This window comes from Quadrisphaera sp. KR29 (assembly GCF_052644995.1).
This window is the reverse complement of the sequence record NZ_JBQXXG010000007.1, coordinates 1-203,522: the sequence shown is the minus strand read 5'-3', so window position 1 is coordinate 203,522 and position 203,522 is coordinate 1. Positions and strand designations below refer to the sequence as shown.

At 75.9% G+C, this 203,522-nt stretch carries 188 protein-coding genes, 6 pseudogenes and 2 riboswitches; of the genes and pseudogenes, 105 read left to right on the top strand and 89 right to left on the bottom strand.

All coding sequences use genetic code 11. The features are described from left to right. The first annotated feature begins 103 nt into the window (after nt 1–103). The 16 genes from ACUN9U_RS08945 to ACUN9U_RS08870 all read left to right on the top strand — a co-directional run bounded on the left by ACUN9U_RS08945 (nt 104) and on the right by ACUN9U_RS08870 (nt 16,465). The gene (locus ACUN9U_RS08945; RefSeq protein ID WP_445484588.1) at nt 104–514 is read left to right on the top strand and encodes a tetratricopeptide repeat protein; all 411 of its coding nucleotides are present in this window, start codon (nt 104–106) and stop codon (nt 512–514) included. Continuing rightward, on the top strand, nt 507–1,574 hold the full coding sequence (locus ACUN9U_RS08940) for an HAD-IIA family hydrolase (RefSeq protein WP_445484587.1): 1,068 nt from the start codon (nt 507–509) through the stop codon (nt 1,572–1,574). Before ACUN9U_RS08945 ends, ACUN9U_RS08940 begins: the two co-directional genes overlap by 8 nt. A gap of 71 nt (nt 1,575–1,645) precedes the next feature. Beyond that, a complete protein-coding gene (locus ACUN9U_RS08935) occupies nt 1,646–2,404 on the top strand; it encodes a hypothetical protein (protein WP_445484586.1) in 759 nt (252 codons plus the stop codon). Next, nucleotides 2,401–2,571 carry a hypothetical protein gene (locus ACUN9U_RS08930; protein WP_445484585.1) on the top strand — a complete coding sequence of 57 codons (171 nt, stop codon included), beginning with the start codon at nt 2,401–2,403 and terminating at the stop codon, nt 2,569–2,571. Before ACUN9U_RS08935 ends, ACUN9U_RS08930 begins: the two co-directional genes overlap by 4 nt. A 16-nt stretch (nt 2,572–2,587) precedes the next feature. Continuing rightward, on the top strand, nt 2,588–3,403 hold the full coding sequence (locus ACUN9U_RS08925) for a TlyA family RNA methyltransferase (protein WP_445484584.1): 816 nt from the start codon (nt 2,588–2,590) through the stop codon (nt 3,401–3,403). Further along, entirely contained in the window at nt 3,400–4,356 is a 957-nt protein-coding gene (locus ACUN9U_RS08920) for an NAD kinase (RefSeq protein WP_445484583.1), read from the top strand. The genes ACUN9U_RS08925 and ACUN9U_RS08920 overlap by 4 nt, the downstream gene beginning before the upstream one ends. Before the next feature lie 5 nt (nt 4,357–4,361). Continuing rightward, entirely contained in the window at nt 4,362–6,122 is a 1,761-nt protein-coding gene (gene recN, locus ACUN9U_RS08915) for a DNA repair protein RecN (protein ID WP_445484599.1), read from the top strand. An 85-nt stretch (nt 6,123–6,207) separates the two neighbouring features. Then, entirely contained in the window at nt 6,208–7,908 is a 1,701-nt protein-coding gene (locus ACUN9U_RS08910) for a CTP synthase (RefSeq protein ID WP_445484582.1), read from the top strand. A gap of 125 nt (nt 7,909–8,033) precedes the next feature. Continuing rightward, on the top strand, nt 8,034–8,663 hold the full coding sequence (locus ACUN9U_RS08905) for an NUDIX domain-containing protein (protein ID WP_445484598.1): 630 nt from the start codon (nt 8,034–8,036) through the stop codon (nt 8,661–8,663). 4 nt (nt 8,664–8,667) lie between these two features. Beyond that, nucleotides 8,668–9,405, top strand: a complete 738-nt coding sequence (locus tag ACUN9U_RS08900) for an EcsC family protein (protein ID WP_445484581.1) — start codon at nt 8,668–8,670, stop codon at nt 9,403–9,405. Beyond that, entirely contained in the window at nt 9,402–9,842 is a 441-nt protein-coding gene (locus ACUN9U_RS08895; RefSeq protein WP_445484580.1) for a DUF1232 domain-containing protein, read from the top strand. The genes ACUN9U_RS08900 and ACUN9U_RS08895 overlap by 4 nt, the downstream gene beginning before the upstream one ends. A 167-nt stretch (nt 9,843–10,009) precedes the next feature. Beyond that, on the top strand, nt 10,010–11,284 hold the full coding sequence (locus ACUN9U_RS08890; RefSeq protein ID WP_445484578.1) for a DUF4192 family protein: 1,275 nt from the start codon (nt 10,010–10,012) through the stop codon (nt 11,282–11,284). Between the two features lie 77 nt (nt 11,285–11,361). Beyond that, a riboswitch (SAM riboswitch) is annotated at nt 11,362–11,477 on the top strand. A gap of 57 nt (nt 11,478–11,534) precedes the next feature. Beyond that, nucleotides 11,535–12,848, top strand: a complete 1,314-nt coding sequence (locus ACUN9U_RS08885) for a bifunctional o-acetylhomoserine/o-acetylserine sulfhydrylase (RefSeq protein ID WP_445484577.1) — start codon at nt 11,535–11,537, stop codon at nt 12,846–12,848. After that, the gene (metX, locus tag ACUN9U_RS08880; RefSeq protein WP_445484576.1) at nt 12,845–14,011 is read left to right on the top strand and encodes a homoserine O-acetyltransferase MetX; all 1,167 of its coding nucleotides are present in this window, start codon (nt 12,845–12,847) and stop codon (nt 14,009–14,011) included. The genes ACUN9U_RS08885 and metX overlap by 4 nt, the downstream gene beginning before the upstream one ends. Before the next feature lie 123 nt (nt 14,012–14,134). After that, nucleotides 14,135–14,497 (top strand): universal stress protein, encoded by a 363-nt coding sequence (locus ACUN9U_RS08875; protein WP_445484575.1) that lies wholly within the window; start codon nt 14,135–14,137, stop codon nt 14,495–14,497. 285 nt (nt 14,498–14,782) lie between these two features. Beyond that, entirely contained in the window at nt 14,783–16,465 is a 1,683-nt protein-coding gene (locus tag ACUN9U_RS08870) for an RNA polymerase sigma factor (RefSeq protein ID WP_445484574.1), read from the top strand. A gap of 97 nt (nt 16,466–16,562) precedes the next feature. On the opposite strand, the gene ACUN9U_RS08865 is transcribed toward ACUN9U_RS08870, so the two are convergent. Together ACUN9U_RS08865 and ACUN9U_RS08860 are read right to left on the bottom strand one after the other, a co-directional pair. Then, nucleotides 16,563–17,048, bottom strand: a complete 486-nt coding sequence (locus tag ACUN9U_RS08865; RefSeq protein ID WP_445484573.1) for a DUF456 domain-containing protein — start codon at nt 17,046–17,048, stop codon at nt 16,563–16,565. A gap of 28 nt (nt 17,049–17,076) precedes the next feature. Continuing rightward, nucleotides 17,077–17,307, bottom strand: coding sequence for a DUF7455 domain-containing protein (locus ACUN9U_RS08860; protein ID WP_445484572.1), 231 nt, complete (start codon nt 17,305–17,307; stop codon nt 17,077–17,079). Between the two features lie 254 nt (nt 17,308–17,561). On the opposite strand from ACUN9U_RS08860, the gene ACUN9U_RS08855 reads away from it, so the two are divergent. From ACUN9U_RS08855 to ACUN9U_RS08845, 3 genes are all read left to right on the top strand, one after another. Continuing rightward, entirely contained in the window at nt 17,562–19,718 is a 2,157-nt protein-coding gene (locus ACUN9U_RS08855; protein ID WP_445484571.1) for a DNA gyrase/topoisomerase IV subunit B, read from the top strand. Nucleotides 19,719–19,840: 122 nt separating this feature from the next. Then, nucleotides 19,841–21,271 (top strand): APC family permease, encoded by a 1,431-nt coding sequence (locus ACUN9U_RS08850; protein WP_445484570.1) that lies wholly within the window; start codon nt 19,841–19,843, stop codon nt 21,269–21,271. 73 nt (nt 21,272–21,344) lie between these two features. Next, on the top strand, nt 21,345–22,370 hold the full coding sequence (locus ACUN9U_RS08845) for a GNAT family N-acetyltransferase (protein WP_445484569.1): 1,026 nt from the start codon (nt 21,345–21,347) through the stop codon (nt 22,368–22,370). Nucleotides 22,371–22,403: 33 nt separating this feature from the next. On the opposite strand, the gene ACUN9U_RS08840 is transcribed toward ACUN9U_RS08845, so the two are convergent. Beyond that, the gene (locus ACUN9U_RS08840; protein WP_445484568.1) at nt 22,404–26,192 is read right to left on the bottom strand and encodes a DNA gyrase subunit A; all 3,789 of its coding nucleotides are present in this window, start codon (nt 26,190–26,192) and stop codon (nt 22,404–22,406) included. 202 nt (nt 26,193–26,394) lie between these two features. On the opposite strand from ACUN9U_RS08840, the gene ACUN9U_RS08835 reads away from it, so the two are divergent. Then, entirely contained in the window at nt 26,395–28,743 is a 2,349-nt protein-coding gene (locus tag ACUN9U_RS08835; RefSeq protein WP_445484567.1) for an SCO7613 C-terminal domain-containing membrane protein, read from the top strand. Nucleotides 28,744–28,799: 56 nt separating this feature from the next. Here the strand turns inward: ACUN9U_RS08835 and ACUN9U_RS08830 are convergent, their stop codons facing one another. After that, the gene (locus ACUN9U_RS08830; RefSeq protein ID WP_445484566.1) at nt 28,800–29,432 is read right to left on the bottom strand and encodes a nitroreductase family protein; all 633 of its coding nucleotides are present in this window, start codon (nt 29,430–29,432) and stop codon (nt 28,800–28,802) included. A gap of 159 nt (nt 29,433–29,591) precedes the next feature. Here ACUN9U_RS08830 and ACUN9U_RS08825 point away from each other — a divergent pair, with 159 nt between their 5' ends. Genes ACUN9U_RS08825 through ACUN9U_RS08810 form a run of 4 tightly spaced genes read left to right on the top strand, consistent with a single transcriptional unit; the run spans nt 29,592 to nt 35,021 of the window. Then, nucleotides 29,592–32,303, top strand: a complete 2,712-nt coding sequence (locus ACUN9U_RS08825; protein WP_445484565.1) for a bifunctional acetate--CoA ligase family protein/GNAT family N-acetyltransferase — start codon at nt 29,592–29,594, stop codon at nt 32,301–32,303. 29 nt (nt 32,304–32,332) lie between these two features. Then, a complete protein-coding gene (locus ACUN9U_RS08820; RefSeq protein WP_445484564.1) occupies nt 32,333–33,052 on the top strand; it encodes a DUF5998 family protein in 720 nt (239 codons plus the stop codon). Nucleotides 33,053–33,062: 10 nt separating this feature from the next. Continuing rightward, complete coding sequence (locus ACUN9U_RS08815) at nt 33,063–34,298, top strand: alkaline phosphatase family protein (protein ID WP_445484563.1); 1,236 nt, start codon at nt 33,063–33,065, stop codon at nt 34,296–34,298. Between the two features lie 24 nt (nt 34,299–34,322). Then, nucleotides 34,323–35,021, top strand: coding sequence for a thymidine kinase (locus tag ACUN9U_RS08810; RefSeq protein ID WP_445484562.1), 699 nt, complete (start codon nt 34,323–34,325; stop codon nt 35,019–35,021). Between the two features lie 9 nt (nt 35,022–35,030). Here the strand turns inward: ACUN9U_RS08810 and sepH are convergent, their stop codons facing one another. Then, the gene (gene sepH, locus ACUN9U_RS08805) at nt 35,031–36,827 is read right to left on the bottom strand and encodes a septation protein SepH (protein ID WP_445484561.1); all 1,797 of its coding nucleotides are present in this window, start codon (nt 36,825–36,827) and stop codon (nt 35,031–35,033) included. Between the two features lie 145 nt (nt 36,828–36,972). Here sepH and ACUN9U_RS08800 point away from each other — a divergent pair, with 145 nt between their 5' ends. The 3 genes from ACUN9U_RS08800 to ACUN9U_RS08790 all read left to right on the top strand — a co-directional run bounded on the left by ACUN9U_RS08800 (nt 36,973) and on the right by ACUN9U_RS08790 (nt 39,568). Then, a complete protein-coding gene (locus ACUN9U_RS08800) occupies nt 36,973–38,118 on the top strand; it encodes a ferrochelatase (RefSeq protein ID WP_445484560.1) in 1,146 nt (381 codons plus the stop codon). Beyond that, nucleotides 38,115–38,969, top strand: coding sequence for an inositol monophosphatase family protein (locus ACUN9U_RS08795; protein WP_445484559.1), 855 nt, complete (start codon nt 38,115–38,117; stop codon nt 38,967–38,969). Before ACUN9U_RS08800 ends, ACUN9U_RS08795 begins: the two co-directional genes overlap by 4 nt. A gap of 299 nt (nt 38,970–39,268) precedes the next feature. Continuing rightward, nucleotides 39,269–39,568, top strand: coding sequence for a DUF4193 domain-containing protein (locus ACUN9U_RS08790; RefSeq protein ID WP_139711256.1), 300 nt, complete (start codon nt 39,269–39,271; stop codon nt 39,566–39,568). A gap of 25 nt (nt 39,569–39,593) precedes the next feature. Here ACUN9U_RS08790 and ACUN9U_RS08785 read toward each other — a convergent pair whose 3' ends face one another. Next, nucleotides 39,594–40,229 carry a DUF3093 domain-containing protein gene (locus ACUN9U_RS08785; protein WP_445484558.1) on the bottom strand — a complete coding sequence of 212 codons (636 nt, stop codon included), beginning with the start codon at nt 40,227–40,229 and terminating at the stop codon, nt 39,594–39,596. Between the two features lie 162 nt (nt 40,230–40,391). On the opposite strand from ACUN9U_RS08785, the gene dut reads away from it, so the two are divergent. From dut to ACUN9U_RS08765, 4 genes are all read left to right on the top strand, one after another. After that, nucleotides 40,392–40,922, top strand: coding sequence for a dUTP diphosphatase (gene dut / locus ACUN9U_RS08780; RefSeq protein WP_445484597.1), 531 nt, complete (start codon nt 40,392–40,394; stop codon nt 40,920–40,922). Then, a complete protein-coding gene (locus ACUN9U_RS08775) occupies nt 40,919–41,680 on the top strand; it encodes a DUF3710 domain-containing protein (RefSeq protein WP_445484557.1) in 762 nt (253 codons plus the stop codon). Before dut ends, ACUN9U_RS08775 begins: the two co-directional genes overlap by 4 nt. Before the next feature lie 71 nt (nt 41,681–41,751). Beyond that, nucleotides 41,752–42,144: an OB-fold nucleic acid binding domain-containing protein gene (locus ACUN9U_RS08770; RefSeq protein ID WP_445484556.1), complete on the top strand. Its 393-nt coding sequence runs from the start codon at nt 41,752–41,754 to the stop codon at nt 42,142–42,144. Between the two features lie 13 nt (nt 42,145–42,157). Next, a complete protein-coding gene (locus ACUN9U_RS08765; RefSeq protein ID WP_445484555.1) occupies nt 42,158–42,934 on the top strand; it encodes a DUF3159 domain-containing protein in 777 nt (258 codons plus the stop codon). On the opposite strand, the gene ACUN9U_RS08760 is transcribed toward ACUN9U_RS08765, so the two are convergent. Further along, entirely contained in the window at nt 42,879–43,568 is a 690-nt protein-coding gene (locus ACUN9U_RS08760; RefSeq protein ID WP_445484554.1) for a potassium channel family protein, read from the bottom strand. The two genes, ACUN9U_RS08765 and ACUN9U_RS08760, sit on opposite strands and share 56 nt — an antisense overlap. Nucleotides 43,569–43,615: 47 nt before the next feature. After that, nucleotides 43,616–44,278 carry a potassium channel family protein gene (locus ACUN9U_RS08755; RefSeq protein ID WP_445484553.1) on the bottom strand — a complete coding sequence of 221 codons (663 nt, stop codon included), beginning with the start codon at nt 44,276–44,278 and terminating at the stop codon, nt 43,616–43,618. A 58-nt stretch (nt 44,279–44,336) separates the two neighbouring features. On the opposite strand from ACUN9U_RS08755, the gene ACUN9U_RS08750 reads away from it, so the two are divergent. Then, complete coding sequence (locus ACUN9U_RS08750) at nt 44,337–46,403, top strand: APC family permease (RefSeq protein ID WP_445484552.1); 2,067 nt, start codon at nt 44,337–44,339, stop codon at nt 46,401–46,403. Then, nucleotides 46,400–47,761 (top strand): class I SAM-dependent RNA methyltransferase, encoded by a 1,362-nt coding sequence (locus tag ACUN9U_RS08745; protein WP_445484551.1) that lies wholly within the window; start codon nt 46,400–46,402, stop codon nt 47,759–47,761. The genes ACUN9U_RS08750 and ACUN9U_RS08745 overlap by 4 nt, the downstream gene beginning before the upstream one ends. Nucleotides 47,762–47,884: 123 nt before the next feature. Here ACUN9U_RS08745 and ACUN9U_RS08740 read toward each other — a convergent pair whose 3' ends face one another. Next, nucleotides 47,885–48,925 carry an iron-siderophore ABC transporter substrate-binding protein gene (locus tag ACUN9U_RS08740; RefSeq protein ID WP_445484550.1) on the bottom strand — a complete coding sequence of 347 codons (1,041 nt, stop codon included), beginning with the start codon at nt 48,923–48,925 and terminating at the stop codon, nt 47,885–47,887. 142 nt (nt 48,926–49,067) lie between these two features. On the opposite strand from ACUN9U_RS08740, the gene ACUN9U_RS08735 reads away from it, so the two are divergent. The 4 genes and pseudogenes from ACUN9U_RS08735 to ACUN9U_RS08720 all read left to right on the top strand — a co-directional run. Further along, the gene (locus ACUN9U_RS08735) at nt 49,068–50,093 is read left to right on the top strand and encodes a FecCD family ABC transporter permease (RefSeq protein WP_445484549.1); all 1,026 of its coding nucleotides are present in this window, start codon (nt 49,068–49,070) and stop codon (nt 50,091–50,093) included. Then, nucleotides 50,090–51,229 carry a FecCD family ABC transporter permease gene (locus ACUN9U_RS08730; protein ID WP_445484548.1) on the top strand — a complete coding sequence of 380 codons (1,140 nt, stop codon included), beginning with the start codon at nt 50,090–50,092 and terminating at the stop codon, nt 51,227–51,229. Before ACUN9U_RS08735 ends, ACUN9U_RS08730 begins: the two co-directional genes overlap by 4 nt. Then, nucleotides 51,226–52,044, top strand: a complete 819-nt coding sequence (locus ACUN9U_RS08725) for an ABC transporter ATP-binding protein (protein ID WP_445484547.1) — start codon at nt 51,226–51,228, stop codon at nt 52,042–52,044. The genes ACUN9U_RS08730 and ACUN9U_RS08725 overlap by 4 nt, the downstream gene beginning before the upstream one ends. Before the next feature lie 150 nt (nt 52,045–52,194). Further along, nucleotides 52,195–54,975: pseudogene (locus ACUN9U_RS08720) on the top strand (aconitate hydratase); the annotation flags it as partial. Nucleotides 54,976–55,421: 446 nt separating this feature from the next. Here the strand turns inward: ACUN9U_RS08720 and ACUN9U_RS08715 are convergent. From ACUN9U_RS08715 to ACUN9U_RS08700, 4 genes are all read right to left on the bottom strand, one after another. After that, nucleotides 55,422–56,321: a carbohydrate ABC transporter permease gene (locus ACUN9U_RS08715; RefSeq protein WP_445484546.1), complete on the bottom strand. Its 900-nt coding sequence runs from the start codon at nt 56,319–56,321 to the stop codon at nt 55,422–55,424. Then, nucleotides 56,321–57,385 (bottom strand): carbohydrate ABC transporter permease, encoded by a 1,065-nt coding sequence (locus ACUN9U_RS08710; RefSeq protein ID WP_445484545.1) that lies wholly within the window; start codon nt 57,383–57,385, stop codon nt 56,321–56,323. The genes ACUN9U_RS08715 and ACUN9U_RS08710 overlap by 1 nt, the downstream gene beginning before the upstream one ends. A 3-nt stretch (nt 57,386–57,388) precedes the next feature. Next, entirely contained in the window at nt 57,389–58,687 is a 1,299-nt protein-coding gene (locus tag ACUN9U_RS08705) for a sugar ABC transporter substrate-binding protein (RefSeq protein ID WP_445484544.1), read from the bottom strand. A gap of 93 nt (nt 58,688–58,780) precedes the next feature. Continuing rightward, nucleotides 58,781–59,836 (bottom strand): LacI family DNA-binding transcriptional regulator, encoded by a 1,056-nt coding sequence (locus ACUN9U_RS08700; protein WP_445484543.1) that lies wholly within the window; start codon nt 59,834–59,836, stop codon nt 58,781–58,783. Nucleotides 59,837–59,993: 157 nt separating this feature from the next. Here ACUN9U_RS08700 and ACUN9U_RS08695 point away from each other — a divergent pair, with 157 nt between their 5' ends. The 4 genes from ACUN9U_RS08695 to ACUN9U_RS08680 all read left to right on the top strand — a co-directional run bounded on the left by ACUN9U_RS08695 (nt 59,994) and on the right by ACUN9U_RS08680 (nt 66,133). Then, nucleotides 59,994–62,231: an amylo-alpha-1,6-glucosidase gene (locus ACUN9U_RS08695; RefSeq protein WP_445484542.1), complete on the top strand. Its 2,238-nt coding sequence runs from the start codon at nt 59,994–59,996 to the stop codon at nt 62,229–62,231. 284 nt (nt 62,232–62,515) lie between these two features. Beyond that, nucleotides 62,516–62,884, top strand: coding sequence for a hypothetical protein (locus ACUN9U_RS08690; RefSeq protein WP_445484541.1), 369 nt, complete (start codon nt 62,516–62,518; stop codon nt 62,882–62,884). Between the two features lie 155 nt (nt 62,885–63,039). Then, nucleotides 63,040–65,004, top strand: a complete 1,965-nt coding sequence (gene dxs / locus ACUN9U_RS08685) for a 1-deoxy-D-xylulose-5-phosphate synthase (protein WP_445484540.1) — start codon at nt 63,040–63,042, stop codon at nt 65,002–65,004. 19 nt (nt 65,005–65,023) lie between these two features. Continuing rightward, the gene (locus ACUN9U_RS08680; protein ID WP_445484539.1) at nt 65,024–66,133 is read left to right on the top strand and encodes a hypothetical protein; all 1,110 of its coding nucleotides are present in this window, start codon (nt 65,024–65,026) and stop codon (nt 66,131–66,133) included. Nucleotides 66,134–66,136: 3 nt separating this feature from the next. Here the strand turns inward: ACUN9U_RS08680 and ACUN9U_RS08675 are convergent, their stop codons facing one another. After that, nucleotides 66,137–67,048 carry a hypothetical protein gene (locus ACUN9U_RS08675; RefSeq protein ID WP_445484538.1) on the bottom strand — a complete coding sequence of 304 codons (912 nt, stop codon included), beginning with the start codon at nt 67,046–67,048 and terminating at the stop codon, nt 66,137–66,139. A gap of 173 nt (nt 67,049–67,221) precedes the next feature. On the opposite strand from ACUN9U_RS08675, the gene ACUN9U_RS08670 reads away from it, so the two are divergent. Genes ACUN9U_RS08670 through ACUN9U_RS08655 form a run of 4 tightly spaced genes read left to right on the top strand, consistent with a single transcriptional unit; the run spans nt 67,222 to nt 73,240 of the window. Next, nucleotides 67,222–68,736, top strand: coding sequence for an amino acid permease (locus tag ACUN9U_RS08670; protein ID WP_445484537.1), 1,515 nt, complete (start codon nt 67,222–67,224; stop codon nt 68,734–68,736). Next, the gene (locus ACUN9U_RS08665; RefSeq protein WP_445484536.1) at nt 68,733–70,166 is read left to right on the top strand and encodes an amino acid permease; all 1,434 of its coding nucleotides are present in this window, start codon (nt 68,733–68,735) and stop codon (nt 70,164–70,166) included. The genes ACUN9U_RS08670 and ACUN9U_RS08665 overlap by 4 nt, the downstream gene beginning before the upstream one ends. A 4-nt stretch (nt 70,167–70,170) precedes the next feature. Next, complete coding sequence (locus ACUN9U_RS08660; protein ID WP_445484535.1) at nt 70,171–72,105, top strand: ABC transporter ATP-binding protein; 1,935 nt, start codon at nt 70,171–70,173, stop codon at nt 72,103–72,105. Continuing rightward, nucleotides 72,098–73,240, top strand: a complete 1,143-nt coding sequence (locus ACUN9U_RS08655) for a winged helix DNA-binding domain-containing protein (protein ID WP_445484534.1) — start codon at nt 72,098–72,100, stop codon at nt 73,238–73,240. The genes ACUN9U_RS08660 and ACUN9U_RS08655 overlap by 8 nt, the downstream gene beginning before the upstream one ends. A gap of 30 nt (nt 73,241–73,270) precedes the next feature. Here ACUN9U_RS08655 and ACUN9U_RS08650 read toward each other — a convergent pair whose 3' ends face one another. From ACUN9U_RS08650 to ACUN9U_RS08610, 9 genes are all read right to left on the bottom strand, one after another. Next, nucleotides 73,271–74,710, bottom strand: a complete 1,440-nt coding sequence (locus tag ACUN9U_RS08650; RefSeq protein ID WP_445484533.1) for a CoA transferase — start codon at nt 74,708–74,710, stop codon at nt 73,271–73,273. Nucleotides 74,711–74,756: 46 nt separating this feature from the next. Continuing rightward, a complete protein-coding gene (locus tag ACUN9U_RS08645) occupies nt 74,757–75,383 on the bottom strand; it encodes a TetR/AcrR family transcriptional regulator (RefSeq protein ID WP_445484532.1) in 627 nt (208 codons plus the stop codon). Nucleotides 75,384–75,522: 139 nt separating this feature from the next. Beyond that, nucleotides 75,523–76,494 (bottom strand): ATP-grasp domain-containing protein, encoded by a 972-nt coding sequence (locus ACUN9U_RS08640; protein ID WP_445484531.1) that lies wholly within the window; start codon nt 76,492–76,494, stop codon nt 75,523–75,525. A 29-nt stretch (nt 76,495–76,523) separates the two neighbouring features. After that, on the bottom strand, nt 76,524–77,405 hold the full coding sequence (locus ACUN9U_RS08635; RefSeq protein WP_445484530.1) for a PhzF family phenazine biosynthesis protein: 882 nt from the start codon (nt 77,403–77,405) through the stop codon (nt 76,524–76,526). Nucleotides 77,406–77,431: 26 nt separating this feature from the next. After that, nucleotides 77,432–77,854 carry a nitroreductase/quinone reductase family protein gene (locus tag ACUN9U_RS08630; RefSeq protein WP_445484529.1) on the bottom strand — a complete coding sequence of 141 codons (423 nt, stop codon included), beginning with the start codon at nt 77,852–77,854 and terminating at the stop codon, nt 77,432–77,434. Between the two features lie 249 nt (nt 77,855–78,103). Continuing rightward, complete coding sequence (locus tag ACUN9U_RS08625) at nt 78,104–80,137, bottom strand: 3-hydroxyacyl-CoA dehydrogenase NAD-binding domain-containing protein (RefSeq protein ID WP_445484596.1); 2,034 nt, start codon at nt 80,135–80,137, stop codon at nt 78,104–78,106. Between the two features lie 182 nt (nt 80,138–80,319). Continuing rightward, complete coding sequence (locus ACUN9U_RS08620; protein ID WP_445484528.1) at nt 80,320–81,540, bottom strand: thiolase family protein; 1,221 nt, start codon at nt 81,538–81,540, stop codon at nt 80,320–80,322. 96 nt (nt 81,541–81,636) lie between these two features. Beyond that, a complete protein-coding gene (locus ACUN9U_RS08615) occupies nt 81,637–82,299 on the bottom strand; it encodes a potassium channel family protein (RefSeq protein ID WP_445484527.1) in 663 nt (220 codons plus the stop codon). After that, nucleotides 82,292–83,680 (bottom strand): TrkH family potassium uptake protein, encoded by a 1,389-nt coding sequence (locus tag ACUN9U_RS08610; protein WP_445484526.1) that lies wholly within the window; start codon nt 83,678–83,680, stop codon nt 82,292–82,294. Before ACUN9U_RS08610 ends, ACUN9U_RS08615 begins: the two co-directional genes overlap by 8 nt. 182 nt (nt 83,681–83,862) lie before the next feature. On the opposite strand from ACUN9U_RS08610, the gene ACUN9U_RS08605 reads away from it, so the two are divergent. Next, complete coding sequence (locus ACUN9U_RS08605) at nt 83,863–84,666, top strand: hypothetical protein (RefSeq protein ID WP_445484525.1); 804 nt, start codon at nt 83,863–83,865, stop codon at nt 84,664–84,666. On the opposite strand, the gene ACUN9U_RS08600 is transcribed toward ACUN9U_RS08605, so the two are convergent. Continuing rightward, nucleotides 84,629–85,630 carry a DUF389 domain-containing protein gene (locus ACUN9U_RS08600; RefSeq protein ID WP_445484524.1) on the bottom strand — a complete coding sequence of 334 codons (1,002 nt, stop codon included), beginning with the start codon at nt 85,628–85,630 and terminating at the stop codon, nt 84,629–84,631. The genes ACUN9U_RS08605 and ACUN9U_RS08600 overlap by 38 nt on opposite strands. A 188-nt stretch (nt 85,631–85,818) precedes the next feature. Here ACUN9U_RS08600 and nhaA point away from each other — a divergent pair, with 188 nt between their 5' ends. Continuing rightward, entirely contained in the window at nt 85,819–87,183 is a 1,365-nt protein-coding gene (gene nhaA / locus ACUN9U_RS08595) for a Na+/H+ antiporter NhaA (protein ID WP_445484523.1), read from the top strand. A 281-nt stretch (nt 87,184–87,464) separates the two neighbouring features. On the opposite strand, the gene ACUN9U_RS08590 is transcribed toward nhaA, so the two are convergent. Then, entirely contained in the window at nt 87,465–88,346 is an 882-nt protein-coding gene (locus ACUN9U_RS08590; protein ID WP_445484522.1) for a YceI family protein, read from the bottom strand. A gap of 548 nt (nt 88,347–88,894) precedes the next feature. On the opposite strand from ACUN9U_RS08590, the gene ACUN9U_RS08585 reads away from it, so the two are divergent. From ACUN9U_RS08585 to ACUN9U_RS08575, 3 genes are all read left to right on the top strand, one after another. Then, nucleotides 88,895–89,281, top strand: coding sequence for an ArsR/SmtB family transcription factor (locus tag ACUN9U_RS08585; RefSeq protein ID WP_445484521.1), 387 nt, complete (start codon nt 88,895–88,897; stop codon nt 89,279–89,281). Next, entirely contained in the window at nt 89,281–90,357 is a 1,077-nt protein-coding gene (locus ACUN9U_RS08580) for a cation diffusion facilitator family transporter (protein WP_445484520.1), read from the top strand. Before ACUN9U_RS08585 ends, ACUN9U_RS08580 begins: the two co-directional genes overlap by 1 nt. A gap of 126 nt (nt 90,358–90,483) precedes the next feature. Continuing rightward, nucleotides 90,484–91,608, top strand: coding sequence for an NAD(P)-dependent alcohol dehydrogenase (locus ACUN9U_RS08575; RefSeq protein WP_445484519.1), 1,125 nt, complete (start codon nt 90,484–90,486; stop codon nt 91,606–91,608). A gap of 42 nt (nt 91,609–91,650) precedes the next feature. Here the strand turns inward: ACUN9U_RS08575 and ACUN9U_RS08570 are convergent, their stop codons facing one another. From ACUN9U_RS08570 to ACUN9U_RS08555, 4 genes are all read right to left on the bottom strand, one after another. Further along, nucleotides 91,651–92,613, bottom strand: coding sequence for a helix-turn-helix transcriptional regulator (locus ACUN9U_RS08570; RefSeq protein WP_445484518.1), 963 nt, complete (start codon nt 92,611–92,613; stop codon nt 91,651–91,653). 280 nt (nt 92,614–92,893) lie between these two features. Continuing rightward, the gene (locus ACUN9U_RS08565; protein WP_445484517.1) at nt 92,894–93,805 is read right to left on the bottom strand and encodes a GAF and ANTAR domain-containing protein; all 912 of its coding nucleotides are present in this window, start codon (nt 93,803–93,805) and stop codon (nt 92,894–92,896) included. Nucleotides 93,806–93,914: 109 nt separating this feature from the next. Then, nucleotides 93,915–94,313: a VOC family protein gene (locus ACUN9U_RS08560; RefSeq protein ID WP_445484516.1), complete on the bottom strand. Its 399-nt coding sequence runs from the start codon at nt 94,311–94,313 to the stop codon at nt 93,915–93,917. 171 nt (nt 94,314–94,484) lie between these two features. Further along, nucleotides 94,485–95,114: an STAS domain-containing protein gene (locus ACUN9U_RS08555; protein ID WP_445484515.1), complete on the bottom strand. Its 630-nt coding sequence runs from the start codon at nt 95,112–95,114 to the stop codon at nt 94,485–94,487. Nucleotides 95,115–95,379: 265 nt separating this feature from the next. Between ACUN9U_RS08555 and ACUN9U_RS08550 the strand changes: the two genes are divergently transcribed. Next, nucleotides 95,380–95,901 carry an STAS domain-containing protein gene (locus ACUN9U_RS08550; protein ID WP_445484514.1) on the top strand — a complete coding sequence of 174 codons (522 nt, stop codon included), beginning with the start codon at nt 95,380–95,382 and terminating at the stop codon, nt 95,899–95,901. Here ACUN9U_RS08550 and ACUN9U_RS08545 read toward each other — a convergent pair. The 3 genes and pseudogenes from ACUN9U_RS08545 to aceA (ACUN9U_RS08535) form a co-directional block, all read right to left on the bottom strand. After that, nucleotides 95,876–96,763, bottom strand: a complete 888-nt coding sequence (locus ACUN9U_RS08545; protein WP_445484513.1) for a hypothetical protein — start codon at nt 96,761–96,763, stop codon at nt 95,876–95,878. The two genes, ACUN9U_RS08550 and ACUN9U_RS08545, sit on opposite strands and share 26 nt — an antisense overlap. Before the next feature lie 165 nt (nt 96,764–96,928). Continuing rightward, on the bottom strand, nt 96,929–98,653 hold the full coding sequence (locus tag ACUN9U_RS08540) for an ATP-binding SpoIIE family protein phosphatase (protein WP_445484595.1): 1,725 nt from the start codon (nt 98,651–98,653) through the stop codon (nt 96,929–96,931). Between the two features lie 76 nt (nt 98,654–98,729). After that, a pseudogene (gene aceA / locus ACUN9U_RS08535) lies at nt 98,730–99,743 on the bottom strand (isocitrate lyase); the annotation flags it as partial. Between the two features lie 191 nt (nt 99,744–99,934). On the opposite strand from aceA (ACUN9U_RS08535), the gene ACUN9U_RS08530 reads away from it, so the two are divergent. Continuing rightward, the gene (locus tag ACUN9U_RS08530) at nt 99,935–101,452 is read left to right on the top strand and encodes a helix-turn-helix domain-containing protein (protein ID WP_445484512.1); all 1,518 of its coding nucleotides are present in this window, start codon (nt 99,935–99,937) and stop codon (nt 101,450–101,452) included. Nucleotides 101,453–101,528: 76 nt separating this feature from the next. On the opposite strand, the gene ACUN9U_RS08525 is transcribed toward ACUN9U_RS08530, so the two are convergent. Then, nucleotides 101,529–103,088 (bottom strand): methyl-accepting chemotaxis protein, encoded by a 1,560-nt coding sequence (locus ACUN9U_RS08525; RefSeq protein ID WP_445484511.1) that lies wholly within the window; start codon nt 103,086–103,088, stop codon nt 101,529–101,531. Nucleotides 103,089–103,488: 400 nt separating this feature from the next. Here ACUN9U_RS08525 and ACUN9U_RS08520 point away from each other — a divergent pair, with 400 nt between their 5' ends. From ACUN9U_RS08520 to ACUN9U_RS08510, 3 genes are all read left to right on the top strand, one after another. After that, nucleotides 103,489–103,845 (top strand): YciI family protein, encoded by a 357-nt coding sequence (locus ACUN9U_RS08520; RefSeq protein ID WP_445484510.1) that lies wholly within the window; start codon nt 103,489–103,491, stop codon nt 103,843–103,845. Nucleotides 103,846–103,919: 74 nt separating this feature from the next. Further along, nucleotides 103,920–105,158 (top strand): RNA polymerase sigma factor, encoded by a 1,239-nt coding sequence (locus ACUN9U_RS08515; protein WP_445484509.1) that lies wholly within the window; start codon nt 103,920–103,922, stop codon nt 105,156–105,158. Between the two features lie 81 nt (nt 105,159–105,239). Beyond that, entirely contained in the window at nt 105,240–105,536 is a 297-nt protein-coding gene (locus tag ACUN9U_RS08510; protein ID WP_445484508.1) for a hypothetical protein, read from the top strand. A 162-nt stretch (nt 105,537–105,698) separates the two neighbouring features. Here the strand turns inward: ACUN9U_RS08510 and ACUN9U_RS08505 are convergent, their stop codons facing one another. Both ACUN9U_RS08505 and ACUN9U_RS08500 read right to left on the bottom strand, forming a co-directional pair. Next, nucleotides 105,699–106,655, bottom strand: coding sequence for a helix-turn-helix transcriptional regulator (locus ACUN9U_RS08505; protein ID WP_445484507.1), 957 nt, complete (start codon nt 106,653–106,655; stop codon nt 105,699–105,701). An 84-nt stretch (nt 106,656–106,739) separates the two neighbouring features. Continuing rightward, nucleotides 106,740–107,633, bottom strand: coding sequence for a GAF and ANTAR domain-containing protein (locus ACUN9U_RS08500; protein WP_445484506.1), 894 nt, complete (start codon nt 107,631–107,633; stop codon nt 106,740–106,742). A gap of 317 nt (nt 107,634–107,950) precedes the next feature. On the opposite strand from ACUN9U_RS08500, the gene ACUN9U_RS08495 reads away from it, so the two are divergent. From ACUN9U_RS08495 to ACUN9U_RS08480, 4 genes are all read left to right on the top strand, one after another. Then, nucleotides 107,951–108,280 carry a helix-turn-helix transcriptional regulator gene (locus ACUN9U_RS08495; protein WP_445484505.1) on the top strand — a complete coding sequence of 110 codons (330 nt, stop codon included), beginning with the start codon at nt 107,951–107,953 and terminating at the stop codon, nt 108,278–108,280. A gap of 353 nt (nt 108,281–108,633) precedes the next feature. Next, a complete protein-coding gene (locus tag ACUN9U_RS08490) occupies nt 108,634–108,819 on the top strand; it encodes a hypothetical protein (RefSeq protein ID WP_445484504.1) in 186 nt (61 codons plus the stop codon). 91 nt (nt 108,820–108,910) lie between these two features. After that, entirely contained in the window at nt 108,911–109,084 is a 174-nt protein-coding gene (locus ACUN9U_RS08485) for a CsbD family protein (protein ID WP_445484503.1), read from the top strand. A 226-nt stretch (nt 109,085–109,310) separates the two neighbouring features. After that, the gene (locus tag ACUN9U_RS08480; RefSeq protein ID WP_445484502.1) at nt 109,311–111,254 is read left to right on the top strand and encodes a SpoIIE family protein phosphatase; all 1,944 of its coding nucleotides are present in this window, start codon (nt 109,311–109,313) and stop codon (nt 111,252–111,254) included. 112 nt (nt 111,255–111,366) lie between these two features. On the opposite strand, the gene ACUN9U_RS08475 is transcribed toward ACUN9U_RS08480, so the two are convergent. Next, entirely contained in the window at nt 111,367–111,795 is a 429-nt protein-coding gene (locus ACUN9U_RS08475) for a winged helix-turn-helix transcriptional regulator (RefSeq protein ID WP_445484501.1), read from the bottom strand. Nucleotides 111,796–111,868: 73 nt separating this feature from the next. Here ACUN9U_RS08475 and ACUN9U_RS08470 point away from each other — a divergent pair, with 73 nt between their 5' ends. Beyond that, nucleotides 111,869–112,285, top strand: a complete 417-nt coding sequence (locus ACUN9U_RS08470) for a Rid family hydrolase (protein WP_445484500.1) — start codon at nt 111,869–111,871, stop codon at nt 112,283–112,285. A gap of 98 nt (nt 112,286–112,383) precedes the next feature. On the opposite strand, the gene ACUN9U_RS08465 is transcribed toward ACUN9U_RS08470, so the two are convergent. From ACUN9U_RS08465 to ACUN9U_RS08405, 13 genes are all read right to left on the bottom strand, one after another. Next, a complete protein-coding gene (locus tag ACUN9U_RS08465; protein ID WP_445484499.1) occupies nt 112,384–113,160 on the bottom strand; it encodes an SDR family NAD(P)-dependent oxidoreductase in 777 nt (258 codons plus the stop codon). A 37-nt stretch (nt 113,161–113,197) separates the two neighbouring features. Beyond that, a complete protein-coding gene (locus tag ACUN9U_RS08460) occupies nt 113,198–114,487 on the bottom strand; it encodes a glycosyltransferase (protein ID WP_445484498.1) in 1,290 nt (429 codons plus the stop codon). After that, the gene (locus ACUN9U_RS08455; RefSeq protein ID WP_445484497.1) at nt 114,484–115,152 is read right to left on the bottom strand and encodes a TetR/AcrR family transcriptional regulator; all 669 of its coding nucleotides are present in this window, start codon (nt 115,150–115,152) and stop codon (nt 114,484–114,486) included. Before ACUN9U_RS08455 ends, ACUN9U_RS08460 begins: the two co-directional genes overlap by 4 nt. Nucleotides 115,153–115,246: 94 nt before the next feature. Further along, on the bottom strand, nt 115,247–116,128 hold the full coding sequence (locus tag ACUN9U_RS08450) for a hypothetical protein (RefSeq protein ID WP_445484496.1): 882 nt from the start codon (nt 116,126–116,128) through the stop codon (nt 115,247–115,249). Beyond that, nucleotides 116,125–117,129 (bottom strand): ATP-binding cassette domain-containing protein, encoded by a 1,005-nt coding sequence (locus ACUN9U_RS08445; protein WP_445484495.1) that lies wholly within the window; start codon nt 117,127–117,129, stop codon nt 116,125–116,127. Before ACUN9U_RS08445 ends, ACUN9U_RS08450 begins: the two co-directional genes overlap by 4 nt. 93 nt (nt 117,130–117,222) lie before the next feature. Continuing rightward, entirely contained in the window at nt 117,223–118,407 is a 1,185-nt protein-coding gene (locus tag ACUN9U_RS08440; RefSeq protein WP_445484494.1) for an NAD(P)/FAD-dependent oxidoreductase, read from the bottom strand. A gap of 19 nt (nt 118,408–118,426) precedes the next feature. Then, nucleotides 118,427–119,842, bottom strand: a complete 1,416-nt coding sequence (locus ACUN9U_RS08435; protein WP_445484493.1) for an LLM class flavin-dependent oxidoreductase — start codon at nt 119,840–119,842, stop codon at nt 118,427–118,429. A 12-nt stretch (nt 119,843–119,854) separates the two neighbouring features. Then, the gene (locus ACUN9U_RS08430) at nt 119,855–121,144 is read right to left on the bottom strand and encodes an acyl-CoA dehydrogenase family protein (protein WP_445484492.1); all 1,290 of its coding nucleotides are present in this window, start codon (nt 121,142–121,144) and stop codon (nt 119,855–119,857) included. After that, entirely contained in the window at nt 121,141–122,334 is a 1,194-nt protein-coding gene (locus tag ACUN9U_RS08425; protein ID WP_445484491.1) for a hypothetical protein, read from the bottom strand. The genes ACUN9U_RS08430 and ACUN9U_RS08425 overlap by 4 nt, the downstream gene beginning before the upstream one ends. Further along, nucleotides 122,331–122,993, bottom strand: a complete 663-nt coding sequence (locus ACUN9U_RS08420) for a methionine ABC transporter permease (protein WP_445484490.1) — start codon at nt 122,991–122,993, stop codon at nt 122,331–122,333. The genes ACUN9U_RS08425 and ACUN9U_RS08420 overlap by 4 nt, the downstream gene beginning before the upstream one ends. After that, nucleotides 122,986–124,068: a methionine ABC transporter ATP-binding protein gene (locus ACUN9U_RS08415; protein ID WP_445484489.1), complete on the bottom strand. Its 1,083-nt coding sequence runs from the start codon at nt 124,066–124,068 to the stop codon at nt 122,986–122,988. Before ACUN9U_RS08415 ends, ACUN9U_RS08420 begins: the two co-directional genes overlap by 8 nt. After that, on the bottom strand, nt 124,065–125,087 hold the full coding sequence (locus ACUN9U_RS08410) for a MetQ/NlpA family ABC transporter substrate-binding protein (protein ID WP_445484488.1): 1,023 nt from the start codon (nt 125,085–125,087) through the stop codon (nt 124,065–124,067). Before ACUN9U_RS08410 ends, ACUN9U_RS08415 begins: the two co-directional genes overlap by 4 nt. 425 nt (nt 125,088–125,512) lie before the next feature. Continuing rightward, the gene (locus ACUN9U_RS08405) at nt 125,513–125,617 is read right to left on the bottom strand and encodes a putative leader peptide (RefSeq protein ID WP_445484594.1); all 105 of its coding nucleotides are present in this window, start codon (nt 125,615–125,617) and stop codon (nt 125,513–125,515) included. 42 nt (nt 125,618–125,659) lie between these two features. After that, a riboswitch (SAM riboswitch) is annotated at nt 125,660–125,769 on the bottom strand. Between the two features lie 154 nt (nt 125,770–125,923). On the opposite strand from ACUN9U_RS08405, the gene ACUN9U_RS08400 reads away from it, so the two are divergent. Then, nucleotides 125,924–126,391, top strand: coding sequence for an OsmC family protein (locus ACUN9U_RS08400; RefSeq protein ID WP_445484487.1), 468 nt, complete (start codon nt 125,924–125,926; stop codon nt 126,389–126,391). A 158-nt stretch (nt 126,392–126,549) separates the two neighbouring features. Beyond that, nucleotides 126,550–127,047, top strand: coding sequence for a beta-class carbonic anhydrase (locus ACUN9U_RS08395; protein WP_445484486.1), 498 nt, complete (start codon nt 126,550–126,552; stop codon nt 127,045–127,047). A gap of 133 nt (nt 127,048–127,180) precedes the next feature. Here the strand turns inward: ACUN9U_RS08395 and ACUN9U_RS08390 are convergent, their stop codons facing one another. The 3 genes from ACUN9U_RS08390 to ACUN9U_RS08380 all read right to left on the bottom strand — a co-directional run bounded on the left by ACUN9U_RS08390 (nt 127,181) and on the right by ACUN9U_RS08380 (nt 129,255). Then, on the bottom strand, nt 127,181–127,429 hold the full coding sequence (locus ACUN9U_RS08390) for a hypothetical protein (protein ID WP_445484485.1): 249 nt from the start codon (nt 127,427–127,429) through the stop codon (nt 127,181–127,183). 192 nt (nt 127,430–127,621) lie between these two features. Further along, nucleotides 127,622–128,506, bottom strand: coding sequence for a hypothetical protein (locus ACUN9U_RS08385; RefSeq protein WP_445484484.1), 885 nt, complete (start codon nt 128,504–128,506; stop codon nt 127,622–127,624). Further along, complete coding sequence (locus tag ACUN9U_RS08380) at nt 128,491–129,255, bottom strand: RNA polymerase sigma factor (protein ID WP_445484483.1); 765 nt, start codon at nt 129,253–129,255, stop codon at nt 128,491–128,493. Before ACUN9U_RS08380 ends, ACUN9U_RS08385 begins: the two co-directional genes overlap by 16 nt. A gap of 185 nt (nt 129,256–129,440) precedes the next feature. Between ACUN9U_RS08380 and ACUN9U_RS08375 the strand changes: the two genes are divergently transcribed. Next, nucleotides 129,441–130,091, top strand: a complete 651-nt coding sequence (locus tag ACUN9U_RS08375; protein WP_445484482.1) for a LysE family translocator — start codon at nt 129,441–129,443, stop codon at nt 130,089–130,091. Between the two features lie 104 nt (nt 130,092–130,195). Here ACUN9U_RS08375 and ACUN9U_RS08370 read toward each other — a convergent pair whose 3' ends face one another. After that, entirely contained in the window at nt 130,196–130,711 is a 516-nt protein-coding gene (locus tag ACUN9U_RS08370) for a MarR family winged helix-turn-helix transcriptional regulator (protein WP_445484481.1), read from the bottom strand. Between the two features lie 83 nt (nt 130,712–130,794). Between ACUN9U_RS08370 and ACUN9U_RS08365 the strand changes: the two genes are divergently transcribed. Next, nucleotides 130,795–131,586 carry an SDR family NAD(P)-dependent oxidoreductase gene (locus ACUN9U_RS08365; protein ID WP_445484480.1) on the top strand — a complete coding sequence of 264 codons (792 nt, stop codon included), beginning with the start codon at nt 130,795–130,797 and terminating at the stop codon, nt 131,584–131,586. Nucleotides 131,587–131,732: 146 nt separating this feature from the next. Here ACUN9U_RS08365 and ACUN9U_RS08360 read toward each other — a convergent pair whose 3' ends face one another. Both ACUN9U_RS08360 and ACUN9U_RS08355 read right to left on the bottom strand, forming a co-directional pair. Further along, on the bottom strand, nt 131,733–131,948 hold the full coding sequence (locus ACUN9U_RS08360) for an alpha/beta fold hydrolase (RefSeq protein ID WP_445484602.1): 216 nt from the start codon (nt 131,946–131,948) through the stop codon (nt 131,733–131,735). 265 nt (nt 131,949–132,213) lie between these two features. Next, nucleotides 132,214–132,465, bottom strand: a pseudogene (locus ACUN9U_RS08355) (alpha/beta fold hydrolase); the annotation flags it as partial. Between ACUN9U_RS08355 and ACUN9U_RS08350 the strand changes: the two are divergent. Then, nucleotides 132,373–132,570 carry a hypothetical protein gene (locus ACUN9U_RS08350; RefSeq protein WP_445484601.1) on the top strand — a complete coding sequence of 66 codons (198 nt, stop codon included), beginning with the start codon at nt 132,373–132,375 and terminating at the stop codon, nt 132,568–132,570. The pseudogene ACUN9U_RS08355 and the gene ACUN9U_RS08350 overlap by 93 nt on opposite strands. Before the next feature lie 143 nt (nt 132,571–132,713). Then, entirely contained in the window at nt 132,714–133,469 is a 756-nt protein-coding gene (locus tag ACUN9U_RS08345; protein ID WP_445484479.1) for a class I SAM-dependent methyltransferase, read from the top strand. Between the two features lie 171 nt (nt 133,470–133,640). Here ACUN9U_RS08345 and ACUN9U_RS08340 read toward each other — a convergent pair whose 3' ends face one another. Together ACUN9U_RS08340 and ACUN9U_RS08335 are read right to left on the bottom strand one after the other, a co-directional pair. Beyond that, entirely contained in the window at nt 133,641–134,279 is a 639-nt protein-coding gene (locus tag ACUN9U_RS08340) for a fasciclin domain-containing protein (RefSeq protein ID WP_445484478.1), read from the bottom strand. Nucleotides 134,280–134,400: 121 nt separating this feature from the next. Further along, nucleotides 134,401–135,393 (bottom strand): helix-turn-helix transcriptional regulator, encoded by a 993-nt coding sequence (locus ACUN9U_RS08335; protein ID WP_445484477.1) that lies wholly within the window; start codon nt 135,391–135,393, stop codon nt 134,401–134,403. A 366-nt stretch (nt 135,394–135,759) separates the two neighbouring features. Between ACUN9U_RS08335 and ACUN9U_RS08330 the strand changes: the two genes are divergently transcribed. Then, nucleotides 135,760–136,122, top strand: coding sequence for a YciI family protein (locus tag ACUN9U_RS08330; protein ID WP_445484476.1), 363 nt, complete (start codon nt 135,760–135,762; stop codon nt 136,120–136,122). A 141-nt stretch (nt 136,123–136,263) separates the two neighbouring features. On the opposite strand, the gene ACUN9U_RS08325 is transcribed toward ACUN9U_RS08330, so the two are convergent. From ACUN9U_RS08325 to ACUN9U_RS08315, 3 genes are all read right to left on the bottom strand, one after another. Next, nucleotides 136,264–136,746, bottom strand: coding sequence for a VanZ family protein (locus ACUN9U_RS08325; RefSeq protein WP_445484475.1), 483 nt, complete (start codon nt 136,744–136,746; stop codon nt 136,264–136,266). Nucleotides 136,747–137,771: 1,025 nt separating this feature from the next. Further along, complete coding sequence (locus tag ACUN9U_RS08320) at nt 137,772–137,927, bottom strand: hypothetical protein (protein ID WP_445484474.1); 156 nt, start codon at nt 137,925–137,927, stop codon at nt 137,772–137,774. Nucleotides 137,928–137,933: 6 nt separating this feature from the next. Further along, complete coding sequence (locus ACUN9U_RS08315; RefSeq protein ID WP_445484473.1) at nt 137,934–138,074, bottom strand: hypothetical protein; 141 nt, start codon at nt 138,072–138,074, stop codon at nt 137,934–137,936. Nucleotides 138,075–138,221: 147 nt separating this feature from the next. On the opposite strand from ACUN9U_RS08315, the gene ACUN9U_RS08310 reads away from it, so the two are divergent. Then, on the top strand, nt 138,222–138,428 hold the full coding sequence (locus ACUN9U_RS08310) for a hypothetical protein (protein ID WP_445484472.1): 207 nt from the start codon (nt 138,222–138,224) through the stop codon (nt 138,426–138,428). After that, nucleotides 138,425–138,901, top strand: a complete 477-nt coding sequence (locus ACUN9U_RS08305; protein WP_445484471.1) for a class I SAM-dependent methyltransferase — start codon at nt 138,425–138,427, stop codon at nt 138,899–138,901. Before ACUN9U_RS08310 ends, ACUN9U_RS08305 begins: the two co-directional genes overlap by 4 nt. A gap of 74 nt (nt 138,902–138,975) precedes the next feature. Here the strand turns inward: ACUN9U_RS08305 and ACUN9U_RS08300 are convergent, their stop codons facing one another. Beyond that, complete coding sequence (locus ACUN9U_RS08300) at nt 138,976–140,223, bottom strand: glucose-1-phosphate adenylyltransferase family protein (RefSeq protein WP_445484470.1); 1,248 nt, start codon at nt 140,221–140,223, stop codon at nt 138,976–138,978. Nucleotides 140,224–140,550: 327 nt separating this feature from the next. Between ACUN9U_RS08300 and ACUN9U_RS08295 the strand changes: the two are divergent. Together ACUN9U_RS08295 and ACUN9U_RS08290 are read left to right on the top strand one after the other, a co-directional pair. Beyond that, nucleotides 140,551–141,386: pseudogene (locus ACUN9U_RS08295) on the top strand (IS3 family transposase); the annotation flags it as partial. Between the two features lie 582 nt (nt 141,387–141,968). Next, nucleotides 141,969–142,400 carry a hypothetical protein gene (locus ACUN9U_RS08290; RefSeq protein ID WP_445484469.1) on the top strand — a complete coding sequence of 144 codons (432 nt, stop codon included), beginning with the start codon at nt 141,969–141,971 and terminating at the stop codon, nt 142,398–142,400. Between the two features lie 294 nt (nt 142,401–142,694). Here ACUN9U_RS08290 and ACUN9U_RS08285 read toward each other — a convergent pair whose 3' ends face one another. Then, complete coding sequence (locus ACUN9U_RS08285; protein ID WP_445484468.1) at nt 142,695–143,522, bottom strand: helix-turn-helix domain-containing protein; 828 nt, start codon at nt 143,520–143,522, stop codon at nt 142,695–142,697. Nucleotides 143,523–143,576: 54 nt separating this feature from the next. On the opposite strand from ACUN9U_RS08285, the gene ACUN9U_RS08280 reads away from it, so the two are divergent. The 4 genes and pseudogenes from ACUN9U_RS08280 to ACUN9U_RS08265 all read left to right on the top strand — a co-directional run bounded on the left by ACUN9U_RS08280 (nt 143,577) and on the right by ACUN9U_RS08265 (nt 147,307). Further along, complete coding sequence (locus ACUN9U_RS08280; protein ID WP_445484467.1) at nt 143,577–144,005, top strand: DUF6157 family protein; 429 nt, start codon at nt 143,577–143,579, stop codon at nt 144,003–144,005. Between the two features lie 144 nt (nt 144,006–144,149). Beyond that, nucleotides 144,150–144,518: pseudogene (locus ACUN9U_RS08275) on the top strand (IS30 family transposase); the annotation flags it as partial. A 270-nt stretch (nt 144,519–144,788) separates the two neighbouring features. Then, nucleotides 144,789–145,094, top strand: coding sequence for a hypothetical protein (locus ACUN9U_RS08270; RefSeq protein WP_445484600.1), 306 nt, complete (start codon nt 144,789–144,791; stop codon nt 145,092–145,094). Continuing rightward, the gene (locus tag ACUN9U_RS08265) at nt 144,998–147,307 is read left to right on the top strand and encodes a CoA transferase (RefSeq protein WP_445484593.1); all 2,310 of its coding nucleotides are present in this window, start codon (nt 144,998–145,000) and stop codon (nt 147,305–147,307) included. The genes ACUN9U_RS08270 and ACUN9U_RS08265 overlap by 97 nt, the downstream gene beginning before the upstream one ends. Before the next feature lie 119 nt (nt 147,308–147,426). On the opposite strand, the gene ACUN9U_RS08260 is transcribed toward ACUN9U_RS08265, so the two are convergent. The 5 genes from ACUN9U_RS08260 to ACUN9U_RS08240 all read right to left on the bottom strand — a co-directional run bounded on the left by ACUN9U_RS08260 (nt 147,427) and on the right by ACUN9U_RS08240 (nt 154,232). After that, the gene (locus tag ACUN9U_RS08260; RefSeq protein WP_445484466.1) at nt 147,427–148,713 is read right to left on the bottom strand and encodes an ATP-binding protein; all 1,287 of its coding nucleotides are present in this window, start codon (nt 148,711–148,713) and stop codon (nt 147,427–147,429) included. Nucleotides 148,714–148,876: 163 nt separating this feature from the next. Further along, entirely contained in the window at nt 148,877–150,550 is a 1,674-nt protein-coding gene (locus ACUN9U_RS08255) for a long-chain-fatty-acid--CoA ligase (protein WP_445484465.1), read from the bottom strand. Nucleotides 150,551–150,695: 145 nt separating this feature from the next. Next, nucleotides 150,696–151,907 (bottom strand): acyl-CoA dehydrogenase family protein, encoded by a 1,212-nt coding sequence (locus tag ACUN9U_RS08250; protein ID WP_445484464.1) that lies wholly within the window; start codon nt 151,905–151,907, stop codon nt 150,696–150,698. Nucleotides 151,908–151,973: 66 nt separating this feature from the next. Continuing rightward, a complete protein-coding gene (locus ACUN9U_RS08245) occupies nt 151,974–152,630 on the bottom strand; it encodes a helix-turn-helix domain-containing protein (protein ID WP_445484463.1) in 657 nt (218 codons plus the stop codon). Nucleotides 152,631–152,732: 102 nt separating this feature from the next. Next, nucleotides 152,733–154,232, bottom strand: a complete 1,500-nt coding sequence (locus ACUN9U_RS08240; protein WP_445484462.1) for a helix-turn-helix domain-containing protein — start codon at nt 154,230–154,232, stop codon at nt 152,733–152,735. Between the two features lie 230 nt (nt 154,233–154,462). On the opposite strand from ACUN9U_RS08240, the gene aceA (ACUN9U_RS08235) reads away from it, so the two are divergent. Continuing rightward, entirely contained in the window at nt 154,463–155,845 is a 1,383-nt protein-coding gene (aceA, locus tag ACUN9U_RS08235) for an isocitrate lyase (RefSeq protein ID WP_445484461.1), read from the top strand. 65 nt (nt 155,846–155,910) lie between these two features. Continuing rightward, nucleotides 155,911–157,635, top strand: coding sequence for a malate synthase A (aceB, locus tag ACUN9U_RS08230; RefSeq protein ID WP_445484592.1), 1,725 nt, complete (start codon nt 155,911–155,913; stop codon nt 157,633–157,635). A gap of 276 nt (nt 157,636–157,911) precedes the next feature. Here aceB and ACUN9U_RS08225 read toward each other — a convergent pair whose 3' ends face one another. After that, nucleotides 157,912–158,532 (bottom strand): recombinase family protein, encoded by a 621-nt coding sequence (locus tag ACUN9U_RS08225; protein ID WP_445484460.1) that lies wholly within the window; start codon nt 158,530–158,532, stop codon nt 157,912–157,914. Between the two features lie 249 nt (nt 158,533–158,781). After that, nucleotides 158,782–159,150 carry a VOC family protein gene (locus tag ACUN9U_RS08220; protein ID WP_445484459.1) on the bottom strand — a complete coding sequence of 123 codons (369 nt, stop codon included), beginning with the start codon at nt 159,148–159,150 and terminating at the stop codon, nt 158,782–158,784. A gap of 50 nt (nt 159,151–159,200) precedes the next feature. Here ACUN9U_RS08220 and ACUN9U_RS08215 point away from each other — a divergent pair, with 50 nt between their 5' ends. Then, nucleotides 159,201–160,004, top strand: coding sequence for a MerR family transcriptional regulator (locus ACUN9U_RS08215; protein WP_445484458.1), 804 nt, complete (start codon nt 159,201–159,203; stop codon nt 160,002–160,004). 134 nt (nt 160,005–160,138) lie between these two features. Continuing rightward, complete coding sequence (locus ACUN9U_RS08210) at nt 160,139–161,056, top strand: DMT family transporter (RefSeq protein WP_445484457.1); 918 nt, start codon at nt 160,139–160,141, stop codon at nt 161,054–161,056. Nucleotides 161,057–161,086: 30 nt separating this feature from the next. Here ACUN9U_RS08210 and ACUN9U_RS08205 read toward each other — a convergent pair whose 3' ends face one another. Further along, nucleotides 161,087–161,968 carry an alpha/beta fold hydrolase gene (locus ACUN9U_RS08205; RefSeq protein WP_445484456.1) on the bottom strand — a complete coding sequence of 294 codons (882 nt, stop codon included), beginning with the start codon at nt 161,966–161,968 and terminating at the stop codon, nt 161,087–161,089. Nucleotides 161,969–161,997: 29 nt separating this feature from the next. Further along, on the bottom strand, nt 161,998–162,822 hold the full coding sequence (locus ACUN9U_RS08200) for an IclR family transcriptional regulator domain-containing protein (RefSeq protein ID WP_445484455.1): 825 nt from the start codon (nt 162,820–162,822) through the stop codon (nt 161,998–162,000). A 215-nt stretch (nt 162,823–163,037) separates the two neighbouring features. On the opposite strand from ACUN9U_RS08200, the gene ACUN9U_RS08195 reads away from it, so the two are divergent. From ACUN9U_RS08195 to ACUN9U_RS08175, 5 genes are all read left to right on the top strand, one after another. Further along, complete coding sequence (locus ACUN9U_RS08195; protein ID WP_445484454.1) at nt 163,038–164,285, top strand: CaiB/BaiF CoA transferase family protein; 1,248 nt, start codon at nt 163,038–163,040, stop codon at nt 164,283–164,285. Further along, entirely contained in the window at nt 164,282–165,115 is an 834-nt protein-coding gene (locus tag ACUN9U_RS08190) for a citryl-CoA lyase (protein ID WP_445484453.1), read from the top strand. Before ACUN9U_RS08195 ends, ACUN9U_RS08190 begins: the two co-directional genes overlap by 4 nt. 60 nt (nt 165,116–165,175) lie before the next feature. Then, a complete protein-coding gene (locus ACUN9U_RS08185) occupies nt 165,176–166,039 on the top strand; it encodes a DODA-type extradiol aromatic ring-opening family dioxygenase (protein ID WP_445484452.1) in 864 nt (287 codons plus the stop codon). Continuing rightward, nucleotides 166,036–166,413 carry a hypothetical protein gene (locus ACUN9U_RS08180; RefSeq protein ID WP_445484451.1) on the top strand — a complete coding sequence of 126 codons (378 nt, stop codon included), beginning with the start codon at nt 166,036–166,038 and terminating at the stop codon, nt 166,411–166,413. Before ACUN9U_RS08185 ends, ACUN9U_RS08180 begins: the two co-directional genes overlap by 4 nt. A gap of 94 nt (nt 166,414–166,507) precedes the next feature. Then, on the top strand, nt 166,508–167,968 hold the full coding sequence (locus tag ACUN9U_RS08175) for an amidohydrolase family protein (protein ID WP_445484450.1): 1,461 nt from the start codon (nt 166,508–166,510) through the stop codon (nt 167,966–167,968). A 127-nt stretch (nt 167,969–168,095) separates the two neighbouring features. On the opposite strand, the gene ACUN9U_RS08170 is transcribed toward ACUN9U_RS08175, so the two are convergent. Then, entirely contained in the window at nt 168,096–168,413 is a 318-nt protein-coding gene (locus tag ACUN9U_RS08170) for a helix-turn-helix domain-containing protein (RefSeq protein ID WP_445484449.1), read from the bottom strand. A gap of 231 nt (nt 168,414–168,644) precedes the next feature. Next, nucleotides 168,645–169,940 carry an acyltransferase family protein gene (locus ACUN9U_RS08165; RefSeq protein ID WP_445484448.1) on the bottom strand — a complete coding sequence of 432 codons (1,296 nt, stop codon included), beginning with the start codon at nt 169,938–169,940 and terminating at the stop codon, nt 168,645–168,647. A gap of 131 nt (nt 169,941–170,071) precedes the next feature. On the opposite strand from ACUN9U_RS08165, the gene ACUN9U_RS08160 reads away from it, so the two are divergent. Further along, nucleotides 170,072–170,965 (top strand): methylated-DNA--[protein]-cysteine S-methyltransferase, encoded by an 894-nt coding sequence (locus tag ACUN9U_RS08160; protein WP_445484447.1) that lies wholly within the window; start codon nt 170,072–170,074, stop codon nt 170,963–170,965. A gap of 37 nt (nt 170,966–171,002) precedes the next feature. Then, nucleotides 171,003–171,242 (top strand): toxin-antitoxin system YwqK family antitoxin, encoded by a 240-nt coding sequence (locus ACUN9U_RS08155; protein WP_445484446.1) that lies wholly within the window; start codon nt 171,003–171,005, stop codon nt 171,240–171,242. A 24-nt stretch (nt 171,243–171,266) separates the two neighbouring features. Here ACUN9U_RS08155 and ACUN9U_RS08150 read toward each other — a convergent pair. Beyond that, nucleotides 171,267–171,389, bottom strand: a pseudogene (locus tag ACUN9U_RS08150) (rhodanese-like domain-containing protein); the annotation flags it as partial. Nucleotides 171,390–171,408: 19 nt separating this feature from the next. Beyond that, complete coding sequence (locus tag ACUN9U_RS08145; RefSeq protein WP_445484445.1) at nt 171,409–172,389, bottom strand: aminoglycoside phosphotransferase family protein; 981 nt, start codon at nt 172,387–172,389, stop codon at nt 171,409–171,411. Nucleotides 172,390–172,482: 93 nt separating this feature from the next. Here ACUN9U_RS08145 and ACUN9U_RS08140 point away from each other — a divergent pair, with 93 nt between their 5' ends. After that, on the top strand, nt 172,483–173,073 hold the full coding sequence (locus ACUN9U_RS08140; RefSeq protein ID WP_445484444.1) for a GNAT family N-acetyltransferase: 591 nt from the start codon (nt 172,483–172,485) through the stop codon (nt 173,071–173,073). On the opposite strand, the gene ligD is transcribed toward ACUN9U_RS08140, so the two are convergent. The 3 genes from ligD to ACUN9U_RS08125 form a co-directional block, all read right to left on the bottom strand. Continuing rightward, nucleotides 173,064–174,068, bottom strand: coding sequence for a non-homologous end-joining DNA ligase LigD (gene ligD, locus ACUN9U_RS08135; protein ID WP_445484443.1), 1,005 nt, complete (start codon nt 174,066–174,068; stop codon nt 173,064–173,066). The genes ACUN9U_RS08140 and ligD overlap by 10 nt on opposite strands. Before the next feature lie 381 nt (nt 174,069–174,449). Continuing rightward, the gene (locus tag ACUN9U_RS08130; RefSeq protein ID WP_445484442.1) at nt 174,450–174,842 is read right to left on the bottom strand and encodes a VOC family protein; all 393 of its coding nucleotides are present in this window, start codon (nt 174,840–174,842) and stop codon (nt 174,450–174,452) included. Further along, nucleotides 174,842–175,213 (bottom strand): VOC family protein, encoded by a 372-nt coding sequence (locus tag ACUN9U_RS08125; protein WP_445484441.1) that lies wholly within the window; start codon nt 175,211–175,213, stop codon nt 174,842–174,844. Before ACUN9U_RS08125 ends, ACUN9U_RS08130 begins: the two co-directional genes overlap by 1 nt. 27 nt (nt 175,214–175,240) lie before the next feature. Here ACUN9U_RS08125 and ACUN9U_RS08120 point away from each other — a divergent pair, with 27 nt between their 5' ends. Next, nucleotides 175,241–175,639: a RidA family protein gene (locus ACUN9U_RS08120; RefSeq protein WP_445484440.1), complete on the top strand. Its 399-nt coding sequence runs from the start codon at nt 175,241–175,243 to the stop codon at nt 175,637–175,639. A gap of 22 nt (nt 175,640–175,661) precedes the next feature. Here the strand turns inward: ACUN9U_RS08120 and ACUN9U_RS08115 are convergent, their stop codons facing one another. Continuing rightward, nucleotides 175,662–176,225, bottom strand: a complete 564-nt coding sequence (locus ACUN9U_RS08115; RefSeq protein WP_445484439.1) for a GNAT family N-acetyltransferase — start codon at nt 176,223–176,225, stop codon at nt 175,662–175,664. A gap of 179 nt (nt 176,226–176,404) precedes the next feature. Between ACUN9U_RS08115 and ACUN9U_RS08110 the strand changes: the two genes are divergently transcribed. The 12 genes from ACUN9U_RS08110 (at nt 176,405) to ACUN9U_RS08055 (ending at nt 188,668) form a co-directional block, all read left to right on the top strand. Beyond that, nucleotides 176,405–178,042 (top strand): CYTH and CHAD domain-containing protein, encoded by a 1,638-nt coding sequence (locus tag ACUN9U_RS08110; RefSeq protein ID WP_445484438.1) that lies wholly within the window; start codon nt 176,405–176,407, stop codon nt 178,040–178,042. A 271-nt stretch (nt 178,043–178,313) separates the two neighbouring features. After that, entirely contained in the window at nt 178,314–179,171 is an 858-nt protein-coding gene (locus tag ACUN9U_RS08105; RefSeq protein ID WP_445484437.1) for an amidohydrolase family protein, read from the top strand. A gap of 54 nt (nt 179,172–179,225) precedes the next feature. Continuing rightward, nucleotides 179,226–179,774, top strand: a complete 549-nt coding sequence (locus tag ACUN9U_RS08100; protein WP_445484436.1) for an MSMEG_0572/Sll0783 family nitrogen starvation response protein — start codon at nt 179,226–179,228, stop codon at nt 179,772–179,774. A gap of 27 nt (nt 179,775–179,801) precedes the next feature. After that, on the top strand, nt 179,802–180,887 hold the full coding sequence (locus tag ACUN9U_RS08095) for an MSMEG_0568 family radical SAM protein (RefSeq protein ID WP_445484435.1): 1,086 nt from the start codon (nt 179,802–179,804) through the stop codon (nt 180,885–180,887). Next, nucleotides 180,884–182,413 carry an MSMEG_0567/sll0787 family protein gene (locus ACUN9U_RS08090; protein ID WP_445484434.1) on the top strand — a complete coding sequence of 510 codons (1,530 nt, stop codon included), beginning with the start codon at nt 180,884–180,886 and terminating at the stop codon, nt 182,411–182,413. Before ACUN9U_RS08095 ends, ACUN9U_RS08090 begins: the two co-directional genes overlap by 4 nt. Continuing rightward, on the top strand, nt 182,413–183,348 hold the full coding sequence (locus ACUN9U_RS08085; protein ID WP_445484433.1) for a carbon-nitrogen hydrolase family protein: 936 nt from the start codon (nt 182,413–182,415) through the stop codon (nt 183,346–183,348). The genes ACUN9U_RS08090 and ACUN9U_RS08085 overlap by 1 nt, the downstream gene beginning before the upstream one ends. Then, nucleotides 183,341–183,628, top strand: coding sequence for an MSMEG_0570 family nitrogen starvation response protein (locus ACUN9U_RS08080; protein WP_445484432.1), 288 nt, complete (start codon nt 183,341–183,343; stop codon nt 183,626–183,628). The genes ACUN9U_RS08085 and ACUN9U_RS08080 overlap by 8 nt, the downstream gene beginning before the upstream one ends. A gap of 110 nt (nt 183,629–183,738) precedes the next feature. Next, nucleotides 183,739–184,938, top strand: coding sequence for an MSMEG_0569 family flavin-dependent oxidoreductase (locus tag ACUN9U_RS08075; protein WP_445484591.1), 1,200 nt, complete (start codon nt 183,739–183,741; stop codon nt 184,936–184,938). Nucleotides 184,939–184,940: 2 nt separating this feature from the next. Next, on the top strand, nt 184,941–185,870 hold the full coding sequence (locus ACUN9U_RS08070) for a carbon-nitrogen hydrolase family protein (protein WP_445484431.1): 930 nt from the start codon (nt 184,941–184,943) through the stop codon (nt 185,868–185,870). Further along, nucleotides 185,867–187,048: an MSMEG_0565 family glycosyltransferase gene (locus ACUN9U_RS08065; protein ID WP_445484430.1), complete on the top strand. Its 1,182-nt coding sequence runs from the start codon at nt 185,867–185,869 to the stop codon at nt 187,046–187,048. The genes ACUN9U_RS08070 and ACUN9U_RS08065 overlap by 4 nt, the downstream gene beginning before the upstream one ends. After that, a complete protein-coding gene (locus tag ACUN9U_RS08060; protein WP_445484429.1) occupies nt 187,045–188,211 on the top strand; it encodes a hypothetical protein in 1,167 nt (388 codons plus the stop codon). The genes ACUN9U_RS08065 and ACUN9U_RS08060 overlap by 4 nt, the downstream gene beginning before the upstream one ends. A gap of 37 nt (nt 188,212–188,248) precedes the next feature. Continuing rightward, nucleotides 188,249–188,668 carry a TIGR03618 family F420-dependent PPOX class oxidoreductase gene (locus tag ACUN9U_RS08055; RefSeq protein WP_445484428.1) on the top strand — a complete coding sequence of 140 codons (420 nt, stop codon included), beginning with the start codon at nt 188,249–188,251 and terminating at the stop codon, nt 188,666–188,668. 83 nt (nt 188,669–188,751) lie between these two features. Here ACUN9U_RS08055 and efeB read toward each other — a convergent pair whose 3' ends face one another. The 6 genes from efeB to ACUN9U_RS08025 form a co-directional block, all read right to left on the bottom strand. Then, the gene (gene efeB, locus ACUN9U_RS08050; RefSeq protein WP_445484427.1) at nt 188,752–190,008 is read right to left on the bottom strand and encodes an iron uptake transporter deferrochelatase/peroxidase subunit; all 1,257 of its coding nucleotides are present in this window, start codon (nt 190,006–190,008) and stop codon (nt 188,752–188,754) included. Beyond that, nucleotides 190,008–191,141, bottom strand: coding sequence for an iron uptake system protein EfeO (gene efeO, locus ACUN9U_RS08045; RefSeq protein ID WP_445484590.1), 1,134 nt, complete (start codon nt 191,139–191,141; stop codon nt 190,008–190,010). Before efeO ends, efeB begins: the two co-directional genes overlap by 1 nt. A gap of 106 nt (nt 191,142–191,247) precedes the next feature. Then, entirely contained in the window at nt 191,248–192,117 is an 870-nt protein-coding gene (gene efeU / locus ACUN9U_RS08040) for an iron uptake transporter permease EfeU (protein ID WP_445484426.1), read from the bottom strand. Nucleotides 192,118–192,228: 111 nt separating this feature from the next. Further along, the gene (locus ACUN9U_RS08035; protein WP_445484425.1) at nt 192,229–193,551 is read right to left on the bottom strand and encodes an HRDC domain-containing protein; all 1,323 of its coding nucleotides are present in this window, start codon (nt 193,549–193,551) and stop codon (nt 192,229–192,231) included. A 33-nt stretch (nt 193,552–193,584) separates the two neighbouring features. Next, nucleotides 193,585–194,202, bottom strand: a complete 618-nt coding sequence (locus tag ACUN9U_RS08030; RefSeq protein WP_222710366.1) for a response regulator transcription factor — start codon at nt 194,200–194,202, stop codon at nt 193,585–193,587. A gap of 131 nt (nt 194,203–194,333) precedes the next feature. Further along, complete coding sequence (locus ACUN9U_RS08025) at nt 194,334–194,936, bottom strand: DUF3000 domain-containing protein (protein WP_445484424.1); 603 nt, start codon at nt 194,934–194,936, stop codon at nt 194,334–194,336. 114 nt (nt 194,937–195,050) lie between these two features. Between ACUN9U_RS08025 and hemE the strand changes: the two genes are divergently transcribed. Genes hemE through hemQ form a run of 3 tightly spaced genes read left to right on the top strand, consistent with a single transcriptional unit; the run spans nt 195,051 to nt 198,536 of the window. After that, nucleotides 195,051–196,118: a uroporphyrinogen decarboxylase gene (hemE, locus tag ACUN9U_RS08020; RefSeq protein ID WP_445484423.1), complete on the top strand. Its 1,068-nt coding sequence runs from the start codon at nt 195,051–195,053 to the stop codon at nt 196,116–196,118. Further along, nucleotides 196,115–197,689, top strand: a complete 1,575-nt coding sequence (gene hemG / locus ACUN9U_RS08015; RefSeq protein WP_445484422.1) for a protoporphyrinogen oxidase — start codon at nt 196,115–196,117, stop codon at nt 197,687–197,689. The genes hemE and hemG overlap by 4 nt, the downstream gene beginning before the upstream one ends. 46 nt (nt 197,690–197,735) lie before the next feature. Then, nucleotides 197,736–198,536, top strand: a complete 801-nt coding sequence (gene hemQ / locus ACUN9U_RS08010; protein WP_445484421.1) for a hydrogen peroxide-dependent heme synthase — start codon at nt 197,736–197,738, stop codon at nt 198,534–198,536. A gap of 21 nt (nt 198,537–198,557) precedes the next feature. On the opposite strand, the gene ACUN9U_RS08005 is transcribed toward hemQ, so the two are convergent. Beyond that, on the bottom strand, nt 198,558–199,031 hold the full coding sequence (locus ACUN9U_RS08005; protein WP_445484420.1) for a GNAT family N-acetyltransferase: 474 nt from the start codon (nt 199,029–199,031) through the stop codon (nt 198,558–198,560). 40 nt (nt 199,032–199,071) lie between these two features. Here ACUN9U_RS08005 and ACUN9U_RS08000 point away from each other — a divergent pair, with 40 nt between their 5' ends. Together ACUN9U_RS08000 and ACUN9U_RS07995 are read left to right on the top strand one after the other, a co-directional pair. Next, nucleotides 199,072–199,722: a LysE family translocator gene (locus ACUN9U_RS08000; protein WP_445484419.1), complete on the top strand. Its 651-nt coding sequence runs from the start codon at nt 199,072–199,074 to the stop codon at nt 199,720–199,722. Nucleotides 199,723–199,985: 263 nt separating this feature from the next. After that, nucleotides 199,986–201,314, top strand: a complete 1,329-nt coding sequence (locus tag ACUN9U_RS07995) for an APC family permease (protein ID WP_445484418.1) — start codon at nt 199,986–199,988, stop codon at nt 201,312–201,314. Here the strand turns inward: ACUN9U_RS07995 and msrB are convergent. The 3 genes from msrB to ACUN9U_RS07980 all read right to left on the bottom strand — a co-directional run bounded on the left by msrB (nt 201,280) and on the right by ACUN9U_RS07980 (nt 203,362). After that, nucleotides 201,280–201,708 (bottom strand): peptide-methionine (R)-S-oxide reductase MsrB, encoded by a 429-nt coding sequence (msrB, locus tag ACUN9U_RS07990; RefSeq protein WP_445484417.1) that lies wholly within the window; start codon nt 201,706–201,708, stop codon nt 201,280–201,282. The genes ACUN9U_RS07995 and msrB overlap by 35 nt on opposite strands. 63 nt (nt 201,709–201,771) lie before the next feature. Further along, on the bottom strand, nt 201,772–202,296 hold the full coding sequence (locus ACUN9U_RS07985) for a hypothetical protein (protein ID WP_445484416.1): 525 nt from the start codon (nt 202,294–202,296) through the stop codon (nt 201,772–201,774). A 10-nt stretch (nt 202,297–202,306) separates the two neighbouring features. Beyond that, nucleotides 202,307–203,362, bottom strand: a complete 1,056-nt coding sequence (locus ACUN9U_RS07980; RefSeq protein ID WP_445484589.1) for an ATP-dependent DNA ligase — start codon at nt 203,360–203,362, stop codon at nt 202,307–202,309. Between the last annotated feature and the right edge of the window lie 160 nt (nt 203,363–203,522).

Below are 203,522 nucleotides of genomic sequence, written 5' to 3'. Positions count from 1 at the left end.
CCGAGGACGCCGAGGACGCCGAGGACGCCGAGGACGCCCGTCCCTGAGCCCGATCGAGAGCCCCGCAGCGCTTGCTGCGGGGCTCTCGTCGTACCGTCGGCAGGTGTCCAGCGACCCCGGAGCACCCAGCGGCGGTGCCTACGAGTGGCTGCAGCGCGGACTGGCCCTCCTGGGCAGCGGTGACGCCGAAGCGGCCTCCGTGCTGCTGGAGCGCGCCAACCGCGACCAGCCCGGTTCCGCCAGCATCCTCGAGGCCCTCGCCCGCGCCCAGTTCGACGCCGGCCGCATCGGCCAGGCCGCCTCGACCTTCTCGGCGCTCGTCGACGTCGCACCCGACTCCGACTACGCGCGGTTCGGCCTCGGGCTGAGCCTGTCGCGCCTCGACAGGTTCCCCGAGGCCGCCGAGCAGCTGGCCCTGGCGGTGGCCATGCGGCCGGACCGGCCCGAGTACCGCGACAGCCTCACGCAGGTGCGCGCCACGCTGCGCGCCCGCAAGGAGGCCTCCGGTGGCTGACCCGCAGCCCACGCTCGCGCAGTCCCACGACCTCCTCCTGTTCGACCTCGACGGCGTCGTCTACGTCGGCGAGGACGCCGTGCCGGGGGCCGTGGACGCCATCTCCCGCGCCTACCGGGACGGGCGCGCGGTCGGCTACGCCACCAACAACGCCTCCCGGCCACCGCAGGAGGTGGCCGCCCACCTGCGCCGCCTGGGCGTCCCCGCCCGCGACGAGGAGGTCACCACCTCCTCGCAGGCAGCAGCGCAGCTCGTGGTCGAGCGGCTGGGCGCGGGTGCGCGGGTCCTGCCCGTGGGCGGACCCGGTGTGCGCGAGGCCCTGGTCGAAGCCGGGCTGCAGCCCGTCGGCCCCGCCGAGGGCCAGCCGGCCGCCGTCGTCCAGGGCTTCGGACGCCAGCTGGGGTGGACCGACCTCGCCGACGCTGCTGCGGCGATCCGCGGCGGGGCCCTGTGGGTGGCCACCAACACCGACCTCACGCTGCCCACCGAGCGCGGACCCGCGCCCGGCAACGGCTCCCTGGTCGGGGCCGTGCGCAACGCCGTCGACGTCGACCCGCTCGTGGCCGGCAAGCCTCAGCCGACGCTCTTCCACGCCGCCGCACGACGCGCCGGTGCGCAGCAGCCGCTGGTGGTGGGCGACCGCCTCGACACCGACGTGGCCGGGGCCGTGAACTCGGGCATGACGGGCGCCCTGGTGCTCACCGGCCTCACCAGCGCCGTCGCCCTGGTGACCGCGCCGGCCGGGCAGCGCCCCGACCTCGTGCTGCCCGACCTGGGAGCCCTGCACGCCCCCGCACCGCCCACCGCCCACCTGGTCGAGGGCGGTGCCGCCTGCCGTGAGGCGCGGGTGCGCCTCAGCGAGGGCCTCCTGCGGGGCGAGGCGGGCTGCCCCGGGCCGGGCGCGCCCCTGGAGGAACTGCTCGACCTGCTGCGCGCCGCCTGCGCCGCGGCCTGGGCCGGCGCCGGTGCCAGCGGCGTCCCGCCGCGGCTCGACCCGCAGCTGGTGGAGGCGCTCGGCGACCTCAGCGCCCGCTGCCGCGGCGAGCAGCCGTCAGGCTGACCACCCGCTGCGGCGGGTAGCGTGAGGACGGCGCACCGGCGCCGACCAGGGTGGTGCACGGGAGGGGAGCCATGACCTTCGAGGGACTGCGCGGCTACGCGCAGGCGGCGAACGACCTCTCCGCCATCGCCAGGGCGCGCCTGCTGGAGGCGGTGCGCGAGGCGGTGCGCAGCGAGGTCGAGCGCGCCGGCGCCGCCGTGGGCCTGGCCACCGCCGAGGAGGTCGCGGCGCTCAAGCGCTCCGTCGACAGGCTCCAGCGCCGGGTCGCCGTCCTGGAGGGCACCGCCCAGGCCGCTGGCCCCGCCTCCGGCGCGGCCAGCGGTGGCGCGGCGCGCCCCGCCCGTCGTCCCTCGGCCGCCCGGGCGCGCGCCGGGTCGCGTCCCCCGGTGGGTCCTCCCCGCTCCACGCGCCCCGCGGCCCCGGCCGGGCCACCGCCCGTGCCGGACGTCCCGGCCCCCTCCGCCGCCGCTGAGGACCCGGCCACCGGCGACGACTCCGGCACCGGCCGGGCCAGCTCGACGGCCAGCTCGACGGCCAGCACGACCGCGAGCGCGTCGACGAGCAGGACCGCGAGCACCGGCGCGGAGGCTCCCGCGCCGCCGCGGCGCCCCTCCGCCCGCAGCACCACCCGCCGTCCGCGCGCAGCGACGGGCGCCGCCCCGGTCGGCGAGGCCGACGCCGCCGCTCCCGCCGCCGGTCCGGCCAGGGTGACCCCGGTCCGCCGTCCTCGCAGGAGCTCTGCGGGCGCGAGGGACGCAGAGGCCTCCGGCAACGTCCCGGCCCAGTCCGGCCCCTCCGAGGGCGGGCAGGACGGCGGAGGGCGCCCGTGAGCCCGCAGCCGCTGGAGCTGCCCCGCACCGGTGACGCCGCCGTCGACCTCGCGCTGGCGGCGCTGCGCGCTGCCGCCGCCGACCCCGCCGCCGATCCCCTGGCCGCCTCCCGGGCCCTGGCCGGTGCCCACGAGGCGCTGCGGGCCCGCCTGGCCGACGCCGGGTGACCGCCCGGTGAGCCCGGTGGCGCGCCGGCTCCGCCTGGACGCCGAGCTGGTCCGCCGCGGCCTGGCGCGCTCCCGCGAGCACGCCGGGGAGCTCGTGGCCGCGGGTCGCGTCACCGTCGGCGGGTCCGTCGCCTCCAAGCCCGCCACCCAGGTCGAGGCCAGCGCCGCCGTCGTGGTGCGCGAGGACGCCGACGACGCCGGCTGGGCCAGCCGCGGCGCGCACAAGCTGCTCGGCGCCCTCGAGGCGACCGGCGTGCCCGTGCAGGGCCGGCGCTGCCTGGACGCCGGGGCGTCCACCGGCGGCTTCACCGACGTGCTCCTGCGGGCCGGCGCGGGCTCCGTCGTCGCCGTCGACGTCGGGTACGGCCAGCTGCTGTGGCGCCTGCGCAGCGACGAGCGCGTGGAGGTGCTCGACAGGACCAACGTGCGCGAGCTCACCCCCGAGCAGGTCGCCCCCGCACCGGAGCTCGTGGTGGCCGACCTGTCCTTCATCTCCCTGCGCCTCGTGCTGCCCGCGCTGGTGCGCTGCGCGGCCCCGGAGGCCGACCTGCTGCTCATGGTCAAGCCGCAGTTCGAGGTGGGCCGCGAGCGGCTCGGCTCCGGAGGGGTGGTCCGCGACCCCGCCCTGCGCGCCGAGGCCGTGCGCGAGGTGGTCGCCGCGGCCGCCGGGCTGGGGCTGCGGCTGCACGCCTGCGCGGCCAGCCCGCTGCCGGGACCGAGCGGCAACGTGGAGTACTTCGTGCACCTGCGCCGCGGGGAGCCGCTTCCGGCCGAGGAGTCCGGGCAGCTGGTGGCCACCGCCGTCGCCGAGGGACCTGGAGGGACGCCGTGAGGCGCGTGCTCGTGCTCACCCACACCGGGCGGCAGGACGCCGTCGACGCGGCGCGCCAGCTGGTCGCCCTGCTCGACGCCGCCGGGATCGAGCCGGTGCTGCTGGACGACGAGGCCGCGGACATCCCCGACTGCACCGGCGTGCGCCGCGTGAGGCCGGGGCAGCTGGACGGGCTCGAGCTCGTCGTCGTCGTCGGCGGTGACGGCACCGTGCTGCGCGGCGCCGAGCTGGTGCACGGCACCGGCGTCCCGCTGCTCGGCGTGAACCTGGGCCGGGTCGGCTTCCTGGCCGAGATCGAGCGCGACGCGCTGCAGAGCACCGTCGACCACGTCGCCGCCCGCGACTACGGCGTGGAGGAGCGGCTGACGCTCCAGGTCCACATCGTCGAGGGCGGTGTGGTGCGGGCGACCTCCTGGGCCCTCAACGACGTCAGCGTGGAGAAGGGCTCGCGCGAGCGCGTGCTCGAGCTGGTCACCGAGGTCGACGGGCGCCCGGTCTCCACCTACGGCTGCGACGGGGTGGTCATGGCCACGCCGACCGGGTCCACCGCCTACGCCTTCTCCGCCGGGGGGCCGGTCGTGTGGCCCGGCGTGCAGGCGCTGCTCATGGTGCCGATCTCCGCCCACGCGCTGTTCGCCAGGCCCCTGGTCGTCAGCCCCGACTCGGTGATGGCCGTGGAGGTGCTCGAGCGCAACCAGACCGACGGCGTGGTGTGGTGCGACGGGCGCCGCGCGGTGCAGGTGCGCCCCGGCGCGCGCATCGAGGTGCGCCGCGGCCCGGAGCCGGTCCGGCTGGCCCACATCAGCACCGGCCCCTTCACCGACCGCCTCGTGGCCAAGTTCGGCCTGGCCGTGGGCGGGTGGCGGGGTCCGGACGACACCGCCGAGCGCGGCGTCGGGGGAGCCGGGCACTCCTCCACCCGGCGACCGGCACCACCGCACGGGACGCGGTGAGCGGCGTGCTGGAGGAGGTGCGCATCCGCTCCCTGGGCGTCATCACCGACGCCACGCTGGAGCTGTCCGGCGGGTTCACCGTCATCACCGGGGAGACCGGCGCGGGCAAGACGATGCTCGTCACCGGGCTCGGGCTGCTGCTCGGCGCCCGCGCCGACGCCGGCGCCGTGCGCCGCGGCGCGGACTCGGCCGTGGTGGAGGGCCGCTTCGTGGTGGCGCCGGGCAGCCGCGCGGCGGAGCGGGCCGCGGAGGCCGGCGCCGAGCTGGACGACGACGTGCTCATCGTGGCCCGCAGCGTCTCGGCCACCGGGCGCGGTCGCGCCCACGCCGGGGGCCGCTCGGTGCCGGTGGCGGTGCTGTCCGAGCTGGCCGACGACCTCGTGGCCGTGCACGGCCAGTCCGAGCAGGTGCTGCTGCGCTCCCCGGCGCGGCAGCGCCAGGCCCTGGACCGGTTCGCCGGCGCCGCCGTCGCCGAGCCGCTGGAGCGCTACGCGGCCGCGTGGCGCCGCCTGGGCGCCCTGGACGCCGAGCTCGCCGCGATCACCGCGGCCGCGCGGGAGCGGGCCGCCGAGGCTGAGCTGCTGCGCGCCGGCCTGGAGCAGGTCGAGGCGGTGGCCCCCCAGCCGGGGGAGGACCGCGCGCTCGCGGCCGAGGCCGACAGGCTCGACCACGCCGAGGACCTGCGCGCCGCCGCGGCCCTCGCCCACGCCGCCCTCACCGGTGACCCCCTGGCCGAGGATGCACCCGACGCCGCCTCGCTCGTCGAGGCCGCGCGCCGCCCCCTGGAGGCGGTGCGCGAGCACGACCCCCACCTGGGCTCCCTGGCCGACCAGCTGCACGAGGTGGGCTACCTCATCGCCGACGCCGCGGCGGAGCTGGCCTCCGCCGCCGAGGCCGTCGACGTCGACCCGGTGCGCCTGGCGGCCGTGCAGGACCGGCGCGCCCAGCTGGCCTCCCTGGTGCGCGCGCTGCCAGCAGCGGCCCCGGCGCCCGGGGACGAGGGCGCGCCGAGCGGGGTGGACGCCGTGCTGGCCTGGGCCGCCGCCGCCTCCCCGCGCCTGCTGGAGCTGGACGGCGACGGCGACCGCACCGCGGACCTGCGTGCGGAGCGCGACGTGCTCGTGGCCGGGCTGCTGGAGGCGGCCGCCGAGGTGAGCGTCGCCCGCGGGCAGGCGGCCGAGCGCCTGGGGGAACTGGCCACCGCCGAGCTGCCCGAGCTGGCGATGCCGCACGCGCAACTGGTGGTGCAGGTCTCGCCCTCACCGGCCTCGGCGGGCGACCGCGAGGGGCTGCCGGGGCTGAGCGCCACCGGCGCCGACGACGTGGCGCTGCTGCTGCGGCCCTCACCGGGGCAGGCGGAGCGGCCGCTCGCCAAGGGCGCCTCCGGCGGTGAGCTGTCCCGGATCATGCTGGCGCTGGAGCTCGTGCTGGCCGCCAGCGACGTCGTCCCCACCTTCGTCTTCGACGAGGTCGACGCCGGGGTGGGCGGCAAGGCGGCGGTGGGCATCGGGCGCCGTCTGGCGCGGCTGGCGCGCGACCGCCAGGTCGTCGTCGTCACCCACCTGCCGCAGGTCGCGGCCTGGGCCGACCAGCACCTGCGGGTGGCCAAGGCCGTGGACGGGCAGGTCACCGTCAGCGGCGTCACCGCCCTGGACGGCGAGGAGCGCGTGGTGGAGCTGGCGCGCATGCTGGCGGGGCAGGAGGAGTCCGGCTCGGCCCGTGCCCACGCCGAGGAGCTGCTGGTAGCGGCCGCCAGGGAGCGCTGAGCGCCGCCCGGCGGGTGCGCCCGGGCGCGTGACGCGCGTCCAGCGGCCCCGGCGCCGTCCGGGCCCGCTGGTAGGCTGGCAGCCCGTGGCGAATCGCGGAACGCAGGGCCAGCGCGGGGGCACCACCCGGCACATCTTCGTGACCGGGGGCGTGGCCTCCTCCCTCGGGAAGGGCCTGACGGCCTCCAGCCTCGGCCACCTCCTCCGGGGGCGCGGGCTGCGGGTCTCGATGCAGAAGCTCGACCCGTACCTCAACGTCGACCCGGGCACCATGAACCCGTTCGAGCACGGCGAGGTCTTCGTCACCGACGACGGCGCCGAGACCGACCTCGACATCGGCCACTACGAGCGCTTCCTCGGGGTCGACCTCGACGCCGCGGCCAACGTCACCACCGGGCAGGTCTACTCCACCGTGATCGCCAAGGAGCGGCGCGGGGAGTTCCTCGGGCACACCGTCCAGGTGATCCCGCACATCACCGACGAGATCGTCGAGCGGATGCGCGCCCAGGCCGTGCCGGGCCCCGACGGGGAGCCGGCCCCGGACGTCATCATCACCGAGGTGGGCGGCACCGTCGGCGACATCGAGTCGCTGCCCTTCCTGGAGGCCGCGCGCCAGGTGCGCCAGCGCATCGGGCGCGACAACTGCTTCTTCGTGCACGTCTCCCTGGTGCCCTACCTCGGCCCGTCCGGGGAGCTGAAGACCAAGCCCACGCAGCACTCGGTGGCCTCCCTGCGCAGCATCGGCATCCAGCCCGACGCCATCGTGCTGCGCTCGGACCGCACCGTGCCGGAGTCGGTCAAGCGCAAGATCGCCGCGATGTGCGACGTCGACGAGGACGCCGTCGTCAACGCCGTCGACGCCGCCTCGATCTACGACATCCCCAAGGTGCTGCACTCCGAGGGCCTGGACGCCTACGCCGTGCGCCGCCTGGACCTGCCCTTCCGCGACGTCGACTGGACGGCGTGGGACGAGCTGCTGCGCCGCGTGCACCGCCCGGCGCACACGGTGGTGCTGGCCCTGGTGGGCAAGTACATCGACCTGCCCGACGCCTACCTGTCGGTGACCGAGGCCATCCGCGCGGGCGGCATCGCCTGCGACGCGCGGATCCAGCTGCGCTGGGTGGCCTCCGACACCTGCACCACGCCCGAGGGCGCCCGCCGCGAGCTGTCGGGGGTCGACGCGGTGTGCGTCCCGGGCGGCTTCGGGGTGCGCGGCATCGAGGGCAAGCTCGGGGCGCTGAGGTGGGCCCGGGAGAACCAGGTGCCGACCCTCGGCCTGTGCCTGGGCCTGCAGTGCATGGTCATCGAGCACGCCCGCCACGTGGCGGGCATCGAGGGCGCCAGCAGCACCGAGTTCGACCCGGGCACCCCCGACCCGGTCATCGCGACCATGGCCGAGCAGGAGCACATCGTCTCCGGCGACGGCGACCTGGGCGGCACGATGCGCCTGGGCCTGTACCCGGCGGTGCTCGCCGAGGGCTCCGTGGTGGCCGAGGCCTACGGCTCCACGCGCGTCTCCGAGCGCCACCGGCACCGCTACGAGGTCAACAACTCCTACCGCGGGCGCCTGGAGGAGCACGGGCTGGTCTTCTCGGGCACGTCACCCGACCGCGGGCTCGTGGAGTACGTCGAGCTGCCGCGCGAGGTGCACCCCTACTACGTCGGCACCCAGGCCCACCCGGAGTTCCGCTCCCGCCCGGACCGCGCCCACCCCCTCTTCCAGGGCCTGGTGGCTGCGGCGCTGGCGCGCCAGGCCTCCGAGCGCCTGCTCGAGGTCACCGCGTGAGCGCTGCCGCAGGCGGGGCAGCCGGCGGCGGCGCAGCGGGCGGCGGCGCAGCGGGCGGTGGCGCAGCGGGCGGCCACCTGCCGGCCAGCGCCACCGCCGGGGCCTCCGGCGCCCCGCGCGACGAGCTGGTGACCTCCGCGCCGCGCACCAGCGAGGTGCTCCACCGCGGGTACGTCTGGGACCTCGCCCGCGACGTCGTCACCCTCGACGGCGTCGAGGGCGGGGCGCTGGGCTCGGGCACCGTCACGCGGGAGCTGCTGCGCCACCCCGGTGCGGTCGGCGTGCTGGCCCTGGACGAGTCCGAGCGGATCCTCCTGGTGCGCCAGTACCGCCACCCCGTCGAGCACCTGCTGTGGGAGCTGCCCGCCGGCCTGCTCGACGTGGCCGGCGAGCCGCCGCACCTGGCCGCGGCCCGCGAGCTGGCCGAGGAGGCCGACCTGCGCGCCGCCAGCTACCACGTGCTGCTGGACTGGTTCCTGTCCCCGGGGGGCTCGGACGAGGCCTTCCGCCTGTTCCTGGCGCGCGACCTGTCCCCGGTCCCGCACGCCGAGCGGCACCGCCGCGAGGCGGAGGAGGCGGGCATGGTCTCCACCTGGGTGCCCCTGGAGGCCGCTCGCGACGCCGTGCTGGCCGGTGACCTCAACAGCCCCAGCCTGGTGGCCGGGGTGCTGGCCGCGTGGGCGGCGCGCGAGCGCGGCTGGTCCGAGCTGCGCCCGCTCGACGCGCCGTGGCCCCAGCACCGGGCCTACCGTTAGGCCCATGCCGCTGCTGCGCCGCTCCCGGGACGAGGGCTCCGCCGACGAGGCCGCCTCGCGCGCCTCCGACGACGCCGACAGGAGCCGCCTGTCGCAGGCGGCCACCCAGCTGGTGCGCCGCCTGGTCGACCTCGGCATCGACGGCGCCGGCCCGCTCGCGCCCGCCGCCGAGGCGGCCGAGGCCGCCCGGCGCAAGCACGCCGACGTCGACGACGCCATCGACGCCCTGGTCTCCTCCTCCACCCGCTCCGCGGCCGTCGGCGGCTTCGTCACGGGCCTGGGCGGCTTCGTCACCCTCCCGGTCGCGCTGCCGGCCAACCTGCTCGGCTACTACGTCATCGCCACCCGCACCGTGGCGGGCACGGCCGCGCTGCGCGGCTACGACCTGTCCTCCGAGCAGGTGCGCTCGGCGGTGCTGCTCGTCCTGGCCGACGAGGACGGCGGTGCGCTGCTGTCCAAGTTCGGGCTCGCCGGCCCCGGCGGCCTGGTCACCCGGCTCGCCCGCAAGCAGCTCAACGGACCGGGCCTGGCGGTGCTCAACAAGGCCATCGGCTTCCAGCTGCTGTCCCGGCTGGGCCGCTCGGGCCTGTCGCGCCTCGGGCGCGGCCTGCCGCTGGCCGGCGGGGTGCTGGGCGCCGGGCTGGACGCCTACGCGCTGCGCCGCACCGCCAAGGCCGCCCGCGCCGCCTTCCCGCTGCGCCGGGGCGTGGCCGGGGAGGTCGCGGGGGGAGCGGCGCGGTGAGCGGGCGCGGCCCGGCCGCCGGGCGCAGCACCCCCGGCGCCTTCCTGGCCCTGTGGCGGGCGCTGCGGCGCAGCCGCGCGCGCGGTGGCCCGAAGACCTCCCGCGTGGTCGCGAGCCTGCCCCGCCTGGTCCCGGCCGTGCTCTCGGGCCGCTACACCGGCTGCTCGCGCGGCCGCCTGCTCCTCATGGCCGCCGCGGCGGTGTACGTGGCCTCCCCGGCGGACCTGCTCCCCGAGGGCCTGCTGGGGCCCGTGGGGCTCGCCGACGACGCCGCCGTCCTGGCCTGGCTGGCCGGCGCGCTGCTGGCTGAGGGGGAGTCCTTCCTGGTGTGGGAGGCCTCCCAGGCCCGCCCAAGGGCCGCAGCCAGCGCGGGACGCGGGGGCCGTGGGGGCCGCCGGAGCCGGCCGGCCGTCGTCCCCGGCGACGTCATCGGCTGACACCGGGGCCGCCGCGACGACGGCGCAGCGCCGACCCGGCGGGGTGCCCCGTCGACAGGTCCGCGTCCTCCGCCCACAGGCAGGAGCACGGCCGGTCGGGGGTCGCGGTCGTCCACAGGAGCCGTCCGCGGCCGGGACCTGCGGCTCCCGCGGGCCAGCGTGTCCCCGTGGAGCAGGCAGGGACCAGCAGAGACCGGCACAGCGCAGGCGGCGACCGCACCAGCGCCAGCGGCGGAGGCGGCGAGACCGTCATCCGCAGCAGCAGCCCGCTGGAGGTGCTCGCCCTGGCCGAGCACACCCTGGGCTTCAGGCCCCGGGAGAGCCTCGTGGTCGTCTCGCTGCGGCCCCCGCGGTGGCGCACCGGGGTCGTCGGCCGGGTCGACGTCGAGGCCGCCGACGACCGCGAGCTGGTCGGCCAGCTGGTCCAGCACCTGGTCGCCGACGGCGCGGCGCGCTGCTTCCTGGCGCTGGTCACCGACGCCGGGGAGCCCCCTGCCGGGCGCCCGCCCCGCCGCGGCCGGGCGGTGGTGCCCGCCCCGCGCCGGGCCCGCGAGGACCGCGGCGCGCCCGCCCCGCTGGCCGGCCTGCTGCGGCTGCCGGGGTCCGCGCGCGCCGAGCTGGTGTGCGCCGCGCTGGCCGCCGCCGGCGTCGAGCCGGAGCCGTGGCTGGTGCACCGGGGACGGCTGTACTCCTACGCCTGCGACCGGTCCTGCTGCCCCGCCTCGGGACGGTCCCTGCAGGGCAGGGAGGCCACGCAGGTGGCGGCGGAGATGGTGCTGGCGGGCAGGGTCCTCCCCGCTGACCGCGAGAGCTGGGAGCTGGGGCTGCGCCGCTCGGTGGCCGCCGTCCCGCCCGCAGCCGGCGCAGGCGCCGGCGGCTCGGGCGGCTCGGGCGGTCAGGGCGGCCCGGGCAGCGCCGCGGACGTGGCCGCCGTCGGCGCCGCCCTGGCCTCCCGCGCCCGCCGCAGGCCACCTGCCGAGCGCGACGTGCTGCGCGACTGGCGCGACCTGCTCACCGCGCAGTCCCGCCGCGACGGCGCGGGCCTGCGGCTGGCCCCCGCGGAGGTCGCGGTGCTGCTGGCCGCGCTGCGCCGGCTGCCGCTGCGCGACCAGCTGCTCGCGGTGGCCGTCCCGCAGGCGCTGCCCGAGCTCGCCGGTGCGCTGGCGCCCGCGGCGGACCCCGGCGCCGCGCTCGCGGTGCTCCAGCAGCTGGCCCGCCGGGCTCCGGCGCGCTGGCGGGCCGCGGCGACCGGCTGCGCCGCCTACGTGGCCTGGTGCACCGGGGCGTCACCGGCGGCGGGCGTGTGGGCGCAGGCGGCGCTCGAGCTGGACCCCGCCCACTCCCTGTCCGCGCTGGTGCTGCAGGCGGTCAGCGTGGGCCTGCCCCCACCGGGCCGGGAGCCGGCGCTGGGGCCGGCAGGAGGGCCGGACGGGCGGTGGTGAGCTGCCGGGGCACCCAGAGGCGTCCACATGCTGAGACGAGGTGGAGGCCCGCTGCGGGCCTGCCTATCCTCCGAGCAGGTCATGAGCGCCAGCGCGAAGCCCCGGCTCGCTGGCCGGCAACCCCCGCCCGCGGTGGGGTGCCCCGGGTGATGACCCGGTCGCTCCCCGTCCGGGGCTGCGGCAAGCGCGGGCCACGGCCCGGCGGACCGCTGGGCCGCCGCGCCCTGGCCCTGAGGTCGGGGAGACTCCTGTGAACGACGGCTGGTCCTTCGAGACGAAGCAGATCCACGCCGGCCAGACGGCCGACAGCGCCACCGGCGCGCGGGCGCTGCCGATCTACTCCACCACGTCGTACGTCTTCGACGACGCCGCGGACGCCGCGGACCTGTTCGCCCTGAAGAAGTTCGGCAACATCTACACCCGGATCATGAACCCGACCACCGACGTGGTCGAGCAGCGCGTCAACGCCCTCGAGGGCGGCGTGGGCGCGCTGGCGGTCTCCTCGGGGCAGGCCGCCGAGACCCTCGCGCTGCTCAACGTCGCCGAGGCCGGCGACCACGTGGTGGCCAGCGCGGCCCTGTACGGCGGCACCTACAACCTCCTGAAGCGGAGCCTGCCCAAGCTGGGCGTCCAGGTGACCTTCGTGGAGGACCCCGACGACCTGGAGGCCTGGCGGGCCGCGGCCACGCCGCGGACGAAGGCGTTCTTCGCGGAGACGGTCTCCAACCCCCGCTCGCACGTGCTCGACATCGCGGGCGTCTCCGGCGTCGCGCACGAGGTGGGCGTGCCGCTCGTCGTCGACAACACCGTGGCCACCCCGTACCTGCTGCGCCCGCTCGAGCACGGCGCCGACGTCGTGGTGCACTCGGCGACGAAGTACCTCGGCGGCCACGGCACGGCCATCGCCGGCGTCATCGTCGACGGCGGGCGCTTCGACTACGGCCAGGGCGAGCGGTTCCCCGGCTTCACCACCCCCGACGACAGCTACAACGGCCTCGTCTACGCCCGCGACCTCGGGGTCGGCAGCCCCCTGGGGGCCAACCTGTCCTACGTCCTCAAGGCGCGTGTGCAGCTGCTGCGCGACCTCGGCGCGTCGCTGGCCCCCTTCAACAGCTTCCTCATCGCCCAGGGCCTGGAGACCCTCAGCCTGCGCATGGAGCGGCACGTGGCCAACGCCACCCGCGTGGCGCACTGGCTCGAGGAGCGCCCGGAGGTGCTCTCGGTCTCCTACGCCGGCCTGCCCTCCAGCCCCTGGTACGAGCGGGCCCAGCGGCTGCTGCCGCGCGGCGTCGGCGCGGTGGTCGCCTTCGAGATCGACGGCGGCGCCGAGGCCGGGCGCCGGTTCGTGGAGGGCCTGTCGCTGCACAGCCACGTCGCCAACATCGGCGACGTGCGCAGCCTGGTCATCCACCCCGCCTCGACCACGCACAGCCAGCTCGACGCCGAGCAGCAGCGCGCCGCCGGGGTGACCCCGGGCCTGGTGCGCCTCGCCGTCGGGCTGGAGGGCGTCGAGGACGTCCTGGCCGACCTCGAGGCCGGCTTCACCGCGGCCAAGGGCGCATGAGCGGCGCCGCCCGCGGGCAGGTCCCCGCCCCACCCGGCCCCGCGCTGCCCCCGGTCTCCGGCGGGTGGCGCGAGGGCGACCCCGTCGGCGACCGCCGGTTCGCCGACCTGGGGCCGCTCGCGCTGGAGGCCGGAGGCTCCCTGCCCGCGGTGCGGCTGGCCTACGAGACCTGGGGGCGCCTGAGCCCCGAGCGCGACAACGCCGTGCTGGTCTGCCACGCCCTGACCGCCGACAGCCACGTCGTGGGGCCGGCCGGTCCCGGCCACCCCACGCCCGGCTGGTGGTCGGAGCTGGTCGGGCCGGGCCTGGCGATCGACACCGACAGGTGGTTCGTGGTGGCCCCCAACGTGCTCGGCGGGTGCCAGGGCAGCACCGGCCCCTCCTCGGCGGCGCCCGACGGCCGCCCGTGGGGCAGCCGCTTCCCCTACCTCACCATCCGCGACCAGGTGGCCGCCGAGAGCGCCCTCGGCGAGGCGCTCGGGGTGCGGCGGTGGGCCGCCGTGGTCGGCGGGTCGATGGGCGGGATGCGCGCCGTGGAGCACGCCGCCTCCCACCCGGACCAGGTGGAGCGGCTGCTGGCGGTGGCCACGACGGCACGGGCGACCGCCGACCAGATCGCCTGGTGCGCCTCGCAGCTGGCGGCCGTGCGCGCCGACCCGGGCTGGGCCGGGGGGGACTACCACGGCGCCGACCCCGGCGAGGGCCCGCACCGGGGCCTGGGGCTGGCCCGCATGGTGGCCCACACCACCTACCGGTCCGCTGCGGAGCTGGACGCCCGCTTCGGGCGCTCGGCGCAGCCGGGGGAGCAGCCCCTGGGCGGCGGAGGCCGCTTCGCGGTGGAGTCCTACCTGCAGCACCACGCCGACAAGCTCGTCCGCCGCTTCGACGCCGGCTCCTACGTGGTGCTGACCGAGGCGATGAACAGCCACGACGTCGGGCGGGGCCGCGGTGGCACGGCGGCGGCGCTGGCCCGCGTCACCGCGCGCACGCGGGTGGTGGCCGTCGACACCGACCGCCTCTACCCGGTGGCGCTCTCGCAGGAGCTCGCCGAGGGCGTTCCCGGCGCCGAGCTGGACGTGGTGGCCTCCCCGTACGGGCACGACGGCTTCCTCATCGAGAGCGAGGCCATCGCCAAGGTCGCCGGGGAGCTGTTCGGCGGCTGAGCCCGCGGGCCGCCCGGCCCCCGCGCGGGGCGCGGCCGCCGCGGGAGTGGGTAGGTTCGCCCCACGGCGAAGCGCGCCGTGCCGCCGGCTGCCCGTCAGCAGCGGAGGAGCGATGGGGGTGCGATGACGGTCGTCGTGGGCTTCGCCGGGACCGACGAGGGGCGGGCCGCGCTGGCCCGGGCCGCGCAGGAGGCGGCGCTGAGGGGCACCTCGCTGCTCGTCGTCGACACCGCCCGGGAGCCCACCCCGGAGCCGGAGATGGCGGCGGCCCTGGAGGGTCTGGCCGTGGAGCACCGGGTGCTCCCGCCGGGGCCGGTGCGCGACGCCGCCGAGGAGGTCATCGCCGCCGCGGAGGGCGCTGACCTCGTGGTCATCGGCCTGCGCCGCCGCTCCAGCGTCGGCAAGCTCATCCTGGGCGCCAACGCCACCCGGATCCTGCTGGAGGCGCCCTGCCCGGTCATGACGGTGAAGCCGGCGGCCCCCTGAGGCGTCCCGGCCGCGGTCCCGGGCCGTGCGCCGCCCCACGAGGGGCCCTCGCAGCGCCGCTGCGGGGGCCCCTCGTGCGTGCGCCCACCGGGGTTGCGGCGAGCGGGGGGACCCGGTGCCCGCGACGGCCAGGACGTGGCACAATGGCTTGCCAAGGTCCTCGGCGACGCATGCCCTGTTCCGGGTCGGCCCGGGAAGCAGGTCGGCACTCCGGGTGTTGTGAACCCTGTCAGGGCGGTGCACCCGCCCCTCAGTCCGAGATCCGCAGTCGACGAAAGGCAGTCCGTGTCGTCGGTCTCCACGCCCACGCTCCCGCCGGAGTTCAGCCACCCCAGCCTGCAGGAGCTCCTGCGGGAGGGCACCACCAACGGCTCGGTCCAGGCCGCGTCGCTGCGCACCGCCTGCGAGGACGCGCAGGTGCCCATGAAGCGGATGAAGGCGGTGCTGCGCGCGCTGGAGGCGGCGGAGGTCACCGTCGTCGTCGAGCAGCCGGCCGCCGCGCCGGCCAAGCCGGCGCGCGCCAAGAGCACCCGCGCCGCCGCACCGGCCGCCCGCGCCGCCGCCGCCCCGGCCGCCCGTGCCGCGGGCGAGCCCGCCGGTGACGAGGCCGCTGCGCCCCGCCCGTCGCGCGCCGTCGCCGCCGCCGCCTCTCGCCGCGCCGCCTCGGCCACCGCGACCCTGGAGGCCGACGGGGAGGGCAGCGCCCCCGCGCCGCGCGCCGCCGCCAAGCCCAAGGCCGCCGCCAAGCCGGCCGCGGCCAAGGCCGCCGCGAAGCCGGCCGCCGCCAAGACGGCCAAGGACGCCGACGCCGACGCCGTCCCCGAGGACGAGAGCCCCGAGGACGTCGAGGCCCTGGTCGGCGAGGACGCCGAGGCCGACGCCGCGGTGGACGTCGCCGACGAAAGTCCCGAGGCCGCCGCCGACGCCGAGACCGACGCCGAGGAGGAGGCCGCCCCGGCCGCCGCCGCCAAGGGCGAGGCCACCGACGGCGACACCGGCTTCGTGGTCTCCGACGCCGACGACGACGACGCGCCCGCCCAGCAGGTCGTCTCCGCCGGCGCCACGGCCGACCCGGTCAAGGACTACCTCAAGCAGATCGGCAAGGTCGCCCTCCTCAACGCCGAGCAGGAGGTCGAGCTCGCCGAGCGCATCGAGGCCGGCCTGTTCGCCGAGGAGAAGCTCGCCTCCGACGAGACCCTCGACCCGGCGTACAAGCGCGAGCTGCAGTGGATCGCCCACGACGGGCGCCGCGCCAAGAACCACCTGCTCGAGGCGAACCTGCGCCTGGTGGTCTCCCTGGCCAAGCGCTACACCGGCCGCGGCATGCTCTTCCTGGACCTCATCCAGGAGGGCAACCTCGGCCTGATCCGCGCCGTGGAGAAGTTCGACTACACCAAGGGCTACAAGTTCTCCACGTACGCCACCTGGTGGATCCGCCAGGCGATCACCCGCGCCATGGCCGACCAGGCCCGCACCATCCGCATCCCGGTGCACATGGTCGAGGTCATCAACAAGCTTGCCCGCGTGCAGCGCCAGATGCTCCAGGACCTGGGCCGCGAGCCCACCCCGGAGGAGCTGGCCAAGGAGCTGGACATGACCCCCGAGAAGGTGGTCGAGGTCCAGAAGTACGGCCGTGAGCCGATCTCCCTGCACACCCCGCTCGGCGAGGACGGCGACAGCGAGTTCGGCGACCTCATCGAGGACTCCGAGGCCGTGGTGCCGGCCGACGCGGTGAGCTTCACGCTGCTGCAGGAGCAGCTGCACTCCGTCCTGGACACCCTCTCCGAGCGCGAGGCCGGCGTGGTCTCCATGCGCTTCGGCCTGACCGACGGGCAGCCCAAGACCCTGGACGAGATCGGCAAGGTCTACGGCGTCACGCGCGAGCGGATCCGCCAGATCGAGTCCAAGACGATGAGCAAGCTGCGCCACCCGTCGCGCTCGCAGGTGCTGCGCGACTACCTCGACTGAGGTCCCCGCTCGACGACGAAGGCCCCCTCCCGCAGCTGCGGGAGGGGGCCTTCGTCGTCGTGGTGGTGCCGGGCGGGCGCCGCGGGGGCTCGCGCCCTCAGGTGGCGGCGCGCCAGGCGGCGACCACCCACACGGCTGCCGCCGCCAGCGCCAGGGCCAGCTCGACGCCGATGGAGAGCAGGACGGTCTTCAGGGCGAGCCGGGTCGAGCGCCACGAGCGCTCGCCGAACCCCAGGCGCCCCGCCTCGGCCAGGTACAGGCCCACGCAGAAGCCGACCAGCAGGCCGACGACGGGGATGACGAAGAAGCCCACGACGCCGGCGAGCGCCCCCACGACCAGGGAGCGCGTGGGAACCCCCGCGGCGAGCAGCCGCCGCCCGGTCCACACGTAGGACGTGGCCCACCCGCAGGTGAGCAGGACCGCTGCGGCGGCGAAGACGAGCCAGCCGGCCGTGGTGCCCTGGGCGATCGCCCAGACCAGCACGCCCAGGCCCACGAGGAGGCTGCCCGGCAGCACCGGCAGCACGATGCCCGCCAGCCCCACGACGACGAGGGCGCCGGCGACGAGCGTGACCACGCTCACCGCCGGCGCCCCGGGGCGCGGGTGGGGCTCAGCGCTCCCCGTCCGGCGCGGAGGCCGGGGTGGAGGAGGTGAGCCGGTCGGACTGGTCGTGGATCTCGGCCGCGACCTCGCGCAGCCTCGCCGAGTGCTCCCGGCCGTGGTGGGCGCAGAAGAGCAGCTCGCCACCGGAGGCCAGGAGGACGCGCACGTAGGCCTGCGCCCCACAGCGGTCGCACCGCTCGGCGGCGGTGATGGGCGGAGTCGTCAGGACAGCGGTCACTGTGGCCCCTTCCGAGTGCCTCGTGGTCCGGGCAGGTGCTCGGACCGTTGCCGGACGCCGGCTGGCGTCCACCAGTCTCAGCATCGAACCACGCCCCGCTGCTTCCCGTCGGGTGGACGCAACCCTTTCGCCGACCGCGTAACACCCCCGGGGCGGCGCCGCGGCGGCGGGCGCAGCTGCCGGCGGCCGCGGGCCGCGCGGCAGACCGGGACGAACCGCGCCCCGCTGTCGGTGCTGCTCGTTAGGCTCCTCGGGTGACCTCGACCCCTCAGCGCCCCGCAGCGACGGCCGGCGGTGGCGACTACACCGCGCGCCACCTGTCGGTGCTGGAGGGCCTGGAGGCGGTCCGCAAGCGCCCGGGCATGTACATCGGCTCGACCGACTCCCGCGGCCTCATGCACTGCCTGTGGGAGGTCATCGACAACTCCGTCGACGAGGCGCTGGCCGGGCACTGCACCCACATCGACGTCGTGCTGCACGCCGACGGGTCGGTGGAGGTCCGCGACGACGGGCGCGGCATCCCGGTCGACGTCGAGCCGCGCACCGGCCTGACCGGCGTCGAGGTGGTCTTCACCAAGCTGCACGCCGGCGGCAAGTTCGGCGGCGGCTCCTACACCGCCTCCGGCGGCCTGCACGGCGTGGGCGCCAGCGTGGTCAACGCCCTGTCGGCGCGCCTGGACGTCGAGGTGGACAGGGGCGGGCGCACGCACGCCATGAGCTTCCGCCGCGGGGAGCCCGGAACCTTCGCCGACCCGGTGTCCGGGTCCGCGCCGGCGCCGTCGCCCACCAGCACGTTCACGCCCTTCACGGACGCCTCTGAGCTGCGGGTCACCGGGAAGGTGCGCCGGGGGAGGACCGGCACGCGGGTGCGCTACTGGTCCGACCCGACGATCTTCCTCAAGGAGGCGGCGTTCTCCTACGACGAGCTCGTCACCCGGGCCCGCCAGACCTCCTTCCTCGTGCCGGGCCTGGCCCTGCGGATCCGCGACGAGCGCGGCCTGGCCGGCACCCCGGGCGAGCACGGCCCGCACGAGGAGCTGTTCCGCCACGACGGCGGCATCACCGAGTTCGTCGACCACCTCGCCACAGACCCCCCGGTCACCGACACCTGGCGCCTGCAGGGCGAGGGCCGGTTCAAGGAGACCGTCCCCATGCTCGACGAGCGCGGGCACATGGTCAGCCAGGAGGTGGAGCGCGAGTGCGGCGTCGACGTCGCGCTGCGCTGGGGCACCGGCTACGACACCGAGCTGCGCAGCTTCGTCAACATCATCTCCACCCCCAAGGGCGGCACCCACGTCGCGGGGTTCGAGGCGGCGCTGCTCAAGGCGGTGCGCAAGGCCATCGCCGACAGCGCCCGCAGGCTCAAGGTCGGCGCCAAGGAGGAGCCGGTCACCAAGGAGGACGTCACCGCCGGCATGACGGCCGTCCTCACCGTGCGCCTGGCCGAGCCGCAGTTCGAGGGCCAGACCAAGGAGGTGCTGGGCACGTCGGCCGTGCGCGGCATCGTCACCCGGGTCGTGGAGAAGGAGGTCGCCGCCCTCTTCGCCAGCCCCGCCAAGGGCACCAAGCTGCAGACCGCCACCCTGCTGGAGAAGGTGGTCGCCGAATCGCGCGCCCGCGTCACCGCCCGCCAGCACAAGGAGACCCAGCGCCGCAAGACCGCGCTGGAGACGTCCACCCTGCCCGCCAAGCTGGCCGACTGCCGCAGCAACGACGTGGAGAAGTCCGAGCTGTTCATCGTCGAGGGCGACAGCGCCCTGGGCACGGCCAAGCTGGCGCGCTCCAGCGACTTCCAGGCCCTGCTGCCCATCCGCGGCAAGATCCTCAACGTCCAGAAGGCGTCCATCGCCGACATGCTGCGCAACGCCGAGTGCGCCGCGATCATCCAGGTGGTCGGGGCCGGGTCGGGGCGCAGCTTCGACCTGGAGGCCGCCCGCTACGGCAAGGTCATCTTCATGGCCGACGCCGACGTCGACGGCGCCCACATCCGCACGCTGCTGCTGACGCTCTTCTTCCGGTACATGCGCCCGATGGTCGAGGCCGGCCGTGTGTACTCCGCGGTGCCCCCGCTGCACCGCGTGGAGGTCATCGGCAGCGGGCGCGCCAAGAACGAGTACGTCTACACCTACTCCGAGGCCGAGCTGCAGGGCACGCTCGCCCGCCTGAAGCAGGCCGGCCGCCGCTGGAAGCCCGACATCCAGCGCTACAAGGGCCTGGGGGAGATGGACGCCGACCAGCTGGCCGGCACCACGATGGACCCGGCGCACCGCACCCTGCGGCGCGTCGGCATCGCCGACGCCGCCGCAGCCGAGCGCGTCTTCGAGCTGCTCATGGGCAACGACGTGGCGCCCCGCAAGGACTTCATCGTCGAGGGCGCCTCGGGCCTGGACGCCGACCGCATCGACGCCTGAGCCCCCACCGGCCTCCGCCACCCGAGGCGGCCGGTGGGCCCGCCCGTTACGTCTGGGTTGCGGGCTGCCGCGGGAGGTGTTTCCGCCTGGCGCGCCCGAGGCCGCAGGGCCACTCTGGCGCGATGGCGACGGCGACCACGCCCGTGCAGGGCGAGTCAGGCGAACCCGCGCTCAAGCGGGCCATCGGCACCAAGCTGCTGTTCCTCTTCATCATCGGTGACGTCCTCGGCACTGGCATCTACGCCCTGACGGGGCAGGTGGCCGACGAGGTCGGCGGAGCCGTGTGGATCCCGTTCCTGGTGGCGTTCGCGGTGGCGATGCTCACCGCGTGCAGCTACCTGGAGCTGGTCACCAAGTACCCGCGGTGCGCCGGAGCCGCGCTGTACACGCACAAGGCGTTCGGCGTGCACGTGCTGACGTTCATGGTCGCCTTCACGGTGATGTGCTCCGGCATCACCTCGGCCTCCACGGCCTCCCGGGCGTTCTCCTCCAACAGCCTGGAGCTCTTCGGGGTCGACGCCCCCGCGCCGCTCGTGGTCACGCTCGTGGCGCTGGCGTTCATGCTCCTCGTCGCCGCGATCAACCTGCGCGGGGTCGGCGAGAGCGTCAAGGCCAACATGGTGCTCACCCTCATCGAGCTCTCGGGCCTGCTCATCGTCATCGGCGTCGGCGCCTGGGCCCTCTTCGGCGGTCAGGGCGACCTGTCCCGCGCGGCCTCCTTCGACCTCAACCCCGACCAGGCCCCCTTCACCGCCATCACCGCCGCCACCGCGCTGGCCTTCTTCGCCCTGGTGGGCTTCGAGGACTCGGTCAACATGGCCGAGGAGACCCACGACCCGGTGCGCACCTTCCCCAAGGTGATGTTCCTGGCGCTGGGCACGGCGGGCGTGCTGTACCTGCTGGTCGGCGTCATCGCGGTGGCCGTGGTGCCCCTCGAGGAGCTGTCCGAGGGTGACACGCCCCTGCTGCAGGTGGTCTCCGCCGGCGCACCCGGCTTCCCGATCGGCGTCTTCGCGCTCGTGACGATGTTCGCGGTGGCCAACTCCGCCCTGCTCAACATGCTCATGGCCTCGCGGCTGCTGTACGGCATGGCGCAGGAGGGCGTGCTGCCGCGGTTCCTGGGGCGGGTCCTGCACGGGCGCCGCACCCCGTGGACGGCGGTCGTCTTCAGCACCTGCCTGTCGCTGATCCTCATCAGCGTGGTCTCCGCGATCGCCGCCGCCGACCCCGGCTCCTCGGTGGTGGCCAACCTGGGCGGCACCACCTCCCTGCTGCTGCTGGCGGTCTTCACCGTGGTGCACGTGGCGGTGCTCGTGCTGCGCAAGGACCGCGTGGAGCACCGGCACTTCACGGCTCCCCGCGGGCTGCCCTGGGTCGGTGCGGCCGTCTGCCTCTACCTCGTCACGCCGCTCACCCCGCGCGAGCCCATCCAGTACCAGATCGCCGGCGCCCTGCTCGTGCTCGGTCTGGTGCTGTGGTTCTTCACGTGGCTGCACCGCCGCCGCCAGGGCCTGGGCACGCAGGTGCACGACCCCTCGCGCCTGGGCGGCTGACCGGCCCGGGGCCGGGGCGCCGACAGCGCCGGCGGGGTGCGCCCAGGTCGCCGGCTGGATAGCGTGCGAGCGCGTGAGCACCACCGACGTCCCCGAGCCGGACTCGCCGGGCCTGGTCTGGCGGCCGCTGGGCGAGGCGGACCTGCCGCGATGGCACGCGCTGACGCAGGCCGTCGAGGCCGCCGACCGCCCCGCGGAGCGCTACACCGAGGACGACCTGCGCGACGAGCTGCTGGCGGGCTCCTGGAAGGACCCCGCGCACCGCTCCCTGGCCGCCGAGGACGAGGCCGGTCGCCTGGTCGCCTTCGGCCTGGTCGACGTGCGCCCCGGTGACGTCTCCACCGTGCGCGCCTTCCTGTGGGGAGGGGTGCACCCGGAGCACCGCGGTCGCGGCCTGGGACGCCAGCTGCTGGCCTGGCAGTGCGCCGTCGGCCGCCAGCTCATCGCCGCCGCACCGGGCAGCGCGCCCGGGGAGCTGGTCCTGCACAGCGACGAGAAGCTGGCCGACCGCACCGCCCTGGCCCGTGCCGCCGGCTTCGAGGTGCGCCGCTACCACCTGGTCATGCGCCGCCTGCTGACCGGTGAGGGCGCCACGCCGCTGCCGCAGGTGCCCGTGCCCGACGGGCTGCGCGTCCTGCCGTGGTCGGCCGAGCTGGACGAGCAGGTCAGGCTCGCCCACAACGAGGCCTTCGCCGACCACCGCGGCAGCGAGCCGCGCACCCGCGAGGACTGGCAGCGCTGGGTGAGCGGACACCGCGACGCGCGCACGGACTGGAGCTTCGTCGCGCTCGTCGACGACCCGTCCTCCCCGCCGCAGGTGGCCGGCTACACCATCGCCTTCGCCTTCGAGCAGGACTGGGTGGACGGGCTCAAGGAGGGGTGGACCGGGCTGCTGGGCACCCGCCGCGCCCACCGCCGCCGCGGCGTCGGCGCGGCGCTGCTCGCGGCCAGCCTGCAGGCGTTCGCCCGCGACGGCATGGACGCCGCCGGCCTCGACGTCGACAGGGAGAACCCCAGCGGGGCCCTGGGCCTCTACGAGCGGCTCGGCTACGCCCCCCACCAGGTCGAGGTGGTCTGGGGCAGCGCCGTCCCGCGCTGAGCGACCCGGCCCTCCCTGCGGCACCCCGCCGCGTCAGGCGCTCGTGGGCGCGGCCGGGGCTGCCTGCTCGCCCGCACCGAGCGGACCGGGCGTGCCGGCCACCGCGGTCAGCGCACCGGCCAGCGGCACCCCGGAGCCGTCACGCCGGCCCGTCGGCTCGGGCAGCTCCACGGGCGCCCCGGTGGCCGAGGCCCCGCGCGCCGGCCCCGGGCCGACCCAGGCCAGCGCCAGGGACCCCTCACCGCGCAGGAACCGGTGGCAGCGGACACCGCCGGTCGCCCGGCCCTTGGGCGGGTACTCCGCGAACGGGGCGACCTTCACGGTGACGCCCGGCGAGCCGGGCAGCGCGCCCTCGGCGGCGGCCACGGTCACCACCTCGGCGCGCGCGGCGTCGGCCGCGCTGACGGCGGAGAAGGCGACCACCCGCTCCCCGGCGGACACGCGCACCCCGGCCATGCCGCGCGCGGGGCGGCCCTGCGGGCGCACCAGCGAGGCGCTGAAGCGCAGCAGCTGCGCGTCGCTGGTGACGAAGACCAGCTCCTCCTCGCCGGTGGACAGCCACGCCGCCGCCACCACCGCATCGCTGGCGTCGAGCCCGATGACGTCCCAGGAGTCGCGGGCGCCCCACGGCTCGGGCGCGACGCGCTTCACCACGCCCTGGGCGGTGGCCAGCGCCAGGCCGGCGCCCTCCCCGTCACCGGGCTGCGGGGTCAGCGGCACCAGCGCCACCACCTCCTCGCCGGCCTCCACCGTCACGAACTCGCGCAGCGGCGCCCCGCCGGACAGGCTCGGCGCCCCCGCCGTCGGCGGCAGCACCGGGGTGTCGACCACCCCGACCCGCAGCACCCGGCCCCGGGAGGTCAGCGCCCCGACGTCACCGCGCGCCGTCGTCCGCACCGCACTGCGCAGCACGTCGTGGTTGGTGCGAGGACCGCCCGTGGCCAGCTCCGCCCCGCCCGTGCGCGCCAGCAGCCCGGTGGCCGACAGCAGCACCCAGCACGGGTCGTCGGCCACCTGCAGCGGCACCGCGGCGGTGGCCGGAGCGGCCCCGGCCTCCAGCAGCACCGTGCGGCGAGGGTCGCCGTGGTCCCGCGCGACCTGCGCCAGCTCGTCCGAGACCGCCTCGCGCTGCAGCTGCTCGTCGGCCAGCAGCGCCTCCAGCTCAGCGATCGCCGCCAGCAGCTCCTCGCGCTCGGTCTCCAGCTCGATGCGGGAGAACCGGGTCAGCCGGCGCAGCCGCAGCTCCAGGATGTGCTCCGCCTGCAGCTCGGACAGGTCGAAGACCTCCATGAGCCGGGCCCGCGCCGCCGCGCCGTCGTCGGAGGTCCGGATCACCTGGATCACCTCGTCGATGTCGACGACGGCGATGAGCAGGCCCTCCACCAGGTGCAGGCGCTCGCGGCGCCGCGCCAGGCGGTGGGTGCTGCGGCGGCGGACCACCTCGAGGCGGTGGTCGATGAAGACCTGCAGCAGCTCGCGCAGGCCGAGGGTGCGCGGCTGCCCGTCGACCAGGCAGACGTTGTTGATCCCGAAGGAGTCCTCCAGGGGCGTCAGCCGGTACAGCTGCTCCAGCACCGCCTCGGGCTGGAAGCCGGTCTTGACCTCCACCACCAGGCGGGTGCCGTGCTGGCGGTCGGTGAAGTCGTCGATGGCCGAGATGCCCAGCAGCTTCTTCGCCGAGACGGCGTCCTTGACCTTCTCGATCACCTTCTCCGGGCCCACGGTGTAGGGCAGCTCGGTGAAGACGATGCCCTTGCGCCGCGCCGTGATGTCCTCGATGCGCGCGGTGGCGCGGGTGCGGAACGTGCCGCGGCCGGTGGCGTAGGCGTCGCGGATGCCCTCCAGGCCCACGATCCGCCCGCCCGAGGGCAGGTCGGGACCGGGCACGAAGCGCATGAGGTCCTCCAGCGTCGCGTCCGGGCGCGCGATGAGGTGGCGCGCGGCGGCCACGACCTCCCCGAGGTTGTGCGGCGGCATGTTGGTGGCCATGCCCACCGCGATGCCCGAGGCGCCGTTGACCAGCAGGTTCGGGATGGCCGAGGGCAGCACCGACGGCTGCGTGGCGGAGTTGTCGTAGGTGGGGACGAAGTCGACGACGTCCTCGTCCAGACCGTCCACCATGGCCGTCGCCGAGACGGCCATCCGTGCCTCTGTGTTGTGGTTGACGAAGCCGCCCGCCAGGAACGAGTGGTCCTCGCTCCTCACGCGCAGGGAGTAGACGGCCTCCGTGCCGTCCGGGACCACCGAGTCGACGGTGACGTAGCGGTATCCGGGATCCATGACGGCGCTGATGACCGCGCGGACCTCGGGGTCCTTGAGCTTGTGCAGGAGCAGCGGGCGCTCCGCTTGCCAGCGCTCGTACCTGTCCAGGTTGTGGTTGAGCAGCCACGAGCGGCCGGTGCCGCGTCCCCGGCCCGCTGGGAGCACCTCCTCGAGGTACCGGCGCACGTACGGCGCGTGGTCGCGGGAGAGCCGGTGGGTGGTCCTGGTCAGTGACTCGATGCGCAGCGCGAGCCGCTGCTTCTTGGCGGTCAGAAAGCCGATCCGGTGGTGGAAGGCGAGCAGGTTGTGGCGTCCGGAGATGATCAGCCGGATCTCCCCGCGCTTCGTGTTGCGCCACAGGCGGGCGCTCACGCCGAACTCGAGGAGCATCTCGAGCATCTCCGCGGCGAGCTGCTCGCTGTAGGTCGTGTACTGGACCGACACCCCGTCGTTGGGGCCGTTGGCGATGCTGCCGTCACCCTCGAACGCCGCCATGAGGAAGGCGCGCTTGGTGCCGGGACCGTCCGTCCACACGAAGTCGGGGACGGACTTGGCGTTGGCCTTCGCCTCAATCATGGTCTTGAGCGGGCTGTCGGCGAAGGCGTCCGTGTTGTGGACGTCGATCTCCTGCAGCACCTTGCCCGAGGGCAGGGTGCGCGCGCTCGTGTAGCGGGGCCCGCCGACCACCTCGTCGTAAGCGCGCAGGACGTGGCGGAAGAACTCGGCGTCGGTGTTGTTGAAGCCAGCCCGCTTCGTGCTGGCCCAGCCTTCGCTGACCCACGCTCCGGCCAGGACGCCGCGGTTCCACTCGTCGGGCGTGGGGACAGCGGTCGTCCAGGCGTCTCTCGCCAACGCCACGACCGTTCCGGGCTGGAGCTCGTCCAAGCGCATCCACTGCAGCACGGGCACCCCGAGGACGGGCACCAGGCAGAGGACGGGGTGGTTGCCGGTGCCGCGCAGGACGTGGCCGCTGTCCGTGGTGAGCTTGAGCACGGGGTGGAACCCCGAGTGGAAGAGGCGGTCCGCGGTCACCCGCTTGCCGTCCTTGTCCAGCACCTCGAGGTCGACGTCCTGGTCGCTGTCGGGCCCGACCTGGCACAGGTCGCCGATGCGGGGACTGCTGCCGTCTGCCAGGCGGACCCGCGTGTCGGCGGTGATGCAGTAACGGCTCGCTGCCGGACCGTCATCAAGAGATCCGAAGTTTCCGTGGCCGTCGACCAGGGGCAGGCGCAGCGAGAAGTCCTGTGCCATGCGGACCAGGGCGTCGTAGATGGCGGTGTCGCCGTGGGGGTGCAGGCGGCCCATGACGTCACCGACCACGCGCGCGCTCTTGACGTGGGCGCGGTCGGGCCGCAGGCCCATCTCGCCCATCTGGAACAGGATGCGCCGCTGCACCGGCTTGAGGCCGTCCCGGGCGTCGGGCAGGGCGCGCGAGTAGATGACGGAGTAGGCGTACTCGAGGAAGGACGCCCGCATCTCCTCGTCGACGTCGACGTCGACGACCCTGCCGGTGGGCGGCGGGCTGCCGTCGGGGGTGGCCGGGGTGCTGCGTCGTGCCATGCCCCCATCCTCCCGCGAAGGGCCGACAGCCCGGGCGGAGTCGGGCACTCCGCCGCGCACCGGGTCGTGCGCCGCCCGGGCACCGCGCCGCGATCGGGCCCCTGACCTGCCCCGGGCCCTTCGAGCGCCACCTCCCGCGCCGCTGTCCACAACTCCCGCGCGGACGACGACGGCGAGGCCCCGGCGCTGCCACAGTGGCCCGGTGAGCGACGCCCAGCACGCACCGCCGCCCCAGCCCGGCTGCCCCCGCTGCGCCGCCCCGCTGGTGCCCGGCAGCCCGGCGTGCGCGGCGTGCGGGCTGCGGCTGGTGGGGGAGGACGCCGCCGAGCTGTGGGAGCTCGACCAGCAGCTGGCCCTGCTGGGCCAGCGCCGTGCCGCCCTGCTGGCGTCGCTGGCCGGCGAGGCGGACAGCTCCTCAGCGCAGGCTCCCGCCGCCGCCGCCACGGCGGTGGGCGCGGCGAGCTCCGCCTGGGCTCCGCCGACCGCCGCCACGGACCCGTACGCGACCGCCGCCGCCACGGACCCGTACGCGACCACCGCCGGCACCCGCGGCCGTCCTGGGCTCGCCGCGCCGGCCGGTCCCGCCCCGGTGCCCGTGCCGCGGCAGCGCCGCTTCGGCGCCCAGCAGCTGCTGCTCGTGACCGGCGTCGTGCTCGTCGCCGTCGCGGCCATCGCCTTCACCGCCTACGTGTGGGGCGCGATCGGCGCCCTCGGGCAGGCGCTCGTGCTGGTGGTCGTGTGCGCCGGGGCGGCCCTGGCCTCGCGGGCGACGGCCAGGCGGGAGCTGGGCGCCAGCGCGGAGGCGCTCGCGGTGCTGTCCGTGCTGGTCCTGCTGGTGCTCCTGGGCGCCGCCCGCGGCCTGGACGTGCTGGGCCTGGGCGCCACCGACGCCGACGCCTACCAGCTCGGGGCCCTGCTGGTGGCGGTGGGCGCCTGCGCCGCGGGGGACCGCTGGCTGCGCCCGGCCACCCGCCCCGCCCGGCCGGTGGCGCCGGCCTGGGCGGCGGTGCTGCTCACCGCCGCGGTGCCGACGTCCCTGGCACTCGCGGTCGGCGGTGAGCTGCTGACCTGGTCGGCTGCCGCCCTGGTGCTGGCGGTGCTCTCGGCGCCCGCGAGCCGCCTCCTGGGCGCGCGCGCCCCTGGTCTGGGCGCGGCCGGGCTGGTCGTCGGGGCCGCGCACCTGGTCGCCGGGGTCCTCGTGCTGCTGGCCGTCGACGTCGGAGCGGACGCCGTGGCCGGCTCGGGGCCGGACGCCTCCGCGCCGTACCTCGCGGCCCTCGAGCTCGCGCTGCTCGCCCTGGCCGCAGCGTGGACGGCCTCGCGCGCCGGGCGGCCGGCACCCGGGCAGTCGGCGGCCGGCCAGCCGGGTCCGGCCCGTGCCCTGCTGGCCGGACGCCCGCAGCTGCGGCGCACGGCCGTCGTCGTCGCCTACGGCGGCGTCATCGGCGCGCTGGTCTCCCTGGCCGCTGCCGGCGGGGCCTTCGCGCTGCTCTTGCTGGCCCTCGGCGTCTCCGCCACCACCGCCGTCCTGCTCGCGGTGCGGCCCCGGCTGCTGCCGTGGCCGGTGCTCGTCTCCGCCCTCGCCCTCGCCGGCGGCTCCCTGCTCAGCGAGCCGGTGGTGGGCAGCGCCCAGGACACGTGGTGGCGCCCGGCGGCCTGGTACGCCCTCGCCGGGGCGGCGCTGCTCGCGGGAGGCCGCCGGCCGGTGGCCTCCGCCCCCGGGCCCGTCCTGGCCGGGCGCCGGGCGCTGCCCCTGCCGCGCTCGCTGTGGGCGGCGGCGGGGTCCGTGGCGGCGCTCGGCGGCGCCCTGGCGGCTCCCTCGCCGGTGTCGGGCGTCCTGCCGGTGGTGCTGGCACTGGCCGCCGCGACCGTCCTCCTGGGGCTGTCCGCGCTGGTGCGCGGCGCTCCCGAGGCCGTGCTGTCGACCGGGTGGGCGCTGGTCTCCCTCGCGGCGCTCGTCATGGCCGACGGCGGCCCGGTGCTCGCCGCGGTGCCCCTCGGCGTGGCCGGGCTGGGGGCCCTGCTGCGCGCCGGGGACCCTCGCCGGACGGCGTGGACGGTGCCCGCAGCGGTGCTCCTGTCGGCGGCCTGGTGGGACGTGCTCGACCGCGTCGCCCCACCGGGCGCGGACGTCGAGTGGTGGTCGCTGCCACCGGCGGCCCTCGCGCTCGCCCTCGGCGCCCTGGTGTGGCAGCGGCACCCGCGGCTGGGCTCCTGGCTGGTCCTCGGCCCCGGGCTCGCCGCGGCGCTGCTGCCCTCGGCGCTGGAGGCCGCGGCCGGCGGGAGCCCGTGGCGCACCGGCCTGGTCGCCGTCGCCGGTGCCGTCGTCTGCGGCGCGGGCGTGCGCTGGGCCCTGCAGGCGCCCGTGGTGCTGGGCGCCGCTGCGGCGCTCGTCGTCGCCGTGGGCCAGCTCGGCCCCTACGCGCTGCAGGCGCCGGTCTGGGTGGGCCTGTTCCTGGCCGGGGCTGTGGTCCTCGTGCTGGCCGTCCGCATCGAGCAGGCCCGGCGCGACGCCGCTCGCGCGGTCGGCTGGGTGCGCGCCCTGCGCTGACGGAGCCGGCGCGCTGGGCAGCCGGCGGCCAGCGGGCGCCAGCGGGTGGGAGCGGCTCAGCCGCCCGTGCGCCAGGGCCGGCCGTGGGCGCCGTCGTGCACCACGGAGGCCACCGCCGGGCGCGGTCGCGAGCGCGGCAGCCCGGGTGCGGGGTGCCCCAGGACGACGGCGGCGGTGGCGCGGTGGTCCTCGGGGACCCCGAAGGCGGCGCGCACGCGCGGCCAGCGGCGGGGCGGCACGCCGATGAGGCACCCGCCCAGGCCCGCGTCCACGGCGGCCAGGAGCACCAGCAGCGCGGAGCCCCCGGCGTCGACGTCCCACCAGGGCACCGGCCACGCGCCGGGGTCGGTGGGGTCCGGGCCGAGGTCGGGGCGGGCGCGGGCCTTGTCGGGACGTGCGTACCGCTCGGCGTAGGCCCCCGGCTCGGACAGGCAGACCACCACGGCCGGGGCGGTCACCACCCCGGCCAGCCAGGGGTCGGGGGCGTCGACGTCGTCGCTGGTGGCGCGCCAGAAGCGGTCCCTGTCGGAGGGGTCGGTCAGCACGAGCAGGGACCTGCCCTGCGAGCCGCCGGCGGTCGGCCCGCTGACGCCGGCGGTGACGACGGCGTCGAGCACGTCGCGCCCCACGGGGGCACCGGTGAAGCGGCGCACGGCGCGCCGGCGGCGCAGCACCTCCTCCAGCTCCACGCCACGACCCTGCCACCCCGTCGCCCGCCCGCGCCGCGGGGCCCTGCTGCCCCGGTCCGGCCGCGCCGGCGCCCGGCCAGCGCCGCACCGCCGCTCGCAGCGCAGGTCGCGGCGCCGGTGGAGCGCCGCCGCGGGCGGTCGGCGACTACCCTTCCCAGCGTGTCACCCACCCACCCCGCGTGGACGCGCGCGTGGGAGGCGGACGTCGTCCTGAGGGACGGGGGAGCGGCGCACATCCGGCCCATCCGCCCCGCCGACGCCGACGCGCTGCAGGCCTTCCACGTGGCGCAGTCGCCGCGCTCGACCTACCTGCGCTTCTTCGCGCCGATGCCGCGGCTCTCGCCGCGCGACCTGGCCCGCTTCACCACCGTCGACCACCACGACCGGGTGGCGCTGGTGGTGCTGGTCGGGGAGGCCATCATCGGCGTCGGGCGCTACGACAGGGTCGAGGACGGCGCGGCCGAGGTGGCCTTCAACGTCTCCGACGCCCACCAGGGCCGCGGCGTGGGGTCGGTGCTGCTGGAGCACCTGGTGGTCGCGGCCCGCGAGCAGGGCGTCACGCGCTTCGTGGCCGAGGTGCTGCCCGAGAACCGCAAGATGCTCGACGTCTTCACCGAGGCCGGCTTCGCCACCACGCGCACCGTGGAGGACGGCGTGGTGATGCTGACGGTCGACATCGCCCCCACCGACAGGTCGCGGGAGGTCATGGAGGCCCGCGAGCACCGCGCGGAGGCCGAGAGCCTGCGCCGCCTGCTGCACCCGCGCTCGGTGGTGGTCGTCGGGGCCGGGCGGCGGCCCGGCTCGGTGGGCGGCCGCCTGCTGGCCGACCTGGTGGGCGGCGGCTTCACCGGGGCCGTGCACGTGGTGCACCCCGAGGCCGACGTCGTGCGCGGCGTGCCGGCGGTGAGGTCGCTGGACGACGTGCCCGGGCCGGTGGACCTGGCGCTGGTGGCCGTGCCCGCCGCCTCGGTCAACGGGGTGGTCGCCCAGCTGGCGCGCCTGCAGGTGCGGGGGCTGGTGGTGGTCTCCAGCGGCTTCGCCGAGGTGGACGCCGACGGCCTCGCCCGCCAGCGGGAGCTGCTGCGCCTGGCCCGCGTCCACGGGATGCGCCTGGTCGGCCCGACCTCCTTCGGCATCATCAACACCGACCCCGCCGTCCGGCTGAACGCCTCGCTGGCCCCCGTGGTGCCGCCGCCGGGCGGGCTGGGCCTGTTCAGCCAGTCCGGCGCGCTGGGCGTGGCGGTGCTGGACGCTGCGCACCGGCGGGGCCTGGGGGTCTCCACCTTCGTCTCGGCGGGCAACCGCGCCGACGTCTCCGGCAACGACTGCATGCAGTACTGGCAGGACGACCCGGCCACCTCGGTGGTCGGGCTGTACCTGGAGAGCGTGGGCAACCCGCGCAAGTTCTCCCGCGTCGCGCGGGGCCTGGCGCGCACCAAGCCCGTCGTCGTCGTGAAGTCCGGCGTCAGCTCCTTCACCGTGCCGCCCGGCCACGCCGTGCGGGAGACCCGCGCGCCGCGCGAGGCCCTGGACGCGATGCTGCGCCAGGCCGGCGTCATCCGGGTGGACAACGTCCACCAGCTCTTCGACGTCGCCCAGCTGCTGCAGACCCAGCCCCTGCCCGCGGGGGAGCGGGTGGGCGTGGTGGCCAACTCCGGGGCGCTGGCGGCGCTGGCGGCCGAGGCCGCCGTCTCCTGGGGCCTGGAGGTCGCCGACCCGGTCGTCACGGCTCCCGAGGCCGACGCCGCGCAGGTGCGCACCGCGCTGGAGCGGGTGTTCTCCGACCCGGAGGTCGACGTGGTGGTCGCCTGCCTCATCCCGCCGGTCGCGGAGGTCGACAGGGAGGTGGTGACGGCGCTGCAGGAGGTCGCCGCCGCCGCCGGCAAGCCCTGCGCGGCCTGCCTGGTGGCCCTGGTGGGCGGGGTCGAGCCCACCCGCACGCTGCCGCCCCCCGGCGCCGGCCACGACGCCGACGACGACGGCGCCTCCGGCCGGCCCGCGGCGGCGCTGCCCGTCTACACCACCCCCGAGGACGCGGTGCGGTCCCTGGCCTCGGTGGTGCGCTACGCCGCCTGGCGGCGCCGCGACCCCGGCACCCGCGTGGCCCCGGCCGGCACCGACGCCCGCGCGGCGCGCTCGCTGGTGGAGTCCCTGCTGACCGGCCGCACCCCCGACGACCCGCCGCTGCGCCTGGAGCAGGAGGAGGTCAGCGCCCTGCTGGCCTGCTACGGGGTGCAGCTGTGGCCGGTCATCACCGTCCGCTCCGCCGAGGAGGCGGTGCGCGCCGCGGACAGGGTGGGCTGGCCCGTGGTCGTCAAGGCGACCGAGCGCCGCCTGCGCCACCCGGGCCTGGGAGGGGTCCGCCTGGACGTGACCGACGCCCGCGAGCTGCGCGCGCACGTGGAGGCGATGCTCGCCGGACCGGCGGGCAGCGGCGGCGGCCCCGCGCCCGCCCTGCTCGTGCAGGCCATGGCCCCCTCGGGGATCTCCGTGCTCGTGCGCACCCTGGAGGACCCCCTGTTCGGGCCGCTGGTCTCCTTCGGGCTGGCCGGCGACACCACCGTGCTGCTCGGCGACGTCTCCCACCGCATCCCGCCGCTCACCGACGTCGACGTCGTCGACCTGGTCCGCACGCTGCGCGCCGCGCCGCGCCTGTTCGGCTACATGGGCACCCCCGCCGTCGACGTCGGTGCCCTGGAGGACCTGCTGGCCCGCATCTCGGTCATGGCCGACGACCTGCCCGAGGTGTTCTCCAGCGAGCTGTCCCCGGTGCAGGTCGCCGAGACGGGCCTGGCGGTGCTCGGGGCCCAGGTGGAGCTGGCCGTCCCCGTGGGCCGCTCCGACGCCGGCCGGCGGGTGCTGCCCGCCTGAGGTCGGACCCCGGTGGGAGGATGGCGCGCGTGTGGGGTGGTGAGGGTGCCGGCAGACGGCGCGGTGAGGCCTTCGGCGGCTCGGTCGGCGGACCGGTGGCGGGCCCGGGCGGCGCGCCGGGGTCCGGCGGGACGGGCCTGGCCGGCTGGCGCGCCGGGGACGACGGCGGCGCCGAGCAGCTGCCCGCCGAGCTGGTCGCCGAGCTCGAGCAGACCGGGTACTACCCCCAGCTGCTGGCCGACGTGGTGCTGCAGTCGCTGGCGGGCGAGCCCCTCCTGGACGCGCTGGTGCACCTGGAGACCACCTTCGACGCCGACGCGGTGCGCCGGCACGTCACCGTGCTCGCGCTGACCGCCACCCGGCTGGTCACCGCCCACGTCGACGACCACGACCCGCCCGAGGCCGGGGGCGCGCCCGTGGCCGTGGCCTCCTCGGAGTCGGTGCCCCTGCACGACGTGCGCTCGGTGGTGGTCGGCCACCGGGTCACCGCCCCCGAGCGGCACCGTCCGGGCGCCGCGCCCCAGGAGCTCACCCTCACCGTCGCGTGGGGCACCCTCACCCGCCTCGACCTGGAGCCGGCCACCTGCGGCGACCCCGAGTGCGAGGCGGACCACGGCTACACCGGCACGACCACCGCCGACGACGTCTCCCTGCGCATCAGCGCCGACGCCGAGGGCGAGGCGGCGGTGCTGGCGGCCCGGCGCTTCGCGCGCAGCCTCACCCGCGCGACGCGGGCTCCCCGCCCGTGACCGGCCGGGCGTGAGCGCGCCGCCCGCGCAGGGCGCCCTGGCCGACGTCCTGCCCGCCGTGGCGGACCTGCTGGGGGCCCCGGTGCGCGCGGAGGAGTCCCCGCTGACCGCGGCGCTGCGCGAGGCGCACGACGGCGTCGAGCAGGTGTGCGTCCTGCTCGTCGACGGGCTCGGGGAGCGGCTGCTGGCGGCCCGCAGCGGGCACGCCCCGCGGATGCGCTCGATGGCCGCCGCCGCCGGCGCCCCCGGCGCCGCGGTGCTGGCCGTCGGGTACCCGTCCACCACGGCGACGTCCACGGCCTCCCTCGGCACGGGCCTGCACCCGGGCCAGCACGGCCTGCTCGGCTACCAGGTGCGCGACCCCGCCACGGGAGTGCTGTTCAACGAGCTCTCCTGGGAGACCGCACCCGGTGCCGGCGCGCGGGGTGCCGGTGCGGCCGGGGCACCGCCGCCGGACCCGCGCCGCTGGCAGCCGCACCCCACCGCGTTCGAGCACCTGGCGTCGGCCGGGGTCGCGGTGACGCGCGTGGGCCCCGGCTTCTTCGACGGGTCGGGCCTGACCGAGGCCACCTCCCGCGGCGGGCGCTTCCGGGCGGCCAGCGCCCTGCCCGCGCGCGTGGAGGCCGGGCTGGGCGCCCTGCGCTCGGCGGCCCGCGAGCGCGCCGGTGACCGCCGGGCGCTGGTGCACGTGTACTGGGGCGACCTGGACAAGGCCGGCCACACCCACGGCTGGGCCTCCCCGCAGTGGTCCGACGAGCTGGAGCGCGTCGACGCCGCCGTCGCCGACCTGGTGGCGGGCCTGCCGCCGGGCGCGCTGCTGCTGGTCACCGGGGACCACGGCATGGTCGACGTGCCCGGGGACGCCCGCTGGGACGTCGCCGCCGACCCGGCGCTGGCGGCCGGGGTGGAGGTCGTCGCGGGCGAGCCGCGGGCTCCGCAGCTGCACTGCGCGCCCGGGGCGGCCGCCGACGTGCTGGCCACCTGGCGCGAGCGCCTGGGGCACGTGCTGGAGGTGGTCAGCCGCGAGGAGGCCGTCGACGCCGGGTGGTTCGGCCCCCACGGACTCGACGCCGGCGTGCTGGAGCGCGCCGGGGACGTGGTCGCCGCCGCCACCGCCGCCGCGTCGGTCCACGACAGCCGGGTGCAGCGGCCCGAGCTGGCGTCCCTGGTGGGCATGCACGGCGGGCGCACGCCCGAGGAGGTGCTGGTGCCGCTGCTGGTGGCGGGGAGCCCCCGCCGCCGCTGAGGGGGCGCCCGCCAAGATGGGGGCGTGGCCGAGCTCGTCTTCTTCTCCGGGACCATGGACAGCGGGAAGTCGACCCTCGCGCTCCAGGTCGACCACAACCACCGCGCCCGCGGGCGCCGGGGGCTGCTGTTCACGCGCGACGACCGCGCCGGCGCCGACACCATCTCCAGCCGCCTGGGGCTGCGGCGCCCCGCGCGCGAGGTGACCGAGCAGACCGACTTCGAGGCCGAGGTCGCCCGCGCCGCGGCGCAGGGCCCGCTGGACTACCTGGTGTGCGACGAGGCGCAGTTCTACCGGCCCGCGCAGGTCGAGCAGCTGGCGCGCGTGGTCGACGAGGCGGGTGTCGACGTGTACGCCTTCGGCATCACCAGCGACTTCCGCACCCGCCTGTTCCCCGGCTCCGCCCGCCTGGTGGAGCTGGCCGACCGGGTGCAGGTGCTGCAGGTGGAGGCGCTGTGCTGGTGCGGCGCGCGCGCCACCCACAACGCCCGCACGGTGGACGGCACGATGGTGGTCGAGGGCGAGCAGGTGGTCGTCGGTGACGTCGCCGCGCACGCCGGGGAGGTCGGCTACGAGGTGCTGTGCCGGCGCCACCACATGCGCCGGGAGACCGCCGCGGTCGCCGGGCGCGCCGCCGCAGCGGGCGGCGCCGGGGCCCGCCCGGCGGACGGCGCGGCGGCCGGTGTCGACCTGCGCGAGGGCGCGGCCCGCACCCCCGCCTGACGCCGCGGCTCAGTCGCGCCGCGGGGCCCCGAAGACGATCTCGTCCCAGCTCGGCACGCTGCGGCGCCGCCGCGCGGGCTGCTCGCCCGGGTCGTCGCCGTCGTGCTCGGGGTCCTGGACGCCCTCGGGGGCCGGCACCCCGCGCGAGAGCGGCAGCCGCTCGGCCGTCTCCTCGCCGTCGGCGTCGGCCTCACCGCCGCGCCAGCGCTCGCGGCGGCTGGTGGGCTGGCCGCGCAGCAGCTCCCCGTCCAGGTCGGCGCCGCGCGGGAGCTCCCGGGGCTGCCCGCCGTCCGGGCCGCGCCCGTCGCGCGCCCCGGGTGCCACGGGGGCCGGCGGCGCGGCGGCCGGTGGTGGGCCGGCCTGCGGTGCGGCGGCCGGCGTCGTGCGCAGGGGCTCGGTGGGCGGGGGCGCGGGCACCAGGCCGAGCGGAGCGCGCGGCGCGCTGGGCGCCTGCTCCTCGCCGTCGGCGGCGCCCTGCTCGTCAGCGCCGGTCGGCGGCAGCTGCAGCCCCCGCGGCGGGGTCACCATGCGCAGGCGGGCCCGGGCCCTGTCGACCTCCTCCTGCAGCTCCAGGGCGTCGGGGTCGGCGCCGGGCGGCAGGTCGAGCAGGGCGTTGAGGAGGTCGTCGTCCTCCTCGTCGTCCCACGGCTCGCCGTCGGGGCCGAGGTCCAGGGGCACCCGGCGGCCCCGGCGGTCGCGCAGGGCGTCGAGCAGGTCGAGGGTGCGCGAGGCGAGGTCGTCCGCGGTGGCCGGCTCGGGGGCGGCCGGCCCGGCCAGCGCGTCGTCGTCACCGTCGTCGTCGCTGGGGTCGACGCCGTGGCCGGCCGCCTCGACGCCTGCGGGCGCTCCGGCGCTGGGCGCGGCCGCGTCGGTGCGGGGGCCGCGCTGCTCCGGCGTCCGCGGCGGCTCGGGGGAGGGCACCGGCGCCGGGGACGGCTCGAAGGTGACCGCCGGTGAGGGCGCGGGGGGCGCCAGCGCCGCAGCGGGGCCGGTGCTGAGGACGCCCGGGGGCGGCTCGTGCTCGCCCGCGGAGCGGGCGTCCTCGGCCTCGACGTCGTAGACCCTCACGGCGGCCAGGCGGCGGCCCGTGGGGTCGTCCGAGGGCGCGGTCAGCCAGCGCGCCTCGTCGTCGAGGGGCTCCAGCACCCGGTTGGAGGGGGTGAAGGACCACTGGGCGGACCTGTCGCGCCCCGCCGCGCGGAAGGCCACCTGCACCGCCCAGCCGCCCTCGCGGCGCCAGGCGTCCCACGCCGCGGTGCCCGGGTCGGCCCCGCGGGCCAGCAGGCGGGTGCGCACCGCCTCCTCCAGCGTCAGGCGGCCCGGGCCGCCGCGCACCACCGCCAGGCGCGCCAGGGCCGCCACGTGGGCGCGCTCGGCGAGCACCGGGCCCTCGTAGCGGCGCACCTGGTCCAGCGGGACGCCGGCGTCAGCGGCGACGTCCGCGGCGGTCTCCCCGGCGCGGATGCGCGCCTGGATGTCGCGCGGGCGCAGCGGCGCGCTGACCGCGGGCACCGGCTGGGTGACCGGGCCGGCGCTGCGCACCGCGGCGCGCAGCCGGGAGCTCGCGGGCAGCCGGAAGCGGCGCCCGTCGGGCGCCTCCAGCAGCAGCACCGAGGGGTCGGCGGGGTCCGCGCCCACCACCGACAGCTCGACCGGGGCGTCCTGCCCGGCCGCCGCGGCGCTCGCGCCCCCCGTCGGCTCCTCCAGCCCGTCGCGCACGCGGCCTCCCCCGTCTGCTCGGCCGGCGCCGTCGGCGCGCGGCGCTGCCGCGGCACCCGCCGCGACCCCCGGCAGCCAGGGTGCCACCCGCGCTTCCCCCGCGTCGAGGCGCCGCGTCGTCCGCGCGCGCCGTCCCGCCGCGGCCGGGGCGGGAGCGGGTGGTGCTGCTGGTCACACCCCTGCCGGCCGATCTCCGTGGGCCGTCGCCGGTGGGCCGGGGCAGGATGTCCGGGTGAGTGCCGAGACGTCCCAGAGCGCCCCGTACGACGCGCTCGTGCTGCTGTCCTTCGGAGGCCCGGAGGGCCCTGACGACGTGGTGCCGTTCCTGGAGAACGTCACCCGCGGCCGGGGCATCCCCCGCGAGCGGCTCGTGGAGGTGGGGGAGCACTACTTCGCCTTCGGGGGCCGCAGCCCCATCAACGACCAGAACAAGGAGCTGCTGGCCGCCCTGCGCGCCGAGCTGGCCGCCCGCGGGCTGGGCGACCTGCCCGTGGTCTGGGGCAACCGCAACTGGGACCCCTACCTCACCGACGCCCTGCGCGAGGCCCACGAGGCGGGTGCCCGGCGGGTGCTGGTGCTCACCACCAGCGCCTACGCGTCCTACTCGGGCTGCCGGCAGTACCGCGAGGACGTCGCCGCCTCGCTCATCGCGCTGGCGGGCGAGGGACGCGCGCTGCGCGCCGACAAGGTCCGCCACTACTTCAACACCCCCGGCTTCCTGGACGCGAACACCGACGCGGTGCTCGCGGCGCTGGGCGAGCTCGACGACGCCGTCCGCGACGGCGCGCACCTGGTGTTCACCACGCACTCCATCCCCACCGCGATGGCCGAGGCCGCCGGCCCCCGGGGAGGCGCCTACGAGGCCCAGCACGAGGCCGTGCGCGCCGAGGTGGTCCGGCGGGTGGCCGAGCGCACCGGGGTGGAGCACCCCAGCGCCCTGGTCTACTGCTCCCGCTCCGGCCCGCCCACCCAGCCGTGGCTGGAGCCCGACGTCAACGACCACCTCGAGGCCATCAGCGCCGCGGGGGCCCCGGCCGCGGTCGTGGCCCCGGTCGGCTTCATCAGCGACCACATGGAGGTCAAGTACGACCTCGACACCGAGGCCGCCGAGACCGCCCAGGGCCTGGGGCTGCCGGTGGCGCGCGCGGCGACCGCCGGGGTGCACGCCGCCTTCGTCACCTCCCTGGTCGACCTCGTCCTCGAGCGCGCCGCCGCCGAGCGCGGCGAGGGCCCGCAGCGCGCCGCCGTCGGACCGCTGGGGCCCAGCCACGACGTGTGCCCGGTGGGCTGCTGCAAGAACCTGCGCGCGCCCGAGCGGCCTGCCGCCTGCGGTGCTGACTGGGTCGACCCCCCGGTGGCCGCCGGGGCCGGCGCGTGAGCGCAGCCGCGGGCCCACCGGCGGCGCCGCCGCCCGACCGGGAGGTCGCGGCCCTGGCCGACCTCGCCGAGCGCGCCGCCCGCGCGGCCGGCGACCTGGTCCGCGCCGGCCGGGCGGAGCACGCGGCGGTGACGGCCACCAAGTCCAGCCGCAGCGACGTCGTCACCGCCATGGACACCGCCGCCGAGCAGCTCGTGCGCCGGATGCTCGCCCAGGAGCGCCCCCAGGACGCGGTGCTGGGGGAGGAGGGCGGCTCCACCGGGGGCACCAGCGGCCTGACGTGGGTGCTCGACCCCATCGACGGCACGGTCAACTACGTCTACGGCATCCCCGCCTACGCCGTGAGCGTGGCCGTCGTGGCCGGCGAGCCCAGCCCGCCGCGGTGGCGGCCCGTGGCCGGCTGCGTGCACAACCCCGAGACGGGGGAGACCTGGACCGCGGGGGCCGGGGCAGGGGCCCGCCTGGACGGCCGCCCGCTCGCGCGCCCCGAGGGCCCGCCGCTGGCGGAGGCGCTGGTGGGCACCGGCTTCGGCTACACCGCCGAGCGGCGCGCGGAGCAGGCCGCCGTGGTCGCCCACCTGCTGCCCCGGGTGCGCGACGTGCGCCGGATCGGGTCGGCCGCCCTGGACCTGTGCTACGTGGCCAGCGCCCGCCTGGACGCCTTCTACGAGCGCGGTCTGAACCCGTGGGACGCCGCCGCCGGCTGGCTCGTGGCGGCGGAGGCCGGCGTGGCGCTGGTCGGCCTGGACGGGGCCGGGGCCAGCAGCGAGATGCTCGTGGCGGCGCCCCCCGCGCTGGCGGCCGAGCTGGCGGCCGAGCTGGTCCGCGCCGGCGCCGCGGCCGCCGCCTGAGGCGGCCGCGGGGGCCCCGGCGCGCGCCCGGCCGGCGGGTAGGGCATGATCCCGGCGCTACCGGGCATGCCAGCGGCACTCCCGGTGTTGCAGGGGTCCGTCCACCACGGGCGGCGACGACCACCAGACGATCCACAGCGATTCACCAGCCGCACCACAGCCGGCTCCGGAGCGACGTCCAGTACACCTGGCGGTCCGCCTCGGCACCGGCACGGGGCGGCCCACGGCCAGCCGGTCCCCACCGCGCCCTGGCCGGACCCCGACCAGCCCCACCACCAGCCAGATCCGGAGCAGCCACCATGGCGACCGACTACGACGCACCGCGCAAGACCGACGACGAGCTCTCCGAGGACTCGATCGAGGAGCTGAAGGCCCGCCGCAACGAGCCCGGGGCCGCCTCGGTCGACGAGGACGAGACGGAGGCCGCCGAGGGCTTCGAGCTCCCCGGCGCCGACCTGTCCGGCGAAGAGCTCTCGGTGCGCGTCCTGCCCCGCCAGGCCGACGAGTTCATGTGCTCGCAGTGCTTCCTCGTGCACCACCGCAGCCAGCTCGCCAGCGACGACGGCGGGCAGCTCGTCTGCACCGAGTGCGCGGCCTGAGCAGACCCCGCCCCGGGCGGGGCGGCTAGCCCGCCCGCCCGTCCTCGGCGCCCCGGTCGGAGCCCAGCTCCGGCCGGGGCGCCGCTGCGTCCAGCGACTCCCGGCTGCCGGGCCCCCACAGCGGCAGCCCGCCGGACAGCGGCACGTGCACCGGCACCGGCCCGCTCACCCCCTGGCGGGCCAGGGCCTCCAGCAGCGCCTCGGGCTCGCGGCAGGAGAACAGCCAGGCCGGGGTCGGGTCCTCGGGGTCACCCAGACCCACGAGCACCACCGGGTCGACCCAGCCCCGCAGGTGCAGGTGGGTGCGGGCGTCCAGCAGCGGCCCGCGCAGCGCCCGCGCGCGCTCGCCGCGGGCGGCCACCGCGCCGGTCAGGTGGTGCACCTCCACGTGCGCCTCCCCGACCCTCAGCACCCCTGCGGGGCTGAGGGAGACCACCGTGCTGGCGGAGACCAGCCACGCCACCAACACCAGGGCCAGCACCGCGCCGCCCACGACCACCCACACCGGCCCGCCGATGAAGCCGGTCGCGGCCCCGAAGGCCGCCCCCAGCGGCACCAGGAGCCAGGTGGCCGGGCGGGGCCACAGCCGCTCGCGGAAGCCCTCGTCCTGCTGCTGCCCGGGCTCGTCACCGGTCCGGTGCGGCTGCTGCGCATCGCCCACCCCGCCAGCCTCGCACGTCCCGCAGCCGCCTACGCTCGGCCCGTGACCGGCGTGCTCGCAGCAGGGGAGGGGCTCGACGGCGACCCCCGCGGCGGCTCGCGCTCCAGCTCCCCCGACGGCCCGCCCGGCGGCGCCGGTGGGCCCGAGGAGCTCGTGGTGCCGCTGCAGCGGCTCACCGAGGACCTGCCCGACCCCTCCTACGCCCACCCCGGCGACGCCGGCGCCGACCTGCGCTCCGCCGTGGACGCCGTCATCGCCCCCGGCGGGCGGGCGACGCTGCCCACGGGCGTGGCGGTGGCGGTGCCGGAGGGCTGGGCCGCCTTCGTGCACCCCCGCTCGGGCCTGGCGGCCCGCCACGGCGTGACCACGCTCAACGGCCCGGGCACCGTCGACGCCGGCTACCGCGGCGAGGTGCGCGTCACCCTCATCAACACCGACCCCGAGCAGGCCTTCCACGTGCGGCGCGGCGACCGGATCGCCCAGCTGGTGCTGCAGCGGGTGGCCCGGGCGCGCTTCCTGCCCGTGGCCTCCCTGGACCCCACCGCCCGGGGCGCCGCGGGCCACGGCTCGACCGGGGGCTGGGGCGCGACCACCGCTGCCCCCGCGACCGACGGACCGACCACGACCGGCGTGCCGACGGCGACCGACGTGCCGACCACGACCACCACCACGACGACGGGTGAGCCCCAGTGAGCATCTTCCGGCGCCGCTCCGCGCGCGACGACGAGGCCGCCGAGACCGGCGCGCAGACCGACGAGCCCGGCGGGGCGGCCGAGGGCGCCGAGCCCGCCGCCGGCGCCGCGGCGCCGGCGGCGGCGGGGCTCTCACCGCGCCCGCAGGGCCCCTTCGACGTGACGGAGGTCTCAGACTCCCTGCCCCGCGTCGACCTGGGCGCGCTGCGCCTGCCCGGCGTGCCCGGCATGGAGCTGCGCCTGGAGGTCGAGGACGGCACGCGCCGGGTCGTCGCCGCCACCGTCGCGCTGGGCGGCTCCACCGCCCAGCTGCAGGCCTTCGCCGCCCCCCGCACGCACGGCATCTGGGGGGAGGTCCGCGCCGAGATCGCCGCGTCGCTGGCCAGCTCCGGCGGCGCCTCCCAGGAGGTCCCCGGCCCGTACGGCACCGAGCTGGTCGCGCAGGTGCCCACCCGCCTGCCCGACGGCCGGGTGGCCGCCTCACCAGCGCGCTTCGTGGGCGTGGACGGGCCGCGCTGGTTCCTGCGGGCCGTGCTGTCCGGGCCCGCCGCCGTCGACCCGGAGGCCGCGGCCCCGCTGGAGGCGCTGCTGCGCGGCGCCGTGGTGGTGCGCGGCAGCGAGGCGATGGCCCCGCGCGACCTGCTGCCCCTGCGGCTGCCGCAGGCGCCTGCGGGCGCCGTCCCCGCGGGTGCCACGCCCGGCGCCCAGCCCGGTGCCCAGCCCGGTGCCCAGCCCGCGCAGGACCCGGCCCAGCAGTAGCGCCGCCGGGCGGGGGAACCGGTCCTGCCAGTCGCTCACGGCACTCCCGCGCAGCGCCTACCCTCGACGCCATGGGCACTCCGAAGTCCCCTCGCCACCCGCTGGTGCGCGCGCTGTCCCGCCTCGCGGCGGGCAACGAGCAGCTGATCGCCGAGGACGCCGCCAAGGCCTCCGCGGCCATGGGAGGCACCCCCTGCGCCTCGCTGTCCGGCCGCAGGCGCGCCAGCGTGTCCGGCACGCTGCGCACCGTCACGCTCCGTCCCCGCGCGGGCGTCCCCGCCCTGGTGGCCGAGCTGTTCGACGGCACGGGCACGCTCACCGTCATCTGGCTGGGCCGCCGGGAGATCCCCGGCATCGTGCCCGGCGCGGCGGTGCGGGTGGAGGGCTTCGTGGGGTGCGACGACGGCCGCAAGACCGTCTACAACCCCCGCTACGAGCTCGTGCCCGCCACCGCCGCCTCCTGAGCGCCGGGCAGGCATGAGCACGGGGTCCGGCGTCGGGCGCGCCGCCACCGCTGAGCGGTTCTCCCTGGCCGACGCCGTCGGCGGGCCCCGCGGGGCCGCCGAGGCGGTGCTGCCGGGCCTGGTCTTCGTGGTGGTGGTCACCGCCACCCGGTCGCTGGTCTGGGCCGGGGGACTGGCGCTCGGGGTGGCGGTGCTGGCGGCCGCGGCGCGGCTGGTGGCCCGCCAGCCGCTGCAGCAGGCGCTCGCCGGGGCCGTCGGCGTCGGCGTCTGCGCCCTGACCGCCTGGCGCACCGGGGACGCCGTCGACTTCTACTGGTGGGGCCTGCTGCTCAACGCCGTCTACGCGGTGGTCCTGGCCGTCTCCACCCTGCCCCTGCCCCAGGCCGGTCCGCTGCCCGGCGGTCCGCTGCCGGTCACCGGGCTCCTCGTGGCGGCCGCCCGCGGCGGTGGCCCGGGCAGCGGGGACTGGCGCGGCGACCCGGCGCAGCTGCGGCTGCACCGGCGCCTGACGTGGATGTGGGTGGGGCTGTTCGCGCTGCGCCTGGCGGTGCAGACCCCGCTGTACCTGGCCGGCGCGGTGACGGCGCTGGGCGTGGCCCGGCTGGCGATGGGCCTGCCGCTGTTCGCGGCCGCGGCCTGGGTCACCTGGCTGGCCCTGCGCCGTGCCGGCGCGGGGAGCAGCGCCGGGGACGGCCCGCCGGCGAGCTCCCCGGGTGGCTCCTCGGAGGGCCCGGTCAGCCCTGCTGGCGGGCAGCAGCGGCCGGCCCCGGGGGCGCCAGCAGCTCCTTGAGGGCCTCCTCGCTGTCCTGCACGGTGAGCAGGAGCAGCTGGTCGCGGCCCTCCAGGGCGTCGTCGGGGGAGGGGGCGATCGGGCGCCCCTCCCGGATGATCCCCACGAGCACGGTGTCAGCGGGCCAGGCGACGTCGCCCACCCGGGTCCCCGACAGCGGCGACGCCGCGGGCAGCGTCAGCTCCACCATGGCGGCACCGCCCTGCTGGAAGGTGAACATCCTCACGAGGTCGCCGATGGAGACGGCCTCCTCCACCAGCGCCGTCATCAGCCGCGGGGTGGAGACGGCCACGTCCACGCCCCACGCCTCGTCGAACATCCACTCGTTCTTGGGGTTGTTCACCCGCGCCACGGTGCGCGGCACGCCGTACTCGGTCTTGGCCAGCAGGCTGGTGACGAGGTTGGCCTTGTCGTCGGCGGTGGCCGCGACCACGACGTCGGCGGTGTCCAGGGCGGCCTCGGACAGGCTGGAGGTCTCGCAGGAGTCGGCCAGCAGCCAGTCCGCCTCGGGCACCGACTGCATCTTCATGGCCCGCGGGTCCCTGTCGATGAGCAGCACCTGGTGCCCGTTGCCCAGCAGCTCGCGGGCGATGGAGCGCCCCACGTTGCCCGCCCCGGCGATGACGACCCTCACGACGACCCCTCGCTCCCGTTCACGGTGCCCATCCCCGGCGCCCGCCCTCAGCCCTCGGCGGCCGGCGGCTGGGACAGCAGCCGCTCGACCTCGGCGAGGTCCTCGGTGCGGGCCAGCAGGTGCAGCTGGTCGCCGTCCTGGTGGACCGTGTCCGGAGCGGGCAGCAGCGCCCGGCCCAGGCGGACGACGTAGGCGGCGCGGGCCCCCACGCGCGCCTCCAGCGAGCTCAGCCGGGTGCCCACCCAGCCGGTGTGCACCTGGACCTGCGCCAGCGACAGGGCGCCGGTGGCGTCGGTGTGCTCGCTGGCCGCCCCCTGCGGCAGGATCCGGCGCAGCACCTGGTCGGCGGCCCAGGTCACGGTGGCGACCGTGGGGATGCCCAGGCGCTCGTAGACCTCCGCGCGGCCCGGGTCGTAGATGCGCGCCACGACGTTGGTGACCCCGAAGGTCTCACGGGCCACCCGCGCGGCCAGGATGTTGGAGTTGTCGCCGCTGCTGACGGCGGCGAAGGCGTCGGCGGTCTCGATGCCGGCCTCCACCAGCGTGTCGCGGTCGAAGCCGACCCCGGTCACGCGCTCGCCGTCGAAGGCGCCCAGGCGGCGGAAGGCGTCGGGGTTCTGGTCGACCACCGCGACCCGGTGGCCCAGGGCGCCCAGCCGCAGGGCCAGCGCCGAGCCGACCCGACCGCACCCCATGATGACCACGCGCACCCCTCGAACCTAGCGCGCTGGCACGGGACGGGCCGCTCGCGGCCTACCATCGACGCTCGTGCCCATCACGGACGCGGTGAAGCGGCTGCTCGTCGGCCGCCCGGTGCGCAGCGACAAGCTCAGCGAGACGCTGCTGCCCAAGCGCATCGCGCTGCCGGTGTTCGCCTCCGACGCGCTGAGCTCGGTGGCCTACGCCCCCGACGAGATCCTGCTGACCCTGGCCATCGCCGGCACGGGCGCCTACCTGCTGTCCCCGTGGGTGGCCCTCGCCGTCGTCCTCGTCCTGGTGGTCGTGGTCTCGTCCTACCGGCAGAACGTGCACGCCTACCCCTCCGGCGGCGGCGACTACGAGGTGGTCACCACCAACCTGGGCCGCACCGGCGGGGTCACCGTGGGCGCCGCCCTGCTGTGCGACTACACGCTGACGGTGGCCGTCTCGGTCTCCTCCGGCGCCCAGTACGCCGCGGCCGCGCTGCCGTTCCTCAACGGGCACGAGGTCCTGGTCGCCGTGGCCGTCGTCGTGGTGCTGACCACCCTGAACCTGCGGGGGGTGCGCGAGTCGGGCACCGCCTTCGCCGTGCCCACCTACGTCTTCATGGGCGCCATCGGCGCGATGGCCGTGGTCGGCTTCCTGCGCTACCTGCTCGGCGACCTGCCGCCCTCGGAGAGCGCGGGCTTCGACCTGGTCGCCGAGCCCGGCTACGAGGCCGGGCTGACCGGCCTGGGCGGGGCGCTGCTGCTGGCCCGCGCCTTCTCCTCCGGCTGCGCGGCGCTGACCGGCGTGGAGGCCATCAGCAACGGCGTGCCCGCCTTCCGCAAGCCCAAGAGCCGCAACGCCGCCACGACCCTGGCGCTGCTGGGCGGCATCAGCATCGCCATGCTCTTCAGCATCATCCTGCTGGCGCGCGCCACCGGCGTGCAGTTCGCCGAGGACCCGGCCATCCAGCTGGTCCGCGACGGCCAGCCGGTGGGGGAGTCCTACGTGCAGGACCCGGTGATCGGCCAGATCGCCCAGTCGGTGTTCTCCGGCTTCACCCCGGCGTTCTACCTGGTGACCATCGCCACCGGCGTCATCCTGGTGCTGGCCGCCAACACCGCCTTCAACGGCTTCCCGGTGCTGGCCTCGATCCTGGCCCGCGACGGCTTCCTGCCCCGCCAGCTGCACACCCGCGGTGACCGCCTGGCCTTCAGCAACGGCATCATCGCCCTCGCCGGGGTGGCGATCGTGCTCATCGTGGCCTTCGACGCCCAGGTCACCCGGCTCATCCAGCTCTACGTGGTGGGGGTGTTCATCTCCTTCACCATGAGCCAGACCGGCATGGTCAAGCACTGGACCCGCCTGCTGGCCGAAGAGGGCGACCCCCGCGAGCGCGCCCGCATGGTGCGCTCGCGCGTCATCAACACCATCGGCGTGGCGATGACCGGCTCGGTGCTGGTCATCGTGCTCGTCACCAAGTTCACCCGCGGCGCGTGGATCACGCTGCTGGGCATGGCCGTGCTGTTCGTCATCATGCGGGCCATCCGCAAGCACTACGACAGGGTGGCCGAGGAGCTGGCCGTGGAGGCCTCCCCGGCCGTCAAGGTGCTCCCCTCCAGGGTCCACGCGATCGTGCTGGTCTCCAAGGTGCACCGCCCCACGCTGCGGGCGCTGGCCTACGCCCGCGTCTCGCGCCCCTCGGTGCTGGAGGCGCTCACGGTGGACGTCGAGCCGGAGGAGACCGCCGCGCTGCAGCGGCGCTGGGACGAGCTGGACCTGCCGGTGCCGCTGAAGGCGCTGGCCTCCCCCTACCGGGAGATCACCCGCCCGATCGTGCAGTACGTGCGCGACCTGCGGCGCGAGTCCCCCCGCGACCTCGTGGTCGTCTACATCCCGGAGTACGTCGTGGGCCACTGGTGGGAGCAGGTGCTGCACAACCAGACCGCGCTGCGGCTCAAGGGGCGCCTGCTGTTCACCCCCGGCGTGGTGGTGGCCAGCGTGCCCTTCCAGCTCAGCTCCTCGGCCGGCGCCGAGGACCGCTGGGCCGGGCCCGCCGCCGGCTCGGTGCGCCAGGGCGCGCTGGCGGCCCCGCCGCCGACGTCCTCGCCGTCCACGCCCGCCCCCTCCCGGGACGGGGAGGGGCGGTGAGCGCCGAGCAGGCGGCCGCCGCCTCGCCGGTGGGGCTGGAGGTGGAGGTCGAGGTGGGCGCCGTCGCCCACGGCGGGCACTGCGTGGCCCGCCACGAGGGCCGGGTGCTCTTCGTGCGCCACGCGCTGCCCGGCGAGCGCGTGCTGGCGCGCGTCACCGAGGGCGCTCCCCGCGACAGCTACTGGCGCGCCGACGCGGTGGCCGTGCTGCGGCCCTCCCCGGACCGCGTCAGCCCGCCGTGCCCGTGGGCGGGCCCGGGCCTGTGCGGAGGCTGCGACTGGCAGCACGCCGCCGTGGGCGCCCAGCGAGCGCTCAAGGCGGCCGTGCTCGGCGAGCAGCTCGAGCGCCTCGCCGGCCTGGACGCTGCAGCCCTGGCCCCCGCGGTCGGCCCTGACGGGCTCGTGGTGGAGGCCGTGGACGGCGACGGCGTCGACGTGGCCGCGGGGCTGCGCTGGCGCACCCGCGTGCAGTACGCCGTGGGGCCCGGGGGGCGCCTGGGCCTGCGCGAGCACCGCTCCCACCGCGTCGTGGAGGTCGACGACTGCCGCATCGCGGCTCCCCGCGCCGCCGAGGTCGACCCCCGCGCGGTGGCCTGGCCGGGGGCGGAGGCCGTGGAGGTCGTCGCCCCCCAGACCGGGGACGACCGCCTGCTGGTGGTGACCCCGCGCCGCACCGGCGGCGGGCAGGGCCGGCGGCTGCGCCTGCCCGCGCACCCCGCGCCGTCGTCGCTGGCGGTGGTGGGCGACGAGGGCCTGACGCGGGTGCGCGGGCGCACCTGGGTGGCCCAGGAGGTCGCGCTGCCCCGCGGGCCGCGGACCTTCCGCGTCACCGGCTCGGGCTTCTGGCAGGTCCACCCCGGGGCGGCCGCGGCGCTCGCGGGCGCCGTGGTGGGCTTCGCCGGGCTGGCGCCGGGGGAGGCGGTGGCCGACCTGTACGCGGGCGCCGGCCTGCTGACCGCGGCGCTGGCCGAGGAGGTCGGCGAGGACGGCCGCGTGGTGAGCGTGGAGGGGGACGCGCGCGCCGTCGCCGACGCCCGCCGCAACCTGCGCGACCTGCCGCAGGTGCGGGTGCTGCCCGGCCGGGTGGACCGCGCGCTGGCCGCGATGGCCGCCGACGACGAGCGCGTCGACGTCGTGGTGCTCGACCCGCCGCGCGTCGGCGCCCGCCGCGGGGTGCTCGAGCGCGTGGCGGCGCTGGCGCCGCGCACGGTGGTGCACGTGGCCTGCGACCCCGCGGCGCTGGCCCGCGACGTGGCCGTCCTGGCCGAGCTCGGCTACCGCCTCGACGGGCTGCGCGCCTTCGACCTGTTCCCGCAGACCCACCACGTGGAGGCCGTAGCGCGCCTCGTGCGCGCCTGAGCCCGCTGGCCGGCGGGACCGCCGCGCTCCCGGTGGGGAGCCTGGCTCCCGCTCCGGCCCCCTGACCCGGGACTGAGCCTGCCCACCGGGACCGACCCTGCCCAGCGGACAGGTCGGGGCGGCTCAGGGGGAGACGGCCTCCAGCTGCGGCACCAGCTGCTCCAGCGCGTACTGGGTGGCCAGCGTGGTGCCCAGGGAGAAGGCGTTGGCGGTGTCCCCGTCGATGACCAGCGCGCGGCCCTGCGCCACGGCGGGCACGGCGCCCCACGCGGCGTCGGAGGTGATGTCGCTGGTGGGGATGAAGATCGGGAAGGCGACGACGACGTCGGCGTCGAGCAGGTCCAGCTGCTCGGTGGAGACGTCCACGCTGAAGCCGCCGCTGTTGGGGGGCAGCGCGGCGACCTGCGGGTTCTGCTGGAAGCCCAGGCCCTCCATGAACTCCACGCGGCCGCCGAGGGGGTCGGCGCCGTCACCGCCGGGGGCGGCGACGTAGGCGCCCCAGCCGTTGGAGGTCTTGGTGGCCACGGTGGCGGTGCGGCCCTGCCACTGCGGGTGGGCGGCCGCGGCCGCCTCGAAGGCCTGGCGCAGCTCCTCCAGCAGCTGCTGGCCCTCGGCCTGCTTGCCCAGCGCGGTGGAGACCAGCTCGACCTGCTGGCGGGTGGTGGTCAGGTAGCTGTCCCCGCCCTCGGGGACGCCGACGGTGGGGGCGATCTGGCGCAGCCGGTCGTAGCGGGCCTGGTCCCCGGAGCTCTTGGTGTCGAGGATGAGGTCGGGCCGCAGGGCGGCGATCGCCTCGTAGGAGGGCTCGAGGGTCTCGATGATCGTCGGAGCCGTCGTGTAGAGCCCTGCGGCCCACGGGCCGACGCCCTCGCCCCCGAAGGCCAGCCAGTCCGAGGCGCCCACGGGCTGCACGCCCAGCGCCAGCGCCGTCTCGGCGTCCCCCCAGCCGAGCGCGACCACGCGCTGCGGGGCGGCCTGGACGGTGACCTCCCCGAACTTGGTCTGCACCGTGGCGGGGAAGCCCTCCCCGCCGGCGGCGGCCGAGGAGCCCGACGGCGCGGCGCTGGAGGCGCCCTCGCCGGAGGTGCCGCCGGAGGAGCACGCGGCGAGCGCCGCGGCGATCGCGGTGGCGGGGACGAGGGTGAGCAGGTCGCGGCGGCGCACGGGGTCTCCTGGGGTCGGGCGGGAGCGGTGGTGGGAGCGGTGGCGGGTCGGGCGGGGGACGAGCAGGCTGGGACGGCGGCGCGCGGGCGCCGACGCGATCTTCGGAGTGAGGCCAGGCTAACCTCACGGCTGTGAGGGTGGCATGAGCAGGGCAGGCCGGCGCCGCGCGGCGCTGCTCGTCCTGGCCGCCGGCCTGCTCGTGGCGGTGTGGCTGAGCCTGGCCGTGGGCTCGCGCCAGGTGCCGCTGGCCACCGTGCTCGACGCGCTGTCAGGGGCGGTGCGCCACGCCGGGGGCCCGGCGGCGGGCACGGACGCCGGCGTCGTCGTCGACCAGCGGCTCCCGCGCACGGCGCTGGGCCTGGCGGCCGGGGCCGCTCTGGGGGTGGCCGGGGCGCTGGTGCAGGCCGTCACGCGCAACCCCCTGGCCGACCCGGGCATCCTCGGCGTCACCGCGGGCGCCTCCTTCGCCGCCGCGGTGGCGGTGGGGGTGCTGGGCGCCTCCGCCACCGGCGGCGGGGTGTGGGCCGCGCTGCTCGGCGCCCTGCTCGCCTCCGTGCTCGTGCAGGTCGTCGGCGGGTCCGGCAGCCGCGGCCGAGGCTCCCCGGTGCAGCTGCTGCTCGCCGGGCTGGCCCTGGGCGCCGTCCTGGCCGGCCTGACCTCGGCGCTGCGCCTGTCCGACCCGCAGACCTTCTCCGCGCTGGTGGTCTGGGAGAGCGGCGACCTCGCCGACCGCGGCTGGGCGGGGCTCGCCGCGGTCTGGCCGCTGCTGGCCGCCGGGCTGGTGGTGGCCCTGGCCCTCACGCCCGCCCTGAACGCCGTGGCCCTCGGCGACGACCTGGCGGCCGCCCTGGGCGCCCGGGTCTGGCTCGTGCGCGCCGCCGCCGTCGGCGCCGTCGCGATGCTCGCCGGCGGTGCGACCGCGGCGGCCGGGCCGATCGCCTTCGTCGGCCTCGTGGTCCCGCACCTGGTCCGCTGGGCCGTGGGCCCCGACCAGCGCTGGCTGGTGGCGTGCTGCGCCCTGGCCGCGCCCGTGCTGCTGCTGCTCGCCGACGTGGTCGGCAGGGTGGTGCTGCGCCCGGGGGAGCTGCCCGCCGGTGTGGTGACCGCCGCCCTGGGCGCGCCCGTGCTCGTCCTGCTCGTGCGGCGCCAGCGGGTGCCCGCCCCGTGAGCGCCACCAGCACCCCCTCGCGCGGCGCGCCCGGGCGGCCCGGGCGCGCGCGGCGCCCGGCGGGGCTGCGCAGCGGCCGCCTGCCGGTGGTGGGCACCCGGGTGCACCGCCGTCCGCTGCTGGTGGGCCTGGCGCTCGCCGCCGCCTGCGCTGCGCTGGCGCTGGTGGCCCTCGGCACCGGCGACTACCCGCTGTCCCCGCCGCAGGTGGTCACGGCGGCGCTGGACCCGGGCGCGGGCTTCGAGCGGACCATCGTCCTGGAGTGGCGCCTGCCGCGCGTGCTGGCCGCCGTGGCCTTCGGCGCCGCCCTGGGCGCCTCCGGCGCGGTGTTCCAGTCGCTGACGCGCAACCCGCTCGGCTCCCCGGACGTCATCGGCTTCTCCACCGGCGCCTACACCGGCGCCCTGGTGTCCCTGACCGTGCTCAGCGGCGGGGCGGGCGCGGCGTTCTCGGCCACCACGGGCTCGGCCACCGGGGCCACCGGCGGAGGGGTCTCCACCACCGCCGGGGCCCTGGTGGGCGGGATGCTCACGGCCGCCGCGGTCTACGCCCTGGCGCGGGTGCGCGGGACGGTGCAGGGGTACCGGCTCGTCGTCGTCGGCATCTCCGCCACCGCGGTGCTGCACGCGGCCAACACCTTCCTGCTGCTGCGCGCCCAGACCGAGGTGGCCATGGCGGGCGCCGTGTGGGGTGCCGGGTCGCTGTCGCTGGTGGGCTGGCCCGACCTGCGCTGGGCCCTGGTGGCCCTGGCCGTGCTCGTGCCTGCCCTGGCGCTGCTCGCCGCGCCGCTGCGCCAGCTGGAGCTGGGCGACGACTCCGCCAGCGCCCGCGGCGTGCCGGTGGAGCGGGCCCGGCTGGCCCTGGTCGTCGTCGGCGTCGCCCTCGTCTCGGTGGTCACCGCCAGCACCGGCCCCATCGCCTTCGTGGCGCTGGCGGCGCCGCAGGTGGCGCGCCTGGCGCTGCGCGGGGCGGGCCTGCCGCTGGTCGGGTCCGCGCTGGTGGGAGCGCTGCTGCTGCTGTCGGCCGACCAGGTGGCGCAGCGGCTCCTGTCCGGGGTGCCGGTGGGCGTGGTGACGGTGGTCGGCGGCGGGGTCTACCTGCTCGTGCTGCTGCTCGCCCGCGGCAGGTCCGCGTGAGCGGGCCGCAGGAGCCGGGCGCGCAGCGGCTGCGCGCGGAGCACCTGCGCCTGGGCTACGAGGGCCGCCTGGTGGCCTCCGACCTCTCCCTGGCGGTCCCGGACGGGTCGTTCACGGTGGTGGTCGGCCCCAACGCGTGCGGGAAGTCGACGCTGCTGCGCGCCTTCTCCCGGCTGCTGCGCCCCCAGGGCGGCACCGTGGTGCTGGACGGCCGGGCGCTGGCCTCCTACCGGCCCAAGGAGGCCGCTCGCCGGGTCGGGCTCCTGCCCCAGTCCGCCAGCGCGCCCGAGGGCATCACCGTGGGCGACCTCGTCGCGCGCGGGCGCTACCCGCACCAGGGGCTGGTGCGGCAGTGGACGGCGGCCGACGAGGTGGCCGTGGCCGAGGCGATGGTGGCCACGGGGGTCGAGGAGCTGCGCGACCGGCTGGTCGAGGAGCTCTCCGGAGGGCAGCGCCAGCGGGTGTGGGTCGCGGTGGCGCTGGCGCAGTCCACGCCGCTGCTGCTGCTCGACGAGCCGACCACCTTCCTGGACGTCGCCCACCAGGTGGAGCTGCTCGACCTCTTCGCCGACCTGCACGAGGCGGGCACCACCGTGGTCGCCGTCCTGCACGACCTCAACCACGCGGCGCGCTACGCCACCCACCTGGTGGTGATGGCCGCCGGCGCCGTGGTGGCCTCGGGCCCCCCGGCGCAGGTGCTCACCGCCGCGCTGGTGGAGCAGGTCTACGGGCTGGCGTGCGTCGTCGTCCCCGACCCGGTGACCGGGACGCCGATGGTCGTGCCGCGCGGGCGGGAGGCCCGCCGCCGGCGCTGACGCCCCCCCGCGAGCGGCCCGGGCCGTTGACCCGACGAGGTATCTTGAGCTCAAAGCAGTTCAGGGGCCGCTGCCCGATGACGACCGATCACCGGGCGTGGGCGAGGATGGTCTGCGGTCACCGGAGATCGGGTCGAGCGGGAGGACGGCATGGGCGCGTCAGCATCGAGCGTGGACAGCTTCGGGGCGAGGGGCGAGCTGCAGGTCGGCTCGAAGAGCTACGAGCTCTACCGCCTGTCCGCGGTGGAGGGCGCCTCCGACCTCCCCTTCAGCCTCAAGGTGCTGCTGGAGAACCTCCTGCGCACCGAGGACGGCGCCAACACCACCGCCGAGCACGTGCGCGCGCTCGCCGGGTGGGACCCCAGCGCCGAGCCGGACACGGAGATCCAGTTCACCCCGGCGCGCGTGGTGATGCAGGACTTCACCGGCGTGCCCTGCATCGTCGACCTCGCCACCATGCGCGAGGCCGTCGCCGAGCTCGGCGGGGACCCGGCCAAGGTCAACCCGCTGGCCCCGGCCGAGCTGGTCATCGACCACTCCGTCATCGTCGACGTCTTCGGCCGCCAGGACGCCTTCGAGCGCAACGTCGAGATCGAGTACGAGCGCAACGGCGAGCGCTACCAGTTCCTGCGCTGGGGCCAGGGCGCCTTCGACGACTTCAAGGTCGTCCCGCCGGGCACCGGCATCGTCCACCAGGTCAACATCGAGCACCTGGCGCGCGTGGTCTACGACCGCGGCGGGGTCGTGTACCCCGACACCTGCGTGGGCACCGACTCCCACACCACCATGGTCAACGGCCTGGGCGTGCTCGGCTGGGGCGTCGGCGGCATCGAGGCCGAGGCCGCGATGCTCGGCCAGCCGGTCTCGATGCTCATCCCGCGCGTGGTCGGCTTCAAGCTCACCGGCGAGATCCCCGCCGGCGCCACCGCCACCGACGTCGTCCTGACCATCACCGAGCAGCTGCGCAAGCACGGCGTGGTGGGCAAGTTCGTGGAGTTCTACGGCGAGGGCGTCGGCGCCGTGCCGCTGGCCAACCGCGCCACGATCGGCAACATGAGCCCGGAGTTCGGCTCCACCTGCGCGATCTTCCCCGTGGACGACACCACCCTCGACTACCTGCGCCTCACCGGCCGGTCGGAGGAGCAGGTCGCCCTCGTCGAGGCGTACTGCAAGGAGCAGGGCCTCTGGCACGACCCGGCCGCCGAGCCGCGCTTCTCCGAGAAGCTCGAGCTGGACCTGTCCACCGTGGTGCCCTCCATCGCCGGTCCCAAGCGCCCGCAGGACCGCATCGAGCTGTCCGCGTCCAAGGCGGCCTTCCGCAAGGTGCTGCCGACCTACGTCGGCGAGGCCACCGACCCCGACCCGGTCGACGCCACCGCCGGCAGCAGCCAGGACGAGGCGCTGCAGGAGACCTTCCCGGCCTCGGACGCCCCGACCGCGACGGCCACCGCCGACGGCCACGACGGCGACGACGCCCCGGTCTCGGTCGGCGACCTGCCCGCCGCGGACGGCCGCCCCTCCAAGAAGGTGCCCGTCAGCGTGGGCGGCGGCTCGAGCTTCGACCTCGACCACGGCCACGTGGTGATCGCCGCGATCACCTCGTGCACCAACACGTCCAACCCCTTCGTCATGGTCGGCGCGGGCCTGCTGGCCCGCAACGCCGTGGAGAAGGGCCTGTCGGTCCGCCCCTGGGTGAAGACCTCCATGGCGCCGGGCTCCAAGGTCGTCACCGACTACTACGAGCGCGCCGGCCTGGTGCCCTACCTCGAGAAGCTCGGCTACCACCTGGTGGGCTACGGCTGCACCACCTGCATCGGCAACTCCGGCCCGCTGCCGGAGGAGATCTCCGCCGGCGTGCAGGAGGGTGGCCTCGCCGTCGCCGCGGTGCTGTCCGGCAACCGCAACTTCGAGGGCCGCATCAACCCCGACGTCCAGCTGAACTACCTGGCGTCCCCGCCGCTGGTCATCGCCTACGCGCTGGCCGGCACCATGGACTGGGACCCCCAGACCGACCCGATCGGCACCGGGTCGGACGGCCAGCCGGTCTTCCTGGCGGACATCTGGCCGTCGGCGGCCGAGGTCGCCGAGGTGGTGGGCACCTCCATCACCCAGGAGATGTTCGCCAAGGACTACGCCGACGTCTTCGCCGGCGACGAGCGCTGGCAGTCGCTGCCCACGCCCGACGGCGACGTCTTCAGCTGGGACGCGGAGTCGACCTACGTGCGCAAGCCCCCGTACTTCGAGGGCATGCAGGCCCAGCCGTCGCCGGTCTCGGACATCTCCGGCGCGCGGGTGCTGGCCAAGCTGGGTGACTCGGTCACCACCGACCACATCAGCCCGGCCGGCTCCATCAAGGCCGACAGCCCCGCGGGCCGCTACCTCGCCGAGCACGGCGTGGAGCGCAAGGACTTCAACTCCTACGGCTCCCGCCGCGGCAACCACGAGGTGATGATCCGCGGCACGTTCGCGAACATCCGCCTGCGCAACCAGCTCCTCGACGACGTCGCCGGCGGCTTCACCCGCGACTTCACCGTCGAGGGCGGCCCGCAGGAGACCATCTACGACGCCGCGCAGCACTACGCCGCCGCCGGTACCCCGCTGGTCGTGCTCGGCGGCAAGGAGTACGGCTCGGGCTCCTCGCGCGACTGGGCCGCCAAGGGCACCACGCTGCTGGGCGTCAAGGCCGTCATCACCGAGAGCTTCGAGCGGATCCACCGCTCCAACCTCATCGGGATGGGCGTGCTGCCGCTGCAGTTCCCCGAGGGGGAGTCGGCCGACTCCCTGGGCCTGGACGGCACGGAGGTCTTCGACATCGCCGGCGTCACGGAGCTCAACTCCGGGACGACGCCGCGCACGCTGAAGGTCACGGCGACCAAGGAGGACGGCACGGTCACCGAGTTCGACGCGCGCCTGCGCATCGACACCCCCGGCGAGGCCGACTACTACCGCAACGGCGGCATCCTGCAGTACGTGCTGCGGAGCCTGCTGAGCGCCTGACCCGCGGGTCCGGCCCGACGACGAGGCCGGCGCGGCTCCCTCTCGGGGGAGCGGCGCCGGCCTCTCGGCGTCTGTCTCCGTCTGCCGCTGCCCCCGCGCCGTCGCCGGTGCTCTGCAGTGTCAGGACGAGGCGCAGTGTCAGGCCCCCGAGGCGGGATCCGGCCTCCTGGGCCTGACGTTGCGCGGGGACCTGGCACTGCGCCGGCGTCAGCCCGCTCTTCCTCGACGATCATGCGCCTGAGCGCCACAGCGACCGTCTGGCATCTGCGGTGCTGGCGCTCAGGCGCGTGATCGTGGCGGGAGTGGGGGAGGACGACGACGAGGGGTTCGTCCGGCGTGGTGCCGGGCGGGCCCCTCGCTGCCGTGGAGGAGCCGCAGGGCTACTCCTTCACGGCTCCCTCCGCGCTGGCCATGATCCGCTTCTGGAAGACGAAGAAGAGCACGGCCACCGGGATGGTCATGAGCAGCGCCGCCGCCAGCTTCAGCGGGTACTGGTTCGACTGCCCCTGACCGCCGGAGGCCAGCTGCGCCACCAGCTTGGTGAGCGTGATGAGGTCGGGGGAGTTGGTCGCCACGATGAAGTGGCTCAGCTCGTTCCAGGACGCCTGGAAGCTGAGGATGGTGATGGTGATGACCGCGGGGCGGGCCATCGGCAGCACCACCGACCAGAACGTGCGGAACGCGCCCGCGCCGTCCAGCTTGGCGGCCTCCTCCACGCTGGCCGGGATCGACGTGAAGAAGTTCCGCATGATGAAGACGCCGGCGGCGTCGGCCATGAGCGGGATGATGAGGCCGGCGTAGGAGTTGTAGATCCCCAGCTGGTTCAGCACGAGGAACTTGGGAATGAGCAGCACGACGCCGGGCACCGCGATCACGGCGATGAACAGCGCCATGACCACCGACGACCCGCGGAACCGCAGGCGGGCCAGCGCGTAGCCGGCCAGGGAGCTGAAGAAGACGCGCCCCGCCGTCACCGACAGCGCGACGATGACGCTGTTGGTGGCCGCCAGCCCGAACGGCAGCCCGGTGAACAGCTGGCCGTAGGCGCTGAACGTCGGCGGCACCGGCAGCAGGTCGAGCGGGGCGGCCGTCGCCTCAGCATCGGTCTTGAAGCTGTTGGCCAGCTGCACGAAGAACGGCAGCACGTACACCAGCGCGAGCACCGCCAGCACGGTGTACGACGTCGTCGCCGACCACCGGAACCGCCGCCCGGAGCGCCGTGCCGGCTGCGGGGCGGGCGCGGGCGCCGCCGGGCGCGCGGCCGTCGTCGTCGTCCCCATCACCGCTCCTTGAGCACGGCGCGCTGCACCAGCGACAGCGCGACGATGATCGCGAAGAGGATGAACGCGATGGCCGCGCCCTGCCCCCACTGCTGGTTGACGAACGACGACGTGTAGCTGAGGTAGGCCGGCGTGATGGTCGTCTTGGCCGGGCCGCCCTGCGTGCCGGTGTAGATCTGGTCGAACACCTGCCACGTGCCCACCAGGCCGAGCGTCAGCACGGTGAAGAGGGTCGGGCGCAGCATCGGGACGGTGACGTAGGCGAAGCGCTGCCAGGCGTTGGCGCCGTCCATGGTCGCCGCCTCGGAGACCTCGCCAGCGATGTTCTGCAGCGCCGCGAGGAACAGCAGCATGAACGTCCCGGACGTCGTGAAGATCGCCAGGATGATCAGCGCCGTCATCGCCACGCTCGGACCGGCGAGCCACTCCCACCACGAGACGCCGAGCAGGCCGTGGTCGGCCAGGACCCCCGGTGCGGCGTCGACGCCCACCGCGCCGAGCAGCAGGTGCAGCACGCCGGAGGGGTCGGCGAACCAGTTGGGCCCGTTGACCCCCAGCCAGGCGAGCACCTGGTTGACCGCGCCGGACGCCCCGAAGAGGAAGAGGAACACCACGGTGATGGCCACCGAGCTCGTCACCGACGGGAAGTAGAAGGCGGTGCGGAAGAACCCGCGGCCCCGCAGCAGCCTGTTGTTGACGGCCGTGGCCAGCAGGAGCGCCACCACGGTCTGCGTCGGGACGACGAGCAGCACGTACCAGAGGTTGTTGCGCAGCGCCGTGCCGAGGTCCTGCGTGGGCAGGCCGCCGCCGGCCAGCAGGTCGGTGTAGTTCTGCAGGCCGACGACGGGGACGCCGGCCGCGAAGGGGCTGCCGCGCCCGCGCCAGTCGGTGAGCGACACCCACAGCGCCATGAGCACGGGCAGGGCGATGAACAGGAGCACGAGCGCCAGCGCGGGGGCGGTGAACAGCCACCCGGCCCCGGCCTCGCGGCGGCGCGCCAGGCCGGAGCGCCGCCGCGGAGGGGTGGGGGTGGTGGCCGCGCTCTGAGCGGTGAGAGCGGCCACGGGTCAGCTCCCCGCGCTCTGCAGGGCGGCCTCGAGGTTGGCCTGCGTGCGCTGCAGGATGGCCTGCGGGTCCCCGCCGGCCAGGCCCTCGAGCTGGGAGTTCAGGTCGGTGATGACGTCGGAGACGCCCTCGGCGTTCGGCACCGCGGTGGCGTAGTCGGCGCCGGCGAGGAAGGCGGCCTGCGCCGGGAACTCCTCGGAGAACGGCTGCGCGGCGCTCTGCAGCGAGGGCATCACGCCGAACGCCTTGGCGAAGGCCAGCTGCTGGTCGGAGGACGTGAGGTCCTCGACGAGCTCCACCGCCGCCTCCTTGTTCTGGGAGTCGGCCGCGATGCCCCAGCAGTTGGTGAAGGTCAGCGTGCCCTTGCCGGCGGGGCCGGCGGGCAGCTCGACCACCTGGTACTGCACGTCCGGGTAGTCGCTCGCCATCGAGCCCACGAGCCAGTTGCCCTCGATGGTCATGGCGGCCTTGCCCGTGCCGAAGGCCTCGCCGCCCCAGCCCGCGCCGAGGTCGGCGGCGAACCTGTAGGACCCGTCGGCCATGAGCGACTGGACGTACTGCAGCGCCTCGACGTTCTGGGCGCTGTCTGCGGTGGCCTGGCCGTCGGTGACCAGGCCGCCGCCGGCCTCCGCCATGAAGGCGCCGAGCCGGGAGTACTCCGCCGAGGTGGACAGACCCACCACCCCGTTGGCGGTGAGCCGCTGCGCGACGGTCCTGAGCTGGTCCCACGTGGTGGGGACGTCAGCGTCCGTCAGGCCCGCCTGCTGCCACAGCTGGGTGTTGATGACCAGGGCCAGGGTGGAGAAGTCCTTCGGGGCGCAGTAGAGCTGCCCGTCGCGGGTGAAGGCCTCCGAGAGCACGGGGTAGAAGTCGTCGGCGCCGGAGAGCTGGTCGCCGTAGGGCTCCAGCGCGCCGCTGGCGGCGTAGGAGTTGAACAGGTCGGCGGAGACGTAGAAGACGTCCGGCGGGGTCTGCGCGGCGAAGCCCTGGCTGAGCTCCTGGGCGAGGTCGGAGGCGGCGCTGACCCGGGCCGGCGTGCCGGACTCCTCGCTCCAGGCGGCCACGGCGTCGGTGACGGCGGTGGTCTCCGCCTGGCCGGAGGAGCCGATGAGCACCTGCAGCTGGCCGCCGCTCTCGCCGCCGGAGGCGCCCTGCGAGCCGGTGTCGTCGAAGCCGCTGCCGCCGCAGGCGGACAGCACGAGGACGCCGGCGGCGAGCACCGCGGCGCCGGCCAGCGACCGCCTGCCGGTCCGACCCCCGCGCTGCGGGCGGGAGGGGCTGGTGGGCGTGGTGTCGGACATGGGTTCTCCTTCGTCGTCTTCTTCGGCGTCGGTCGGGGAGGTCGGTCGGGGCGGTCGGGGCTGTCAGGTGCGCCCGGTCGGGGACGGGGAGGGTCAGGGGGCGCCGCGCAGCACCAGACGCGGCGCCAGCAGGTGCTGGCGCGGGGGAGGCGGGCCGTCGGGTCCGGCCTCCACCTGGGCCAGGAGCAGGTCGACGGCGAGGGTGGCGGCCTCCCCGAGGGGCTGGGCCACGCTGGAGACGCCGATCGCGTCGGCGACGGGGGTGTCGTCGAAGCCGATGACCTCCAGGGGCCGCCCGAGCCGGGCGGCGGCGCCCCGGGCACCGAGGGCGAGGGAGTCGCTCGCGCACACCACCGCCGTGGGAGCGCCACCGGCGCCGACCGCACCGCCGTCACCGGAGAGCGCCGCGGTGACGGCCTCGACAGCGGCGGCGGTGGAGTCGGGCACCTTGAGCTCGACGGCGGCGGCGGGGTCGACGCCCGCGCGGGCGAGCGCCTGCGCCCACCCGAGGCGGCGGTCCTCGCCGGTGCCGGAGCCGTCGGGCCACCCGAGGTAGGCGGGGGCCTCGTGGCCGGCGGCGATGAGGTGCTCGGTGGCGGCCCGGGTGCCCGCGGCGCCGTCGACGTCCACCCAGCAGTGGTCGCGGGAGACCTCCTGCTCCGCGCCGGGCGAGGGCCACGGGCGGCCGAAGGTCGCGAAGGGCACGCTGCGCTCGAGCAGCCAGGCCGTGCGGGCGTCGCCGTGGTGGGTGCTCGTGAGCACGAAGCCGTCGACCTGGCCGCTGGAGAGCAGCTCGCCGTAGCGGGCCACCTCGCCGGAGTCGTCGTCGGCGGTGAACAGCACCACCCGGTAGCCGCGGCCCTGGGCCTCGTCGACCAGGGCGTGCAGGAACCTGTCGAGCACCGACCCGCTGATGCCGCCCCCCCAGTGCTCCAGGCGCAGCCCGAGCGTCCGGGAGCGGTTGGTGCGCAGCTGCCGGGCCGCCAGCGAGGGTCGGTAGCCCAGCTCGGCGACGGCGGCCAGGACGCGCTCCAGCGTCTCGGGCGCCACCTTCCCGGGGGCGTGCAGCGCGTTGCTCACCGTCTGCCGCGAGACGCCTGCGGCGCGCGCGACGCTGACCAGGGTCGCGCGGTCGTCTGCGCTGGTCACGGCCACCTCCTGGGTCGCTCGGGAGGCACCCGCACCGCTGCGGCGGCGCCGTCGCCGTCCCGTTTGATCGTTCAAACCGGTCGTGGGTACTGTCATGTCGACCCCCGGGGATGTCAACTCGAAGATCCCCCTCCCGCCGACGCGAAGGAGTCCGACGGTGAGCTCCGGCCACTCCCCCCTGCTCGAGGCGCAGCACGCGCCGGCCGCTCCCGAGGGCTCCTCCGACGCCGCCGCGGCTCCCGCGGCGGCCGGCGGCCGCCTGCTCCAGCCGTGGCTGCACGACCTCGTCGCCGCCCTGGCCCCGCCGGTGCAGCTGTGGTGCGGCCCCAGAGGCACCGCGGGCAGCACCGCGGACGGCGCCGCGGGCGCCGCCGCCCCTGCCGGCGCGGACCTGGACGCCCTCAGCGACGGCGCCCAGGGCCTGTGGTGCGGAGACGTCAGGGTGCTCTCCACCCTGGTGACCGCCGTGGGCGGAGCGGCGCCCGCGCCCGTGCTCACTGCGCCCGACGGCGCCGACGGGCAGCTGGTGGTCTCCGTCGCGCGCGGGCTCGGCGACGACGCCCCCGACCCCACCGTCCGCCTCGAGCAGCACCGGCGGGTCAGCCCCGGCGGCCTCGTGGAGGAGCTGGTCCTCGTCAGCTCCGCGCGCACCCCGGTGAGCACGGACATCACCGTCGACCTCGCCGCCGACCTCGTGGCCATGGACGTGGTCAAGGGCGGGCGCAGCGCGCCCGCTGTCGCTCCCGACCAGGACGTCGACGGCAGCGTGGTCTGGGAGCGCGACGCCGTGAGCGCGCGCGTGAGCGCCCCCGGCGCTCAGGTCGCCGTCCGCGGGGTGGTCGCCCGGCTGACCTGGCGCGTGGAGCTGCCGCCGGGTCAGCGGTGGTCCGCCTCGTGGCGGGTGGACGCCCGCGACGAGAGCGCCGTCGTCGGCGCGGCGCCCCGCGCCGGCTGGGCCGACCAGCTGGCCGTGACCAGCGGCGACCAGCGCCTCGCGCGCTGGGTGGCCCGCTCCCTGGACGACCTCGAGGCGCTGCGCATGCGCACCACGGGCGGCGCCGCGGGAGCCGCGGGCGACGACGTCTTCCTCGCCGCCGGCGCCCCCTGGTACTTCACGCTGTTCGGGCGCGACTCGCTGTGGGCGGCGCGGATGCTGCTGCCGCTGGGCACCGACCTGGCCGCCTCCACGCTGCGCGTGCTCGCTGCGCGCCAGGGCGTGCGGGACGACGCCGAGACCGGCGAGGAGCCCGGGAAGATCCTCCACGAGGTCCGGCGCGCCGCCAGCGAGGCCGAGCAGGCGGGGGGCACCGCCTTCCTGCCGCCGGTCTACTACGGCACCGTCGACGCCACCGCGCTGTGGGTGTGCCTGCTGCACGACGCGTGGCGCTGGGGCCTGCCCGCGGCCGACGTCGAGCCGGTGCTGCCGCACCTGGAGCGGGCGCTGGAGTGGATGGCGCGCGCGGCCGAGCACGGCGACGGCTTCCTGCGCTACGCCGGCGCGGGAGCCGGCGCGGGCCTGGCCAACCAGGGCTGGAAGGACTCCGGCGACGCCGTCCAGTGGGCCGACGGGCGCCTGGCCACCGGGCCGATCGCGCTGTGCGAGGTGCAGGGCTACGCCCACGAGGCGGCGATCGGCGCAGCCGACCTGCTGGACGCCTTCGGCCGCGACGGCGGCGAGCGGTGGCGGGCGTGGGCCGCTGACCTCGCGGTGCGCTTCCGCGAGCGCTTCTGGGTGGAGGGCGAGCTGGGGCGCCACGTGGCCATCGCCCTGGACGCCTCCGGGGCGCCGGTGGACTCGGTGACCTCCAACCCCGGCCACCTGCTGGGGACCGGGCTGCTGTCGCCGGCGGAGTCCGCGCTGGTGGCGCGCCGCCTCGTCATGCCGGACTTGGCCGAGGGCCGCGGTCTTCGGACGATGAGCTCGCTCATGGCCGGCTACTCCCCGCTGAGCTACCACGGCGGGTCGGTGTGGACCCACGACACCGCCATCGCGATCACCGGGGCAGCGCGCGACGGGCACGCCGAGGCCGTGGCGGTGCTCTCCGCCGGGCTGCTGGACGCCGCCGAGGCCTTCGGCTACCGGGTGCCCGAGTTGCACGGCGGTGAGGCGCGCACCGGTCCCGGCGGCGTCCCGGCCCCGGTGCCGTACCCGGCCTCGTGCCGTCCGCAGGCGTGGTCGGCGGCCTCGGCGGTGGCCGTCCTCGCGGCGCTGCTGGGCGTGCGGCCCGACGTGCCGGCCGGGCACCTGTCCGTGGCACCGGTGCCGGGGGCACCCTTCGGGCCGCTGGCGGCCAGCGGGCTGCGCGTGGCGGGCGCACCGCTCCGCGTGGCCGTGGACGGCGCCCAGGTCAGCGTGTCCGGCGAGGGGTCCGAGGGGCTGACCGTCACGGCGTGACCGCCCTGTGACGGTCACCGCGTGAGCGTCCTCCGCGGCGACGGCCATGGGCGTGAGCGTCACTCCCGGAGGCCGAGCCGCCAGGGTGGGCAGGCTGGCGTCCGGTGGGCGGGCTGGCGTCCGCTTCCAGGGCTGGATCTGGACGCCAGGCCGCCCAGCGGACGTCGCGCTCCCCACCCGGCGACCTCGCCCCCGAGGTGTGGTGGCGCGGAGGTCGTCGATCGTCGGGGGAGGCGGGGGCGGGTGTCAGCGGCGGGTGCTCCACTGGCGCCCGTGATGCACCCGTGAGCGCGCACGTGCCCCCCGGCTGGCCCCGCGAGGTCCACCCGCCCGACACCGAGGGCTTCACCCGCACCGCCAGCGCCTGGCTGCTCGACCTGTGCCCGCCCGACTACCGCGCCCACGACGTGCTGGTGCGCCACCCCCTCGTCCTGGCGGTGCTGGCGGGCCACCACGTCGCCGCCCAGGCGCAGGGGCAGCGCCGCGCCGTGGCCACCCTGCGCACCGACCTCGCGGGGGCGGTGGGGGTCGAGGTCGTCGAGCGGGCCCTGGACGCCCTCGACTCCGAGCAGGCCCGCCTCGCCGCGGCCTCGCGAGGCGTGGCGCTGGTGGCCGAGGCGCTGCGCGGGGTGCGCCGGCCGCCGCGGCTGTGAGGACGCGGTGACGTCGCCCACAGGGGTGCACCGGGTGCGCAGGTCGTGCCCGGGAGCCGTCGCGCCCGGCGGGTGCGATCAGGTCCGCTGCCTAGACTCGGCTCTCGCACCGCCCGCACCCCGCGCGGCGGAGCACCACGAGGGGAGGGCAGCCGGTGGGCCTGCTGCCGCAGATCACGAGTCCGCGCGACCTGCGCCGCCTGTCCGTCGGGCAGGTGCGCGAGCTCGCCGACGAGCTGCGCACCTTCCTCGTGCGCGAGGTCAGCCGCACGGGCGGCCACCTCGGCCCCAACCTCGGGGTGGTCGAGCTGACGCTCGCCGTCCACCGCACCTTCGAGTCCCCGCGCGACACCGTGGTCTTCGACACCGGGCACCAGGCCTACGTCCACAAGCTGCTCACCGGCCGGCAGGACTTCTCCGGCCTGCGCAAGCGCGGCGGGCTGGCGGGCTACCCGAGCCGCACCGAGTCCGTGCACGACGTCGTGGAGAACTCCCACGCCTCCACCTCGCTGAGCTGGGCGCACGGCATCGCGCAGGGCTACGCCCTGCAGGGCCAGGGCGACCGCCACGTCGTCGCCGTCATCGGCGACGGCGCGCTGACGGGCGGCATGGCGTGGGAGGCGCTGAACAACATCGCCGCCGACGTCGACAGGCGCCTCGTCGTCGTCGTCAACGACAACGGCCGCTCCTACGCGCCGACCATCGGCGGGATGGCCCACCACCTCGCCACGCTGCGCACCACCCGCGGCTACGAGCGCTTCCTGGAGTGGGGCAAGAACACCCTCGCCCGCGGCGGGGCCCCGGGCCGGATGGCCTACGACACCCTGCACGGCATGAAGAAGGGCCTCAAGGACTTCGTGGCCCCCCAGGGCCTGTTCGAGGACCTGGGCCTGAAGTACATCGGCCCCGTGGACGGGCACGACGTCGAGGCGCTCGAGCACGCCCTCGGGCGGGCCAAGGCCTTCGGCGGCCCGGTGATCGTCCACGCCATGACCCGCAAGGGCAACGGCTTCTCCGCCGCCGAGACCGACGAGGCCGACAGGTTCCACGCCGTCGGCGTCATCGACCCCGACACCGGGCAGTCCCTGGCGCCCACGGGGGCCGGCCCGACGTGGACCAAGGTCTTCGCCGAGGAGATGGTCGAGGTCGGGCGCCGGCGCCCCGACGTCGTCGGCCTCACCGCGGCCATGCTCATCCCCGTCGGCCTGCACCGCTTCGCCGCCGAGCACCCCGACCGCGTCATCGACGTCGGCATCGCCGAGCAGCACGCCACCACGGCCGCCGCGGGCCTGGCCTTCACCGGCCTGCACCCGGTGGTCGCCGTGTACTCCACGTTCCTCAACCGCGCCTTCGACCAGGTGCTCCTCGACGTCGCCCTGCACCGGGCGGGCGTGACCTTCGTGCTCGACAGGGCCGGCATCACCGGCGACGACGGTCCCAGCCACCACGGCGTGTGGGACATGAACCTGCTCGCGCCGGTGCCCGGGCTGCGCCTGGCCGCCCCGCGGGACGCCGGCACGCTGCGCGAGGAGCTGGCCGAGGCCCTCGACGTCGACGACGCCCCCACGGTGCTGCGCTTCTCCAAGGGCGCCGCGCCGGAGAGCGTGCCGGCCCTGGAGCGCCTGGGCGGGCCCCACGGGGTCGACGTGCTCGCCCGCACCGGCCCCACCGCCGAGCAGGGCCCCCGCGACGTGCTCGTCGTGGCCGTCGGCGCCTTCGCGCCGCTGGCGCTGGAGGTGGCCGAGCGCCTGGCCGCCCACGGCATCAGCGCCACCGTGGTCGACCCCCGCTGGGTGTTGCCCGTGCCCGAGCAGGTCGTCGACCTCGCCCGCAGCCACCGCCTGGTGCTGACCGTCGAGGACGGCGTGCGCACCGGCGGCGTCGGCTCGTGCACCGCCCTCGCCCTGGCCGACGCCGGCCTGGACGTCCCCACCAGCGTGGTGGGCGTTCCGGTGCGCTTCTGGGAGCACGGCAGCCGCGCCCAGGTGCTCGCGGCCGCCGGCCTGACCGCCCAGGACATCGCCCGCGGCGTGGCCGAGCGGGTGGCCGGGCTGCCCGAGGCCGCCGCCGGGAGCGCCGGTCCGGTCGGCCCCGGCGCGCCGGTGGCCGACCGCAGCTGAGCTGCGCCACCCTGCACGGGTGGACGAGCAGGACGGCGGTGCGGCCCCCGAGCGGCGCCTGGTGACGCGCGCCGACGTGCAGCGCGCCGCGGAGCGGGCCGGGGTGCCCGCCGCCGCGGCGGCGCTGTGGGAGGAGCTGGCGGCCTCACCGGCCCTGCCCGCGACCGCGGTGCGCGCCGACGCTGCCACCGGCGCCGGGGCGCCCGGGCGCCGCACGACCGCCGCGGAGGTCGCCGTCTACACCGGCGGCGTGATCGCCCTGCTGGCCATGTCGGTCTTCGCCGGCTCCGGCTGGGCGCAGTACGGCCCGGGCGCGGGCCTGGCCATCGTCAGCGGCTACTTCGTGGTCTTCGTGCTGCTGGCCGAGCTGCTGCGCCGTCGCGCCCGCGCCCGCGGGGACCGCGGCAGCGGTGGGACGACGGCCGCCGGGCTGGTGGCCGCGGTGGCCGTGTGCACCGTGCCGCTGGTCGTCTACGGCGCGCACGCGGCCACCGGCGCGCTGGGCCTGCCGCCCTACGCCGACTACGACGCCTTCGACGACTGGGGCGGCTCGGCGTGGATGCTCATGGAGGTCTCCGCCCTGGTGGCCGCCGCGGCCGCCTGGTGGCGCCACCGCACCAGCTTCCTGCTGGCGCCGCTGGTGGCGGCGCTGGGCTCCCTGGTGCTCGACCTCGGTGACGCGGTCTCCAGCAGCTCCGGCAGCGACCTCGGGCGGCAGGTGGCCGCCTGGCTGCTCGCCGCCGGCCTCACCGCCGCCGGCGTGGCCCTCGACCGGCGCCGGCGCCGGCGCGAGGCGTTCTGGCCCCACCTGGGCGCGCTGCTGGCCGCCGGCCTGGCCGTTCTCCTGCTCGAGGGCGGCGGGACGCCGACGGCGCTGGCCTACCTGGCGCTGGGAGCCCTGGCCATCGCTGCCGGCGTGGTGCTGGACCGCCGCGTGCACCTGGCCCTGGGCGGGCTGTACCTGGTGGGCGCGCTGTCCTACTTCGCCTTCGACGTCTTCGGCGACACGGTGCTCTTCGCCCCCGCGCTCGCGGCCATCGGCCTGCTCGTGCTGCTCGGCGGGGTCCTCCTGTCCCGGCGCCGCCGCCGTCCTGAGGCGGCCGGCGGGGCGCCCCCCGGCGGGCCGTGAGCCTCAGCGCACCCAGCGCGGCGCCAGCGCCACCTCGTCGCGGGTGACGAGCACCGGGCGGGGCAGTCCGCGGCGGTCGGGGTCGGTGGCGCCCCAGGCGGCGGCCACGAAGTCGGCGTCGATGCGCGCCAGGTCGGTCCAGCCGCGCATCCGCGAGGGCACCGCCACCACCCGCAGCCCGCTGCCGTCGGCCTCGGCCAGCCAGCGGCGCAGCGGGGCCGCCGCCAGCAGCGTCAGCGCGTCGCACCCGTCGGTGGGCTCCACCACCGTCACCGCGTGCGCCGGGCCGCGGTCGGGGTCCGTGCGCGCCTCGAGCTCGGCCACCCGGCTGCGCAGCTCGCGCTCGGCGCGGTGGGCCGCCGCGCGACCGGCCGCCTCCAGGTGGGCCGCGGCCCCCTCCCAGGCGGCGTCGAGGTCCAGCGCGGGCCGCCCGGCCGCCTCGGCCTCGGCGTCGAGGCGGTCCAGCAGGTCCGGCCACAGCGGCACGGGGTCCACCTCGCCGGGGACGGCGGAGACCAGGCCCAGCCCGACCTCGAGCGCGCCGCCGGGCACCTCGGCCCGCACCCAGGCCGGCCCGGGGTGCAGCGCCGACCCTCGCCCCAGCGCGAGCGGGCGCAGGCCGCCGGTCAGCGCCTCGGGCGAGACGGCGGCGTGCGCGCGCAGCCAGCTGCGCAGGCGGGGGCGGGTCTCGGGGTCGTCGGTGGCCCGGTCCCCGAGGACGGCGGCCGCCGCCCGCGCGGTGAGGCGGCGCGGCCCGCCCGGGCCGGGCACGGACAGCCCGTCGGGCGCCGGCACGAGGTCGACGTCGTCCAGGACGCACACCTCCAGCAGCGCCTGGCGCAACCGCAGCCCCACCTCGCCGGTGGCCGGTCCCGTCGCCGCTTCGGGGGAGGGGCGGGCGGGGTCGTGGTGCACCTGCCGACCGTAGCCACCGCCGGCGAGGCCGGCCTCGCCGAGGCGGCGGGGCGTCCTCCGCGCGGGCGAGGGCCCGCCGTCGTGGTCCGCGCCGCCGGGGGAGGGCCGTCACGCAGCGCGCCGAGCCGTGATCGGCTGGCAGGCCGCCCCGGAGGGGACGAGGATCGCGCGCCGTGAGTCTGTGGCGCACCAAGTCCGTCGAGGCGTCCATCGCCGACACCGAGGAGCCCGAGCACGCGCTCAAGAAGGGCCTGGGGGCCCTGGACCTCGTCGTGTTCGGCGTGGGCGTGAGCGTCGGGGCCGGCATCTTCGTGCTGACCGGCCAGGCCGCGGCCGCCAGCGCCGGCCCGGCGGTGGCGCTGTCGTTCGTCATCGCCGCCGTGGCCTGCGCCCTGGCCGCCGTCTGCTACGCGGAGTTCGCCAGCACCGTCCCGGTGGCGGGCAGCGCGTACACCTTCTCCTTCGCCACGCTGGGAGAGCTGGTGGCCTGGACCATCGGCTGGGACCTCGTGCTGGAGTTCGTGGTGGGCGCTGCCGCGGTCTCGACGTCCTTCTCGGCCTACCTGCAGGTGGTCCTCGGCCAGGTGGGCATCACGCTGCCCGCCGCGGTCAGCGGTGTGGAGGACGGCGTGGTCAACCTCCCCGCGGCGCTGCTGGTCGCGGCCCTGACCGCCGTCATCGCCACCGGCATCCGCCTGTCCAGCCGCCTCAACCAGGTGCTGACCGCCATCAAGGTGGCCGTGGTGCTGCTCGTCGTCGTGGTCGGCGCCTTCTACGTCTCCACCGCGAACTGGTCGCCGTTCGTGCCGCCCTCGCAGGGCTCGGCGGGTGGGGAGGACGGCGCGCTCACCGCTCCGCTCGTGCAGACGCTGTTCGGACTGGAGCCGTCGGTCTACGGGGCCGGCGGCGTCGTGGCCGCCGCGGCGCTGGTCTTCTTCGCGTTCATCGGCTTCGACGTGGTCGCCACCACCGCCGAGGAGGCGCGCCGCCCGCAGCGCGACGTGCCCGTGGGCATCCTGGGCTCCCTGGCGGTCGTCACCGTGCTCTACGTGGCGGTCTCGCTGGTCATCACCGGGGTGCGGCCCTACTCCGACATCGACCCCGAGGACGCCGCCCCGCTGGCCACCGCCTTCACCGCCATCGGCGTCGGCTGGATGGGCTCCGTGGTGGCCGTCGGCGCGTGCCTGGGCCTGGTCGCGGTGACGATGATCCTCTTCATCGGGCAGACCCGGGTGGCCTTCGCCATGGCGCGCGACGGCCTGCTGCCGCGCTCGCTGGCCCGCACCGACCCGCGCACCGGCACCCCGGTGCGCATCACGCTCATCACCGGCACGGTCATCGCCCTGCTGGCGGCGCTGGTGCCGCTGTCGGAGCTCAGCCTGCTGGTCAACATCGGCACCCTGTTCGCCTTCATCCTGGTCTCGGTGGGCGTGGTGGTGCTCCGGCGCACCCGTCCGGACCTGCAGCGCTCCTTCCGCGTGCCCGCGGTGGGCGTCGTCGCGACGCTGTCCGTGCTCGCCTGCCTCTACCTCATGCTCAACCTCACGCTGGAGACGTGGCTGCGCTTCGTCCTGTGGATGGTGCTCGGCTACGTCGTGTACTTCCTCTACGCGCGCCGCCACAGCGTCCTCGCGCTCCACCCCGAGCGGACAGGCACCAGCAGGAGCGACGAGGAGAGGCCGAGATGAGCACGCGCACCGACGACCACGCCGCAGGAGGACCGGGAGGACCGGGAGGCCCGGGCGCACCGGGTCTGCAGAAGGGGCTCAGCCAGCGCCACCTCACGATGATCGCCATCGGCGGCGTCATCGGTGCCGGGCTGTTCGTGGGGTCCGGGGAGGTCATCCGCACCACCGGTCCCGGTGCCTTCCTCACCTACGCCCTGACCGGCGTGCTGGTCATCCTCGTGATGCGGATGCTGGGGGAGATGGCCACGGCCAACCCCGGCACGGGCTCCTTCAGCGACTACGCCCGCTCCGCCCTGGGAGACTGGGCGGGCTTCTCCACGGCGTGGCTGTACTGGTACTTCTGGGTCATCGTGGTCGGCTTCGAGGCCGTCGCGGGGGCGCGCATCATCCAGGAGTACGTCGGCGTGCCGCTGTGGCTCGTCTCGCTCGTGCTCATGGTGCTCATGACCGTCACCAACCTCGTCTCGGTGAGGTCCTTCGGGGAGTTCGAGTACTGGTTCGCCGGTATCAAGGTGGCGGCGATCGTGCTGTTCCTCGTGCTCGGCGGGCTCTTCGTGCTGGGCGTCTGGCCCGGTGCCTCGATGGACCTCTCCGGCCTCACCACCGGGGCGCAGGGCAGCACCGGCTTCTTCCCCAACGGGGTCGGGGCGGTCTTCAGCTCCATCGTCGTCGTGGTCTTCTCCATGGTCGGCGCCGAGATCGCGACCATCGCCGCCGCGGAGTCGAAGGACCCGGTCAAGGCCGTGGCCCGGGCCACCCGCAGCGTGGTGGTCCGCGTGGCGATCTTCTTCGTCGGCTCGGTCTTCCTGCTGGTCTGCATCGTGCCGTGGGACTCCGAGGAGCTGCGCGTCTCGCCGTACGCGGCGGCCCTGGGCGAGATGGGCATCCCCTACGCCCCGCTGGTGATGAACCTCGTGGTGCTCACGGCTGTCCTGAGCTGCCTGAACTCCGGGCTGTACACGGCCTCCCGGATGCTGTTCGTGCTCGCCGACCGGCACGAGGCGCCGCAGGCCCTCGTCCGCCTCGGCCCCAGCGGGGTGCCGCGCGCGGCCATCCTCACCTCCACCGTGGTCGGCTTCCTGTGCGTCGTGGCCGCTGCCATCGATCCCGAGGGCGTCTTCCTGTTCCTGCTGAACTCCTCCGGCGCGGTGATCCTCTTCGTCTACCTGCTCATCGCCGTGAGCCAGCTGGTGCTGCGGCGCCGCACCGACCCCGAGCGGCTCGGCGTGAGGATGTGGCTGTACCCGGTGCTCACGATCGTCGCGATCGTCGCGATCCTGGCGATCCTGCTGGCGATGGCGTTCGACGCGGACACCCGCACGCAGCTGTTCCTCAGCCTCGGCAGCTGGGCGGTCTTCCTGCTGCTGTTCGCCGCGACGGCGGGCCGGCGCCGGGCGGCCAGGGAGCGTCAGAGGTCGGCGGCATCATGACGGCGTGAGCATCGAGGGGACCGCGTGGGGCGTCCTGTACAAGACGGCCTACGGCCAGCAGGACCAGCGGCCCTTCTCGCGCGCCACCCTGCGGCGGGTGCTGGCCTTCGCACGCCCGCACCGGGCCCGCATCGGCTGGTTCCTGCTGGTCGGCGTCGTCGAGGCGGTGCTGACGGTCGCCACGCCCCTGCTCGCCGGCCGGGTGGTCCAGGCCATCACCGAGCGCCAGGCGGCCTCGGTGGTGGTGGGCCTGGCCGTGCTCATCGCCGTCATCGCCCTGCTGGAGGCCGGTGCCAGCATGCTCAGCCGGTGGCTGAGCGCCACGCTGGGGGAGTCGGTCATCCTCGACCTGCGCACCACCGTCTACGACCACGTGCAGCGCATGCCGGTGGCCTTCTTCACCCGCACCCGCACCGGCGCGCTGGTCAGCCGGCTCAACTCCGACGTGCTGGGCGCCCAGCGCGCCTTCAGCGACACCCTGGTGGGCATCGTGTCCAACACGGTGACGCTGCTGCTCACCCTGGGGGTGATGCTCGCGCTGTCCTGGCCGATCACCGTGCTCGCCCTCGTGCTGCTGCCGCTGTTCTTGCTGCCCGCCCGCCGCGTCGGGCGGCGCCTGGCGGGCCTGCAGCGCGAGGCGGCCGGCCACAACGCCGCCATGACCGACCAGACCACCGAGCGCTTCTCCGCTCCCGGCGCGACGCTGGTGAAGCTCATGGGAGACCCGGCCCGGGAGTCCGCCGAGTACGCCGCCCGCGCCCGCCGCGTGCGCGACATCGGGGTCCGCACCGCGGTGGTGTCCTTCTCCTTCGTCACCACCCTCGTGCTCGTCTCCAGCCTCGCGCTGGCGCTGGTCTACGGCCTGGGAGGCGTCCTGGCGCTGCGGGGCGCGCTGGAGGCGGGCACCGTCGTCAGCCTGGCCCTGCTGCTCACGCGGCTCTACGCGCCGCTGACGGCGCTGGCCAGCGCCCGCCTGGACGTCATGCAGGCCTTGGTGAGCTTCGAGCGGGTCTTCGAGGTCCTCGACCTCGAGCCGCTGGTGCGCGAGCGCCCCGATCCGGCGCCGCTGCCGCAGGGGCCCCTCACCGTCGAGCTCGACCGGGTCAGCTTCTCCTACCCGTCCGCGGAGCAGGTCTCCCTGGCCTCCCTGGAGGACGTCGCCGTCCTCGACCCCAGGGGCGGCACGCGGGTGCTGCACGAGGTCTCGTTCCGCGCCGAGCCGGGCCAGGTGGTCGCCCTGGTCGGCTCCTCCGGGGCCGGCAAGTCGACCACCGCCTCGCTGCTGCCGCGCCTGTACGACGTCGACAGCGGCGCCGTCCGCCTGGGCGGCGTCGACGTGCGCGACCTGTCCTTCGCCGACCTGCGCGCCGCCGTCGGGGTGGTCACCCAGGACGGACACCTCTTCCACGAGTCCCTGCGCTCCAACCTGCAGCTGGCGGCCCCGGGCGCCACCGACGCCCAGCTGTGGCACGCCCTGGAGCGGGCGCGGCTGCGCGAGGTGGTGCAGGAGCTGCCCGACGGCCTGGACACCGTGGTCGGCGAGCGCGGCTACCGCCTCTCCGGCGGGGAGCGCCAGCGCCTCACCATCGCCAGGCTGCTGCTCGCCTCCCCGCGCGTGGTGGTCCTCGACGAGGCCACCGCCCACCTCGACTCCACCTCCGAGGCGGCCGTTCAGGCGGCGCTGTCCGAGGCGCTCGCGGGCCGCACCGCCGTCGTCATCGCCCACCGCCTGTCCACGGTGCGCTCGGCCGACCAGATCCTCGTGGTCGAGCACGGCCGCATCGTCGAGCGCGGCACGCACGCCCAGCTGCTCGCCGCGGGCGGCCGGTACGCCGAGCTGCACGCCACCCAGTTCGCCGACGGCGCCGACGGGCCGCGCCGGAGGGACCTGGACCAGGACGACGACGACCGCGCCACGAGCGGAGCGACCCGTGGCTGAGGCCCTGCCCACCGCCGTCGCCGACCTCGCGCCGGCAGAGGTCGCGCGGCTGCGCCTGGTGACCCAGCGCCTCGTGCCCCACCCCCACCTCGGCCTGCTACCGGACCCGGTGGCGGCCGTGGCCCACCTGCTCGCGGTGCAGGCGCAGGACCTGCCGGCCGCGCACGTGGCCGTCGCCAGCCGCACCCCGGCCCGGGACGCCGCCGCGGTGCGGGCCGCCCTCGACAGTGGGGCGCTGGTGCGGACCTGGCCCATGCGCGGCACGCTGCACCTGCTCACCGCCGGGGACGCCGGCTGGATGACCCGGCTGCTCGGGCCCAGGGCGCTGCGGGCGGCGGCCAGGCGGTGGCTCGACGTCGGCCTCGACGACGCCGCCTTCGAGCGGGCGCTGGCCGTGGCCCGCGAGCGGCTGGCCGACGGGCCGGCGAGCCGCGAGGAGCTGGGGGCGCTGTGGACGGGGGCGGGCTTCGAGCCCGGCACCTCCACCACCTACCGGCTGCTCAACGGCCTGGCCACCCGCGGAGAGCTGGTGCTGGGCCCGGTGCGCGGCGCCGAGCAGCTGGTGGTGCTGGCCGAGGGGTGGCTGCCGGAGGGCTCCCGACGCGAGGACGAGCCCGAGGAGGCGCTGCTCGCCGACCTCGCGGCCCGCTACGCCGCCGGGCACGGCCCGGTCTCGGTGCCCGACCTGGTCCGCTGGACCTCCTGCACCGTCAGCGCCGCCAGGGCGGCCCTGGCGGCGGCCCACGCCCAGGGCCGGCTGGTCGCGGTGACCTGCGAGGGCCGCACCCTGTACGCCGGTCCCGACCTGGCCGAGCTGGTCGGCGACCTGCAGGCCGTGCGCGGGGCGACCGCCGGGGTGCTGCTGACGGCCGCCTTCGACGAGCTGGTGCTCGGCTACGCCGACCGCACCGCCACGCTGTCGCCGCAGGAGGAGCTGCTCGTGGTGCCCGGGGGCAACGGGATGTTCAAGCCGGTGGTGGTGGCCGACGCGCGGGCCGTGGGCACCTGGGCGCGTGCGGGCACGAGGAAGGACCGGCTGGTCGTCACGCCCTTCGAGCAGCCGCTGCCGGACCGGCTCGAGTCCGCCTGCCAGGAGGCGTTCGCCGCGCTGCCGGCCGCGCTGCCCGGCCGCTGACTCCGGGCGACGGGTGCGCGGCGAGGGCTGTCAGGCCGTCGGGTCCCGCCACACCGGCTCCGCCGGGACCAGGCCCTCGGCCCAGGCCGGGGCGCCCAGCGGCCTGACCACCGTGACGGTCCCCGCCGGCGAGGGCAGGTCCACGAGGTAGCGCTCGAGGTCGGCGGGCCGCAGCCCCTCGGCGGCGGGCGCGCTCTCGGAGGAGACCTGCTGGCCCAGCAGCCAGCGCGCGAGGCCCGCCAGGGAGACGTGCGCGTGCCAGGAGCCGCCGGCGTCCGGGCCGGGGCGCCGCAGCACGAGCCCGCGCATCACCGCGGCGGCGAGCAGGTGGCCCGCGGCGTGGTCGAGGGCCTGCACGGGCAGGGCGCCGGGCGTCCCGTCAGCGGCCCCGGTCATCACGGCGACCCCGCTGGCGGCCTGGACGACGGAGTCGAAGCCCCGGCGCTGGGCCCATGGTCCCCGTAGGCCCCACGCGGACAGGGAGGCGACCACGAGGTGGGGGTGGCGCTGCGCCAGCTCCTCCTCCCCGAGCCCCAGGCGCGCCAGGGCGCCGGGGCGGTAGCCGTGCACGAGGGCGTCGGCGCTGGCCAGCAGCTCCTCCAGGCGCGCCCTGCCGGGGCCGGTGGAGGCGTCCAACTGGGCCCACCGCTTGCCCGAGCCCGTCTCCAGCAGCAACTCCCGCGCCTCGGGCAGGTGCGGTGGGTCGAGCCGGATCACGTCGGCGCCCCACGCCGCCAGCGCCCGCGTGCCCGTCGGCCCGGCGATGACCCTGGTCAGGTCGAGGACGCGGGCACCCCGCACGCCCCGGGCCGGCGCGCGCGACGCGCCCGCTCCCCGGCCACCGGCCCGGGCGCCGCCCCCGGCGGCGGCGCCGTCGCCCCCCACGCGGTGCAGGTCGACCAGCGGCACCCCCACCAGCGCCGCGCCCATCGGTGAGGAGGCCCACTCCTGCGGGCTGCGCACCGCGGCGGTCACGCCGCCTGCGGCGACCACCGCCTCCTCCACCTCCAGGGACAGCCGCTCCAGCAGCGCGGCGGGCACCGCGCGGGTGGCGCGCTCGCCGTCGTCGGGCACCCCGAGCGCCCGCAGCAGCGCGGCCCTGTGGTGGGGGTAGTTGGCGTGGACGCGCACCGACCCGTCCGCCGTGGGCCAGAAGCGCGACAGCGGCGCGAAGCCCCCGGCGGCCGGTCGCCCGTCCAGGCGGAGCAGCGCCTCGCTGCAGAAGTCGGCCGCCACGTGGCGGGCGTCCACCGCGAGCTGCCCGTCGGAGGGGGGCCTGTCGCCGTCCTCCAGGGCGGCGCCCGACGGCCCGACGGCCGCGAGCCGGTGCACGGAGGCCGACGCCACGGCGAGCGCCTCCACCGGGAGCCGGCTCGCCAGCCCCGTGGTGCCGGTCACGCGGACGGTGCGGAGGTCACCGGGGTCTCCCCGCAGCTCCCTCCACAGCTGGTGCAGCAGACCTCCGGCCACACGGCCATGGTGGACAGCGCGCACGGGAAGGGCCAGCCCGGGCCGCTCAGGCGCGCCCGAGCTGCTCCAGCCGCCCGCGCAGCAGCTCCTGCGCCGCGCTCGCCGACCTGCGGTGAGGCCAGGTGACCAGGCCCAGCGCCAGGCCCTCCACCAGGGCGTGCAGCTCGGCGGCGCGCCGGGTCCGCTCCTGCAGCGCCAGGCCGCCGGGGGACAGCGCCGCCACCAGCCGGTGGCACAGCGCGGCCAGCTCGGCGTCCAGCGCATCGGCGGCGCGCCGCAGGGCCGGGGCGGCGCCGGCGGTGGCGCTGCGCGCCAGGTAGGCGTGCACGACGGCCGCCTCCGGCCTGCTGGCAGCGCTCAGCGGCACCACCTGCGCGAGCTGGGCCAGGGCGTCGGCCGCGGCGTCGCCGGTGCGCTCCACCGAGGCCACGCGGGCCCTGACCGCGTCGACGGCGCGGCGCAGCGCCGCGGCGTGCAGCTCGTCCTGGGTGGCGAAGACGCGGGTCACGGTGCCCAGGGAGGCGCCGGCCTCCGCCGCGACGGTGCGGGCGCTGACGGCGTCGAGCCCGTGGCGGACCGCGACGCGCCACAGGGCCTCCACCAGCGCCGAGCGCCGGGCCTGGGGGTCCACCCGCCGCGCCGGTCGCCGTCCCGCCTCCGCTGCCTGGGTCACGACGACGACGCTAGCGGGGACGCCCGTCGTGGGACGGGCGTCCCGGGACGACCGTCCCGCTGCCGGGAGCGCGGGACACCCGTCCCAGGACGGGCGTTCCGCGCCGCCGCCGCCCGCCGTCGGGAGGCGTCCGCCGGCCTCACCGCCCGAGGCGGCCCACCACGGCGTCGGCGAGCCGGTCTACGGCTCCGGGCGCGTGGTCGAGGAAGAGGGAGGGCTCCACGAGCTCCAGCTCCAGCACGAGGGGCTCGCCGTGGTCACCGGGGAGGAGGTCGACGCGGGCGTACAGCGGCCTCGGGGCGCCGGCCTCCCGGGCGCGGACCACGGCCTGCTCGACCACCGCCCGCGCCAGCTCCACCTCCGCGGCGGAGGGCTCGCGCGGGGACATCTCCTCGGGGGCGAAGAGCCCCTCGACCAGACCGCCGGAGGGCGGCAGGAGCGCCGCCTTGCGCATGGCGTGGCTGAGCTGGCCGTCGAGGAAGACCAGCGCGGTCTCCCCGACCTCGTCCACGGCGCTGAGGTAGGGCTGGACGAGCGCGCAGCGCCCGCTGGCGTGCACGGCGCGCAGGTGGGCCCGGGAGCGGTCGGCCTCGTGGGCGCCCAGGCGCAGGGTGTCGCGCGAGCCGGCCGAGACGGCGGGCTTGACCACGTGCTCGACGCCGAGGTACGGGTGCTCCTCGCCGCCGCCGACCTCGACGAAGGCGCTGGGAACCACCGGCAGCCCGGCCGCCTGGAGGTCGGCGAGGTAGTGCTTGTCGGTGGACCAGTCCAGCAGGGGCAACGGGTTGAGCAGCTGCGTGGCCGCGGCGGCGCGGGCGGCCCACGCGAGGAACTCGGCGCGCCGCGTGGCGTAGTCCCACGTCGAGCGCACCACGGCGAGGTCGAGGGCGGCCCAGTCCGCGCCGTCGTCGTCCCAGGTCACCGGTCGCGCGTCCAGGCCCCGGTCGCGCAGCGCGCCGAGCAGCAGGCGGCCCTCCGGGTCGAGGTCGGGCACCTCCGCGCAGGTGACCAGGCCGACCCTGCCGGTGCCGGCGCCGGGGCCGCTGGCGGCGCGGGTGCCCGTGCCGGTGGCGGGCGGTGAGGGCGCGGTGACGGTGCTGGAGCTGTCCACGGCGCCGATCGTCACACCGCGTGCCGCCGTCACAGCGCCACGGTCCCGCTGACGCCCACCACCGTCTGGCCGCCCACCCAGACCCGCTCGCCCTCGCGGGCGACGTGCACCCGCCCGCTGCGCCCGAGCGCGGTGCCCTGCGAGGCGGTGTAGCGCTCCGGGAGGCGCACGGCGGCCTCCCCGGAGGTCAGCCACTGCCCGAGGCCGGCGTTGAGGCTGCCCGTGACCGGATCTTCCCACCACGCGCCGTCCTCGCGGACGAAGGCGCGCACCTCCACCGCCGCGCCGCCGGGGCCGCCGCCGGGGTGCAGCCCGACCAGTCCGACGTCCGAGGGGCCGTCGTCGCCGCCCGCGCCGGAGGTCCGCGCGGCCAGCACCGCGTCCGCGCCGTCGAGCAGCAGCGCCACCCAGCCCGGCCCGTTGTCCACCCAGGCGGCGTCGAGCACGTCCTCGGCGCGCACGCCCACCGCCGTGGCGGCGGCGAGCAGGTCCGCCGGGTCGAGGGGACCGCTGCGCACCAGCGGCGGGGCCTCGAAGGCGAGCAGCCCGTCGTCGTCGCCGTCGGTGGTCGTGCGGACGGTGACCAGCCCGGCACCGCACTCCTGGACCACCGCGCCCTCGCGCTGCGGGACGCCGCCGGCCTCCAGCCACGCCCGGGCCGAGCCGAGCGTGGGGTGCCCGGCGAAGGGCAGCTCGCGGCCGGGGGTGAGGATGCGCACCCGGTAGTCGGCCCCCGCCGCCGCACCGTCGGGGGTGGGGGCCAGCAGGAAGGTGGTCTCGGACAGCTGCGTCCAGCGGGCGAAGGCCCGCAGGGCGTCGTCGTCGAGCCCCTCGGCGTCGTGGACGACGGCGACGGCGTTGCCGCGGGTCAGCTCCCGCGTGAAGACGTCGACCTGGGTGAAGCGGCGCACCACGGCGGTCCTCCCGGCAGCCGCGCTCAGCGGGGCTCGAGCAGCACCACGGGGATGACCCGCGGGGCGGCGCTCTGCTCGTACTGCGCGAAGCCGGGGGAGCGGCGCTTCTGCTCCTGCCACACCCGGTCGCGCTCCTCGCCCTGCAGCTCGCGGGCGCGCACGGCGACCTCGCGGCCGCGGTGCTCGGCGCCGACCTCGGCGGTGGTCTCGGGGGAGGCGAGCAGGTTGAGGTACCACTCCGGGTGGGTGGGGGCGCCGGCCTTGGAGGCGAAGACCGCGAAGGCGTCGCCCACCTGCTGGAAGACCAGCGGGGCCACGTGCTCGGTGCCCGAGCGCCGGCCCCGGTGGTGCACGAGGACCATCGGCGCGCCCTCGAAGGGCGGGCCGACGCGGCCCTCGTTCTCGCGGAACTCCCGGATGACGCGCGTGTTGAAGTCCTCGGCCACGGCGCCAGCATGCCCTCCGGTGCTGACACCGCCGCTGGTACCCCGGTGTCGCCCCGGCCGCCCCGTCCCGCCAGTGACGATCACGGACGTCAGCGCCACATGGCCGTCACGATCACGGGAGTCCGCGCCACCTCGTGAGCGGCTGTGGGCGCGTTCTGGCGCGCAGCTCCTTGATCGTCCTGAGGATGCGTCGTGAGCGGCGGTGAGGAAGGGGCCGCCCGGGACGGGTGTCCCGGGCAGCCCCCAGCCTCAGGCGGGGACCGAGGCGACGCCCCGCGGCAGGAACCGCTGCCCGGTGACCCGCTCGGAGACCCCGCTGCGGTCCAGCAGCGGCAGGATCCCGCCCAGGTGCGCCGGCCAGCCCGCGCCCAGCTGCAGGCACAGGTCGATGTCGCGCGGGTCGGAGACCACGCCCTCGTCCAGCATGCGGCGCGCCTCGTCGGCCAGGGCCGCCAGCACGCGGTCGCGCACCTGCTCCTCGGTGGACGGGCTGTCGCCGAGCACCAGCACCCCGCGGGCGGCCTCGGTGAGGGTGCGCGAGCCCTTCTCGTACACGCCCGGCAGGCCGGCCTCGACGATCCGGCGCAGGTTGGCCGACACCGGGAAGCGCTCGGGGAACGCGGCGTGCAGCGACTCCGCGACGTGCAGCGCCACCGCCGGGCCGACCAGGCCGAGGAGCTCGAAGTTGCTCATCGGCAGGCCCAGGGAGTCCAGCGCCGCCTCGGCGACCTCCACCGGCGTGCCTTCGTCGACGACCACGCTGGCCTCGCTCATGAACCGCGTGAGCAGCCGGTTCACCACGAAGGCGGGGGCGTCCTGCACGAGCACGCACGACTTGCGCAGCCCCTTGCCCACCGCGAAGGCGGTGGCCAGGGTGACGTCGTCCGTGGGCGTCGGGCCCGTGGTCCTCACGACCTCCACCAGCGGCATCACGGCCACGGGGTTGAAGAAGTGGAACCCGACGAGGCGCTCGGGGTGCTCGAGCACCGACGCCATGGCCGTCACCGACAGCGAGGAGGTGTTGGTCATCAGCACGCAGTCCTCGCGGACCACCTCCTCCACCGCGCGGAACACATCCTGCTTGACGGACAGCTCCTCGAAGACCGCCTCGATGACGAGGTCGGCGTCGGCGAAGGCGTCAGCGGTGGAGGTGGTGCCGGTGACGTTCGCGGTCAGCCGCTGCGCGGCGCCGTCCGAGAGGCGCCCCTTCTCACGCAGCTTCGCGATCTCGCCGTGCACCCACGCCACGCCCCTGGCCACGCGGGCCTCGTCGAGGTCGGTGAGGACGACGGGCACCTTCAGCTGCCGGGCGAAGACCAGCGCCAGCTGGCTGGCCATGAGCCCGGCGCCCACCACGCCGACCTTCCCGACCGGCCGCGCCAGCTTCGCGTCGGGTGCACCGGCGGGCTTCTTGGCGCGCCGCTGCACGAGGTCGAAGGAGTAGACGCCGGAGCGGAACTCGTCGGTCATGATCAGCTCGGCGAGGGCGTCGTCCTCGGCGGCGAAGGCCGCGTCCCGCCCCTCGGGCCCGACATCCGTGCGGGCGCGTGCCAGCAGGTCCAGCGCCCGGTAGGGAGCGGGCGCCGCGCCGTGGAGCTTCGCGTCGACGGCGGCGCGGGTCGCGGCGAGCACGCCGTCCCACAGGCGCTGGTCGCGGCTGACCTCGGGCCGCTCGACGACGACGTCGCCGTCCACCACGCGCGCCGCCCACCGCAGCGACTCCTCCAGGAAGTCGGGGGAGTCCAGCACCGCGTCGACCACGCCGAGGTCGAGCGCCTGCTGCGCGGTGAGCGTCTTCTGCGACGCGGGGTTGGCGATGACCACCTGCACGGCCTTCTCGATGCCGATGAGCGCCGGCAGCAGGTGCGTGCCGCCCCAGCCGGGCAGCAGGCCGAGCGCGACCTCGGGCAGCGCCAGCCCGCGCGCCACGGACGAGGCGGTGCGGTAGGTGCAGTGCAGCGCCACCTCCAGGCCGCCGCCCATCGCGGGCCCGCCGATGAAGGCGAAGGAGGGCACGCCCAGCTCGCCCAGGCGCCGCAGCTGGTCGTGGCCGTGCTTGGCCACCGCGCGGGCCGCGGCCGGCGAGGAGATGCGGGCGACGTCCTTGAGGTCGGCGCCGACGGCGAAGACGAACGGCTTGCCCGTGATGGCCACGGCCGTGACGGCGCCCTCGCGCACCCGGGCCTCGACGGCGTCGAGGGTGTCGCGCAGCTGCAGCAGCCCGGCCGGCCCGAGCGTGGTCGGCTTCGTGTGGGCGTCCGGGTCGTCGGGGGAGTTGTCCATCGTGATGAGGGCGAGGGAGCCCCCCAGCCCCGGCCGCAGCGCTGCCAGCGGCACCTCCTGCCACGGGAAGGAGGTCACGCGCTCCGACCCCGAGGGGTCCACGAGGTCCTCAGGGCGCACCACGCCCTCGGCGTCGCTGTCGAGGCGGGCCCGCTGGGGCTGCGCCTGCACGGTCTGCTCGCTCACGCCGCGACCTCCTTGCGGTCGGTGGTTCCGTCGAAGCGGGGGTTCTCCCACAGCACCGCCCCGCCCTGCCCCAGCCCCACGCACATGGCGGTCAGGCCGTAGCGGACGTCGGGGCGCGCGGCGAACTGCCGCGCGAGCTGCGTCATGAGCCGCACCCCGGAGCTGGCCAGCGGGTGGCCGACGGCGATGGCGCCGCCCCACGGGTTGACCCGCGGGTCGTCGTCGGCGATCCCGAAGTGGTCGGTGAAGGCCAGCACCTGCACGGCGAAGGCCTCGTTGAGCTCGAACAGGCCGATGTCGTCGATGCTCAGGCCGGTCCGGGCCAGCAGCCGCTCGGTCGCGGGCACCGGGCCGATGCCCATGACCGCCGGGTCGACCCCGGCGAAGGCGAAGCCCGCCATGCGCATCGCCACCGGCAGGCCGAGCTCGGCCGCGGTGTCGCCGGAGGCGAGCAGGCACATCGTCGCGCCGTCGTTGAGGCCGGCGGCGTTGCCGGCGGTCACGCGGCCGTGGGGGCGGAACGGGGTCTTCAGCTCCGCCAGCTGCTCCACGGTGGTGCCCGGGCGCGGCGGCTCGTCGGCGGTGGCCAGGCCCCAGCCGCGCTGGGCGTGGCGGGTGGCCACCGGCACGAGGTCGGGCTGCACGTCGCCGCGCTCGTAGGCGGCGGCGAGCTTGGCCTGCGACGCCGCCGCGAAGGCGTCGGCGCGCTCGCGGGTCAGGTGCGGGTACCTGTCGTGGATGTTCTCCGCGGTCCGTCCCATCACCAGCGCGTCGCCGTCGACGATGCGGTCGGCCACGAAGCGGGGGTTGGGGGCGAAGCTCGCCCCCAGGGGGTGGCGGCCCATGTGCTCGACGCCGCCGGCCAGCACGACGTCGTAGGCGCCCGCCGCGATGCCCGACCCCGTCGTCGTCACCGCGGTCATGGCGCCGGCGCACATCCTGTCGATGGCGAAGCCGGGCACCGACTGCGGCAGGCCGGCGAGCATGCCGGCGCTGCGGCCCAGCGTCAGGCCCTGGTCGCCCTCCTGCGTGGTGGCGGCGACGGCCACCTCGTCGATGCGCTCGGGGGGCAGCGAGGGGTTGCGGCGCAGCAGCTCGCGCAGCAGCCGGACGACCATGTCGTCGGCGCGCGTCTGGGCGTACATCCCCTTCTCGCCGGCCCTGCCGAACGGCGTGCGCACGCCGTCCACGAACACCACGTCGCGCCCTGAGAGCACGCCGACCTCCTCGTCGATGGACCACCTGTGCGGTACGAGGAGTACACGGTACCCGCGGTACCGGGTTCTGGCGAACGGCTCCGCGGGTCCGCGCGGTCAGTCCAGCTCGACGAAGCGCTCCACGTCGGCCGGCCTGCCGGCGATGACGATGACCGAGCCGTAGCTGAGCACGGTGTCGTAGCCGGCGTGGGTGTACTGGTTCGAGCCCTCGGGCTTGACCGACACCACGGTCACGTGGTGGCGCGAGCGCAGCTTGGACTCGCCCAGCGGCACCCCCACCAGGTCGCGCGGCGGCTTGGTCTTGGCCAGCACCCACTGCGGCCCCAGCTCCACCCAGTCCTCCATGCGCCCGGCCACGAGGTGGGCCACGCGCTCGCCCATCTGCTGCTCGGGCAGCACCACGTGGTGGGCGCCCACCCGCCGCAGGATCGTGGCGTGCTGGTCCGAGAGCGCCTTGGCCCAGATGGTCGGCACGTCGAGGTCGACCAGCACCGCGGTGGTGATGATGCTGGCCTCCAGGTGGGTCCCGATGCCGACGACGGCGCGCGGGAAGTCCTGGATGCCGATCTCGCGCATCGCGTCGGCGCTGGTGGTGTCGGCGGTGACCACCTGCGGCAGCACGCCGGAGAGCTTCTGGACGACGTCGGCGCGGGCGTCCACGCCGATCACCTCGGTGCCGCCGCGCACCAGCTCCAGGGCCAGGGCGGAGCCGAACCGCCCCAGGCCGAGCACGGCGACGGGGTCCCTGCGACTAGCCAACGATCATCCGCTCCTCGGGCAGCTGGTGGAGCTTGGCGCGCTCGCGCAGCGCCAGAGCCGTGGCCAGCGTGACGGGTCCCACGCGGCCGATGAACATGAGCACGACCACCACCACCTGGGCGGCGGTGCCGAGCTGGGTGGTGGCGCCCGCGGACAGGCCCACCGTGGCGAAGCCGGAGATGGCCTCGAAGACGACGACGTCGGTCGGCTGGTCGGTGGCCAGGTGCAGCGCGAGCACGCCCAGGCAGGCCAGCCCCATGCTCAGCAGCGCCACCGCCACCGCCTGGCGCTGCGTGGCGGCGGGCACGCGGCGCCGGCCCACCTCCACGTCCGCGTCGCCGCGCAGCTCGGCCCACAGCACCAGCGCCAGCAGCCCGAAGGTCGTCACCTTGATGCCGCCGGCGGTGCTGGCGCTGCCGCCGCCGATGAACATCAGCGCGTCGGTGACGAGGAGCCCCTCGGGGGTCATCGCGGTGGTGTCGAAGGTGTTGAAGCCCGCGCTGCGGGCCATCACGCCGTGGAAGAAGGCGCCGATGAGGCTGTCGCGGGCGCTCAGCGGCCCCAGCGTGCCGGGGTTGGTCCACTCCGTCACCGCCAGCAGCACGGTGCCGACGCCGAGCAGCCACGCGGTCACCCACACCGTGACCAGCGTGAGCACCGACCACGTGCGGGGCCGGCGCCAGCTGCGCCACAGCTCGAAGACCACCGGGAAGCCCAGGCTGCCGATCATCACCGCGCCGGCCACGACGCCGAGGGTGAAGGGGTCCTCCGCGAAGCGGACCAGGCTGTCGCTGTACAGGGAGAAGCCCGCGTTGTTGACAGCCATGACGCCGTGGAAGCCCGCGCTGGCCAGCGTGGGCAGCACCGGCCCGCCGTCCACGACCACCCACTTCACCGCCAGCAGCGAGGCGACCACGGCCTCCAGGGCGAGGGTGAACACCGCGACGGTCCGGACGACCCCGCGCACGTCGCCGGCGCTGAGCGACTTCGTCTCCGCCTGCGCCAGCAGCCGGGCCCGCAGCCCCAGGCGCCGGGACAGCACCAGGGCCACCAGCGTGGCGGCCGTGGTGATGCCCAGGCCGCCCAGCTGCACCAGCACCACGATGGTCACCAACCCGAAGGGCGACCACGCCGAGCCGGTGTCGAGCACCACCAGGCCGGTGACGGAGATCGCCGAGGTCGCCGTGAACAGCGCCTCCACCGGGTGCACCCGGCCGTCGGCGCTCGCGACCGGCAGCGACAGCAGCAGCGTGCCCACCGCGATGGCCGCCGCGAAGCCGCCGGCGATCACGCGCCCGGGGTGCCGGGCGCGGCCGCGGGGCGCGCGCCGGGCGGGGCCGGCGGAGGGAGTCGCCGTGGGGACGGCCGTGCTGTCGGGCACGGGCGCCCACCCTGCCAGAGGCGCCTGCGTGCCGTCGCCGTCCGGCCGGGCGACCCGCCGCGCGCCTGCGGCGGGCAGCGGGCTGCAACGGACACGATGGCGACGGCGTCGTGCAGGTGGCGGCCTCGAGGACGAGGCCCGGCGGACGGGAGCTGGTCGTGGGGGCTGTCGTGGGGGCTGTCGTGGGGGCTGGCGCGGGGGCTGGCCGGCGGCGGACGGGCCGCGCGGCGGCGGGGGCGCTCCTGGCGGCCCTCGTCGTCGTCCTCGGCGGCGCGGGGGTGGTGCCGGCGCTCGCGGCGGGGCCCGCCGCCGGTGGACCGACCGCGGTGGGGGAGGTGCCGCCGCAGGTGCGGGCCGCCTACGACGGGGAGCTCCTGCGCGCGATGGTCACCTCCACGGAGGGTGGTGCTGGGCCGGTGCGCGCCGGCACGGTCCACCAGCTCTTCTCCTTCACCGAGGAGTTCACCGCGGGCGGCGCCTCCGCCGACCCGGTGCAGGCGCAGCAGGGGTGGATCGCCGGGGTGGAGGCCGGCGGCGTGCCCGTCGGGTGGCAGCGGACCCACCTCGACGACGCCGGGCAGGTGCGCTCCTCGGGGTGGAACCCCGACCCCGAGGGCGCTCGGGCGTTCCTGGGCACCACGGCGGGCGCCCTGGTCGAGGTGCCGTGGGACGGGGCCTTCTTCACCCTGGTCGACGGCGTCGTCACGCCCGTGCGGGTCTCGTCGTGGGACGCCGGGCTGGGACCGCGCAGCCTGGCGCAGGTGCAGGAGGACTTCGCCGCGGCCCGCGCCGAGACCGAGGCCGCCTACGCCGGCTGCCGGCCGGCGGACGGCTGCGCCGGCGGCGGGGGAGCGCCAGCGGGCGGCGGTGGGGCGCCGCTGGGCGCTCCCAGGGCGCAGGGGCTCGCGGTGGCGGGCCTCGCCGTCGTCGTCCTCGGCGCCGGCGGGCTCACCCTGGTCCACCGGCGCGTGCGCCAGCGCCCCTGACCCCTCCCAGGCGCCCGCGGACCCAGCGCCACGCGCGGTGCTGCACCCACAGCGTCAGCACGCCCGCCAGCAGGATGCCCAGCAGGTTCAGGAGCAGCTGCTCCACCGAGGTCCAGCTCTGGTCGAGCAGCGCGGTGCGCTCGGCCCCGCGGGCGGTGAGCGCGTACGAGGCGGCCACGGCGGCGTTGCCGGCGGCGGGGATGGTGGTGACCGAGACGAGCACCCCGACCACGGCCCCGGACTTGGCCGAGGTGAGCGCCAGCATGCCGGCGACGCCCGCCAGGAAGGCCACCACGAAGGACAGCGCGTCGGGGTTGTAGATGAACCCCGTCTGCGGCCGCTGGCGGGTGAGCATCTCCGCGTCGACCAGGCCCAGCGCCGTCAGCAGCGCCGTGGAGGCCGCGGCGGCCACGATGCCCACCGAGAAGCCGACCGCCAGCGCCAGCGCCGAGCGCCGCAGCTGGGCGGGCCGGCGCAGCACCAGCGCCGCGCACACGCCCGCCAGGGCCCCGTACTCGGGGCCGACGATCATGGCTCCGATGACGAGGACCGCGGAGTCGGTGAGCACGGCCAGGCCGGCCAGCGCGGTGGAGACGGCGAAGAAGACCAGGAAGCTCGCCGACAGGGTCGACTCCTCGCGGGTGCGCGCGGTGAGGTCCTCGCGGACCAGGGCGTCGCTGCCGTGGCCGGGTGCTGCTCGCTCAGCCTCGCGGGCCGCGCGGGACAGGGACAGGTCGACGTCCTCGACGGCGATCGACCCCTCCTCCTCCAGGCCGAGGGCGCGCAGGCGCTGCAGCACGTCGTCGGCGCCCTCGCGTGCGACGTCGAGGAGCACCAGGTCACCCGACGGGCTGCGGGCCGCTCCGGGCAGGACCACCAGGCCGCTGCAGCCGACGTCGGCCTCCACGGCCGCGACCACGGCGTCGCTGAGGTGCGGTGGCGAGATGATCCGCAGGTGCAGCACCGGCGCACGGTAGCGATCACCGGGCCGGGGCGGCGCGCACCCGGCGCCCGTCTGGGCCGCCCGTGTGCGCCGCGCGTCCGGCGGCTCCTCCCGTGCGCCGCTACCCTGGAAGGCGGTGCGCCGGGAAGTCTGGTCGGCAGCTGCACGGTCGACCCCGCGAAGCCCCGCCGAGCCCCCCAGGAGCCCGAGTGTCCACTCCTGCCCGCCTGTTCGCCCGCGGCACGTACGCCGAGGCGACCAGGATCGCCGCCCTCCTGCGCAAGGAGACCGTCGGGGGCGTCCTGCTCATCATCGGCGCCGCGATCGCCCTCGTGTGGGCCAACACCCCGTGGGCACCCGCCTACGAGGGGCTGCGCGACACCGTCGTGGGGCCCTCCGCGCTGCACCTGGACCTCAGCCTGGGCACGTGGGCGGCCGACGGCCTGCTGGCCATCTTCTTCTTCGTGGCCGGGCTCGAGCTCAAGCGCGAGTTCGTCGCCGGTGACCTGCGCGACCCGCGCAAGGCCGCGCTCCCGGTGGCCGCCGCGGTGGGCGGCATGGCGGTGCCCGCGGTCATCTACGCGCTCATCAACCTGCGCAGCCCCGACGCCCTGGTGGGGTGGGCCATCCCCACCGCCACCGACATCGCCTTCGCCCTCGCGGTGCTCGCCGTCATCAGCACCCACCTGCCGGCCGCGCTGCGCACCTTCCTGCTGACCCTGGCCATCGTCGACGACCTGCTCGCCATCACGATCATCGCGGTCTTCTACACCGCCTCGCTGTCCTTCGTCCCCCTGCTGCTGGCGCTGGTCCCGCTGGCCCTGTTCGGCTTCCTGGTGCAGAAGCGGGTCCGCCACTGGTGGCTGCTGCTGCCCCTGGCCGTGCTGACCTGGGTGCTGGTGCACGAGTCCGGGGTGCACGCGACGGTCGCCGCGGTGCTGCTCGCCTTCACCGTCCCGGTGCTGCGCAGCGAGGCCGCCGGCGGTCCCGAGGCCGGCCCCGGGCTCGCCGAGCACTTCGAGCACCGCTTCCGCCCGATCTCCGCCGGCGTCGCGGTGCCGGTGTTCGCGTTCTTCTCCGCCGGGGTGACCATCGGGGGCCTGTCAGGGCTGCGGGAGTCCCTCACCGACACCGTCGCCCTGGGCATCGTCGCCGGGCTCGTGCTCGGCAAGGCGGTCGGCATCTCGGGGGCCACCTGGCTGGTCAGCCGGTTCACCCGCGCCGAGCTCGACGAGGACCTGCGCTGGCCCGACGTCGTGGGCCTGTCGCTGCTGGCCGGCATCGGCTTCACCGTCTCCCTGCTCATCGGGGAGCTGGCCTTCGGGGCGGGCTCGGAGCGCGACGAGCACGTCAAGGTGGGGGTGCTGACCGGCACGCTGCTGGCGGCCGTGCTGGCCGCCGCGGTGCTCAAGCCGCGCGACCGCCACTACCGCCGGATCGCCGAGGCTGAGGCCCGCGACGACGACGGCGACGGCATCCCGGACGTCTACCAGGCCCACGGCCCCGACCTGCCCCACCCCGCGCCGCGCGAGACGGTCGACGAGCTGTCCGCCCGCCGCCGGCGGACCGAGTAGGGGCTCGCCGGTCGCTCCACGGCCGCGCAGGGGCGGCAGGTCCGGCGGCCCTGGAGGCACCCGGACGAAGGCGGTCCCCGCCGGGTGGAAGCCGACGGGGACCTGGTCCTGCGACCTGGCGAAGGGTGCAGGACGTGCCGCCATCGTGCCACGGGGCGGCGACCCGTCGGGTCGGCGGCCGGCGCGGGCGGGCTCAGCGAGGGAGGACCCGCGTCGGGGAGCCGACCCCCGGCGAGCCGTCACCGAGCGGCGCCGGATGCATCGAGCGCGTCGGCGCCGGCTCAGGTCTCGCGGACGGCCTCGAGGTCGATGGTGATGCGCAGCGTGGTCCCGAAGACCGCCACCCCCAGGCCGAAGGCCTGGTTCCACCGCATCGCGAAGTCGTCGCGGCTCAGCTGGGCGGTGGCCTGGAAGGCCACGCGGTGGCCGCCCCATGGGTCGGTGCCGGTGCCGGTGCACCTCAGCGCCAGGGGCACCGGGCGGGCGGTGCCGTTGAGCGTCAGCTGCCCGTCCAGCCGCCAGCCCCCGACGCCGTCGGGCAGGAGGCCCCGCCCCTCGTAGGTGATCCACCGGTGGTGCTCCGCGTCGAGGAAGTCGGCGCTGCGCAGGTGCTCGTCCCGGCGCGCCACGCCGGAGTCGACGCTGGCGGCGTCGATGCGCACGTGCACCGAGGACGCGGCGAAGACCTCCGCCACCTCGATGACGCCCTCCACCACCGACAGGCGGCCGGTGACCGCGGACAGGCCCAGGTGGTGGGCGGTGGCCACCAGCGAGGTGTGGTCGGGGTCGATCACCCAGCGTCCGGCGGCGGGCAGGTCGGCGGCACCCACCCTCGTCAGGCGCAGCTCTCCGACGTCGACGACCACGTCCTCGGGCCTGGTGGCGCCCGGGGCGTGCACCACCACGGAGCGGGCCTCCGGCTCGTGCCCGGCGCAGGCGACCAGCAGGGTCGCCGGGCCGGGCTCCAGGTGGGCGAGCACGAAGCGCCCGTCCGAGCCGCTCGTGGTCCGCGCACTGCCCGCGCCGTCGGTGGCCAGCAGCGTGACCGAGGCTCCGGGCAGCGGCCAGCCGTCGCGGGTCAGCACGACCCCGTGGGCCCGCGCGCCCCCGGGTCCGGCCTGCACGGCAGCAGGAGGGGTCCCGCCGTCCTCGGCGAGGCGCACCGGGACGTCGCCGTCCAGGGCGACCGCCCCGTGCGGACCCTCTGCCTCCTGAGCTGCGCGTGCTGCGCGCCGTGCGGAGTGGCGGCCGAACCTCACCGCGGGCCGTCCGGCCGCACCGGGAGGGAGGCGACCCGCTCGCCCCGGGCGCCGACCGGGGGCAGCGCGGGGGAGCACCCCGTGGCGGAGGGGGTGCGACCGCCCCAGACCGGGCGCCGGGGGACGCGGCTGCCGGTCCCCCTGGTCCCGGCGCCGGCCGCCACCCCGCCCTTCGTGCTCACCTGCTCCACGGTAACCGCCGCGGACCGGTGCCCGGCCACGCCAGGGGTCGGCACGCGGCGCGGGCCAGCGCCCGCACCGGGTGACCCGCGACGGTCGAGCCGGGACTGCCCGCCGCAGCGCAGCGGCCTCCCGGCGCTGCAGCGGCGCCCTGCCGCACCAGGCGGTGGCGGGACCACAGGCACCACGAGCACCACCGGGACGAGGCGTGCCTCGGCTCCGGCCGCGTCGCCTCGCGGCCGGTCCGCGCTCCTCTCATCTACTGTTTGCGCATGGATGCAAGCAACCCGTGCCGACGGCGGCTCCCTGCCGATCAGGTCGACCTCGCTGTCGAGGTCTTCCGGATGCTCGCCGATGCCACGCGCGTGCAGCTCCTGTGGGCGCTGATCGGCCGCGAGCTGCCCGTCGGCGAACTGGCCGCGCACGTCGGCAAGGCGACCCCGTCGGTCTCGCAGCACCTGGCCAAGCTGCGCATGGCGCGGCTGGTGGCGACCCGCCGAGAGGGCGTGCAGATCTTCTACCGCCTGGAGAACGACCACGTCGCCCAGCTGGTGACCGACGCCATCCACAACGCCGAGCACGCAGGACCGGGCATCCCGGGTCACCACCGCGACACCGCCGGGCTCACCGCTCTGCACGACGGCGTCCAGGCGGGCTGATGGGCACCCTCCGCGAGCACGGCCACGAGCACGGCCACGAGCACGGTCACGAGCACGGCCACGAGCACGGTCACGAGCACGCCGCCGGCATCAAGGGCCTCCTGCGGGGCGTCTTCGCCCCGCACAGCCACGACGCCGCCGACTCCATCGACGACGCCCTGGAAGCCAGCAGCGCCGGCATCCGCGCCGTCAGGACCTCCCTGGTCGTCCTCGGCCTGACCGCGCTGCTGCAGCTCGCCATCGTCGTGGTCTCCGGTTCGGTGGCCTTGCTGGCCGACACCGTCCACAACTTCTCCGACGCCCTGACCGCCGTCCCCCTGTGGGTCGCCTTCGCCCTGTCCCGGCGCGCGGCCACGAGGCGGTTCACCTACGGCTACGGCCGCGCCGAGGACCTCGCGGGCCTGTTCGTGCTGGGGATGATCGCCCTGTCGGCGGTCGTGGCCGGTTACGAGGCCGTCCGACGCCTGCTGGACCCCCAGCCCGTCGAGAACCTCGGCTGGGTCGCGGCCGCCGGTCTGGTCGGGTTCCTGGGCAACGAGGCCGTCGCGCTGTACCGCATCCGCGTCGGGCGCCGCATCGGCTCCGCCGCCCTGGTGGCCGACGGCCTGCACGCCCGCACCGACGGCTTCACCTCCCTGTCCGTGCTGGTCGGTGCCGGCGGAGTGGCCCTCGGCTTCCCCGTCGCCGACCCGGTCGTGGGGCTGCTCATCAACGTCGCGATCGTGGCGCTGCTGCGGGGCGCTGCCCGCGACGTGCTGGGGCGGTTGATGGACGGCGTGGACCCGGCGCTGGTCACCACCGCTGAGCGCGCGCTGACCGCCTGCCCGGGGGTCCGCGAGGTGCGTGCGGTGCGCATGCGCTGGGTCGGGCACGAGCTGGTCGCCGAGGCCGACCTCGACGTCGACCCGACGCTGAGCCTGACCCAGGCCCACCGGGTGGCCCACGACGCCGAACGGGACCTCACCCGAGCGGTGCGCAGGCTCACCAGGGCCACCGTGCACGCCTATCCCGCCCACGACGACGGTGAGCAGCTGGACCACGTCCACGACGAGCACCGCGTGCACTCCCACCCCTGAGCGCGCCGCGCAGTCGACCTCGCCCCCAGCGGAGCGGGCCACCAGCCCTGCCCGTCACCCCTGGCGCGGCGCCGGCAGGTGCGGTGGACTGCGCGGGCAGGCAGCACCGCAACGGAGCGAGGTCCCATGCGCATCACCGCCGCCGTCGTCGAGGCGCTCGACGCCGACTTCAGCGTCGAGCAGCTCGAGCTGGACGAGCCGGGCCCGGGGGAGGCACTGGTGCGCGTCGTCGCCACCGGCATGTGCCACACCGACGCCATCACGGTGCACGGCGACCTGCCGATGCCGTTCCCCTGCGTCCTCGGCCACGAGGGGGCCGGAGTCGTCGAGGCCGTCGGCGCGGGGGTCACCGGTGTCGCGGTCGGTGACCACGTCGTCATCGGCTGGCCGTCGTGCGGGACCTGCGCCCACTGCCGGGAGGGGGAGCCGCGCTACTGCGCCCGCCTGGGCGAGGCCGTGGCCTCCGGCCGGCGCCTGCTGGGACCCCGGGCGGGGCAGCCGGCCCTCCACCGCGGGCAGGAGGTGGTGCACTCCCACTTCTTCGGGCAGTCCTCCTTCGCCACCCACGCGCTGACGTGGGCGGACTCCCTCGTCGTCGTGCCGCGGGAGGCCCCCCTGGAGCTGCTGGGTCCGCTCGCGTGCGGCATCGCCACCGGCGCGGGAGCCGTCTTCAACACGGCGCGGCCGCGCCCGGGGGAGAGCGTGGTCGTCTACGGCGCCGGGGCCGTCGGCCTGTCCGCGGTGATGGCGGCGGCGCTCACCCCCGCCACCCGGGTCGTGGTGGTGGACCTGCACGAGAACCGCCTGGCCCTGGCCCGCGAGCTGGGCGCCACCCACACCGTCGACGCCGGTGCGGTGGACGCGGTCGCCGCCGTGCAGGAGGTCTGCGGAGGTCCGGCGGACTTCGCCCTGGAGTGCACCGGCGTCATCCCCGTGGTGCGCCAGGCCGTCGACAGCGTCGGGATGCTGGGCACGGCCATCCTCATCGGGGGGGCACCGGCCGGCGCCGAGTTCAGCGTCGACCACCTGACCACGCTGTGGGGCAAGCGGATCGTCGGCACCCTTGGGGGGTCCGGGCGCAGCGAGCGGCTCATCGGGGCGCTCGTCGCCCTGCACTCCCAGGGCCGCTTCCCCTTCGACCGCCTGGTGAAGTTCTTCGACCTCGCCGACATCGACGCCGCCCTGGCCGCCAGCCGCTCCGGAGCGACGATCAAGCCGGTGCTGCGGATGCCGTCGACGGCGCACGGCTGAGCCGCCGGCCCGCGGGGGCGTCACCGCGCCGCGCGGACCGCCTCACGTGCGCAGCGTGTGGCTGGGCGTGACGCCGTAGGCGGCGCGGTACACCGCGGCGAAGCGGTCCGGCCTGGCGAAGCCCCACCGGAGCGCGACCGCCGCCACGGTGTCCCCGGCGGTGGGGTCAGCGGCCTGCAGCTCGCGGTGAGCGGCCTGCAGGCGCACCCGGCGCAGGTGCGCCATCGGAGTCACCCCCACGTGGCGGGCGAAGGCCAGCTGCAGCGCCCGCGGCCCCACCCCGGCCGCGCGCGCGACGTCGCTGGTGCTGATCGGCAGGGAGGCGTTCGCCTCGATGAAGGCCACGGCCCGGCGCACCACCGCGGGAGCCACGTGCCCAGGTCCGGGCTGGTGGTGCTGCGACATCGTGGTGTTGGCGAAGGTCACCAGCGCCGTCGCGGCCACCAGCTCCGCCAGCGCGGCGGCCACCAGCGGGCTGGACACCGCCGAGGCGGCGCTGGTGAGCTGGGAGTCGACGTAGCGCCCCAGCTGCAGCCAGCTGCGCTGCGCCGCCTGCGAGACCGGCTCCACGCCGTCGAAGCGCAGGTCGGCGGCGGCGGTGCCGCAGCGCTCGGCGGCCACCCGCTCGACCACGGCCATCGGCAGGCTCAGCGCTGTGATGCCGATGCCGCTGTACCGGGCGCTCACCGCGGTCCCGTTCGGGTGGCGGAACACCCCTGCGGGCAGCAGGTGGTGCTCGTCGCGTCCCACCGCGTAGTGGCAGTCGCCGTGGACGCCGGTGCTGACCAGCAGGTGGTCCACCGGAGCCACCTCCCCGACCATGGACGCCGCCAGCCGCAGCCTGCTGGCCCCCAGCTGCTCGGCGCTCGCGGAGCGCAGGTCGCACCGGAAGCCGTCCTGGACACCGGTGAAGCGCAGCGGACCCTCGGTCGCGTACGCCTCGCTGAGGACCGACTGGGCGACCTCGGGTCGGCGGGTGGAGAACTCGAAGACCTCGACGGGCATCTGCGTGCCTCCCGCCAGCACCTCCCGAGGACGGACGGCCGTGGTTGGACCTGCTCCCCGGGAGGATGCCGACGCTAGACCCGCCGGACCGCTTCCCGCCAGGGTGCGAAGCGCCACCCCCGCGCAGCGAAGCTGTCGGCCCTGGCGACGTGACGCGGCGCTCCGCCGAGGCGTGCACTGGTCCCGGCGGGCGGCCCGAGCCGGACCGGGCTGGCCGTGAGGTCCAGGGACTCCAACAACCGGGTCCCTGGGCCGCGCCCGAGGCCCGCCGGGACCCCCGTCAGCGGCGCGGCAGCTCCCCGGTCGCCGCCAGGTCAGCGGCGATCTCGTACAGCTTGCGGTTCAGGTCCTGGCTGAGCTGGGCCAGGACCGCGAAGGCCTGGTCGGCGGTGATCCTGTGCTGGGCCATGAGGATGCCCTTGGCCTGGCCGATGACGTCGCGGTGGGCGAGGCCGCGCTGCAGGTTCTCCTGGGTGCGGGCAGCGGCCAGCGCGACGGCGGTGTGGGCGGCCAGCAGCCGCCCCACGCGCTCGGAGGCCTCGGAGAAGGCCGCCCGCCGGGTGCTGTGCAGGTTGAGCGCGCCGAGGGCCTCGCGCGGGACGAAGAGCCGCAGCGACAGCACGCTCGCCACGTCCACCTCACCGGCGCGCCGGGCCAGCGCGGGCCAGCGGTCGGCCTCCGCGGCGAGGTCGTCCACCCGGGTGCTGAGCTGGGTGAAGACCGCGTCCAGGCACGGTCCCTCCCCGACCTCGGTCTGCAGGTCGTCCAGGTGGCGGGCCACGGGGGCGGTCCAGGCCGCCGACGCCACGACGCGCCGGGCGCGGACCAGCGAGATCGATCCGGTGTCGGCGCCGGGCACCAGGGACACCGCCAGGGCCACGACCCGGTCCAGCACCGCCTGGCTGGAGCTCTCGCCCTGCAGGGAGCGGGCCGTGTCGGCCAGCTGCTCGGCGAGGTCGTCGCCACCTGTCCCGGTCGCGCTGCCGGCGGTGGAGAGCTGGTCGTGCTGGTGGGTCGGCGGGCGGGACGGGCAGTGGTCCTGGTGTGCGCTTCGGGGTGCATCGGGAGGTCCTGGCTCGTGCGGCCACCGCTGCTGGGCCGCCCTGGTCGCGTCGACGCGGGCACCGTCGCAGGAGCGGCGCGGAGCGGGGAGCGGAGTCGGAGGAGCGGTGACGGAGAGGGGCCGTGCCATCGACCGCTGCTGACGGTAGTGGCCACGACCCCCGGGTGCTAGCGCGCCCCAGCGCAGCGTGCCACCTCCCGCGGAGCCGGCCCCGCGGGCGCACCGACGGGTGCTGGGCCTAGGGGCCGGGCGGGCTGCTCACGGGTCCGGCCAGCCCCACGACGTTGCCCTCGGGGTCGCGGAACTGCGCCACCAGCAGGGTCCCGTCCGGACGCGGGACGGTGTCCAGCACCACCGCGCCCCCCAGGGCCACCGCCCGCGCCAGGCACGCGGGCACGTCGCTGACCCCCACGTAGAACAGCGCCTGCGCGCGGTGCCCCCGCCCCCCGCCGATGCCGACGGGCACGGCTGCCGCGGACGGGTCGGGCGGGTTGGACGCGTACTCCTGCGGGGCCGACACGGCCGGCGCCACCGGGTCCCCGGCCTCGGCGTCCCACCCGAAGAGGGCGCCGTAGAAGGCGCGCAGCCGCGCGGGGTCCTCCCCGATGATCTCGGCGTGGACGACGGGTCGTGCCATGGGCTCCTCCAGGTGGGACCAGGCCTCTCGCGGGCCTGCGTCCACCACGACCGGGACCGGCCGCAGGACTCATCGGCACGACCGCCGCGGGGGTGGCGCCTCGCGCTCAGGGAGGCCTGATGAGGTCCGCGGGCTCGTCCCCGCCGTCGGCCGCGCGGGCAGCGCCGCCGCTCACGGCCCGGCCCGGTCGACCTCCGGGGCGACGGGTCGGTCGCTGGAGCGGAAGGCCACCGGGCGGAGCCCCCCACCGCTGGGACGGCGGTCGGGGTCCTGCACCAGCACCGCGACCGGGTCGCCCTCGTCCGGCTGGAGGGCCCGGTCGCTGGCCTCGAGGCGGCCCACCCGCAGCGACGGGCCAGCCGGGGCCCGGAGGCGCGAGCGGCCGGGCCCGCCGGCCGGTCCGGCAGCAGGGGCAGTGACGACCAGGCCCGCCACCTCCAGCAGGTGCAGCAGGCGCACCACCGCGCTGCTGGGGGACAGCACCAGCACGGGGGCGTCGCCGGCCAGCGACAGCACGGCGCGCAGTCCCACCAGGTCGATGAAGGTGACCGAGGAGGCGTCCACGACGGCGGGCTCGCCCCAGTGGGCGAGCAGCTCGCGCACCGCGGACAGCTGCGGGCACGTCGCGCAGTCGACCTCCCCGTGGAGGGCGATGACGACGCCGTCGCTGGTCCACCTCAGCAGCGGGCCGTCACCCGGCGCACCGTGGTCGAGCACCTCAGCGGCAGCAGGGCCGGGACGACCGCGCGGACCGGAGAGGTCGGTGGGCGGTGCGGGGACGCGGTGGGGAAGATCGGACACAGGTGCCTCGCGAGGGTCAGCCTGGGGCCACGCCGTTGACCTGTCCCGACGGTAGAACGGGCGCCGACGGCCAGCAAGACCCCTGTGCAGACGCCGCCTGCGCGGGCTCGGCGGTGCGCGCGGGGAGCCAGGACGGGCGGGCCGCCGTCCGGTCCACGGCCCGCCCATCGGGGTCGGGAGCGGAGTGGTGCGCCGGCGCCGGCGGAGGGCTACTGTGCGTGGCAGGTCGAGGACTCGGCCTCCGGAGCCTGTCCGCGAGGTCGCCATGACACGCTCATCGCTCGTCAGAGTCCCCACCTCCCGCGCCCCCCGTGCCACTCCCGGCCCCAGCGCAGCCGCCGGCAGTGACGCCCCCAGTCCCCGGAGCTCCGAGGGCGCCCAGCCCGCGGCCCTCGCCGCGGGGGTCCACCTGCGGTGGACCGAGGGACGTCCCCTGGTCGTGCTCGCCGGGGACGTCGACCTGGTCTCGGCCCCCCACATCGCCTCAGCGGGGCTCCTCCTGCCCCGGTGGGCCCACCCCGTCAGCATCGACGCCGCTGCCGTGACCTTCATGGACGTCGCGGGCCTGCGGGCGGTGCTGGCGCTGGCGGGGACCTGCGGCGCGGTGGAGCTGCGCAGACCGAGCCGCCCGGTGCTGCACCTGCTGCAGGTCCTGCGGGGAGCGGGTGTGGGCGTGCCCACCAGCAGGGTGCCCGGCCCATCCCCAGCGGTGCTGCTGCACCAGCCACCCACCAACCGGCTGAGGCGGCGGAGGCCACGGCTCAGCCCCCGAGGCGCAGACCCCTGACGTCCTCCGCCTGCAGCCGGCCGGTGAGCAGCCCAGCGGCGACCCGCTCGACCGGCACGCCGTGCACGACGGCGAACATGCGCAGCGCCCCGAGCGCGCTCCCGCGCTCCAGCAGCGGGTCGGCCCGCACGAGGAGCTCCTGGGCGCGCCACACCTGCGCCCTCTGCCGGGCTCGCCGGGAGCTCAGCCACCCGGGCCGGCCCTCGTCACCCGTCAGGCCGCCGAGCACGGCGCCGAGGTCGGCGGCCAGCTCGTGCGCTGCCGCCAGCGCGGCGCCGCTGGCCGCCACCGCCTCGCCGATGGGGGTGCTCGACGAGGCCAGCGGTGCGCGGCGGTAGCAGCTGAGCACCAGCGGCTCGACCGGCAGCGAGCGCGCCGAGGACGGCGAGGACGGATCGGGGACGGGGACGGGGACGGCGACGACCGAGCGGTAGGGGGTGGAGCGGGCCACGAGGACCGCCGCCGCCGGCCACAGCCGACGTCCCCCGTCCTCCGGGTCGTGGAGGTCTGCGAAGAGGGCGTCGCGGTCGTCGAGGTGGGCGTCCAGCGCGGGGCCCTCGCCGGCGGTGGACTCGGCCTCCTCGGCGGCTGCGGCCAGGGGACCGCTCGCGCCGACGGGGACGAGCAGCGTCGGGCCGTGCAGGGCGGTGAGCACCGCGCCGTCGACGTCGGTGAGGGCGACGGCAGCACGGCACAGCCGGTCCGCGACGACCGCCGCGGGAGCGCGGAGCGTCGCGGCGCGCAGGGCCGGTCCGCTGCGGCGCGGGACCGGGTGGCGGTGGCCGACGTCCTCACCGCCCCCACCGCTGCCAGCGGCGGCGCCGTCGCCGTCTCTGCCGCCGTCGCCGCGGTGGTCGGTCATGTGTCTGCCAGGGGTGCTGGGCCCGGTCCGGGCGCGAGAGACGCCGAGGGGAGTGACGAGCGGAGCGGTCCGGGAACCCCGGTGGTAGGACTTCCCGGACCTCACGCCACCCGCGGCCCGGGCCGCCGGTGAGTCGTTGCCGAGGAGTCAACGCCCGCAGGGCCGTCAGGGGAAGGGCGGGCCCGGGTCTGCTTCGCGCAGCGGCCAGGTGCTTCGTCCAGCGGCCAGCGCCCGCCTGACCACCAGCCGCACGCGACCAGCCACCAGCGGTACCGGGTGCGCCACGCGGACCGGGTGCCCGCGGCGGGGAGGCGCCGCGGCGTCAGCGGGCCGGGCGCCGGGCTCGGGGACGGCCAGCTGGGACCACACCGTCTTGCCGGTCGGGCGCATCACCACGCCCCAGTCCTCGCTCATCGCCTCCACGATCGCCAGGCCCCGCCCGCCCAGGGCACCCTCCTCGGCCTGGCGCTGGCGCGGCAGTCCGGTGGAGGCGTCGGTGACGCTGATCCGCAGCCGCCCGTCCTCCAGCTCCAGCTTCAGGCGCACCCGCCCCTGGGCGTGGATGGCGGCGTTGGTCACCAGCTCCGAGAGCACCACCGCGGCGGAGTCCGCGGTGCTCTCGCCCACGCCCCACAGGTCCAGCTGGCGGTGCAGGAAGCGCCGGCACAGGCCCGGGGCGCCGGTGGAGCCCTCGACGTCCAGCTCGGCGGCCTGCCCGACCGGGCCGGCGTAGGACAGGCCCAGCAGCGCTGCGTCGTCGGTGAGGTCCGAGGCCACCCCGGACATCACCGCCTGCACCACCGCGTCGATGTCGCGGTGGGGCAGCCCAGCGATCGACACCACCCGCGGCAGGTCCGCGCTGACCCCGCCGGCGGCGGTCTCCACCAGCCCGTCGGTGTACAGCAGCACCTCGGCGCGCCCGGTCAGCTGGACCAGGGTCTCGGGGTAGGTCGAGCCGGGTGCGACCCCCAGCGGGACGCCCGGGTCGACCTCGACCTCGGTGACGGCGCCCCCGCGCACCACCAGCGGCGGGGGGTGCCCGGCGGAGGCCACCCGCATCGCGCCGGTGTGCTGGTCCAGCTGCACCAGCGCGCAGGTGGCGAACAGGTCCGACCCCAGGTCTCCCAGGAGGGTGTTGGTGCGCGCCAGCGCCGCCCCCGGTGCGTGGCCCTCGGACACGTACGCGCGCACGGCGGTGCGCAGCTGGCCCATCAGGGCCGCCGCGGTGGTGGAGTGCCCCTGCACGTCTCCGATGACGAAGGTGACCTGGTGGTCGGAGACCACCGCGTCGTACCAGTCCCCGCCGACCTCCTGACCGGCCTCCGCGGGCAGGTAGCGCACGGCCACCTCCACCCGGTCCAGCGCGGGCAGCGCCCGGGGCAGCAGGGAGCGCTGCAGCACCTGGGCCAGCTCGCCCAGGCGCGCCATCGCCAGCTGCTCGGCCTCGTAGGAGCGGGCGTTCTCGATCGCCACGGCGGCGTAGGTCGCCACCGCCTCCGCCTGGTAGCGGCTGGCCTCCCCGAAGCGCCCCGGCTGGACGTGGGCCAGCAGGATCGCCCCGAGCATGACGCCCTGGATGCTCTTGACCGGCACCGCCAGGTAGGAGCGCACCGGCGGGTGCCCGGGCGGCATCCCGCCCATCCGCCCGTAGCGGGCGTCGGTGAACAGGTCGTCGATGAGCACGGTGGTGCCCTCACCGGAGACGGTGGGGGCGAAGACGTCGGTGATGCGCACCGGCGGCAGGTCCGCCTCGGCCGGGCGGGGGAAGACGTCGCGGGGGATGCCGGACAGGGCGAAGGCGTCGAGGCGCTCGGTGCCGACGGTCTTGAAGTAGGCCCCGTAGGAGGCCCCCGTCATCCGCACGGCGAGGTCGACGGCCTCCTCGAGCAGGGGCTTGGAGCGCTCACCGCGGTAGGTCGCCAGGTGCGCCAGGTCCCAGTGGAACGGGCGCAGCCAGCCGGACTCAGCGCCTCCAGTTGAACGACGGCGAGCAGTTGTAGGCCAGCAGCTTGCCGGGGAAGCGCGCGTGGACGGCCTCGGCGAAGCGGCGGGCCTGCGCCAGGTCCGGCACGCCGGTCTCCACCCACAGCAGGTCGGCGACCTCGGCGTAGGCCAGCCCCCGCACGATGGTGGTCTCCTCGCCCGGGCGGGTGCGGAAGAAGCCCTCCGCGGTGCGCTCGCCGGTGAGGAAGGGCCTGTCGCGCTCGTCGACGTCGCTGGTGATGAGGTCGGCGGCCAGGGAGTCGGTGCGGGCGATGATGACCGTGTCGGTGCCGGCCACGTCGGCGGCCAGGCGCGCCGCGGCCAGGGTGCGCAGGTGCTGGGAGGTGGGGACGAGCACCTTGCCGCCCAGGTGGCCGCACTTCTTGGCGGAGGAGAGCTGGTCCTCCCAGTGCACCCCGGCGGCCCCTGCTTCGATCATCGCGGTCATGAGCTCGTAGGCGTTCAGCGGGCCGCCGAAGCCGGCCTCGGCGTCGGCGACGATGGGAGCCAGCCAGTCGCGGGTGGCCGTGCCGCCGTTCTCCAGCCTGTCGATCTGGTCGGCGCGCAGCAGGGCGTTGTTGATGCGGCGGACCACGGTGGGGACGGAGTCGACCGGGTACAGGGACTGGTCGGGGTAGGTGTGCCCGGAGGTGTTCGCGTCGGCGGCGACCTGCCAGCCGGACAGGTAGATGGCCTCCAGGCCGGCGCGGACCTGCTGGACGGCCTGGTTGCCGGTCAGCGCGCCCAGGGCGGGCACCCACTCGCGGGTGTGCAGCTGGTCCCACAGGCGCTGCGCGCCGCGGCGGGCCAGGGTGTGCTCCACGGCGACCGAGCTGCGCAGCGCGACGACGTCGGCGGGGGTGTGGGTGCGGGTGATCCCGGACCAGCGCGGGTCGCTCGCCCAGCGCGCGGCGATCTGCTCGGAGGTCTCGGTCTGGTCACCCGGCAGGGCGGTGCGCTCGGTCAGGTCGGTCGGTCGGTCGGCGATGGCGGTCATGGCTGCTCCTCGGCGGTGCGCTCGGCGCGCGGTGGGTGGGGGACCGGCCGGTGGGTGGAGGGAGTGGTTCACCCCGCCAGCAGGGCGACGGTTCGTCGTCGTGAGACGACTGTGGCCCGGCCCTTCTGCACCGCACCAGAGGTCTGTGAGCAGAAGTCCGGCGCTTCTTCTGCTTCCTGGAAGGGCTCCGGATGTGCCACGCTGCGCCGGTGAGCAGTGGTGCCGCGCCCCGCCCCGTCGCCCCTGCCGCCGGCGTGGACGCCCTGACCGTCGGCCGGCGGGTGCGCCACCTGCGCACCGCCCGCGGCATGACGCTGGAGGAGCTCGCCACCGCCGTGGGGCGCGCCCCCAGCCAGGTGTCGGTGCTGGAGAACGGCAAGCGCGAGCCCAAGCTGTCGGTCCTGCAGGCGGTGGCCGCCGCCCTGGGGTGCTCGCTGGCCGACCTGCTCGTCGAGGCGCCGCCCACCCGCCGCGACGCCCTGGAGATCACCCTGGAGCGCCACCAGCGCGGCGCGGTCTTCGCCGGGCTGGGGCTGCCCGAGGTGCGGGTGGGGCGGGGGCTGCCCACCGACGTCCTCGAGCTCGTGGTGGGGTTGCAGGAGGAGGTCCTGCGCCTGCACGCCGAGCGCTCGGCCACCCCGGAGGAGGCCCGGCGGGCCAACGCCGAGCTGCGCGCGCAGATGCGCGCGCGCGACAACCACGAGCCGGCGCTGGAGGAGCGCGCCGCCGAGCTGCTGCGCGCCGTCGGGCACAGCGGCGGCCCGCTCTCCCAGGGCCGCGCCGCGGCCCTGGCGGCCCACCTGGGCTTCTCCCTGCACTACGTCGGCGACCTGCCGCCCACCACGCGCAGCGTCACCGACCTCGAGCACGGCCGCATCTACCTGCCCTCGGCGCGCTCAGGGGCCGCCGGGGGGTCGGGGGACGCGCGCGCGGTGCTGCTGCAGGCCCTGGCCAGCATCGTGCTGGGCCACGCCGAGCCGACCTCCTACGCCCAGCTGCTGCGCCAGCGGGTGGAGTCGAACTACCTCTCGGCGGCGCTGCTCATGCCGCAGGCCTCGGCGGTGGCGTTCCTGCGCCGCGCCAAGACCGAGCGGGAGCTGTCGGTGGAGGACCTGCGCGACGCCTTCGCGGTGCCCTACGAGACGGCCGCGCACCGCTTCACCAACGTGGCCACGGTGCACCTGGACCTGCCGGTGCACTTCATGAAGGTCGACCGCGCCGGGCGGATCCTCAAGGCCTACGAGAACGACGGCGTGCGCTTCCCCACCGACGCCCTCGGCGCTGTCGAGGGCCAGCCGGTGTGCCGGCACTGGACGGTTCGCACCGTCTTCGACATCGCCGACCAGCTCAGCCCCTACCACCAGTACACCGACACCGCGGCGGGCACGTTCTGGTGCACCGCGCGCACCCAGCCCGGCACCGGGGCCGCGGGGGAGGGACTGGACCACTCCGTCGCCCTCGGGGTGCCGTACGCGCACGTGAAGTGGTTCCGCGGGCGGGCGACCACGGAGCGGGCGACGTCGAGCTGCCCCGACCCGGTGTGCTGCCGGCAGGCCGCGCCGGAGGTCGCCGCGCGCTGGCAGGGCAGGTCGTGGGCCAGCCCGCGCACCCCCAGCAGCCTGCTGGCCTCCACGCCGGTGGGCTCCTTCGGCGGGGTGGACACCCCCGCCGTCTACGGCTTCCTGCAGGCGCACGCCCCCGGCGCGTGAGCCGCTCGGCCCAGCCGGCCGCCGCCCGGCCGTCCCGCAGCGGTCACCAGCGCGCCGCTGGAACGGCGGGTCCCCCTCAGCAGGTGAAGCGGGAGGCCGTCGCGCGCAGGTCCGCGGCGAGGCGGGACAGCTCGTCGACCGCGAGGCGGCTCTGGCTGAGGGCCTGGGAGGTCAGCTCGGCGGCCTCCGCCACCCCTACGACGTTGCGGCTGATCTCCTGCACGCCCTGGGAGCCCTCCTGCACCGAGCGGGACATCTCCTGGGTGGTGGCGGTCTGCTCCTCCACCGCCGAGGCGATGGTGGCCTGGAAGTCGTGGATCTGGCCGATCACGCCCCCGATGCCGGAGATCGCGGCGACGGCCTGCTCGGTGTCGACCTGCATCGCCGCCACCCGCCGCGTGATGTCCTCGGTGGCCCGCGCGGTCTCCCGGGCCAGGTCCTTGACCTCGGTGGCCACCACGGCGAAGCCCTTGCCGGCCTCGCCGGCGCGCGCCGCCTCGATGGTCGCGTTCAGCGCCAGCAGGTTGGTCTGCTCGGCGATGGCCGTGATGACCTTGACGACCTCGCTGACCTCCTGGGAGGAGGCCCCCAGCGCGTGGACGGTGGCGGTGGCCGCCTGCCCGGCGCTGACCGCCTGGCTGGCCGCCTCGGCGGCGGCGGCGGCGGACAGGCTGATCTGCTCGATGGCCGCGCCCATCTCCTCGGCGGCCGCCGCCACCGTGGTGACGGACTGGGAGACCTCCTCGGCGCCGTGGGAGACCACCACCGCCTGGGTGCCGGTCTCCTCGGCGGAGGCGGCGATCTGGGCGGCGGAGACGCTGAGCTCCTCGGAGGAGGCCGCCACGGTCTGGCTGCTGGCGGCCACCGAGGCGATGACGCCCCGCAGCTCGGCGGTGGCGCGGTCCAGCGCGGCGCTCATGCGCCCCAGCTCGTCCCGGGATGTCAGGCCGGTGGAGCGCGTGAGGTCGCCCTCGGCCAGGCCCTGCGTGACCCAGGAGACGCGCTGGACGGTGCGGGCGACCCCGCGCGCCACGACCAGGCCGACGGCGGCCGCGGCGGCGAGCCCGGCCAGGAGGATGACCAGCTGCAGCCGCTCCTGCCGCTGCTGGTCGGCCTGCGCGGCAGCGGCCTGCCGGGCGGCCTCCTCGGACTCGTCCGCCACCAGCTGGGCGAGCTCTTCGCGCAGCGCCGTGTGCAGAGGTGCCACCTCCTCGGTGCGCGCCGCCTGCCAGCCGACGAGGTCGCCCGCCCGGGCGAGCGGGGCCAGGACGGCGTCCTCGACGGTGACCGCCTCGGCCCAGTGCTGCTCGACGGCGGTGAGGCCCGCCAGCTCGGCGTCCACGTGGGGCACGGCGCGGTAGGCGCTGGCGTGCTCGGCGAAGTCAGCGCGAGCGGCCTCGAGCTCCTCCTGGGCCGCCGCGCGCTGCTCGGGGGTGGCGGCGATCGCAGCGTCGGCCAGCGCGGTGGCGGACCTCTCGACGTCGGCCTCCATCGCCTGGGCGTTCTCCACGCTCAGCAGGTGGACGGCGTAGATGGCCTCGGCGTCGGCCGCCGCGGCGTCCAGCGCGCGCAGGCCCGTGACGCCGACGGCGGACGCGACCACCGCCGCCGCACCGACGGCGGCGGAGATCTTCACGGCGATGGGCAGGTCTACCCACCGCAGGCGCCCCCGGTGCACCGGCCCCTGGGGGGCGCCCCGCGCACCACTGCCACTCGTCGACGCCGTCATCTCGACCGTCCACCCGTCTCCAGCTCGAGCCGGCGGACGGGTCCGACCGCCGACGACTGGTGATCGCCGGAACAGCTCGGCGCCTTGAGCGACGTCTGAACCTTCAGGACGGAAGTCCTCATCCGTTCGGCTCACGAGGTCGCCCGTCCTGGTCAGCGGACAGCCGCGCACGGCGCACCGGGCCACCTGGTCGACCAGGGCCCGGTCCGAGGAGTGCTCGCGCCGGCTGTCGATCCGGGGCCAGGCTGTGCGACGTGAGGGTGCGGGGCCGGAGGGACCGGCCCGCGAGACCCGGCAGGAGCCTGACATGACCCAGTACATGATCTCCCTCTACGAGCGCGAGGCCGAGTACGCCACCATGACGCCCGAGGCCTGGGGCTCGGTGCTCGACGCCCACGGGGCGTTCGCCCGGGCCGTGGCCGACCTCGGCGGCACGATCACCGGCGGGGGCGTCCTGCAGCCCACGACCACGGCCACCTCGATCCGCGGTGGCGAGGTCACCGACGGCCCGTTCGTGGAGTCCAAGGAGGCCTTCGGCGGGTTCTACCTCGTCGAGGCCCGCGACCTCGACCACGCCCTCGAGATCGCCAAGCTCACGCCCACGCCGTTCGGCGGCGTCGAGGTCCGCCCGCTCATGGACGTCAGCGCCGGCCCGGCCCGGTGAGCCCTGCCGCGAGCCCTGCTGGGAGTGGGGTCGCGGACGCGCTGGCGGACGCGCACCGTCGTGAGTGGGCCTTCGTGCTCGCCGCGACGGTGCGCGTCGCCGGTGACCTCGACGTTGCCGAGGAGTGCGCCCAGGAGGCCTACGTCGACGCGATGACGGCGTGGGCGCGCTCGGGCGTGCCGGAGCGGCCCGGTGCCTGGCTGACGACGACGGCCCGCCGCCGCGCTGTCGACAGGCTGCGCCGCGAGGTCACCCTGCGCCGCAAGCTGCCCCTGCTCGTCGAGCCCGCCGAGGCCGACGCCTCGGGGTCGCCGTCCGGCAGCGGCGCGGACGGCTGCGCGGACGGCGAGGAGGCGGTGCCGGACGACCGGCTGCGGCTGCTGTTCACGTGCTGCCACCCGGCGCTGGACCCGGCTGCGCGGGTGGCCCTGACCCTGCGGCTGGTCTGCGGCGTGGCCACGCCCGACGTGGCCCGGGCGTTCCTCGTGCCGGAGGCGACGATGGCGGCGCGGATCACCCGGGCGAAGAAGAAGATCACCCAGGCGCGGATCCCCTACCGCACCCCGAGCGCCGCGGAGCTGCCCGAGCGCCTCGGCAGCGTGCTCGCCGCCGTCCACCTGCTCTTCAGCACCGGCCACACCGCGCCGACCGGGGAGCAGCTGGTGCGCGAGGACCTGTGCCGGCGCGCCCTGGACCTGGCCCGCACGCTGGTGCAGCTGCTGCCCGCCGAGCGCGAGACCCGCGGGCTGCTCGGGCTGCTGCTGCTCACCCACGCGCGCCGGGCGGCCAGGCTCGACGGGCAGGGCCGGCTCGTGCTGCTCGAGCACCAGGACCGGCAGCGGTGGGACCACGTCATGATCGTCGAGGGGCTGCGCTGGACGGTGGAAGCCCTGCAGGCGCCGCGACCCGGGCGCTTCGCCCTCCAGGCCGCGATCGCCGGGGCGCACGCCGTCGCGCCGACGTTCGCGGCCACCGACTGGGCCCGCGTGGTGCACCTGTACGACCTCCTCCTGGCGGTCGAGCCGTCACCGGTCGTCGAGCTCAACCGCGCCGCCGCACTGGCGTTCGCCGAGGGGCCGGCGCCGGCGCTGGAGGTCGTGGAGCGGCTCGCCGGCGACACCCGCCTGCGCGCCTACCCCTACGTGCACGCCGTCCGGGCGGACCTGCTGCGGCGCCTGGGCCGCGGCGTGGAGGCGTCCGCGGCCTACCGCGCCGCCCTCGACCTGACGGCCAACGGTGCCGAGCGCGACTTCCTCCAGCGCCGGATCGGCGACCTCGGGCTGGTCGCGACGGCCCCGTCCCCGGAGGGGTGACCGGCCAGCTCACGGCGCAGGGTCACCGGACACGCCGCGTCGTGCGCGTCGGGCGGGCAGGTGCACGGGGACGATGTCCGGGTGACCCCAGGCCGTGTGCGCCGCCGCCTGTCTGCGCTGTGGGCCCTGGCGGGGGTGCTCCTCCTCGTGGGCGCCGTCGTCTTCTCCCTCAGCCCGCCCGCCGGCTTCGGGTGGTTCGCCTACCAGCCGTGGTCCAGCGACGACGTCGCAGTCGTGGTCAGCGGCGCGGTGCTCATGAGCCCCCTGCAGGTCCTCGGGGTGGCGCTGGTGGCCCTGGCGCTGGCCCTGTGCGCGGGCGTCGGCGGGTACGCCGTGGGCGCCCGTGGGACCTCGAGGCGGTCCGCGCCTCCGCGGTGAGGCCCGTGGACGGTGTCGTGGACGGGGCGGGCCGGGCCGGGCTCGAGACGTGCTGCCGCCGCGCGCGCTCCCGACGCGCCCGTCCGACCGGTCGCGTCGAGGGCGACCACCTGGGCCGGTGGCGCGAGGTCGACCACCGCACCAGGGCGGCTCACAGGTGCGTCAGCGGTCCAGGACCCACTTGGGGTTGGTGCCGTAGGCGGCGCGGTAGTGCTTGGCGAAGGTGGAGGGGTCGGGGTAGCCCCAGCGGTGGGCGATGGCGCGCACGGTGTCACCCGCGGTCGGGTCGGCCTTGAGGAGGTCCTCGTGGGCGGCGGCCAGGCGGGTGCGGCGCAGGGTCGCGCTGACGGTGCGGCCCGAGGGGGAGTGGCCGCGGAAGACCTCCTCCAGCTCGACGGTGGAGGCGTCGACAGCGCGGGCGACGTCCTCGACGGTGATGGGCAGGGAGGCGTGGTCGTCGATGAACTGCCGCGCCAGGCGGTAGCGGCGAAGGCGGCCCTCGGCGGTCATCGTGCGGCCGCGCCGGTCACCGGTCAGCCGGAAGCTCTCCAGCAGGGTGACCGCCAGGGACCGGTACAGCGAGGCGCGCAGCACCGGCTCGGTGAACAGGTCCGTCTGCGCGGTCTGCTGGGCCATCACCAGCAGGTCGGCGAAGTAGCGTCCGTGCTGCTCATCGATAGGGAGTGGGCTGTCGACGTCGAGGCGGAAGCGGTTGTCGCCGTACAGGGTGCGTCCCAGTGCCGTGAGCGGCCCGCGCTTGAGGAACAGCGCGAACTCATCGGCGGTGTCCAGGCGACCGAGGGTGGGCGTCGTCAGGCCTTGCATCCAGGGCAGCGCCGAGGTGCCCCGCTGGCCTGCGGTCTCCCACTCCAGCGACCCGCTGCGGACGTAGACGACCGTGAGGGTGTCGTCGGGCTCGTTGGTGGCTTCGAAGGCGCCGGCGACCTGCAGGTGGAGCAGGGAGAACCGCTCATCACCGTCCAGGCGGACGCGGTGGCTCAGGTCCGCGCCGCTGCCCAGGCGGGCGTGGGGGGCGACCTGCAGGAGGCTGTCCACCGCGTCCGCCTTGCAGGCCTCGACCTGCCAGGAGAACGTCTGGCTCACGCGGTGCTCGCTCATCGGTGCTCGCTCATCGGTGCTCGCTCATCGGTGGCCCCTCATCGGTGGTCCTCGTCGGTGGCCCCCCATCGGTGGTGGTCCAGGTCAGTGGCGGGACGGGGAGGACGACGGTGGCCGCGGGGTGCGGCCACCGGCGGTGCTGCGCGGGCGGCCCGGCAGCTCACCGGTGGCGCTCAGGTCCGCGGCGATGTCGTACAGCTTGCGGTTGAGGTCCTGGCTGAGCTGGGACAGCACCGCGAAGGCCTGGTCAGGGCTGAGCTTGTGGCGTTCCATGAGGATGCCCTTGGCCTGCCCGATGACGTCGCGGTTGGCCAGCCCGCGGCCCAGGTTCTCCTGCTTCTGCGCATCAGCGACCGCGACCGCGGCGTGCGCGGCCAGCAGCAGTCCCACGTGCTCGGAGGCGTCGCTGAAGGCGCCCGCCTGCGCGCCGAGCAGGTTCAGCGCGCCGAGGTTGTCCCCGTCGACGTACAGCTGCAGGCACAGCACGCTCGGCATCCCCACCTCGGCGGCCCGCGCGGCCAGCGCCGGCCAGCGCTCGGTCTCAGCGGCCAGGTCGTCCACGCGGGTGCTGCGGTGGGCGAAGGCGGCGTCCAGGCAGGGCCCTTCGCCGACCTCGTTCTGCAGCTCGTCCAGGCGGCGCCCGGCGGGGTCGGTGACAGCGACGGAGGTCACCTGCCGCCGGGCCCGCACCAAGGAGATGCTGCCCGCGGCCGCCCCGGGGACCAGGTCGACCGCGGTGGCCACGGCCCGGTCCAGCACGTCTTGGGCCGTGGCAGCGCCCTGCAGGTCCCGGGCCAGGTCGGCGAGCTGGCGGGCCAGGACGTCCAGATCCGCCGCGGCGCCGGAGTCAGCGGTGGAGGGTTCGGCGCGGTGGCGGCCGGCGCGTGCGGACCGCCCGTCGGTGGAAGCACCGGCCCTCTGGTCGGGCTCGTGCGTCTGGCCGGGGTGGGGGGTGGTGCCGTGGTCTTCGACGTCCATCGCTGGGCCTTCGCTCAGCAGCCGCCTGCGCACCGCGCACCCGGGGGGCGCTGGTGGAGCCCCGGGGCTGCACGGAGCCGGTGGTGGCCGCACGGGGCCGGTTGTTCGACCGGCACCGACGCTAGCCCTCGCCTGCCTGCTGGTCCACAGGTGCCGCGTCGCTGCCAGGACTCCAGCCGTCAGGGGTCCTGCGACCTCGCGCCTCCGGGGGCCGGGGCCGCGGGTGGGTCGTCGCGCACCGCTGGCCGATCTGAGGCTGTCACCGCCCTGGCGACCTTCCCGAACACCACCACGAGCTCGCCGGCCGGCCGGGGTGGGTGGCGCCCGCAGTGGTGCGCCGCGCGGTGGCCCACATCGAGGCCCACGCCGATCAGCCGCTGACCCTCACCGACATCGCCCGAGCGTCCGGGGTGGGGCCGCGGGCGCTGCAGCTGGCCTTCGCCCGCCACCTCGGCACGTCCCCGATGGCGCACCTGCGGCGAGCGCGCCTGCAGCGCGCCCACGAGGAGCTGCAGTCCGCCGACGCCACCGCCGGCGACACCGTGGCGGCCGTGGCCCGTCGCTGGGGCTGGACCAGTCCCAGCCGCTTCAGCACGGCCTACCGGCGGGAGTTCGGCGTGCCGCCCAGCGGCACCCTGCGGACCTGAAGCGTGAGCTACCCGGCCGCGACCACCGTGCCCGTGGACGGCCAGGCGGCCTGTCGCACAGGTCGCGCCCCGGAGGCCTCATCGTCGCCGTGGCCGAGGTGCTGTCCCCGCACCGCGGCGGGACGGACGGAGCGACGAGGCAGCCGGCGGACCCGGACGGATGACGATCGTCGCGCCCGGAGCACCGCGGCTGCACCATGGTCGTGTGAGGGACCCCGTGAACGGCACGGCCGAGGCCGCCGCCGTGCCGGCAGTCCTCGCCAGCCCTGCTGGAGCCAGGGGCCTCTGGGCGGGGTGAGCTGGTCGAGGCGCTGACCCGTGTCATCGACTGCGACCTGCCCGCGCTCCTGGGGATGCACCCCGAGACCGCCGAGCACCTGGCTTGCGCCGCGCTGGGCGTCGTCGTGGACCACCTGCTGGCCGGGGCAGCTCCGGCGCAGCAGTCCGCAGGAGCGGCCGTGTCCTCGCCGGCCGTCGGCCGCACCCAGCCGCCGGTGCCCCGGGATGGTTCCGCGCCCCCCGGCCCGGGCCGCGGCTGAGGCTGCCGGCACCGCCTCGTCCCACGGGCGCTTGGGCGTGCGTACGCCGTAAGGACGTTGCATGATCGAGGTCCCCAACAGAGGAGGACTCATGTCTGCCGCCGACAAGATCAAGAACGCTGCCCAGGACGCCGCGGGCAAGGTCAAGGAGGCTGTCGGTGAGAAGACCGACAACCGCGACCTGCAGGCCCAGGGCCAGCGCGACCAGGTCGCTGCCGACGCCAAGCAGCGCGGCGAGCACGTGAAGGACGCCTTCAAGGCCTGACCTGCTCCTCTCCCAGGGGTGCCCTTCCGGAGAGCGGCTGGGCACCCCTGGGGCTCCTGCGGACGACCGCGGGGGGCGGTCCTCAGCCCACGACGGCGTGGAGGGTGACACCGGTCTCCACGGCAGGACCCACTGGTCCTCGGCCCCCGGGGAACTGGCTCCGAGGTCACTGCCGGCTGGCCTAGGCTCCCCGGGGCTCGGCACCACGACGGTGCCCTGCTGAGAGGTGGACCACGTGGCACCGGCGCTCGAACCCGACTTCCGGCGCATCTTCGACGAGACGCCCGCTCCGCTGCTGCTGCTGACGCCCGACTTCGTCATCGTGCACGCCAACAGGGCGCGCCTGGAGGCCACGGCGACGACGCTGGAGGGCACTGTCGGGCGCGGCCTGTTCGAGGTGTTCCCGATGAACCCCGACGACCCCGCCGCCGACGGCCTGGTCAACCTGCGGGACTCCCTGACCACCGCCCGAGACACCCGGCGGCCGGTGACGATGCCGATCCAGAAGTACGACATCCCCCTGCCGGACGGCACCTACGTCGAGCGCTTCTGGAGCCCCCGCAACGTGCCGGTCCTCGACGAGCGCGGCGAGGTGGTCTGGCTGCTGCACCGCTCGGACGACATCACCGAGTACGTCCACGCCCGGGAGAGGGCGCGCACGACGACCGAGCAGAACGAGCGCCTGCGCCAGCGCACCGCCCAGGTGGAGGCCGACCTGTTCGACCGCACCCGGGAGCTCGAGCGGCTCGTGGCCGACCTCGGCCGGGCCACCGCCCGCGCGGAGCTGCTGGCGCGTGCGACCGGTGAGCTGACCGCCTCCCTGGACGCCGAGCACGCCGTGGGACGCCTGGCCCAGCTGGTGGTGCCGCAGCTGGCGGACTGGTGCATCGTCAGCCTGCTGGACGACCCCGCGCGCGAGGGCGGGCCGCACAGCGGTGGGACCCGCGCGCTGCGCGACATCAGCAGCTGGCACGCCGACCCCGTGCAGCGGGCGCTCGTCGCCGAGTACGCCCAGACCCGGCTGGCGGCTCTGGCTCCGGGGTCGCTGCTCGCCCGTGCGCTCAGCGGCGGCGTCGTCCAGAGGGTCACCGTTGGCGCCACCGAGCACCTGACCTCCGTGCTGGGCCCGGGCCGGGTCCGGGAGCTGGCTGTGGAGCTGGCACCGGAGTCGCTGCTGGTGCTGCCGCTGCGCGCCCGCGGCCGCACGCTGGGGGTGCTGCTGCTGGCCAGCGGCGCGAGCCGGGCGCCGATGTCCGCCGACGAGGTCGCCACCGCCACCGACATGGCCGGCCGGGCCGGTCTGGCCCTGGACAACGCCCGCCTGTACCGCCAGCAGCGCGACCTGTCCGAGGCCCTGCAGCGGTCGATGCTGACAGCTCCGGTGCAGTCGGACCACCTCCAGGTGGTGGTGCGCTACACCCCGGCGGCGGAGTCCACGCAGGTCGGTGGTGACTGGTACGACGCCTTCCTCCAGCCGGACGGCGCGGTGGTCCTGACCATCGGTGACGTCCTGGGCCACGACGCCCGGGCCGCGGCCACGATGGGGCAGGTCCGCTCCCTGCTGCGCGGGATCGCCGTCGCCACGGGCGCCGGACCGGCGTCCGTCCTGGCCGGTGTGGACCGGGCCATGAGCACCCTGCAGGTCGCCACCACCGCCACTGCCGTGGTGGCCCGCTTCGAGCAGACCGACGAGGAGGGTGAGCGGCAGGGCCCCCGTACCGGCAGGACGCTGCGCTGGTCCAACGCCGGCCACCCACCCCCCGTGGTGCTCGATCCCTCAGGGGGTGTCACCCCGCTGGTCGCCGCTGAGTCCGAGCTGCTCCTGGGAGTCCTGCCCGAGACCGAGCGCTCCGAGGCCGAGGCGGTGGTCGTGGAGGGCTCCACGGTGCTGATGTTCACCGACGGCCTGGTCGAACGGCGCGACCAGTCCCTGGAGCTCGGCCTGGCCCGGCTGCAGCAGACCCTCGTGGCGCTCGCCGGGCGAGGGCTGGAGCTCGAGGCGCTGTGCGACGCGGTGCTGGAGCGGATGCTGTCCGAGCGCCCTGAGGACGACGTCGCGCTGGTGGCGGTGCGCCTGCACCCGCAGGACCGGCCCCGTCCACCCGAGGCTGGGCCGAGGCGGACGCGCGGCACCGTCGACGACGCACCGCGACCGGTGGAGCACCGCTGACCTGGTGTCGTGACGCCCGCCGCGCCCGCCGTCGGCCGGGCTCGGAGGTCGTCATGAGGAGGTCGCCGCCCGAACGGCTGCGACCGCCACCGTCGCTGGCACGCAGGGCCGGTCACCCGGCTGCGGGCCAGCCCGGAGGAGGTGCGACGGGAGGCGGCACGGTCTCCACCTGCTCGTCGAAGCGCTCGCGTGCGGCCTGGATCTCGTCCATGTGAGCGGCAGCCCACCCCAGCACCGCCTCCACCGGAGGGCGCAGCGTCTTCCCCAGCGCCGTGATGCGGTACTCCACCGCCACCGGACGGGTGCTCACCACCACCCGCTCGACCACGCCGTTGCGCTCCAGGCGGCGCAGCGTCGCGGTCAAGGACTTCTGGGTCACTGCCGGGATGGCCCTGCGCAGCTCGCTGAAGCGGGCTGGTCGTCGGCACAGCGCGTCCAGCACGTCCATGGACCACCGGTCCAGGACCTGGTCGAGCAGCTCGCGGTGCGGTGCACTGATCTGGAAGGCGTGGTGCGCCGAGCCGGGGTCGGTGTCCCTCACGCCACCTAGTCTCGTTGAAGTGACGGCAGGCGACCAGGTATCCAAGGGCTACTGACCTGTCGACCTCCGGGAGATGCTCGTGCCCGTCCTGCTGTCCTCCCCGCCCTCGCTGCTGCACCCCGCGCCCTACCACCACGTGGCCGTGGCCTCCGGGACCCGCCAGGTGCGCGTCGCCGGGCAGATCGCCGCGCACGGCGACGGCGCCCTCGTCGCGCCCGGCGACCTCGCCGGTCAGGTGGCCCAGGTCCTGCGCAACACCCGCACCGCACTGTCCAGCGTCGGAGCTGGCTTCGGTGACGTGGTGCGCATGACCTTCTACGTGGCGGGCTGGACGCCTGACCAGGTGGACGCCTTCATGAGCGGCGTCCACGCCGTCGCCGAGGAGGTCGGCCTGCCGCTGCCGATGCCGCCCGCGTCGCTGATCGGGGTGGAGGTGCTCTTCGAGCCGGGTGTCCTCGTGGAGCTGGAGGTCGACGCCGTCCTGCCCTGAGCAGCGCCTCGTGGGCGGGGAGCCCGCGGAGGAGCGGTCGTCTCCGTCGGGCGCGCCCAGGGAGGGGTGACCAGGCGCTCCGCCAGACCGCGAGCGACCTACCGGCGCTGGTTGACCAGGCGCAGCAGCAGCCCGGGGGCCACCCGTGCCCCGACCTGGGACAGGCGGCCCAACCCGACCGCCACCTCGGGGTGGCCGGCGTCGAGCCCGCGGAAGGTGCGGTCCAGGAAGGTCTCCAGCGGCATCGCCATCGGAGGCGGGGACGGCATGTGGCGGTGCAGCGAGGTCTGCACCACCGGGGGGACGACCTCCACGACCTGCACGCCGACGGGCGCGAGCTGCTGGCGCAGGCTGGTCGAGAAGGAGTGCACCGCCGCCTTGGTGGCCGAGTAGACCGGCGCCTGCACGAGCGGGACGAAGCCGAGACCTGACCCGACCATGACCACGCGCGCCCGGGGGGCGCGTCGCAGCAGCGGCAGGGCCGCTGCTGTCACGTGCACGAGGCCGGTGAGGTTCGTGGCGATCTCCGCGCCGAAGGCGCTGGGCTCGGGGGGCTCCGGGGCGGCGAAGTCCAGGCGGAGCTGGACGCCGGCGTTGTTGACCAGCGTCGTCAGGTGCGGGACGACGTCGGCGACCTCCTGCACCGCGGCACCGACCGAGGCGGGGTCGGCGACGTCCATGACCACACCCGTCGCCCCCGGGTGGCGCGCGACCACCGCCCGCAGGCGGTCGCTGTCGCGTCCGGTGAGGACCAGGCGGGCGCCGCGGGCGTGGAACTTCGCCGCCATGCCCGCGCCGATGCCGGAGGTCGCACCGGTGATGAGGACGACCTCACGCTCGTGGTCCCAGCGGCGCGAGGTGGCGCGGCGGCTCACCCGAGCCACCAGACGCCGGCGCGGGGCACCTCAGCGGTCATGAGGCCAGAGCATGGCGCTCGAGGTGGTCCACGGCGACCGCGACGCCCTCCTCGGCGCGGATCCGGGCTCCCAGGTCCGCCGCCCGCTGCCGCATCCCGGCGTCCGTGGTGAGCTGGACGAGAGCGGCCGACAGTCGAGCGGCGTCCAGCCTGCGGCGCGGCAGCGGCTGCGGGCCCGCCCCCAGGAAGGCCACGCGCGAGCCCCAGAACGGCTGGTCCACGCCGTGCGGCACCACCAGGGCCGGCACGCCCGCGCTCAGCGCAGCGCCGGTGGTGCCGGCCCCGCCGTGGTGCACCACCGCGGCGACGCGGGGGAAGAGCCAGTCGTGCGGGGCCGAGGCGAGGGCGAGCACCCCGTCGCCGCCGTCCAGCGCTGCGCCGCCCGGTCCGGCGCCGCTCAGGCCGCCCCACCCGGTGAGCAGCACGGCGCGCACCCCGGCCGAGCGCACCGCCGCGAGCACCACCGCGGTGGTCGCCTCGGCGTCGCGGCCGGGCATGCTGCCGAAGCCGATGCTGACCGGGACCGGTCCCGCGTCCAGGAACTCGACCAGCTCCGCCGGTGGGCTCCAGCTCTGCGCCGCGGGCAGGGACCAGTAGCCGCACACCCGGCGCCGCGGTCCCCACTCCGGGGGCTGCGGCACCACCTGCGGGCTGATGCCGTACACCGCGACGCCGCCCCCGCCCCGCCCGTCGCCCCGGGCGGCCGCGGCCGCCGGACGCGACGGCAGTCCCAGCTCGGCCCGGACCTGGCGGGCCGCGCCGGCGAACACCGCCCGCAGCGCCACGGCGGTGAGCCGGTGGCCGGCTCGCCGCCCGGGGCCGCCGGTCCAGGCGGGCAGCCCTGGCGCCAGGACGCCGGGGAAGGCGGCCGTCGGCGGGCCGAGGGGCTGCAGGTGCGCCTCGACGAAGGGGACGCCGAGGCGCTCGGCGACCGGGCGCCCGGTCAGCGCACCGCCGACGCCCGCCAGCACGACGTCGCAGCCCTCCGCAGCGCGCAGCACACCGGCCGCGACCTCCGCGGTGCTGCGCCGCATCCCCTCGCGCACCAGCCGGCGCCGCTCGGCGCTGCCGCGACGTCCGCCCCCCGCGGTCGCCATCTCGGCCACCACGGCCGCGGGGTCTCCGGGCACGGTGGCGACCGGGACGTCGTGGGCGGTGACCAGCTCGGCGAAGCCCTCGTGGGTGACGACCGTGGTGGGGTGCCCGGCCTCGACCAGCCCGCGGGCCAGGGCGACGTAGGGCTGCACCCCGCCGCGGGTGTCGAAGGCGACGACCGCCGTCCTCACGAGGTCCTCACCTGGCGACCGGCCGGGTGGGCCAGGCCGTGGAGCACGACGTCGACGAAGTCGCGCACCTGCGCAGCGCTCAGGCCTGCGCTGCCGGCCAGGGGACTGGTCTGCAGGCCGTAGAAGGCGGCGAGCAGCAGCACGGCGGTCTGAGCGGGGTCGACGTCGGCGCGCAGGGTGCCCAGCTCCTGCTCCGCGCGCAGGTACTCCGCCAGCGCCAGCGGCGGGCCACCGCGCTCGGCCAGGGCTTCGCCCAGCGACGCCGGGTCGAGGTCGGCTGCCGTCCTGTCCGGCTCCGGGAGGCCGCTCCCCGCCGGTTGCGCCAGCGCGGGGGTGGCGGCCATCGCGTTCTCCAGCGGGATGACCTGCTCGCGCAGCACCGACAGCTGCACGAAGACCTCCGCGAGGACGTCCGCCAGCGGTGCGCTGCCCGCCCGGGCGGGCAGCGCGTCCATCCACGCGGCGACCTCCCGCTGGCCCTCCATGACGGCGGCGGCGAACAGCGCCCTCTTGTCGGGGAAGTGGCGGTAGATGGTGCCCTCGGCCACCCCGGCCCGCTCGGCGATGGCCTTGGTGGTGGCGTGGTGGTAGCCGACCTCCCCGACGAGCTCGGTGGTGGCCCTGATGAGGGCGGCCCGGGTGGACCCGCCGCGGGAGGTGCTCACCGGAGCACCCTGGCGCACGTGGCTCGGATCCGCGTCGGGCAGGTGCCCGCGCGAGCGGTGGCTGCGCGGGTGGGCCGTGCCGGCGGGCACGCGGTCAGTCCGTGATGTCACGGCGGGTGAACACCAGCAGGCTCACGGCCACGGCTGCGGCGGTGTAGGCGGCCCCCAGCGCCAGGGCGCCGCTGGAGGACAGGACGTCGGTGCCCCCGGCGGCCAGCGACGACAGCGCCGTGCCGGGCAGCCACTCGGCCAGGTCGCTGACGGCGGCGGACAGCACGGCCTCCACCAGCAGGACCCAGCCGACGCCGATGCCGATGGCCACGCCCGCCGAGCGGGTCACCGTGGCCAGCGCCATGCCGAGCGAGCCCCACACCAGCAGGGCGCAGAACAGGTCCACCGCTGCCGAGGCGACCACCGCGCCGACGTCGGTCCCCCAGGCCTGGGGGTCCCATCCGCCGGCCTGGGCGGCCACCGGCGCGACGACGAGCGCCACGACGACGGCCAGGGCGGTGGTGGCGGCGGTGCACAGCGCCAGGGCCAGCCACTTGCCGGCCAGCAGGCGCCAGCGGCGCGGTTCGGCGGCCACCAGCAGGCGCACCAGGCCGGTGGAGTGGTCGCTGGCGGTGACCAGGGCCCAGAACGACAGGGTCACCACGCCCAGGAAGGAGGCCGCCGAGGTGGCGCCCGCGACGACGCCGCGCTCGCTGAGCAGCTCGGCGGCGCTGGGGAAGGCCACCCCGGGGGCGCTGCCCGGTGCAGCGCCGCTCGGGTCGACCACCTGGAAGGCCACGAAGGTGACCAGGGCGCTGAACAGCACGGTCAGGCCCACCCAGCCCAGGACGACGCTGCGGCGGCGGATCCTGACCAGCTCGCTGAGGACGACGCCGACCGCGCTGGGGCGGTGCCGTCCAGCACGGCCGCGTGGCGGGGTGCCCGTGGTGGCGGGGGTCTTCGTCGGAGTGGTCGGGGTGCTCACGGGCGTGCTCCTCGGGTGGCGGCGGGGGACTGCTGCGCGGCGGCGCGGGAGGCTGACAGCTCGGCGTCGTCGCCGGTCATCGCCAGGAAGACCGCCTCGAGGCTCTCGCGGCGCACGACCAGGGAGCGCAGCGTGATCCCGGCCTGCGCCGCGGCGCGGTTGAGGGCGGCGGCGGCGTCCGCCGGGGCGGTGACCTGCACCCCGCCGTCGTCGAGCCGGGTCGCGGGGAGCTGGAGGGTGCGCGCGACCTCGAGCAGCCGGTCACCGTCCGCGTCGTGCTCGGCCAGCAGGTCGATGCGGGTCACGGCCCTGGTCAGCAGGTCCCCGATGGGACCGGAGAACAGCAGGACGCCGAAGCGCACGACCACGAGGTGCGTGCAGACGGCCTCGATCTCGGTGAGCAGGTGGGAGGAGACCACCACGGTGCGGCCCTGGGACCCCAGGCGCTGCAGGAGGGCGCGGACCTCCACCACCCCGGCGGGGTCCAGGCCGTTGGTGGGCTCGTCCAGCAGCAGCAGGTCGGGGTCGGGCAGCAGCGCGGCGGCGATGCCGAGTCGCTGCTTCATGCCCAGCGAGTAGCGCTTGACGGGCTCGCTCTCGCGCCCGAGCAGGCCCACCTCGCCCAGCACCTGGGTGACCCGCTCCAGGGGCAGGCCGCGCAGCCGGGCGAGGGAGACGAGGTTGGCCCGCGCCGACAGGGCCGGGGAGAAGGCGGGGGCCTCGAGTAGGGCGCCGACGCGGCCGGCGTAGGCGGTGGGGTCGTCGATCGGGGCCCCGAGGACCTGCGCCTCACCGCTGCTGGGCCGGATCAGCCCGAGCAGCATGCGGATGAGCGTGGACTTGCCCGAGCCGTTCGGGCCGACCAGGCCGACGACGCCGCCGCGAGGCAGGGCGACGGTGAGGTCGTCGACGGCTCGCAGGTCGCCGAAGGTCCGGCCGAGCCCCGTGGTCCTGACCGAGGGCGACCCGGAGGTCGTCGGCGGTGGTGCGGTGGTCGTCATCACAGGCTCCAATGTGAGTGAGTGCTCACTCACATTGGAGCAGCAGCGGACACGATGGTCAAGCACCGGGGGAGGGTGTCTGGCTAGGTACAGCTAGGCGCTGTCGTTGGCGTAGATGTCCCGGTACAGCCTCAGCGCAGCGCGCCGCAGGTCCTCGTCCGACGCCGCACCGGTCGCGAAGCGGTCCACCGCCAGCTCGCGCGGCAGCGGTGCGCCGTCGAGGACGGCCGCGACCACGTGCCTCGCCGCGCCGGCGGCGTGCGTCACCCACAGCGCCTGCGCCACCCACACCCCCTCCAGCTGCGGGTGGGGTCCCACGAACGGCAGGTTGTCCGGAGTCATCGCGAAGACGCCGTTCACCCGGTGCGCCGGAGCAGACCGGGCCCGGGGGACCAGCAGTCGCTGGGCGGCGTCGACGACGCCGTCGAAGTCGTCGCGCCACGCCAGGCCGGCGCCCCCGACCAGGTCCGCCTGCTCCACGGACACCGGGGCGTGGTCGTAGGAGCCGGTGCCGAGGCGGTCGCCGTGGACGCGGGCGTAGACGTGGTGCTCCGGCCAGCGCACGAACGGGCCCGGCACCAGGTCCGCTCGGGGTGCGGAGCGGGTGTAGGGGTGGGCCACCGGGAAGAGCGGCAGGCCCAGCCCGGTCATCGCTGCCAGGTGCGGTCCCCACACCCCTGCCGCCAGCACGACGTCGGACGCCGTGAGGGTCAGGCCGGCACGCGTGCGCACCCGCACCCGGTCAGGAGCGCCCACCGCGCCGGCGACGTCGATGGCGGCGACCTCCCCGGCGGCGAAGCGTGCGCCGCACTCCCCGGCACGGGCGCGCAGCGCGGCGGTCAGCACCCTCGGCGAGGCCACACCGTCGTCGGGGAAGTGGCCGGCGGCGACCACGGTGGAGGTGTCGACGAAGCTCGTGACCTCGAGGGGGAGCGCGTCCGGTGAGAGCAGGTGGGCGGGCAGTCCTGCCTCCTGGGCGGCTCCCACCCGGCGCTGCACCTCGCGGGCCCCGGGGTCGCTGGTCGCCAGCTCCAGGCCCCCGCGGCGCTCGAACCCTGCTCCCGCGACGTCGTAGACCGCGGCTGAGGCGCGAGCGAGGTCGGTGAGCACAGGGGCGTCGTTGTAGAGCCCGACGAAGCCGGGGGCGAAGGCGGTGGAGCCGCGGGGGTGGTCGCCGTCGCGGTCCAGCACGGTGACCCGCACGCCGCGGGCAGCGAGCTCATCGGCCGTGGCGGTGCCGGTGATGCCGGCGCCGACCACGATGACGCTGCGAGCCACCGTCCGGACCTCCGGGGGCCTAGGTGAGGCGCAGGGGCGCGAGGGGAGCGTCGAGGCCAGCGCCACCGCGGTACCGGCTCGCGGGGTGGGTGGCGGGCAGTCGTGGGCCGCGCCCGAACAGGACCTCCCGCAGCGTCTGCGGCTGCTCGGGCCGCTCCGCCAGGCGTCCGCGGCGGCGCAGCTCGGGCACCACGAGCTCGGCGAAGCGCGTGAGGGTGTCGAAGGAGTGGTACTGGCGCAGGTTGATGCCGTCGACGCCGTCCTCGTCCAGCCATCGCTCGATCTCGTCGGCGACCACCGTCGGGGTGCCCACGACGAAGTAGCGGTCCTCCCGCTGCTCGGCGACCGCGCGCAGCGCCTCGCCCACGGTGGTCTCGGGGGAGACGCCGGGCAGCGCGCTGGCCGGCAGCCCCGCCTGGTCGAGCGCGTCGACCACGCGCAGCTGCGGCGGCAGGTTCGGCAGGTCGAGGGGGTAGCCGCGGTGGGCCAGGACCCCTTCCACGCTGGAGTGCCGGCGGTACTCCTCCCACGTGCGGGCGGCCTCCTCCTCGGTGCGGCCCACGACGACGCCCGCCTGCACGATGAACTTCACGTCGTCAGCGGTGCGCCCGTGCAGCGCAGCGGCGTCGCGCATCCGCTGGGCGTTGGCGCGGAAGTCGGCCGCGGTGCGCCCGCCCGTGAAGACCACCTCGGCGTGCTTGCCGGCGAACCGGGTGCCCGCCGGTGACCCCGTCGCCTGGAAGACCACCGGGGTCCGCTGCGGCGACGGCGCGCTCAGGTGCGGACCCTGGACGCGGTAGTGCTCGCCGACGTGGTCGATGCGGCGCACCTTCGAGGGGTCGCTCCACACCCCGCCCTCGGCGTCGGCGACCACCGCGTCGTCGTCCCAGGAGCCCTCCCACAGCTTGTAGGTGACGTCGAGGAACTCGTCGGCGATCTCGTACCGCCGGTCGTGCGGCACCTCGTCGGCCAGCCCGAAGTTGCGGGCGGCGTTGGGCAGGTAGGAGGTCACCACGTTCCACCCGACGCGGCCCCGGGTGAGGTGGTCGAGCGTCGACATGCGGCGGGCGAAGGCGAACGGCGGCTCGTAGGTGGTGGAGAACGTGATGCCGAAACCCAGGTGCCGCGTGACGGCGGCCATGGCGGGGACCACGAGCAGCGGGTCGTTGGAGGGGATCTGCAGCCCCTCGCGGATCGCGGTCTCCGGGCCGCCGCGGAAGGTGTCGTACGCGCCGACCACGTCGGCGAGGAAGACGGCGTGGAAGCCGCCGTCCTCGGCCAGCTGGGCCAGCTCGGTCCAGTAGTCGAGGTCGCCGAAGCGGTGGCGGTTGTTGCCGGGCAGCCGCCACAGGCCGTGGGTGATGTGGCTGACCGTGTTCATCTCGAACAGGTTGAGGACGAGCTGCTTCGGCTCGTGCGGGGAGGTTCCGGGCACGGGGTCTCCTGGTCAGCCCTCGCCGACGGTCCACCACGACGGCAGCGGGGTGCCGTTGAGCAGGTGGTCCCCGAGGGCTCGGGCCTTGTAGCGGGCGGGGTTGTGGGACGCGACGGTCCTGGCGTTGCGCCAGTGCCGGTCCAGGGCGAGGTCGGCAGCGAGCGCCGAGGCGCCGCCCACCTCGAAGAGGTCGGTGGCGGCCGCCAGCACCTGGGGGAGCACCACCAGCTGCGCCTGCGCGACGACGAGGTCCGCAGCGCCGACGAGCTCGGCCACCTCCTCGGCGGGCGCGCCGGCGGTGGTGGCGCTCCCGGAGGCCGTCAGGGCAGCGGCGCCCTGCCGCACGGCGGCGGTGGCCGCTGCGGACCGGGCCGACAGGTCGCCGACCACCTCCTGCACCAGCGGGTCCTCGGCCGCGCTGCTCGCGCTGGCGTGGCTGAAGCGGCGGGTGCGGGCCCGCACGTAGGTGACCGCGTCGTCGACGACGGCGCGGGCGATCCCCGCCAGCACGGCCAGCAGCACCAGCTGCACGAAGGCCCCGGCGTGCCCGGGGGCACCGCGCTCGACGACGTCGTCCTCGTGCACGCGGACGCCCTCGAAGACGGTGGTGCCGCTGCCGGTCAGGCGCTGGCCGAAGCCGTCCCAGTCGTCCAGGCGGCGCACGCCGGGGGCGTCCGTGCGCACCAGCACGCCCACCGTCCCGGCCGGGCGCCCGGGAGGCGGCTCGGGGTCGGGCACGGCCACGGAGACGAGGTCTGCGTACAGGGTGCCGGTGCTGTAGTACTTCGTGCCGTCCAGCCGCAGGCCGTGCTCGTCGCGGGTCAGGGCCGCGCCGGGTGCGCCTCCGCTGGCGGCGCTGGAGCGCTCGAAGGTGGCGTTGCCGTGCACGGCACCGCCGGCGAGCAGCGCCAGCCGCGCGGTGCGCGAGCGCGACGGCGCCGCCAGCAGCGTCCGGTCCACGAAGGAGAAGTGCGAGCGCAGCGCCTGGGCGAGGTTGGAGTCGCGCCGCGCCAGCTCGGTGAGCAGCTCGAAGAGCCCCTCGTAGCCGGTGCCGTCACCGCCCAGCTCCTGCGGCAGGGTCGTGCGGGTGAACCCCGAGCTGCGCAGCAGCTCGACCTCGCCCAGGGGGAGGCGCCGCTCCCGCTCGCGGCGCACCGCACCGGCGCCGACCGCGTCCAGGACGCCGGCGTAGCGGTCGAGCAGCTCCCGGGTGCCCGCAGGCAGGGGCAGAGCGCCGGCCGACCGCGCTGCCGGCGTCGGCGGAGGAGCTGTCGGAGGGGTCGGCGCGGCGGTCGTCGTCATCGTCCGGGGGCCTTCCAGTCGGGCAGCTCGCCGGACAGCTCCCACAGGCCCACCGCTCGGGTGCGCTGCATGGCGGGGTTGTGGGAGGCGACCGTGCGCACGTTGCGCCAGTGCCGGTCCAGCCCAGCACCCGTCGACAGCGCGGAGGCGCCACCCACCTCGAACAGGCGCGTGGAGGCGTCCAGCACCAGGCGCGGCACGAGGTCCTGGGCCCGGAACACCTCCCGCTGCACCGCGGCCAGCGCCTCGCGGCGCTCCGGCGGCGGGGCGGCGACCGCGGCGTCGACGTCGCGGGCCACCGAGAGCACGAGCCGGCGCGCTGCCGAGGCCGCGGAGCTCAGCTCGCCGACCACCAGCTGCACCAGCGCGTCCTCGCGGGGGAGGGTCTCCCCGGCGAAGCCGAAGGTGCGGCGCCGTCCGCGCACGAAGGCGGTGGTGTCCTCCAGCGCGCGCTGCGCGACGCCCGCGACGACGGCCAGCAGGCACAGCTGGAAGACCGACCCCAGGTGGTGCCAGCGCTCCGCCTCCTCGCCGGCCGCGCGGACCTCCCGGGGGTCCACCGGCACGGCGTCGAAGACGGTGGTGCCGCTGCCGGTGAGCAGCTGCCCGAAGCCGTCCCAGTCGTCGGTGCTGGTGACCTCCGGGCGTGAGGCGCCGACCGTGAGCGACACGCGCTCGCCGTCGTCGTCGAGCGCGGCGACGTGGATCCAGTCCGCGTAGATGCTGCCGGTCGTGTAGTACTTGCGGCCCGTCAGCCGCAGCACGCCGTCGGGGCCGCGCAGCACCCGCGCCTCGAGCTTCGCGGTGGGCTGCCGCTCGGACTGGGCGTTGCCCACGAAGTCGCCGCGCACCAGGCGCGGGTACCAGCGGCTCGCGTGCGCGGGGTCGTCCAGGCGCAGCGCCTCGGCGAAGGCGATGTGCCCGCGCCAGACGTGCCCCAGGCTGGCGTCGGCGGCGGACAGCCGCACCACGCGCTCCAGGACGTCGTGGAAGGAGGCGCCGTGCCCGCCGTGCTCGACGGGCACGGCCAGGGCGCCGAAGCCGAGTGCTCTCAGCTCGCCCAGCTGGTCGCCCAGCAGGGTGCGCGCCTGCTCCCGCTGCACCGCGTCGGCGCTGGCGCGCGCCAGCAGCGCGGCGAAGGCCGGCTCGTCGAAGGCGGGCGCGCGCAGCAGGGTGGGGGCCGTGCTCAATGCATCACCCTCCTCGCGAGGAGGTTGCCGCCGGCCTGCACGGCCTGCACGAGCACCACCAGGGTGACCACCACGATGACGATGACGGTGTAGTCGAAGCGCGCCCAGCCGTAGTTGAGGGCCAGGTACCCCAAGCCCCCGCCGCCCAGCGCTCCCGCGACCGCCGTCGCGTCCAGCAGCGCGACGAGGATGTACGTCAGCCCCAGCACGACCGGCCCGAGGGCCTCGGGGACGACGACGGTGAAGAGCACGCGCGCGGGGCTGGCGCCCATGGCGGTGCCCGCCTCGACCGCGCCCGGGGGCACGGCCACGAGGTTGGACTCGACCACCCGCGCGATGGCGACGCTCGCCACGATCGACAGCGGCAGCGTCTGGGGCAGCGGGCCCAGGCCCGTGCCGAAGACCAGCCGCGTCAGGCCCACGACGGCGATGGCGACGATGAGGAACGGCACCGGCCGCACGAGGTTGATGACGAAGTTGAGCACCGCGAACACGACGCGGTTCTCCAGGATGTTCCCGGGCCTGGAGGCGTACAGCCACAGGGCGAGCAGCACCCCGAGCACCCCGGCCACCAGGAACGACACGACGGTCATCACCGCGGTGTCCGCGAGCGCCTGCCAGAAGCGCGGCAGGAAGGTCTCCAGGTCGAACTCACGCACGGACGGCCACCTCCTCGGGGGCTCGCGCCGCCGGCGCGGCGGGTGCGGCGCCGGCGTCCAGGTCCACCACGGTGGTGCTCGCCCTCAGCTGCTGGACGGCGGCCTCCACGGCCCCCGGGGCGCCCAGCAGCTCCAGGGTCAGGCTGCCGAAGAGCTTGTCCTGCAGCTCCTCCACCCCTCCGTAGACGACGTTGAGGTCCACCCCCGTGCGCCGGGCCACCTCGGACAGGAACGGGTGGTCGGTCTCGCGGTCCTCCACGTGCAGCTGCACGAGCCGCCCGCGGTGCACCTTGCGGATGGTGGCCAGCGCTCCGGCGTCGGGCACCGAGCGCAGCACCGAGGAGACGAACCGGCGGGTCACGGGGTGCTGCGGGCGGGAGAAGACGTCGTAGGTCGTGCCGTCCTCCACCACCCGTCCCGCGTCCATGACCGTGACGCGGTGGGCGATGTCGCGCACCACGTCGATCTCGTGCGTCACGAGGAGCACCGTGACGCCGTACTCCTCGTTGGTGCGCCGCAGCAGCGCCGCGACCTCGGCCGTGGTGGCGGGGTCCAGGGCGCTGGTCGCCTCGTCGGCGATGATGGTCTGCGGCCTGGTCGCCAGCGCCCTCGCGATGCCGACGCGCTGCTTCTGCCCGCCCGAGAGCTGGGACGGGTGGGCGAGGGCCTTGTCGGTGAGCCCGACGAAGGAGAGCAGCTCCTCGACCCTGTCGAGCACCGCCTCCTGGCCCAGACCCGCCAGCTTGAGCGGGTAGGCGATGTTGCCGTAGACCGTGCGGGCGCTCAGGAGGTTGAACTGCTGGAAGATCATCCCGGTGCGCTGGCGAGCGGCGTAGAGCTCCTTGCCGCTCAGGGCGGTGATGTCCTGGCCCTCGACCACCACGCGGCCGCTGGTCGGCCTCTCCAGCCCGTTGACCGTGCGCAGCAGGGTCGACTTGCCCGCCCCTGAGTACCCGACGACGGCGTGGATCTGGCCCCTCTGGACCGACAGGGACACCTCGCGCAGGGCCTCCACCCTGCGGGCGCCGCTGCCGAAGACCTTCGAGACGCGGTCGAACTCGATCGCGGTGGTCACGCTGCGGCGCCCTGGGCCTCGAGGTCGGCGAGGGTGTCGCGAAGCTCCTGCACAGGCACGTCCACGAGCACGGTGTTGCCGAAGTTCTCGGCGTCCAGGGCCTCCTCGACGCGCGGGTCGGCGTAGGCCTCCTCGAGCACCTTCCAGGCCGGGTCGTCGGCCTTGTCCGCGGTGGTCGCGACCACGTTGACGTAGGGCAGGTTCTTCTGCGCCAGCGAGTCGTCCAGGTACAGCGCGTCGTCCTTGGTCACGCCCTGGGAGGGGTCGAAGTAGGACGTGCCGACCACCACTGCCGACAGGCTCGGGTCGTCGAAGTTCTGCGGGATGTTGCGCGCCGGGACCTCCACGAACTGCAGGCCCTTGGGGTTGGCGGTGATGTCCTCGGTGGTCGGGAAGACGCCGGCGGCGTCGTCGACCTCCAGGAGCCCCGCGGCCTCGAGGATCCCCAGGGCGCGGCCGCCGTTGGAGGGGTCGTCGGGGATGGCGACCCGGCCGCCGTCGGGGATGGCGGCGACGTCGTCGAGGGTGGAGGAGAAGATGCCCCACTGGGTGATGACGGTGGAGAAGACCGGGGTGATGTCGGCCCCGTTCTCGCGGTTGAAGGCCGACAGGTACAGCACGTGCTGGAACGCGTTGCCGTCGACAGTCCCCGCCACCAGCTCGGTGTTCGGCAGCACCCAGTCGTCGACGTTGGTCCAGGTGAGGTCGAGGCCCTTCTCGGCGGCGACCTCCTTGATCGCGTCCTGGAACTGGGTGTCCTCGGCCACGGCGAGGTCGAGGCTGTAGCGCTCCGCGGGGGCGTCTCCGCCGGCTGCGGCGCCGGCGGCCTCGGCCGAGCCTCCCGAGGTGCTGGCGACGGCGACGCCGGTGGCGACGCCGGCCACGGCCAGGGCCCCGACCACCGCCGCGATGACGCCGTTGCGGCGCCGCTTGCCGCGGGCGGCGACGGCGGCCCGCAGGTCGCTCGGCTGCTGGTCGGAGTGCTCGGGCTGGGGCGTGGGGGTGCTGTTCGCAGACATGGGTGTCCTCCGGTGCGGGGGCGCGTCAGCGCGACGCGGGTGTGCGGTGTGGGGTGTGGGGTCTCCGGAGGCGGGGCCGCCGACGTCCGTCGGGCGGACCGTCCCCGGGGGAGTGGGCGTGAGGGGTCGCCGCTCGGACCGCTTCCAGCGGGTCCGGGCGCAGCGGCGCCCTGTCAGCGCGTGGTGGGTGCGAGCCCGTCAGCGCGCGGGAGGACGTGGCCGTTGCACGCTGGTGCCTGCTGGTCGGCCGGCCGCCGTGCCCCGGGCACGGCCGGCTCGCCGCCGGTCGAGCGGGCGCACCTGCTCAGGCAGCGGCAGCGACCGGACGCGACCAGGGTCGGGCGACGAGCTCCGGGGCTGGGACGGGGCACCCAGCCGGACGGACCGGCGGGGAGCTGTCCTCGCTCAGGACGGGGGGTCGTCGCTCAGGACGCAGGACGGTGCAGCCACGTGCAACAGGTCGCGCTCGCGGTGCGGCGCAGGTCGACGTGGCGACGTCGTGAAGCTGTCTGGCTCTGGCAAGCGATCACCGGCGAGAGGTGCACGTCGGTCCTTCAGCTCAAGGCTCCGCAGAGCCGCGCTTGCTGGACGCTCCGCCCAGCCGGGTCGTCACCTGGGGCACCCCACCGCGGAGGAGGGTTGCCGTGCAGCGAGCCAGGGCTTTCCGCTGCAACTCTTGACCTGGGAGGAACCTAGGAGGTCCCCGTCGCCTGCGTCAAGACGGCTCCCGCGCGAGCCGACCCGGGGGAGGGGAGCCGTGCGCTCGCGGCGGAGGTCGGCCTGGATCCGCGACGGGGTCTGACGGATGGTCGCCCGCGACACGTACTGTCCGCGCCATGCCCGTCAAGCAGACCGTGCCCTTCGTCCTCGACGCCGAGGGCACCGGCGTGGCCCAGCGCCTGGTGGTCGCCGGTGAGCACGAGCACGTCTTCACCGCCGACACCTACCCCTCCTTCGGCGGGCAGGACGCCGCCCCCAGCCCCCTGAGCTACCTGCTGGGAGCCCTGACCAGCTGCAACCAGGTCACCGGCAGCCTGGTCGCCTCCGGCCTGGGCATCGCCGTGGGCACCTGGTCCTTCCGCATCCAGGGCGACCTGGACCCCTCCGTCATCGCCGGCGGGGCCGAGGGCAACGCCAACTTCGAGCGCGTCTCGGTGAGGGTGGAGGTGCAGACCGACGCCTCCGAGGAGGTCTTCGAGACCTTCCAGGCGGAGACCGAGCGCCGCTGCCCGGTGACGCAGATGTTCAAGCGCAGCGGGCTCGACTACACCAGCGAGTGGGTCAAGACCCCGCTCGCGCGGTGAGCGACCCGGTGCGGATGTCCAGGCGCTCGCACGTCGACCTCCTGCGCACCGCGTCGCAGCGCTGTCGTTGACCCGGCGCCTGGATCGCTGACGACGACGGCGCCGGGGCGGCAGCGCCGCACCCACCCCCCCACCCCTGCGATGCCGGAGGTCTTCCCGTGTCCACCACCGACCAGCTGCTGCAGAACGCCCGCGCCTACGCCGACCGCTTCACCGAGGGCTCCCTGCCCCTGCCTCCCGCCCAGCACGTCGCCGTGCTGGCGTGCATGGACGCCCGCCTGGACCCCCAGGCCCTGCTGGGCCTGGAGCTCGGGGACGCCCACGTCATCCGCAACGCCGGCGGCGTCGTCACCGACGACGAGCTGCGGTCCCTGGCGATCAGCCAGCGGCTGCTGGGCACCACCGAGATCATCCTCATCCACCACACCGACTGCGGGATGCTCACCTTCACCGACGAGGACTTCGCCGAGGCCATCGCCGCCGACACCGGCTCACGCCCCGGCTGGGGCACCGCCCGAGCCTTCGGCGACCTCGACGACGACGTGCGCGCCAGCATCGCCCGCATCCGCGAGGAGCCGTCCATCCCGCACAAGGACTCGGTGCGCGGCTTCGTCTACGACGTCGCTGACGGCACCCTGCGCGAGGTCGCTGCCTGACGGGACGCGACGGCGCTCCACGGCCGGCTGCGGGACTCCGCCGGGCGAGGACCGCGTGCTGGTGCGCCAGGGCCCCCGACACGGCTCCCCGCACCACGCTCGTGCCGGTCGCGCACACCGCGATGTGCGCCGCTCACGAGGCAGCCGCGACCGCTCGCCGCGCGCAGCTGTCCGCGAGCGCCCGAAGGCGCTCGAGCACCAGGCGCTGTCCCGGTGACCAGGACCGGCAGGCGGAGTCGTCGATGACCACCCGACCCTGCACCGCGGCGGCGCGGACCTGGAGGGCGAAGGTGGCCAGTGCCCTGACCCGGGCCTGCGCGGGAGCGACGAGCACGACGACGGCATCGGCCCTCGCGGCGTCGGGGGTCGGGGGTGTGGGCACCGGCAGCGGTGTCGGCGAGGGCGCGGGGGAGCCGGTGGGCGAGCAGGGGGAGGACGTGCGCGGACCAGAGCTCCTCGGTGGTGGGCTGCGACGGGCCGCCGGTCGGCGCAGGTGGCGCGCCACGCGGCGCGCGGCGCGGACCGCGCCCGCTCAGGGCCCGGTCCACGCCGCGCTCACGGGTGGACGTGCTGGTCAGAGGTAGAGGTCGCTGGAGGGGACGGTGCGCTCCCCGCTGGCGGTGTGGATGACCACCTGCACCGCTCCGACCTCGCCGCCCTCGTCACCGGGCCACCACGCCACCCACCGCCCGCCTGCCACCGACGCGGTGACCGTCTTCCCTCCCGCCAGCACCTCGATGCCGGTGACACCCGCCCCGACCTGGCCGGAGACGGTGGAGCGCGCGAACGGCCAGGTCCCGCTGTTGCCGGAGGACTCCACGGTCACCTCCTGGGCACCCATCGCCCGCGTCGGCGCCATCGCCTCCCACCCGGTGGGGGTGGCGCTGTCGATGGCCGTGCAGAGCACTGCGCCGTCGTCCTTGCGCACCACCGTGACCGAGGAGTCACCGCGCCGCTCGGCGATGAGCACGTCCGCCGCGCTCAGCCCACCGGCGGGCTGCTGCTGCCAGCTGCTCGCGCACTCGAGGGCCTGCGCCAGGCCCGCCGCCGCACTCGCCTCGGTCGGCACGGCGCTCCAGGAGCCGGCGTAGGCGATGGTGGAGGCGGACGGGACCACAGCGCCGGCGGCGGTGATGAGGGCTGCGGCTGCAGCTGCGGACAGTCCCAGCACCACCCGGCGCCGGCCGCGGGGCGCCGTCGTCGCGACGCGACGGTCGCTCGGGCGGGTGCTCACCTGCGTGCTCATCTGCTGGGTCTCCTCGAGGGTCGTCGGTGCGGAAGTCGGTGCGGACGTCTGGGCGGACGTCCGGGTGGTCATGAGGTGCTGGAGCCGGGCGCGCGAGCGCGCCCACTGCTCGGGTGCGGTGTCGGTGGCGCGCTGGGGGTCGAGCTCGGCCAGGGCCCGCAGCAGCTCGTCGTCGGTTGCGTCGCCGGGGTGGGGGGTCAGGTGCTGGGCCATGTCATCTCCTGCAGGGAGCCGGGGGTCGTCGGGGAAGCGCTGCGGCCGGTCACGAGCGAGCGGGTCGCTCTGCCAGGCCGGCCGCTGGACGGGTCTGGGCACGGGAAGCTGGAGCCGCCGCCCGCGACGCTGCGGCCGTCCGCGCGGTGGGCGGTGTCCGCGGTGCCGTCGTGCAGGCTGGTGGCCAGCCGCTGGCGGGCCCGCTGCAGGCGCATCGCGAACGCCGAGCGGCTGACGCCGAGCACCCGCGCGGCCTGCTCACCGCGCAGCCCGTCGAAGGCGACCAGCGACAGCACCTCCTGGTCGGCGGCGGCCAGGGTCCGCCAGGCGCGCACCAGGTCGACGCGGGCGCTGACGCCGTCGTGGTCACCGGCCTGCACGTCCGCGTCCGGGGCCGTCGACCCGGCCAGGCGCACCGCCGGGCCGGTGCGGCGCACCGCTGCGCGGTGGTGGTTGGCCATCACGTTGCGGGCGACCCCGAACAGCCACGGACGCGCCTCCGCCAGCTCGACGGGCACCTCGTCCAGGCGCACCCAGGCGGTCTCGAACACCGAGGCGACCACGTCCTCGGCCTCCGGGCCGGGGACGCGGCGCTGCACGAAGCGCAGCAGGTCGGCGTAGGAGGCCTCGTGCAGCTGCGTCAGGCGCTCGCGGCGGTCAGCGTCGCCGGCTGCCCCCGCTGGGGCCTCCGGTGCGGGGCGGGAGGGCCTGGTCAGGGACCACAGGTGCCGCTGGCGCCCGGGGCTCACGCCGGTCTCCGGTGGTGGGCTGTTCGTCTCACACCCCTACATGTCCAGCGGAGCGCGTGCTGTCACACCCGCTCGGCGAAGCTCGGCGAAGACGGCTCGGCCCCACGGCACCTCCGCGCGGGCCCGCCGCTCCGAGGAGCCTGCACCACCACGCCGCGGGCCCGGACGATCGCTACCGTGCGCCCATGCCTCCCGGCGCGAACCTCGCCGCCTTCGCCCTCGCTGCGGCAGCCCTGATCGCCGTCCCCGGACCCAGCGTGCTGTTCGTCGTCGGCCGGTCGCTCGCCTCCGGGCGACGCGTGGGCCTGCTCACCGTGCTGGGCAACGCCCTGGGCATGGTGCCGCAGGTCCTCGCCGTCGCCGCCGGTGTGGGGGCCCTCGTGGCGCAGTCCGTGCTCGCCTTCACCGTCCTGAAGACGGTCGGGGCCCTCTACCTCGTCTACCTGGGGTTGCAGGCCATCCGGCACCGCCACCGCACCACGGCTGCAGCGACGGCCACCGGCGAGACCCGGTCCGCGGCCGTCCCCGCTGGCAGGTCGCTGCGGGAGGGCTTCCTCGTGGGCCTCTCCAACCCCAAGTCCGTGGTCTTCTTCCTCGCGGTCCTGCCGCAGTTCACCGCCCCGGCCGCAGGGCCGGTCTGGAGCCAGGTCCTGGTCCTCGGGATGCTCCACCTGGTCATCGGGCTGGGCTTCGACACCGCCTGGGCGCTGGGTGCTGGCGCTGCCCGCGGTTGGCTCACCCGAGACCCGCGTCGCCTGCCCCGCCTCGGCGCTGCTGGAGGAGTGATGATGATCGGCGTCGGCGGCACGATCGCGCTGAGCGACCGCCAGCCCTGAGCTCGAGCGCAGGAGCGACGCCGCCGTGCAGGTCGTCGTCGACGCCGGGCCCGGAAGGGGGTCTGACCCGGTCGTGGCCGATCAGGAGGCGCCGGTGCGTGACATCAGCGCCCCGTCGCCGGCCAGGGAGTCCCTGGGCCCGCTGCCTCGAGGATGCGCCCGGTGATCGTGCGCAGCTGACCCTGCTGCTGCGGAGTCAGTGCGTCCAGCACCAGCTGGCGCACCAGGGCGGCGTGCCCGGGGGTGGCGGCCTGGAAGGCGGTGAACCCGGCGTCGGTGAGGAGCGCCACGGTGTACCGGCCGTCCTCGTCGTCGGCTGAACGCCGGGCGTACCCGCGACCCTCCAGGCGCGTGACCGCTCGCGAGAGGCGGGTCAGCGTGCTGTTCGCGTAGCCGGCCAGCACGGACATGCGCAGGCGGCGCTCGGGCGCGTTCGCCAGAGCGAACAGGACGCCGTACTCGAAGTGCGTCAGGCCCGCGTCGCGCTTCAGCTGAGCGTCCAGCAGGGTCGGCAGCCACTCCAGGACGGTCGCCAGCCCTGACCAGGTCGCCAGCTCCTCGCCGTGCAGGTGGGAGGGGCGAGTGGCCTCGTCCGCGGTCGGGACGGAGTCGGAGCGCACGGCACTGAGCGTAGGTCACTTGTCTGAGCAAGCGACCTGCTAGCGTCACTTGCCCAAGCAAGTCATCGAGCGCAGGGAGCGCCATGGACCTACAGCTGGCCGGCAAGCGGGCCTTCATCAGTGGCTCGACGCGCGGCATCGGCTTCGCGGTGGCGCGCACCCTGGCCGGCGAGGGAGCCGCGGTCGTCCTGCACGGCCGGACGCCTGCCGCGGTCCGGGACGCTGTGCGCCGCCTGCGCGCCGAGGTCGCCGGCGCCGACGTGTCCGGCGCCGCGGGCGACGTGGCCGACGCCGAGCAGGTGCGGCACCTCCTCGCCGCGGTCGGCGACGTCGACGTCCTGGTCAACAACGTCGGCCTCTTCGAGGTCAAGCCGTTCGGCGATGTCGGCGACGAGGACTGGCAGCTCTACCACGACGTCAACGTCATGAGCGCCGTGCGCCTGTCCCGGGCGCTGCTGCCGGGCATGCTCGAGCGCGGCTGGGGGCGCGTGGTGCTCATCAGCAGCGAGTCCGGCATCGACGTGCCCGCGGACATGGTCCACTACGGCGTCACCAAGGCGGCCCTTCTGGCGCTCGGCAACGGCCTGGCCAAGCTCACCCGTGCCACCGGGGTGACGGTGAACTCCGTCATCGGCGGGCCGACCTACTCCGACGGCGTCGCCTCGGCCGTCCGCTCCATCGCCCAGGACCAGGGCGCGAGCGAGGAGGTGGTCAAGGCTGCCATCGCTGCGCGGAACACCACGTCACTGGTGCAGCGCTTCCTCGAGCCCGCCGAGCTGGCGTCGATGGTGGCCTACCTCGCCAGCCCGCTGGCCTCGGCCACCAACGGCAGCGCCCTGCGCGCAGACGGAGGCGCGCTGGTCCAGGTCCTGTGACCTGTGGGGCCGTCCCGCGTGAGCGGCCAGCAGCCGGTCCGGGGTCGCCAGGCCGGTGGTCACGTGGCCTTCGCCGCGGCTCTGCCCGGACCAGCCGGCCGTCGGGGGACGTCGACCACGCGGCACCCGCGAGGTGCCGGGCCGCCTCAGAGCCGGATGAGGTCCGCGACCTCCTCGGGCAGACCGGGGGACGTCAGGACGTGACCCATGCCGGGCACGACCCACAAGTCCGCCCCGGGGATCGCAGCCGTCAGGGCCTCGCCGTGCCCGAGCGGGTAGATCGGGTCCTGGTCGCCGTGGACGACCGTGGTCGGCGCTGTGATCGTCGACAGCGGGGTGAGCAGGCGGGGTCCTCCACCCACACGGCCCGGTGGTGGTTGGCCGCCGCGGCCGGGTCGACAGCACGCGCCCTCGCCAGCTCCAGCACCGCCCGCGCGGCGTCCTCGTCGAAGGGCCGGACAGGGCCGTTGAAGACCCGGAACAGAGCGACGTCGGACTCCACACCCGGGGACAGCTGCGCAGCGAGGTGCTCGAGGTAGGCCGGCGCGGGAGGTCGTCGGGGTCGGCGGGCTCACCGGCCCGCGCCCGAGCCCACAGCGCGCTCGGGTCGTGGCCCATGGGCGAACTGGAGATCACCGTGAGGCTCCGGACGCGGTGGGGGGCGTGGACGCCGAGCCACTGCGCGATCATGCCGCCGAGGGAGGCGCCGGCCACGTGCGCGGAGGCCAGCCCGTACCCGTCCAGCACGGCGAGGCAGTCCCTCGCCATGTCGCCGATCGTGTACGGGTGGGCGTCGAAGTCGACGACGCTGGAGCGCCCGGTGTCGCGGTGGTCGAACCGGATGACCTGCACCCCGCGCTCGACCAGCCGGTCGACCAGGGCATCGGGCCAGCTGATCCCCTGAGCCGCCGATCCGCTGACCAGGAGGACGGCAGGAAGCGCCGGATCTCCCGTCCTCTCGGTCCAGAGCTGCAACGCCCCTGAGGCTGCGAACCGCTCGTGCGTCCCCACGGGAGCACGGTAGGACCGCCCGTCAACGGGTCTGCTCGGTCGAGGAGGCGCGAGGACGCACTCCGGGCGCTCGCCGTCTCACGGCACGGCCGCTGCGTCGTCCGTACGGTCTCCGGGTGGTCGACCCACGGCACTTCGAGGAGCACGCGGCGACCTACGCCCGCGCTCGGCCGCCCCACCCCACGGCGCTGTGGGACCGCATCGCTGCTCTCGGGCTCCTGCGGCCGGGTGCCCGGGCGCTCGACCTCGGTGCTGGGTCCGGCCAGGCCACCGGTCCGCTGCTGGCCGCCGGCCTGCACGTCACCGCTGTCGAACCGGGCCCCCGGCTGGCCGATGAGCTGCGCGCCGCCCACCCCCGCGCCGCGGTCGTCCGAGCGCGGGCCGAGGACCTGGACGGTCTCCGCCTGCGGGCCGCCTCCTACGACCTCGCCGTGGCCGCGACGTCGATCCACTGGATGGACCTCGGCGTCGTCCTGCCCGCCATCCACCGGCTCCTCACGTCCGAGGGCCGCTTCCTGGTCTGGCGCAACGTGTTCGGCGACCCCACGTCCTCGACGCCCTTCCGCCACCGGGTGGCGCGGATCGTCGACGAGCGCGACAGCCCGCCCCGGCCGGGACCCGACGCGGAGGACGCTGAGGCGGTCACCGCGGAGCTGACGCGCGGCGGTCTGTTCACCGCGCAGGAGGTCCAGCGCTACCGGTGGAGCATCGAGCTGGGCGAGGACGAGGTCCGCGCCCTGTTCAGCACCTTCAGCGACTGGAGCTCGACGGAGGTCGACCGGGCCGCCTGCGCTGTGCGGGACCTGGGAGGCCGGGTGGTCGAGCACTACCAGTCCTGGATGGTCGTGCTGCAGCCCACCCCGCCGACCTGAGCACTGCGCACTGCCGCGCACCGGAGCGCAGCACGACGGCCACCCGACGCGGTGGGAGGCGCCCACGGGCGTGGAGCGCAGCGCGGTGTGCAGGGCCGGCCTGGCGTCGTGGCGCGAGCGCCGTCTGCGGTCCGGCGCCCGCCCGGTGGTGGCCGGGCGGGCGCCGGCGGCTCACAGGTCGACCGGCCGCAGGACGAGGGTGATGCCGTGGGCGATCTGCTTGTTGCCGGCGTTGATGTCGAGCGCGCTCGGCACCAGCCGCGGATCGCGGGCGTCGCGATCCGCGTCGCGCAGCACGACGAGCGGGATCTTCGGCGCGCGGACGTCGACCGTGATCGTGCCGCCCTGGGCCGTGCTGAGCACGGCCCCGTCGGACGCGAGGGCGGCGGCGGATTCGATCGTCGCGCCGGGCACGACGTGGTAGAGCAGCACCTGCTCGATCGCGTCGATCCCGACGGCGCCGGCGAGCGCCGTGAAGACGTCCTCCTCCGAGCCGTAGCAGTGGTGCGTGAGGTCCTTGACCAGCCTCTGGAACGCACGGTCGGTGGGGAGGAACGCCGTCAGCGGCACGGCGCCGTCGGCGAGCACTGCCACGGGGCTGCTCGGCTTGGCGGCGAGGACGGCCGCGACCGCGTTGTCGACGATGTCGAAGTCGTGCCAGTCGCCGTCGAACCCGCTGCCGTCGGCGGCCAGGACGGAGGCGAGGCTGGTGGTGCCGGTGGTGGCGGACGCGGCGGGTGCCAGGCCCACGAGCGCCGTGCCGGCGAGGGCGGTGGCGGCCAGGGACGCAGCAAGACGACGGATCCTCATCGGTGACTCCTTGCGAGCGGTGGGCGGTGCACGGTGGGTGCCCCGGGGCGTCGTCGTCGACACCCTGACCCCTCTTCGGCTCGCGAGGGGGATCTGGATGCACCCGGCCGCTGACAGCGGCTCAGGCACGCAGCGTCTGAGACGGCGGCACCCCGAACACCTCCCGGTAGGCGACGCTGAACCTGCCCGCGTTGGCGAACCCCCAGCGCGCGGCGATGGCGGCGACGGTGTCACCGCGGGCGGGATCAGCGGTGCGCAGCTCGCGGTGGGCGCACTCGATGCGGACCCGGCGCAGGTGGCCGAGGGGGGTGGTGCCCAGGTGGCGGCGGAAGGCGTACTGCAGCGCGCGAGTGCTCACCCCGCACGCTGCGGCGACCTGGGAGAGGGTGACGGGCCGGTCGGCGTGGGCCTCCAGGTAGGCCACCGCGCGGCGCAGTGCGGCTGGTCGCACCTCGCCCGGGCCGGCCCGGTGGTGGTGGTCCATGGTGGTGTTGGGGAAGACGTGCAGCGCCGCCATGGCCGCGGTGCGGGACATCTGCTCGGCCAGCAGCGGTGAGGCCAGCGGGGAGTCGGTCTCGGCCAGTGCGCCGCTGATGGTGATGGTCAAGGCCGCCCAGCAGAGGTCCATCGCGGGGGTGAGGGGCGTGAGTGCGTGGAAGCGCAGCTGCTCGCCAGGTAGCCCGGTCATCTCCTCGGCGCAGGCACGGATCGCGGCCATCGGCAGGCGCAGGTTGGTGGCGTCGAGCTGGTGGGCGGTGAAGTCGATGGGGAAGGCGGTGACCTGCCCGGTCGACGCAGTCGAGCTGACGTGGCGGCTGGTGATGTCCACGGTGCCGGAGTTGACCAGGTTGGTCAGGAAGGACTCGGCGAAGCCGTCCTGGCTGGTGCCGCTGTAGTCGAGGGTGCTCCTGACCCTCTGAGCGCCGAGGGCGTCCGTGTCGCACACCGCTGCCGAGAAGCGGGCGTCGCTGGTGGACGCGGAGAAGCGGGTGGAGTTGTCGACGTACACGCGCTCGATGAAGTCGACGATCTCGGGCTCGTCAGCGGAGGCGAAGCGGAGTGTCCTCACCGGTGGGGTGGGCAGGTCCTCGGTGTGCACGCTCCTGCCCTCCACGGCCGGGCCGCTGGGTGGGTGGCTGTTTCACCTGGCGCTGACAGCAGTGAGGCTGCCCCGATCGGTACAAGGCGCCAGCGTCCTGGGCCAGGGGGTCGCCTCGCGTCCGCACCTGGGCATCCGGTCGGCGCGACGGTGACGATCGTCGAGGGCGCGCTGACCATCGCCGTCCCGTCGGCAGGACGTCGGGTGTCCTCGACGAGGCGCCGCCGCCGACAGGCAGAGCAGACCTCGCCACGGACGGCGGCGGTTCGAGGAGCTCGCGAAGGAGAGGCGACCTGGTTGTCGATGTGGGGCCGGGCTGTTCGACGGGAGGGTGCAGGGGCCGGAGGAGCCGGCCCGCGACCCAGTGCAGGAGGAAGCCCCATGCCGAAGTACGCGATCCTCATCGTCGAAGACCCGGCCTACTACGCGGGCCTGTCGCCCGAGGACTGGCCCGCGGTGGTCGCCGCGCACGGCACCTTCGTGCAGAAGGTCTCCGAGCTCGGGGGGTCCCTCACCGGCGGGGAGGCGCTCGCGCCCCCGTCGTCGGCCACCACGATCAAGCGTGGCGGGGAGGTGGTGGACGGCCCGTTCCTGAGCACCAGGGAGGCCGTCAACGGCTACTACGTCATCGAGGCGCGCGACCGGGACCACGCCATCGAGATCGCCACGTGGTGCCCGGCTCCGGCACCCGGGGGCGGGGTCGAGGTCCGCCCGGTCGTGGACCCGAGCAGCAACCCCTTCTGAGCACTTCCCCGGGAAGGGCACCACCCGAGAGGTGTTGCCCACTAGCTGCAGCTCCGGTCATCTCGACTTCCAGCGGGCGCCTGCCAGTGCCATCAGAAGGGGTCGTCTGCTGCAGGGGCCACCGCCGCCACGCGTGCCTCCTCACCCACCGGCGGCGCGGAGGCGCTGCGCCTGGTCGGGTGGCCGCGCTGTCGGCCACCCGACCACCAGCCCGGTGAGGAGCCCGGCCAGCAGTGCTCCTGCGGCGTTGAGCGTGGCGTCCACGGGCGAGACGACCCTCCCCAGCGGCAGCCACCACTGGAGCACCTCGATCACCAACCCCGTCGCCAGCGCGCTCGGGACCAGCAGGGGGAGCCGTGCCAGCCTCGGCTGCAGCAGCACGGCCGCCACGGCGGCAGGCACCAGCAGGAAGAGGTTGCCCACCAGCTGGACGACGGTGCCGGGGGAGCGGAGCCCCTGCGCGTACCAGCGGAGCTCGACCACCGGCGCTCCCCAGGCCCACCCGTCGCCGACCGGGCGCAGGGTGAGAGCAGCCGCAGCGGCGAGGGCGAGGAGCAGGACGACCAGGACGTGGAGGCGGTGTGGCCGAGCAGCTGCTGAGCCGTGGGTGGGCGGATCCGTCATCAGGCGGCCTCCCCGGGCCTCTCGAGCGCGTCACCGTGGATCGGGTGACCCACGCTGCGGGCCTCCCCTGCCGAGGCCGTCGCACGACGTGCAGGCTCGAGCGGCTCTCCTCGCGGAGCAGTCGGCATGCGGCCAGCCATGTCAGGTCCTCACTGAGCGGGTGTGCCACCCAGCCTGGGGCGCGTGATCGGCAGCAACAAGGGTCTCTCGATCCGTGGTTCGCCTGTCCGTCGCTCCCCGCACCCGGTGCGGCTCCGGCAACGCCAGCTCCCGGACGCTACGACTGACGCCCGCTCGAGGCCGCCGTCCGTCGCAGGGGGATCGCTGTTCGATCAGCGGCACGCTCACCCGTCGCTGTCCGGTCAGGTCAGCCATGCGTCCATGGCCTCGCGGCAGCCGCGTGCGCCCGGCTCAGCCCCTGCCAAGAGCAAAGCGGCTCGTGACGTCCATCGACCTCGACGAGCCGACCGGTGACCCGGCCACGAGCGTTGATCGGCTGGACGTCTCAGCGCTGCTCGAGCTGCAGCTCACGAGCGGACGACGGGTGACGCTGCTGGACGACCGGGGCTGGTCCTCCAGTGAGCCGCCCGACATCTGGGCCCACACGTCCTTGGAGCAGCTGGCGGACACCGCCCGCACGGTCGTCGGTCCTGACGAGCCCCCCGACGGCCACTCCGCAGAGGACGCTGCTCGGGGATTACTGGACGCGCATCGCCGCCCACGCCGAGGCGCAGGGCGTCCCCATCGCAGCGGGCGACTTGGCGGCACTGCCGCACGACATGACCGTCAGCCAGTCGATGCGAGCACGGATCGTCCGCGCCGCTCAACAAGGCTGCTCTCGCGCCCTGTGCGTCGGGCAGTCGGTGCCCGGCCCACCTTCGGAGGCGGTGCGCCTCTGCTCACCGGCGTTGACGTCGATCATCAGGACTGCCCATGCCTGGACGTGGCGCGCCACAGCGCCGGGACAGCGGCCACGCTGCCCACAGTGAGCACGGTGATGACCGCCTGGCCCACTCGGCCTGCCGTCACCCCCGCAGCGGGTCGAAGGCGTAGTTGGCCAGCGCGTTGGCGACGGCATCGGTGACCAGGACGACGACGGCGAGCACCACACCCGTCCGCTGGCGCCGCGCCAGCAGCAGTGCGGCGAGCGGGTCGAGGACCGTCAGTGAGACGAAGTACATCCGCAGCTAGCACGGCAGGCCCGGGTACGGCTCACCTGCAGCGGCCAGGAGCTGCAGGATGTGTACAGCCGTGCCGTAGAGCAGCAGGAGCACGAGGGCCGCGACGACGCCGCGCAGCCACCACGGCTGTCCCTGCCACCGGCTCACCACCGCTGCAGCGTGTCAGCCACCTCGTGGCTGCAGGTGGGGGAGTCAGCGGACGGTCGCCACCCGCTCGCGGGCGCACCGGCGACGTGGTGGGCCACCTGTCAGCGTGGGCGGAGACCGGTCCCACCGTTCCAGCAGGATGTGCTGATGCGGGCGTCCGGCATCACCGTGAGAGCGCTCAGCGAGTTGGACCGATTCAACGCCCGCCACCCGTGGTCCCACAACGACGCCTACGCCCCACTGGTCATGCACCACGCCCGCCGCGTCGCCGCGTCCGGAGGCAGCCACGCGGTGGACATCGGCTGCGGCACGGGTCACCTGCTGCGCCGCCTGGCCACCGGAGGCCCACCGTGACCGGCATCGACGCCGACGCCACCAGCGCCCACCACGCGGCAGCTGCCCTCGCTGCTGTGCCCGGCGCCAGCGTCCACCACACCACCTGGTCCGCCTTGCCAGAAGACTCGGTAGACCTGGTGACCCTGGTGGCGGTCCTGCACCACCTCCCGCTGCAGGCGACGCTGATCACCCTCCGCAGAGCCTTGCGTCCCGGTGGGCGGCTGGTGGTCGTCGGCACTCACCGCGAGACGTCGAAGGACGGCGTGCTGTCCCTGGTGTCGTTGCTCCTCAACCCGCTCATCGGCCTGCTCGTCCACCCACGCCCAGCCGCGGGATTCCCCGCGCACATGCTCGCGCCCACCGCACCAGCACAGGAGACCTACGAGCAGGTCGCTCGGACCATGAGGGCTGAGCTGCCGGGCGTGCGCATCCGTCGAGGACTGTTTTGGCGCTACGTCGCAGTGTGGACAGCACCGGCCACTGCGTCTTGAGCCGGTGCTCGACCGGTCGGCAGGACGCTGACGATCCTCCTGCCGTCATCGCAGGGCTGGCGATCGCTTGCCGGTCAGCGGCCCGGTTCAGGCGCGGGCAGCCTGGCGCCGGCGGGCAGGTGCGTCCCGTCCTCCACCCGCACGGCGTGGCCCAGCAGGGCGACGTCACCGGACCCCCCGACGCTGGCGCCGCGGCCCACCACGACGTCGTCGTCGACGACCGTCCTCTCCACCCGCGCCCCGGCCAGCACCCGCGCTCCAGGCAGCAGCACCGAGTCGACCACCTCGGCGCCCGCCTCGACCACCACGCCGGGGGAGAGGACCGAGCCGCGCACCGCACCGGCCACCAGCGCGCCCGAGGAGACCAGGCTGTTCTCCACGCGGGCACCGGCGAGTACCCGGGCAGCGCTGCGCCGCCCTCCGCGGGTGAGGACCGGCCACGCGGGGTCGTCCAGGTCCAGCGGTGGGTCCAGGTCGAGCAGCTCCTGGTGGGCCGTCCAGTAGGCCGCCACCGTCCCCAGGTCGCGCCAGTAGCCCCGCTGGGGGTGGGCGCGGGCGGCGCCGTCGGCCACCAGCTGCGGCAGCAGCGCGTGCCCGAGGTCACCCAGGCCGCCGTCGCCGTCCCCGGCGTCGTCCTCACCGCGCCGCACGGCCGCGGCCAGTCCCTCCAGCCGCTCCAGCACCCTGGTGGGGTCGAAGGCAAACACCTCGGTGGTGACCACGTCGCTGTCCGGCTCCTGCGGCTTGTACTCGTACCGCTGCACCCGTCCCGAGGACGTCGCGCCGTCCGGCGCGGTGGGCGAGGGCGCTCCCTCCACCTCGACGACGCCGTAGCGGGAGGCCTCCTGGCGGTCCACCCGGGTGGTCACCATCGTCGCCTCGGCGCCGGAGTCGAGGTGGGCCTCGACGACGTCGGCCAGGTCGAGGGTGTACGCGGCGTCCGAGCTCATCACCAGCAGCACCTCAGGGCCGTGCTGGCGCACCAGCTCGGCGTTGCGCCACAGGGAGTCAGCGGTGCCGGTGTGCCAGCCCTCGCGGGGGGTGCCGCGGTGGGGAGGCAGCACCATCAGGCCGCCGCTGGTGCGGTCCAGGTCCCAGGGACGGCCGTTGGCCAGGTGGTCGGCCAGGGAGGCGGGGTGGAACTGCACGACCACCCACACGTCGCTGATGCCCGAGTGCGCGCAGTTGCTGAGCGCGAAGTCGACCATCCGGTGGGTGCCGGCGACGGGGACCGCTGCCTTGGCGCGGTGCTCGGTCAGCAGCTCCAGACGGCTGCCGGCGCCGCCGGCCAGCACCAGGGCCAGGACGCGCGGGTGGGCCATCGCCCAGTCCTACTCCCGGCCGGCTGCTGCTGCCACCCCTCCGCGACCCGGGCTGCACCGGCAAGGCCACAAGACCGCTGCGCTGCCTGCTGGGCGTCCACGCCTGGCGGACCGGGCGGACCGAGGACGGCGAGGACTTCCAGCGCTGTGCACGCTGCCACCGCGACCGCTCCGGCGCGATGGACGCGCCGGCGCAGGACGCCTACGGCCGCGCACGCGGCTTCTTCGGCGGGTCCGCGTAGCCGACGCACCACCTCGGTCGGACGGGGGTGACCTCGATCCGACGGTCAGCGCAGACCCGGTGCGCTCGCCTTCGGCAGGTCAGGCGCAGTGCTCCAACGCTGCTGGAAGCTCACCCGCCAGCCGTACTACCGCTGGCTCGCTGCCCCACTCACCAACCGCGACGTCGAGGCGGCCTACCTGGCCGACGCCGTCTTCGAGGCTCACCGCGCCGACCCGGAGTTCGGTTACCGGCTGCTGGCCGATGAGGTCCGCGAGGTCGGCCACGACCGCTGTGACAGGACGGTGTGGCGCATCTGCGCCGACAACGGTTGGTGGTCGGCGTTCGGCAAGAAGCGCGCCCTGAACGGCAAGAAGCCGGGCCCGCCAGCCCACGAGGACCGGGTGCGCCGAGACTTCACCGCGACGGCGCCGAACCGGCTGTGGCTGACCGACATCACCGAACACCGCACCGATGAGGGCAAGGTCTACCTCTGCGCCATCAAGGACGTCTACTCCGGGCGGATCGTGGGCTACTCCGTCAGCGACCGGATGAAGTCCGCCTGGCCGTGGACGCTCTGAGCGGCGCCGTCGCCCGCCGTGGCGGCACCGACGCGGTGGCCGGGTGCGTCGTGCACTCGGATCGAGGGTCGCAATCCCGATCAAGGAGATTTCTGGCCGAGCTGCGCCGTCATGACTTGGCCGGATCGATGGGGCAGGTCGCTTCGGCTGGGGACAACGCGGCGATGGAGTCCTTCTTCGCGCTGTTGCAGAAGAACGTGCTGGACCGGCGTCGCTGGGCCACTCGCCAGGACCTGCGATTGGCGATCATCACTTGGATCGAGAGGACCTACCACCGTCGGCGTCGTCAGGTCCGGCTGGGTCGTCTGACGCCGGTGGAGTACGAGACCATCAACAGCACTCAGGTGGCACTTGCCGCCTGAGCCCCGCTGTCACCTGTTCGTGCAGCAGACCCCGCCGTGGTTCCCCGCGCTCGACCCGGTCTTGGCTTCCCCTGTCTTGCGCGATCTGACGCTTGAGCAGCCACCTCGAGACCTCACCGCCCGCCTCACCGCGCCGCTTGAGCACCTGCGCCTGCTCAGCGCCCGCAAGCTCGCCACCGTCCCGGTCCTGGCCTGCGCCGACACCCTCACCTCGTTGGAGATGGGTCTGGTGAGCGCCAAATGTTGCCCCACGTTGCTCTGCGTGGCTCACAGCGGTTCGGCGGAGCGCGGTCGTCATCGCCGAGCTGTGCAGAGATGCAACGGCGTGTCTACATCCCGGGCGTGTCGCAAGTCGATCGCTATGCGCACGCTGCCTGTCGACGCCTGTGCGCCGTCGGGCGGACTGCCACCAGAAGCAGCGTGCATACCCGTGGACACCGCCGCAGGCGTTCGAGCCGAACGCCGGCGCGGTCAGCCGTCGACTAGCACAGAGACGCCCAGGCAGATGCAACGCTCAGGTGCCTCTCGACGTCATGCTCGTACCCCAGCGAAGCCGATTCAGGAGTGCTGATGCGTCTACGCATGGCTCTGTCAGTCGTAGTACTGCTCGCATGCGCTGCGGGCGTCTCAGGCTGCTCCTCATCGGGAGCGCAGCTCACGCTGGATGACGGCACGTCGGTCTTCGTGGGTGCGAAGTACAGCGGCGCCGTGCCCGCGATCGGCGTTCCCGGAACCATCGTCCGGCTCGACGGCGACTGCTGGGGACTCGATGACGGAGGCTCGACCCCTAAGGTCCTGGTCCTCGAGCACGGCACGACCGTCTCCGAGGACGGCAGGGGGGTCGTGACTCCCGATGGGGTTGAGCTGCACGTCGGTGATGACATCTACGGAGGTAGCGGGGGAGGTGGCATCTCCGACAACGGCCTCGTGGAGCAGTGGCGCAAGGAGCTGCCGGCGTGCTTTGCGAGGCGGGGTCTTGCGGCGGTGAGCTTCATCGACCCTCTGGACTCCTAGCCAGCCGGTGGCTCGGCTCGGCTGAGGACTGCGCCGCGGTCGACGTCTCGCCGACCAACATGCTCCGGCGGGTGTCTCGCCGACCACCGCTCACCGCCCGCATCAGAGGGCGTTGCGGCGCGCTGGTGCTCGAGGCCACCGTCCGTCGCAGATGGGATCCCCGACCGGTCGGCGGCACGCTGACCATCGCTGTGCGGGCTGCCTTCGGCAGGGGATTTCCGACCGGTCCGGCCTAGGAACTTGATCGCTCAGGTCCCGACGGTCGCCGGGCTCGCCAGAGGCTCGTCCTGACGATCAGCCGCGTACCGTCCGCCGGTGTTGGCCCGGACTGATGCCGGCAACAGCGCGGAAGTCCCGCGTCAGGTGGGCCTGATCGGTGTACCCCAACCGCGAGGCCATCTCGGCGAGGCCCTCATCGGTGCTGGCCAATGCCAGCGCCACTTCCTGCAACCTGACGCGGCGAGCCACCCATTTTGGCCCTCGCCCCAGCGTGCTCGACAACGCCCGCTGCACCGAGCGCTGCGAAACGCCCACCACCTCGCCCAGTGCCTCACCTGCGCGCGGGTGCACCTCAGCCCGCAGCCGCTGCACCACGCGGTTGGCCAGCAGCTGCGCAGAGCCCGGTGCTCGCTCAGCCAGCGCGGCTGCGAGCACCTCATCAGCGAGTTGAACCCGGTCAGCCACTGTCGAGGCCCCCGCGATGGCCGCCATCATGCGGTGCAGTCGCGCGTCCAACTGTTCAGTGACGGGTACGACTGCGTCGACCAGCAGGTGCGCGTCCAGGTCGCTGACCACCGCCAGGCCAGCGGGCTGCAGGCGGACGGCGAAGACGTCACCGGATCCGGTCAGGGTGCGTTGCCAGGCGCGGGTCGCGGGACCGGTCAGGACTAGCGGCGCCGGCACCTCACCGGCCTCGATCGTCAGCGTGATCGCGGGAACGTCGATGATCCGCTCGGTGATCGGTGTGGGCAGCTGCCAGCGCACGTGCCAGTACCGGTCCACCACCTCTTCCAAGCCTGGGGTGGGGTGGACCCAGCCCGGCTCGTACAGGGCCAACCGGCTTGGGACCAGCGCTCCGGTGCGCTCAGTGACACCGATCGGCTGATCTGGCTGCTGCGGCACCTGTGTCGCCTTTCGCCAAGACCTTCTCGGACGTGGTGAAGAGGATGCTGTCCCATGAGCACGAGGCCGGGTGTGCACACCACCGACTACCGCGCCACCTTCATCCAGGTGGCCGAGGACTGCCCCGTCAGCGCCGCAGAGGTGCCGGGGCTGCGCGCAGGTCGGGCGACGGTGGCGAGCCTGCAGTACGAGCTGATCAGTGAGCATCCGTATGAGCTGACCAGCGATGACGTGCTGTTCACCGTGCACGCCGACCGGCAGGGCGTGACCGAAGAGGATCGTCCGGCGGCCCGGGTGGAGTTCTTCGCCAGGGCGCAGGCGTGCTTGCGGGCGTCGCCCCTGGGCAAGCGGCACGGCTGGGGCATCCACAGCGATGAGGACGGCCGAGTGGCACTGGTGCCGCTGGGTTCGGCGCAGTACGCGGCGCTGGCTGCGGACCCCTCCCTCAAGCAGCTCCGGGCCATGCGATCCAAGCGCGCGTAATCGGCTGATACCGCCGCCCTCCGTCGCACGCTGACCATCGCCGTCCGGGCTGCCTTCGGCAGGGGATCCTCATCCAAGCGAGGTCGTACTGGTCCTGGCTGGAAGCCAGTCCGCCGCCCGCACACCGTGGCCAGTCCGGGGCGGCGCGACACGTTGCCGGGGGCGTTGTCCATCAGTGAGCGGCCTGCTGAGGCTGGCGACCGCGCCGTGCCAGGTCACTGGGAAGGTGACCTGATCTTGGGGTCGAACTGCCGATCAGCGATCGGGACGCTGGTCGAACGTGCTACCCGGTACGTGCTGCTGGTGCACCTGCCCGGTGGGCATGACGCCCCCGCGGTGGCGCAGGCGCTGACGGCGACGATCCAGACGTTGCCGGCTCACCTGCGGCGGTCGCTGACGTGGGACCGGGGCACGGAGATGGCCCAGCACGCGCAGGTCACGCTGGCCACCGACATGGCGATCTACTTCTGCGACCCGAACTCCCCGTGGCAGCGGGGCTCGAATGAGAACACTGTGAGTGTGGGAGTGGCCCGGGAGGGCTGGCCGGGCACAGTGGTGCCGGCAGCGTGAGGTGACCCTCGAGAACACTGGCCACCCGAGCGTGCTCGGGTGTGCCCTTCTTTTGACCTGTCCCTCAGGCTGCCGGCACCGGCCTGGCCCACTCGTCTTGGCTTGATCAGGAGCCTGTCCGCCGCACGGCGTGACCCTTCACAGTGCTGCCGCGACCAGTGACCTCTTCCCAGGCCGGCACCGACGGCGTCGCCCGATGGGAAGGACAACGCGATGGTCATGCTGGCAGAGCACTACGACTACGTCATCGGAGGAGACCCCGACCGCGACACCATCGACCTGGCCGTCCTGCACGCCGCCAGCGGCGCAGTGCAGGTCCACGTGGTCGAACCCGCCAACGCCGGCGGCTACGCCCGGCTGCTGACCTGGGCCCGCACCCACGCCCGGGGTCGACGGGGATCCTCGACCGCGGCAAGCGGCGCATCGAGCTCGACCTGCACGACCCCCAGGACCGAGAGCGAGCGCGGGCACTGGCTGCGGACGCGCACGTCGTCATCGAGAACTTCAGGCCAGGGGTGATGGACGGCTGGGGACTCGGTCCAGAGGATCTGCGCCGCGGGAACGACGGACTCATCTACGTCTCGCTGCCCGGCTACGCAGCCAGCGACCCGAGGGCCGACCTGCCCGCCTGGGAGGGGGCGGTCCTGGCTGAGTCGGGGCTGCTGACGGACCTGTCCTTCTGGGGCGCAGCCTTCTCCCTGACACCGGTGTTCACCGCCCTGCCGCTGCCCTCCGTGTACGCGGCGCTGCACGCCTCCATCGGCACCGTCGCAGCGCTGGTCGGCCGCGCGCGCGACGGACACGGTGATCACGTGACCGCTCCGCTGCTCGACGCCGCGATGTCCGCAGCGGCGGGCCCCCTGCTGCGCACCGTGGGGCAGCCGAAGCGCTACAACGAGCCGGCGCTGCCGACCCGCCTCATCGACGGCCTCGACCTGCGGACGCTCCCTCCCGGGCTCGCTGCCGGAGCGTCACGGGTCCTCAACGGACAGATGCCCCCGTGGTTCCGCAACTACCGGTGCGCCGACGGCCGCGACCTCTTCGTGATCGTCATCGACAACCAGAACCACATCGACAAGCTGCTGAGGGCGCTGGAGCTCGACGCGTTCGCCGCCGACGTCGGGCTGCAGCGCGGCGACGTGCTCGACGCGCCGCCGCTGAAGGACAACGTCTACGCCTACCGGAGCAACACCAGAGCCCTCAAGCGCCTGCAGCGCAGGATGCAGGGCCTCTTCGCCACCCGCCCGGCGGCCCACTGGGAGCAGGTGCTGGGTGAGGCCGGCGTCCCCTGCGCGATGCAGCGGACGACGAACGAGTGGCGAGCGCTCAGCCCGGTGCAGGACTCCGGGCTCGTCGTCACGCACCGCTCCGCCGACGGGACGACCTTCGGTGCCCCGGGCCTGGTCGCAGACGTGCACGGCGACGGGGTCGACACTGCGGAGCTCTCCATCGACGCCGCCCCGGCACCCTTCAACGGGTGGCTCACCGCCGAGGAGCCGGTCTTCGCGTCTCCGACCATCGACGCCGAACCCCAGCCGCCGCTGGCGGGGATGAAGGTCCTCGACTTGGCGAACGTCATCGCGGGGCCGACAGTCAGCCGCACGCTCGCCGAGCTCGGTGCCGACGTGCTCCACATCGACCCGGTGACGCCCAGGATGGGGCCGCGGATGCTGCTCTGGATCGGGCAGGAGGTCAACCAGGGCAAGCGCTCCGCAGCCGTCGACCTCACCACGGGGGCGGGTGACGCCTTGATGGAGCGGCTGCTCCGCGAGGTCGATGCGGTCGTCTACAACAAGCTCCCCTCACAGGCCCAGAAGCTTGGTGCCGCACCGGCCCAGGTGCATGCGGCCAACCCCGCGGTCGTCGTCAGCGCCGTCACCGCATGGGGTGGATCGCGGTCCGGCGGCTGGGAGGACCGGCCCGCCTACGACCCCGCCATCCAGGCGGGTACGGGTGTGATGTCCCGCTACGGCGGGCTGGCCGCCCCTGCCGTGCACGGCGTCGCCGCCTGCATCGACTACGCCACCGGCTTCGCGGGCGCCTTCGGCACCCTCGTCGGGCTGTGGGCCCGCACGCAGGGCGCCACGGAGGTCGTGTGCCGCACCTCGCTCGCCCGCATCGCCGGATGGGTGCAGCTGCCCTTCATGATTGGTGACGTGGTGGACGAGCCGACGGGGCTCACCTCGGGAGGCTGGTCGGCCACCGACCGGCTGCTGCGCACCGAGGACGGCTGGGTCTACCTGGCGCTGCCCGCTGCGGCGTGGTCCTCGTCGCGTGCCGCTCTCAGCCATGCTTTCGGCGTCCCGTTGTGCCCCGAACAGCAGCAAGCAGCACCGCAGGTCGCACGGGCGCTCAAGGCGTTGCCCACGGCCGACGCCGTCCGCCAGCTGCGCGCAGCCGGTCTCAGCGTCGGCGAGGTGAAGGACGTCGGACGGCTCCGCCGGGACGCCCGGCACACCGCCCAGCAGGACCTGTCCATCCACGAAGAGACGTCCGGGGACGTCCTCCTCGTCGACCAGGGTCCTGGCCGAGGGCCGGTGTACCTCCCCAACCCCACGTGGCTGCGGTGGTCCGGACGGCCGCGCGGACGGCTCAGCACCAGCCCGCTCCCAGGTGCGCAGACCCGAGCGGTCCTCAAGGAGCCTGGCCTGCTGGCCGAGACGAGCGCTTGGTCGCGCGGAGGCGCGGTTTCAGGCTCCTGGTCGCTGCCCACTGGTCCACTGCCGCAGTAGGACGGACCCCTGTCGAGTGCCTCGAGCCGTCTCCGGCGGTGGAGGTGACCGGGGCAGAGGCACCTGACGACGAAGGGCCGCCCGTGCGTCAGCGACGCTGACGCACGGGCGGCCCTTCGTCAGAGCCGGGCCAGGCTCGTGATGTCCTCCTGGAACTCCGCGGCGGCCTCGGCCGACACCGTGGCGCGGGTGCTGGCCACGGCGCGCAGGTAGTCCTGCGTGGTGGGTCCTTCGCCAGTGAGGGCAGTGGGATCGGACCCGGTGGCCATCGCGTGCTCCATCGCTGACTGCGAGGCGCGCCGCGCAGCGAACTCGATGTCAGCGGGAGAGAAGCCCTCACTGGAGGCCACAACGTCAGCCAGGTCGACCCGCCCATCAGCCCCAGCAGGCAGGTAGGCCTGCCAGATCGCGCGGCGCGCGGCGGCGTCGGGCAGCCCGATGGGCAGCACGTAGTCGAACCTGCCGTGGCGCAGGAACGCCCCGTCGATGGCGCGGATGAAGTTGGTGGCGCACACCAGCAGCCGCCCGGGCTGCTCCCTGAACGCGGGGATGAGCTTGAGCAGCTCGTTGGTGACCCCCTGCAGCGGCGAGGGCGGCTCCCCGCCGCGGCGACCGGCGATCTCCTCGACCTCGTCGATGAAGACCACCACGTGCTCCAGCGCCGCGATCTTGGCGAAGGTCTCCCGCAGGGCGCCAGCCAGGCCCGCGGGGTCGGCGGCCAGCCGGGAGGGGAAGACCTCCACGAACGGCCACTCCAGGCGAGAGGCGATGGCCTTGGCGAAGGTCGTCTTGCCCGTCCCCGGTGGGCCGAAGAGCACCACGGCCCGCGGCGGTGCCACCCCGAACCGGTCCGCGACCTCAGGGTGCGCCAGCGGCACCACCAGGCGCCGCTCCAGCAGGCCCTTCTCCTCCGTCATGCCTCCGATGGCGTCCCAGCGGTCACGCGGGAGCATCCGCCCGCCCAGCTCGGCCAGCAGGGCGACCTCCGCGCGTTGCAGGGGCAGGTCTCGCTCGAGGTAGTGCAGGTCCTTAAGCGCGCGAAAGCCCTGGCGGTGGAAGGCGTCTAGGCCCACCGGGTCGTCAGTGAGCAGGGCAGACAGCTTCGTCAGCCCAGTACCCGTCATCTCCCGCTCGAGGGCAGCGAGCAGTCGGTCACCGAGGGACTCGTGACCGGGGGCGGTGCCCAGGAAGACCACCCAACCCTGGGCGTGGGCGGCGCGCCCCACCACGGCGCCGACCAGCCGACCGGCCGCGTGGGCGACGACGGCGTGGTCCTTCTCGCAAGAGGCCAGCACCTCGGCCAGCCCGTACACGGGCTGCCCGGCCGAGCGGCTGGACGCCTCCCACAGGGCCAGGACGCCCTCGACGTCGTCGGCGTGGAAGGAACGCAGCGTCACCTGGCTCACATCAGCTCCTCTGCAGGTCGGAGTGCGCCTCACGGTCTGTGTTGGAAGGCGCCTCGTGCTCGATCACTGTCCGCGCCCTCAGGTCCGGCGGGCGGGCAATCAGCTCCGGTCCTGACGAGGTCACCCTTCCGGTGACGTCGCCCGCCAGCCGTTCCGCGGGACGTCAGCCCTGGTACTCGGCGACCAGCTCCCGCTTGAGCACCTTGCCGCTGGGCCCCTGCGGCATCGCCTCCCGCACGTGCACCACCCGCGGGTACTTGTACGCGGCCAGGCGGGTGCGGGCCTCGGCCACCATGGCGTCGGGGTCGAAGGAGCGACCGGCCTCGGAGTCCTCCACGACGACGGCGGCGTGCACCTCCTGGCCGTGCTGCTCGTCGGCCACGCCGAAGACCGCCACCGACGCGACGCCCGGGTAGCGGACCAGGACCTCCTCCACCTCGCGGCAGTACACGTTGTAGCCGTTGCGGATGATCATGTCCTTGGCCCGGTCGACGATGCGGATGCGCCCGTCGGCGTCCTGGGTGGCGATGTCACCCGTGCGCAGCCACCCCTCCACGACCGCCTCGGCCGTCGCGTCGGGGTTGCCCAGGTAGCCCTTGAAGAGGTTGTGCCCGCGCACCACCAGCTCGCCGCGCTCCCCTGCCGGCACCGCAATGATGCGCTCGGGGTGGGCCAGGTCAGCGATGGCGGTCTCCACGCCCCACACCGCGTCGCCCACCGAGCCAGCGACCGCTGGGTCGCCGACCTTGTTGAAGGAGACGACCGGAGAGGTCTCGGTGAGGCCGTAGCCCTCGTGCACCGGGGCGCCGTACACCTGCTGGAACTTCTCCAGGACGGCCTCGGGCAGCGCGGCGCCGCCGGAGACGGCGTAGCGCAGGGCTGGTAGCTCCCCGCCGGCTTGGCGGTGAGGTCCGGCGGCCTGCAGCAGCGCGCCGAACATCGTGGGCACACCGATGAAGACGTTCGCGCGCTCGGTCTGCATGATCCTCAGCGCGGTGGACGGATCGAACTTCGGCAGCAGCAGCACGGTCGCGCCGATGCGGAAGGCGGTGTTCATGACGCACACCTGCCCGAAGGTGTGGAACAGCGGCAGGCCTCCGAAGACGACGTCTCCGGTGCGCATGTCGAAGCAGTCGATGAGCACGGCGTTGACGTTCTCGACGATCGCCAGGTGGCTGCCGACCGCGCCCTTGGGCCGCCCGGTGGTGCCGGAGGTGTAGAGCACGGTGGCGGGCGCCAGCGGAGGAGTCGGCACGAGCCTGTCCAGGGGCTCGACGGTGCGGGCCTCGTCCTCCAGGCGCGCAGCTGGCACCTTCTCGCGCAGCTCGTCGGGCACGAGCAGCGTCACCACCGGCACGCCAGCGGCCGCGGCCGCGGGCAGAGCTGCCGCCAGCACGGGAGCAGCGGCCACCACGAGGGTGGCCCCGGAGTCGCGCAGGACGTGCTCGACCTCGTCGGCGGTGAAGAGCAGGTGGACGGGCACGACGACGGCGCCCAGGGCCAGCACTCCGAAGTAGACGCGAGGAAAGTCCGGGGTGTTGGGCACCAGGACAGCGACCCGGTCGCCAGGACCGACGCCACGGGCGCGAAGCGCTCCGGCGTACGCGCGGGCCTGATCCCACAGCTCGGCGTACGTGAAGAAGTCCTCACCGCAGACGACGGCGATGCGCTCGCCATGGCGCTGTGCGGAGGAGGCCAGCAGGGAGGCGACTGACAACGAGCCCAGGCCGGGACCCGTCAGGGCGTCCGCGCGCGGGTCCGGCCACGTCACCCCCCGGGTGTCAGCGGCCGAGGCCAGCTCATCGGTGGCCGCGTAATCGGCAGTTGCGGAGCTCATGGCGTCCTCTCTGTGGCCGTCATCGGTGACAGCCGCTCGTGTTGGCCTCTGGCAGGGTGGTGCCCTGGACACTGCGCTGCTGGCCGCTAGCAGCGCTCCAGGTGGGGCGTCGTCGGGCTCGCTCGGCTGGTGCGGCTGGCCGGTGTCAGGCGAAGGCGGACAGTCCGGTGATGGCGCGCCCGAGGATGAGCGCCTGCACCGACTCGGTGCCCTCGTAGGTGTGGATGGCCTCGACGTCGGCGAAGTGCCGGCCCACCCGGTGCTCCAGCAGGATGCCGTTGCCGCCCAGCAGGTCCCGCGCGTCGGACGCCATCCGGCGCGCGGTGCGCGTCGCGGTGTACTTCGCCATCGAGGCCTGCGGCCCGCTCAGCTGCCCGGCGGCGTCCAGCGCGGTGAACGCGACCAGGGTCGCCTGCAGACTCGTGAGGTCGGTGGCGGCGCGGGCCAGGCGCTCCTGCACCAGCTGGGAGGCGCCCAGCGGGCGGCCGAACTGGATGCGGCTCTTGGCGTAGTACACCGAAGCCTCGTAGCAGGCGGTGGCGTGCCCCAGCGCGTCCCACGCCACGCCCAGGCGGGTGGCCCGCAGCACTCTCGAGGTGTCCTTGAAGGTGCGGGCCCCGGGGAGGGCGCAGTCGTCGGGGACGAAGACGTCCTGCAGGCGGACGTGCGCCTGCCAGATGGCTCGCTGGGACACCTTGCCGGTGATCGTGGTCGCGCTGTACCCGGCGGACTCCTGGGGCACGACGTAGCCGTGGACCTCCTCGTCCTCGCCGCGGGCCCACACCACGGTGAGGCCCCCGGCGGAGCCGTTGCCGATCCACTTCTTCTCGCCGTTGAGCATCACTCCCCCGGGCACGCGCGTCGCCCGGGTCTCCAGGGAGACCGAGTCGGAACCGTGTGCGGGTTCGGTGAGGGCGAAGGCGCCCAGCAGCTCCCCGCGGGCCATGGGCCCGAGCCAGCGCTGGCGCTGCTCCTCGCTCCCCAGCAGGGCTATGGAGCGCATCGCCAGGCCGCCTTGCACAGCGAGCATGGTGGCGACTGAGCCATCGCCACGGGCCAGCTCCATGTGCACGAGGCAGGCGGCCAGGTGAGACATCGGCGGCGTCCCCTCGACCTCGAGGCCATCGCGCAGCAGGTCCAGCTCCCCCAAGCGACGCACGAGGTGCAGCGGGTAGTCGGCTCGGTCCCAGTAGCCGTCGATGACGGGCAGCACCTCGTCCTGGACGAAGGCACGGGCACGCTGGCGGTAGGCCTCATCCTCGGCAGGCAGGTGGGTGAGCACGCCTGCGAAGTCCGCATCGAGGGGCTCGCGCAGGCCGTAGTCGGCCTCGGGCGGCGTGGTCGTCGTCGTGGTCACCGGCGTCACCGACTCCTTCGATGGGACTGAGTGCCGAAGGAACGGTACTGAGTTTCACCGCTGTTGTCACTGCAGCGCGGTGCGCACGGCCTCAGCGATCTGGGCAGGGCTCCCCTCGCCCTGCACGCCGAGCACCACCACGCGCCCGCGGCCGGGCCGGTCGGCCAGCAGCAGCCCGGCCACGCGCTGCAGCCGCTCCCGCAGGTCCGCGGGGTCGGCGGCGGTCGCGTCCTCGGCGTCCAGCCACGTGCGCAGCACGCGGTTGTGCACGGCGACGACGGCGGCCGCGCAGCCGACGGCAGTGTCGCCGTCGTGCAGCGCGCGGACCAGGTGGCGGGCGAAGAGCACCTCGTAGCGGTGGGCCATGACGAGCTCGCGGTCGCGCAGCACCGGGTGACCGCGGACCAGGCGGTACCGGGCCCGAGAGACCTCCCCCAGGCTGACGTGGTGCTCGAAGACCGCGACCGCTGCATCGCAGACGGCGGCCACCGCCTCAGCGCTGGAGGCGGCCAGCTGAGCCTCCAACCCGGCCAGGAGCACCTCGTGGTCGGAGAAGACGACCTCCTCCTTCGACCCGAACCTGCGGAAGAAGGTGCTGCGGCTCACCCCTGCCGCTTCAGCGATCTCCTCGACCGACGCCTCGTCGTAGCCGCGCCTTGCGAACACCTCGACGGCTGCCGCCATCGGCGTGGGGACGGGGGGAGGAGCGAGCTCGGACGCCATGCCGCGCAGGCTACGGCGGCGACCCGCTCCCTCAGCCGGGCGCCGGAGCGGCGCAGCGGGCCCTGGCACTGCTCCTGGTGCAGGGCACCTCCAGGGCCGGGCTCAGCCCTTCGGAGCGTGCGACTCCAGGAAGTCGTACACCGCCGGGGTGTCCACCCCGCCGAAGGAGCCGACCGGGGTCGAGGCCAGCAGGCTCGCCGGAGTGCGCGGACTGGCCCACGAACGTCCCTCCCAACGTGTGGCGACGTCGGGCACGGCTCGCCGGCAGCACGCCGGGTCCGGGCAGGAGGACGCGGCCCGCTCCGTCGTGTCACGACCGCGGAACCACTTCACGTGCGCGTACGGCACCCCCAGCGCAACGGAGTGGTCGAGCCCCTCCCCCGCGCCGCCAGAGCCGGGCTGCGTGCGCGCGGTGCACCAGAACGTCCCCGCCGCGGTGTCGGTGTACTGGTGGTACGGGCTGAGCTGGTCGGCGATGTCGAACACCGTGCGCACCGTCCAGTGCCGGCACACCGGCTGCCCCTCGACCGCCCCCAGGGCGTCGGTGGGAAAGCGCACGCCGTCGTTCTCGTAGGCCTTCAGGATTCGCCCGGCCCGGTCCACCTTCATGAAGTGCACCGGCAGGTCCAGGTGCACGGTGGCCAGGTTGGTGAAGCGGTGCGCGGCGGTCTCGTACGGCACGGCGAACGCGTCGCGCAGGTCTTCCACCGACAGCTCCCGGTCTGCCTTGGCGCGGCGCAGGAAGGCCACGGCGGAGTCCTGCGGAAGCAGCAGGGCCGCCGAGAGGTAGTTCGACTCCACCCGCTGGCGCAGCAGCTGGGCGTACGAGCGCGGCTCGCCGTGTTCCAGCACGATGCTTCCCAGCGCCTGCAGCAGCACCGCGCGAGCATCACCAGAGCTCCCGGCGGCCCCCGAGCGGGCCGCGGGCAGGTAGATCCGGCCGTGCTCGAGGTCGGTGACGCTGCGCGTGGTGGGCGGCAGGTCGCCCACGTAGTGCAGTGAGAACCCCAGGAGGGTGGCCAGCCCTGCCGCACGGCCCTGCGAGAGCGGCCCACCGGTGTGCCCGACGGCGCGCAGCAGCTCGGCGGCGCGCTCCTCCAGCGCCGGCTCGTGGTTGTCGCGCTCCCGCATCTGCGCGCGCAGCTCGGCGTTGGCGCGGCGGGCCTCCTCCGGGGTGGCCGAGCGCTCGGCGTGCAGGCGCAGCACCTCCTCCTGCAGCCCGACCACGAGCTCCAGGACGTCGGTGGGCAGCCCCCGGCCCAACCGCACCTCGGGCAGTCCCAGACCGGCGAAGACGGCACCGCGCTGGTAGCGCTCCAGGGTGATCTCCAGCGCGTCGCGCCGGGTGGGCGGGGCCTCGACCAGCAGGTCGGCCAGGGTGCACCCGAGCGCCGCAGCGACGGCCTGCAGCACGGACAGCTTCGGCTCCCGCTTGCCGTTCTCCAGCACCGACACCTGGCTGGGCGCGCGCCCGACGGCGGCGGCCAGCTCCTCCAGCGTCATGCCCCGCGCGGTGCGCAGGTGTCGCACGCGGCGCCCCACGGTCAGGGCGTCCAGGCCCGCCTCGGGTGCGGTGGGTCGGGCGGTGGCGTCGGCGCTCACCGCGGCAGCCTGACAGACCGGTCCCGGTTCGCGGAAGCAGAAGAACGCTCGGACTTCTGCTCGACAGGGCCTGGTGACGGCGGGAAGCGGGCCCCAGAGTCATCTCACGACGACGAACCGTCGTCCTGCTGGCGGGTGACCCACTCCCACCGACCTCCCGCCCGGCGCTGCGCAGACCCGTGCAGCGCTGGGCGAGAACCCCCTTCACCGCCACCGCCGAGGAGACCGCCATGACCACGCTCGCCCCTCCGACGACCGAGCGCCCCACCACGGCCCCCGCCCCCGCCACCGCGGGACCGCTGCCGGGCGACCAGACCGAGACCGCCCAGCAGATCACCGCCCGCTGGGCCAGCGACCCGCGCTGGGCCGGCATCACCCGCACCCACACCGCCGAGGACGTCGTGGCGCTGCGCAGCTCGGTCGCCGTCGAGCACACCCTCGCCCGACGCGGCGCCGAGCGCCTGTGGCGCCAGCTGCACACCCGCGAGTGGGTGCCCGCCCTCGGTGCGCTCACCGGCAACCAGGCCGTCCAGCAAGTCCGCGCGGGCCTGGAGGCCATCTACCTGTCCGGCTGGCAGGTCGCCGCCGACGCCAACACCTCCGGGCACACCTACCCAGACCAGTCGCTCTACCCGGTCGACTCCGTCCCCACCGTGGTCCGGCGCATCAACAACGCCCTGCTGCGCGCCGACCAGATCGACAGGCTCGAGAACGGCGGGACGGCCACCCGCGACTGGCTCGCCCCGGTCGTCGCCGACGCCGAGGCCGGCTTCGGCGGACCGCTGAACGCCTACGAGCTCATGACGGCCATGATCGAGGCCGGCGCCGCCGGCGTGCACTGGGAGGACCAGCTCTCCTCGGCCAAGAAGTGCGGCCACCTCGGCGGCAAGGTGCTCGTCCCCACGTCCCAGCACCTGCGCACCCTGGCCGCGGCGCGCCTGGCCGCCGACGTCGCCGGGACCGACACGGTCATCATCGCCCGCACCGACTCCCTCGCCGCCGACCTCATCACCAGCGACGTCGACGAGCGCGACAGGCCCTTCCTCACCGGCGAGCGCACCGCGGAGGGCTTCTTCCGCACCCGCCCCGGAGAGGAGACCACGATCGTGCGCGGGCTCGCGTACGCCGAGGTCGCCGACCTGCTGTGGGTGGAGACGTCCGTGCCGGACCTCGACCTGGCCCGCCGCTTCTCCGAGGCGGTCCACGCGCGCTTCCCGGGCAAGCTGCTGGCCTACAACTGCTCGCCGTCCTTCAACTGGAGGCGCCACCTCGACGACGCCACCATCGCGCGCTTCCAGCGCGAGCTGGCGGCGATGGGCTACGCCTTCCAGTTCATCACCCTGGCCGGCTTCCACGCCCTCAACCACTCGATGTACCAGCTGGCCCGCGGGTACCGAGACCGCGCGATGAGCGCCTACGTGGAGCTGCAGGAGGCCGAGTTCACCGCCGAGGCCGACGGCTACACCGCCACCCGCCACCAGCGCGAGGTGGGAACCGGGTACTTCGACAGGGTCTCCACCGCCGTCGACCCCGCCAGCACCACCCTGGCGCTGCACGGCTCCACCGAGGCCGAGCAGTTCCACACCGACGCTGAGGGGCAGGTCCACGCATGAGCGCGCAGACCAGGCAGCACTCCCCCGACAGGCCCGACTACGGCGCGCGTGGTCCCGTGGCCCCGATGCGGCGCTGGTCCTCGCCTGCGACGGACAGCTCGGCCGTCTCCGTCTCCCACCCCCAGCACGGCGTCCAGGTGCTGGGCGGGCTGCCAGAGCGCGGAGAGGAGGTGCTCACCGACGAGGCCCTCGCCCTGATCGGTGAGCTGCACCGCCGCTTCGCCGGGCGCCGCCACGACCTGCTGACAGACCGCACCCAGCGCCAGGCCCGGATCGACGGCGGCCTCACCCCGGGCTTCCTGCCCGAGACCGCCCACGTCCGCGCCGACCCGGGCTGGCGCGTCGCTGGTCCCGGCCCGGGCCTGCAGGACCGGCGCGTCGAGATCACCGGACCGTGCGAGCCGAAGATGGCCGTCAACGCCCTCAACTCCGGAGCCCTGGTCTGGCTGGCTGACCTGGAGGACGCCAGCAGCCCCACGTGGAGCAACGTCATCACCTCCCAGCTCGTGCTGCGCGACGCCGTCCGCGGCCGCCTCACGCACACCGCCTCGGACGGCCGTCGCTACGACGTGCTCCCGGTCAGCCCCGACGGCCAGCCGCGAGAGGGGCACCGCACGGCAGACACGACGATCGTCGTTCGCCCACGGGGCTGGCACCTGACCGAGAAGCACCTGCGGATCGTCGACCCGCGTGACTCCACCGGTCAGGGCTGCCCTGCCTCGGCGTCACTGGTCGACTGGGCCCTGTACGCCACCGGCTGCGCCCGCGAGCTCGTGGATGCGGGCAAGGGACCGTACGCCTACCTGCCCAAGGTCCAGAGCCACCAGGAGGCGCGGCTGTGGAACGAGGTCTTCACCCTCACCGAGGAGCGCCTCGGCCTGAGCCACGGAACCATCAGAGCCACCGTCCTCGTGGAGACCATCCACGCCGCCTTCGAGATGGAGGAGGTCCTCTACGAGCTGCGCGACCACTGCGCCGGCCTCAACGCCGGCCGTTGGGACTACATCTTCTCGATCATCAAGACCTTCCGTGAGCGCGGCCCGGCCTGGACGCTGCCCGACCGGGCCGACGTCACGATGACCGTGCCTCCGATGGCCGCCTACGCCCAGCTGCTGGTGGAGACCTGTCACCGGCGCGGGGCGCAAGCGATCGGTGGGATGAGCGCCTTCATCCCCCAGCGCTCCGACCCCGCTGCCACCGCCAAGGCGCTGGAGAAGGTCCGCGCAGACAAGGAGCGCGAGGCGCGCATGGGCTTCGACGGCAGCTGGGTGGCCCACCCCGGCCTCGTCGAGGTCGCCCGGTCGGCCTTCGACGGGCGCGATGAGCGGTGGGCCCGCGGTGAGCTCGACCAGCTGCCAGAGCCCCTCCCGGCGGACCCGACGACGGCGGCTCGACTGCTCGACGTGGCCTCTGTGCCGGGACGAGTCACCTCCGACGGCCTGCGCACCAACGTCTCGGCGGCAGTGCGGTACGTCGCGGCGTGGCTCGGGGGAACCGGCGCCGTCGCCATCGACGGGCTCATGGAGGACGCCGCCACGGCGGAGATCTCCCGGGCCCAGGTGTGGCAGTGGGTCCGCTGGGGCGCTGTCACCGCCGATGACGGGCAGGTCGTCACCGCGCAGCGGGTCGAGCAGGTGCTGGACGACGTCGTGGAGTACCTGCCGCGACGCGAAGGAGACCACATCGACGAGGCAGCTGACATCTTCCGGGAGGTGGCCCTGGCCGAGGACTCCTTCCCCGCGTTCCTGACCACGGTGGCCTACGTCGGGCACCTGGTCGAGGTGCCGTGACGGGTGGGGTGGTGGTGCGGTCCCCCGCCGCCCACCACCCCGCTGCTGGCGGGCGCGCCAGCAGCGGTCCGGTACCAGCGGGCTGCGCTTCGTGAGCCCGCGCGAGAAGGTGGGCTGAGCACGCTGCTGGTCGACCATCACCGCCGACGAGCGTCTCGCCCACCACCGCTCACCGGGCACCTGATCGACGTCTGAGCAGAGACGCGAACGAGAGCTGACACGGTCCAGCGGTCGGCGGCTGTCCCGGCGGCGCTCCCGCCGGGACAGCCGCCGGCGTCACCGCCGTCCCGCCCCGGTCCGCTCGCCGGCGACCGCCTGCGCCCTCGCCGTCGCGCGCTGCTGGGCGCGGTAGACCGTCGCGCGCGAGACACCGAACAGCTCACCGATCTCCGCGGTGCTGTGCCGGCCCTCGGCCAGCAGCTCCACCAGGTGCGCCTCCTGCGTGCGGCTCAGCTTCGGTGGCTTGCCGCGCAGGTGCCCCTTCGCCTTGGCGATCTTCATGCCCTCGCGCGTGCGCATGCGGATCAGGTCCGCCTCGAACTCCGCCACCATCGCCAGCACGTTGAAGAGCAGCCGGCCGACGGGGTCGGTGGGGTCGTGCACGGACCCGCCGAGGCTGAGGCGCACCTGGCGGAGGGTGAGCTCCTCCAGGATGGCGCGGGCGTCGGGCAGGGAGCGGGCGAGCCGGTCCAGCTTGGTGACCACCAGGGTGTCGCCCTCGCGGCAGGCGGCCATCGCCTCCCGCAGACCGGGTCTGTCGCGGTTGGTGCCGGTCAGGCCGTGGTCGACGTAGATCCGCGCGGCGGCGACGCCCATCTCGGCGAGGGCGGTGCGCTGTGCGGTGAGGTCCTGGCCGTCGGTGGAGCAGCGGGCGTAGCCGATGAGCAGACCGGGCATCGTTGACTCCTGGGCTGGCCGGTCAGGGCGCCTCGCTGCGCCGGGGCCGGCGGCGGTGTGAGCCGTTGCCCGAGAACGGTCGACCTCGCGCGGCACCGCGGCAGTGCCCGTGGCCGGATCTCACCCGTTCAGGGGTCACGTGACGCGGAGGGTGACGGGCGCTGAGCCGCTGACCTGCGGTGCCCGGATGACCCGCCCGCGGGCGCGCCCGCCCGGGGGACCTCCTGCGGACGCCGCCCGTGGCGAGGCTCAGGCGCCCGTGACCACCACGAGGTTGCCGTCCGGGTCGGACAGCCGCAGCAGGCGCGCACCGCCCCCGGCCTCGACGGCAGCTCGAGCGGCTCCGACCCGGGTGAGGCGGTCGGCGAGGGCGTCCAGGTCGTCGGTGCCCAGGACGACGCACGAGCGGCCCGCGCGCGCCGGCTCGCGCCACACCTGCACCCCGGCGGTGTCCGTGAGGTGCCACTCCAGCAGCCCGTCCATGGGACGGGCGTCGGGTGAGGCGTCGAACAGCGCTGCGTACCAGCGCTCTGCCGCCTCGGCGTCGCTGACGGCTGCCTGGGCGAGGACGCGGGTGAAGGCCATGCCCCTCTGACCGCCGAGCGTCCCACGGCTCATCGCCGGAACCGCTTGACCCTCACGCGGCGTCAGGCGCCACGGTGGTCACCGTGACCGCACCGCACCAGGACCGCGACGACGACCCGCAGCTGACGGTCGGGCGCGTGGCCGAGCTGACGGGCGTCAGCGTCCGCACGCTGCACCACTACGACGCCGTCGGGCTGGTCCGTCCCTCGGGGCGCAGCGCCGCCGGGTACCGCCTCTACGCACCCGACGACGTCGAGCGCCTTCAGGCGGCGGTGGTGTACCGGCGCCTGGGCTTCTCGCTGGAGGAGGTCGGCGCCCTGCTGGCGGCCGACGGCGAGGGGCAGGTCGACCACCTGCGGCGCCAGCGCGACGCGGTCACGGCCAGGCTGCAGGAGGACGCAGACCTCCTCGCGGCGATCGAGAGAGCACTGGAGGCGAGGATGACCGGGAACCAGCTGACCCCTGCCGAGCAGCGCGAGCTGTTCGGGGAGCACTTCAGCGAGGACTACGCCGCCGAAGCGCAGCAGCGGTGGGGCGACACGGACGCGTGGGCCCAGTCCCAGCAGCGCACCGCTCGGTACACCAGGGCCGACTGGCAGCAGGTGAAGGCCGAGGGGGACGCCCTCAACGCCGCCTTCGCCGAGCTGCTGGCCGCGGGGGAGCCGGCTGACGGCACCGCAGCCATGGACGTGGCGGAGCGCCACCGCCTCCACGTGTGCGAGCGCTTCTACGCCATGTCCCACGCGATGCACCGCTCCGTGAGCCAGCTCTACGTGGACGACCCGCGCTTCAGCGCCGCCTACGAGGGGGTGGCCCCGGGGCTGGCGCAGTACGTGCGTGACGCCGCCCACGCCAACGCGGCGCGCCACGACGCCGTCGAGGGCTGACCGGCCGGCGCAGGGGCGGGTTCCTGCCACCGCGCCGTCGAGGTCCTGCCAGCTCCCGCGCGAGCGGGTGCCGGCACGGCCCGGCGGCGCGGAGCGGAGTGCCCCGTCGCCCAGGATGGCGCTGTGATGCGCTCGTGAACCGCCGCTCCGCCCTGCTCTTCGCCGGCCTCGGCATCGCCTGGGGCATCCCGTACCTCTTCATCGCCATCGCCGTCACCGAGCTCCAGCCGTCGGTGCTGGTGCTGGCGCGCACCGCGCTGGGCGCGCTCCTGCTGCTGCCCCTGGCGCTGCTGCGCCGGGAGGTGCTGCCCGCGCTGCGCCGCTGGCGGCCCCTGCTGGCCTACACCGCCTTCGAGGTGCTCGTCCCCTGGCTCATGCTGGCCCGCGCGGAGCGCTCGCTGCCCAGCTCGACCACCGCGCTGCTCATCGCGGCCGTGCCGCTGGTGGGCGTGGCGGTGGGGGCGGTCGCCCGCCGCGCCGGGCTGGACGACTCCCCGCACCACCCGATGGGCACCCGCGGCGTGCTCGGCCTGCTGGTGGGCACGCTGGGGGTGGCGGCGCTGGTGGGCGTCTCGCTGACCGGGGCCGACCCCGTGGCCGTGCTGGAGATGGCGGTGGTGGTGGTCTGCTACGCCATCGGTGCGTGGGTGCTCGGGGCGCGCCTGCGCGACGTCCCCAGCGCCGGGGTGATGGCGTGCTCGCTGGCGCTCTCGGCGCTGGTCTACCTGCCGGTGGTGCTGCTGGGCCCGGGCGTGCCGGCGCAGCTGCCCTCCTCCGCGGTGGTCCTCTCCGTCGTCGTCCTCGGGGTGGTCTGCACCGCCGGGGCGTTCCTGCTCTTCGGGGCGCTGGTGGCGGCGGTGGGGCCGGTGCGCACCACCACGGTGGTCTACGTCAACCCGCTCGTCGCGGTGGCCGCCGGCGCCGCGGTGCTGGGGGAGCGCCTGACGGGGTGGACGGCGCTGGGAGCGGTGCTCGTGCTGGCCGGGTCGGTGCTGGCGACGGCGCCCCCGCGCCGGCGGACGGTGCCCGACCCGGCGGTCGCCGCACCCTGACCCGTCGTCCCGCGGGCCGGACGGCGGGCCTCAGGCCAGCAGCGCGCGCAGCTGGCGCGCGAACCGCTCGGGGTCGCCGCCCATCCACGGCACCCAGTCGACGTGGCCGCCGGTGACCATGGCCGCCTCGCGGTCGAGCAGGGCGGCCACGCCCTCGGCGCCGCGGCGGGCGAGCTGACGTCCGGACTCGCGCCCGGCGGCCAGCACCACCCGCGCTCCGGTCGCCTCCGCGGCGCGCAGGACGTCGACGTCGACGGCGTACCCGCACACGGTCCGCAGCCCGTGGCGCAGCATCCGGGTCATCGCCGCCACGTGCTGGTCGGTGGGGTCGGCCGGCGGCTGGGGGTCCGCAGAGGCGGTCGGCGGGTGGTCACCGCCGTCGGGTGCCTCGAACCCGGCCAGCGCCATGAACGCGCCCATGGCCGGCCACACGCCCTGCTCCTGGAGCACGGCCACCACGCGCTCGGCGTCGGCGCGGCGCTCGGCGCCGTCGGGCAGCACCTCGAACAGCGGCGGCTCGTGGGCCACGAGGACCCGGAGCCGGTCGGGGTGGCGCGCCGCGAAGGCCAGCCCGGTCACGGCGCCGCCGCTGGAGCCGAAGACGTCGGCGCGCGCGCCCGGGCCGGCCACGTGGTCGAGCAGGGCGGCGACGTCGTCGGCGAGGCGGTCGGGGTCGGCGTCGTCGTCGGGGTCGTCCAGGGGGCTGGCGCCGAAGCCGCGCGGGTCGTGCAGGAGCACGCGGTGGTCTGTCGCGAGGTGGGCGCCGAGGTCGCGGAAGTCGTCAGCGCCGGCGGGGTGGCCGACGAGGACGACGACGGGGGCGTCCGGCGGCCCGGCCACCTCGTGGTGCAGGCGGGCGCCGGGGACCTGCAGGACGCCCGTGGTCCAGGTGGTGCTGGCCGTGGAGCTCATGGCGTGCTGACCCTCCCCGCGCTGCGGACTCATCGCCGGGCGCCCGGCGCGCGCAGCTCCGACGGCACCGACTGCAGGAGCGCCAGGTCGGCGGAGATGGCCGCGGCGGTCTGGAGCAGCAGGGGTAGGTGGTGCTCGACGAGGGTCTCCATCGAGGTCTCCAGGGCGTGCGCGTTGACGTTCACGGCCGCCACCACCCGGTCCCCGGCGCCGCGCACGGGCGCGGCGACGGAGCGCACCGACGGCGCCAGCTGCTGGTCGGTGGCCGCCCAGCCCTGCTGGCGGACCCGGGCGAGCTCCTCCTCCAGGGCCGCCGGGTCCACCGGGGCGGCGGTGGTGACCCCGGAGCGCGACGGGGTGGCGAGCACCCGGCGCAGCTCGTCGACCGGCAGGTCGGCCAGCAGCACCTTGCCCAGGGAGGTGACGGCGGCCGGGAAGCGCGTGCCGACGTCGGCGCGCAGGGTGACGAGCTTGGGGACGGCGACGCGGGCGACGTAGACGACGTCGGAGCCGTCCAGCTGCGCCACCGAGCACGACTCGCCGGTGGCGTCGCCCAGCTGGCGCAGGTGGTGGTGCGCGGCGTCCCAGAGCCCGCTGGCCGTGACGTAGGCCATGCCGAGATCGAGCACGCGCGGGGTGAGGGAGAAGGAGCCGGCCTCGGCGCGCACGTAGCCCAGGTCGGCCAGCGTCAGCAGGATGCGGTGCGCGGTGGGGCGGGCCAGGCCGGCGCGCTCGGCGACCTCGCTGAGCGGCATCGCCGGCGCGGCGGCGCCGAGCGCCCTGATGACGTCCAGGCCGCGGGCGACGGCCTCGACGAAGTCGGGGCTGGTCCGCTGCCTGCCGGTCTCGCGCACGTCCTCGTGCCTCCTGGTGCTCGTCCGTCTCGGGCGCCGCGGCCCCGCTGGTCGGTCGCGCGCGCAGCAGCATGGCACCTGCCCGGGAGGCGCGGACGGCGGTGCCCGCGGGTCCCGGCCCCCCAGGCGTTGACCAGCGGGCCCGACGGGTGCAGCATGACCGGTGTCCGCACAGCGGACAACCGTCCGCCGCTTCCGGATGTGCAGGAGGGTCGATGACGACCGCAGCCCCCGCCGCTGCCGCCCAGCCCGCCGACCGCGCCGACGAGCGCTCCGAGGGCCCCGCGGCCGGCGCGCTCGACGGCCTGCTCGTGGCCGACTTCTCCCGCGTGCTGGCCGGCCCGTACGCCACCCAGCTCATGGGGGACCTGGGCGCCACGGTGGTCAAGGTGGAGAGCCCGGCCGGTGACGAGACCCGCGGCTGGTCCCCGCCCGAGCGCGACGGCGTCTCGACGTACTACCTGGGCATCAACCGCAACAAGAGCGACGTCGTGCTCGACTTCAAGGACCCCGCCGACCGCGCCCTGGCGCAGGAGCTGGCCCGGCGGGCCGACGTCGTCATCGAGAACTTCAAGCCCGGCGGGCTGGCCAAGTTCGGCCTGGACTACCCCTCCGTGGCCGCGACCAACCCCGCCGTCGTCTACGCCTCCATCAGCGGCTTCGGCAGCGCCGGCGGCGCCTCGCTGCCCGGCTACGACCTCATCGTGCAGGCCGCCTCCGGGCTCATGAGCCTGACCGGCGACCCCGACGGGCAGGCGTACCGCTCGGGGGTCTCCGTCTTCGACATCATGACCGGGATGCAGGCCACCATCGGCGTGCTCGCCGCGCTGCGGCACCGCGAGCGCACCGGGCAGGGCCAGCACGTGGAGGTGAACCTGCTCTCCACGGCGCTGTCGGCGATGGCCAACCACTCCTCGACGTACATCGCCGCTGGGCAGGTGCCGTTCCGGATGGGCAACGCCCACCCGTCGCTGTTCCCCTACGAGCCGCTGGCCACCGCCGACGGGCAGCTGGTGGTGGTGGCCGCCAACAACGCGCAGTTCGCCAAGCTGGCCGGCGCGCTGGGCCTGCCCGAGCTGGTGGACGACCCGCGGTTCGCGGCCACCGAGGACCGCAACCGCCACCGCGAGCAGCTGCGCCCGCTGCTGCTGGAGGCCCTCGCGCAGCGCACGAGCCAGGAGTGGTTCGAGGTGCTCACCGCAGCCGGGGTGGCGTGCGGGCCCATCAACACCATCGACGGCGGGGTGGCCCTGGCCGAGCAGCTGGGCCTGGAGCCGGTGGTGCACGTCGGGGAGGGGCAGGCCGCGGTGCCGGTGGTCCGCAACCCGATCCGCCTCTCCGCGACCCCGGCGACCTACCGCACGCCCCCGCCGCCGCTGGGCGCCGACGACGACGCGGTGCGCAAGTGGCTGGCGGGCCCGCCCCACGAGCAGCTGCCCGCGGCGCCGGGGGAGGGGCGGTGAGCCAGCCGGCGCAGCGCCCGGTCTACGAGACGGCCCTGGGCGCCTCGAGCCGGGAGACCATCACCCTGCTCGGGCACGACCTCGCCCGCGACGTCATGGGCACCGTCGGCTTCGGGGAGCTCGCCTACTGGCTGGCCACCCAGCGCCGCCCGAGCCCCGGGCAGACCCGCCTGTTCGAGGCGGTGCTGGCCGCCCTGGCCGACCACGGCTTCACGCCCACCGCCATCGTCACCCGCCTGACCTACCTCTCGGCGCCCGACTCGGTGCAGGGCGCGCTGGCCGCGGGCCTGCTCGGCGGCGGCTCGCGCTTCCTGGGGGTGACCGAGGACTGCGGCCGCTTCCTGCACGCCGCGCTGGTCGGCGCCGCGGGCGACGGCCCGCTGCCGGCCGCCGGCGACGACGCGGGCTGGGACGCCCTCGCCCGCGCGGCCGTGGGCGCCGAGCACGCCGCTGGCCGCCGCATCCCCGGCCTCGGGCACCACGTGCACAAGGACGGCGACCCCCGCACCCCGCGCCTGCAGCAGATCGCCGCCGAGGAGGACCTGGTCGGCCCGCACCTGGCGCTGTTCACCGCCATCGGCAGGGTGGCGCCGGAGGTGCTCGGCAAGCGGCTCCCGCTCAACGGTGCCGGCACCTGCGGGGCGGTGCTGGCCGACCTCGGGCTGCCGATGGAGCTGCTGCGCGGGTTCGCGCTGCTGGCCCGCACCGCCGGGCTCATCGGCCAGCTCGCCGAGGAGCTGCGGCACCCGGTGGCCAACGACGTGTTCCTGGCCGTCGACCTCAACAACCGCTCGGTGGCGCCCGACCCGCTGCCCGAGCAGCACCCCTAGTCCCGCTCCAGCGCCTCGCACCACCCGCCCACGACGACGTCGGTAGAGGAAGGAGACGACATGGCCCGCCTGTCGGCCGTGCTCGCCACGACGCACCACCCGTTCTTCCACAAGCTCACCGAGCTGACGCCGCCCGAGGAGCAGCCGCCCTTCGCCGCGGAGTGGAAGCGCAAGGTCCTGGCCTACCGCGAGACGCTGACCGCCGCGCGGCCCGACGTCCTGGTGATGGTCGGCTCGGACCACTTCCACCAGTTCTTCGCCGACAACTACCCGACCTTCCTCATCGGCAAGCAGGCCCGCTACGACGCGACCTTCTACAACGAGGTCCGCGAGTTCTCCCTGCCCACCTACGAGCTGACCGGCCACGAGGACCTCTCGGGGTTCATGTTCTCCGGGCTGCTGGACCGCGGCTTCGACTTCTCCATCAGCCACGAGCTGAAGATCGACCACTCGATCATCTGCCCGATCATCACCACCCGCCCGCAGGCGGACCTGCCGGTGGTGCCGGTCTACACCAACATCTTCGCCCCGCCGCTGCCGAGCGCGAAGCGCTTCTACGACCTGGGCCGCGCCATCCGGTCGATCATCGAGGAGTGGCCGGCGGACGTGAACGTCGCCGCCGTCGGCTCGGGGCACCTGTCCCTGGAGCTGGGCGGGCCGCGGATGTTCGGCGAGCACGGCCCGGACCCCGAGTGGGACCTGCAGGCCATCCGGTGGCTGGCCGAGGGCGACGTCGACTCGATCCTCAAGGACGTCACGTGGGAGTCGATGACGGCCGCGGGCAACGCGACCCCCGGCTTCCTCGACCTCGTGCTCATGCTCGGGATCGCCGGGCCCGAGAAGGCCGCCTACGTGGACGACCTGGACCTCTTCCACACCCGCGAGATGTACATGACGTGGTACCCCGAGGGGGACCCCCGGTGAGCAAGTACGCGGTCAACAAGTTCCTCTACCAGGTCGACGGCGACCCGTCCCTGCTGGCGGAGTACAAGGCCGACCCCGCGGCGCTCGTGGCCCGCTGGGAGAGCGAGATCGGCCCCTGGCTCGGCACCGGCGCGCGCACGGTGGAGAAGACCTCCTGGATCTCCCTGACCGACGCCGAGCGGCGGGCGCTGGTCGAGCACGACTACGTCGCCCTGTTCGAGATGGGCGCGCACTTCTTCCTCGTCCTGACGATCTTCATCGCCCTCTACGACGAGGAGTACGCCGCGCGCTCCGGGCCGCTGAGCTTCCAGCGCGAGTACGCCGCCAAGCTCTCGGCCTGGACCGGCAGGGAGTACCCCAGCGTCGCCCTGTGACCCCGCCTGACCAGCACCCGCCCGCCACCCGACCGCCACCCGACCGCCACGCACCAGCAGCACCCGCCAGATCCCGCCGGCGAAGGAGCCGTCCATGTCCACCAGCACCAGCAGCCCGAGCAGCACCGTCTTCCGCCACGCCCTCGTCCTGACGATGGACGACACGCGCACCGTCCTGCACGACGCCGACGTGCTCGTCACCGGCGACCGCATCGCCGAGGTCGGCGGCCCCGGCCAGCGCCTCGCCGTCCCCGAGGGCACCGAGGAGCTCGACGCCAGCGGCGGCATCCTCATGCCGGGCATGGTCGACACCCACCGCCACCTGTGGCAGACCGCCATGCGCGGCTACGGCGCCGACTGGACGCTCACGCAGTACTTCGTCTGGTACTACCTCGAGCACGGCGTCACCTTCCGCCCCGAGGACGTCGCCACCGGCAACGCCCTGTCGGCGCTGGACGCTCTGGACGCCGGGGTGACCACCACCGTCGACTGGTCGCACGGGCTGCGCACCACCGACCACGCCGAGGCCGCCATCGCCGCGCTCGCCGCGTCCCCGGGCCGCTTCGTCTTCGCGCCGGGCAACATCTTCGGGGCGCCGTGGGAGTGGGCCAACAGCGCCGACTTCCGCGCGTTCATGGCCCGCCACCGCGAGGCGCACCCGCGCATCGGCTTCCAGCTGGCCTTCGACGTCACCGGCGATCCCTCCTTCCCCGAGAAGGCCGCCTACGAGGCCGCCCGGGAGCTGGGGCTGTCGGTGACCACGCACGCGGGGGTGTGGGGCGCGACCAACGACGACGGCATCCGGCTGGCCCACGAGCACGGCCTCATGCGCCCCGGAGACGTCTACGTGCACGCCGCGACGCTGTCGGACGACTCCTACCAGCGCATCGCTGCCACCGGCGGCACGATCTCGCTGTCGACCGAGAGCGAGCAGAGCTGCGGGCAGGGCCACCCGCCGGCCATGAAGGCGCGCGAGCACGGCATCGGGGCGTCGCTGTCGGTGGACACCAGCGTGTGGTTCTCCTCGGACCTGTTCGCCGCGATGCGCTCCACCCTCGGCGCCGACAGGTCCTACGAGCACTGCCGCGCCCACGAGACCGGGGGGACCGTCACGCACTCGCACCTGCGCGCCGAGCACGTGGTCGAGTGGGCCACCCGCGGCGGCGCCAGCGCCCTGGGGCTGGACGGCGTGGTCGGGCAGGTGAAGGCCGGCCTCAAGGCCGACCTGGTGCTGCTGAAGAACGACCACTCGCCGTCGATGTTCCCCGTCGTCAACCCCTACGGGCACGTGGTCTTCCAGGCGGGCCGCGGCGACGTGCACACGGTGCTCGTCGACGGCGCGGTGGTGAAGCGCGACGGCCGCCTGGTCGGCGCCGACCTGCCGGGCCTGCGCGCCGCGGCGCAGGACACGGTGGACCACCTGCGCTCCTCCCTCGGCGAGGAGGCCTGGCGGGCGGGGATGAACCCCGAGGTCCCGGTGACGGAGATCCTCGACAACCCGTACCAGTACACGGACTACCGGAGCGCGGCCACGCACGCCGCCGCCGGCGCCTGACCCGTCCGCAGCCGGGCGCTCGGTTGCGCTTCCGGAGGGCCCGGGAACCGCAGCCGGGCGCTCGGTTGTGCTTCCGGAGGGCCCGGGAACCGCAGCCGGGCGCTCGGTTGCGAGGTCGGGGCGGTGCTCAGGCGGCCAGGGCCTGCACCGCCGCGCGCGCCGGCACCGGGTCGGCCGCGGGAGCCACCGCCGGGGCCAGGACGGCGACCGTCTCGGCCAGCGCCAGGTCGGCAGCCACAGCGCGCAGCAGCACCGCCTGCGGCAGCGACAGCGAGCGGCACACCGCGCGCAGCACCTCTGACGAGGCCTCGGCCTGGCCGCGCTCCACCTGCGAGAGGTGGCCCGTGGAGACGCCCGCCGCCGCGGCGACCTCCCGCAGGGAGCGCCCCTGGGCGGTCCGGGCCCGCCGCAGCCGCGCCCCGACCGCCGCGCGCAGCAGCGGCACCCCGGCCGACGGTGCCGCGGCGGGCGAAACCCCGGCGGGCGACACCCGGGCGGGCGGGGCTCCCGCGGGCGGTGCTCCGGGGACGGCGTGCAGCCGGCGCTCGGCCCGCGGCGCCGCCGCGTGGCTCACCGGGCGCTCCGGGCGTGGCACCCCAGGAAGCGCGTCCCACCGAGCACGAGCAGCCGCATCGCCCCAGCAGGCCCGCTGCGCGCCGCTGGCGTCAAGCGGCGTTCACCGCGGGTGAACCGGCCTCACCCCGGTGGCGCCGTCCGCAGCCGTGCGGCCACGGGCCCGGCGCCGGCGGCGCAGGAGCACCGGCTCGTGGCGCCGCCCGTTCAGCCACGCCCCGACCCAGGTGCCGCGCACCAGCAGGTCGTAGCTGACCAGCAGCAGCGGCACGCAGAGCGCCCACGCGGCGAGCAGCTGCAGCGACGGCCACCAGCCGGTGCGCGCCAGCAGCAGCTGGGCCACCGCGGTGAGCGGCAGGTGGGCGATGTAGACCCAGTAGGAGGAGTCCGCCAGGTAGCGCACGCGCGGCGAGCCCCCCGACAGCGCCCGCAGGAACAGCCCCACCAGCCCGTAGCACCACGCCCAGCCGGCCAGCGCGCCCACGGGCGCCGTCACGCCGATCGGGCCGGTGTCCTTCAGCAGCACGAACAGCGGGGTCAGCAGCAGGGCCGCGCCCAGGTGCGCCGGCCAGGAGGCCACGAGCCGGGAGAGCGCGTCGGGACGGGCGTGCAGCAGCCAGCCGACCACGAAGGCGCCGGCGTAGCAGGTCAGCGTGGAGGCCATGACGTCGAGGTGGGAGGGCTGCACCACCCCGTACCTGGCGGTGCCCTGCAGCAGCAGCGCCACGAGGTAGGGCAGCGCCGCCAGCGCCACCCCGCCGGGCAGCACCAGCGCGGCCCCCGCGCGGTCGGCCCAGCGGGCGGCGCGCTCGCGGCCGGCGCAGGCGACCACCACCGCCCGCACCACCAGCACGAGCACGAAGACCTGGACGAGCACCCACAGGAACCACAGGTGCGCGGGGTCGCGGAACAGCCAGAACGGGATGCCGGTGGGCAGCGGTGGCAGCGGGTCGGGGTCGCCGCGCAGGCGGCGGGCCAGCTCCTCGATGCCGATGATCGACATCAGGACGAGGGGGCTGAAGACGAACAGCGGCACGAGGATCCGCGTCGTGCGGTCGCGGGCGTAGGCGGCCGCGCCCCGCCGCGTCAGCACGAGCCGCCCGAAGTAGCCCGCCAGCATCATGAACAGCACCATGCGGAACAGGTGGATCACGCTGGTGGCGACGTCGGCGGCGGGGGCGAAGACCGGGTCGGGGGTGAACCAGGTGGTGCCCGGCAGGAACGGCGCCAGGGTGTGCAGCACGATGCCGAGCCCGAGCGCCACGGCGCGCAGGGCGTCCAGGCCTGGCAGCCGGGACGCCGGTGCGGACGGGGGCGCGGGCGTGGGGGGCGGCGGCGTCGGGGTGGGCGGGGCCGTGGGCCCCGGGCTGGGACGAGCCGCCCCGGAGCGGGTCGTCACAGCCCGGACGGTACGTGACGGACCCGCCCGTGATCGAGTCGAGACCACCCGTGCCGCTCGGGGGCCGGCGTCCGCGACCGGCGTCCGCAAGCGGAGTGCCGCGGCGCCCGTGCGCGTCCTAGCGTCGCGGTGTGGTGGTGCAGACGACCGAGCCGGCGGACGCGCGCGAGCGCGTGCTCGCGGCCTGCCGCGCGATGGACGGGGCCGGCGGCCCCGTGCCGCTGGAGGAGCTGGCGGCGGTGACGGGGTGGAGCACCCGCCAGCTGGGCCGGCGCTTCACCGAGGTGCTCGGCACCACGCCGCGCGCCTACGGGGAGGCGCTGCGCGCGCAGCGGCTGCGGCCGGCGCTGCGGGAGGGCCGCGAGGGTGGCGCCACCGTGCTCGACGCCGCCTTCAGCGCCGGGTACGGCTCGGTGCGCGCCTTCTACGAGCAGGGCGCGGCGCGCCTGGGCATGACGCCCTCGCAGTACGCCGGCGGCGGCAGCGGGGAGCGGCTGCTGTGGTCGGCGGGCTGGGCCGACGTCGGCGGCGAGCAGCGACGGCGGGTGCTCGTGGTCGCCTCGCTGGCCGGCGTGGTGGCCGTGCGTCTCGGCGACGACGACGGCGCCCTGCTCGCCGAGGTCGCCGCGGAGCTGCCGCTCGCCGACCTCGCCCACGAGCCGGAGGTGCTCACCGACGTCGTGGCCGCCGTCGCGGCCCTGGCGCGCGGCGCTCGGGAGCCGGACGGGTCGCAGGCGACCCCGCCCCCGCCGCTGCCGCTGGACGTGCGCGGCACCGCCTTCCAGGCGGCGGTGTGGGCGGCGCTGCGGCGCATCCCGGCCGGCCGGACGCTCTCCTACGCCGAGGTCGCCGCAGAGCTGGGCAGGCCCACCGCCGTGCGCGCCGTCGCCCGCGCCTGCGCCACCAACCCCGCCGCGCTGGTCACGCCCTGCCACCGCGTGGTGCGCTCCGACGGCGGCCTGGGCGGCTTCCGGTGGGGGCTGGAGGTCAAGCGCGCCCTGCTCGCCGCAGAGCAGCAGCGGTGAGCACGGCCCGCGGTCCGGGCGTGGCATCCTCCACCGGGTGGCAGGACTGATCGGGGCCGAGCGCTTCGGCGAGGACGGCGAGCACGTCGAGCGCCACCGCGACGGCTCGGTGCGCGCCCGGGGGCCGGTGCTCGACGGCAAGCCCGAGGGCTACTGGGAGTGGTACCGGCTGGACGGCACCAAGCTGCGCTCGGGTCACTTCACCGACGGCGAGCCGGTGGGGGAGTGGGCCACCTACGACCGGCAGGGCCGGCTGCACAAGACCACGCAGCGCTGACCCCCGTGGGCTTCGCGCGCCGCGTCAGGGCCTGACGTCGGCAGGTCCGTCCCCGACGGGCAGCCCGGCGGCCTTCCACGCCTGGACCCCGCCGATGACGTCGGTGGCCCGGTGCAGCCCCACAGCCTGCAGCGAGGCCGCCGCCAGGACCTCCGCCGCTCCCACGTCAGGCAGTCTCCGCGACCGCCGCCGCCAGCGCGCGCGAGGCCTGGGCGACCATGCCCGGGTTGGTGTCCCAGTAGTACGGCAGCGCCTGCACCGCCTGGTGGACGACGGTGCCGCGCCCGCGCGCCCACGCCGCGTCGTCGGCGCCGAGGCGCTCGCGGTAGGCGTGCTGGGCGCCGCGCCGCCGCGGGCCGCCGAAGAGGTGCCAGGCGGGCAGCAGGTCGACGGCGGGGTCGGCCAGCGCGAGGGCGCCCCAGTCGATGACCGCGGTGAGCCGGCCCGGCCGCGCAGGACCCGCCGGAGCGTCGACCAGGAGGTTGCCGGGCAGGAGGTCGCCGTGCGCCCACACCGGCCGCCCGGCGTGCGGCGGCGCCTGCAGCGCGGCGTCCCAGCAGCGCAGCACCGCCCGCGCGCCGCCCTCGACGACGACGTCGGCGCGGTCGCCCAGCTCCGCCAGGGCCGTGCGCACGTCGCCGTCCAGAGCCCCCAGCGGGCCACCGCGGCGGCCGGGGCCGCGCACGGGCGCCGGCCGGCCGCCGTCGTCGTCGTCCTCGGACGACCCGAGCGAGGGCGGCAGGGCGCGCAGCGCCAGCACGAACGCCGCCAGGTCCTCGGCGGCGTGCTCGGTGCCGTCGACGGCGGGGTCGGCCTGCCGGCCGGGCAGCCACGCCACCACCGCCCAGCCGAAGGGGTAGCCGCACGCGGGCCGGCCCAGCGCCTCGGTGCGCGGGAGCGCCAGCGGCAGGTGCGGAGCCAGGCGGGGCAGCCAGAACGCCTCGCTGGCGCCCTGCTCGCGGGCCCAGGCGATCTTCGGCAGGCGCACGGCGAGGTGGTCGCCAAGGCGGTACACATCGTGGTCGGTGCCCGAGGAGGGCACGGGCTCGACGCGCTGGTCGGCGAGGTGCGGCAGCTGGTCGGCGAGCAGGGCCCGCACGAGCGCGACGTCGGTGGGGACCTGGTCGCGGTGCAGCAGCAGTCCCACGCCCACCACGCTGCCCGCTCGCGCCGCCCCCGCTCAACACCTTTCCGGCCGTGGCCGTGGACGCTGCGCGCGCGGCGTCACTAGCGTCCGCGCATGCCCTTCGAGGTGCGCCCGGCCCGGGAGCCCGACGACGTCGCCGCGCTGCTCGGGCCGAAGAACCCGACCTCCAGCGTGTGCTGGTGCCTGTCGCACCGCCTGGACGCGAAGACCAACCGCTCGCTCGTGGGCGAGCAGCGCGGGGCGCTCGTGCGCGAGCTGCTGCAGCGCGACACCGCGCCCGGCGTGCTGGCCTACGACGTCGGTGCTGCCGACGACGGCGGCGACCTACCGGTCGGATGGGCGGCCGTGGCGCCCCGCGCCGACCTGCCGTTCGCGCGCTCGACGAAGATCCCGCACGTCGACGACCTGCCGGTCTGGTCGCTGTGGTGCGTGCGCGTCAGGCCCGGCCACCGCGGGCGCGGCATCGCCCACCACCTCGTGGAGGGGGCCGCGCGCTACGCCTTCGAGCGCGGCGCCCCCGCGGTGGAGGGGTACCCGGTGGACAACCGCGGCGAGCGGGTCGACCTGACGATGGCCTTCGTCGGGACGCGCGCGGTGTTCGAGGCGGCCGGGTTCACCGTCGCCTCCGCGACGGAGTCGAAGGCCGGTGGCTTCCCGCGGGTGCTCGTGCGGCGCTACCCCTGAGCGCCGTCGCCCGGCGGGGAGGAGCGGCGCGCGCGAGCGCGCCGCTTGCCCTCGTGCATGGCCGCGACCCGCGGCACGGGGATCGCGCGGCCCTCGGTGAGGAGCACCTCGGGCAGCTCCTGCGGCGCGGGCAGCAGCTCACGCCACGGGTCGCCGGTCTGCGGGGCGGCCTGCGCGGCCAGCCGCGCGGCGTTGTGGACGGTCACGTCGCCGGGGACGACGTCGTCCAGGGCGTCCCACGGCACCGGGAACGACACCGGCACGCCCGGCCTCACCCGCGGGCTGTAGCAGCACGCCAGGCTGCCGCCGCCGGCCCGCGTCGGGTCCAGGAAGACGCGCCCGCCGCGGTCGGCCAGCAGGAAGGCCGTGGTGGCCACCTCGGGCCCGAGGCGCTCGGCGCGAGCGGCGAGGGCGCGGGTGGCCGCAGCGGCGTCGTCCACCGCGACGCCGCGGACGGGCACCACGACGTGCAGGCCCTTGGCGCCGCTCGTCTTCACCGCCGCGGCCAGGCCCGCCTCGCCCAGCGCGCGCTCCACGAGGCGGGCGGCGGCGACCGCGGCGCTGAAGGGCGCGTCGGCCGGCGGGTCGAGGTCCAGCACGAGGTGCGTGACGCGCCCGTCACCGTCCAGCACCGTCGGGTGCAGCTCGACAGCGCGCTGGCCGGCCAGCCACACGAGCGTGCGGGCGTCCTCGGCCAGCGGGTAGCGCACCGTGCGGTGGGAGGCCTCGGCCCAGACGTCCCTGGTGGCGATCCATCCCGGCGCCGACTCCGGCAGGTTCTTCTGCACGAAGGGGCGCTGACCCGGCCGCACCCGGGTCACCGTCAGCGGGCGGCCGTGCAGCTCGGCCACCAGCGGCGCTGCCAGGGCGCGGACGTGCTCGACGAGGTCGCGCTTGGTCGCGCCGGCGCCCTCGAACAGCTCGGCGTCGAGGTGCTTGAGCTCGACGCCCTCCACCACCTCGGCCGCCTCCGGCGAGCGCTCCGCACGGGTCATGCGACGACGCTAGGGCTGGGCCCGGCCCGGCGCCGCCCCTACCGTCGCCCGCACGGACCTCGAGGTGACCGGCGGGGTGCTCACCCTGGCGCGGCCCGGCAGGCGGGGGGTGCCCTCAGCCGTGCGCCGCGCGGAGGGGGTCGAGGTCGGCGACGTCGTCACCGTGCGCCTGCACGTCGTCGGCCTGTGCGCTCGAGCCCGGACGCCGTGGCTCGGCAGGCGGTGCTCCGGCGCCTCGGCAGGCGGTGCTCCGGCGCCTCGGCGGATCGGCCCCTTGCGCGTGACCGCCCCGTCACGCTGAAGGGGCGGATCCTCCGACGTCGCCGACCACGGTCGCGCACGGTCCTGTGCCCAGCCCTCGGAGGACGCCGCCACGCGTCCTCACGCGCCCGGCGCCTGGCCCCACGTGAGGCAGAACGGGTGGCCGGCGGGGTCGGCGTAGGCGCGGAAGCCCGTAGGGGCCCCGAGGTCGTCCGCGGCGAGCAGCAGGCGCGCGCCCTTCGCGAGCACCTCCGCCTCGGCGGCGCCCGGGTCGACGACCTCCAGGTCGAGGTGCACCTGCTGGCGCACCTCCGGGTCGGGCCACGTCGGCGGCACGTGGTCGGGTGCCCGCTGCACGGCGACGACGGGCTCGCCGTCCACCTCCACCTGGTGCCAGCGACCGTCCGACCAGGACGGCACCACCACCTCGCCCTCCAGCAGGTCCGCCCAGAAGCGGCTCTCGGCGCCGACGTCCGAGGCGTCGAAGACCACCACGCGGTACCGGGGACGCATCAGCGGTGCCAGCAGAGGCAGAACGGGTGCCCGGCCGGGCTGGCGTAGACGCGGAAGCCCTCGGCGGCGTCGAGCGGGTGGGTCTCCTGCACGAGCCGCGCGCCGACGCCGAGCGCCTCGGCCTCCGCGGCGCGCACGTCCTCGACGTCGAGGTCGAGGTGCGCCTGCTGCGGCACCGCCGGGTCCGGCCAGGTCGGCGCCGCGTGGTCGGGGGAGAGCTGCACGCACACGTCGGGCAGGCCGGGCGTGCGCACGGTGTGCCACTCCTCGTCGTCCTCCACCAGCTCCCCTCCGAGCAGGTCCGCCCAGAAGCGGCTCTCGGTGGCGACGTCAGCGGCGTCGAAGGCGATGGACAGTCCCGTGGTCCGCATGCTCCCGCATGCTGCTCTCATGTCCCGGTGACGTCGAGCGCGCGGCAGCTGGTCTCCTCCGGAGCGGTGTGGGCGGAGGTCGTCGGCTACTCGCGCGCCGTGCGCGTCGGCCCCTGGGTCAGCGTGGCGGGCACCACCGCGGCCCTCCCCGGCGGCGGCGCCGTCGGCGGTGACGACCCCGCCGCCCAGGCGCGGGAGGCCCTGCGGCGCATCGCCGCCGCCCTGGACCAGGTCGGTGCGTCGATGGCCGACGTGGTCCGCACCCGGATCTTCGTCACCGACATCACGCGCTGGGAGGAGGTCGGGCGGGCGCACGGCGAGGTCTTCGGCGCGATCCGTCCCGCCACGTCCATGGTCGAGGTGAGCGCCCTCATCGACCCTGCGCTGCTCGTCGAGGTGGAGGCCGACGCCGTCGTCCTGCCCTGAGCCGAGCGTCCACGGTCGCGCGTCAGAGCAGCTCGCCGGGCAGCAGCGAGCCGATCCAGCCGTCGTCGCGCTGGCCGCGCGCCACGAGCAGCCCGCGGACCTCGCCCTCCACGCGGAAGCCGCAGTGCTCGGCCACGCGGCGCGAGGCGTGGTTGCCCACCACGGCGCGCCAGTGGACCCCGGCCAGCCCCAGCTCCTCGAAGCCCCAGCGCACCAGCGCCCGCACCGCCAGGGTCATCACGCCTCGGCCGCGCGCCCACGGGTGCAGGCCGAAGCCGAGCTCGGCCCACCCGCCCTCGCCCAGCCGGAGGTCGGCGGTTCCGGCGAAGCGGCCGTCCACCTCGACGGCCAGGGCGGCCGCGGCGCCCGAGGCCCACTCGGCGGCCACCAGCTCGAGGAACTCCTGGGCGTGGTGCGCCTCGTACGGCACCGGGACGGTCGTCCACCGCTGCATGTCCGGGTCCCGGCACTGCTCGACCATCGCGCCGGCGTCCTCGGCGCGGTGGCGGCGCAGCAGCACGCCACCGCCGGCTCGCAGCACCGGCGGCTGCGGGAGGGGCGGGCGGTCGGGTGCGGTGGCTGCCACCCGGGTCACGGTGGCAGGTGCTTCGAGCCTCGTGCCAGCCCTTTCCCACCCCCTTGACGACCGGGGTCGTCCGCGTCGCCTGCGGCGGGGCGACAGGGGCAGGTGGCGCTCTGGTCCTTGATCGTCGACGAGGTGGTCCGGCGCGCCAGGCGTGGTGATCATCACTAGGGTCGTCGGACATGGCCAGGAAGTCGGTGGACGGACCGGAGGGCGCGCCCGGGGGCGTGTCGACGTCGCGGGAGTCGGAGCGCAAGTTCACCCTGGGTGAGGACGCCGCGCTGCCGGACCTCACCGGCGCGGGGCGGGTCGCCTCCGTCGACGACGTCGTCGCCCACGACATGGTGGCCGTCTACTACGACACCGCTGACCTGCGCCTGGCCCGCGAGGGCGTCACGCTGCGCCGTCGCGAGGGCGGCGCGGACGACGGCTGGCACCTCAAGCTGCCCGTCGGCTCCAGCTCCGACCGCGACGAGCTCTCGGTGCCGCTGGCCGACGGCGGCGAGCCCGACGCGGGCTCGCGCCACCCGGGGGTCCCCGCTGCGCTGACCGCGCTGGTGACGGCGCTGGTGCGGGTCTCCCCGCTCGGCCCGGTCGCCGAGCTGCGCACCCACCGGGAGGTGCGGGTGCTGCGCGACGCCGAGGGCCGGGCGCTGGCCGAGGCCGCCCTGGACGACGTCGAGGTGGCCGTGCCCGAGGGCGCCGGGGAGGGCTCCGCCGGGGTGGTGCCGGGCCGCTTCCGCGAGCTCGAGGTGGAGCTGCTCGACGACGGTGACGAGGCCGACCTCGACGCCGTCTCCGAGGCCCTCGTGGCGGCCGGTGCCGTGCTCGGCGCGCAGGTGTCCAAGGCCAGGCGGGCCCTCGGCGACCCCGCCACGGCCGCCTCCGACGTGCCGGCGCCGCAGGAGGTGGGACCGCGCTCCACCGCTGCCGACCTGGTGCGGGCCTACACCGCCGAGCAGGTGCGCGCGCTGCGCCGCCACGACCTGGGCGTCCGCCGCGGCGAGGACGACGCCGTGCACCAGATGCGCGTGGCCGCCCGGCGCCTGCGCAGCGGGCTGCGCGTCTTCCGCCCGCTGCTGGACCGGGCCTGGGCCGACGACCTGCGCGGTGAGCTCGCCTGGCTGGCAGGTGAGCTCGGCGCCGCCCGCGACGGCGAGGTGCTCGCCGAGCGGCTCGCGCTGGCCCTCGCCGCGCTGCCGCCCGAGGTCGACGCCACCGACGCCGCCCGGCTGCTCCAGGCCCACCTGGCCGAGCAGCACCGCGACGGCGAGGCCGTGGCGCTCGCGGCGCTGGGCAGCGAGCGGTACGCCGCGCTGCTGGACCGGCTGGTCGAGGCGGCGTCGTCCCCGCCCACCACCCCGGCCGCCGAGGGCGAGTGCCGCCGCGTGCTGCCGCCACTGGTCAAGTCGGCGTGGAAGAAGCTCGCCCGCGAGGTCGCCGCCCTGCGGATGGCCGGGGACGACGACTCCTGGCACGAGGCCCGCAAGACGGCCAAGCGGGTCCGCTACGCCGCCGAGGCCGTCGCGCCCGCGCTGGGCGGGCAGGCCAAGAAGTTCGCCAAGCAGGTCGAGCGGGTCACCGAGGTGCTCGGCCAGCACCAGGACGCCGCCGTCGCCGCCGACGTGCTCGCCCACCTGGCCACCGACCGCAGCCGCGCGCTGCAGCTGCCGCGCAGCGCTGCGGCGGCGGCGAAGGTCGGCCTCGCCCTCGGCGCCCTGCACGCCGCTCAGCGCTCCGAGGTGCGCGTGCTGCGTGCCGACCTCCTGGACATCTGGCCGGAGGTCTCCCACGGCGGCCACCGCGCCTGGCTCGGCTGACCCGCTCCCGCCTCCGTCCACCGCAGCCGGGCGCCTGGTTGCGCCACCCGGGGCTCGGAAACCGCAGCTGAGCGCCTCGTCGCGGTTCCCGCCCCCTCTGGGACCGCAGCCGGGCGCCCGGTTGCGGCTCGGGACGACCCCCACACCGCATCCGGGCCCCGGCTGCGGTCGTGGGCGCGACTCGCAGGAGCCGGCGGCTGAGAGGACCTGGCAACCGGCGGTTGCCACGGATGTGACCAGCCGGAAACACCCCGCTCGTTGACTCCCCGGCATGGCAGCAGGGGGCCTCGGCCGACGCCGGGGGGTTGGGAGCGGCGTCCACGACGCCCACCGCCACCTCGGCGTGCTGCCTGCCCACCCCTTCTACGGCGGCCCGCCGGTCAACCCCGACACCGCCGCCGTCGCCGACGTCGACGCGCTGCTGCGCTCCCTCGACGACGAGGGCGTCGAGCGCGCCCTGGTCATTCCCAACTACGGCGTCCCCGACGTCAGCGCGTCGTTCGCGCTCAACGAGCTGGTGCTCGAGGCCGCTGCCCGTGACGACCGGGTCCGCGCCGGCCTGTGGGTCTCACCGCGCCCGCAGGACGCCGCTCTCACGCAGCAGGCGCTGGCGCTCGCGGGGGAGAGCGGCGTCGTGGCGCTGAAGACGTCGTTCCTGCTCGGCGGGCGCGCAACCGACGACGCCTGCCGCCCCCAGCTCGACGCGGTCTTCGACACCGCCCGCCAGCACGGGCTCGTCGTCCACGTCCACACCAGCCCCGGGGCCGCGTCCGACGTCGACGAGGTCGGGGAGCTGGTGGAGCGCTACGGCGACGACGTCGCCGTCCACCTCGTCCACCTCGGCGGCGGCATGAGCGGGCACATCAAGCTCATCGGATCCCGCTTCTTCGACTGGATCGAGGCCGGCAAGCGCGTCTACACCGACACGTCCTGGGCCATCGGCTTCGCGCCGCGCTGGCTCGCCGCCGAGGTGCAGCGCCGGGGCCTCGGCCACGACCGCGTGCTCTACGCCTCCGACGAGCCCTGGGGCGACGCCGCCGGTGAGCTGGCGCGCCTGCGCGCCGCCGCCGGTGACGGCGAGCTCGCCCGCCTGTGGCTCACCGAGAACGCCGCAGCCCTGTACGGGTGAGCGACCACCAGCACCCGCACCACCTCACCCACCCCACCCAGCGAGGAGCCCGAGATGACCACCACCTCCGCCGCCACGTCCGACGAGACCGCCGCCGCCATCAAGGAGGCCGCCGAGAAGTCGAAGGCCGAGATCCAGCACCCCTCGCTGGAGAAGGGCAGCAACCTCTACGGCTCCACCAAGATCTTCCCGGACTACCAGGCCGAGCCCGGCCAGAGCTACCTCACGCTGGTGCACGGCATCGCGCACGAGTCGTCGGTGAGCTTCGTGGCGATCCTCCAGGCCACCCGCGCGCTGCGGAAGGGCTTCGACTCCGTCCTGTACTTCTACGGCCCCGGCTCGATGAACTGCATGGCCACCCGCGGCTTCCCGACCACCGGCGACTCCGCCTTCCCCGGCGAGCACAACATCAACAACAGCCTGGAGACGTTCATCGCCGAGGGCGGCACCGTCTACTGCTGCCGCTTCGGGCTGTCGCTGCACGGCCTGCGCGAGGAGGACCTCATCGCCGGCGTCATCCCCTGCCACCCGCTCGACGTGCAGGACGCGCTCATCCACTACGCCAGCAAGGGCGCCATCATCAACAGCACCTACATGGTCTGAGCGAGCGGTCCTCGGGGGAGTGCCGCGATGAGCCTGGACACCAGGGTCGCCGTCGCCATCCGCGGCGTGCGGACCACCACCGGTGTGCCGGTGAACCGCCGCGGGGGCGCAGGCCCCAGCGACGACGGCCACGTCCGCCTCGGCGGCCGCGGCGCCGCGCTGCCGATCGACCCGACCAGCCCCTACCTCGTCCGCGACGGACGGCTGCTGCGCTCCACCGGTGGGCTCTCCGAGGAGCTGTGGGTCGACACCGGGCTGGAGGCCGAGGCCGTCGCCAGGCCGCGCTTCTACGACCTGACCACCGCGGACGGCGTCCGCTACGACCAGCTAGCCCGCCTCCACGGCGCCGACGTGCTGGCCACCACGGTGGTGCAGACGTGCATCCGGTACGCCGAGGACCAGCGCTGCCGGTTCTGCTCCATCGAGGAGTCGCTGCGCGCCGGGGCGACCACCGCCGTCAAGCGGCCCGAGCAGCTGGCGGAGGTGGCCGAGGCCGCCGTCCGGCTCGACGGCGTGCGCCAGGTGGTCATGACCACGGGCACCTCCAACGGGCGCGACCGCGGCGCCCGGCACGTCGCCCGCTGCGTGCGCGCCGTCAAGGCGGCCGTCCCGGGCCTGCCCGTGCAGGTGCAGGTGGAGCCACCCGAGGACCTGGGCGCGCTCGCCGAGCTGCGCGACGCGGGCGCGGACTCGCTCGGCATCCACGTGGAGTCGCTCGACGACGACGTCCGCCGGCGCTGGATGCCGGGCAAGGCAACCGTCTCCCTGGAGGGCTACCGCGAGGCCTGGGCCGAGGGCGTGCGCCTCTTCGGCCGCAACCAGGTCTCCACCTACCTCATCCTCGGGCTCGGGGAGGACCCCGACGAGCTCGTGGCCGGGGCCGCCGAGCTGGCGGCGATGGGGGTCTACCCCTTCGTCGTCCCGTTCCGGCCCATCGCCGGGACGCTGGCGGTGGACGTCGACGGCGCCCGGCCGCCCGCCCCCGAGGTGCTCGCCGACGTCACGGCCCGCGTGGCCGCCGACCTGCGCTCGCGCGGCATGCTCAGCAGCGGGCAGAAGGCCGGCTGTGCGGCGTGCGGGGCGTGCAGCGCGCTCCAGGCGGCCGGGGCATGAGCCTCGGCGGCGTCCTCCTCGGCGCGGTGCCCGCCCCGGCGCGCGCTGGGGCTCCCGCGTGGCGCGTCGAGGTCGCCGACGCCGCCGGTGTGGCCGCGCACCGCGCACTGCGCCGGCAGGTGTTCGTCGCGGAGCAGGGCCTGTTCGGCGGCGCGGTCTCGGCGGAGGCCGACGACGTCGACGACGACCCGCGCACCGTCGTCCTCGTGGCGCGCGAGCCGTCTCGCGGCGGCGCTCCGGGCCGGGTGCTGGGCGGGGTGCGCCTCGCGCCCGCCGGCCAGCACCTCACCGGCGGCGTCGACGTGGGCTGGTGGGCCGGCTCGCGCCTGGCCGTGGCGCGCGGCGCCAGGGCCTCGCGCATCGGCCCTGCGCTCGTGCGCGCTGCCTGCGCGCACGCCGAGGCGGCCGGGGTGCTGCGCTTCGACGCGACCGTCCAGGCCGCTGCTGAGCCGATGTTCCGCCGGCTCGGCTGGCAGCGCGTGCGCGACGTCGTCGTGCCCAGGGCCGAGACCGTGCCGCACGTGCTGGTGCGGTGGCCGATCGGCCGCACCGCCGCCCTGCTCGAGGCCACCAAGGCCCCGCTCGGCGGGCTGCTGGCCGGGCTGCTGATCGGCGGACCCCACCTCGGTGACGACTCCGCGCCCGTGCCCGGCAGCGACCTCGTGGCCGCGTGCGACGCTGTCGTGCCGTCCATGGTCGAGCGGGACCCGGAGTGGGCGGGCTGGTGCGCCGCGCTGGTCAACGTCAACGACGTCGCGGCCATGGGCGCGCAGCCCGTGGGGCTGCTCGACGCGGTGGGGGCGCGCGACGCGTCCTTCGCGGCGCGGGTGCTCTCCGGCCTGCGCGCCGCGTGCGAGGCCTACGGCGTCCCGCTGCTCGGGGGGCACACACAGCTCGGCGTGCCTGCGGCGCTGTCGGCGACGGCGCTGGGCCGGGTCCCTGGTGGCCTCAGCCCCGTGCCGGGCGGCGGCGGCCGGCCCGGGCACGCGGTGTGGCTGGCCGTCGACACCGCCGGCGGGTGGCGGCGCGGCTACGCCGGGCGCCAGTGGGACTCCACCACCACGCGCGCCCCGGAGCAGCTCCGCGCCGTGACCGGCGTCGTCGGCCGGGTCCGCCCGGCGGCCGCCAAGGACGTCTCGATGGCCGGCGTCGTCGGGACGCTGGCGATGCTCGCCGAGGCCAGCGGCACCGGCGCGGTGCTCGACGTGGCCGCCGTGCCGCGGCCGACCGGCGCGACACCGGGGGACTGGCTGACCTGCTTCCCCGGCACCGGGTTCCTGCTCACCGACGACCCCGCCCGCGACCTCACCGCCGCCGTCCCCGACCTGCTGCGCGCCGACGGGTTCCGCCTCGAGCGCTGCGGTCAGCTCACCCCGGCGTCTCCGGCCGGCGAGGGACCCCGCGTCCTGCTGCGCTGGCCCGACGGCGAGACCACCCCCGGCACCGCCCCCGGCGGGCGCGCCACCGGCCTCGGCCCTGCGGCCCGGACCGCCCCAGCAGCCCACCACCTGGAGGTGAACCCCTGATGCTCACCGTCGCGGCGGTCTCCGCCGGCTTCTCCCGAGACCTCGACGCCTGCTTCGCGCAGGTCGAGCGGCTGGTCGCCGACGCTCGCGAGCGCGGCGCCGGCCTGCTGGCCCTCCCCGAGGCGGCGATCGGGGGGTACCTGTCCACCCTGGGCTCCCACGGCGACGTCGCGGACCCCCGGCGGCCCTCCCGCTCCCAGCCGCCCGCTCTGCGCCTGGACGGCCCGGAGGTCGCGCGGCTGAGGGCCCTCGCGGGCGACCTCGTGCTGTGCGTCGGTCTGTGCGAGCTCGCCCCCGGCGGTCCCGGGGCGGACAGCGGCGAGACCCGGTACAACACCGCGGTGTGCCTGACCGGGGACGCCGTGCTGGGCGTCTACCGCAAGGTGCACCAGCCCCTCGGGGAGCACCTGTCCTACGCCGCGGGCACCGGTTTCGGCGCCTTCGAGACGCCGGTCGGGCGGATCGCGATGCAGGTCTGCTACGACAAGGCCTTCCCCGAGGCCGCCCGCGCGCAGGCCCTCGACGGCGCCCAGCTCGTGGTGAGCATGTCGGCCTGGCCCGCGTCCCGCACCGGTGCCGCGCCCGTCCTCGCCGACGACCGCTGGACCCACCGCTTCGACCTGCTCGACAGGGCCCGCGCGCTCGACAACCAGCTGTTCTGGGTGGCGTCCAACCAGGCCGGCACCTTCGGGTCGCTGCGCTACGTGGGCTCGGCCAAGGTCGTCGACCCCGGCGGGACCGTCCTGGCGCACACCGGCACCGGGCCCGGCACCGCCGTGGCCACCATCGACCTCGACAGCGGCCTGGCCGCCGCGCGCGGCGGGATGTACCACCTGCGCGACCGGCGCCCCGACGCCTACGGCTCGGCCGTGGCGGCCGTGCCGGCGCCCCTGCCGGAGCCGGTCTGGGAGCGCGCGGGAGCCGGCCGTGCCTGAGGCGACCTTCCGCGTGCGGTGGCCCGACGGCAGCACCGACGCCTGCTACTCGCCCAGCCTGGTGGTGCACGACCACCTCGCCGTCGGCGCCGAGTACCCGGTGCCGGACTTCACCTCCCGGGTCACCGCGGCGATGGACGAGGCCTCCGAGCGCGTGCGCGCCCGCTACGGGATGAGCTGCACCAGCGCCGCGGCCACCGCCGCCGGCGTGCGCTCGCGCGCCGCCGCCTTCCCCCCTGGCGGGCTCGTGAGGGTCCTCTCGATCGAGCCACCGCTGTGAGCCCCGCTGTGAGTCCCGCTGTGAGTCCCGCTGCCGCCTCGGGTGCGGACGGGATCGACGGGCGCCACCTGCCCGTCGTCGTCGTCGGCGGAGGGCAGGCGGGCCTGTCGATGAGCTGGCACCTGGTGCGGGCGGGCGTCGAGCACGTGGTCCTCGAGCGGGGCACCGCCTGCCACGACTGGGCAGACCGCCGCTGGGACGCGTTCACGCTGGTCACGCCCAACTGGCAGTGCCAGCTCCCCGGGTACGCCTACGACGGCGGCGATCCCGACGGCTTCATGGCCCGCGACGAGGTGGTCGCGTGGCTGCGCCGCTACCCCGCCACGTTCGGCGCGCCCCTGCTCGAGGGCGTGGGCGTCACGGCGCTGCGCGAGGCGCCCGGCGGCGGCTTCTCCCTGACCACGACGGCGGGCGCGCTCACGGCCGACCAGGTCGTGGTCGCCACCGGCGGGTACCACCGGCCGGTGCTGCCGGCTGTCTCCCAGCGCCTGCCCGACGACGTCGTCCAGCTGCACTCCGCCGCGTACCGGTCGCCGCAGGCGCTGCCACCGGGGGCCGTGCTCGTGGTGGGGTCGGGGCAGTCCGGCGCGCAGATCGCCGAGGACCTCCACCTGGCCGGGCGCGAGGTGCACCTGGCCCTGGGCAGCGCCCCGCGCGTGGCCCGGCGCTACCGCGGCCGCGACTGCGTGGCGTGGCTGCACGACATGGGCGTCTACGACGTCGGCATCGAGGCCCACGCCGGCGGCCTGTCCAAGCGCGAGTCGACCAACCACTACGTGACCGGTCGGGACGGCGGGCGCGACATCGACCTGCGGGCCTTCGCGCGCGACGGCATGCGCCTCCACGGGCGCCTGGAGTCCGTGCACGGGACGCACCTGCGCTTCGCGCGGACCACCGCCGCCTCCCTGGACGCCGCCGACGCCGTCGCCGAGTCCATCAAGGACGACATCGACGGCTGGATCGCCCGGCAGGGGATCGACGCACCGACCGAGGCGCGCTACACCCCGGTGTGGCGGCCTCCCGCTCCGGAGGACGAGGACGTCGACCTCGACCTGCGCGCAGCGGGCGTGACCGCCGTCGTCTGGGCCGTCGGGTTCCGGGCCGACTTCCGGTGGGTGCAGGTCGGCGTCTTCGACGGCACCGGCGCCCCCACCCACCGCCGCGGCGTGACGGCGGTCCCGGGACTGCACTTCCTGGGGCTGCCGTGGCTGCACACGTGGGGCTCCGGCCGCTTCGCCGGCGTCGCGCGGGACGCCGAGCACCTCGCCGAGCAGGTGGTGCTCCGCGCCGCCCGGAGCCGGGCCGCCTGAGGGTGGCCGAGGAGGTGGTGCTCGCCGCCGTCGCGGGGCGCTTCGGCCGCGACGTCGCGCGCACGCTCGTCAAGCTCGAGGGGGTCATCGGTGCCGCCCGCACCGCCGGGGCGCACCTGCTGGTGCTCCCCGACGCCACGGTCGGCGGCTACGTCGACGACCTCGTCGACCCCGCCCTCGACGGCGACGACGCGCTGCCGCCCGCGGTCGACCTCGACGGGCCCGAGGTCGCCCGCATCGCCGAGCTGGCCGGCGACACCGTCGTCTGCTTCGGCATCAGCGAGCGGGTCTCCGTCGGCTCCGACGACGTGCCGGGCCGGGCCGACCGCTACAACACCGCGGTGTGCGTGCACCGCGGTGCCGTGCTCGGCGTCCACCGCAAGGTGCACCTGCCGCTGGGGGAGTCGCAGGCGTACCGCGCTGGTGACCGCTTCGCCGCCTTCGACACCCCGGTCGGCCGCCTGGGGATGCTCGTCGACTTCGACAAGACCTTCCCCGAGAGCGCGCGCACGCTGGCGCTCGACGGGGCTCAAGTGCTGGCCTGCCTGTCGGCGTGGCCCGCCAGCGCCACCGAGCGGGCCGACAGGATCCGGCTGGACCGCCAGGCCCGCCTCTTCGACCTCTACGACGCCGCCCGTGCCGCGGAGAACCAGGTGTGGCTGGTCTCCTCCAACCAGACCGGCGTGCAGGGGGGACTGCGCTTCCTCGGGCAGGCCAAGGTCGTCGACCCCGCGGGGGAGGTCGTGGCGCGCACCTGGACGCAGGGCGGGATGGCGGTCGCTCCTGCGCGCCTGGCCGACGGCGTGGCGCGGGCACGCCGGCGGGTGCACCACCTGCGGGACAGGGTTCTGTCCGCCTACGACTGCGACCGCCCCTTCACCGAGCCCGCCCGCAGCCCGGACGACCACGACGACGAGGGGAGCGGCGCGTGAGGGTCGCGCTGGCCACGTACTCCACCAAGCCCCGCGGCGGGGTGGTGCACACCCTGGCCCTGGCTGAGTCGCTGGCAGCGCGCGGCCACGACGTCACCGTCTGGACCCTGGGACGCGGAGGTGACACCACCTTCTTCCGCCCCGTCGAGGGGTCCGTGCGCGTGGAGGCCGTGCCGTTCGCCCCGGTGGAGGGCGAGGACGTCGGCCAGCGCATCGCGAGGTCGATCGACGTGCTGGGGGGTGCGCTGTCGCAGCGGCTGCGGTCCGGGCGGGCGCTGCCCGACGTCGTCCACGCCCAGGACTGCATCTCCGCAAACGCCGCCTTGGCTCCCGCCCGTGCCGCCGGTGTGCCCTTGGTGCGCACCGTGCACCACCTCGACGCGTTCACCACGCCCCAGCTCGTGGCGTGCCACGACGCGGCGGTGCGCGGACCGGACACCCTCGTGTGCGTCTCGGCGGCCGTGGCCGCCGAGGTGGCGGCCGGCTACGGGCTGAGCGCCACCGTCATCCCCGGTGCCGTGGACGCCGGTCGCTTCGCCGCCGCCGCCCGCCGGGACGACGCCGCAGCGGTGGCCGCCCGCCGCGCCTGGCGCTCGAGGCTGGGGCGGTTCGTGCTCGCCGTGGGTGGCGTCGAGCCCCGCAAGGGCTCCCTGGACCTCCTGGAAGCGTGGGCGCTGCTGCGCCGCCACCGCCTCGACCTGCGCGACGTGGCCCTGGTGCTCGCGGGCGGGGAGACGCTCTTCGACCACCGCGCCTACCGCGCCGTCTTCGACGCCCGCGCCACCGAACTGGCCCGCCACCTCGGTGCCGCCCCGGTGGTGCTGGGGCCCGTCGACGACCACGCGCTGCCGGCCCTGGTGGCCGCGGCCGACGCGGTGGCCTTCCCCTCGACCAAGGAGGGCTTCGGCATGGCGCCGCTGGAGGCCCTGGCGGCCGGCGTGCCCGTGGTGGCCCGCGACCTGCCGGTGCTGCGCGAGGTGCTGGGGGAGGCGGCGCTGTTCGGGGCCACCGCGGTCGAGATCGCTGACGCCCTCGGCGTGGCGCTCGGCGGCGCGAGCCCCGGCCCGTCGCTCGGCCGTGCGGTGGCCGCCGCTCACGGGTGGACGCGCGCCGCCGCGGCCCACGAGGGGTTCTACGAGCAGCTCCTCGCGCCGCGGAGGTCCAGGATCGGGGCGTGAGGAGTGGTCCTGAGCACCCTGACGTCGACCGCGACCGCCTGGCGGCGTCCGCCGCCGAGGCGCTGGGGCTGCCCGGCGGCCTCGTGCTGGGGGAGCGGCTGAGGGGCTCGGACCGCTCCCTCGTGGTCCGCGCCGACGCCGCGGGGCGCGCCGTCGTCCTCAAGCTCCCGCTCACCGACCCCGAGGCCGCCGCGCGCGAGCGGGCGGCGCTGCAGGTGCTTGCGCGGCGCGGCGCCCCCGGCGTCGTCCCGCTGCTCGGCCTCGGGCCAGACCTCCCGGTCCTCGTGCTGGACGACCTCGGGGGGGCACCCACGCTCGCCGACCGCCTCCTCGGCGAGGACCCCGCCGCCGCTACCGACGCCCTCGTGGCGTGGGGCTCTGCGGTCGGGCGGCTGCAGGCGGCCACCGCCGACGTCCGGCCCGCCTTCGAGGCGGCGCTCGCGCAGGCCTCGCCCCTCGGCGCGCCGGACGTCGGGGGAGTGGGCGACGCCGTCGCCGGCGCCGTCGCGGTGCTGCGCCGCGAGCTGCCGCGCCTCGGCCCGGCCGCCGCGCTGGACGGGGCCGCCGCGGAGGAGCTGGCTGCGCTGGTCGCGCACCTGGAGCGTCCGGGTGCCCCGCGCGGACTGGTGCCCGGGGACACCTGCCCCGACAACGCGCTGCTGGTGGAGCGCACCGCCGCCGCCCCCGACGGGGTGCGGCTCATCGACTTCGAGGGCGCTTCGCACCGGCACGTGGCCTGGGAGGCGGCCTACCTGGCGCTGCCGTGGCCGTCCTGCTGGTGCAGCTGGCGGCTGCCTGAGGACGCCGTCGAGGCAGCGCTGAGCGCCTGGCGGGAGGCCGTCGCGCCCGCGGTCCCCGCGCACTGCAGCGCCGCCGACCTGGCAGCGGACGTCGACGACGCCGTCGTCGCCTGGACCGCCGTCACCACCGCCTGGTTCCTTCCCGCCGCGCTCGACGGCGACCCCGTGCCCGCCGACCCCGCGCGCGCGGCGGTGGTGCCCCGGCGGCGTGCGCTGGTGCAGCACCGCTCCCGCACGGCCGCCCAGCGCGCGGCCGCCCGCGGCCGGTTGCCGGCGCTCGCGGCGTGGTGCGAGCGGCTGCACGCCGCTGCGGTCGACACCTGGGGTGAGCGCCCCCTCCAGCTGGCACCCGCGTACCGCTGACGCTGCGGACCAGCACCTGCCGCGGCAGGGTGGGGGCGTGCCGAAGCTCTCCGAGAAGCCCCTGCCCGCCGACGTCCTCGAGCTGCTCCGCAGGCCCAACCCCGCGGTGATGGCGACGGTCGCGAAGGACGGCCGCCCGGTCACCGTGGCCACCTGGTACCTGGTCGACGACGACGGGCGGCTGCTGCTCGGCCTGGACGCCAGCCGCGCGCGCCTCAAGCACCTCACCGACGACGGTCGCGTCTCGCTGACCGCGCTGGCCGAGGGCGACTGGTACACCCACGTCAGCGTGCAGGGCCGCGTGGTGGAGGTGGCCGACGACGAGGGCCTGGCCGGCATCGACAGGATCAGCCGCCACTACACCGGCCGCGACTACCCGAACCGCACGAGCCCGCGCGTGCTCGTCTGGGTGGAGCTGGACCGCTGGCACGGCTGGGGCGGCGCCGCGCAGGACTGAGCCGCGCGCAGCCCTGGTCCGGCGACGTCGTCACCGGCGGGGAGCGGACGCGACGTCCTCGATCGTCGCGGGAACGGCGGCGGTCAGGTGCCGAGCAGCTGCTGGCCCAGCCAGCCGCCCTCGGGCACGCCCGGCAGCACCGCCCAGACCCCAGAGCCGGTGTGCTCGAGGTACTCCGAGAGCGCGTCCTGGCGGGCCAGCGCCGTCTGCACCGGGATGAAGGCCGTGCGCACGTCGCGCTGGTAGGCCAGGAAGAACAGCCCGGCGTCCAGGTGCCCGAGCCCGTCGGTGCCGTCGGTGAAGTTGTACCCGCGGCGCAGCATCTGCGCCCCGCCGTGCGCGGACGGGTGCGCCAGGCGCACGTGGGAGGAGGCCGGCAGGGACGCCGGGTCGAAGGCGTCGTGCTCGGCGGCGTGCCCCAGGGGGGCGCCGGCGCCCTTGGTGCGGCCGATGACCTGCTCCTGCTCGGCCAGCGAGGTGCGGTCCCAGGTCTCGACGTGCATGCGGATCCGCCGGGCCACGAGGTAGGAGCCGCCCGCCAGCCACGCCCCCGCCCCGGTGCTGTCGTCCCCGGGCTGCACCCAGACGTGCTCCTCCAGCGTGCGGGTGTCCGTGCCCGCGGGGTTGGCGGTGCCGTCCTTGAAGCCGAAGAGGTTGCGCGGGGTGGGCGCCGACGGGTCGACGGTGGCGGCGCGCCCGTACCCGAGCTGCGCCCAGCGCACCCCGGCCCGACCGGCGGCGATCCGCGAGAGCGTCCTGATGGCGTGCACCGCCACCTGCGGGTCGTCGGCGCAGGCCTGCACGCACAGGTCGCCGTCGGAGCGCTCCGGCACCAGGGCGTCGCCGGGGAAGGCCGGCAGCTCCACCAGGGCGGCGGGGCGGGCGCCGGCCAGGCCGAACCTGTCGTCGAACAGCGAGGGCCCCACGCCCACGGTCAGCGTCAGGCGGTTGGCGTGCAGGTCGAGCGCCTCGCCGGTGTCGGACGGCGGGGCCAGCGGCCGCCCGCCGGTCGCGCCGCCCTCACCGACCTCCTCGCCGGCCGTCAGCGCCACGGCGGCCGCCGTCCAGTCCTGCAGCAGCGAGGCGAGGTCCTCGCGGGAGGTGGCCGTCACGTCGAAGGCGGCGAAGTGCAGGTTGGCCTGCACGTCGGTCGCGATCCCGGCCTGGTGCTCCCCGTGGAAGGGCACCACCGAGGTCCCAGCACCGGACGGACCGGACGGACCCGCTGACGACCCGCGACCGGAGGCCTCGGCCGCCACCACGCCCGCGCCGACCAGACCGGCGCCGACGGCGCCCGACCCCAGGGCGGCCAGCAGGCCGCGGCGGGAGACGGCGGCCATCAGGCCTGGCCGGCGGCCGCAGCTCCCAGCTGCGACAGCGGCTCGGAGAGGGCGTCGACGGCGCGGGCGAGGTCGCGGCGCTGGTCCTCGGTGACCGTGTCGTAGGAGACGTACCCGCCCGGCGCGCTCGGGTCGGCGTAGGGGACCAGGGCCGCCTGGAGCGCCGTGAACTGCGCGGTCAGCTCGGTGACCAGCTCGGGGTCGGCGGCCTGCACGAGGGGCGTGAGCACCTCGAAGGCCTCCTGCGCGCCGTCGACGTTGCCCTTGACGTCCACGAGGTCGGTGTGGCTGAAGGCCTCCTCCTCGCCGGTGATCTTGCCGGTGGCCACCTCGTCGAGCAGCTCCTTGGCGCCGTTGCCGATGGAGACCGGGGTGATGGCGGCGTTGGGCACGCGCTGCGCGAGCTCCTGCACGTCGAGCAGCAGCTGGTCGGCCACGGGCACCACGGCGGCCAGGTCCTCTCCGGTCCACAGCGCCTTCTCCAGGCGGTGCCAGCCGGTGAACTGCTCACCGGGCTCCAGGTCGGCCTCGCGGGCGTCCATGCGCGGGTCGAGGTCGCCGAAGCTCTCCGCCACCGGCTCCACCGACTCCCACCCCAGGCGCGAGGGGGCGTACAGCGACTGCGCCGCGGCGCGGTCACCCGCGGCGACGGCGTCGCGCAGCTGCTGCACCAGCGGCACGCTGGCGTCGGCCTGCTGCTGGACGTAGGCGCGGTAGGCGTCCACGGCCTGCTGCTCGGCCGGCGAGAGGTCGGAGGAGCCACCGGTCACGGCGATGGCCTGGCGGATGCCCTCGCCGACCATGCCGGGCTTGCACGCCACCTGGTACTCGCCCTCGGTGAGGTCGACCGTGAGGTCGTAGCTGGTGCCGGGGCCGATGTTCTCCTTCTCGGTGACGATGCGGTCGCCGTCGTAGACGTAGACCTCCGTCACCTGGCTGCCGCCGTTGGTGATGGAGAAGGTGGTCACGCCGCCGGGCAGGTCGGTGGTGGCGACCTCGCAGGCGCTGTCGGTGGCGCTGATGGCGACCGGGCCGCCGGCGGCTGCGCCGGAGGCCCCCTCGGAGGCGGCGGCGGACGACGCCGAGGGCGCGTCGACCAGCGCCCCGCACGAGCTCAGCGCGAACGCGGCCAGGGGGGCGAGGGGCAGCACGAGCAGGGCGCGGGCGCGCGAGGGCACGGTGGCTCCAGGAGTCGAGGTGGCCGACCGTCCATGATCACGGCCGGAGGGGAGAGGGAGGTCAGGCGCGGGCGTCGGAGGCGACGGCGCGCAGCGCCGGCGAGGAGGTCGTGGAGGGCGCCGGGGCCGCGGGGCGGCGCTGGGGGCGCAGGTACAGGGCCAGCACCGGCAGCACGTACGCCGTCCACGCGACGGCCTGCGCCCAGGTGGTGGCGGGGGAGAAGTTGAGGACGCCCTTGAGCAGCACGCCGTACCAGCTGGCCGGCGGCACCTGGGCGCTGACGTCGAAGGCGAGGGCGTGCAGGCCCGGCAGCACGCCGGCCTCCTGCAGGTCGTGCACCCCGTAGGCGAGCACTCCACCGGCCACGACGACGAGCGCTGCGCCCGTCCACGTGAAGAAGCGGCGCAGGTCGATGCGGACCGCCTGGCGGTACAGGGCCCAGCCCAGCACGACGGCGGCGGCCAGGCCGAGCAGCGCGCCCACCAGCGGCTGCCACGTCTGGCCCGTCGCCTGCCCGGCGGCGTAGACGAAGAACACCGTCTCCAGGCCCTCGCGGCCCACGGCCAGGAAGGCCGTCAGGCCTACCGCGAAGCCGCTGACGGCCACCGCGGCGCGCATCCTGTCGGTCAGGTCGCTGGCCAGGTGGCGCCCGGCGCGGCGCATCCAGAAGACCATCCAGGTGACGAAGGCGACCGCGACGATCGACAGGGTGCCGCCGAGCACCTCCTGCGCCTCGAAGGTGAGGGCCTTGGCCGCTGCCGCCAGCGCCACGGCCACCGCCACGGGCAGGGCGACGGCCACCGCCACGCCCCAGCGGACCGCGCCGAGGCGGTCCCGCCGGCCGGTCTTGACCAGGAACGCCACGAGGATCGAGACCATGATCGTGGCCTCGAGGCCCTCGCGGAGGCCGATCAGGAAGTTGGCGATCACACCGGGTCCTTCGCGCTCGCCGATGACGACGTCGTGATCGGCGCCGTGTGAGGCGAGCCTAACCTCACCCTCCGTCGGGTGTCGGTCAAGAGCGGGTAAAGGCTGGGCGGCTCAGCCGGCCAGCGCCCGGGACAGCAGGCCCGCGGTGAGCTCGCGCTGCCAGGGCCGGGCCCCAGCCTGCTCGAGCCAGGCGCTCACGCCCGCCTCGCCGGCGTCGGCGGGCGGCTCCCAGCACAGGCGGCGCACCGCGTCGGGGGAGAGCAGGTTCTCCACCGGCACGTCGACCTCCTCGGCCAGCGCGGCGAGCGCGGTCCGCGCCCGGCTGAGGCGCTCGGCGGCCTCGGGGTCGCGGTCCTTCCAGGCGCGCGGCGGCGGGGGCCCGTCGGTGGGCAGCGAGTGCGGGGGCAGGCGGTTCTCCGGGAGCGCCCGCGCGCGGTCGAGGGCCTCCATCCAGCGCGCGCCGAGGCGGCGGTTGGCGGGACCGGAGAAGACCGGCAGCGCCGCCAGCTCCCGCGCGGAGGTGGGCATCGCCTGGGCCGCGGCGACCACCGCGCGGTCAGGGAGGATGCGCCCCGGCGCGGTGTCGCGCTTGCGCGCCAGCTCGTCGCGGGAGAGCCACAGCTCGCGCACCGCGGCCAGCTGCCGGCGCTGGCGCACTGCGTGCAGGCCCGAGGTCCGCCGCCACGGGTCGGTGCGCGGCGGCGCCGGCGGCGCGTCGCGCACGGCCGCGAACTCCTGGCGGGCCCACTCCAGCTTGCCCTGCGCGGCCAGGTCGGCGGCCAGGGCGTCGCGCAGGTCCACCAGCAGCTCGACGTCGAGGGCGGCGTACAGCAGCCACGGCTCCGGCAGCGGCCGGGTGGACCAGTCGACCGCGGAGTGCTCCTTGGCCAGGCGGACCCCGAGCAGCCGCTCGACCACGGCGCCCAGCCCCACCCGCTGGTAGCCGGCCAGGCGCCCGCCGAGCTCGGTGTCGAACAGCTCCCCGCCGGGGCGCAGCCCGACCGCCGCCAGGCACGGCAGGTCCTGGTTGGCGGCGTGCAGCACCCACTCGGCGTCGCCGAGGGCCTCGGCCAGCGGCGACAGGTCAGGCAGGGCGCGGGGGTCGACCAGCAGCGTGCCGGCGCCCTGGCGCCGCAGCTGCACCAGCTGGGCGTCCTGGCCGTAGCGGTACCCCGAGGCGCGCTCGGCGTCCACGGCGACGGGGCCGGTGCCGGCCGCCAGCGCCTCCGCGGCAGCGGTGAGCACCTCGGGGGAGGCCGTCAGCGCCTGCAGGCCGTCGGCCGGGGCCGCCAGCAGGGGCAGCTCCGGCGCCTCGGGCTCCTCCCCGGGCACGGGCACCTCACCGGGCACGGGGACGGCCCCGGTGACCTCAGGGGTCTCCGGGGCCGTGCCGCGTCCGGGGGGTCCGGCGGAGGTGCTGGGCGATCTGCTCATGTCAGCCGCCCATTCTGCACCGCAGGGGAGGTGTCAGCTGATGACGCCCGCGCGCAGCGTGATGAGGACCATCTCCGCGCGGTCACCGGTGCCGAGCTTGCGCGCGATGCGCGCCAGGTGGCTCTTCACGGTCAGCGCCGACAGGCCCAGCTCCTCGCCGACCTCGCGGTTGGAGCGGCCGTCGGCGACCAGCTGCAGCACCTCGACCTCGCGGGCGGACAGGCTCGACAGGCCGTCCGGGGAGGTCGGCACCACGGGCGCCTCGGTGCCGCGCGCCGCGGTGGACAGGAAGCAGCGCACCCCGGAGCTGAGCGCGGAGCGCACCGTCCAGGGGTCCTCGGAGGTGGAGACCACCACGGCGCGGGTCCAGCCCGCGGCGCGCAGGTCGCGGGCCAGCGCCACGCCGGCGCCGTCCTGCAGGCCCGCCTCGATGACGCACAGGTCGCCCTGGTGGTGCACCGCGGCGCGGCGCGCCTCGGTGACCGAGCTGGCCGCGACCACGTCGCTGGCGCCGAGGGCGCGCAGCACGCGCACGGCGACCTCGCGCGCCGCCAGGTCCTGCACCGCCACGAGCGCGGTGGTGCGGCGCCCGCGCGCCACGGCACCGGCGCGCGGTGCCCGAGCGAGGGCGCTCTCCGCCATGGTCGTCATCCCTGACCTCCTGCTCCTGCCGCACCCGTGGCCCGGGTGCGTCCTGCAGGGGGTATCGGGTGGCCGATGGGGTGCCTTGACACGTTCGGCGCACCAATCGCTGACCCGTCCGGCGGACGGGCCAGCGCCCGTCAGCGGCGCGGCAGGCGCGCCACCCCGTGCGGCAGCGGCGGCAGGCCGGCCGCCGCGCCCAGCAGCTGCGCCCACGCCTGCACCGCCTCGCCGGCGGCCTCCGGCGCCTCGGAGGTACGGGGGCTGAAGGACGCGCGCAACTCCAGCTCCACGTCCACCGGGCGCGCCGACAGCTGCCCGTAGGAGCGCGAGGTGGAGGTGGTCACCGTGCCCCCGAGGGTGCCCACGGGCAGTCCGTGGTCCTCCAGGGCCTCCACCAGCCAGCTCCACGCCACGTCGGCCAGCAGCGGGTCGTCGGCGTCCTCGGTGGCCGGGGAGCAGCGCGCGAGCACGACCACCCGCCAGGGCCCGTCCCAGCCGTCCTGGCCGGCGGGGTCGTGCAGCAGCACGAAGCGCCCCTCGGCCACCTCGTCACCGGCCTCGTCCAGCACCTCCGCGGACAGCGCCAGGGAGTGCGGCGCCAGTGAGCGCGGCCCCGGTCCCTCCTCGACCACCACCTCCGGGCGCAGCGCGGTGGCCCGCACCTGCTGCACCGCTGCGGCGAAGGCCTCCGGGACGGGGGCACCGCCCTGGGGGCCGGGCCCCTCACCGCGCGCGTCCATGGCCGCATCCTTCCCCACACCACCGCCCGCGCGCCCGCCACCAGGCCGTCACCCGCCGGGAGGCCGGCCGGGAGGTCGGGCGGGACGGGCCGGGCGGGCGGCGATGATGGGGCGGTGAGCACCCCCGTCCCGCCGCTGGTCGCCGCCTGCCGCCGCGAGCCCGTGACCCGCACGCCGGTGTGGTTCATGCGCCAGGCCGGGCGCTCCCTGCCGGAGTACCGCAGGGTCCGCGAGGGCGTCCCCATGCTGCAGGCCTGCACCACCCCCGACCTCGTCACCGAGATCACCCTGCAGCCGGTGCGCCGCTACGGGGTGGACGGCGCCGTCCTGTACTCCGACATCGTGCTGCCCCTCAAGGCCGCCGGCGTGGACCTCGACATCGTCCCCGGGACCGGGCCCGTCATCGCGCACCCGGTGCGCACCGCCGCCGACGTCGACGCCCTGCCCGAGCTGCACCCCGAGCAGGTCGAGCCGGTGGCCCAGGCCGTGCGGCAGCTGGTCGGCGAGCTCGGCGAGGTGCCCCTGATCGGCTTCGCCGGGGCGCCGTTCACCCTGGCCAGCTACCTCGTCGAGGGCGGCCCCAGCAAGGACCACGCCGCCACGAAGACCTTCATCCACGCCGACCCGGGCCTGTGGCGGGCGCTCGCGGAGAAGCTCGCGCGCACCTCGGCGACCTTCCTGCGGGTGCAGGTGGCCAACGGCGCCCGGGTGGTGCAGCTGTTCGACTCCTGGGCCGGCGCGCTGTCGCTGGCCGACTACCGCGCGCACGCGATGCCGGCCTCGGCGTCGGTGCTGGAGGCCGTGGGCGAGCTGCGCGGGGCCGACGGGCTGCCCGTGCCGCGCATCCACTTCGGCGTGGTCACCGGTGAGCTGCTCGGCGCGATGGGGGAGGCCGGCGCCGACGTCGTGGGCGTCGACTACCGCGTCTCCCTGCGCGACGCGGCCGCGCGCACCCGCGCCGACGGCACCCGCCGCGCCCTGCAGGGCAACCTCGACCCGGCCCTGCTGGGCGCCCCGCCGGCGGTGCTCGACGCCGCCGTCGACGACGTCCTCGCCGACGCCGCGGCGGCCGTGGGCACCACCGGCCACGTCTTCAACCTCGGCCACGGCGTGCCGCCCGCCACCGACCCCGGCGCGCTGCTGCGCGTGGTGGAGCGGGTGCACGAGCGCACCGCGCGGTGACCTCCTCCGCCGGCCCCGCAGCCGACTCCTCCGCCGCTCTCGGCGGCAGCGGGCGGGCGCGACCGCGCGTCGTCGTCGTCGGGGGAGGTGTCAGCGGCCTGGCCGCGGCGTGGGCGCTGGCCGCACACGCCGTCGACGTCGTCGTCCTGGAGGTCTCGCCCCGCGTCGGCGGGCCGCTGCAGACCGCCGAGCTGGCGGCGGGCTCCACCCCGCTCACCGTCGACGTCGGCGCGGAGTCGCTGCTGGCGCGGCGCCCGGAGGCCGTCGAGCTGGCCCGCGAGGTGGGCCTGGGACCCGACCTCGTGCAGCCGGCCACCACCCGCGCCGCCGTCGTCCTGCGCGGCCAGCGGCACCCGGTGCCGCGGGGCACCGTCATGGGCGTGCCCGCCGACCCGGCGTCCCTGGCGGGGCTCCTCACGGCCGAGGAGGTGGCGCGCGCCGCCGACGAGCGGCTCACCGAGCCGCTCGGGGAGGACGGCGACGTCGACGTCGCCTCCTTCGTCGCGGCCCGCCTCGGCGGCGCGGTGGTGGACGCCCTCGTCGAGCCGCTGCTCGGCGGGGTCTACGCCGGGCGGGCGTCGGGGCTGTCGATGCGCTCGGTGCTGCCGGCCCTGTGGCCCGCCGCCCGCGACGGCGCCCCGCTGCTGGAGGCGGTGCGCGCCGCGGCGCGCGCCTCGCAGGCGGCCGCCGAGCGCGGCTCCAGCGCGGTCAGCGGGGGAGGGGGCGGCGCGCAGGGCGCCGTCGGCCTGGTCGGGACCGCCGCCGGCGGCGGCGTGTTCGCCGGGGTGCGCGGCGGGGTCGGGCGCCTGCCCGGCGCGGTGGCCGCCGCGCTGGGCGCCCGGGGGGCACAGGTGCGCACGTCGGCGCGCGTGCGGCGGCTGCGCCGCGGCGGGGGCTGCTGGCAGGTCGACGTGGAGGACCGCTGGACGGGCCTGGTGCGCGCCGAGCGCGCCGACGGCGTGGTCCTCGCGGTGCCGCCGCCGGCGGCCGCGGCCCTGCTGGCCGGGGAGGCGCCGGAGGCGTCGGCGGCCGTGGGCGGGGTCGACGACGCCGGCCTGGCGCTGGTGACGCTGCTGCTGCCGCCCGGCTCCCTCGACGCCCTGGTCGACGAGGAGGGCCAGCCGCTGTCAGGGCTGCTCGTGCCGCCCGCCGAGGGCCGGCTCGTCAAGGCCGTGACGGCCTCCAGCCGCAAGTGGGCGTGGGTGGCGCAGGCGGCGGGCGCCGCAGCGGGGGCGGGCGCGGAGGTGCTGCGGCTGTCGGTGGGGCGCCGCGGGGAGGGGGCCGTGCTGGCGCGCCCCGACGCGGAGCTGCTCGCGGCCGTCGTGCAGGACGGCGGGGAGCTCGTCGGCCACCGCCTGGAGCCGCTGGCGTCGCTGGTCACGCGCTGGCCGGCGGCGCTGCCGCAGCCCGACGTCGGGCACGCCGCGCGCATCGCCCAGGTGCAGCGCGAGCTCGCTGCGCTGCCGGGGCTCGCGCTGGCCGGCGCGGCCGTCGACGGCGTCGGGGTCCCGGCGTGCATCGCCGCGGCGCGGCGGGCCGCGGCCGCCGTGGTGGCGGACCTCACCGGCTGAGGCCACCCCCGGGCGGCACCGGTGCGCCGGGGGCGAGGATGGGGGCATGACGTCGCTGCAGCACTCCCCGGCCTCCAGCGCTCCGGAGACCGCCGTCACCTCGGCCGACGGGCGGACCGCGCGGCAGGTGGCCGAGGAGATCAACCAGACCATCAGGTACACGATGTGGTCGGTCTTCGCCCTCGACCCGTCGGCGCACACCGGCGGCGGCCTGGGCGGTGAGGCGGACCGCACCGCGGCCACCGCCGAGGTGGAGGCGCTGCTGCGCTCGCTGGGGGCGGCGGGCGGCGCGGAGGGCCACGACCTGGAGGTCCGCGGCTTCTACGACCTGTCCGGCATGCGCGCCGACGCCGACCTCATGGTGTGGTGGCACGCCAGCGACGTCGAGGTGGTCCAGGAGGCCTACCGCCGGCTGCGCCGCACGGCCCTGGGGCGGCTGCTGCGGCCGGTGTGGTCCAGCGTGGGCGTGCACCGCACCGCGGAGTTCAACAAGGGCCACGTGCCGGCCTTCATGGCCGGTGAGGCGCCGCGCAAGTACCTCAACCTCTACCCGTTCGTGCGCTCCTACGAGTGGTACCTGCTGCCCGAGGACGAGCGGCGGACCATGCTGCGCGACCACGGCCTGGCCGCCCGCCCCTACCCCGACGTGCGCGCCAACACCGTCTCGGCGTTCGCCCTGGGCGACTACGAGTGGCTGCTGGCCTTCGAGGCCGACGAGCTGCACCGCATCGTCGACCTCATGCGCGACCTGCGGAACACCGAGGCCCGCCGCCACGTGCGCGAGGAGCTGCCCTTCTTCACCGGCCGCCGCGTGGAGTTGCGCGAGCTCGTCTCGCTGCTGCCCTGACGCCCGCACCCCTGCCGGTGGTCAGGGGCGCAGCGCGCGGGCCATGGGGACGTGCGGGATGCCGTCCTCGAGGAACCCCGGCCCGCTGAGCTCGAAGCCCCACCGGGCGTACCAGCCCGCCAGGTGGGCCTGCGCGTCGAGGACCAGCGGCCGGTGGCCCTCGCGCGCGACGACGTCGCCCAGCAGCAGCCCCGCCAGCCCGTGCCCGCGCTCTGCCGGCGCCGTCACCACGCGGCCGATGCGGCGCGCGCCCTCGGGGTCCGGGTGCTCACCGGAGCGCCCGGCCAGCACCCGCAGGTAGGCGCCGACGGTCGAGCCGCCGGGCCCGGCGACCCACAGGTGGGCTGCGTCGGGCTCGAGGTCGCGCCCGTCCAGCTCGGGGTAGGGGCACTCCTGCTCCACCACGAAGACGTCGACGCGCAGCTTGAGGATCGCGTAGGCCGTCGCGGGGTCGAGGTCTCGCCAGGCGGCGCGCTGCACGGGTGCTCTGGTCACCCGCCCATCCTGCGGCAGCGGCTCCGCTAGCCTCGCCAGGGTGTCGGTGCACGAGGCGGTCGCGGGGTTCGCGCTGGTGGCGGCGCTGCTGACGCTGGTGCCGGGCCTCGACACCGCGCTGGTGCTCCGCACCTCCCTCACCAGCCGTCGCCGCAGCGCCCTGGCCACCGCCGGCGGCATCCAGGCCGGCTGCCTGGCGTGGGGCGCTGCCGCGGCGCTGGGCGCCACCGCCGTGCTCGCCGCGTCGCAGACCGCGTACCGCGTGCTGACCCTGGCCGGGGCCACCTACCTCGCGTGGATGGGCGTCCGCCTGCTCGTCGCCGGCTTCCGGAAGACTCCTCACGACGACGACGCGCACGCCGGTCCCCGCCCTCCCGCCGGCGTCTCGGCCGGTCGCGGGTTCACCACCGGGCTCATCACCAACCTCCTCAACCCCAAGGTCGGCGTCTTCTACCTCGCGACCATCCCGCAGTTCTCCGCCGTCGGCGTCCCGCCGCTGGCCATGGGCCTGCTCCTGGCGGGCGTGCACTGCGCCATCGGGGCGGTGTGGCTGACCGCGCTGGTGCTGGGCAGCTCGGCGCTGGGCTCGCGGATGGCGTCGACGTCGTTCGCGCGCTGGGTCGACAGGGTCACCGGCGGGGTGCTCGTGCTGTTCGGCGTCCGGGTGGCCCTGTCCGCCCGGGCGCTCTGACCACCCCCCCTGCGCTCGTCCCCACCCCGACGACCACGCGGAGGGGCGTCACGTGCGCCGACGACCACGCGGAGGGGCGTCACGTGCGCCGGTCATCACCGCAGCGGGTCATCGGGCCGCCCTCCAGCCGCCCCGCTGGCCTCGCGGTGCCGGAGCGTGGCGCGGAGGACCTTGATCGTCGGGGGTGGTGGCGCGGAGGTGCTTGATCGTCGCGGGGAGGGGCGGGTCACCCGGCGTTCACCTCGGCAGGGCAAGGTCGCGCGGTGAGCAGCAGCACCCCCGGCGCCGGCCCGGCCAGCGGCACACCGGCCGCCACCCCTGGGCTGCGGCGCGACCTCGGGCTGCGCGACGCCGTCGTCGTCGGCCTGGGGGCCATGCTCGGCGCGGGCGTCTTCGGCGCCGTCGGCCCCGCCGCGGCGGCCGTCGGCCCGTCGGCGCCGGGCCTGCTCGCCGCGCTCGCGCTCGCGGCGCTCGTCGCCACCTGCAACGCCACCTCCACCGCCCGGCTCGCCGGCCTGCACCCCCTCGCCGGCGGCGCCTACGCCTACGGGCGCCGCGAGCTGGGCGACTGGTGGGGCTTCGCCGCCGGGTGGGCGTTCGTGGTCGGCAAGACGGCCAGCTGCGCCGCGATCGCCCTCGTGGCCGGCGCCGCGGTCTGGCCGGAGCACCCGGGTGTGCCCGCCGCCGTCGCGGTGGCGCTCTTCACGGCGCTGACGTGCGCGGGCGTGCAGCGCACCGCGCGCGTCACCGCGGTGCTCGTCGTCGTCGTCCTCGCGATCCTCGCCGTCAGCCTGGGCGCGGCGGCCGGCGGCGGCCTCGACCTCGCCGCCCTGACGGGTGCCGCCGCGGACGCCAGCCCGCTCGGCGTCCTCCAGGCCGCGGGCCTGCTCTTCTTCGCGTTCGCCGGGTACGCGCGCATCGCCACGCTCGGGGAGGAGGTGCGCGACCCCCAGCGCACCATCGGCCGCGCCGTCGCGATCGCGCTGGTCACCGTGCTGGTCGTCTACGCCGCCGTGGTCGTCGTGGTGCTCGGCGTGCTGGGGACGACGACGACCGCCACCAGCGCCCTCCCGCTGCGCGACGCCGTGGCCGGCGGACCCGTGCCGCAGCTGGCGGTGCTCGTCACGGTCGGTGCTGCCGTCGCGGCGCTCGGGTCGCTGCTGACCGTGATGGCCGGCGTCGGCCGCACGGCGCTCGCCATGGCCCGCGACCGCGAGCTGCCCGCGCCCCTGGCCGCCGTCAGCCCGCGCAGCGGAGCGCCGGCGGTGGCGCAGCTGGTGGCGGGCGCCGTCGTCGTCGTCGCAGTCCTCACCACCGACCTGCGCGGCGCCATCGCCGCCAGCTCCACGGGGGTGCTCGTCTACTACGCCGTCGCGAACCTCGCCGCGTGGGCCCGCGCCGGCCGCGACCCGCAGCGCCGCGCCTGGGAGAGGCCGGTCGCCGCCGTCGGGCTGGTCGGCTGCCTCGTGCTCGTGGCGGCGCTGCCGCCCGCCGCCGTGGCCGCCGGGCTGGCGGTGCTGGCGGCGGGCCTGCTCGGCCGGGCCGTGCTGCGCAGGCTCAGCCCTGCGCGCCGGGCTCCAGGTCGAGGCTGATCGAGTTGATGCAGTAGCGCTGGTCGGTGGGCGTGTCGAAGCCCTCGCCCTCGAAGACGTGGCCCAGGTGCGAGCCGCACGAGGCACACCGCACCTCGGTGCGGACCATCCCCAGCGAGCGGTCGGTGATGAGCTCCACCGCGTCGGACTCGGCCGGCGCGTAGAACGACGGCCACCCGCAGTTGGAGTGGAACTTGGTGGTGGAGCGGAACAGCTCCGCGCTGCACGCCTTGCAGCGGTACACGCCCTCGGTCTCGGTGTCGGTGTACTCGCCGACCCACGCGCGCTCCGTGCCCGCCTCGCGCAGCACGCGGTACTCGGCGGGGGAGAGCTGCTGGCGCCACTCGGTGTCGGACTTCGCGACGGGGTACGTGCCGGTGCTAGGCGTGGTCATGCCCTGTCCAACACCCGTCGTCCGCGACGCGTTCCCCAGCAGGCGTCCCAGCAGCCCCACCGCTCAGCCGACCCGGCCGGTGCCCGCGTACGTGTGCAGCACCGGCACGCCGAGCACCTCGCGGGCGCGGCTGGCCCAGTCGCGGTGGAAGGTCTCCTCCACGGCGTGCGGCCGCGTGACCACCACCACCTCGCGCGCCCCGTGCTGCTGCACGGCGGCCTCCAGGGCGGGCACCGGGTCGTCGTCGGTGATGACGCCGTCGGCGTCGCGCCCGAGCGCGCGCAGCGCGGACACCGTCGTCCCCAGCACCGCGGACGCCTCGGCACGGGCGGTCTGCGCGTCGCGCCGCCCGCCCTCGCGCACCGCCTCGACGGCCTCGCCCCAGTGGGCCAGGCTCAGCCGGTCGACCACCTCGGTGAGCACGTTGCGCCGCGTGTCCGCCGGCACGAGCACCCGGTAGACCAGGTCCTCGCCCTCGTGCAGCGCGAGCACCCGCTCCGCGTCAGGCCCCTCCACGGGCTGTTCGGTGAGGAGGACGACGACGGAGGGCTCGGCCCGCTCGCTGGGGCCGGGGGCGGTCTCTGGCACGTCCCGGACGCTATCCGCCCGTCAGGACGTCCGCGAGGTCGTAGTCGGCGGGCACGTCGAGCTGGTCGAAGCGGCACGAGGCCGGGTCGCGGTCGGGCCGCCAGCGCGCCAGCTGCACGGTGTGGCGGAACCTGTCGCCCTCCAGCTGGTCGTACCTCACCTCCGCCACGAGGTCGGGCTGCAGCGGGATCCAGCTGGCGTCCTTGTCGGCCGCGGCGAACCTGTTCTTCTCCCCGGCCTGGCGGCGCGGGGCGCCGTCGGCGTCGCGCAGCACCAGCGGCTGCAGCTCCCTCTCCAGCTCCACGCGCACCCTGTCGGTGAAGGCGCTGGCCCCGCCGACCTGCCGCAGCTGGCCGTCGTCGTCGTGCAGGCCCAGCAGCAGCGAGCCCACGCCGGTGCCGGACTTGTGCACCCGGTAGCCGACGACGACGACGTCGGCCGTGCGCGCGTGCTTGACCTTGAGCATGACGCGCTTGCCGGGGGCGTACGGGGCGGCGAGCGGCTTGGCGACCACCCCGTCCAGGCCGGCGCCCTCGAAGGTCTGCAGCCACTCCTGCGCGAGCGCGGCGTCGGTGGTGGTGCGCGTGAGGTGCACCGGCGCGGACACCCCCGCCAGGGCCTCCTCGAGCGCCGCGCGGCGCTCGGCGAAGGGCCGGGCGGTGAGGTCGTCGTCGGCCAGGGCCAGCAGGTCGAAGGCCACGAAGGAGGCCGGTGTGGTCTCGGACAGCAGCTTGACGCGGCTGGCAGCGGGGTGGATGCGCTGGGCGAGGGCCTCCCAGTCGAGGCGCTCGGCGCCGGGTTCACCGCGGCGGACCACCACCTCGCCGTCCACCACGCAGCGGTCGGGGAGCTGGGCGCGCAGGTGCCCGACCAGCTCGGGGAAGTACCGCGTCAGGGGCCTGGTGCCGCGGCTGCCGAGCTCGACCTCGTCGCCGTCCTTGAAGACGATGCAGCGGAAGCCGTCCCACTTCGGCTCGTAGAGCAGGCCGCCGTCCACCGAGGCCGGCTCGGGCACGGTGGTGACGTCCTTGACCGCCTTGGCGAGCATCGGCGCGACGGGCGGCATCACGGGCAGGCGCACGACTCCCAGCCTGCCCCCCGAGGCCCGTCCCGCCCCGTGGTCGTGGGCGTCCGCCACCCGCGTGGCGCAGCCGGGCGCCCGGCGGCGCCCCCCGGCCCCCAGGGGAACCCCGCCCAGCGCCCCGCGGGGGGGTGCGGCGGCGGCG

Excerpts from the sequence above, each read along its gene's own strand:
- ACUN9U_RS08935 (WP_445484586.1), top strand. The coding sequence starts at position 1,646 with ATGACCTTCGAGGGACTGCGCGGCTACGCGCAGGCGGCGAACGACCTC.
- ACUN9U_RS08900 (WP_445484581.1), top strand. The coding sequence starts at position 8,668 with ATGCCGCTGCTGCGCCGCTCCCGGGACGAGGGCTCCGCCGACGAGGCC.
- metX (WP_445484576.1), top strand. The coding sequence starts at position 12,845 with ATGAGCGGCGCCGCCCGCGGGCAGGTCCCCGCCCCACCCGGCCCCGCG.
- ACUN9U_RS08875 (WP_445484575.1), top strand. The coding sequence starts at position 14,135 with ATGACGGTCGTCGTGGGCTTCGCCGGGACCGACGAGGGGCGGGCCGCG.
- ACUN9U_RS08850 (WP_445484570.1), top strand. The coding sequence starts at position 19,841 with ATGGCGACGGCGACCACGCCCGTGCAGGGCGAGTCAGGCGAACCCGCG.
- ACUN9U_RS08840 (WP_445484568.1), bottom strand. The coding sequence starts at position 26,192 with ATGGCACGACGCAGCACCCCGGCCACCCCCGACGGCAGCCCGCCGCCC.
- ACUN9U_RS08790 (WP_139711256.1), top strand. The coding sequence starts at position 39,269 with ATGGCGACCGACTACGACGCACCGCGCAAGACCGACGACGAGCTCTCC.
- ACUN9U_RS08770 (WP_445484556.1), top strand. The coding sequence starts at position 41,752 with ATGGGCACTCCGAAGTCCCCTCGCCACCCGCTGGTGCGCGCGCTGTCC.
- ACUN9U_RS08765 (WP_445484555.1), top strand. The coding sequence starts at position 42,158 with ATGAGCACGGGGTCCGGCGTCGGGCGCGCCGCCACCGCTGAGCGGTTC.
- ACUN9U_RS08735 (WP_445484549.1), top strand. The coding sequence starts at position 49,068 with ATGAGCAGGGCAGGCCGGCGCCGCGCGGCGCTGCTCGTCCTGGCCGCC.
- ACUN9U_RS08715 (WP_445484546.1), bottom strand. The coding sequence starts at position 56,321 with ATGGGGACGACGACGACGGCCGCGCGCCCGGCGGCGCCCGCGCCCGCC.
- ACUN9U_RS08705 (WP_445484544.1), bottom strand. The coding sequence starts at position 58,687 with ATGTCCGACACCACGCCCACCAGCCCCTCCCGCCCGCAGCGCGGGGGT.
- ACUN9U_RS08665 (WP_445484536.1), top strand. The coding sequence starts at position 68,733 with ATGAGCACGCGCACCGACGACCACGCCGCAGGAGGACCGGGAGGACCG.
- ACUN9U_RS08625 (WP_445484596.1), bottom strand. The coding sequence starts at position 80,137 with ATGGACAACTCCCCCGACGACCCGGACGCCCACACGAAGCCGACCACG.
- ACUN9U_RS08585 (WP_445484521.1), top strand. The coding sequence starts at position 88,895 with ATGGATGCAAGCAACCCGTGCCGACGGCGGCTCCCTGCCGATCAGGTC.
- ACUN9U_RS08580 (WP_445484520.1), top strand. The coding sequence starts at position 89,281 with ATGGGCACCCTCCGCGAGCACGGCCACGAGCACGGCCACGAGCACGGT.
- ACUN9U_RS08575 (WP_445484519.1), top strand. The coding sequence starts at position 90,484 with ATGCGCATCACCGCCGCCGTCGTCGAGGCGCTCGACGCCGACTTCAGC.
- ACUN9U_RS08570 (WP_445484518.1), bottom strand. The coding sequence starts at position 92,613 with ATGCCCGTCGAGGTCTTCGAGTTCTCCACCCGCCGACCCGAGGTCGCC.
- ACUN9U_RS08565 (WP_445484517.1), bottom strand. The coding sequence starts at position 93,805 with ATGGCACGGCCCCTCTCCGTCACCGCTCCTCCGACTCCGCTCCCCGCT.
- ACUN9U_RS08560 (WP_445484516.1), bottom strand. The coding sequence starts at position 94,313 with ATGGCACGACCCGTCGTCCACGCCGAGATCATCGGGGAGGACCCCGCG.
- ACUN9U_RS08550 (WP_445484514.1), top strand. The coding sequence starts at position 95,380 with ATGACACGCTCATCGCTCGTCAGAGTCCCCACCTCCCGCGCCCCCCGT.
- ACUN9U_RS08545 (WP_445484513.1), bottom strand. The coding sequence starts at position 96,763 with ATGACCGACCACCGCGGCGACGGCGGCAGAGACGGCGACGGCGCCGCC.
- ACUN9U_RS08530 (WP_445484512.1), top strand. The coding sequence starts at position 99,935 with ATGTGCCACGCTGCGCCGGTGAGCAGTGGTGCCGCGCCCCGCCCCGTC.
- ACUN9U_RS08520 (WP_445484510.1), top strand. The coding sequence starts at position 103,489 with ATGACCCAGTACATGATCTCCCTCTACGAGCGCGAGGCCGAGTACGCC.
- ACUN9U_RS08505 (WP_445484507.1), bottom strand. The coding sequence starts at position 106,655 with ATGAGCGAGCACCGCGTGAGCCAGACGTTCTCCTGGCAGGTCGAGGCC.
- ACUN9U_RS08500 (WP_445484506.1), bottom strand. The coding sequence starts at position 107,633 with ATGGACGTCGAAGACCACGGCACCACCCCCCACCCCGGCCAGACGCAC.
- ACUN9U_RS08490 (WP_445484504.1), top strand. The coding sequence starts at position 108,634 with ATGCACCCCGAGACCGCCGAGCACCTGGCTTGCGCCGCGCTGGGCGTC.
- ACUN9U_RS08485 (WP_445484503.1), top strand. The coding sequence starts at position 108,911 with ATGTCTGCCGCCGACAAGATCAAGAACGCTGCCCAGGACGCCGCGGGC.
- ACUN9U_RS08470 (WP_445484500.1), top strand. The coding sequence starts at position 111,869 with ATGCTCGTGCCCGTCCTGCTGTCCTCCCCGCCCTCGCTGCTGCACCCC.
- ACUN9U_RS08445 (WP_445484495.1), bottom strand. The coding sequence starts at position 117,129 with ATGACGACCACCGCACCACCGCCGACGACCTCCGGGTCGCCCTCGGTC.
- ACUN9U_RS08430 (WP_445484492.1), bottom strand. The coding sequence starts at position 121,144 with ATGACGACGACCGCCGCGCCGACCCCTCCGACAGCTCCTCCGCCGACG.
- ACUN9U_RS08410 (WP_445484488.1), bottom strand. The coding sequence starts at position 125,087 with ATGTCTGCGAACAGCACCCCCACGCCCCAGCCCGAGCACTCCGACCAG.
- ACUN9U_RS08400 (WP_445484487.1), top strand. The coding sequence starts at position 125,924 with ATGCCCGTCAAGCAGACCGTGCCCTTCGTCCTCGACGCCGAGGGCACC.
- ACUN9U_RS08385 (WP_445484484.1), bottom strand. The coding sequence starts at position 128,506 with ATGGCCCAGCACCTGACCCCCCACCCCGGCGACGCAACCGACGACGAG.
- ACUN9U_RS08375 (WP_445484482.1), top strand. The coding sequence starts at position 129,441 with ATGCCTCCCGGCGCGAACCTCGCCGCCTTCGCCCTCGCTGCGGCAGCC.
- ACUN9U_RS08365 (WP_445484480.1), top strand. The coding sequence starts at position 130,795 with ATGGACCTACAGCTGGCCGGCAAGCGGGCCTTCATCAGTGGCTCGACG.
- ACUN9U_RS08340 (WP_445484478.1), bottom strand. The coding sequence starts at position 134,279 with ATGAGGATCCGTCGTCTTGCTGCGTCCCTGGCCGCCACCGCCCTCGCC.
- ACUN9U_RS08330 (WP_445484476.1), top strand. The coding sequence starts at position 135,760 with ATGCCGAAGTACGCGATCCTCATCGTCGAAGACCCGGCCTACTACGCG.
- ACUN9U_RS08325 (WP_445484475.1), bottom strand. The coding sequence starts at position 136,746 with ATGACGGATCCGCCCACCCACGGCTCAGCAGCTGCTCGGCCACACCGC.
- ACUN9U_RS08320 (WP_445484474.1), bottom strand. The coding sequence starts at position 137,927 with ATGTACTTCGTCTCACTGACGGTCCTCGACCCGCTCGCCGCACTGCTG.
- ACUN9U_RS08310 (WP_445484472.1), top strand. The coding sequence starts at position 138,222 with ATGCGGGCGTCCGGCATCACCGTGAGAGCGCTCAGCGAGTTGGACCGA.
- ACUN9U_RS08300 (WP_445484470.1), bottom strand. The coding sequence starts at position 140,223 with ATGGCCCACCCGCGCGTCCTGGCCCTGGTGCTGGCCGGCGGCGCCGGC.
- ACUN9U_RS08290 (WP_445484469.1), top strand. The coding sequence starts at position 141,969 with ATGGCTCTGTCAGTCGTAGTACTGCTCGCATGCGCTGCGGGCGTCTCA.
- ACUN9U_RS08280 (WP_445484467.1), top strand. The coding sequence starts at position 143,577 with ATGAGCACGAGGCCGGGTGTGCACACCACCGACTACCGCGCCACCTTC.
- ACUN9U_RS08270 (WP_445484600.1), top strand. The coding sequence starts at position 144,789 with ATGGTCATGCTGGCAGAGCACTACGACTACGTCATCGGAGGAGACCCC.
- ACUN9U_RS08255 (WP_445484465.1), bottom strand. The coding sequence starts at position 150,550 with ATGAGCTCCGCAACTGCCGATTACGCGGCCACCGATGAGCTGGCCTCG.
- ACUN9U_RS08245 (WP_445484463.1), bottom strand. The coding sequence starts at position 152,630 with ATGGCGTCCGAGCTCGCTCCTCCCCCCGTCCCCACGCCGATGGCGGCA.
- aceA (WP_445484461.1), top strand. The coding sequence starts at position 154,463 with ATGACCACGCTCGCCCCTCCGACGACCGAGCGCCCCACCACGGCCCCC.
- aceB (WP_445484592.1), top strand. The coding sequence starts at position 155,911 with ATGCGGCGCTGGTCCTCGCCTGCGACGGACAGCTCGGCCGTCTCCGTC.
- ACUN9U_RS08225 (WP_445484460.1), bottom strand. The coding sequence starts at position 158,532 with ATGCCCGGTCTGCTCATCGGCTACGCCCGCTGCTCCACCGACGGCCAG.
- ACUN9U_RS08220 (WP_445484459.1), bottom strand. The coding sequence starts at position 159,150 with ATGAGCCGTGGGACGCTCGGCGGTCAGAGGGGCATGGCCTTCACCCGC.
- ACUN9U_RS08205 (WP_445484456.1), bottom strand. The coding sequence starts at position 161,968 with ATGAGCTCCACGGCCAGCACCACCTGGACCACGGGCGTCCTGCAGGTC.
- ACUN9U_RS08195 (WP_445484454.1), top strand. The coding sequence starts at position 163,038 with ATGACGACCGCAGCCCCCGCCGCTGCCGCCCAGCCCGCCGACCGCGCC.
- ACUN9U_RS08185 (WP_445484452.1), top strand. The coding sequence starts at position 165,176 with ATGGCCCGCCTGTCGGCCGTGCTCGCCACGACGCACCACCCGTTCTTC.
- ACUN9U_RS08175 (WP_445484450.1), top strand. The coding sequence starts at position 166,508 with ATGTCCACCAGCACCAGCAGCCCGAGCAGCACCGTCTTCCGCCACGCC.
- ACUN9U_RS08140 (WP_445484444.1), top strand. The coding sequence starts at position 172,483 with ATGCCCTTCGAGGTGCGCCCGGCCCGGGAGCCCGACGACGTCGCCGCG.
- ligD (WP_445484443.1), bottom strand. The coding sequence starts at position 174,068 with ATGACCCGTGCGGAGCGCTCGCCGGAGGCGGCCGAGGTGGTGGAGGGC.
- ACUN9U_RS08130 (WP_445484442.1), bottom strand. The coding sequence starts at position 174,842 with ATGCGTCCCCGGTACCGCGTGGTGGTCTTCGACGCCTCGGACGTCGGC.
- ACUN9U_RS08125 (WP_445484441.1), bottom strand. The coding sequence starts at position 175,213 with ATGCGGACCACGGGACTGTCCATCGCCTTCGACGCCGCTGACGTCGCC.
- ACUN9U_RS08110 (WP_445484438.1), top strand. The coding sequence starts at position 176,405 with ATGGCCAGGAAGTCGGTGGACGGACCGGAGGGCGCGCCCGGGGGCGTG.
- ACUN9U_RS08105 (WP_445484437.1), top strand. The coding sequence starts at position 178,314 with ATGGCAGCAGGGGGCCTCGGCCGACGCCGGGGGGTTGGGAGCGGCGTC.
- ACUN9U_RS08100 (WP_445484436.1), top strand. The coding sequence starts at position 179,226 with ATGACCACCACCTCCGCCGCCACGTCCGACGAGACCGCCGCCGCCATC.
- ACUN9U_RS08095 (WP_445484435.1), top strand. The coding sequence starts at position 179,802 with ATGAGCCTGGACACCAGGGTCGCCGTCGCCATCCGCGGCGTGCGGACC.
- ACUN9U_RS08090 (WP_445484434.1), top strand. The coding sequence starts at position 180,884 with ATGAGCCTCGGCGGCGTCCTCCTCGGCGCGGTGCCCGCCCCGGCGCGC.
- ACUN9U_RS08085 (WP_445484433.1), top strand. The coding sequence starts at position 182,413 with ATGCTCACCGTCGCGGCGGTCTCCGCCGGCTTCTCCCGAGACCTCGAC.
- ACUN9U_RS08075 (WP_445484591.1), top strand. The coding sequence starts at position 183,739 with ATGAGCTGGCACCTGGTGCGGGCGGGCGTCGAGCACGTGGTCCTCGAG.
- efeB (WP_445484427.1), bottom strand. The coding sequence starts at position 190,008 with ATGGCCGCCGTCTCCCGCCGCGGCCTGCTGGCCGCCCTGGGGTCGGGC.
- ACUN9U_RS08035 (WP_445484425.1), bottom strand. The coding sequence starts at position 193,551 with ATGAGCAGATCGCCCAGCACCTCCGCCGGACCCCCCGGACGCGGCACG.
- ACUN9U_RS08030 (WP_222710366.1), bottom strand. The coding sequence starts at position 194,202 with ATGACGACCATGGCGGAGAGCGCCCTCGCTCGGGCACCGCGCGCCGGT.
- ACUN9U_RS08025 (WP_445484424.1), bottom strand. The coding sequence starts at position 194,936 with ATGGACGCGCGCGGTGAGGGGCCCGGCCCCCAGGGCGGTGCCCCCGTC.
- hemQ (WP_445484421.1), top strand. The coding sequence starts at position 197,736 with ATGACGTCGCTGCAGCACTCCCCGGCCTCCAGCGCTCCGGAGACCGCC.
- msrB (WP_445484417.1), bottom strand. The coding sequence starts at position 201,708 with ATGACCACGCCTAGCACCGGCACGTACCCCGTCGCGAAGTCCGACACC.
- ACUN9U_RS07980 (WP_445484589.1), bottom strand. The coding sequence starts at position 203,362 with ATGCCGCCCGTCGCGCCGATGCTCGCCAAGGCGGTCAAGGACGTCACC.